The organism is Streptomyces sp. NBC_01261, from assembly GCF_036226385.1.
GTDB lineage: Bacteria > Actinomycetota > Actinomycetes > Streptomycetales > Streptomycetaceae > Streptomyces.
The window spans coordinates 9870331-10101016 of the sequence record NZ_CP108463.1; the positions used below are offsets into that span (position 1 = coordinate 9870331).

175 protein-coding genes and 6 pseudogenes (2 of these 181 running past the window's edge) are annotated in these 230686 nt (G+C 70.2%); 103 read left to right on the plus strand and 78 right to left on the minus strand.

Going from position 1 to position 230686, the window contains the following annotated elements; genetic code table 11:
• Positions 1-599, minus strand: the 5' portion of a protein-coding gene (locus OG226_RS43885; protein WP_329352230.1) for an alpha/beta hydrolase. 139 nt of this gene lie to the left of the window's left edge; 599 of the gene's 738 nt are visible here — the first part of the coding sequence; it begins with the start codon at positions 597-599; its stop codon lies beyond the left edge, outside the window.
• A gap of 348 nt (positions 600-947) precedes the next feature.
• Here OG226_RS43885 and OG226_RS43890 point away from each other — a divergent pair, with 348 nt between their 5' ends.
• Positions 948-1796, plus strand: a complete 849-nt coding sequence (locus OG226_RS43890; protein WP_328685138.1) for a LysR family transcriptional regulator — start codon at positions 948-950, stop codon at positions 1794-1796.
• A 19-nt stretch (positions 1797-1815) separates the two neighbouring features.
• Here OG226_RS43890 and OG226_RS43895 read toward each other — a convergent pair whose 3' ends face one another.
• Together OG226_RS43895 and OG226_RS43900 are read right to left on the minus strand one after the other, a co-directional pair.
• Positions 1816-2217: a MarR family winged helix-turn-helix transcriptional regulator gene (locus OG226_RS43895; protein ID WP_329352231.1), complete on the minus strand. Its 402-nt coding sequence runs from the start codon at positions 2215-2217 to the stop codon at positions 1816-1818.
• 106 nt (positions 2218-2323) lie between these two features.
• Positions 2324-2674, minus strand: a complete 351-nt coding sequence (locus OG226_RS43900) for a VOC family protein (protein WP_329352232.1) — start codon at positions 2672-2674, stop codon at positions 2324-2326.
• Between the two features lie 267 nt (positions 2675-2941).
• Here OG226_RS43900 and OG226_RS43905 point away from each other — a divergent pair, with 267 nt between their 5' ends.
• Together OG226_RS43905 and OG226_RS43910 are read left to right on the plus strand one after the other, a co-directional pair.
• Positions 2942-3793 (plus strand): nitrilase-related carbon-nitrogen hydrolase, encoded by an 852-nt coding sequence (locus OG226_RS43905; protein WP_329352233.1) that lies wholly within the window; start codon positions 2942-2944, stop codon positions 3791-3793.
• A gap of 112 nt (positions 3794-3905) precedes the next feature.
• Positions 3906-5246 carry a hypothetical protein gene (locus tag OG226_RS43910; RefSeq protein WP_329352234.1) on the plus strand — a complete coding sequence of 447 codons (1341 nt, stop codon included), beginning with the start codon at positions 3906-3908 and terminating at the stop codon, positions 5244-5246.
• A 63-nt stretch (positions 5247-5309) separates the two neighbouring features.
• Here the strand turns inward: OG226_RS43910 and OG226_RS43915 are convergent, their stop codons facing one another.
• Complete coding sequence (locus OG226_RS43915) at positions 5310-6341, minus strand: LacI family DNA-binding transcriptional regulator (RefSeq protein WP_328685143.1); 1032 nt, start codon at positions 6339-6341, stop codon at positions 5310-5312.
• A 168-nt stretch (positions 6342-6509) separates the two neighbouring features.
• Here OG226_RS43915 and OG226_RS43920 point away from each other — a divergent pair, with 168 nt between their 5' ends.
• Both OG226_RS43920 and OG226_RS43925 read left to right on the plus strand, forming a co-directional pair.
• On the plus strand, positions 6510-8531 hold the full coding sequence (locus tag OG226_RS43920; protein ID WP_329352235.1) for a beta-galactosidase: 2022 nt from the start codon (positions 6510-6512) through the stop codon (positions 8529-8531).
• Between the two features lie 305 nt (positions 8532-8836).
• Positions 8837-9118, plus strand: coding sequence for a helix-turn-helix domain-containing protein (locus tag OG226_RS43925; protein ID WP_328685145.1), 282 nt, complete (start codon positions 8837-8839; stop codon positions 9116-9118).
• A gap of 13 nt (positions 9119-9131) precedes the next feature.
• Here the strand turns inward: OG226_RS43925 and OG226_RS43930 are convergent, their stop codons facing one another.
• Positions 9132-9992, minus strand: a complete 861-nt coding sequence (locus tag OG226_RS43930; protein ID WP_327406069.1) for a ribonuclease BN — start codon at positions 9990-9992, stop codon at positions 9132-9134.
• 191 nt (positions 9993-10183) lie between these two features.
• On the opposite strand from OG226_RS43930, the gene OG226_RS43935 reads away from it, so the two are divergent.
• The 9 genes from OG226_RS43935 to OG226_RS43975 all read left to right on the plus strand — a co-directional run bounded on the left by OG226_RS43935 (position 10184) and on the right by OG226_RS43975 (position 18996).
• Complete coding sequence (locus OG226_RS43935; RefSeq protein ID WP_329352236.1) at positions 10184-11158, plus strand: SMP-30/gluconolactonase/LRE family protein; 975 nt, start codon at positions 10184-10186, stop codon at positions 11156-11158.
• A 160-nt stretch (positions 11159-11318) separates the two neighbouring features.
• Positions 11319-11780 (plus strand): fluoride efflux transporter CrcB, encoded by a 462-nt coding sequence (gene crcB / locus OG226_RS43940; RefSeq protein ID WP_329352237.1) that lies wholly within the window; start codon positions 11319-11321, stop codon positions 11778-11780.
• Positions 11781-11856: 76 nt separating this feature from the next.
• Positions 11857-12231, plus strand: coding sequence for a fluoride efflux transporter CrcB (gene crcB / locus OG226_RS43945; RefSeq protein ID WP_329352238.1), 375 nt, complete (start codon positions 11857-11859; stop codon positions 12229-12231).
• A gap of 88 nt (positions 12232-12319) precedes the next feature.
• A complete protein-coding gene (locus tag OG226_RS43950; protein WP_329352239.1) occupies positions 12320-13156 on the plus strand; it encodes an undecaprenyl-diphosphate phosphatase in 837 nt (278 codons plus the stop codon).
• 182 nt (positions 13157-13338) lie between these two features.
• Positions 13339-14016: a FadR/GntR family transcriptional regulator gene (locus OG226_RS43955; protein ID WP_033278612.1), complete on the plus strand. Its 678-nt coding sequence runs from the start codon at positions 13339-13341 to the stop codon at positions 14014-14016.
• The gene (locus tag OG226_RS43960; RefSeq protein WP_329352240.1) at positions 14013-15455 is read left to right on the plus strand and encodes an amino acid permease; all 1443 of its coding nucleotides are present in this window, start codon (positions 14013-14015) and stop codon (positions 15453-15455) included. Before OG226_RS43955 ends, OG226_RS43960 begins: the two co-directional genes overlap by 4 nt.
• Before the next feature lie 32 nt (positions 15456-15487).
• Complete coding sequence (locus tag OG226_RS43965; RefSeq protein WP_329352241.1) at positions 15488-16507, plus strand: asparaginase; 1020 nt, start codon at positions 15488-15490, stop codon at positions 16505-16507.
• A gap of 110 nt (positions 16508-16617) precedes the next feature.
• Entirely contained in the window at positions 16618-18027 is a 1410-nt protein-coding gene (gene aspA, locus OG226_RS43970) for an aspartate ammonia-lyase (RefSeq protein WP_329352242.1), read from the plus strand.
• Positions 18028-18063: 36 nt separating this feature from the next.
• A complete protein-coding gene (locus tag OG226_RS43975; protein ID WP_329352243.1) occupies positions 18064-18996 on the plus strand; it encodes a glutaminase in 933 nt (310 codons plus the stop codon).
• A gap of 6 nt (positions 18997-19002) precedes the next feature.
• Here OG226_RS43975 and OG226_RS43980 read toward each other — a convergent pair whose 3' ends face one another.
• Positions 19003-19797, minus strand: a complete 795-nt coding sequence (locus tag OG226_RS43980; protein ID WP_329352244.1) for an alpha/beta fold hydrolase — start codon at positions 19795-19797, stop codon at positions 19003-19005.
• A gap of 137 nt (positions 19798-19934) precedes the next feature.
• Between OG226_RS43980 and mptB the strand changes: the two genes are divergently transcribed.
• Together mptB and OG226_RS43990 are read left to right on the plus strand one after the other, a co-directional pair.
• Positions 19935-21329 (plus strand): polyprenol phosphomannose-dependent alpha 1,6 mannosyltransferase MptB, encoded by a 1395-nt coding sequence (mptB, locus tag OG226_RS43985; RefSeq protein ID WP_328685155.1) that lies wholly within the window; start codon positions 19935-19937, stop codon positions 21327-21329.
• Complete coding sequence (locus tag OG226_RS43990) at positions 21326-22702, plus strand: glycosyltransferase 87 family protein (protein ID WP_329352245.1); 1377 nt, start codon at positions 21326-21328, stop codon at positions 22700-22702. The genes mptB and OG226_RS43990 overlap by 4 nt, the downstream gene beginning before the upstream one ends.
• Positions 22703-22761: 59 nt before the next feature.
• Here the strand turns inward: OG226_RS43990 and OG226_RS43995 are convergent.
• The 3 genes and pseudogenes from OG226_RS43995 to OG226_RS44005 form a co-directional block, all read right to left on the minus strand.
• Positions 22762-23577: pseudogene (locus OG226_RS43995) on the minus strand (D-alanyl-D-alanine carboxypeptidase family protein); the annotation flags it as partial.
• A 148-nt stretch (positions 23578-23725) separates the two neighbouring features.
• Positions 23726-24865: a transcription termination factor Rho gene (gene rho, locus OG226_RS44000; RefSeq protein ID WP_329352246.1), complete on the minus strand. Its 1140-nt coding sequence runs from the start codon at positions 24863-24865 to the stop codon at positions 23726-23728.
• Between the two features lie 290 nt (positions 24866-25155).
• Complete coding sequence (locus OG226_RS44005) at positions 25156-25983, minus strand: class I SAM-dependent methyltransferase (RefSeq protein ID WP_329352247.1); 828 nt, start codon at positions 25981-25983, stop codon at positions 25156-25158.
• A 167-nt stretch (positions 25984-26150) separates the two neighbouring features.
• Here OG226_RS44005 and OG226_RS44010 point away from each other — a divergent pair, with 167 nt between their 5' ends.
• From OG226_RS44010 to OG226_RS44035, 6 genes are all read left to right on the plus strand, one after another.
• Positions 26151-26921: an SDR family NAD(P)-dependent oxidoreductase gene (locus OG226_RS44010; protein ID WP_329352248.1), complete on the plus strand. Its 771-nt coding sequence runs from the start codon at positions 26151-26153 to the stop codon at positions 26919-26921.
• 6 nt (positions 26922-26927) lie between these two features.
• The gene (locus OG226_RS44015) at positions 26928-27341 is read left to right on the plus strand and encodes a VOC family protein (protein ID WP_327406085.1); all 414 of its coding nucleotides are present in this window, start codon (positions 26928-26930) and stop codon (positions 27339-27341) included.
• An 11-nt stretch (positions 27342-27352) separates the two neighbouring features.
• Entirely contained in the window at positions 27353-28885 is a 1533-nt protein-coding gene (locus tag OG226_RS44020) for an MFS transporter (RefSeq protein WP_329352249.1), read from the plus strand.
• 134 nt (positions 28886-29019) lie between these two features.
• Entirely contained in the window at positions 29020-29766 is a 747-nt protein-coding gene (locus tag OG226_RS44025; protein WP_328685161.1) for a nuclear transport factor 2 family protein, read from the plus strand.
• Positions 29763-30104 carry a YciI family protein gene (locus OG226_RS44030; RefSeq protein ID WP_328685162.1) on the plus strand — a complete coding sequence of 114 codons (342 nt, stop codon included), beginning with the start codon at positions 29763-29765 and terminating at the stop codon, positions 30102-30104. Before OG226_RS44025 ends, OG226_RS44030 begins: the two co-directional genes overlap by 4 nt.
• Positions 30101-31357 (plus strand): RNA polymerase sigma factor, encoded by a 1257-nt coding sequence (locus OG226_RS44035; RefSeq protein WP_328685163.1) that lies wholly within the window; start codon positions 30101-30103, stop codon positions 31355-31357. The genes OG226_RS44030 and OG226_RS44035 overlap by 4 nt, the downstream gene beginning before the upstream one ends.
• Before the next feature lie 71 nt (positions 31358-31428).
• On the opposite strand, the gene OG226_RS44040 is transcribed toward OG226_RS44035, so the two are convergent.
• Positions 31429-32271: a helix-turn-helix transcriptional regulator gene (locus tag OG226_RS44040; RefSeq protein WP_328686606.1), complete on the minus strand. Its 843-nt coding sequence runs from the start codon at positions 32269-32271 to the stop codon at positions 31429-31431.
• Between the two features lie 153 nt (positions 32272-32424).
• Between OG226_RS44040 and OG226_RS44045 the strand changes: the two genes are divergently transcribed.
• Complete coding sequence (locus OG226_RS44045; protein WP_328685164.1) at positions 32425-33384, plus strand: NADP-dependent oxidoreductase; 960 nt, start codon at positions 32425-32427, stop codon at positions 33382-33384.
• Between the two features lie 10 nt (positions 33385-33394).
• Here OG226_RS44045 and OG226_RS44050 read toward each other — a convergent pair whose 3' ends face one another.
• The gene (locus OG226_RS44050; protein ID WP_328685165.1) at positions 33395-33877 is read right to left on the minus strand and encodes a MarR family winged helix-turn-helix transcriptional regulator; all 483 of its coding nucleotides are present in this window, start codon (positions 33875-33877) and stop codon (positions 33395-33397) included.
• Between the two features lie 142 nt (positions 33878-34019).
• Here OG226_RS44050 and OG226_RS44055 point away from each other — a divergent pair, with 142 nt between their 5' ends.
• Positions 34020-34985: a zinc-binding alcohol dehydrogenase family protein gene (locus tag OG226_RS44055; protein ID WP_328685166.1), complete on the plus strand. Its 966-nt coding sequence runs from the start codon at positions 34020-34022 to the stop codon at positions 34983-34985.
• Between the two features lie 55 nt (positions 34986-35040).
• The gene (locus tag OG226_RS44060) at positions 35041-36840 is read left to right on the plus strand and encodes an FAD-dependent oxidoreductase (RefSeq protein ID WP_328685167.1); all 1800 of its coding nucleotides are present in this window, start codon (positions 35041-35043) and stop codon (positions 36838-36840) included.
• An 8-nt stretch (positions 36841-36848) separates the two neighbouring features.
• Here the strand turns inward: OG226_RS44060 and OG226_RS44065 are convergent, their stop codons facing one another.
• The 8 genes from OG226_RS44065 to OG226_RS44100 all read right to left on the minus strand — a co-directional run bounded on the left by OG226_RS44065 (position 36849) and on the right by OG226_RS44100 (position 44694).
• On the minus strand, positions 36849-37619 hold the full coding sequence (locus OG226_RS44065) for an SDR family NAD(P)-dependent oxidoreductase (RefSeq protein WP_328685168.1): 771 nt from the start codon (positions 37617-37619) through the stop codon (positions 36849-36851).
• Positions 37620-37657: 38 nt separating this feature from the next.
• The gene (locus OG226_RS44070; RefSeq protein WP_329352250.1) at positions 37658-38686 is read right to left on the minus strand and encodes a LysR family transcriptional regulator; all 1029 of its coding nucleotides are present in this window, start codon (positions 38684-38686) and stop codon (positions 37658-37660) included.
• A 156-nt stretch (positions 38687-38842) separates the two neighbouring features.
• On the minus strand, positions 38843-39799 hold the full coding sequence (locus OG226_RS44075; protein ID WP_329352251.1) for a fumarylacetoacetate hydrolase family protein: 957 nt from the start codon (positions 39797-39799) through the stop codon (positions 38843-38845).
• A gap of 3 nt (positions 39800-39802) precedes the next feature.
• Positions 39803-41188: an FAD-binding oxidoreductase gene (locus OG226_RS44080; RefSeq protein WP_329352252.1), complete on the minus strand. Its 1386-nt coding sequence runs from the start codon at positions 41186-41188 to the stop codon at positions 39803-39805.
• Between the two features lie 29 nt (positions 41189-41217).
• Positions 41218-42195 carry a cyclase family protein gene (locus OG226_RS44085; RefSeq protein ID WP_328685172.1) on the minus strand — a complete coding sequence of 326 codons (978 nt, stop codon included), beginning with the start codon at positions 42193-42195 and terminating at the stop codon, positions 41218-41220.
• On the minus strand, positions 42192-43199 hold the full coding sequence (locus OG226_RS44090; protein WP_329352253.1) for an amidohydrolase family protein: 1008 nt from the start codon (positions 43197-43199) through the stop codon (positions 42192-42194). The genes OG226_RS44085 and OG226_RS44090 overlap by 4 nt, the downstream gene beginning before the upstream one ends.
• A complete protein-coding gene (locus OG226_RS44095) occupies positions 43196-44320 on the minus strand; it encodes an FAD-dependent monooxygenase (RefSeq protein ID WP_328685174.1) in 1125 nt (374 codons plus the stop codon). Before OG226_RS44095 ends, OG226_RS44090 begins: the two co-directional genes overlap by 4 nt.
• 50 nt (positions 44321-44370) lie before the next feature.
• Entirely contained in the window at positions 44371-44694 is a 324-nt protein-coding gene (locus OG226_RS44100) for an antibiotic biosynthesis monooxygenase family protein (RefSeq protein ID WP_328685175.1), read from the minus strand.
• 263 nt (positions 44695-44957) lie between these two features.
• Between OG226_RS44100 and OG226_RS44105 the strand changes: the two genes are divergently transcribed.
• The 5 genes from OG226_RS44105 (at position 44958) to OG226_RS44125 (ending at position 51227) form a co-directional block, all read left to right on the plus strand.
• Positions 44958-45932: a fumarylacetoacetate hydrolase family protein gene (locus OG226_RS44105; protein WP_328685176.1), complete on the plus strand. Its 975-nt coding sequence runs from the start codon at positions 44958-44960 to the stop codon at positions 45930-45932.
• Positions 45929-46864 carry a VOC family protein gene (locus OG226_RS44110; protein ID WP_329352254.1) on the plus strand — a complete coding sequence of 312 codons (936 nt, stop codon included), beginning with the start codon at positions 45929-45931 and terminating at the stop codon, positions 46862-46864. The genes OG226_RS44105 and OG226_RS44110 overlap by 4 nt, the downstream gene beginning before the upstream one ends.
• Positions 46865-46905: 41 nt before the next feature.
• Complete coding sequence (gene hisD, locus OG226_RS44115; protein WP_329352255.1) at positions 46906-48207, plus strand: histidinol dehydrogenase; 1302 nt, start codon at positions 46906-46908, stop codon at positions 48205-48207.
• Positions 48204-49010, plus strand: a complete 807-nt coding sequence (locus OG226_RS44120) for an SDR family NAD(P)-dependent oxidoreductase (RefSeq protein WP_329352256.1) — start codon at positions 48204-48206, stop codon at positions 49008-49010. Before hisD ends, OG226_RS44120 begins: the two co-directional genes overlap by 4 nt.
• A 297-nt stretch (positions 49011-49307) precedes the next feature.
• Positions 49308-51227 (plus strand): hypothetical protein, encoded by a 1920-nt coding sequence (locus OG226_RS44125; protein WP_329352257.1) that lies wholly within the window; start codon positions 49308-49310, stop codon positions 51225-51227.
• A gap of 40 nt (positions 51228-51267) precedes the next feature.
• Here OG226_RS44125 and OG226_RS44130 read toward each other — a convergent pair whose 3' ends face one another.
• Positions 51268-51666, minus strand: coding sequence for a nuclear transport factor 2 family protein (locus tag OG226_RS44130; RefSeq protein ID WP_328685181.1), 399 nt, complete (start codon positions 51664-51666; stop codon positions 51268-51270).
• 70 nt (positions 51667-51736) lie between these two features.
• Between OG226_RS44130 and OG226_RS44135 the strand changes: the two genes are divergently transcribed.
• Together OG226_RS44135 and OG226_RS44140 are read left to right on the plus strand one after the other, a co-directional pair.
• A complete protein-coding gene (locus tag OG226_RS44135; RefSeq protein WP_329352258.1) occupies positions 51737-52300 on the plus strand; it encodes a PadR family transcriptional regulator in 564 nt (187 codons plus the stop codon).
• Positions 52301-52305: 5 nt separating this feature from the next.
• Positions 52306-53031, plus strand: coding sequence for a class I SAM-dependent methyltransferase (locus OG226_RS44140; RefSeq protein ID WP_329352259.1), 726 nt, complete (start codon positions 52306-52308; stop codon positions 53029-53031).
• A 12-nt stretch (positions 53032-53043) separates the two neighbouring features.
• On the opposite strand, the gene OG226_RS44145 is transcribed toward OG226_RS44140, so the two are convergent.
• Both OG226_RS44145 and OG226_RS44150 read right to left on the minus strand, forming a co-directional pair.
• Positions 53044-53856, minus strand: a complete 813-nt coding sequence (locus OG226_RS44145; protein ID WP_328685184.1) for an alpha/beta fold hydrolase — start codon at positions 53854-53856, stop codon at positions 53044-53046.
• A 78-nt stretch (positions 53857-53934) separates the two neighbouring features.
• Entirely contained in the window at positions 53935-54768 is an 834-nt protein-coding gene (locus OG226_RS44150) for an alpha/beta hydrolase (protein WP_328685185.1), read from the minus strand.
• Positions 54769-54909: 141 nt separating this feature from the next.
• Here OG226_RS44150 and cynS point away from each other — a divergent pair, with 141 nt between their 5' ends.
• Positions 54910-55356, plus strand: a complete 447-nt coding sequence (gene cynS, locus OG226_RS44155) for a cyanase (RefSeq protein WP_328685186.1) — start codon at positions 54910-54912, stop codon at positions 55354-55356.
• 10 nt (positions 55357-55366) lie between these two features.
• Here the strand turns inward: cynS and OG226_RS44160 are convergent, their stop codons facing one another.
• Together OG226_RS44160 and OG226_RS44165 are read right to left on the minus strand one after the other, a co-directional pair.
• Positions 55367-56512 carry an RNA polymerase sigma factor gene (locus tag OG226_RS44160; protein WP_328685187.1) on the minus strand — a complete coding sequence of 382 codons (1146 nt, stop codon included), beginning with the start codon at positions 56510-56512 and terminating at the stop codon, positions 55367-55369.
• Entirely contained in the window at positions 56509-56928 is a 420-nt protein-coding gene (locus OG226_RS44165) for a YciI family protein (protein WP_328685188.1), read from the minus strand. Before OG226_RS44165 ends, OG226_RS44160 begins: the two co-directional genes overlap by 4 nt.
• A 258-nt stretch (positions 56929-57186) precedes the next feature.
• On the opposite strand from OG226_RS44165, the gene OG226_RS44170 reads away from it, so the two are divergent.
• Both OG226_RS44170 and helR read left to right on the plus strand, forming a co-directional pair.
• The gene (locus tag OG226_RS44170; protein WP_329352260.1) at positions 57187-58422 is read left to right on the plus strand and encodes a glycosyltransferase; all 1236 of its coding nucleotides are present in this window, start codon (positions 57187-57189) and stop codon (positions 58420-58422) included.
• 95 nt (positions 58423-58517) lie between these two features.
• Complete coding sequence (gene helR, locus OG226_RS44175; protein ID WP_329352261.1) at positions 58518-60719, plus strand: RNA polymerase recycling motor ATPase HelR; 2202 nt, start codon at positions 58518-58520, stop codon at positions 60717-60719.
• A 53-nt stretch (positions 60720-60772) separates the two neighbouring features.
• Here the strand turns inward: helR and OG226_RS44180 are convergent, their stop codons facing one another.
• The 7 genes from OG226_RS44180 to OG226_RS44210 form a co-directional block, all read right to left on the minus strand.
• The gene (locus OG226_RS44180; RefSeq protein ID WP_328685191.1) at positions 60773-61516 is read right to left on the minus strand and encodes a GntR family transcriptional regulator; all 744 of its coding nucleotides are present in this window, start codon (positions 61514-61516) and stop codon (positions 60773-60775) included.
• Positions 61517-61670: 154 nt separating this feature from the next.
• Positions 61671-62837 (minus strand): serine hydrolase domain-containing protein, encoded by a 1167-nt coding sequence (locus OG226_RS44185; RefSeq protein WP_329352262.1) that lies wholly within the window; start codon positions 62835-62837, stop codon positions 61671-61673.
• Between the two features lie 97 nt (positions 62838-62934).
• Complete coding sequence (locus OG226_RS44190) at positions 62935-63297, minus strand: YybH family protein (RefSeq protein WP_329352263.1); 363 nt, start codon at positions 63295-63297, stop codon at positions 62935-62937.
• A gap of 10 nt (positions 63298-63307) precedes the next feature.
• Complete coding sequence (locus OG226_RS44195) at positions 63308-64276, minus strand: acetylxylan esterase (protein ID WP_328685194.1); 969 nt, start codon at positions 64274-64276, stop codon at positions 63308-63310.
• A gap of 420 nt (positions 64277-64696) precedes the next feature.
• A complete protein-coding gene (locus tag OG226_RS44200) occupies positions 64697-65281 on the minus strand; it encodes an Rv1733c family protein (RefSeq protein WP_443044967.1) in 585 nt (194 codons plus the stop codon).
• Between the two features lie 191 nt (positions 65282-65472).
• Positions 65473-66228: a ferredoxin reductase gene (locus tag OG226_RS44205; RefSeq protein ID WP_329352264.1), complete on the minus strand. Its 756-nt coding sequence runs from the start codon at positions 66226-66228 to the stop codon at positions 65473-65475.
• Positions 66221-66826: a sulfite oxidase-like oxidoreductase gene (locus tag OG226_RS44210; protein WP_328685197.1), complete on the minus strand. Its 606-nt coding sequence runs from the start codon at positions 66824-66826 to the stop codon at positions 66221-66223. The genes OG226_RS44205 and OG226_RS44210 overlap by 8 nt, the downstream gene beginning before the upstream one ends.
• A 284-nt stretch (positions 66827-67110) precedes the next feature.
• Here OG226_RS44210 and OG226_RS44215 point away from each other — a divergent pair, with 284 nt between their 5' ends.
• Positions 67111-68037: an NADP-dependent oxidoreductase gene (locus OG226_RS44215; protein WP_329352265.1), complete on the plus strand. Its 927-nt coding sequence runs from the start codon at positions 67111-67113 to the stop codon at positions 68035-68037.
• On the plus strand, positions 68034-68756 hold the full coding sequence (locus OG226_RS44220) for a GNAT family N-acetyltransferase (RefSeq protein ID WP_329352266.1): 723 nt from the start codon (positions 68034-68036) through the stop codon (positions 68754-68756). The genes OG226_RS44215 and OG226_RS44220 overlap by 4 nt, the downstream gene beginning before the upstream one ends.
• Before the next feature lie 22 nt (positions 68757-68778).
• Here the strand turns inward: OG226_RS44220 and OG226_RS44225 are convergent, their stop codons facing one another.
• Complete coding sequence (locus OG226_RS44225; protein WP_328685200.1) at positions 68779-69219, minus strand: MarR family winged helix-turn-helix transcriptional regulator; 441 nt, start codon at positions 69217-69219, stop codon at positions 68779-68781.
• A 248-nt stretch (positions 69220-69467) separates the two neighbouring features.
• Here OG226_RS44225 and OG226_RS44230 point away from each other — a divergent pair, with 248 nt between their 5' ends.
• On the plus strand, positions 69468-70262 hold the full coding sequence (locus tag OG226_RS44230) for a putative protein N(5)-glutamine methyltransferase (protein WP_328685201.1): 795 nt from the start codon (positions 69468-69470) through the stop codon (positions 70260-70262).
• 288 nt (positions 70263-70550) lie between these two features.
• Here the strand turns inward: OG226_RS44230 and OG226_RS44235 are convergent, their stop codons facing one another.
• Complete coding sequence (locus OG226_RS44235) at positions 70551-71273, minus strand: hypothetical protein (protein ID WP_329352267.1); 723 nt, start codon at positions 71271-71273, stop codon at positions 70551-70553.
• Between the two features lie 230 nt (positions 71274-71503).
• On the opposite strand from OG226_RS44235, the gene OG226_RS44240 reads away from it, so the two are divergent.
• Complete coding sequence (locus tag OG226_RS44240) at positions 71504-73519, plus strand: NADPH-dependent 2,4-dienoyl-CoA reductase (RefSeq protein WP_329352268.1); 2016 nt, start codon at positions 71504-71506, stop codon at positions 73517-73519.
• Positions 73520-73560: 41 nt separating this feature from the next.
• Positions 73561-74097 carry a PadR family transcriptional regulator gene (locus OG226_RS44245; protein WP_329352269.1) on the plus strand — a complete coding sequence of 179 codons (537 nt, stop codon included), beginning with the start codon at positions 73561-73563 and terminating at the stop codon, positions 74095-74097.
• Between the two features lie 84 nt (positions 74098-74181).
• Here OG226_RS44245 and OG226_RS44250 read toward each other — a convergent pair whose 3' ends face one another.
• The 3 genes from OG226_RS44250 to OG226_RS44260 all read right to left on the minus strand — a co-directional run bounded on the left by OG226_RS44250 (position 74182) and on the right by OG226_RS44260 (position 76494).
• Entirely contained in the window at positions 74182-74727 is a 546-nt protein-coding gene (locus OG226_RS44250; RefSeq protein ID WP_328685205.1) for a hypothetical protein, read from the minus strand.
• A 196-nt stretch (positions 74728-74923) separates the two neighbouring features.
• On the minus strand, positions 74924-75259 hold the full coding sequence (locus tag OG226_RS44255) for a hypothetical protein (protein WP_329352270.1): 336 nt from the start codon (positions 75257-75259) through the stop codon (positions 74924-74926).
• A 218-nt stretch (positions 75260-75477) separates the two neighbouring features.
• On the minus strand, positions 75478-76494 hold the full coding sequence (locus OG226_RS44260; RefSeq protein ID WP_329352271.1) for a fibronectin type III domain-containing protein: 1017 nt from the start codon (positions 76492-76494) through the stop codon (positions 75478-75480).
• Between the two features lie 581 nt (positions 76495-77075).
• Here OG226_RS44260 and OG226_RS44265 point away from each other — a divergent pair.
• Positions 77076-77807: a glycoside hydrolase family 75 protein gene (locus tag OG226_RS44265; RefSeq protein WP_328685208.1), complete on the plus strand. Its 732-nt coding sequence runs from the start codon at positions 77076-77078 to the stop codon at positions 77805-77807.
• A 34-nt stretch (positions 77808-77841) separates the two neighbouring features.
• Here OG226_RS44265 and OG226_RS44270 read toward each other — a convergent pair whose 3' ends face one another.
• On the minus strand, positions 77842-78603 hold the full coding sequence (locus tag OG226_RS44270; RefSeq protein WP_329352272.1) for an SDR family NAD(P)-dependent oxidoreductase: 762 nt from the start codon (positions 78601-78603) through the stop codon (positions 77842-77844).
• A 165-nt stretch (positions 78604-78768) separates the two neighbouring features.
• On the opposite strand from OG226_RS44270, the gene OG226_RS44275 reads away from it, so the two are divergent.
• Positions 78769-79401, plus strand: coding sequence for a TetR/AcrR family transcriptional regulator (locus OG226_RS44275; RefSeq protein WP_329352273.1), 633 nt, complete (start codon positions 78769-78771; stop codon positions 79399-79401).
• A 610-nt stretch (positions 79402-80011) separates the two neighbouring features.
• On the opposite strand, the gene OG226_RS44280 is transcribed toward OG226_RS44275, so the two are convergent.
• From OG226_RS44280 to dhaK, 3 genes are read right to left on the minus strand one after another with little or no spacing between them, the layout of a single operon-like run.
• Entirely contained in the window at positions 80012-80422 is a 411-nt protein-coding gene (locus tag OG226_RS44280) for a PTS-dependent dihydroxyacetone kinase phosphotransferase subunit DhaM (RefSeq protein WP_318014441.1), read from the minus strand.
• Positions 80415-81029, minus strand: a complete 615-nt coding sequence (dhaL, locus tag OG226_RS44285) for a dihydroxyacetone kinase subunit DhaL (protein ID WP_328685211.1) — start codon at positions 81027-81029, stop codon at positions 80415-80417. Before dhaL ends, OG226_RS44280 begins: the two co-directional genes overlap by 8 nt.
• A 46-nt stretch (positions 81030-81075) precedes the next feature.
• Positions 81076-82068: a dihydroxyacetone kinase subunit DhaK gene (gene dhaK / locus OG226_RS44290; RefSeq protein WP_329352274.1), complete on the minus strand. Its 993-nt coding sequence runs from the start codon at positions 82066-82068 to the stop codon at positions 81076-81078.
• 1284 nt (positions 82069-83352) lie between these two features.
• Here dhaK and OG226_RS44295 point away from each other — a divergent pair.
• From OG226_RS44295 to OG226_RS44320, 6 genes and pseudogenes are all read left to right on the plus strand, one after another.
• A pseudogene (locus tag OG226_RS44295) lies at positions 83353-84199 on the plus strand (aldo/keto reductase).
• A 112-nt stretch (positions 84200-84311) separates the two neighbouring features.
• On the plus strand, positions 84312-85196 hold the full coding sequence (locus tag OG226_RS44300) for an alpha/beta hydrolase (RefSeq protein WP_329352275.1): 885 nt from the start codon (positions 84312-84314) through the stop codon (positions 85194-85196).
• A gap of 129 nt (positions 85197-85325) precedes the next feature.
• Positions 85326-85607: pseudogene (locus OG226_RS44305) on the plus strand (carboxylesterase family protein); the annotation flags it as partial.
• 221 nt (positions 85608-85828) lie between these two features.
• A complete protein-coding gene (locus tag OG226_RS44310; protein WP_329353762.1) occupies positions 85829-86434 on the plus strand; it encodes a carboxymuconolactone decarboxylase family protein in 606 nt (201 codons plus the stop codon).
• A 151-nt stretch (positions 86435-86585) separates the two neighbouring features.
• Positions 86586-86723, plus strand: coding sequence for a hypothetical protein (locus OG226_RS44315; RefSeq protein ID WP_329352276.1), 138 nt, complete (start codon positions 86586-86588; stop codon positions 86721-86723).
• A gap of 13 nt (positions 86724-86736) precedes the next feature.
• Positions 86737-87189, plus strand: coding sequence for a hypothetical protein (locus OG226_RS44320; RefSeq protein ID WP_329352277.1), 453 nt, complete (start codon positions 86737-86739; stop codon positions 87187-87189).
• Here the strand turns inward: OG226_RS44320 and OG226_RS44325 are convergent.
• The 4 genes from OG226_RS44325 to OG226_RS44340 are packed head-to-tail and all read right to left on the minus strand — an operon-like array spanning position 87175 to position 92598.
• Positions 87175-88155, minus strand: a complete 981-nt coding sequence (locus tag OG226_RS44325; protein ID WP_329352278.1) for an ABC transporter ATP-binding protein — start codon at positions 88153-88155, stop codon at positions 87175-87177. The genes OG226_RS44320 and OG226_RS44325 overlap by 15 nt on opposite strands.
• Positions 88152-90101, minus strand: a complete 1950-nt coding sequence (locus tag OG226_RS44330; RefSeq protein ID WP_329352279.1) for a dipeptide/oligopeptide/nickel ABC transporter permease/ATP-binding protein — start codon at positions 90099-90101, stop codon at positions 88152-88154. The genes OG226_RS44325 and OG226_RS44330 overlap by 4 nt, the downstream gene beginning before the upstream one ends.
• A complete protein-coding gene (locus OG226_RS44335; protein ID WP_329352280.1) occupies positions 90098-91039 on the minus strand; it encodes an ABC transporter permease in 942 nt (313 codons plus the stop codon). The genes OG226_RS44330 and OG226_RS44335 overlap by 4 nt, the downstream gene beginning before the upstream one ends.
• On the minus strand, positions 91039-92598 hold the full coding sequence (locus OG226_RS44340) for an ABC transporter substrate-binding protein (protein ID WP_329352281.1): 1560 nt from the start codon (positions 92596-92598) through the stop codon (positions 91039-91041). The genes OG226_RS44335 and OG226_RS44340 overlap by 1 nt, the downstream gene beginning before the upstream one ends.
• A 1145-nt stretch (positions 92599-93743) precedes the next feature.
• Here OG226_RS44340 and OG226_RS44345 point away from each other — a divergent pair.
• From OG226_RS44345 to OG226_RS44360, 4 genes are all read left to right on the plus strand, one after another.
• Positions 93744-95261, plus strand: a complete 1518-nt coding sequence (locus tag OG226_RS44345) for a carboxylesterase/lipase family protein (RefSeq protein ID WP_329352282.1) — start codon at positions 93744-93746, stop codon at positions 95259-95261.
• Positions 95262-95396: 135 nt separating this feature from the next.
• Complete coding sequence (locus OG226_RS44350; protein ID WP_329352283.1) at positions 95397-96362, plus strand: Gfo/Idh/MocA family protein; 966 nt, start codon at positions 95397-95399, stop codon at positions 96360-96362.
• A 15-nt stretch (positions 96363-96377) separates the two neighbouring features.
• A complete protein-coding gene (locus OG226_RS44355) occupies positions 96378-96845 on the plus strand; it encodes a fascin domain-containing protein (protein ID WP_329352284.1) in 468 nt (155 codons plus the stop codon).
• Positions 96846-96903: 58 nt separating this feature from the next.
• Positions 96904-97473, plus strand: coding sequence for an isochorismatase family protein (locus OG226_RS44360; RefSeq protein WP_329352285.1), 570 nt, complete (start codon positions 96904-96906; stop codon positions 97471-97473).
• 171 nt (positions 97474-97644) lie between these two features.
• Here the strand turns inward: OG226_RS44360 and OG226_RS44365 are convergent.
• The 9 genes and pseudogenes from OG226_RS44365 to OG226_RS44405 form a co-directional block, all read right to left on the minus strand.
• A pseudogene (locus OG226_RS44365) lies at positions 97645-97835 on the minus strand (transposase); the annotation flags it as partial.
• An 18-nt stretch (positions 97836-97853) separates the two neighbouring features.
• Complete coding sequence (locus OG226_RS44370) at positions 97854-99398, minus strand: carboxylesterase/lipase family protein (RefSeq protein ID WP_329352286.1); 1545 nt, start codon at positions 99396-99398, stop codon at positions 97854-97856.
• 62 nt (positions 99399-99460) lie between these two features.
• Positions 99461-100447, minus strand: a complete 987-nt coding sequence (locus tag OG226_RS44375; protein ID WP_329352287.1) for a Gfo/Idh/MocA family protein — start codon at positions 100445-100447, stop codon at positions 99461-99463.
• Positions 100448-100503: 56 nt separating this feature from the next.
• Positions 100504-101421, minus strand: a complete 918-nt coding sequence (locus OG226_RS44380) for an aldo/keto reductase (protein WP_329352288.1) — start codon at positions 101419-101421, stop codon at positions 100504-100506.
• A 38-nt stretch (positions 101422-101459) separates the two neighbouring features.
• On the minus strand, positions 101460-101891 hold the full coding sequence (locus OG226_RS44385; protein ID WP_326725160.1) for a heme-binding protein: 432 nt from the start codon (positions 101889-101891) through the stop codon (positions 101460-101462).
• 33 nt (positions 101892-101924) lie between these two features.
• On the minus strand, positions 101925-102350 hold the full coding sequence (locus OG226_RS44390) for a GlcG/HbpS family heme-binding protein (RefSeq protein WP_329352289.1): 426 nt from the start codon (positions 102348-102350) through the stop codon (positions 101925-101927).
• Positions 102351-102439: 89 nt separating this feature from the next.
• The gene (locus OG226_RS44395) at positions 102440-102904 is read right to left on the minus strand and encodes a heme-binding protein (RefSeq protein ID WP_329257923.1); all 465 of its coding nucleotides are present in this window, start codon (positions 102902-102904) and stop codon (positions 102440-102442) included.
• Positions 102905-102976: 72 nt separating this feature from the next.
• Positions 102977-104194 (minus strand): MFS transporter, encoded by a 1218-nt coding sequence (locus OG226_RS44400; RefSeq protein ID WP_329352290.1) that lies wholly within the window; start codon positions 104192-104194, stop codon positions 102977-102979.
• 799 nt (positions 104195-104993) lie between these two features.
• A complete protein-coding gene (locus OG226_RS44405; RefSeq protein ID WP_329352291.1) occupies positions 104994-105368 on the minus strand; it encodes a nuclear transport factor 2 family protein in 375 nt (124 codons plus the stop codon).
• Between the two features lie 857 nt (positions 105369-106225).
• On the opposite strand from OG226_RS44405, the gene OG226_RS44410 reads away from it, so the two are divergent.
• On the plus strand, positions 106226-107188 hold the full coding sequence (locus tag OG226_RS44410) for an aldo/keto reductase (protein ID WP_329352292.1): 963 nt from the start codon (positions 106226-106228) through the stop codon (positions 107186-107188).
• Positions 107189-107308: 120 nt separating this feature from the next.
• Here the strand turns inward: OG226_RS44410 and OG226_RS44415 are convergent, their stop codons facing one another.
• Entirely contained in the window at positions 107309-107527 is a 219-nt protein-coding gene (locus OG226_RS44415; protein ID WP_329352293.1) for a hypothetical protein, read from the minus strand.
• Between the two features lie 161 nt (positions 107528-107688).
• Between OG226_RS44415 and OG226_RS44420 the strand changes: the two genes are divergently transcribed.
• Entirely contained in the window at positions 107689-108591 is a 903-nt protein-coding gene (locus OG226_RS44420; protein WP_329352294.1) for a LysR family transcriptional regulator, read from the plus strand.
• Positions 108592-108645: 54 nt separating this feature from the next.
• On the opposite strand, the gene OG226_RS44425 is transcribed toward OG226_RS44420, so the two are convergent.
• The 3 genes from OG226_RS44425 to OG226_RS44435 all read right to left on the minus strand — a co-directional run bounded on the left by OG226_RS44425 (position 108646) and on the right by OG226_RS44435 (position 111605).
• Positions 108646-109911 (minus strand): hypothetical protein, encoded by a 1266-nt coding sequence (locus OG226_RS44425; RefSeq protein WP_329352295.1) that lies wholly within the window; start codon positions 109909-109911, stop codon positions 108646-108648.
• Complete coding sequence (locus OG226_RS44430) at positions 109908-111143, minus strand: neutral/alkaline non-lysosomal ceramidase N-terminal domain-containing protein (protein ID WP_329352296.1); 1236 nt, start codon at positions 111141-111143, stop codon at positions 109908-109910. Before OG226_RS44430 ends, OG226_RS44425 begins: the two co-directional genes overlap by 4 nt.
• A gap of 66 nt (positions 111144-111209) precedes the next feature.
• Positions 111210-111605, minus strand: coding sequence for a nuclear transport factor 2 family protein (locus OG226_RS44435; protein WP_329257941.1), 396 nt, complete (start codon positions 111603-111605; stop codon positions 111210-111212).
• A 609-nt stretch (positions 111606-112214) separates the two neighbouring features.
• Between OG226_RS44435 and OG226_RS44440 the strand changes: the two genes are divergently transcribed.
• From OG226_RS44440 to OG226_RS44450, 3 genes are read left to right on the plus strand one after another with little or no spacing between them, the layout of a single operon-like run.
• Positions 112215-113486 carry an MFS transporter gene (locus OG226_RS44440; protein ID WP_329352297.1) on the plus strand — a complete coding sequence of 424 codons (1272 nt, stop codon included), beginning with the start codon at positions 112215-112217 and terminating at the stop codon, positions 113484-113486.
• Positions 113487-113529: 43 nt separating this feature from the next.
• Positions 113530-114360: an aldo/keto reductase gene (locus OG226_RS44445; protein ID WP_329352298.1), complete on the plus strand. Its 831-nt coding sequence runs from the start codon at positions 113530-113532 to the stop codon at positions 114358-114360.
• Positions 114361-114411: 51 nt separating this feature from the next.
• Positions 114412-114972, plus strand: a complete 561-nt coding sequence (locus OG226_RS44450) for a carboxymuconolactone decarboxylase family protein (protein ID WP_329352299.1) — start codon at positions 114412-114414, stop codon at positions 114970-114972.
• Between the two features lie 162 nt (positions 114973-115134).
• Here OG226_RS44450 and OG226_RS44455 read toward each other — a convergent pair whose 3' ends face one another.
• Together OG226_RS44455 and OG226_RS44460 are read right to left on the minus strand one after the other, a co-directional pair.
• On the minus strand, positions 115135-116190 hold the full coding sequence (locus tag OG226_RS44455; protein ID WP_329352300.1) for a tartrate dehydrogenase: 1056 nt from the start codon (positions 116188-116190) through the stop codon (positions 115135-115137).
• Between the two features lie 72 nt (positions 116191-116262).
• Positions 116263-117147, minus strand: coding sequence for a LysR family transcriptional regulator (locus OG226_RS44460; protein ID WP_329353700.1), 885 nt, complete (start codon positions 117145-117147; stop codon positions 116263-116265).
• Positions 117148-117837: 690 nt separating this feature from the next.
• Here OG226_RS44460 and OG226_RS44465 point away from each other — a divergent pair.
• Together OG226_RS44465 and OG226_RS44470 are read left to right on the plus strand one after the other, a co-directional pair.
• A complete protein-coding gene (locus OG226_RS44465) occupies positions 117838-118149 on the plus strand; it encodes a hypothetical protein (protein WP_329352301.1) in 312 nt (103 codons plus the stop codon).
• A gap of 185 nt (positions 118150-118334) precedes the next feature.
• A complete protein-coding gene (locus OG226_RS44470; protein WP_329352302.1) occupies positions 118335-119288 on the plus strand; it encodes a sugar ABC transporter substrate-binding protein in 954 nt (317 codons plus the stop codon).
• Between the two features lie 319 nt (positions 119289-119607).
• Here the strand turns inward: OG226_RS44470 and folE are convergent.
• The 3 genes and pseudogenes from folE to OG226_RS44485 form a co-directional block, all read right to left on the minus strand.
• Positions 119608-120101 (minus strand): annotated as a pseudogene (gene folE, locus OG226_RS44475) (GTP cyclohydrolase I).
• A gap of 169 nt (positions 120102-120270) precedes the next feature.
• Positions 120271-121614 (minus strand): aminomethyl transferase family protein, encoded by a 1344-nt coding sequence (locus tag OG226_RS44480; protein WP_329352303.1) that lies wholly within the window; start codon positions 121612-121614, stop codon positions 120271-120273.
• A 636-nt stretch (positions 121615-122250) separates the two neighbouring features.
• Positions 122251-123183 (minus strand): LacI family DNA-binding transcriptional regulator, encoded by a 933-nt coding sequence (locus OG226_RS44485; protein ID WP_329352304.1) that lies wholly within the window; start codon positions 123181-123183, stop codon positions 122251-122253.
• Between the two features lie 454 nt (positions 123184-123637).
• On the opposite strand from OG226_RS44485, the gene OG226_RS44490 reads away from it, so the two are divergent.
• The 7 genes from OG226_RS44490 (at position 123638) to OG226_RS44520 (ending at position 131821) form a co-directional block, all read left to right on the plus strand.
• The gene (locus tag OG226_RS44490) at positions 123638-125044 is read left to right on the plus strand and encodes an NAD(P)-binding protein (protein WP_329352305.1); all 1407 of its coding nucleotides are present in this window, start codon (positions 123638-123640) and stop codon (positions 125042-125044) included.
• 169 nt (positions 125045-125213) lie between these two features.
• Positions 125214-126104, plus strand: a complete 891-nt coding sequence (gene folP / locus OG226_RS44495; protein WP_329353701.1) for a dihydropteroate synthase — start codon at positions 125214-125216, stop codon at positions 126102-126104.
• 105 nt (positions 126105-126209) lie between these two features.
• Positions 126210-127553 (plus strand): aminomethyl transferase family protein, encoded by a 1344-nt coding sequence (locus OG226_RS44500; protein ID WP_329352306.1) that lies wholly within the window; start codon positions 126210-126212, stop codon positions 127551-127553.
• Positions 127554-127790: 237 nt separating this feature from the next.
• On the plus strand, positions 127791-128663 hold the full coding sequence (locus tag OG226_RS44505; RefSeq protein WP_329352307.1) for a methylenetetrahydrofolate reductase: 873 nt from the start codon (positions 127791-127793) through the stop codon (positions 128661-128663).
• Positions 128660-129568: a formyltetrahydrofolate deformylase gene (gene purU, locus OG226_RS44510; RefSeq protein ID WP_329352308.1), complete on the plus strand. Its 909-nt coding sequence runs from the start codon at positions 128660-128662 to the stop codon at positions 129566-129568. The genes OG226_RS44505 and purU overlap by 4 nt, the downstream gene beginning before the upstream one ends.
• Positions 129569-129813: 245 nt before the next feature.
• Positions 129814-130677 carry a bifunctional 5,10-methylenetetrahydrofolate dehydrogenase/5,10-methenyltetrahydrofolate cyclohydrolase gene (locus OG226_RS44515; RefSeq protein WP_329352309.1) on the plus strand — a complete coding sequence of 288 codons (864 nt, stop codon included), beginning with the start codon at positions 129814-129816 and terminating at the stop codon, positions 130675-130677.
• 76 nt (positions 130678-130753) lie between these two features.
• Positions 130754-131821, plus strand: coding sequence for a chorismate-binding protein (locus OG226_RS44520; RefSeq protein ID WP_329352310.1), 1068 nt, complete (start codon positions 130754-130756; stop codon positions 131819-131821).
• Between the two features lie 230 nt (positions 131822-132051).
• Here OG226_RS44520 and OG226_RS44525 read toward each other — a convergent pair whose 3' ends face one another.
• From OG226_RS44525 to OG226_RS44545, 5 genes are all read right to left on the minus strand, one after another.
• Positions 132052-133167 (minus strand): cobalamin-independent methionine synthase II family protein, encoded by a 1116-nt coding sequence (locus OG226_RS44525; protein ID WP_329352311.1) that lies wholly within the window; start codon positions 133165-133167, stop codon positions 132052-132054.
• Between the two features lie 103 nt (positions 133168-133270).
• Entirely contained in the window at positions 133271-133876 is a 606-nt protein-coding gene (locus OG226_RS44530) for a TetR/AcrR family transcriptional regulator (RefSeq protein WP_329353702.1), read from the minus strand.
• Between the two features lie 49 nt (positions 133877-133925).
• Complete coding sequence (locus OG226_RS44535) at positions 133926-134954, minus strand: ABC transporter permease (protein WP_329352312.1); 1029 nt, start codon at positions 134952-134954, stop codon at positions 133926-133928.
• The gene (locus OG226_RS44540) at positions 134954-136537 is read right to left on the minus strand and encodes a sugar ABC transporter ATP-binding protein (RefSeq protein ID WP_329352313.1); all 1584 of its coding nucleotides are present in this window, start codon (positions 136535-136537) and stop codon (positions 134954-134956) included. The genes OG226_RS44535 and OG226_RS44540 overlap by 1 nt, the downstream gene beginning before the upstream one ends.
• A gap of 17 nt (positions 136538-136554) precedes the next feature.
• Positions 136555-137721, minus strand: coding sequence for a sugar ABC transporter substrate-binding protein (locus tag OG226_RS44545; protein ID WP_329352314.1), 1167 nt, complete (start codon positions 137719-137721; stop codon positions 136555-136557).
• Positions 137722-138617: 896 nt separating this feature from the next.
• On the opposite strand from OG226_RS44545, the gene OG226_RS44550 reads away from it, so the two are divergent.
• The 3 genes from OG226_RS44550 (at position 138618) to OG226_RS44560 (ending at position 142330) form a co-directional block, all read left to right on the plus strand.
• Positions 138618-139529, plus strand: coding sequence for a LysR family transcriptional regulator (locus OG226_RS44550; RefSeq protein ID WP_329352315.1), 912 nt, complete (start codon positions 138618-138620; stop codon positions 139527-139529).
• A gap of 134 nt (positions 139530-139663) precedes the next feature.
• Positions 139664-140794, plus strand: a complete 1131-nt coding sequence (locus OG226_RS44555) for an MBL fold metallo-hydrolase (protein ID WP_329352316.1) — start codon at positions 139664-139666, stop codon at positions 140792-140794.
• 174 nt (positions 140795-140968) lie between these two features.
• Positions 140969-142330, plus strand: coding sequence for a glycine cleavage T C-terminal barrel domain-containing protein (locus OG226_RS44560; RefSeq protein WP_329352317.1), 1362 nt, complete (start codon positions 140969-140971; stop codon positions 142328-142330).
• Positions 142331-142744: 414 nt separating this feature from the next.
• On the opposite strand, the gene OG226_RS44565 is transcribed toward OG226_RS44560, so the two are convergent.
• Both OG226_RS44565 and OG226_RS44570 read right to left on the minus strand, forming a co-directional pair.
• Complete coding sequence (locus tag OG226_RS44565; protein ID WP_329352318.1) at positions 142745-143995, minus strand: M20 family metallo-hydrolase; 1251 nt, start codon at positions 143993-143995, stop codon at positions 142745-142747.
• A gap of 52 nt (positions 143996-144047) precedes the next feature.
• Positions 144048-145727 (minus strand): thiamine pyrophosphate-dependent enzyme, encoded by a 1680-nt coding sequence (locus tag OG226_RS44570; protein ID WP_329352319.1) that lies wholly within the window; start codon positions 145725-145727, stop codon positions 144048-144050.
• 358 nt (positions 145728-146085) lie between these two features.
• On the opposite strand from OG226_RS44570, the gene OG226_RS44575 reads away from it, so the two are divergent.
• The 6 genes from OG226_RS44575 to OG226_RS44600 all read left to right on the plus strand — a co-directional run bounded on the left by OG226_RS44575 (position 146086) and on the right by OG226_RS44600 (position 152302).
• Entirely contained in the window at positions 146086-147447 is a 1362-nt protein-coding gene (locus tag OG226_RS44575; RefSeq protein ID WP_329352320.1) for an MFS transporter, read from the plus strand.
• Positions 147444-147851 (plus strand): RidA family protein, encoded by a 408-nt coding sequence (locus OG226_RS44580; protein WP_329352321.1) that lies wholly within the window; start codon positions 147444-147446, stop codon positions 147849-147851. Before OG226_RS44575 ends, OG226_RS44580 begins: the two co-directional genes overlap by 4 nt.
• Positions 147848-148498 carry an RraA family protein gene (locus OG226_RS44585; RefSeq protein WP_329352322.1) on the plus strand — a complete coding sequence of 217 codons (651 nt, stop codon included), beginning with the start codon at positions 147848-147850 and terminating at the stop codon, positions 148496-148498. The genes OG226_RS44580 and OG226_RS44585 overlap by 4 nt, the downstream gene beginning before the upstream one ends.
• 39 nt (positions 148499-148537) lie before the next feature.
• Positions 148538-149911, plus strand: a complete 1374-nt coding sequence (locus OG226_RS44590; RefSeq protein WP_329352323.1) for an NAD-dependent succinate-semialdehyde dehydrogenase — start codon at positions 148538-148540, stop codon at positions 149909-149911.
• Between the two features lie 35 nt (positions 149912-149946).
• On the plus strand, positions 149947-151146 hold the full coding sequence (locus tag OG226_RS44595) for a PucR family transcriptional regulator (protein ID WP_329352324.1): 1200 nt from the start codon (positions 149947-149949) through the stop codon (positions 151144-151146).
• A gap of 277 nt (positions 151147-151423) precedes the next feature.
• Positions 151424-152302, plus strand: a complete 879-nt coding sequence (locus OG226_RS44600) for a hypothetical protein (protein WP_329352325.1) — start codon at positions 151424-151426, stop codon at positions 152300-152302.
• Positions 152303-152375: 73 nt separating this feature from the next.
• Here OG226_RS44600 and OG226_RS44605 read toward each other — a convergent pair whose 3' ends face one another.
• The 3 genes from OG226_RS44605 to OG226_RS44615 form a co-directional block, all read right to left on the minus strand.
• The gene (locus OG226_RS44605; protein ID WP_329352326.1) at positions 152376-153329 is read right to left on the minus strand and encodes a sugar phosphate isomerase/epimerase family protein; all 954 of its coding nucleotides are present in this window, start codon (positions 153327-153329) and stop codon (positions 152376-152378) included.
• Between the two features lie 178 nt (positions 153330-153507).
• Positions 153508-154725, minus strand: coding sequence for an IS110 family transposase (locus OG226_RS44610; RefSeq protein ID WP_329352327.1), 1218 nt, complete (start codon positions 154723-154725; stop codon positions 153508-153510).
• A gap of 325 nt (positions 154726-155050) precedes the next feature.
• Positions 155051-156238, minus strand: coding sequence for a Gfo/Idh/MocA family protein (locus OG226_RS44615; RefSeq protein WP_329352328.1), 1188 nt, complete (start codon positions 156236-156238; stop codon positions 155051-155053).
• A 162-nt stretch (positions 156239-156400) separates the two neighbouring features.
• On the opposite strand from OG226_RS44615, the gene OG226_RS44620 reads away from it, so the two are divergent.
• From OG226_RS44620 to OG226_RS44635, 5 genes and pseudogenes are all read left to right on the plus strand, one after another.
• Positions 156401-157639, plus strand: a complete 1239-nt coding sequence (locus OG226_RS44620; RefSeq protein WP_329352329.1) for an ROK family transcriptional regulator — start codon at positions 156401-156403, stop codon at positions 157637-157639.
• Positions 157640-157772: 133 nt separating this feature from the next.
• Positions 157773-158891, plus strand: a complete 1119-nt coding sequence (locus OG226_RS44625; protein WP_329352330.1) for a Gfo/Idh/MocA family protein — start codon at positions 157773-157775, stop codon at positions 158889-158891.
• 148 nt (positions 158892-159039) lie between these two features.
• Positions 159040-159615 (plus strand): annotated as a pseudogene (locus OG226_RS51730) (ABC transporter substrate-binding protein); the annotation flags it as partial.
• Positions 159604-160392, plus strand: coding sequence for a hypothetical protein (locus OG226_RS51735; RefSeq protein WP_443067026.1), 789 nt, complete (start codon positions 159604-159606; stop codon positions 160390-160392). The pseudogene OG226_RS51730 and the gene OG226_RS51735, both read left to right, overlap by 12 nt.
• Positions 160393-160637: 245 nt before the next feature.
• Positions 160638-161339: a hypothetical protein gene (locus OG226_RS44635; protein WP_328685214.1), complete on the plus strand. Its 702-nt coding sequence runs from the start codon at positions 160638-160640 to the stop codon at positions 161337-161339.
• A gap of 108 nt (positions 161340-161447) precedes the next feature.
• On the opposite strand, the gene OG226_RS44640 is transcribed toward OG226_RS44635, so the two are convergent.
• The 5 genes from OG226_RS44640 to OG226_RS44660 form a co-directional block, all read right to left on the minus strand.
• Entirely contained in the window at positions 161448-162569 is a 1122-nt protein-coding gene (locus OG226_RS44640; RefSeq protein WP_328685215.1) for a phosphorylase family protein, read from the minus strand.
• Positions 162566-164260 (minus strand): hypothetical protein, encoded by a 1695-nt coding sequence (locus tag OG226_RS44645; RefSeq protein ID WP_328685216.1) that lies wholly within the window; start codon positions 164258-164260, stop codon positions 162566-162568. The genes OG226_RS44640 and OG226_RS44645 overlap by 4 nt, the downstream gene beginning before the upstream one ends.
• Positions 164253-165464, minus strand: a complete 1212-nt coding sequence (locus tag OG226_RS44650; protein ID WP_328685217.1) for a hypothetical protein — start codon at positions 165462-165464, stop codon at positions 164253-164255. Before OG226_RS44650 ends, OG226_RS44645 begins: the two co-directional genes overlap by 8 nt.
• Before the next feature lie 143 nt (positions 165465-165607).
• A complete protein-coding gene (locus tag OG226_RS51740) occupies positions 165608-165970 on the minus strand; it encodes a hypothetical protein (protein WP_443044883.1) in 363 nt (120 codons plus the stop codon).
• Between the two features lie 187 nt (positions 165971-166157).
• On the minus strand, positions 166158-168146 hold the full coding sequence (locus tag OG226_RS44660; RefSeq protein ID WP_329352331.1) for an SMI1/KNR4 family protein: 1989 nt from the start codon (positions 168144-168146) through the stop codon (positions 166158-166160).
• A 129-nt stretch (positions 168147-168275) separates the two neighbouring features.
• Here OG226_RS44660 and OG226_RS44665 point away from each other — a divergent pair, with 129 nt between their 5' ends.
• From OG226_RS44665 to OG226_RS44775, 23 genes are all read left to right on the plus strand, one after another.
• On the plus strand, positions 168276-168929 hold the full coding sequence (locus tag OG226_RS44665) for a response regulator transcription factor (RefSeq protein ID WP_328685219.1): 654 nt from the start codon (positions 168276-168278) through the stop codon (positions 168927-168929).
• Positions 168930-169059: 130 nt separating this feature from the next.
• A complete protein-coding gene (locus OG226_RS44670) occupies positions 169060-169713 on the plus strand; it encodes a response regulator transcription factor (protein WP_328685220.1) in 654 nt (217 codons plus the stop codon).
• A gap of 1 nt (position 169714) precedes the next feature.
• Entirely contained in the window at positions 169715-171043 is a 1329-nt protein-coding gene (locus OG226_RS44675; protein ID WP_328685221.1) for a sensor histidine kinase, read from the plus strand.
• 220 nt (positions 171044-171263) lie between these two features.
• Positions 171264-193961, plus strand: coding sequence for a non-ribosomal peptide synthase/polyketide synthase (locus OG226_RS44680; protein ID WP_329352332.1), 22698 nt, complete (start codon positions 171264-171266; stop codon positions 193959-193961).
• Entirely contained in the window at positions 193958-198562 is a 4605-nt protein-coding gene (locus tag OG226_RS44685) for a non-ribosomal peptide synthetase (protein ID WP_329352333.1), read from the plus strand. Before OG226_RS44680 ends, OG226_RS44685 begins: the two co-directional genes overlap by 4 nt.
• A gap of 180 nt (positions 198563-198742) precedes the next feature.
• Positions 198743-208267, plus strand: coding sequence for a non-ribosomal peptide synthetase (locus OG226_RS44690; RefSeq protein ID WP_329352334.1), 9525 nt, complete (start codon positions 198743-198745; stop codon positions 208265-208267).
• A 7-nt stretch (positions 208268-208274) separates the two neighbouring features.
• Positions 208275-209441 carry a cytochrome P450 gene (locus OG226_RS44695; protein ID WP_329352335.1) on the plus strand — a complete coding sequence of 389 codons (1167 nt, stop codon included), beginning with the start codon at positions 208275-208277 and terminating at the stop codon, positions 209439-209441.
• Entirely contained in the window at positions 209438-209710 is a 273-nt protein-coding gene (locus OG226_RS44700) for a ferredoxin (protein WP_329352336.1), read from the plus strand. Before OG226_RS44695 ends, OG226_RS44700 begins: the two co-directional genes overlap by 4 nt.
• A 230-nt stretch (positions 209711-209940) precedes the next feature.
• A complete protein-coding gene (locus OG226_RS44705) occupies positions 209941-210351 on the plus strand; it encodes a hypothetical protein (RefSeq protein WP_329352337.1) in 411 nt (136 codons plus the stop codon).
• The gene (locus tag OG226_RS44710) at positions 210348-211655 is read left to right on the plus strand and encodes a peptidoglycan-binding protein (RefSeq protein ID WP_329352338.1); all 1308 of its coding nucleotides are present in this window, start codon (positions 210348-210350) and stop codon (positions 211653-211655) included. Before OG226_RS44705 ends, OG226_RS44710 begins: the two co-directional genes overlap by 4 nt.
• Positions 211652-212374 carry an ABC transporter ATP-binding protein gene (locus OG226_RS44715; RefSeq protein ID WP_328685229.1) on the plus strand — a complete coding sequence of 241 codons (723 nt, stop codon included), beginning with the start codon at positions 211652-211654 and terminating at the stop codon, positions 212372-212374. The genes OG226_RS44710 and OG226_RS44715 overlap by 4 nt, the downstream gene beginning before the upstream one ends.
• Positions 212371-213627 (plus strand): ABC transporter permease, encoded by a 1257-nt coding sequence (locus tag OG226_RS44720; protein ID WP_328685230.1) that lies wholly within the window; start codon positions 212371-212373, stop codon positions 213625-213627. Before OG226_RS44715 ends, OG226_RS44720 begins: the two co-directional genes overlap by 4 nt.
• Before the next feature lie 308 nt (positions 213628-213935).
• The gene (locus OG226_RS44725) at positions 213936-214160 is read left to right on the plus strand and encodes an MbtH family protein (RefSeq protein ID WP_033280615.1); all 225 of its coding nucleotides are present in this window, start codon (positions 213936-213938) and stop codon (positions 214158-214160) included.
• Positions 214161-214230: 70 nt separating this feature from the next.
• A complete protein-coding gene (locus tag OG226_RS44730) occupies positions 214231-216348 on the plus strand; it encodes an ABC transporter ATP-binding protein (protein ID WP_328685231.1) in 2118 nt (705 codons plus the stop codon).
• A 347-nt stretch (positions 216349-216695) separates the two neighbouring features.
• Complete coding sequence (locus tag OG226_RS44735; protein ID WP_329352339.1) at positions 216696-217724, plus strand: ParB/RepB/Spo0J family partition protein; 1029 nt, start codon at positions 216696-216698, stop codon at positions 217722-217724.
• A gap of 310 nt (positions 217725-218034) precedes the next feature.
• The gene (locus tag OG226_RS44740; RefSeq protein ID WP_329352340.1) at positions 218035-219036 is read left to right on the plus strand and encodes a ParB/RepB/Spo0J family partition protein; all 1002 of its coding nucleotides are present in this window, start codon (positions 218035-218037) and stop codon (positions 219034-219036) included.
• A 276-nt stretch (positions 219037-219312) separates the two neighbouring features.
• On the plus strand, positions 219313-222048 hold the full coding sequence (locus OG226_RS44745) for a helix-turn-helix transcriptional regulator (protein ID WP_329352341.1): 2736 nt from the start codon (positions 219313-219315) through the stop codon (positions 222046-222048).
• A gap of 196 nt (positions 222049-222244) precedes the next feature.
• Entirely contained in the window at positions 222245-224500 is a 2256-nt protein-coding gene (locus tag OG226_RS44750) for an aminotransferase class I/II-fold pyridoxal phosphate-dependent enzyme (protein WP_328685235.1), read from the plus strand.
• Between the two features lie 88 nt (positions 224501-224588).
• The gene (gene dpgA, locus OG226_RS44755; protein ID WP_328685236.1) at positions 224589-225755 is read left to right on the plus strand and encodes a 3,5-dihydroxyphenylacetyl-CoA synthase DpgA; all 1167 of its coding nucleotides are present in this window, start codon (positions 224589-224591) and stop codon (positions 225753-225755) included.
• Between the two features lie 17 nt (positions 225756-225772).
• Positions 225773-226435: an enoyl-CoA-hydratase DpgB gene (gene dpgB, locus OG226_RS44760; protein WP_328685237.1), complete on the plus strand. Its 663-nt coding sequence runs from the start codon at positions 225773-225775 to the stop codon at positions 226433-226435.
• A 67-nt stretch (positions 226436-226502) separates the two neighbouring features.
• On the plus strand, positions 226503-227810 hold the full coding sequence (gene dpgC / locus OG226_RS44765) for a (3,5-dihydroxyphenyl)acetyl-CoA 1,2-dioxygenase DpgC (protein WP_329352342.1): 1308 nt from the start codon (positions 226503-226505) through the stop codon (positions 227808-227810).
• An 11-nt stretch (positions 227811-227821) separates the two neighbouring features.
• Positions 227822-228634 (plus strand): enoyl-CoA-hydratase DpgD, encoded by an 813-nt coding sequence (gene dpgD, locus OG226_RS44770; RefSeq protein ID WP_329352343.1) that lies wholly within the window; start codon positions 227822-227824, stop codon positions 228632-228634.
• A gap of 127 nt (positions 228635-228761) precedes the next feature.
• Entirely contained in the window at positions 228762-229565 is an 804-nt protein-coding gene (locus OG226_RS44775; RefSeq protein ID WP_329352344.1) for an alpha/beta fold hydrolase, read from the plus strand.
• 40 nt (positions 229566-229605) lie between these two features.
• Here OG226_RS44775 and OG226_RS44780 read toward each other — a convergent pair whose 3' ends face one another.
• Positions 229606-230686 carry the 3' portion of a SulP family inorganic anion transporter gene (locus tag OG226_RS44780; protein WP_329353704.1) on the minus strand. 392 nt of this gene lie beyond the right edge of the window, so the window shows 1081 of its 1473 coding nt (coding positions 393-1473); the start codon falls outside the window, past its right edge — the gene reads right to left on this strand; the stop codon is at positions 229606-229608.

The following is a 230686-nucleotide window of genomic DNA, read 5'->3' on the forward strand; positions in this document are numbered from 1 at the left end:
TGCCGGCCGCCGTGGAAGACGACGGTGTGGACGCCCGGCTGACCGTCGTAGACGCTCAGTGCCCGGTCGAGCGGGCTGATCGTGTCGTCCTCGCCGTGCAGGGCCAGCACCGGGACGCGCACCAGGTCCAGGCGCGGTTCGGGCAGGTCGGGGGTGTCGTCGATGGCGCCCCGGCGGAAGTCGGGGTCGTTGGTGAGGCGCCCCTGATGGGTCGGGCAGGCGGTGCGGGCCGCGGCCTCCTCCTCCCAACTGCCCGCTGTCCAGGCGCCGGTGGGCAGCCCCGCCAGGATCAGCGCGTCCACGCCCGCGGTCTGCTCGGCGGCGAGCTGAAGGGCGTGGAGTGCGCCCGTGTCGGATCCGACCAGTACCTTCGGGCCGGGCAGCGACTCGTCGGCGAGCAGCTTGGCGGCCTGCTCCAGGACGGCGGGGTCGGCGGCCGGGTCGCCGAGGGCACGGACGCGGTAGGCGTCGTAGCCGAGCCGGCGGCCGAACCGCTCGTAGACACCGCCGTGTTCGCCCCGCCCGGCCAGCACGATCAACGTGCCGCGCGCGGCGAGACCTTCGGGTTCGTCCCAGGAGGAAAGGGAGGAAGAGGGCATGGGGTGACAGCTCCCAACGAGGGAAAAGGGGAGGGAAATTGAGGAGAGGGGGGAGAAGTGGGCAGGCCGAAGCCGCCGTCACGTGTCAGTGCGCAGGGCGGACGTGATCAGTGAGAACTCGGGAAGGGTGCCGCGGAAGGGCGGTGGGTCAACGACAGCGCGCGCTGCACGCCACGCCGAAGTCGATGACTCGGCGCTGCGTCAGAAGGGCAGCGAAAGCGGTCGTGTGCAGCATGCGCCCATCATGACCGGCCGCCACCGATCGCGTCCAACGATGATTCCGCATCGAAATCGATCAGTTATCGCGATCGATGCGGATCGATACGCGGAACGGCTACCGTCACCGGCATGCCCCAACCTGTCCTCGACATCGTGGCCCTGCGCAGCCTGACCGCGATAGCCGACCGTGGCGGCTTCCATCGCGCGGCCCGGGCCCTCGCCCTGAGCCAGTCCGCGGTCAGCCAGCATGTGCGCAGGCTGGAGAAGACACTGGGGAGGCCGATCGTCGAGCGGGAGGGACGGGGCACCCGGTTCACGCCCGAGGGACGGCTGCTCCTGGAACAGGCCCGCCGCATCCTCGCCGTCCACGACGAGGCCGTACGCACGCTGCTCGATGTGGAAGGTGACACCGTCACCATCGGCTCCACCGAACACGCGGCCGACCAGTTCCTCCCACGGCTGACCGCGGCGGTCCAGGAGGTGCGGCCCGGCTGCCGGGTCCGGTTCCGCATCGACCGCTCGGCCCGCCTCGTCGAGGCCGTGGAACGCGGCAGCGTCGACGTCGCGGTGTACGTCACCGAGGCCGCGGCCACCGAGGGCACACCGGTCGGCGGCCTCCCGCTCACCTGGCACGCCACCCCCGGCTGGCAGCCACCGGCCGCGCCCGCGCCCGTCCCGCTGGTGGCCATCGAGGACCCGTGCGCGATCCGCCGCCGCGCGATCTCGACCCTCGCCGCGCACGGGGTGCCGGCCGCCGTGGTCGGCGACGCGGGGTATCTCGCCGGGGTGCTCGACATCGCCCGCACGGGACAGGGAGTCGCGCTGCTCGCGGCGGTCGGTTCGGCTCCGGACGGGCTGACTCCGTACGACGGGCTGCCCTCCGTCACGCCGATTCCCATGAGCGCGCTGGCCCGGCCGGGGGCGGATCCGGCGACGGTGGAGGCGGCGTTCGCGGCCGTACGGGATCTGCTGCGGTGAGCTGCCGGGGAGGCGGCGACTAACCCTGGGTGTCGTCCAACATCCGTACCAGGACGCCCCGTTGGAGAGGCAGTACCTCAGCGTGCAGGGCACGCCCCTTCTGTGTGAGCGCGACCCACACCCCGCGGCGGTCCTCGATGCACACGGAGCGTTCCACGAGGCCGTCCTTCTCCAGCCGCCCGATGAGACGGGAGAGGGCGCTCTGGCTGAGATGGACCCGGCCGACCAGGTTCTGCACCCGGCACTGGTCGCCCTCCTCGGGCGCCTCGGACGCGAGCATGTCGAGCACCTCGAAGTCGCTCGCGCCCAGGCCGTACGGATGCAGTACGCGGTCGATCTCGCACATCGTGCGCGCGTGCACGGACAGGATGTCCCGCCACTGTTCCTCTAGCTGCCGGGCACCGGCCGACTTCACTGCCATACAGGCACGGTACACCGATTCGGCCAGTTATTGAGTACGCAACTAGTGCACACGCAAGTAGCTGGCTGTCGCGGCGCAGATGCCGGACGGCCGACCCCGGTGTGGGTCAGGCGGCCGGATTCTGGGTGAGCCCGACGAAGTTGCCGTCCGCGTCCTTCACGAACGCGATCAGCTTGCCGCCGCCGACGTCTTGGACGTCCTGGACCATTTCCGCGCCCGCCTCCACCATCGCCGCGAGCCGCGTCCGGATGTCGTCCACGGTCCAGTACGGCACCGGTCCGGTCATGCCCCGCGCGTGCCCGTTCGGGTCGAGACCGATGTCCTGCCCGGCGGCCTTGTACCCGACGTAGTACGGCTCGTCCGCGTACGGCTCGACTCCCAGCAGGGCGCCGAACAGGGCCTTCGCACCGTCCAGGTCCTTGACGGGGTAGATGATCGTGTTCAGTCCGTCGGTCATGGCGGGCTCCTCCGTGAAGCGTGGTCCGACGGATTTCGCCGGTGAATTCAGGCTAGGGCTGGGGAGGGGCCGGGGGCTTCTCCAATCCTGACCGGCTGCGCCGCGCGGGGTGGTGTCGGCATCGCGGGCCACCGTGCGCGGTCCGGGCCTGGGCGGATCCGCCGTGCGGTCCGAGGGTCTCTGGCATGCCGTGTGCGGGGTGGTGCGTCCGGCGTACAGCGAGGGGCTGGACCGTCATGAGGGCGGGGGCCGGAAGGTCCGTCGGCGGTGTGCCGGTCGGCAGGCTTCTTCGGCCGCTCGGTGACCGACGCCCAACGGGCGGCGTTCGCCCGCGTCCCGGACATCGCCACGGCACCCGCCGCACAGGTCGAACCCGCCATGACCGCCATGGAGAACGACCTGCTCGCCGCCACCCGGCGCGAGGCAGCCGCCGGAGCGAAGATCGTGATCTGGCCCGAGGAAGCCGTCAGGACCCAGAAGTCCCACGCACCGGTCGCCATCGCGGCCGCACGGCACGGGGCCCGCCGGTCGGGCATCTACCTGGAGATCGGCATCCGCGTCCACAGCCCTGCCGGCCCCACCCACGACAAGGACGAGGCGCTCCTCATCGACCCGCACGGAAAGGTGCTGTGGACCTACCAGAAGGCCCACCCCATCCCCGGCTCCGAGCAGTTCACGCCCGGCGACGGCCGCGTCCCGGTCGCCGACACCCCGTACGGCCGCATCGCCAACGTCATCTGCTACGACGCAGACTTCCCCGCCATGATGCGCACCCGCGCCGACATCATGCTCGTGCCCTCCCACGACTGGAAGGAGTACGGAAGCGCGCACACCGAGAAGGCGAGCCTGCGGGCCGTCGAGGGCGGCTACTCACTGATCCGCCAGGACGCGGAGGGCCTCTCGACCGCCTACGACGACGAGGGCCATGTCCTCGCCTCCACCGACTACTTCACGACCGGCCGCCAGATCATGGTGGCCTACGTGCCCACCCACGGCGTCACCACGGTCTACGACCGGATCGGCGACACCTTCGCCTGGCTCTGCCTGGCCTGCCTCCTCGCGCTCACCGCCACGGCCCTCGCCGGCCGGGGCCGACCGAGCCGATCAAGAAAACGGTAAGAACCACCCGTCCCGCGCCCCCCACCTACAACCTTCCACCCCGGCCCACCGTCCAACTCCCGCCCGGTGCTGGTCACTTGCCGGGTTCTCTCTTTCCCAGCTGGGGGATCACATGAGTCCTGTCTCCGTCGGACGCGTGCTGCGTCGCGGGGTCTGTGCCGGAGCCGTGGGGGCGTTGGCCGTCGCCGGTCTCGGGAGTGGGGCGGCGGTCGCCGACGAGGTACCGCAGACCGATGCGCTGGCGGTCCAGTCGCCGTACGACGTGACGGCGACCGTCGCTCCCGACGGTGGTGTCGCGCGGTACCGGCCGCTGGCGCTGGGGCTGACGCACAGCAATGACGCCTTCACCCCGACCGACGGACGGCTCACCGTCGACGCCTCCGGACTCGCCGGGGTCGCCGAGGTGGCCTGGCCCGACAACTGCACGCCGGACGACAGCGGCACCGTCGCCGTGTGCGACACCGGGGACGTGCCGATCCGCTACAGCGCGCAGGTGCGGCTGAAGGTCCGGGCCGTCAGCGGCGCCGCCGTCGGAGCGCAGGGCACGGTCACGTACTCCGCCGAGGCCACCGGCGGCCCCGACGGCACGCTCGTCGCCCAGGGCGGCAACGACACCACCGTCACCGTCGGCTCCGGCGTCGACCTCGGCATCAGCACCCCGCAGGACGCCACCGGCGTCGAGCCCGGCACCAGCCTCACCGTGCCGTACGCGATCACCAACACCGGCGACGAGACCGCCCACGGCTTCAGCCTGAGCATGTGGGCGACGTACGGCCTCGACGTCACCACCCGCTACCCGCAGTGCGCCTACACGGGGTCGGACGTCGACGGCACCGGCTTCACCACCGTGACCTGCTCCTTCGACACCGAGATCGCACCCGGCGCCACCGTCGAACTGCCGGCGCCCCTCCAACTCGCCGTCACCGGCCACGCGTTGCACGACCGCTTCGACTACGACGTCCAGCCCGCCGCCGACACCACCGACCTCGACAGCTCCGACAACAGCCGCTCCTGGCACATCGACGCCGACAACACCGCCGACTTCGCGGTGTACGGCACCTCGGTGAGCGGCGCGGCCGGTGAGACCGTCACCTCCGGCTTCCGCTTCGTCAACCACGGGCCCGCCTGGGCCGGCGACGTCAGCGCCGGCGATCCGATCACCACGATCGACTTCCACCTTCCGGAGGGCACCACCGCCACGTCCGTGCCCAGGACCTGCCACAACGCCTGGACCTCCGGCGACGACCCGGCCATCGGCCACTACGCGTGCACCCTGCCGACCTGGGCCAAGCCGGACCTGGACGTCACCTTCCCGTTCCAGCTGCGCATCGACCGGGTCGTCCCCGACGCGACGGGCCGGGTCACGACCCTGTCCTACAGCGGAACGCCCCTCGCCTTCGACTCCAACACCGAGAACAATACGGCCGAGGTGATTGTCAACCCGTCCACCTGACGGCGACGAGGAGGGGGCGAGCCCGTAGTTCGTCCCCTCAACTTCCCCCGAGGGCAAGCCCGTTCACGTCGACTCGCGTTTCACCAACTCCGTCGGCAGTATCACCGCCGCCGTGTCCTCGCCCCCGATCTGCGCCAGCAGCACCCGCACCATCTCCGCGCTGATCCGGTCGAACGGCTGCCGCATCGTGGTGAGTTCGGGGCTGGACGCGAGTGCGGCGGGGGAGTCGTCGAAGCCGCCGACCGCCACGTCCTCCGGCACCCGCCGCCCGGCTCGTTCCAGCGTGGTCAGTACGCCCCGCGCCATCAGGTCCGAGGCGACGAACACGGCGTCCAGGTCCGGGACTTGGGCGAGCAGCCGCTCGGCACCCTTCTCACCGCTGAGCCGGCTGTAGTCGCCGGAGACGACAAGGCGCTCGTCCACCTCGATGCCCGCCTCCGCGAGCACCTCCTTGTAGCCGGCGAGGCGCTCGACACCGCCCGGCGTGTCCAGCGGGCCGGTGACCGTGCCGATGCGGCGGCGGCCGAGGGAGAGCAGGTGCCGGGTCATGTCACGGGCGCCGTCCCGGTCGTCGGCGGCGACATAGCTGATCTTGGAGCCGAGCCCGATCGGCTTGCCGCACGCGACCAGCGGTACGCCCGCCTCGCTCAGCTCCTCCGCCACCGGGTTCCCTGAGTGGCTGGAGACCAGCAGCACCCCGTCGACGTGCCCGGAGGTGATGTAGCGCGTGATGCGCCGCCGTTCGTCCTCGGTGCCGGCCAGCATCAGCAGCAGCGGGATGTCGTGCGCGGCCAGCGCCTGGGTGCAGCCGCGCAGCAGGATGTTGAAGTTCGGGTCCTCGAAGAACTTCTCCTGCGGTTCCGTCAGCAGGAAGCCGACGGAGTCCGAGCGCCCGGTGATCAGTGACCGGGCGTGCCGGTTCACGACGTAACCCGTCTTGCGGATGGCCGCGTTGACGGCCTCCTGTGCGGCCGGGCTCACATAGTGCCCGCCGTTGAGGACGCGCGACACCGTGCCCCGCGAGACACCGGCCTCGCGCGCCACGTCATGGATCGTCGGTGGTCTGCGCCGACCCCCCGTATTGGTCATGGTCAAGACTCTACGGCTCCCGGACCCGGAGCCAGAAGCACCGTACTGGGAGCGTTCACAGCAGAGAAACGTCAGGGACACTTGTCAGCGGTCGCAGGCGTGCGGTTATGTTGGGGCGGCGCCCTAGGGCGTGCTGTGTGCACGTTCCCAAATGATCGACTACGGGAGAGATCCATGCCGGAGACCACACCCAAGGGCCTCACCAGGCTCGCCTTCGGTGGGGACTACAACCCCGAGCAGTGGCCGGAGAGCGTCTGGCAGGAGGACGTCCGGCTGATGCGCGAGGCCGGCGTCACCATGGTGAGCGTCGGGATCTTCTCCTGGGCACTGCTGGAGCCCGAGCAGGGTGTGTACGACTTCGGCTGGCTGGACCGGATCATCGGCCTGCTGCACGAGAACGGCATCCGCGTCGACCTCGGCACGCCCACGGTCTCCCCGCCCGCCTGGTTCTACCGCGCCCACCCCGAGGCCCTGCCCGTCACCGCCGACGGCACCCGCTACGAGTTCGGCTCCCGCGGCGCGATCTGCCACAGCAACGCCGACTACCGCGCCGCCGCCGCGAACATCACCACACAACTCGCCGAACGCTACGGCGACCACCCCGCCCTCGCGCTCTGGCACGTCTTCAACGAGTACGGCGTCCCCGTCTCCGCCTGCTACTGCGACTCCTGCGCCGCCCACTTCCGCCGCTGGCTGACCGCGACCCACAAGACCGTCGGCGGCGTCAACGAGGCCTGGGGGACGGCCTTTTGGGGTCAGCGCTACGGGGACCTCGGCCAGATCAACCCGCCGCGGCTCACCCCGACCGCCGTCAACCCGGCCCAGGCGCTGGACTACACGCGGTTCGCCGACGCCACGATGCGCGAGAACTTCGTCGCCGAACGGGACATCCTGCACCGCCTCGCGCCCGGCATCCCGGTCACCACCAACTTCATGGCCGCCCTCAGCCAGTGCGAGTCCGTCGACTACTGGGCCTGGGGCCGCGAGGTCGACCTCGTCACCAACGACCACTACCTGATCACCGACGGCCGCCGCACCCACGTCAACCTCGCGATGGCCGCCGACCTCACCCGTTCCGTCGCCGGCGGCGCCCCCTGGCTGCTCCTAGAACACTCCACCTCGGGCGTCAACTGGCAGCCCCGCAACCCCGCCAAGGCCCCCGGCCAGATGGCCCGCAACGCCCTCTCCCACGTGGCGCGCGGCTCGGACGGCGCGATGTTCTTCCAGTGGCGCCAGTCCCGGCGCGGCGCCGAGAAGTTCCACTCCGCGATGCTCCCGCACGGCGGCACGGACACCCGTGTCTGGCGCGAGGTCGTCGAACTCGGCGCTTCCGTGGAGGAGTTGGGCCGGATACGCGGCACGCGCACACAGGCCGACGTGGCCGTCGTATGGGACTGGCACTCGTGGTGGGCGCAGAAACTGGCATGGCGCCCCAGCGAGGACCACGACGCCCGCGAGCGCGCCGACGCCTTCTACGAGGCCCTCTACGACCGCCACCTCACGGTCGACTTCGCCCACCCGGAAGCCGACTTGTCGGCCTATCCCCTTGTCGTCGTACCGGCGTTGTACCTGATGACGGAGGCGGCCGGGCGCAACCTGCAGCGGTACGTCGAGAACGGCGGGACCCTCGTCGTCTCCTACTTCTCCGGCATCGTCGACGAGCACGACGCCGTCCACGAGGGTGCCTACCCCGGCGCGCTGCGCGACGTACTCGGCCTGACCGTCGAGGAGTTCTCGCCCCTCCTGGCCGACCAGCGGATACGCGTCACCGGTCCCGACGGCTCCGAACTCACCGGCGACGTCTGGACCGAGTTCGTCGTCCCGAACGGTGCCGAGACCGTGTGGACGTACGCCGAGGGCCTCACCGCCGACCACCCGGCCGTCACCCGGCACCGCCTCGGCGACGGCACCGCCTGGTACGTGTCGACCCGCCTCGACGCCCACGGCCTGGACGCCCTGCTCGGCTGGGCGACCGAGGACGCCCGGATCCCGCCGCGCGCCGACCTGCCGTACGACGTCGAACTCGTGCGCAGGGAGGGCGAGTTCGACAGCTTCCTCTTCGCGATCAACCACAGCGCCTCGGACGTCAAGGTGCCGCTCGGCACCGACGGCACCGAGCTGCTGACCGGCGAACGTGCCGCGGGCGGTCTCGCGGTGCCCGCCGGTGCCGTCCGGGTCGTACGTCTCGACGGCTGAGTCGAACTCCCCTCCGCCCGCGCGTGCCACGAGCCGCGGGTGGAGGGGGTCCTGTCCGCTGTCCGGCGTGCGGTTCTGTTCGGCTACGGCGGTGTGGTTCGGCCATCACTGGTCCCAGGAGCCGGTGTCCGGTCGCTCCGGTGCGATCGCGTCCCACCCGTCGCCCCACGCCCCAGAGCCGATCGGCCCTCTCGAACAGGACCGTTCGGTCCCGGACAAGGGTCACCGAGTCCGGGACGTGGCGGACCGTGCTGCGGGAGAGTGGGAGGACGCGGCAAGCGGCGCGCAGAACGGAGGGTCACGACATGTTGAGGACTCCGACAGGCCAGCGACGGTTGGACATCCTGGAGTGGCTGAGAGATCCGGCCACCCACTTCCCGGACCATCGGTGGGTCCCCGAGGCGGGTGTCACCTCGGAGGCCGTGGCGGCCAAGCTCGGGGTGCCCCGCCAAGTTGCCGACACCCACCTCGAACTCCTCGCGAACATGGGCCTGTTGCGTGTGCGGCGGATCCGGCTGCGCACCTACTACCGGCGCGACGAGGTCCGTATCGCCGAGGTGGCCCGGATGTTCGAGAAGGGCTGGTAGCCGAGCCCAGGGCTCACACCTTGTCCTGTTCGGAGCGCGTCGGCGGTTCCTCCGGCTCGGCGGACACCGGCGCGTCCGGTGCTTCCGGCTCCGTGCGGAACGCCGCGTCGGGATCCCCGAACCGCTCGCACAGCAGCCTGCCCACCAGCGCGCCGCCGTAGAGCACGAAGCCGACGCCGACCAGCCAGGACTCGACGACCAGGACCGTGCCGACCGGGCCGTAGCTGACCGCGTTGGTGACCAGGAGCGGGGTGAACACCAGGTACGAGAACCAGCGCAGGCCGACCAGGCCCGCCATCGTGGCGAGGGCGCCCGGGAGCAGATAGCGCCAGGGGACCCGGTGGTTGAGCAGGAAGTGCGGGCCCCACCAGAAGAACAGCAGGCCGGCCGCCATGCTGAGCAGGATGCGGGGGGTGCCCTCCAGGACGTTGCGGGTCTGCACCTGCGCGTACAGATAGCCCATCAGCATGACCAGCCATATGAGTTGGCGCCAGATGCGGTTCCACGGGGCACCGGTCGGGAGCCACACGTGCTCGTAGCCGCTCTGCACACTCGACGCGAAGGACAGCCCGAACAGCGCGAGCAGCGCCACGCTCCACGCGCTGGTGGCGCCGATGACCTTGCGGGGCGGGGTGAAGACGTCGGTGAGTGCGCGGGCGGACCGGCCGGACAGATCCATGCCGTCCACCAGCCACAGCGCGAACCCGCCGTGCCCGAGCGGATCGGCCGCGGCCACCACGATCAGCAGGGGCGCCAGCGTGACCAGGGCGAGCGTCGCGAACCCCATAGCCCGGTGCAGCAGCTCCAACTCCCGCCCGCGCCGGTTGAGTTCGGCGAACCCCAGCCCCTGCCACACCGCGCGCACCCGTCTCACCGCGGACGTCCCGCACAGGGGGTGGCCGACCGTGACATGAGGGCCCCCTTCTCGCCGACCGGCAGCGGGAATCGGGTCACCAGCAATACGCTCGGCAAACGTGACCCGGTGCCGTGCCGACCGGGAAGCGCAGGAGATGACCGGGAAGAGCAGCAAGGTTACGCGCCCCGGACCGAACCGTGGAGGCTTTCATGGACCGTCCCGATGACCGACCTGACGCGCTGCTCGCCCGCCGCTATGTCGCGATCGGCGGGCGCGGTCCGGAGGACGTGGTCGCCGACGCCCGCGGCCGGGTGCTGACCGGTGTCGAGGACGGCCGCATCCTCCGCCTCGACGGACTGACCGAACCCGAGTCGGTCCGGGTGGAGACCCTCGCCGACACCGGCGGCCGACCGCTCGGCCTCGAACTCCTCCCGGACGACGGCCTGTTGGTGTGCGACGCGGAACGCGGACTGCTGCGGATCGACCTCGGGGACGGCTCCGTGCGGGTCCTCGCCGACTCGGTGGCGGGGGAGCGGTTGCGGTTCTGCAGCAACGTGGTCGCCCTGTCCGACGGCAGCGTGTACCTCACCGTCTCCAGCCGTCGTTATCCGCTCCACCAGTGGCTGGGCGACATCGTCGAACACACCGGCACAGGAAGGCTGTTGCGCCTCGCGCCCGACAGTGACACCCCCGAAGTCGTCCTGGAGGGGCTCCAGTTCGCCAACGGCCTTGCCGCGAGCGCCGACGAGTCCTTCCTGGTGATCGCGGAGACGGGTGCCTACCGCCTCACCCGCCACTGGCTCACCGGGCAGCGGGCGGGCCATAGCGAACCCTTCGTCGAAGACCTCCCCGGCATGCCCGACAACATCTGGCGCGCGGGCCCCGACGGACCGCTCTGGGTCGCCCTGGCCGGACCCCGCGTGCCCCCGCTCGACCTCTTCCACCGCGCCCCGGACGCCGTACGGCACACCGCCGCGCGGATCGCCGTACGCGTGCCCTACCGCCCCACGGGCACCATCGGGGCCCTCGCGGTCGACGACGAGGGACACGTCGTCCACCACCTCATCGCACGCGGCTCTCCCTTCCGTATGGTCACCGGCGTCTGCGAGGCGGCCGGTCACCTCGTGCTCGGCAGCCTGCGCGAACGCGGTGTCGCGCTGTGCGAGCCGGCCGCCCCGAAGTGACCCCGGCACGCCCCCGGCGTTACCCTGATGCCCGGCCGTGATCACCTCTCGCGGCGCGGCGGTGGGGCCCGCCGTACCCGAACCGCGGCAGAGGTGCCGCCAACGGTCCCTACTTGTGGTGAGTGCCCCCAGGGCCCCGACGAGTAGGAGACGTACGACCGTGTCAGCCCCCGAAGCCGACAACCTCCACGCCCGGTCCCGGGCTCCGCGCCCGTCCGTCTGGCGCGGTCAGGGAGCCGTCGTCGCGGTGGTCGCGCTCGGCGGCGCGACCGGGGCCGTGGCCCGGTACGCGGCCTCGCTCTGGTGGCCCGCGCAGAGCGGCGGTTTCCCCTGGACGACCTTCGGGATCAACGTCGTCGGGTGCGCGGTCATAGGCGTGTTCATGGTGGTCGTCACCGAGGCGTGGGCCGCGCACCGGCTGGTGCGGCCGTTCTTCGGCACCGGGGTGCTCGGCGGCTTCACGACCTTCTCGACGTACGCCGTCGACATCCAGAAACTGGTCGACGCGGGCCACCCCCGCACCGCGCTCGCCTATCTCGCCGCGACCCTGCTCGCGGCCCTCGCGGCGGTGTGGCTCGGGGTGACGGCGGCCCGGCGGGTCCTGGAGCGGAGGCAGCGATGACCGGGCCGGCCGGTGCCGGTGTCTTCCGGGGCATCGAGGACTCCGGCGAATCGGAGCGGAAGGGTAAGAGGTCGTTGTGAACTGGGTGTTGGTCGTCACGGGAGCCATGGTCGGTGCTCCGCTCCGGTATCTCACCGACCGCGCGGTGCGGACCCGGCACGACACCGTGTTCCCCTGGGGCACCTTCGCGGTGAACGTGACCGGCTGTCTGATTCTCGGTGTGCTGACCGGTGCGGTGTCCGCCGGTGCGGCGGGTTCGCAGCTCCAACTCCTCGTCGGGACAGGGCTTTGCGGGGCCCTGACGACGTACTCGACCTTCTCGTACGAGACACTGCGGCTGACCGAGACAGGGGCGGGGCTCTACGCTGCCGCCAACGTCGTCGGCAGCGTGACGGCGGGCCTCGGCGCGGCATTTGCCGGGGTGTCGATCGCGGAGGCCCTGTGGACGTAAGGGCTCGGGTGGTTCCTGTGCCCGAGCGGGACCGTTCCCGGCGCTATTGTCTACAGCACTGTCGACCAACTCCCAAGAACTGGATCTCATGAGCGTCATCAGCGTCGGTCAGGCCGCCGTCCTCGGAGTCGTCGAGGGGGTGACCGAGTTCCTTCCGGTCTCCTCGACCGGCCATCTGAAGATCGTCGAGGGGCTGATGAACATCCCCGTCGACGACGATTCCGTGGTCGGGTTCTCGGCCGTCATCCAGGTCGGCGCCATCGCCGCCGTGCTCGTGTACTTCTTCAAGGACATCGTGCGGATCGTGACCGCGTGGGGCCGTGGCCTGCGCAACCGTGAGGAGCGCTACCACCACGACTACAAGTTCGCCTGGTGGGTGATCTACGCGACGATCCCGATCGTGATCGTGGGCCTGGCCGCGAAGCCGCTCATCGACGGGCCGCTCGGCTCGCTGTGGGTGGTCGCAGCCTCGCTGATCGTCGGCAGCGGTGTCATGTGGTGCGCCGACCAGATGGGCCGGCACAAGCGCGGTGAGGCCGACACCACCTTCAAGGACGCGATGCTGGTGGGCAGTTCACAGATCCTGGCGCTGCTCTTCCCCGGTTTCTCGCGCTCCGGCGCCACCATGTCCACCGGTCTCATCCTCGACCTGGACCGCGTCGCCGCCACCCGGCTCTCCTTCTTCCTCGGCATCCCCGCGCTGACCGGCGCGGGGATCTACGAGCTGAAGGACGCCCTGGGCGCGGGTGTGGGCGCCGCCCCGCTGGCCGTCGGCACGATCGTGTCCTTCGTGGTCGCCTACGCCTCCATCGCCTGGCTGCTGAAGTTCGTCGCGAAGCACTCCTTCAACGCGTTCGTGATCTACCGGATCATCATCGGTCTGCTGCTGTTCGGGCTGCTCGGCACGGGTGTCCTCAACAGCTGACCGCGGCCGGCAGTGGCTGGACGATCATCACAGCGGGCGTGAAGCCGGATTTTCAGGCTTCACGCCCGCTGAATTTTTCTTTTCGGATCGCTTGACAGCACTGTCCCGTCACCCGCAGGATCACGTCCGTGAACCTGTCAGACAGCCAGACAGGTGGAGTCGGGCCGCGGCGCGTCAGCGCCATGGAAGCGGTGCTGGTCCACCTCCGCGGCGCCATCGAGCGCGGCGACTACGCCATCGGCGACAAGCTCCCCTCCGAGGCGGAGCTGTGCCGCACCCTGGAGATCAGCAGGCCTGTGCTCCGCGAGGCCCTGCGCGCCCTGCAGACCATGGGGCTGACCGTCTCCAAGACCGGCAAGGGCACCTTCGTGGTGGCCAACGCCGTGGAGGACCCCACCTTCGGGGACTACGCGGCCAGCGACCTGCTGGAAGTGCGCCGCCACGTCGAGATCCCGGTCGCCGGGTACGCGGCACTGCGCCGCACCCCGGAGAACCTGGACCACCTGGCCCACCTCCTGGACCGCATGGAACAGGAGACCGACACCACCGCGTGGGTGGCGATGGACACCCTCTTCCACCTCGCCGTGGCGGAGGCCGCCCAGAACCCGGTGTTCCGCCGGGTCATCGAGGAGATCCGCGACGCGCTGGCCCGCCAGTCCGCGTTCCTCAACGAACTCGGCGGCCGGCGCGAGCAGTCCAACCGCGAGCACCGGGCGATCGTCGAGGCGCTGATCGACGGCAGCGAGCCGGACGCCGTCGAGGCCATGTCCCACCACCTCGACCGGGTCGAGACGACCCTCACCGACATCGTGCGCCCCGCGCGCACGAACACCCCCACGGAAGGCGGACCCGAGGCGTGAGCGAGCAGTCCCTGCACGACGGCGTGCAGAAACGATCCGGCCATGTCGACGCCGGAGACGCCGGCTACAGCAAGTCCCTGAAGTCCCGGCACGTCAACATGATCGCCATCGGCGGCGCGATCGGCACCGGCCTGTTCCTCGGTGCGGGCGGTCGCCTGGCCGACGCCGGCCCCTCCCTCTTCATCGCGTACGCGGTCTGCGGCCTCTTCGCCTTCCTCGTCGTCCGCGCCCTCGGTGAACTCGTCCTCTACCGGCCCTCGTCCGGCGCCTTCGTGTCGTACGCCCGAGAGTTCCTCGGCGAGAAGGGCGCGTACGTAGCGGGCTGGATGTACTTCCTGAACTGGGCCACCACCGGTATCGCCGACATCACCGCCGTCGCCGTCTACACCCACTACTGGAGCATGTTCTCCGACATCCCCCAGTGGGTGATCGCCCTCATCGCCCTCGCCGTGGTCCTCACGGTGAACCTGATCTCGGTGCGGATGTTCGGCGAGCTGGAGTTCTGGTTCGCGATCATCAAGGTCAGCGCACTCGTCGTCTTCATGCTGATCGGCATCTTCCTGCTGGTCACCCAGCACCAGGTCGACGGCACGACCCCCGGCCCGTCCCTGATCACCGACAACGGCGGCATCTTCCCCAACGGCCTGCTGCCCATGCTCCTGATCATCCAGGGCGTCGTCTTCGCCTACGCCTCCGTCGAACTGGTCGGCGTAGCCGCCGGCGAGACCGAGAACCCCGAGAAGATCATGCCGAAGGCGATCAACTCGATCATGTGGCGCGTCGGCCTCTTCTACGTAGGCTCGGTCGTCCTGCTCTCGATGCTGCTGCCCTGGAACAAGTACAGCGCGGGCCAGAGCCCCTTCGTGACCGTGCTGTCGAACATCGGTATCCCGGCGGCCGGCGGCGTCATGAACCTCGTCGTCCTCACCGCGGCCATGTCCTCGCTCAACTCCGGCCTGTACTCCACGGGCCGCATCCTCCGCTCCATGGCGATGTCCGGCTCGGCCCCCAAGTTCACCTCGGTCATGAGCCGCAGCCAGGTCCCCTACGGCGGGATCCTGCTCACCAGCGGCATCTGCGTCCTCGGCGTCGGCCTCAACTTCGTGGTGCCGGCGGACGCGTTCGAGATCGTCCTCAACTTCGCGGCGATCGGCATCCTCTCCACCTGGGGCATGATCATGCTCTGTCACTTCCTCTTCTGGCGGAAGACCGAGAAGGGCGAACTCTCCCGCCCCGGCTACCGGTTGCCTGGCTCTCCCTGGACCGAACTCGTGACGCTGGCCTTCCTCGCCTCCGTCCTGGTCCTCATGTACGCCGACGGCGGCGCCGGACGCACCACCGTGCTCTGTCTGCCGCTGATCGCCGCCGCGCTCGTCGCCGGATGGTTCGCCGTCCGCCGCCGCGTGGCCAGCACGTCCTTGACCGCACCCGACGCGTGAGACCCACGTCGTCCTGACCCCGACAGGCAGAGATGTACAGCAGTTCCCTCGCGGACCCACCCCTCATCCGTGAACCCCTCCACGCACCCGTCGCCCACCTGATACGCGGCGGAATGATCGAGGGCATCCACTACGGCTCCGTCGTCGTCCTCGACGCCGACGGCCAGGTCCAGCTCCAGATCGGCGACATCGAGGCGGCGTTCTATCCGCGGTCGGCGATCAAACCCGTGCAGGCCGTCGCCATGCTGCGGGCCGGGTTGCCGCTCGACGGCGAGCTGCTCTCGCTCGCCGCAGCCAGCCACTCCGGCGAGGAACGTCACCTCGCCGGAGCCCGGCGCATCCTCGAACTCGCCGGGCTCACCGAGGACTCCCTGCGCAACGTTCCCGACCTCCCGTTCGACCCGGTCGTGCGGGATGCCTGGGTGCGCGAGGGTCGGGCGCCGTCCCGGCTCGCTCAGAACTGTTCCGGGAAGCACGCGGCGATGCTCTACGTGTCGAAGCTCAACGGGTGGTCCCTGGACGACTATCTCGATCCGGGCCATCCGTTGCAGCAGGCGATCGCGGAGATCGTCGAGGATCTCACCGGGCAGCGGATCGCTCGGGTGACGGTCGACGGGTGCGGGGCTCCTTTGTTCTCCATCTCCCTGCATGGGCTGGCTCGGGCCGTTGCTCGGATCACTACCGCTGCGCCTGGGACGCCTGAGGCCCGGGTTGCTGATGCGATGCGGGAGCATGCGGAGATGGCGTCCGGGACGGGGCGGGATGTGGCCGCGTTGATGCGGGCCGTCCCTGGCTTGCTTGCCAAGGACGGGTTCGAAGGGGTTCAGGTTGCCGCGTTGCCTGATGGGCGGGCTGTTGCCGTGAAGGTCTCGGACGGGGCGAATCGGGCGCGGGTTCCTGTGGGTGCGGCTGCGCTTGTTCGGGCCGGGGTTGATCCTGGGCTGCTCGGTGAGTTCGCGGGGGAGGCGTTGCTTGGGGGTGGGGAGCCGGTGGGTTGTGTTCGGCCTGTGCGGGCTTTGGACCCTGTGTCGCCGTTGTCTGCGTGTGCCTAGATCTGTTGTGGGGATCTGCGGGCCGGATGTGGCTGGTCGCGCAGTTCCCCGCGCCCCTGAAGGCCAAAAGCAGGGGCGCTTGTCCTCGACCTCTTTTGAAAGTGAAGCCGATGACCGTTGCTGTTCGTCGCGAACATGATCTGCTCGGAGACCGCGATGTACCCGGGGATGCCTACTGGGGCGTTCACACCCTGCGGGCCACCGAGAACTTCCCCATCACCGGGACGCCGATCTCCATCTACCCGCACTTGATCGATGCGCTCGCTTCCGTCAAGGAGGCCGCTGCTCTCGCCAATGAGGAGTTGGGGCTGCTCTCGCCGGAGAAGACGGGCGCCATCGTCGCCGCCTGCCGGGAGATCCGGGACGGGAAGCTGCACGACCAGTTCGTGGTGGACGTGGTGCAGGGCGGAGCCGGTACCTCGACCAACATGAACGCCAACGAGGTTGTCGCGAACCGGGCGTTGGAGTTGCTGGGGCACGGCAAGGGTGAGTACGCGTACCTGCACCCGAACGAGGACGTCAACCTTGGGCAGTCGACCAACGACGTGTATCCGACCGCCGTCAAGATAGCGACCGTCTTCGCCGTGCACGGACTGCTCAAGGCGATGGCCGTACTGCAGGACGCCTTCGCCCGTAAGGCTGTCGAGTTCCGTGACGTGCTCAAGATGGGCCGTACACAGTTGCAGGACGCGGTGCCGATGACGCTCGGTCAAGAGTTCTCGGCGTACGCGGTCATGATTGACGAGGACCGTCAACGTCTTGACGAGGCGGTCCAGTTGATCCATGAGATCAACCTGGGAGCCACGGCCATCGGGACCGGGCTCAATGCTCCTGCCGGGTACGCGGAGTCGGCTCGGCGGCATCTCTCGGAGATCACCGGGCTGCCGCTGGTGACGGCGGCCAACCTGGTCGAGGCCACGCAGGACTGCGGGGCGTTCGTGCAGATGTCGGGTGTGCTCAAGCGCGTTGCGGTCAAGCTCTCCAAGAGCTGCAACGATCTGCGGCTGCTGTCCTCGGGGCCGCGTGCGGGGCTCGGGGAGATCAACCTGCCGCCGGTGCAGGCCGGTTCGAGCATCATGCCGGGCAAGGTCAACCCGGTGATCCCCGAGGTCGTCAACCAGGTCGCCTTCGAGGTGATCGGCAACGACGTCACCATCACGATGGCCGCCGAGGCCGGACAGCTCCAGCTCAACGCGTTCGAGCCGATCATCCTGCACTCGCTGTCGGAGAGCATCACGCATCTGCGGGCCGCCTGCCTCACCCTCGCCGAGCGGTGCGTGGACGGCATCACCGCCAACACCGAGGCGCTGCGCGCGAGCGTGGAGAACTCCATCGGCCTGGTGACCGCGCTCAACCCGCACATCGGGTACACGGCCGCCACCGACATCGCCAAGGAGGCCCTCGCCACCGGCCGGGGCGTGGCCGAACTCGTCCTGGAGAAGGGCCTGTTGCCCGCCGAGACACTCGCCGCCCTGCTGCGGCCCGAGGTCCTGGCCGGCACCGGCCCCGTCGCTGTCTGATCCGCGGACGCGCACCAGGACCCGCCCGGAGGCACAATGGTGATCATGTCCCCATCGATGGCCTTCCAGCCGGTCCTGGAGCGCATCGCCGGTGAGATCGAGCGAATGCCCGGCCGCGGCCAGGCCGCCGACTACATCCCGGCGCTCGCGGCCTGCGACCCGCGCCGCTTCGGCATGGCCGTCGCGGAACTGGACGGCACGGTGTACGGCGTGGGGGACTGGCAACAGCCGTTCTCCACGCAGTCCATCACCAAGGTCTTCACCCTCGCCCTCGACCTGGCCCGCGAGGGCGACGAACTCTGGGAGCACGTGGGCCGCGAGCCCTCCGGCAACCCCTTCAACTCCCTTGTCCAGCTGGAGTACGAGAGCGGCATCCCGCGCAACCCGTTCATCAACGCGGGCGCGCTCGTCGTCACCGACCGCCTCCAGACCCGTACCGGAGACGCGGCCGGAGAGCTGCTCGCCTTCCTGCGTACCGAGAGCGGCAACCCGTCCCTCGGTTTCGACAAGGAGGTCGCCGCCTCCGAGTCCGCGAACGGTGACCGCAACGCGGCCCTCGCCCACTTCATGAAGTCCTACGGCAACATCGACAACGAGGTGCCCGTCCTCCTGGACCAGTACTTCCGGCAGTGCTCCGTCATGGCGTCCTGCGCCGACCTCGCCCTCGCCGCCGGCTTCCTGGCCCGGCACGGCAGCCGCGCCGACGGCTCCCGGCTGCTCACCCTCACCCAGGCCAAGCAGGTCAACGCGGTGATGCTGACGTGCGGGACGTACGACGCTGCGGGCGAGTTCGCCTACCGGGTGGGGCTGCCCGGCAAGAGCGGGGTGGGCGGCGGGATCATCGCGATCGTCCCGGGCCGGTGCACACTCGCCGTGTGGAGCCCGGGACTTGACGAGCGGGGGAACTCGGTGGCCGGGGTCGCCGCGCTCGATCGCTTCACGACCCTGACCGGGGTGTCGGTGTTCTGACCGGCCTCAGCCCAGGAAATCGGTGAGCAGCGGCAGCAGGACCTTGTGCCGCATGACCCCCATGTGCGTGGTGCCGGGCAGCACGGCGAGTTGCGCGTCCGGGATCAGCCGGTGCATCTCGGCCGCGTGCTCGACGCGCATGAAGTCGGTGTCGCCGATGACGAGGAGCGTGGGCACGGTCACCGCGCGCAGGTCGTCGGCGGTCCAGGGCAGCGGTTCGTTCGCCGCCGCCGAGGCCTTGGCGAGGAAGTCGTGGAAGTGCTCGGGGTGCGGTGCGACGGCCGCGTAGGCGTCGGACATCTCCTCGAAGTCCGCCTGGCCGGGCATCCGGGGCGAGCTGAAGTCGGGGGTGCGGATCTCCTCGTGGATGCCGTCCTGGCTGTACTGAGCGGCCGCCGGCACGAGCCGTCCGACCCGCTCCGGGTGCCGGACCGCGATCTCCAGCGCGACGAGTCCGCCGAGGCTGAAGCCGATGAAGTCGGCCTGCCGGACGCCGAGTTCGTCGAGCAGCGCGACCACGTCGGAGGCCAGGTCCGGGATCGTCAGCGGGCGGTCGGTGTCGGCGGTGTGGCCGTGGCCCTGGAGTTCGGGGGCGATCACATACCGCTCGGCGGACAGCGCGGGCAGCATCGTCCCGAAGGTCAGACCGACGGTCTGCACACCGCCGTGCAGCAGCACCAGCGGGCGTCGGCCCTCGTGCTCGGTGCCATGGATCTCGTAGTACATCTCCTGGCCGTTCACCTTGGTGCGGGCGGAGCTGGTCGGCACGGTCATCACGTCCGTTCTGGGAGAGTCGGTCATCAGGGAGACTGGTCGGGGACCGAGAACTCATCGGTGCCGCGGGCCGATCACACGGAGGTCACGCGCAGTCCGCCGCCCCGAGAGCGGCAGGTCGCCTTCCCGCCATCCGGCGTTGACACGCTTGGCGAGTGTTGGCCATGGCTATTCCCGTCGATCTCCGCCGCTGCCAGGTACTCGGTCTCACCGGTACCGCCGTCCTCGCGCTGGGCGGTGAGACGGCCGGGGCCCTGCCGGCCGCGGACCTCTTCTCCCCGGCCTCCGCGCAGGCGGCGCTCGGCCTGGTCGGGGTCTACTTCGGTGTCGTCCTGCTGATCGCGGCCTGGCTGTTGCTCGGCAAGCTGATCCGCAGCGCCGAACCGCCCACCCCGCGCTCCCTGTTCCTGGTCCTCGCCGTATGGGCGGCCCCGCTGCTGCTCGCGCCGCCGCTGTTCAGCCGGGACGTGTACAGCTATCTCGCGCAGGGCGCCATGGTCGACGCCCACATGGACGTCTACGCGCACGGCCCCGCCGCGCTCGGCGGCCCCCTCGCCGACGAGGTCGCCCCGCTGTGGCAGCACACCGGGGCGCCGTACGGCCCGGTGTTCCTCGCCGTGGCGTCGGGGCTGTCCGGACTGACCCGCGGTGAACTCCCCGCCGGGCTCTTCGGGATGCGGCTCGTCGCGCTCCTCGGGGTGGGTCTGATGGCCGCCGCGCTGCCCCGGCTCGCCCGGCACAGCGGCGCCGACCCGGCCGCCGCGCTCTGGCTCGGCGCCCTCAACCCGCTGGTCCTGCTGCACCTCGTCGCGGGCGCCCACAACGACGCGATCATGCTCGGCCTGCTCGGCGTCGGCCTGGTCGCCGCCCTCGGCCGCTGGCCGGTCCTGGGCGCCGTACTCGTCACGCTCGCCGCCCTGGTCAAGGCACCGGCCGCGCTCGGTCTCGCCGCGGTCGTGCTCCTCCAGATCCGCGCGGGCCACCGCCCGGCCAAGGCCGTCACGACGACCGTCGTCGCGTCCGCGGCCACGACGGTCGCGGCGACCGCCTTCGCGGGCACGGGCTACGGCTGGATAGGCGCCCTCGACACACCTGTCTCGGCGCACAACTGGGCCCTCACCAGCCTCCTCGGCCGCGCCACCGGCGCCCTGCTGAAACACCTCGGCAGCGATCTCGCCCCCTTCGCGGTCCCGGCCTGGCACGCCCTCGGCCTGGCGGTCACCGGTGCGGCCATCCTCGCCATATGGTTCCGCCTGCGCCCCAGCCCGGTGTACGCGCTCGGCCTGAGCCTGGCGGTCGTGGCCGCCTTCGGCCCGGCGATCCGCCCCTGGTACGCCCTGTGGGGTCTCTTCCTGATCGCCGCAGCCGCACCCAGTGCGTCCGTACGCCACCGGGTGGCCGCCGTGACCGGGGTCCTCGCCCTCGCCGTCCTGCCCAGCGGTGGCCCCGCCGACATCGGACAGCTCGTGCTGGCCGTCTCCGGCGGCGTCCTCGCGATCGTCGTCCTGTGGCAGGCTCGCCAGGCGGCGGAGGCCCCGGCCCTGGGACGTACGGCATGAGAACACCCGCCACCGACCGCGGCCGACTCCTCCTGGTGCTGGCCCTCGCCGTCGTCGTCACCGTCTTCACCGCGACCGTCCCGCTGCTGCGCGACTGGTTCGACCTGCGCGTCTACTACGGCACCGTCCACACCTGGCTCCACCACGGCGGCCGGATCTACGACTACCGGGTGCCCGGCACGACGTACGGCTTCACCTACCCGCCGTTCGCCGCCGTCGGCATGGCCCCGATGGCGTACCTCGGCCTCGGCACCGCGATCGTCGCCGCCATCGTCCTCAACCTCACGGCTCTCGGAGTCGTCCTGCGCATCCTGGCCGGGCCCGGATGGCGGCGCTACGGCTGGTTCGGGTGGGCGCTGGTGGCGTGCGGGCTGGCGCTGTTCGAGCCCTTGCGCGACACCTTCAGCTTCGGGCAGGTGAACCTCCTGCTGCTGGCCCTCGTCCTCGGCGATGGCTGGCTGCTCTCCACCGGGAGGGGCCGCTGGGCGGGCGTCGGCATCGGCCTCGCGGCGGCGATCAAGCTCACGCCGGCCCTGTTCATCGCCCTGTTGCTGCTGGCCAGACGCTGGAAAGCCGCCGCGGTCGCGACGGCTGTGGCGCTCGCGGCGACCGGGCTCGCGGCCCTGGTGGTCCCGGACGCGTCGAAGTTCTACTGGACCGACGCGTTGTGGGACACGACCCGGGTGGGCCGCCTCGACTACGTCTCCAACCAGTCCCTGCAAGGCGTCCTGGCCCGGCTCGGCGAGACGGGCCGCCCGCTGTGGGCGACGGTCGTCGTCCTCGTGCTGGCCGTGTGGGCGGTGCGGGTGCGCCGTGCGATCGTCCTGGGGGACTGGATCGCCGCGTTCGCGCTGACCGGGCTGACCGCGTGCCTGATCAGCCCGATCACCTGGGTGCACCACCTCGTGTGGCTGCTGCCGTCGTTCGCCGTACTGGTCCGTGCGGGGCACCCAAGGATCGCGGGCGCCCTGTACGCCGTGATGTGCACGAGTGTCGTGTGGCTGTGGTTCGACGACTCCTCGGGCATCGACGGCTTCCTGGGCAGCAACACGTACACCTGGATCACCCTCGGCCTGCTGCTGTGGCTGCCGACGGGTCAGACCGGCGGGAGCCGCCTGATCTTGAGCCGGATCGCTGCCACCACAGCGCCCGCGCCCAGCACGGCCGCGGCCACGATCGCCGCCGTCTCGGCCCAGCCCGGCCCCTCGTCCGGTACGACCGCCGCGGCCACCGGCACCGCCGAGGGGCCCGACCTCGGCTTCGCCCGCAACGCGTCCAGCGACCCCACCGGATCGACCCGCCCGGCCGCCGCGAAGCCCCAGTCGAGCAGCTCGCGCGCCTCCTCGTACACGGTGAAGCCACCGCCCGCCTGAGGGTTCATCACCGTGACGACGAGAGATCGGCCGCCCCTACGGGCCGCCGCGACAAGGGTGTTGCCCGCGTGCGTGGTGTAGCCGTTCTTCACCCCGATGATCCCCGGATAGCGCTCCACACCGTCGTTGCCGGTCAGCAGCCGGTTGGTGTTCTGGATGCCGTACGACGATCCCTCGCCCGGGAACTGCGCCTCGGCGGTGGAGCAGTAGCGGGCGAAGTCGGCGTTGCGCAGTCCGGCGCGGCCGAACACCGCGAGGTCGTAGGCGGAGGACACCTGGCCGTCCGTGTCGTACCCGTCCGGTGAGACGACATGGGTGTCGAGGGCGCCGAGGGCGCGGGCCTTGGCCTGCATGCGCGTGGCCGTGGTCTGCCAGCCGCCGTTGAGAGAGGCCAGTACGTGCACGGCGTCGTTCCCGGAGTTGAGGAAGACCCCGCGCCACAGGTCGGCGACGCGGTACGTGTGGCCTTCCGCGACGCCGACGAGGCTGCTGCCCTCGCCGATACCGGCCAGGTCCTGTTCGCTGACGCGGTGTTGGATGCCGCCGGGAAGGACCGGGAGGACGGTCAGCGCGAACAGTGTCTTCAGGGTGCTGGCGGGTGGGAGTTTGCGGTGGGCGTCGTGGGAGGCGAGGACCTCGCCGGTGTGGGTGTCCGCGACGAGCCAGGAGAGGGCGGAGACGTCCGGGACGTCGGGGGCGCCGGGGTGTGGCCTGACCTGGGTGTCGGGGTGGTTCAGGAGTGCGGGGGGCGGTGTCGCTGTGCTGGGATCCGACCCGGTGTTGGCAGTCGCCGTGGCGGGGGTGAACGCGAGGACGCCCGTCAGGCAGAGGGCGCAGGTCGACATAGCGATCCGGGGCGTGAATCCGATTGTCATACCGCAAACGTAGGAACGGAGTCGTTGTGGAGGGTGCTGGCAGGGCCGGGCGGGGTGAGTGTGCACCCGGATGCGCTAGTGACGTGTCTGCCGGCCGGAGGAGGCTGGTCGCGCCGTTCCCCGCGCCCCTCAAGAACGAAGGCCCAGGTCAGTTTGTCGGCAGAGTCGGCTGGATCTGGCGTAGGAACGTCGCGTTGTCCGGGGTCTCCCGCATCCGCTCCAGCAGGGTTTCCAGGCTGCTCTGGGCGTCCCTGTTCTGGAGGACTCGGCGCAGGCCCCGTACCGCCGTCAACTCGGCCGGGGTGAGGAGGAGTTCCTCTCGGCGGGTGCCGGACGGGGTGATCTCGATGGCCGGGAAGATCCGGCGGGAAGCCAGGTCGCGGCTGAGGCGGAGTTCCATGTTGCCGGTGCTCTTGAGTTCCTCGAAGTAGACGCTGTCGGCGAGGGAGCCGGTCTCCACCAGGGCGGTGGCGAGGATGGTGAGGGAGCCGCCCTCCTCGGCCAGGCGTGCGGCGCCGAAGAACTTCTTCGGGCCGATCAGCGCGGTCGAGTCGACGCCTCCGCTGAGGGTGCGGCCACCGGAGGCCGCCGCGTTGTTGTGCGCCCGGCACAGCCGGGTCAGTGAGTCGAGGAGGATCACTACGTCCTCGCCCGCCTCGACGAGCCGCTTGGCCCGCTCGATGACGAGCTCGGCGAGCGCGATGTGCTGCTTGGGGGCCTTGTCGAAGGTGGAGGCGTACACCTCGCCGCGCACGGAGCGCCGCATGTCGGTGACCTCCTCGGGCCGCTCGTCGAGCAGGACGACCATGAGGCGGGCCTCGGGGTGGTTGCCGGCGACGGCTGCCGCGATCTGCTGGAGCAGTACGGTCTTGCCGGTCTTGGGCGGGGCCACGATCAGCCCGCGCTGGCCCTTGCCGACGGGGGCGATCAGGTCGGCGACGCGTCCGGTCAGGCCGGCCGCCGGGTGTTCGAGGTGCAGCCGCTCACGCGGGTGCAGCGGGGTCAGGTCGCGGAAGTGGCGTCGGCCGCGCAGTTCGCCGGGCGTGTGCCCGTTGACGAACGCGACCTCGGTCAGGGCGCGTTGCCCGCCCCGGACACCTTCCACGAGGTCGCCCTTGCGCAGGCCGTGTCGGCGGATCAGCGCGGGGGAGACCTGGAGGTCGGTGGGCGTGGGCCGGCAGTCCAGCGCCCGCAGGTGCCCCTTCCCGTTGCCGTCGATGTCGAGGACACCGGTGGCGGTCTGGACGCGTGGCTGTTCCTGTACTGGGGGTTCGAGTGTGGTGGTCATGATGGGTGGTCCTTTCAAGGACGGGATGCATGTGTCATGCGGAAGGAAGGGGGAGAAGCCGCAGGTGGAGGGCGAACTGGCGCTCCTCGGGGCGGCGGGGAACATCACCTCGGGTACGACGAGAAAACGTCGGTCACGAAGTGGTGTGGAGAAGCCGGTGTGCCGGTCGAAAGCCGACGGGCTGTTCGGCGAAGGTGAAATGAGATCTGCACCGGCGCCCGGAACGGGGCGTGCACAAGTGCTGATCGCACCGTAGCACACCCGCTGCGGCTCTGGGTGTGACGTAGGACTCAGCGGCTCGCCAGGAGACCGTACAGGAGCGGGATCCGCGGCTCGGGCAGGCGCCACCAGCCGGTCTCGGTCCGGGCCATCCGCGGCCAGCGCGGCCACGGCAGTTCGTCACTTTCGCGAAGGCGCCCGATGTTCAGTCCCGCTGTCGTCAACGCGTTGATGACCTCGTCCATTCCGTGCATCCACTCGTAGCTGTCGGTCGCCCCGGCCACGGCCGGGCCGTCGGTGTACGTGAACGTCGCGTCCCGGTGCACCGGCCCCCCGCCGCCCAGGTAGTCGTGGCGGAGCAGGAGTTCCGGTCCCTCGCCCGAAGTCGGCTTGGGGCCCAGCGAGTTGAGCAGGGGATGGAACTCGACGATGTACAACAGGCCCCCCGGACGCAGGAGTTGGGCGACGGTGTCCGCCCAGCGCGGCAGGTCGGGCAGGTAGCACAGGGCCCCCTTGCCGGTGTACACGACGTCGAACCGCCGTTGCCCCAGGGCCTCCACGGCGTCGTATACGTTCGCCTGTACGTAGTCGACGTCGAGGCCCGCCTTCGCCGCGATGTCGGTCGCGGCGGCGACGGAGGCCTCGGAGAAGTCGAGGCCTGTGGCGCGCGCCCCGCGCTGTGCGAACGCGAGGGTCTCGGTGCCGAGGTGGCACTGGAGGTGGAGGACGTCCCGGCCCGTCAGGTCGCCCAGGTCGTCCCACTCGAAGGACGCGAACCAGCGGTCCGGGTCCGGGTCGCCGTCGAGGCCGTAGAAGCGGCTGGCGAGGTGGACGGGGGTGCGGGCGTCCCAGTTCGCCTGGTTGGCGCGCATCAGCCGGGACTGGTCGTCGGTGCTCATGGGGACATCCTGCCGTGAACCTGTGAGGAGTTTCCGGCTTCCCGCCCCATACCAGCCATACGAACCCCCGATGGCCCTTCGGTGACCCATTTCTTGTTCTCGTCAATGGCCGTACCTACGCTGCCACCACCGCACCACGGCGGCACGGGACAAGGGACTTGGCAATCATGGGTCGACTGGCCGGGAAAATCGCTTTCATCAGTGGAACGGGGGCTGGAATAGGGCGGGCCGCGGCGCTGGTATTCGCTGCGGAAGGCGCTGAAGTCTTCGGTTGTGACATCGACGCGGACAGTGCGGCCGAGACCGTGGAACTCGTCGAGAAGGGCGGCGGAACCCTGCGGTCCCTGGCACCCGTGGACCTGTCCACCGAAGGCGGTGCCCGGGAATGGATCGAGGCCGGGATCGAGGCCTTCGGCGGGATCGACATCCTCTACAACAACGCCTCCGCGCTGCGGAACGGCCCGTTCGAGACGATGCCCGCCGAGGACTGGTACTTCACCATCAAGAACGAGCTGGACATCCCCTACTTCTGTACGCAGGCGGCCTGGCCGCACCTGATCGCGCGGGGTGGCGGGGCCGTCCTCAACGTCGCGTCCGTGGCCGCCGTACGCGGGGCGCCGTTCATGCCGATGGTGCCCCACGGGGCCGCCAAAGGCGGGGTGTTGGCGATGAGCCTGCACCTGTGCGCGGCCGGCGCCCCGCACCGCATCCGGGTCAACACCATCGCGCCCGGCATGACCCGCACCTCCGCCACCGCACCCTTCCTCGACGATCCGGCAGGCCCCAAGGCCCAGTTGGAGGCCCGCATCCCGGTCGGGCGGGTGGGGCAGCCCGAGGACATCGCACGGGCCGCCGCCTTCCTCTGCTCCGACGAGGCGGCCTTCGTCAACGGCGCCAACCTCATGGTCGACGGCGGCGACAGCGCGATGGCGGGCTGAGCCGGCGTGACCACCCGACTCGACCACGTGGGCGTCAACGTACGCGATCTCGCCGCCCAAACCGCTTGGTACCAGGGCGCGTTCGGCCTCAAGACCGTCTTCGAGTTCCACTTGGAAGGGCCCGGTCTGCGAGGTGTCGTCCTGGAGCATCCGCGGGGCTGGCGCATCGAGCTGCTCGCCAGACCCGGCTCCGCCCCCGGCCTTCGCGCGCCGGACCCGATGACCGCCGTACTCACCCACGGATACGGGCACTTCGCGGTCACCACCCCCGAACTCGACCCCGTCCACGGCGCGTTGGTGGCCCATGGCGCGGGCGAGGTCATGGCACCCGGGCCGTCCCCCGAACCCGGAGTGCGGATGGCCTGGGTCAGTGACCCCGAGGGAAATCTCATCGAACTCATAGAGAAAAACGCAGAGTGAGGGCACGCACGATGACGGATTCGACCTCCTTGAAAAGACTGGACCCCGGAACGCTCATAGCGTGCTGTCTCGCGGTCGCGGCGGCACAGTTGTGCATTACCGTTCCCTCGCCCATCAACGGAGAAATTCAGGCCGCATTCGGTGCGTCGGGTTCCCAAGTGGCCTGGGTCACCTCGGCCTTCATTCTCCCCACCGCGATTCTGGAACTGAATTTCGGTGTGGTGGGCGATCTCTTCGGACGCAAGCGGCTGTTGGTGCTCGGCGGGCTCGTCCTGGCGCTCGGTGAACTCCTCAACTCCACTTCGCAGAACATCACCATGATGTGGACCGGGCAGGCCCTGGCCGGCATCGGCGCCGCCGCCCTGTTCCCCAGCTCCCTCGCCGTCATCGCGGCGGCCACGCCCGACGGCAAGGACCGGGCGAAAGCCGTCTCCACCTGGGCCCTGTCGATTTCCCTCGCCTCCGCGCTCGGCCCGCTGTCCTCCGGAATCCTCGCCACGGTCGCCGACTTCCGCTGGGCGTTCGTCCCGCCGGTCGTCCTCGGTCTCGTCGTCGCGGTCACTTCCTGGAAGCTCGTCACCGACTCGAAGGCGCCCGAGGGCCGCGCCCTGGACTGGCCGGGACAGATCACCATCGCCGTCGGCCTGACCGCCCTGCTCTGGGGCATCATCGAAGGCGGCGACCGCGGCTGGGGCAGCGCGGCGATCGTGGGCTCGCTGGCCCTGGCGGCGGTGGCGCTCACCGGGTTCGTCGTCGCGGAGACCCGCGCGGCCTCGCCGATGTTCAACCTCGACCTGCTCAAGATCCCGTCGTTCGCGGCGGCGGCCGTCGTCGCCCTGGCCGGCATGTTCGGCTTCATCGGCACCGCCTACTGCGTCTCGATCCGCCTCGGCGCGGTCATGCACCTGAGCGCCCTGCGGGCCGGAATGCCGTTCGTGATCCTGCAGTTGATCCCGCTGCTGCTGGCACCGGTGCTCAGCCGGATGCTCACCAGGATCGACGCCCGCTGGCTCCTCATGGGCGGCCTGCTGCCCATGGCCGCCGGACAGTTCTGGATCGCCGCACTGCCCATCACCACCACCTCCCTGGCCGCCTTCATCGGCCCGGTGCTGCTGCTCGGCATCGGCTTCATCTGCGTGGTGTCCTCGCTGACCTCCGCCGCCGTGAACGCCGTACCGATCAACATGACCGGCATGGCCAGCGGCGCGACCAGCCTGGTCCGTGAGTTCGGCCAGGGCCTCGGACCGGCCGTGATCTCCACCATCGCGATGAGCCTCGCGTCCTCCGCCCTCGTCGGAAAGCTCAGCGGGGCCGACGCCGGCATGGAGAAGGCGGCCGGACCGCTCGCCGTCGTCAACGCGGGCAGCGCACAGGCCAAGGCCGCCGCGCAGACCGCGCTCGGCCACGGCATGGCCATCGGCGTGGTGATCTGCGGCTGCGCCTCACTGCTGGGCGCGGTGGTCACCCTGCTGCTGGTGCGCAAGAACACCGAGCGCGCGGTTGCGGGGGCGGGGGAGCCCTCGGTGCAGGCTGCCACCGCGTAGGTCGTACGGGGTGCAGGGGTGAGGCCGGGGCTCGCGCCCCGGCCTCACCGTGTTTTTTCTCGCCGGGGTGTCGATCCGGCTCGGTCGCGTTCGTCGGTGGGGTGTAGGAAGCTCATCGAGGACCGGGAGGACCCATGAAATACATGCTGCTCGTGTGCGGCGACGACACCGCCGACGGCTCCGGGATGGCACCCGTCGAACCCTGGGTGGAGGAGCTCGGCGACCGGAACGTACGGCTGCACGGGCACCGGCTCGCGAAGCCCGCCGACGCCGTCACCGTGCGGGTGCGCGGCGGGGAGGTGCTGCGCACCGACGGGCCGTTCGCGGAGACCAAGGAGTACGTCGCCGGATTCGACATCCTGGAGTGCGACACCCTGGAGGAGGCCGTCGAGGCCGCGGCCAAGCACCCCGTGGCCACCATCGGCGCCATGGAGGTGCGCCCCTTCTGGCCGATGGACGGCGAGGAGGAGGGCGAGGCGGAGATCCGCGCGCTGGACGCCGAACTGACCGAGGCGGTCCGCGAGCGGGACGTGGACCGCGTCGTCGCCTGCTACGCGCCGGACGTGGAGGCCTTCCACTTCACCACCGGCCTGGAAGCACACGGGATCGACGCCTTCCGCAAGGCCATGGAGGGCGTGTTCGCGAGCGTGACCGGTCCGGTGACCCGCGAGATTCTGGAGTTCCGCGTCCGCGTCGACGAGTCCATCGCCTTCGGCAACGCCCTCGTCCGGCTGCGCGGCACCCTGGCCGACGGCGAGCCGCTGGACGACGTACTGCGCGTGACCACCGGCTACCGCAACGCCGGTCTGCGCTGGCAGATCGTCCACGAACACGTCTCGGCCACGAAGACCACGAGCACGACGGCCGAGGAGCGGTCATGAAGTACGTCCTGCTGATCTGCACGCCCGTCGACGGTGAGGAACTCAGCCCCGCCGAGATCGCCGACGACCCGCGCTTCACCTCCTACATCGACGAGGTCCGCAGCCGTGACCTCATGCGCGGCGGAGCACGGCTGCGGCCGTCCGCGGACGCCACCACCGTGCGCGTCCAGGGCGACGAAGTCCTGCTCAGCGACGGACCGTTCGTCGAGTCCAAGGAGTACGTCGCCGGCATCGACATCATCGAGGTGGCCGACCTCGACGAGGCGATCTCGCTGGCCTCCCGGCACCCCGCCGCGCTGGCCGGCGGCTCGGTCGAGGTGCGGCCGGTCTGGGAGTGAGCGTGCCGGACGTCGAGGGCGCGGTCGCCGCCGCCTTCCGCGAGGAGTGGGGCCAGGTCGTCGCCACCCTGATCCGGGTGACCGGCGACTGGGACCTCGCGGAGGAGTGCGCGCAGGACGCCTTCGCCCAGGCACTCGACCGGTGGCGGCGCGACGGCATCCCGCGCCGCCCCGGCGCCTGGCTGACCACGACCGCCCGCAACCGCGCCCTCGACGTCCTGCGCCGGGAGGCGGTCGGGGCGGCGAGACTACGGGAGGTCGCGGTGCTGGGGCGGGACGAGGGACCGTACGACCCGGACTACGACGGTGACGACAGCGGCGTCGAGGACGACCGGCTGCGGCTGGTCTTCACCTGCTGCCACCCCGCGCTGCCCATCGAGGCCCGGGTCGCCCTGACCCTGCGCACGCTCGCGGGCCTGACCACGCCCGAGATCGCCCGCGCCTTCCTCGTCCCCGAGGCGACCATGGCGCAACGGCTCGTGCGCGCCAAGAAGAAGATCCGCAACGCCGGAATCCCGTACCGGGTACCGCCCGCGCATCTGCTGCCCGAGCGGACGACGGGCGTCCTGGGGGTCGTCTATCTCCTCTTCAACGAGGGCTACGCGGCCACGTCCGGCGCCGAGTTGGTGCGGACGAACCTGTGCGCGGAGGCGATCCGCCTCGCCCGCGTGCTGGCCCGCCTGATGCCGGACGAGCCCGAAGTCCTCGGTCTGCTCGCCCTGTTGCTGCTGCACGATGCCCGCCGCGGTACGCGGGTGGACGCGGCGGGGGAGCTGGTGACCTTGGAGGACCAGGACCGCATGGCGTGGGACCGGGCCGAAGTCGACGAGGGCGCCGCCCTGTTGGAGACCGCGCTGCGCCGTGGCCGCCCCGGGCCGTACCAGATCCAGGCCGCCATCGCCGCCTGCCACACCACCGCGCCCACGGCCGAGGACACCGACTGGGCCGATATCGCGGGCCTGTACGGCGAGTTGGAGCGCTACGTGCCCTCCGCCGTGGTGCGCCTGAACCGGGCGGTGGCCGTGGGCATGGCCCAACACCCGGACGCAGGGGTGAAGTTGGTGGCCGAACTGGAGCGCTCGGGCCAACTGGCCGACTACCACCTGCTGCCCGCGACCCGCGCCGATCTGCTGCGCCGCAGCGGTCGTACGACGGAGGCGGCAGCCGCGTACGAACGGGCGCTGGAGCTGGTGGAGAACGCGGCGGAGCGAAGGTTTCTTGAGCGGCGGCTCGCGGAGTGTCGGTCCGCGTAGGGGCCGTTCGTCGGTGGTGCCCGACATCTGGCCCGCGTGGCTCCGGCCGCGCGACTGACCGCGGGCCGGCCTCAGCGGACGTCGAGCAGGCCGGCGAGGAGTTGGAGTCGCTCGGCGTCGAGGCTGCCCTCGGCGGCGGTGCACACCAGGAGCGCCGGGCCGGGGTTGCCCGGTATCGGGTAGGCGTCCCAGTCCAGGTTGAGTTCGCCGACCCGGGGGTGATCGAGGCGCATCTGGCCACGGGTCGGTTCCGCCACGTCGTGGAGGGCCCACAGGGCCGCGAACTCGTCGCTGCGGAGGGCGAGTTCGCCCACCAGCTCGACGGCGCGCGGGTTTCCCGGATCGGCGGCGACCTGCGTCCGCAACATCCCGATCAGCTCCGCGACGGTGGCCGCCCGGTTCGGGCAGGTCCGGTCGGCCTCGGGGTGCAGGAACAGCGCCAGCAGGTTCCGCTCCCGCTGGGGCTGCCGGGTGAACTCCCCCAACAGGGCGCCACCGAGCGGGTTCCAGGCCAGCACGTCCAGGAAGCGGCCGACGACCAGAGCGGGCGCGGTCATGCCGTGCAGCAGCCGTAGCGTGGTGTCCGGTACCTCTTCCGGCTCGTACGAACGCGGCAGTTGGACCGGGTTGCGTGCGGCGGCGGCGAGGCTGTGCAGGTGGCGGGTCTCCTCGGCGGAGAAGGCGAGGGCGCGCGCGAGGGCGTCGAGGACCTGTTCGGAGGGGCGTACGTCGCGGCCCTGCTCCATCCGCTGGTAGTAGTCCGAGCTCACGCCCGCCAGCAGGGCCAGCTCCTCCCGCCGCAGTCCCGCGACGCGCCGTCTCGGACCGGGCTCCAGGCCGACGTCCTCTGGCCGCAGCCGAGTTCGGCGGGTGCGCAGGAACTCCGCGAGTTCGCGTCGGGGATCGTCGCTCATGGCGTGGGAGGAGTCGGTCACCGCGTCAGTATGCCGTCGGCGCGGCCGGCGAGGGTGGGTCTGCCGGACCCAGGAAAAGGAGAACGACCGAGATGTCGCGTGCGGGGTCCAGCATCGGAACGACCACACGGCGGACCACGGAAGGACAGCGCCATGAAGGCCGTTCAGATCACGAGTTTCGGTACCGCGGACGTTCTGCGCGTCAATGAAGTGGATCGTCCCGCTCCCGGGTCGGGTGAGGTCCTCGTCTCGGTCGAGGCGTCCAGCGTGAACGGCCACGATGTGATCGTCCGGGCAGGGGAGTTGAAGATGGTGTCGGGGCGCCGGTTCCCGATCGGGGTGGGGCTGGACTTCGCCGGCGTCGTCGCCGCGACCGGCGCCGGTGTCGAGGGCTACCGCGTGGGGGACCGGGTGTGGGGCATGGTGCACCCCCGGCAGCGGCACTCCCTCGCCGGGGCTGCGGAGTACGTCGTGGTCCCCGTGGAGCGCGTCTCGCACGCCCCGGCGGACCTCTCGTCGGTCGAGGCGGCCTCCCTGGTCGTCGCGGGTTCCACGGCGCTGATCGCGCTGCGCGACAGTGTGCGCCTGGTGCGCGGCGAGAGGGTCCTGGTCCGCGGCGCGGCCGGCGGAGTCGGCACGGCAGCCGTGCAGTTGGCGCACGCGATGGGCGGCCAGGTGACCGCGCTGGCCCGCGACCGCCACGCCGGCCTCCTGACCGATCTCGGCGCCGACGAGGTCCTGGACTACGGCTCCACCACCTCGGACCGGATCGGGCCGTTCGACGTCATCGTCGACACCGTCGGCACGGAACTGCACTGCTACCGCGGTCGGTTGGCCAAGGGCGGCCGGATGGTCACCGTCGGACTGTCCCCGTCCGCCATCGCCGCGATCGCCGCGTCGAGCGTGCACGGCTCCCGCCGCATCCGCACCTTCAGCGCCAACCCCGAGACCCCCGTGCTGCGCGACGTGGCCGACCGTGTCGCCTCGGGCGCGCTGCGTCCGGTGATCGACAGCGTGTACCCGCTCGCGGACATCGCCGCGGCGCACCAGGCGTTCGAGCGCGGCGGCGTCGTGGGCAAGCACGTGGTGACGGTGCCGCGCGGCTCCGCCTGACGGAGTCCGGTCAGTGGGGCGTGGTGCTCAGGTCGATGCCGCGGGACTGGGCGTCGGCGGTCACGAGGCGGGTCGCCAGGCGGGACAGGCGCTTGCGGTCCGCCTCGGTCAGGGGCGCGGCGCAGTCCTTGATCCGCTCCGCGAAGCGCGCGCCGACCTGCGCTACGACCTCGCGGCCGGCGTCGGTGATCGACACCTGGAACGAGCGGCGGTCGACGGTACTGGGCGTGCGGGTGACCAGCCCCCGGCGCTGCGCCCGGTCCACCAGTCCCGTGATCGAGGACTTGTCGAGGCCCAGGTGACGGCCCAGCTCGTTCATCGTCGGCTCCCGGTCCCGCAGGATCCCGAGCAGCCGTGTCTGGGTGATCGACAGGTCGTGCTCCCCGGCGAGCTCGGCCAGCGCGTTCTGCACGAGGAACGACAACTGGGCGAGGGCGTCGACCAGGCCGAGGTCCTCGGTCGCCGGGGGCGGGGTGTCGTGCGGTGAGGTCATGTCCGGGATTCTACTTGCAAAGGTACGTGGCACCTACTAATTTGATTGGTGTCACGTACTAAAACGTTCGCGGCACCAACCAAATCCCGCGCGCCCTGTGCCCTGTGTCCTGCGCGCCGGATCCGATCCGAGGAGACCTTTCATGGACATCCGCGCCGCCGTCGTCCAGTCGTACGGCACCCCGCCCCGCTACGAGCCCTTCGACCTGCCCGCGCCGACCGACGAGGACCAGGAGATCGTCGACGTCCTCGCCGTGGGCCTGCACCCCCGAGTCCGCACCGGCGCGTCGGGCAACCACTACACCAGCACCGGGAAGCTTCCGATGGTGCCCGGAGTCGACGGGGTCGGCCGGCGGGCGGACGGTCGCCTGGTGTACTTCGTCGCCGACGACGAACTGGCCGGCCCGATGGCCACCCGGACCGTCATCGACAGCCGGCACAGCATCCCGCTGCCCGACGGCGCGGACGTCGTGAGGATCGCCGCCGCGATGAACCCCGCCATGTCGTCCTGGGTCGCGCTGCGCCGCCGCGTCCCGATCGAGGCCGGGCAGTCGGTGCTGATCCTCGGCGCCACCGGCAACGCCGGACAGATGGCCGTCCAGGTCGCCAAGCGGCTCGGCGCCGGGCGGGTCGTCGGCGCCGGACGTGACCAGGCCCGGCTGGCGACGCTGGCCGGACTCGGCGCGGACGCGACCGTCGCGCTCACCGACGACGCCGATGCCACGGCGGCCGAGTTGGCGAAGGAGGCCGCCGAAGTCGACCTCGTCATCGACTACTTGTGGGGCAGGCCGGCCGGTGACGCGATCATGGCGCTGCTGCGAGCCCGTGCCGACCGCAGCCGCGCCCTGAACTGGATCCAGATCGGCGCCATGGCGGGCCCGACCATCGAACTCCCATCGGTGGCACTGCGTTCGGCGAACTTCAGGCTTCAGGGCAACGGCCAGGGCGCGGTGTCGACCAGGACGTATCTGGAGGAACTCCCGTCCCTGGTCGAGGAGATCGAGAGCGGCGGCATCGCGGTCGCCGCGCGGTCGGTACCCCTCGCCGACGTCGAGAGCGCGTGGAACGCGCCCGAGGTCCCGGGCGTACGCACCGTCCTCGTGCCCTGAACTCGCCCCGACCGTCATGCGGTTCGTCCCGGAATTACCCAAGGAGCCTGGAGCCATGTCCCCCACCACAGACACCGACGTCATCATCTGCGGCACCGGCGCGGCCGGTCTGACCCTCGCCCTCGACCTCGCCCGCAGGAACATCGCCTTCCTGCTGATCGACAAGGCGCCGCACCCGTTCGTCGGCTCCCGCGGCAAGGGTATCCAGCCCCGCAGCCAGGAGGTCTTCGAGGACCTCGGCGTGATCGACCGGATCGTCGCCTCCGGCGGTGAGTATCCCGTCCAGCGCGTCTACACCGCCGACGGGCCCATCGACCAGGTCGGCGTGGAGATGTCGGAGCCGACGCCCGAAGAGCCGTACCAAATACCCCTGCTCGTCCCGCAGTTCCTCACCGAGCGCAGGCTACGCGAACGCCTCGCCGAACTCGGTCACGCCCCGCACTACGGCCATGAACTCGTCGGCTTCGACCAGGACGGCGACGGTGTGACCGCGCGCATCGCCACCCCGGACGGCGAGCAGGCCGTACGGGCCCGGTACTTGACCGGCGCCGACGGTGGATCCAGCTTCGTGCGCAAGACGCTCGACATCGGCTTCCCCGGCAAGACCCTCGGTGTACGGGCGATCGTGGCCGACGTCTACGTCGACGGCGTCTCGACGGACGCCTGGCACCGGTGGGGCGAGGACACCGCCGGGCAGGTCTCGATGTGCCCGCTCTACGGCACCGACATGTTCCAACTCCAGGCCCCCGTACCCTTCGACGTCGACCTGGACCTCTCGGCCGAGGGGCTCACCGCCTTCTTCCGCGAACGCACCGGCCGCGACGACGTCGTGATCCGCTCCGTGTCCTGGGCGTCCGCGTTCCAGATGAACGCCCGGCTGGCCGACACCTACCGGCGGGGGCGCGTGTTTCTGACCGGAGACGCGGCGCACTGCCACCCGCCGACCGGCGGACAGGGCCTCAACACCAGTGTCCAGGACGCCTACAACCTCGGTTGGAAGCTTGCCGCCGTGCTCGACGGCGCCCCGGAATCCCTGCTGGAGACGTACGAGCAGGAACGCCGGCCCGTCGCCGAGGCTGTCCTCGGCCTGTCCGAGAAGCTGCTCGAAGCGGCCAAGAACCGCGACATCCACCGGGGCCGCGAGGTCAGCCAACTCGACCTCGGCTACCTCGACTCACCCCTGTCGCTGCGCTCTCCTTCGCGCGACAAGGGCGTACTGGCCGGCGACCGCGCGCCCGACTCGCCCGTCACCGGCGCGGGCGGCCTCCCCACCCGTCTGTTCAGCCTCTTCCAAGGGCCGCACTGGACGCTGCTCGGCCACGATGTCGACGAGGCCTCCGCCCCGGCAGCGCGCCCCGGCCTGCACATCCACACCATCGGCACCCGGGGCGACATCGTCGACAGCGGCGACCGGGTCCGGAACGCCTACGGACTGTCCGCCGAGCAGTGGGTGCTCGTCCGCCCGGACGGATACGTCGCCGCGGTGGTCGACACCGCCGAACTCCCCGCCGCAGAAGCCTATTTGGACACCGTCGGCGTCCGCCCCCTCGCGGCGACGCGATCCGCCACCACGGAATCGAGCACCGACATGCCCACACAGAGCTCGGCCGACAGCACCGGCGCTCCCCGCACCCGACGTGAGCACCGAGAGACCCGAAGCGCCGCCGAGCAGCGGCTCGCCACCGCCCAACGCGAACTCCACCAACTCTCCCGCCAGGTTCAGCGCGACCTGCGCAGCGTCCGACGGCACGGCGAGACCACCGCCATCGTCGCCCGCTCGAACTTCGCCGAACTCGCGGTCAAGAGCATCAACCGGCTGACCGCCACCTTCCGCACCGATCGCACCGATCAGTAGCGCCTCACTCACGAGGCGTCGAGCGCGTTCGTGATCGCCTTCACCCCGCCGTGCGCCGCGTACCCGCCGTCGACCGTGATCTCCGCGCCGTTGACGTACGACGCCTCGTCGGACAGCAGATAGACGACGAGCGGCGCCACCTCGTCGACCGTGCCGGCCCGGCCCTGCGGGGTCAGCGACAGGTGGGCCTGGACGAAGACCGGGTTCGCGGAGGCCATCAACGGGGTCTCGATGTAGCCGGGGTGGATCACGTTCGTACGGATGCCGCGCGGGGCCAGTTCCAGCGCGGCCACCTTCGAGAGGCCGCGCAGCGCCCACTTGCTCGCGGTGTACGCGACCGCGTGATGCGCGGTGAGGCCCGCGACCGAACCGACGTTCACGATGGACGAACCGGGCGGCATCAGCGGGGTGAGGGCCTGGATGCCGAGCAGCGCGCCTGTGGTGTTGACCGCGAACGCCCGGTTCCAGTCGGCGAGTTCGACCGAACCGAGACGGGCGCGCACGGCGATGCCCGCGTTGTTGACCAGGCCGTGCACCTCGGGGAGGGAGGCCGCGAGGTCCGCCCAGTCGTCCTGCGACGACACGTCCAGATGCCGGTACCGGACGTCCAGCCCCTCGGCTCCCAGCGACACGGCGAGCTTCTCGCCCGCTTCGTCGAGGACGTCGGTCGCGATCACCGTCGCACCCTCCCGGGCCGCGGCTGACACCTCGGCGGCCCCCTGGCCCTGCGCGGCCCCGGTGACGACGACGGTACGACCGGCCAGACGCGTGCGGCTCACGGTTCCTCCAAGGGGTGCGGGCTGTCTCCCCGTCCACGCTAGGAAGCCGGGATCAGCTCCGGAAACGCACGATCGGCATGGGTGGCATCCGCGTCGGCGATCTCCCGTACCACAGGCTCGTCCAGTGACCGACCCACCGGCTCGTCGAGCGATCGCACCACCGGGTCGTCCAGCGTCGCGGCCACCTTGCGGACCGTCTCCCGCAGCCAGCGGTGTGCCGGGTCCGCGTGCCGGTTGTGGTGCCAGTACATGGCCTCCACCAGCGGTACGTCCGGGAAGGGCGTCGGTACGACGGCAGAGCGCGCGAAGCCCTCGTAGCGCCGGGCGAGCCGCTCGGGGACCACGGCGACCAGGTCGGTGCCGCCCACCAGGAACGGCAGCACGTTGAAGCCGGGCGTGCTGACCTGCACCCGTGGGGTGATGCCGAGGGTCTCCAACTGCCGGTCGGCGGGCGTGAGTTTGCCGATGACGCAGGCCGCGTGCGGCATCTCCGCGAGGTCGCGCAGCGAGAGCCGCCCGTCCACCAGACGCGGGTTGTCCGGGTCGACGAGACACACGAACCGGTCGTGCATCACGGTCTCGCTGACGCCCGGCAGCTGATAGCCGAGCGGCACGATCATCAGGTCGTGGCAGCGCAGATGGGTCTCCGTCTCCAACTGCCCGATGACGATCGGGTGGAAGTCGATCCGGATGCCGGGGGCCTCCTGCGCGAGGGCCCGCAGCAACGGTTCCATGAACACCGTCATGACGTAGTCGGACATCACGACCGAGAACCGCTGCCGACTGCGCGACGGGTCGAAGTTCCTGGTCAGCGACAGTGCCTCCTCCGCCTTGTGGAGGGAGGACCGGACGACGGGAAGCAGCCGCTCCGCGAGCGGGGTCAGCTCGTACTCGCGGCCCACCCGCACCAGCAGCTCGTCGTTGAAGTGCCGCCGCAACCGGGCCAGGGAGCCGCTCATCGCGGACTGGCTGGTGGACAGCCGCACCCCCGCGTGGGTGACGTTCTTCTCCTCCAGGAGGGCTTCCAGAGCCACCAGAAGATTCAGGTCGATCGCTCCCAGACCCATGCGTGTGTCCTTCCGGCCGCGTCGTTGAAGCTCGGTGAAACCGGAGCGTAACGAGCGGTCTCCCCCCGAGGAAGGGGCCGGGGGAGAAGTCACAGGGATCCGATAGCTGCCATCGGATCCCTGGATGTGTGCAGGTCGGAAGCTTTTCTGGCGTTTCTACGGCCGAGGGGTCCGGCCGCGCTTGCGGGCGCGCGGCAGGTATACGTCCGTACGGCCGGGCACGACACGGTTGGAGAGGGTGCCGAGGCGCTCCACGGCGAGGGTCACCTCGTCGCCGGGCTGGAGCGGCGGCGGGGTGCGCTCGCCGACCCGGCCCCAGAACTCCGCCAGCGCGCCCCACCCGCAGGTGCCCGAGCCGAGAATGTCCCCGGGACGCACCCAGGCGTCCCGGGAGGCGTAGGCGATCATCTCCTCGAAGGTCCAGGAGACGTTGGCGAGGGTGTCGCGGCCGATCAGCTCCCCGTTCAGGGTGACGGTCATCTCCAGGTCCAGGAAGCCGTCCGGGTCGCGCCGGTCCTCGACCTCGTCGGCGGTCACCAGACAGGGGCCCAGCGTGTTCGCGAAGTCCTTGCCCTTGGAGAAACCGAGCCCGAGGTTCTTCTCCGGCTTCTGCAGATCGCGCGCCGACCAGTCGTTGAAGACGAGGTAACCCACGATGTGCTCGCGCGCCCGCTCCGGCGTGAGATCACGCCCGGCGCGCCCGATGACCACCCCGACCTCCACCTCGAAGTCGAGCACCGAACAGCCCGCCGGGACCGGCACGTCGTCGTGCGCGCCGTACGCGGCATGGGGGTTGGTGAAGTAGAAGTTGGGCGCTCGATACCACTCCTCGGGCACGTGCTCCAGCCCGTCCAGGGACTTGGCGACCCCCTCGATGTGCGCTTCGAAACCGACGAAGTCCCGGATGGACGGCGGCTTGAGGGGAGGCAGCAGCCGCACCTGATCCACCGTCAAGTCGCTGGATGCGCGCAGGGCTTCGGTGCCGGCCGCGTGCAGCACGTCCTGCTCCAGCAGGGTCAGTACGGTGATCCCCTCGGGCAGTGGATGGATGGTCCCGTCCCGGACGACCCCGGCGCGCTCGACGCCCTCGTACTCGTATGTCGCGAAACGCATCTCTTACCGCTCCCAGTGGTTGGTGTTGGTGACGGTCTCCGTGCTGAGGTAGCCGGCGAAGAGGCCCTTGGGGTCGTAGGCGGCGCGGATCTCCCGCAGCCGACGCCACTGTTCGGCGCCCATGAACCTCAACTGCCGCACGGTGAAGTCGGAGTCGCCGAGGTACTGGCCGGCGGTCACCGACTGCATGTCCGCCATCGCCCCGTCCAGCCAGGCGCGCAGCTCCGCGTCCCGTGCCGGGTCGTCGTGGATGACATAGGTGGCGCAGTAGATCTCCGACTGCAACGAGAAGGCCATGTCGGGGAGTTGGCGCAGTGGGGCCATGGAGAACCAGATGGTGAAGGTCTGCCGGGTGGGCTGCTCGGTGAACGCCTTGCGGATCGCCGGGACGACCTCGTCGGCGGGACCGGTCAGCCAGGCGTTGTCGACCAGGTAGCGGTGGTCCTCGGGGTTGGCGATGCGTTGGCCCGCCAACTGCTCGGCGAGTGTGGTGTGTTGGGCCTCCACGCGGAACAACGCCCGGTCCGCGTAAGGGTTGGCGTGCAACGGTGCCAGCGCCTCGGCGGCTTCCTCTGCAGTGTCGGTCATCGACACGCCCGTGACCAGCAGCACCGGTTCGTCCAGGCCGGGCGGTGTCTGGGTGAGCGCGACGATCTCGACCAGGTCCGAGACCGTGTGGTGCATGCCGTGCAGCCAGGTCATGACCTCGTCGAAGAGGTCGAGCGGATACGCGTGCACGGTGTGGCCCAGGTACGTCGGCAGCGGGCGGGTGCGCAGATGGAAGCGGGTGACGATGCCGAAGAAGCCCGGGCCCGCCCCACGCGCCGCCCAGAACAGCTCGCTGTGCTGACTCTCGTCGGCGCGCACCAACTCGCCCTCGGCGGTGACGACATCGATCGCCGCGATGTTCTCCGCCGCCCAGCCCCAGCCGCGCGCGTTCCAGCCCTGCCCGCCCTGGAGCAGGAAGCCGCCGATGCCCACGGAGGGGCAGTGCCCGCCGTTGAAGAAGCGGCCGAACTCGCCGAGGTACGGGTTGAGTTCGTCGCCGCCCTTCACGCTGGGCGTCGCCGTCACGATCCCGGTCTCCGGGTCGTACGCCATCGCGCGGAAGCCCCCGAGGTCGATCAACAGCGCGTCCTCGCGCACCGACCAGGCGGCCCAGCTGTGCCCGCCGGAGCGGACGGCGACCTGCCAGCCGCGTTCGAGGGCGAGCCGTACACCCTCCAGCACGTCCTGCTCGGACTCGGCCATCAGGACGGCGGCCGGTGAACGGTGCGACGGGCGGCGGGCGTTGAAGACCCGTCCGAAGCAGGCCGTCTCGAAGTCCTCGTCGTCAGGGAGGTGGAGGGTGCCGGAGAAACGGTTCCCTTGTGGGGGTTCGGGGGTCATCCCCCGATTGAATGCAGTCACGGGCGGGCTCACTTGATCGCGATCGGATTGACGGGGGCACCCACCGCACCGGTCACCGGCAGCGGCGCGGCGACCAGCAGGAACTCGTGGACACCGTCGGCCGCGCAGTCCTCGGCCAGCGCCTCCAGGTCCCACATCTCGCCCAGCGGCAGACCCATGTTGGGGATCGCTATCTGGTGCAGCGGGGACATCGCGGGCTGCGGGAACTCGTACGGCCGTACCTCAAGTCCCCAGGTGTCGGAGGCGATCGCCGCGATCTCCGTGCGGTGCAGCCAGCCGAGGGTGGTGAAGGAGAGTCCGGGCGCGTCACCGGCGGCGTAACCGCCCCACGCGCCGAGCCGCCGTACGCGGCCGAGTTGGCCGGTGCGGATCAGGACGAGGTCGCCGCGCCGTACGGAACTGGTCGCGCCCTGTGCCTCGATCGTGGCCCGCAGATGCTCCTCCAGGATGGGGAATCCGTCCGGGAGTTCGCCGTGCTCGTCGCCGACCGCGCGGCCCACGTCCAGGAGGACCCCGCGGCTGGTGAAGGCCTCCTTCATGTGCTCGATGCCGGTGACCGAGTCGCCGTCGCCGTTGACGATGGTGCACGGACGGCCGTTCCACGCCTGCTTGTTGTCGTAGATGTGGCCCAGGCCGTCCCACTGTGTGGAGGCCTGTAGAGGCATCACGATGTGGTCGTCGGCGCCACCGAAGCCGTGCGGGAAGCCCTGGGTGCCGGCCGCGGCGTCGGAGCCGGTGTCCTTCATGTAGTGGACCGGGTTGATGCGGCCGCGGAAACCACGCTGCGGGCCCGACTCGTTGAACTCCTGGGCGAGCGAGAACGACCGCCCGCGCCGCACCAGACCCACCGCGTGGGCACGGATCGCGTCGTCGATGAAGTTCAGCGTGCCGAGCACGTCGTCATCGCCCCAGCGGCCCCAATTGCGGTAGGCGGAGCGGGCCTTGGCGAGTTCTTCCTCGATCGGACCGAGGGCACCGGCGGTCATCGCGTACGTCCTTTCAGCAGCAGGTCGAGGGCGTTGCCTCCGGCGACGGCGGCCCGGTCTGCCGGGGTGAGCCCGGCCGCGTCCAGACGGGCCACCGGGTCGTCGACGCCCATGTCGAAGGGGTGGTCGGTACCGAGGACGACCCGGTCCGCGCCCACCTCCTCGACGAGGTGACGCAGGGCGCGCGGGGTGTACACCAGCGCGTCGAACCACATCCGGCGCAGATAGGCGCTCGGTGGTTCGGCGCAGCCGCGCGCGTCCTCCCGTACCTGCCAGGCATGGTCCGAACGGCCGATGTACGTCGGCAGATAGCCCCCGCCGTGCGCCGCCACCAGCTTCAGCCGCGGGAAGCGGTCCAGGACCCCGGTGAAGACGAGCTGCGAGAGGGCGACCGTCGTCTCCACCGGCTGACCGACCGTGTTTCCCAGGTAGTTGGTGGCCAGGCGTGCACCGAGGGAGCAGCCCCACGGGTGCACGAAGACGACCACGCCCAGCTCCTCGGCCCGCTGCCACACCACGTCGTGGGCGGGGTCGGCCAGTTCGCGGCCGTCGACCGTCGTGGAGACGCTGATGCCGTACAGGCCATGGTCGTTGACCGCCTGGTCGAGCAACGCGACTGCCAGGTCGGGGTGTTGGAGCGGGACCGTGCCCAGGCCGTACAGCCGGTCGGGTGCGGTGGCGCAGTGCGCGGCCACGGCGGCGTTGACCGTGCGGGCGAGGTGGATCGCGAGGTCCGGGTCCGCCCAGTAGTGGTGCATCGGCATCGGGCCGACCACCTGGATGTCGACGCCCATCGCGTCGAGATCCGCGAGGCGGGTGGTGACGTCCGTCAACTTGGGTGCCAGGCGCTGGAGTTGGGCGCGGTTGGCGGTGAGGGACGCGGGGGAGTGGGCGCGCTGCTCGGCGGCGAGTTCGGCGGTGAGACCCGGGGTGCCCGCGACCAGGGCGTCGGCGGCGGGGACGGCTAGGTGGCCGTGGAAGTCGACCACGGGCGAGCCGCTCACGCCGCCGCCGTCAGGTTGCCCAGGGTCTCCGACATGATCCGGGCCGGGTCGGCGCCGGGGGTGTCCGGGTGGATCTCCCAGTCGGCGAGCTGGAGGGAGTTCTCCAGGACCATCCGGACGCGGGGCAGGCGCCGGTTCATGAAACGGTCCAGGGCCCTCTCCGTCGGCTCGTCCCCCGTCACCGACTCCGCGAGCAGTACGGCGTCTTCCATGCACATCGCGGCGCCCTGCGCGATGAGCGGCGGACAGGCGTGCGCGGCGTCGCCGATGACCATCGCGCGGCCTCGATGCCAGGGCTCGTCGACGAGGATCGCCTCGATCCAGCGGTAGTCGACCGCCGTGTCGTCGGGCAGCGAGGCGAGGATCCTGCCCCAGGTGCCGCCGTACCCGGCACCGCGTTCACGCAGCAGGGCGAGGGGTGCGCGGGGGCCGATCAAAGTGGTGTCGAGGTTCTCGTCGAGGAGGTAGGCGTAGCACTGGTCGGGGGAGATCGGGCTGTAGCCGGCCTTGAAGCGGGGGCCGCCGTAGTACACCTCGGCGCAGTCCATCTCGGCCGGGCGTTCCGCGACGACCCGGAAGATCGACATGCCGACGGGACGGGGCTTGGCGTCGATGCCGATCAGTGCGCGCATCGCCGAGTTGATGCCGTCGGCGCCCACGACGAGGTCGTAGCGGCCGGTCGTACCGTCGGTGAAGGCCACGTCCACGTGGTCGGGTGTCCGGTCGAGCCGGTCCACGCTCAGCCCGAGGCGGACCCGCACCCGGTGCGTGCGCACCGCGTCGCACAGCGCGTCCTGCAGATCCGCGCGCAACGCCCCGGCTGTGGACGGCAGTTCGGGCCCGCCGGTGTGCGGGGTGTGCAACTCGGTGAGCAGCCCGCCGTCGGCACGGCGCAGCCGCATGAGGTCGAACGGCACCGCCCGGGCCAGCACCCGGTCCAAAACACCCACGGAACGCAGCGCCTTGAGCGCGTTGCCCTGAAGGGTGATGCCATGGCCCACCCCGAACCACTGCGGAGAGATCTCGGCGAGCTCCACCTCGGCGCCGCGTTGGGCGAGCGCGAGACACAGCACGCTTCCGGTGATGCCGCCGCCGACGACGAGCACCTTTTGTACGGGCATGGGCGATCCTTGCGAACGTAGACAGAAGTGGGGGGTCAGCCTGGCTGTGCTCATTCCGGGGGCAGGCCCCGGGGCCCCCGCCGGGCGCCGAGTTCGTGGAAGTGCTCGACGGCCGGCGGCTCGGCGAAGAACGGCCCGACGAGGGCCCGCCAGCGCCCGAATGCCTCGGACTCCCGGAAGCCGACGTCGTGCGCCTCGACCGACTCCCAGCCGACCAGCAGGAGGAAGGTCGTCGGCCGCTCCGCACCGCGCAGCAGCTCGGCCCAGCGGAACCCGTCGGCCTCGGCCAGCACCTCGCGGGCCTTGCCGAACACCTCCGCGAACTCCTGCTCACGACCCGCCTCCACGGTCAGCTCGGCATGCTCGACTATCACGTTCTTCTCCTCGGGAAAGTGGGTGTTCCGAGCCTGCGTGGGCGGTCGACGCACGGTCAACGGATCGAGGCATCGGCAAGGGGGACGTCATGCATCCCGTACGGCGATGGAGCTGCGGTCGAGCCGTCCGGCGGGCCGGTGACGGAGGAGCGGGTGCGTGCCCGGCGGACCGGTGATGGCAGGCATCGCGGATCGCCATTTCCGCCCGCTCCCCGGGCTCCCTAGCGTCGAGGACGAGCCCCCACCCGTACGAGGAGAGCGCCGTGCCCGATCCACTGCCCACCCATGCCGGACCCTTCGCGCTCGGCACCTTCGCCTCCGGTGCCTCCGGTGAGGCGGGCTTCCCCGGCCTGGTCACCGGCGACCGCGTGCGTGACCTCTCCGACCTCGTGCCGTCGATCCGCGCACTCGTCGAGGACTGGGCCGGCTGGCTGCCCCGACTCGACGACCTGGCCCGGTCCACCGAGGGGACCTGGCACGAGCCGGCCGCACTGCGCGTCCTGACCCCGATCGAGCCCGGCCAGATCCTGCAGAGCGGCGCCAACTACCGCAAGCACGTGGTCGATCTGGTCGCCGCCGAGAAGGAGAGCGTGCACGGTGCCACCCCCGAAGCGGCCCGTGCCGACGCCGAGTCGATGATGGACGAGCGCGCCCGCAACGGAGTGCCGTACGTCTTCCTCGGCTCCCCGCGCGCGATCACCGGCCCCTACGACGACATCGTGCTCCCCGCGCTCGGCGAACAGCACGACTGGGAACTCGAACTCGCCCTGGTCATCGGCAAGTCGGGCAGGAACATCGCGGCCGAGGACGCGATGGAGCATGTCGCCGGGTACACGATCTCGAACGATCTCACCACCCGCGACCGCCTCTACCGGCCCGACCTCAAGGCCATCGGCACCGACTGGTTCACCGCGAAGAACGCCGACACCTTCCTGCCGACCGGGCCCTTCCTGGTACCGGCGGCCTTCGTAGGGGACCCCGGCGACCTGCGGATCACCCTGCGCCACAACGGAGTTGTCCGCCAGGACGAGTCCACCAAGGACATGATCTTCGACATCCCCCGGCTCATCGCGTACATCTCCACGACCACCACCCTGCGCCCCGGCGACCTCCTGCTCACCGGTTCCCCGGCCGGCAACGGCGCGCACTGGGGCGTCTTCCTGCAGCCCGGCGACGTCGTCGAGTCCGAGATCACCGGCCTGGGCCACCAGCGCAACACCGTCAGGAGCCACGTATGAGCTTCCAGCCCATCACTCATCTGCGCCATGTCGACCTGGCCGTACCGGACTTCGCCCGCCAGCGCGCCTTCTACGGCACGACGTGGGGCCTGACCGAGGTCGCCAACGACAGCGGTGTCGCCTTCTTCGCCGCCGAGGGCAGCCCGGAGCAGTACATCGTCCGCATCCGCGAGGACGAACGGAAGCGGATGGACCTCGTCGCCTTCGGGGCCGTGTCACCGGCCGCCGTGGACGAGTTGCACGGGCGGCTCGGGCGGGCTGATGTCCAACTCATCGGCGAGCCCGGCGCGTTGGACACCCCCGGCGGTGGCTACGGCTTCCGGTTCTTCGACCCGGACGGGCGGGTCGTCGAGGTCTCGGCGGACGTCGGGACGCGCGCTCACCGGAGGATCGAGGAGCGGGAGGCGATCCCCGTCCGGCTCTCGCACTGTGTGGTCAACTCCCAGGACCCGGAAGGGCTTCGGGACTTCTACGTCCGGCACCTCGGGTTCCGGCTCACCGACACCCTGTACTCGTCGTACATGGGCGACCTCATGTACTTCCTGCGGTGCAGCCCGCTCCACCACTCCTTCGCGATCGCCCGGGGACCCCATGTCTCCCTGCACCACGCCTCGTTCGAGATGCGCGGGGTCGAGGAGTACATGCGCGGCACCGGGCGGGCGCTGCGCGCCGGGACCCGGCTGACCTGGGGGCCCGGGCGGCACCTCGCGGGCGACAACACCTTCTCCTACTTCCACGACCCGCACGGCAACACCGTCGAGTACACGACCGAACTCGCCGTCCTCGAAGAGGACTTGTGGCACCCGGGCCGGCACGACGTCGACGACCCGATCACCCAGGACCAGTGGGGCACCGCCGACCCGATGAGCGAGTCGGTCGCCAAGGAGCAGTTCAACGACCCCGACGTGCTGTTCGTGGCGCCCCCCGTCTGACACCCCCCTTGTCGCGAACCACCCGCAGAAAGGCCGCAGTTGTGGCAACGATCCTGAAGCACGCCGTGCCCAAGTCGGAGGTGACCGCCTCGCTCGCCCAGGTGCGCGAGACCGTGACCGGCGTCATCGCGGACATCCGCGCGCGCGGTGACGAGGCGGTGCGCGCCTACTCCGAGAAGTTCGACAAGTGGAGCCCCGACTCCTTCCGCCTGACCGACGAGGAGGTCGAGAAGATCATCGCGTCGGTGCGGCAACAGGTCATCGACGACATCCGCTTCGTCCAGGACCAGGTGCGCACCTTCGCCCGCCACCAGCTCGACTCCTTGCGGGAGTTCGAGGTGGAGACCCTGCCGGGCGTGCGGCTCGGGCAGAAGCACATCCCGGTGCGGGCGGCGGGCGCGTACATCCCCGGTGGGCGCTACCCGCTCACCGCCTCCGCCCACATGACCATCGTCACCGCCAAGGTCGCGGGCGTGCCCCGGGTCGTGGCCTGCACGCCACCCATCCACGGGGAGATCCCGGCCGCCACCGTCGCCGCGATGCATCTCGCCGGCGCCGACGAGATCTGGCTGCTCGGCGGGGTGCAGGCGGTGGCCGCCATGTCCGTCGGCACCGACACGATGCGACCCGTCAACCTGATCGCCGGGCCCGGCAACGCCTATGTCGCCGAGGCCAAGCGGCAGTTGTTCGGGGAGATCGGCATCGACCTGTTCGCCGGGCCGACCGAGATCCTCGTCCTCGCCGACGACGAGGCAGACCCGTTCGTGTGCGCCGTGGACCTGCTCTCGCAGGCCGAGCACGGCCCGGACTCCCCGGCCGTCCTCATCACCACCTCCCGCGAGGTCGCCGAGAAGACCATCGCCGAGGTGGAACGCCTCCTGCCCGGCATGCCCACCCGCGACTTCGCCGAGCCCGCCTGGCGCGACCACGGCCAGGTCCACGTCGTCGACACCCTCGACGAGCTGTACGCCCTCGCCGACGAGTTCGCCTTCGAGCACGTGGAGGTCCTGACCGCCGAACCACGCCTCGCGCTGGAGCGGATGACCCAGTACGGCGCCCTGTTCCTCGGCGAGGGAACCTGTGTGTCCTTCGGTGACAAGGTCATCGGCACGAACCATGTGCTGCCCACACGTGGAGCCGCGCGCTATACCGGCGGCCTGTGGGTGGGGAAGTACCTCAAGACGGTGACCTACCAGGAGGTCACCGACACCGATTCCCAGGCGCTCCTCGGCCGGCTGTGCGGACGGGCGGCCCGCGTCGAGCTGTTCGAGGGCCACGCGCGCTCCGGTGACGTACGGGCGGCGAGGGCCGCGGGCGACGAACTGCCCTGGAACACCGCGTGACCTCGGATCCCGGCGTCACCTCGGATCGCCGTACGCCTCTCGACGGCCGTACGGCACTCGTCACCGGCGGCGGTGGACCGTTGGGGCGCGCCTTCGCGCTCGCCCTCGCGGAGGTCGGCGCCCGGGTGATCCTGGCCGGCCGCAACGAGGTGGCGCTCGCGGACGCGGCGGCAGAGGTGGAGAAGGGCGGCGGACAGGCTCGTACGGCCACCTGCGATGTCTCCGACCCGGAGGCTGTCAGTGCCCTGGCCACCCAACTCGCGGACGAGGACGTGTCGTTGCTCGTCAACAACGCCGGAGTCGCCGGTCCCGTACGGCCGTTGGTCGACATCGAACCGGACGAGTGGGACGACGTGTTCGCCGCCAACGTCCGGGGCGTCTATCTGATGTGCCGCGCCTTCCTGCCGCCGATGCTCGCGGCCGGACGCGGTGACATCGTCAACGTCGCCTCGGTCAGCGGCAAGCGGCCACTCCTCAACCGCACCCCGTACACCGCCTCCAAGATGGCGCTGCTCGGCCTGACCCGGACGCTCGCCGGGGAGGTCGGTCCGCGGGGGATCGCGGTCAACTCCCTTTCCCCGGGCCCGGTCCGAGGCCCGCGCATGGACCGGAACTTCCGGCTCACCGCCGAACTGACCGGCTGTACGGTCGCCGAGGCCGAGCGCGACTTCGCCTCGCGGGCCGCCCTCGGCCGGCTCGTCGAGGAGCACGAGGTCGCACAGGCGCTCGTGGCGATGCTGGCGATGCCCGGCCTGTGCGGGGCCGACATCGACCTGTCGGCCGGGATGATCGCCCCGTCGTAGCTGAACGGGGTGCGGAGAACGGCGAGGCGGACGGCTGACGAGCCGTCCGCCTCGCCGTCGCGCGTACGGGAACACGCCCGCTATGACGACTCTGTGTGACCGCCATGAAATGGTCCGCCTGATCCGAGGCATCGGGCTCCCATATGTGTGCGCCGCCCGCCTATTCCCTGGTTCTCATGGCTGCTTCACTCCCTCGTGCGCACCTTCGGTGCCTCCGCCGGGCCGTCCGCACCCCCGCGTTCGACGGTCCGTCGGTCACACTGCGCGACGGCGCATCGATCCCTGGGAAGGCAAGCAATGACGCTGATCACCCGACGCTCGGTCCTGATCGCCGGTACCGCCACGGCCGGAGCCGTACTCGTGCCGGCGGTCTCCGCCACCGCCGCGCCGACGGCCACCAAGACCCCGAAGGCCTCGGGCAAGCGGATCTCGGTCGCCTCCGGTGAGACGTACACGGTCTCCGCCACCACCCGCGTGAGCGAGCTGTCCATCGCCGCCGGCGGCACGATCGCCGCCCCGGACGGCTCCAGCCTCTCCCTGACCGTCGACGGAGTGGAGACCGGCCAACTCCTCACCGCCACCGGCGAAACAGCCACCCTGATCCAGGCCGGCACCTACCGGGGCGACGTCGTCCTGACCGTCTCCGCCGCCAACGAGGTGACGTACGAGACGCTCACCTTCCCGTTCCGGCAGGCGATGTACGTCGACGGCGACGGCGTGGTCACGGACAAGTCCGTCCTCGCGGCCGTCCTCGGCGGCAAGCTGACGGACGCCTACGCGAAGAACGTGTCGATCACCTCGACCGGCGAGTGCTTCGACGGCGTGTACGTCCAGGACGCCACCTACACCCTCGACCGGCCCTCCATCTCCCTTACCGGCAACGGACGTTGCGACTTCGCGGGCTACGGCGCCGCGGTCGTCGGCGACGGCTCCGCCACCACGCTCGTCGTGGACGGCGCCCGCATCGACAACAAGGGGGTCGTCCGCACCGCCGTCATCGCCAACGACGGCGCCAACGTCATCGTCAAGGACTCCGTCCTCCGCGCCCGCAACGGCGTCCTGCCCGCCGACTACCAAGCCACCGTCGAGACGCCGTACATGGAGTCCGTGCCCTGGATGCTCGGCCTCGACGGCAACGTCCGCGCGACCAACCTCATCGGCAAGAACAGCAAGGCCACCTACCTCAACTCCACGGTCTTCTCCGAGACTTGGGGCGCCCTGTCGGTCGAGGGCGGCAGCGGACTCAAACTGACCGCCATCAACAGCCACTTCGGCAACACGGGGGAGTACGGCTACGGCACCTACGCCATCGGCGACGCGACCGTGCGGGTGCTCGGCTCCCGGCTCGACGTCGGCAGCTACGCGACCATCATCGCGGGCCCCGCCGCGGTCGTGCACTACGGCGACAGCACCCGGGCCGCCGTCTCCGCGCTCAACACCGAGCTGGAACTCGGTCTGTCCAAGGCCGAGTTGGCGTCGATCCCGGCACGCAACACCGTCGTGAACTCCGGGCACTTCGGCTACATGTTCTTCGGCGCCGGCCAACTCACCCTCGACGGCGGCACGGTGATCAACTCCGACCGGGCCACCTTCCTCAACAAGGGCCAGCAGACCACGATCGGCGTCGACGGCTCGCAGGGCGCCCGGCTCAACCCGCGCGACGGCATCATCCTCCAGATGATCGAACTGGACGACCCGGGCCCGGTCCCGGTCAACGGCAAGATGATGAACATCGGCGTCTACACCGAGCCCACCGGCGACCCGGCGAAGGACACGAGCTTCGACCCGACCGCCGTGCATGCCACCGACGGTGCCGCCACCTTCAACTCCATAGCTCTGAAAGGTGACTTCTACAACGGCATGCGCACCGGCAAGAACATGGTCCTCACCTTCGCGGGCGCGAGCGTCGAGGGCGTGATCTCCGCGACGAAGGCCAAGCACCGCGTCTCCAGCATCGACGCGTCGACCTTCTACGAGCTGGGCATCGTCACCAACACCGCCCAGGCCGCCGTCAACAACGGCGCGATCGTGCGGCTGAACAGCGGCTCGACGTGGACGGTCACCGGCACCTCCTACCTGACCCGGCTCGCCCTCGCCGCCGACGCGACCGTCAAGGCGCCCCGGGGCAGGAAGGTCACGCTGACGGTCGACGGGACGGCCACGGCCATCACGCCGGGCCGGACGTACACGGGCGCGCTGACGCTGACCGTGGCGTGAGCCAAGGCGGGGGCGCCCCTCAGGGCTCAGCACCAGGGCCTCACGCGAGCCGCGCCTCCGCCTCCTTCGCGATCCGTTCGAACTGTGCCCCCATGGCCGCTTGGAGAGCCTGCGCCCCCGACAACGGCCGGACCATGACCGTCAGTTCGTCGATCAGGCCCTCCTCGTCGACGTGGATGAAGTCGCATCCGGTCAGCTGCCGGTCGCCGACCCGCGCGGCGAACATCAGCGCGCTGTCGCTGCCCTCCGGGTCGCCGATCTCCCGGACGTAGCGGAAGTCCTCGAAGACCCGGGCCACCCCGTGCAGGATCGCCGCGGTGATCGCCTTGCCGGGGTACGGCTTGAACACGACCGGGCTGGTGAAGACCACGTCCTCCGCCAGCAGCGCCTCGACGGCGTCCATGTCCTGCGCCTCGACCGCCTCACGGAACGCACGCATCGGTTCACCTCATAGTCAATTTGTTGAGTAGGTGTGGATGAGACTAATCAACGGCTGTTAGCGTGTCCACATGTCCCTCAAGTACGCGGTCCTCGCGGCCCTCCTGGAAGGCGAGGCCTCGGGCTACGAGCTGGCGAAGGTGTTCGACGTGTCGCTGGCCAACTTCTGGCCCGCGACACCGCAGCAGCTCTACCGCGAGCTGGACCGCCTGGCGCAGGACGGCCTGATCGAGGCACGGGTCGTACAGCAGGAACGCAGGCCCAACAAAAGGATGTTCACGCTCACCGAGGCCGGCCGGCGCGACCTCGACACCTTCGCCGCCGAGCCGCCCCGGCGCCCCACCGCCATCCGCGACGAACTCCTCATCAAGATCCAGGCCATGGACGGCACCGACCCCGCCGTGACCCGGGAACTGATCGAGGAGCGCAGGTCGTGGTCGCGCGGCAAGCTCGACCGCTACGAGCGCGTACGGGACCGGCTCCTCGGCGGCCGGACCGAGGGGGAGTACCTCCGGGACGCCGACCGCATCGGGCCGTATCTCACGCTCATGGCCGGGATCACCTTCGAGGAGGAGAACCTGCGCTGGTGCGAGCGCGTTCTCGCGATCCTGAAGCAGCGCGTTGCCCTAGGCTGACCCGGATGTTCAGCCCCGAAGGCCCCAGTCTGCGCGAACTCGCCGTCCAGGCCCTGTCGTCCGTCGAGCACGGCTACGACCTCCTCGCGCCCAAGTTCGACCACACCCCGTTCCGCACACCGGCCCCGCTGCTCGACGCGGTCGCCGCGATGCTGCGCCGCGTCGGCCCCTTCGACGACGGACTCGACCTGTGCTGCGGCACCGGCGCGGGCGTCGAGGTGCTGGCGAAGGTGTGCCGAGAGAGCGTCACCGGCGTCGACTTCAGCGCGGGCATGCTCGATGTCGCACGGGAGCGCGTGACGAGCGGCGGACCCCGCGTCTCATGGGTGCGCGGCGACGCCCGGGCCCTGCCGTTCGCTTCGGCCTTCGACCTGGTGGTGAGCTTCGGGGCGTTCGGGCACTTCCTGCCCCGCGAACTGCCGGGACTGTTCGAGCAGGTCCGCTCGGTGCTGCGGCCCGGCGGCTGCTTCGCCTTCCCCGTCGTCGCGCCGCCGCGTCCCACATCGCCCGCGTACTGGATGCTGTCCGGCTTCGACGCGGTGATGAAGGTACGCAACGCCGTCTGGCGACCGCCCTTCGTCATGTACTACCGGGACTTCCAACTCGGTCACGTTCGGCCGGAGTTGGAGCGGATCGGCTTCGACGTCGACCTCTACGCGCTGCCCGAGTTCGGGCATCGCGGCGACGGCAGCCCCCGCGTCCGCGTGGTCGCGGCGCGACGGCTGCCGTAGCCGGAGCAGGTCTTAACCCGTCGCTGTCGCCGCCGACTTGATGACCTTCGTGACCAGGTCGGGGTGGGAGATCATCACGACGTGCGAGGAGTTCACCACGGTCGTGTGCGAACCGGCCCGCTTGGCCTCGAAGCGCTCCAGGTCCGGCGCGATCGCCCGGTCCTGGGCCGCCACGACCGCCCACGAGGGGATGTCGCGCCAGGCCGCCGCCGTGGCGACGTCCGTGAACGCCGCAGCGCTGATGGGGCGTTGAGAGGCCCCCAGTAGTGCGGACGTGGACGCCGGGAGGTCGGCGGTGAACACCGCGTGGAACTTCGCCGTCTGGATCGCCAGATCGGTACCGCCCGCGCCGTCGGGCAGCGGCTGCAACGCGTCGCCCAGCTGCGACCCGGGGAACCGCGCGCCGAGTTCGCCGAGTTGCTCGCCCTTGTCGGGGACGAAGGCGGCGACGTACACGAGCGCCTTCACGCTCGCGTCGCCCGCGGCCGCCTGGGTGATCACCGCGCCGCCGTAGGAGTGTCCTACGACGACCTTCGGACCGTCGATCGTCTTGAGGATCGCGGAGATGTAGGCGGCGTCCGAGGTCAGCCCGCGCAGCGGATTGGCGGGCGCCACGACCGTGTACCCCGCCTTCTGCAGCCGGGAGGCCACGGCCGACCAGCTGGACGCGTCGGCGAACGCCCCGTGCACCAGGACCACGGTGGGCTTCGGCTTGGGGTGCGAACCCCCGGTGGCGGATGCCGCCGAGGCCGGGAGCGCGGTGGCCGCGAGGGTGCCGGCCGCCGCAACCGCCCCCAGAATCAAGGGTCTACGGGAAATCGTCATCGGTCGGCTCCAGTTGAGGTCGAGGAGATCGGCGTCGTACGCGTGCTCATCGGTACCGGGCGGGGGCCGTGCGGGAGTTCAGGCATAGCGGCGCACGAACGACAGGGCGGTGTCCGCGACCTCCTGCCAGCCGTGGTCGATGGTCAGCGCGTGGCCCCGGTCCTTGATCTCGGTGATCTCGGTGACGTTCTTGTTGTGCTGCTGCTTCTTGTAGGAGGCGTTGGCGATCGACCACGGCACGGTGTGGTCCTTCTCGCCCGAGATGATCAGGAGCGGGCCGCGGTCGGGGTTCCCCGTGTCGACCTTCGCCTCTGTCCACGGGTTGAGGTTCGCCGTGGCCGCCTGGAACAGCGGGGCACCGGGCGCGGGCACGGCGAACGTCTCGTACAACTCCCGCGCCTCCTCCTCGCCGACGGCGTTGGCGAACCCGTAGCGGAACTGGTCGTAGGTGAGGGGGACCGCGCGATTGCGGTTGGCGGGGTTGCTGAGGACGGGGGCGGAGGAGCGCAGCGCGGAGATCGGCAGGGGCAGCACGCCCCGGAACGGCGCCGGGTCGATCGCCACGGACGCGGCGGAGAGTCCGCGCCCGGCGAGGATCTGGGTGAGGAGTCCGCCGAAGGAGTGGCCGACGATCGCCGGCTTGCGGGTCAGTGTGCCGATCAACTCCGCGAGATGGTCGGCGACTTGGCCGACCGTCTTGCCCGCCATGACTTCGGGGTGCTCGTTCGCCTCCTTGACCGTCTCCGGGTCGTCGGGCCAGGACAGCGAGACCGGCGCGTACCCGGCCTGCTCGAAGTGCGCCGCCCAGCGGTCCCAACTGCTCGGCAACAGCCACAGACCGTGGACGAAGACGACCGGCGTGCGCTCGACGCCGTTCGCCCGCTCGATCTGCTGTACGTCGATATGGGTCATGTCCGCAGTATGAGTCCGCGGACTCCTGGAGTCTGTTGTACGGCCGCACTTGGTTCAGGGTGACGCCATTGTCGCGGCCCGGGCGATCTCCTACGCTGAACCGCGTGGGGGCAAGAGTGCTGTCCGGGAACGGAGTTGTGCATGCTCAGCAAGGGTGAAGCCGGCGAATCGGTCCGTCAGGCCAAGGTGAAGACCGGTGTCACATGGGCCCAGTTGGCGGAGGCCGTGGGCCGACCGCTCGCGTGGACCACCGCGGCCCTGCTGGGTCAGCACCCCATGTCCAAGGACGAGGCGGCGACGGCCGCCGCCCTCCTCGAACTCGGTGAGGACGCCGCCCTCGCCTTCCAACTCCAGCCGACCCGGGGCGCGTTGGACGCGGCCGTACCCGTGGACCCGACGATCTACCGGCTCTACGAGGTCATCCAGGTCTACGGCCCCACCATCAAGGAACTGATCCACGAGCAGTGCGGCGACGGCATCATGAGCGCCATCAACTTCCGCCTCGACGTCAGCCGCGTGCCCGACCCCGCCGGTGACCGGGTCGTCATCACCCTCGACGGGAAGTACCTGCAGTACCAGTGGGAGTGACCGGGCCCCGTCAGCGATTTCGGCCCGTGTTGAGCCGGGCGGCCTGACGGGTCAAGTGGTCGCGTTCGGCGAGGTTGGGGGCTTTGCGTGCCGCCTCCGCGTACAGCCGGGCCGCCGTCTTCAGGTCGCCCTCGCGTTCGTGGAGGTAGGCCGCCACCGCGGTGTACCGGGGGAGGGAGTCGTCCAGTACCGCCAGCGCGGCCAGGCCGGCGCGCGGGCCGTCGGCCTCGCCCACGGCCACCGCGCGGTTGAGGCGGACGATCGGGCTGTCGGTCAGGCCGACGAGTTCGTCGTACCACTCGACGATCTGCACCCAGTCGGTCTCCTCGGCGGCGGGCGCGTCCGCGTGGAGCGCCGCGATCGCGGCCTGCGCCTGGAACTCACCCAACCGGTCCTGGGCGAGGGCGACTTGGAGGATCGTGACGCCCTCGGCGATCAACGTGGTGTCCCACCGGCTGCGGTCCTGCTCGGCGAGCGGCACCAGGCTGCCGTCCGGCGCGGTCCGGGCGGTGCGCCGGGCGTGGTGCAGCAGCATGAGCGCGAGCAGGCCCGCGACCTCGGGGTGGTCGATCGCGGTGGCGAGCTGCCGGGTGAGCCGGACCGCCTCGGCGGCGAGGTCGACATCGCCGGAGTAGCCCTCGTTGAACACCAGGTAGAGGACGCGCAGCACGGTCGCGACATCGCCGGGCTGGTCGAAGCGCACATCGGAGACGGTGCGCTTGGCCCGGCTGATCCGCTGCGCCATCGTCGCCTCGGGCACCAGATAGGCCCGCGCGATCTGCCGCGTGGTGAGCCCGCCGACGGCGCGCAGGGTGAGCGCGACCGCCGACGACGGCGTCAACTTCGGGTGGGCGCACAGGAAGTAGAGCTGGAGCGTGTCGTCCGAGGCGGGCGCGGGCCCGGGAGCCGGCTCCTCGTCCACGAGGTCCTCGCGCCTCCGGCGGGCGGTCTCCGCCCGCGTCGCGTCGAGGAACCGCCGCCAGGCCACCGTGACCAGCCAGCCCTTCGCGTCCCGCGGTGGATCGTCCGGCCACACCCGGACCGCCTCGACGAGCGCGTCCTGCACGGCGTCCTCGGCCGCCGCGAAGTCCGCTCCGCGGCGGACGAGGATGCCGAGCACGCTCGGCGTGAGGCTCCTCAGCGGGACCTCGTTCACTTGAAGGTGCACTCCGTGGTGGTGGAGTGCACGCCCAGGAACGGGCGCAGCTCCAGCCACTCGTGGATCGGCCTGCCACCGGCCCCGGGGGCGGCCGACAGCTCACCGGCCAGCTCCACGGCACGCTCGTAGGTGTCGACGTCGATCACCATCCAGCCGGCGATGACGTCCTTGGTCTCGGCGAACGGGCCGTCCGTGACCGGAGGGCGCCCGTCACCGTCGTAGCGGACGAACGTCCCCTCGGGGGAGAGCGCCTGGCTGTCGACGAACTCGCCGGTCTTCTCCAGACGGGCCGCGAAGTCGTTCATGTACTGGACGTGGGCCGTGATCTCCTCGGGTGCCCACTGGTCCATGGGGACGTCGTTCACGGCGGCGGGGGCGCCGCGGTAGTGCTTCAGGAGCAGGTACTTGGCCATGGTCGTTCTCCTCGGTGCTCGTGCGACCCATTGTGGTCGCGTTCACCTCGGGGACGGAGCCGGGCGCGGGTTCTCGACATCGGCGGCGGATTTTTTCGCCGCGCACTTCGCGAGGTCTGTGCGGGAGGGTGGAAGGGAGGCGTACTCACTCCTCTTCCCTTCTTAACTTATAGCGCACCCGGGGGCTTGCGGCAAGGCCCCCGGTGTGCCGCAGAATGTCCGGCCTGAGGTCATGACCTGCGGAAACGGGAGTGCGGAATGCGTGTGTTGTTGACGACGTGGGGATCGCGCGGGGATGTCGAACCGCTCGCGGGACTCGCGTCGCGTCTGCTGGAACTCGGAGCGGAGGTACGGGTGTGCGCGCCGCCGGACGAGGAGTTTGTGGAGCTGCTGGCCCGGGCCGGTGTGCCGCTGGTACCGCTCGGACCGTCGGTGAGGTCCGTGGTGAACGGTGCGAAGCCGCCGTCGGCGGAGCGGGCGTTCCAGCTCGCGCCCGAGCTGGTCGCGGCCCGCTACGAGACGCTCACGGCGGCGGCCGAGGGCTGTGACGTGCTGCTGGCCACCGGTCTGATGCCGGCCGGCGCCCGTTCGGTGGCCGAGAAACTCGGCATCCGCTATGTGCTCGCCTGCTTCCACACGGCCGGACTGCCGTCGTCGAAGTACCCGCCGCTCTCCCGGCCGGGCCACGCGTCCTCGCCGGGGGAGACCGACATCAAGGTCCTGTGGGAGCAGGACGCCCAGCGTGTGAACGCCCTGTACGGCGAGGCGGAGAACCGGCACCGGGCGGAGCTCGGCCTGCCGCCGGTCGAGAACGTGCGCGACTACGTCTTCACCGAGCGGCCGTGGCTGGCGGCGGCCCCGGCGCTGTTCCCGTGGCAGGACCACACGGACCTCGACGTCGTGGTGACCGGCCCGTGGATCCTGCCCGACGAGCGCCCGCTCCCGGCCGACCTGGAGACTTTCCTGGAGGCTGGTGACGAGCCGGTGTACGTGGGGTTCGGCAGCATGGCCCTGCGCACCTCGCCGGACTTCGCCCGGGTCGCCGTCGAGGCCGTCCGCGCACAGGGCCGCCGGGTCCTCCTCGCCCGGGGCTGGGCGGGCCTGGCCGCGGTCGACGACCGGGACGACTGCTTCGTCGTAGGAGAGGTCAACCAGCAGGCGCTCTTCCGGCGGGTCGCCGCCGTCGTGCACCACGGCGGCGCGGGCACCACGACGACCGCCGCACTGGCCGGTGCGCCGCAGCTGGTCGTGCCGCAGATCGCCGACCAGCCATACTGGGCGGCAGGGGTGGCCGAGCTGGGCATCGGCGTCGCACACGACGGGCCGACGCCGACCTGCGACTCCTTGTCGGCCGCGCTCAGCACCGTCCTGGCCCCCGGGATCCGGGACCGGGCGCGGGCCGTGGCCGGCACGATCCGCACCGACGGGACGACAGTGGCCGCGAAGATGCTCCACGACATGGTCAGCGGGGAAGGGCGGTCCACGCACGCGTGAACCGGCAGAACCGAGCACACGAGAAACCGCACGCACCGGTCCCCACGCCCAGCCGCACGCCGGGCCGTGAGCGACCTCAGATCGGAATTGATGCCGTGAACCCCCTGACCACCAGCGCCTTCGACCTTCCCGACCGGCTCTCGGCGAAGGCCGACCCGGCGCTGATCGGCGCCGACGAGCAGCACTTCGCGGCGATCGCGGAGAGCCTCGACCGGTCGATCGCGGAACTGACCGAGAGCCTCGACACCGCGCGCAGGGCACCGGGCGGCATCGGCCGGGCGGCGATGGACCGGGACACGGAGGTCCACCGGCTCACCACACGGCTGCGCACCCTGCGTCGCTTCGGCCTGGACCTGTGCCTGGGCCACATGGTGGACACCGACACCTCCGAGCCCGTGTACATCGGACGGCTCGGCCTCACCGACAGCACGGGCCGACGGCTGCTCCTCGACTGGCGCTCGCCCGCGGCGGAGCCGTTCTTCGGCGCGACCCACGCCAACCCGATGGGGCTGGCGAGCCGCCGCAGGTACCGCTGGACGCGCGGCCGGATCAGCGACTACTGGGACGAGGTCTTCACCGCGGACGGCTTCGCCGGGCACGCCGCGCTCGACGACCAGTCCGCGTTCATCGCCAGCCTCGGAGGCAACCGCTCGGGCCGGATGCGCGATGTGCTCGGCACCATCCAGGCCGACCAGGACGCCATCATCCGCGCGGGATCACGCGGCGCGCTCGTCGTCGACGGCGGCCCCGGCACCGGCAAGACCGTCGTCGCCCTGCACCGTTCCGCCTACCTCCTCTACTCCGACCCGCGCCTCGGGCACCGCAGGGGCGGTGTGCTGTTCGTCGGTCCGCACCGGCCCTATCTGGACTACGTCGCCGACGTCCTCCCCAGCCTCGGCGAGGAGGGCGTGCAGACCTGCATCCTGCGGGACCTCGTCGCCGAGGGCGCCGCGGCGGTCGCGGAGGCCGACCCGGAGGTGGCCCGGCTGAAGTCCTCCGTGGGGCTGGTGCGGGCGATCGAGCCCGCCGTCCGGTTCTACGAGGAGCCGCCCACCAAAGGCATGAACGTCACCACCCACTGGTCCGACATCTGGCTGAGCCCCGAGGACTGGGCCGTCGCCTTCGAGGCGGCCGAACCCGGCACCCCGCACAACGAGGGACGTGAGCAGGTCTGGCAGGAACTGCTCACGATCCTGGTCGACAAGCACGACGACACCGCCTCGCCGCGGGACGGTGAGGACGGACAGGTCACGCCCGAGCAGCTCCGGCGGTCGCTGCGGCAGAACCGGGAACTGCTCACCGCCTTCAACCGCGCCTGGCCGCTGCTCGAAGCGGCCGACCTCGTCGGCGACCTGTGGACGGTACCGGCCTACCTGCGCAAGTGCGCCCCCTCCCTGAGCCGCGACGAGGTCCAGCGCTTGCAGCGCGCGGACGCCCAGGCCTGGACGGTGTCCGACCTCCCGCTGCTCGACGCGGCACGGCAACGGCTCGGCGACCCCGAGTCCGCGCGCCGCAAGCGCCGGCAGGACGCCGCCGTGGCGGCCGAACACGCGCGTCGGACCGACGTCATCGACAGCCTGCTGCAGAACGTCGAGATCGACGAGAGCGAGGGCGCGATGGGCATGCTCCACGGAAAGGATCTACGGGACGCCCTGATCGACGAGGCCGCACAGGTGTCCGCCGTCGAACCCGACCTGCTCGCCGGGCCGTTCGCGCACATCGTCGTGGACGAGGCACAGGAACTGACCGACGCGGAATGGCAGATGCTCCTGCTGCGCTGCCCGTCCCGCAGCTTCACCATCGTCGGCGACCGCGCCCAGGCCCGGCACGGATTCACCGAGTCGTGGCAGGAACGGCTGAAGCGGATCGGCCTCGACCGGATCAACCTGGCGTCGCTGACCGTCAACTACCGCACCCCGGAAGAGATCATGACGGAGGCCGAGCCGGTCATCCGCGCCGTGCTCCCGGACGCCAACGTGCCGACCTCCATCCGCAGCAGCGGCATCCCCGTCGTCCACGGACCCACCTCCGACCTGGAGTCGGTCCTCGACACCTGGCTCGCCGAGCACGCGGACGGGATCGGCTGTGTCATCGGTACGGCCGAGACGGACGCGGACATCTTCCGGGCGAGGCCGCGCGTCCGGGCGCTGACTCCCGTGCTGTCCAAGGGACTTGAGTTCGACCTGGTCGTCCTTCTCGACCCGGAGGAGTTCGGCGAGGGCATCGAAGGGGCCGTCGACCACTATGTGGCGATGACCCGGGCGACACAGCGGCTGGTCGTGCTCACGAGCGCCTGAGTCCGGCGGGCGCGCGGCGGGTCGGGACCCGCCGCGCGCCGACGTCCTTGGTGTCAGCCTGCGGCGGGCAGCGTGAACTCGTATATCAGGGCGTCCTGTTGGGCCTCCACCACCAGGTCGGTGATCTCCAGCGGGCGCGCGTACTGGTCGTGCACGCGGCGGGTCACCCGCACCGAGGGCGCGTTCGCGACCTGGGTGATGGCGTCGCGGTGGTGCAGGGTCAGGCCGGCCCGGCGCATCCAGTCGTAGGTGCGCCGGAGTTGGGCGGCGGCGGAGCCGTCCGCGCGGTCGCGGTAGCGGGCCAGTTCCTCCACCTCGGCCAGCGCCACCGCCGAGAAGGACGTGACGGCCGTACGCAGTCCGCTGCCGTCGGCCGCGGCGGACGCGTAGCGGTGCACCAGGGTCGGCCGGTGCGGGGCGATGCCCAGGGCCTCGGCGTGGTCCGGCGGGGGAGTCTCCCAGGCGACGGTGGCCCGGTCGAAGCCGGTGGGGTCCGTGCTGCGGGCGCCGACCGGGAAGGTGAGGGAGGAAGGGGTCTCGACGGGCTGTCCGGTCAGGGTGGCGTGGCTGCCGCGCCGGTCGGTGGCGACCAGGCCGTCCCTGCGCAGCACCTCCAGTGCCTGTCTTATGGTCTCCCGGCTGACCTGGAAGTGTTCGGCCAACTGCCGTTCGCCGGGCAGGCGTTCACCGGGCGGGATGGTGCCGTCGTGGAGTTCGCCGAGCAGTCGGGTGGCGACCCGTCCGTAGAGGGGCTGGTCGTCGGCGGTCGGGTGGTCGTGGGGGGTGGTGCGGGCCATGCCGCGCCTCCTGTTGGTGACAAGACTGATGGTAGAACCGGTAACAATTCGTAGCCGTGCGGGCTCGTTGCGCGACCAGATCTAGCATTGGTCTAAACCACCAGGGAAGAGCGGCAGGCCAGTTAGGCCGAAACCGACCCGCGCCGATCACCCCTCACAAGGCGTCGTACAGGGCGTCGATCAGGCCCATCTTCCGCGGGTCGTCCGCGATATGACGCCCCATCCGGTTCATCACATAGCCCATCGACACCCCCGCCTCCGGGTCGGCCAGACCGAAGGAGCCGCCGAACCCGTCATGTCCGAAAGCCTTCGGGTTGCGACCGTACGATCCGTTCGGGCCACTGAGCCACAGACCGAGCCCGATCTCCGTCTCGTGCGTGAAGCCGGCGCCGATCACCAGGTCACGGCAGCGGCCCTGCCCCTCGCGCACCCGCTCGACCGCCTCGGGGGACAGGACGCGGTGGCCGCCGTAGGACCCGCGCCCGGCGAAGACGCCGTAGAGCGCCGCCACGGCGCGGGCCGTGCCGTGGCCGTTCGCGGCGGGGATCTCCGCGGCGCGCCACTCCGGGGTGTTGGCCTCGGCCGCGCCCGCGACCGGGTTGGTCAGCGCGGCGATGGCCGCCGGCGCCAACTGGCTGAAGACCGCGGCCTGTTCACTCGCCGGTGGGGCGGGCGCATGCACCAGTTCGGCCGCCCGGCCGGCCTCCTTCTCCGGCAGTCCGATGGTGAAGTCGATCCCGAGCGGGCCGGTGACCTCGCGCTCCAGGAAGGCGCTCGGCAGCAACCCCGAGACACGGCGCACCACTTCACCGACGAGGAAGCCGTAGGTGAGCGCGTGGTACCCGGACTGCGTACCCGGCTCCCACCAGGGCTCCATCGCCGCGAGCCGCTCGGTGGTCAACTCCCAGTCGTAGAGCTGCGCGAGGGAGTGCGGCTCGCGCAGGCCGGCCAGTCCGGCGCGGTGGGAGAGCAGGTGCCGTACGAGGACGTTCTCCTTGCCGGCGGCGGCGAACTCCGGCCAGTACGTGGCCACCGGGGCGTCGAGGTCGAGCAGGCCGCGGTCGGCGAGGATGTGGGCGCACAGGGCCACCGGACCCTTCGTCGTCGACCACACGTTGACCACGGTGTCCCGTTCCCAGGCACGGGTCCGTGCCTCGTCGGCCCAGCCACCCCACAGGTCGACGACGGTCTCGCCGCCGACGGTGACGGTCAGCGCGGCGCCCAGTTCGTCGCGGTCCCGGAAGTTCTCCTCGAACGCCGTGCGCACCGCGGTGAAGCGGGGGTCGCAGTGGCCGTCGACGGCTGGCTGGTGCTCGGACATGGGGCCTCCGTGGTGTGCCGGACATCCGGGCCGCCACGCCGCGGCCCGGATCTCTGAACATACCGACTGGTCGGACTGACCGGAAGGCGCCGTACGCTCAGTTCAGGAACAAGGTGCCGGTCGGCTCCCGGTGGCCCGGCTCCGGGTGCCAGTAGTCGCGGGTCTCGGCCAGGGTGGACGGCTCGCCGTCCTCCTCGGTCAGCACCCTGAACTCGGCCACGGCGACACCCTGTTGACCGACGACGGGTGTCGAGAACCGCACATCGCCCACCCGCTCGGCCTCGAACGACCACCGGAGGCAGGCGGCCAACTCGGCCCGCCCCCGGCGCGGTTCGCGGAACGGCATCGAGCGGTGGACGCAGTCCTCGGCGTACAGCTCCGGCAGCGCATCCGCGTCGTGCTCGGCCCAGGCGCGCGCCCAGACCCGCACGAATCGTTCGGCGGCCTCGCCGGTGTTCATTCCGCGCCCCTCAGACGTACGACCGCAGCCAGTCCAGCTTCACGGCCTCCTGGTAAGGGCCGCCGCCCTCATGGTCGTTGAAGTCGTACACCTCGATCTTCTTGTCCTCGTGCGCCCACGCGTTGAACGCGGCGAACACCGTGGAGGGCGGGCAGGTCTGGTCCTCCAGGCCGGTCGAGAAGAGCGCGGGGGCGCGGCCCCGGGCCGCGAAGTGGACGCCGTCGAAGTACGAGAGCGTGCGCAGGACGTCCTCGGTGCGGCCGCGATGGGTCTTGAGGTAGTTGCCGATCTCCCGGTACGGGTCGCGGTCCGTCAGGGTCGCGGCGCGCGGGTAGTCGCACAGGAACGGCACGTCCGGCGCGATCCCGGCCAGGTCACCGACCAGTCCGCCGACGGCGATGGTGATGCCGCCGCCCTGACTCGTGCCGAGGGCCACCGTGCGCGTCGGATCGACCAGGGGGTGCGAACGGGCCGCCTCGACGGCTCGCACGCCGTCCGTGAACACCCGGCGGTAGTAGTAGTTCTCGGGGGCGTCGATGCCCCGGGTCATGAAGCCGGGGTACGCGGGCGCGCCGCCCACCGGGTCCGGGGTGCCACCGCCACCGCCCCACGCGCTGCCCTGCCCGCGCGTGTCCATGATGAAGTGCGCGCGGCCCGTCGACGCCCACAGCAGGTTCTCGTGCGGGAGGCCCCGCCCGCCGCCGTAACCCACGAACTCCACGACCAGGGGCAGGGGTTGGGCCGCGTCGGCGGGCAGTCGCAACCAGCCCTTCACCGGGTGACCGCCGAACCCGGCGAACGTCACGTCGTACACCTTCACCGTGGACAGTCCCGTGTCGACCGGTTCGAAGCGGGCGTCCAGATCGTGCTCGCGGGTCTCCTGGAGGGTCTTGGACCAGAAGGCGTCGAAGTCCTCGGGCGCGGCGGAATCGCTGCGGTACGCGCGGAGTTCGTCGAGCGGAAGGTCGAACAGGGCCATCGATGACCGCCTTTGCGACGTGTGAGTGCGGATGATCACACCGTACGTGTGACATCGGAGGACTCGCCAGGCTGATGGTCGGGTCACTGCGGTGGGTGCGGGAGGAGCCGAGCCCGAGGCGCTCACGACCGTCTCTGTCGCCGGGAGGCTGGTCACCCCGGGTCTGATCGACACGCCCCACCACATCTACCAGGGCCGGCCGGGTTGGGGGATGTGCTGCGGGACCACGGGCGGGTTGCGGTGGTGTGGCTCAACTGTCCTGCCGGAGCCGGAGCCGGAGCCGGTTGTCGAGGTGCCGGGCCGGTCGAGGTGATCGTGGGTGGTGTGCCACGACTGCGGCGCCCGTCGCGGCCCGTCGGACGTGACGCCCGTCTCCGTCACCTCCGGTTCATGACGCCCGCCTCCGTCGCTTCCGGTTCGTCACGCCCGCCGTCGAGTCCACTGCGGTTCCGTGAGCGCCCAGTCCCGTTCCCACTCGGCCAAGCGGTGTCGCAGGGAGACCCGTCGGGTCACCGCCCGTGCGAGAAGGGCCAGGCCGATCACGCCGGCCGCCGACCACACGCCGACGGTCACCGTGTGCTGCCAGACGGCCACTTCACCCGGGGGCGGGGCGACACTGTGGCCCTTGGCATCGAGCCATACGGCCACCACGTCACCGTGTCCCGTGTCCGCCGGGACCGCGACCGTGGCTGTACGCGCGCCCTTGCCCGGCTCGGTCCAGCGCACCGCCACCGGGAAGCTGCGCGGGCGGTCCCCCTCCACCGAGGGGAGCTGGGCGGGCGGGTTGCCGATCACCCTCGCCTGGACGCGATGGCGGTCGGCGCGCTGGGTCGCGGCGATGGTCCGGGCCTGGTCATGTGCCCACAGGCCCGCGGCGGCACCGGCCAGGGGCGCGCCGACGAACAGCAGGAGAGTGACGGCCAGCGCCGTCCACGCCTCCACGACATCCGACCGGCGCCGCAACGGATTCTGCCGTCGGCGTCGACTCCGTACCCGGGTCCGCATGTCGGTCTCCTCGCCGTCACCGGAGCCGAGGAACCGTAAGGCCGGAAGCCCTCTGTGGGGCCGGTCCGCCGCCGCCTCGACACCGCGCACGCATGCGAGCGTCCACACAGAAGTCGTACCCCCTCCGAGGTACTTCTCTCAACCGGAGCCGAGTGGATCGGCCGGGAAGCCGCGTGTCGCCTGGCCGAGCCTCAGCCGAACCGTTCGATACGGATGCGGTCCACCGGCTGGCCCGCCTCGACCAGCAGTCGCGAGGCGTGCTCGGCGAAGCCGTTGGAGCCGCACACATAGGCCTCCCACCCACCAGTGGGCTGCTCGGCCAGGAGGGGCGCCACATGTGCGGCGGCCATACGTCCCACCGACACACCCTCCGGCGCGCTGCGCGTGAACACGGCCGTGGTCTCGGCGCCGTACTCCCGCGCGTAGATCAACTCCTCGGGACTGCGCGCCGACACCACCAGCCGCAGCGGCACGGACAGGTCCCGCGCCCGGTGCTGCCGGAGCATCGACATCAGCGGTACGACCCCGGAACCGGCACCCAGCAGCAGTGCGGGCCGGTCGGCGGGCCAGGCGAAGAAGCCGCTCAGCGGGCCGCGCACCTCGACCTCGTCACCGGGCCTGGCCACCGTGTGGAACCAGCCCGACACCTCACCGCCCTCGACATGGTCCAGGGTCAGTTCCACATGCCCGGCGTCGTCCGGGTGCGAGGCGATCGAGTAGTGGCGCTGCGCCACATAGCCGTCCTCGGCGCGCAGCCGCAGCATCAGGTGCTGGCCGGGCAGATGTCCGGCCCAGCCGGGCACCGCGAACCGGAACGACGAGGCGTGCGGGGTCTCCCGGCGAATCTCGGTGAGCGTGGCGGTCTGCCACACGGCGGCGGCGCGGTTGCTCACGGCGATGCGTCCCGGCACCGCGAACCTGGTGGCGGGTGCGAAGGTGTCAGTCACCGGAGTACCGCTGTTCCTCCCAGGGGTTGCCCCGGGCGTGATAGCCGTTCTGCTCCCAGAAGCCCGGCTCGTCGTGGTCGAGGAGACGCAGGCCCGCGATCCACTTGGCGCTCTTCCAGAAGTACAGGTGCGGCACCAGCAGCCGGGCGGGGCCGCCGTGCTCGGCGGGCAGCGGCTTGCCGTCGTACTCCCACGCGATCCAGGCCCGGCCGCCGGTCACGTCTTCGAGCGGGAGGTTCGTGGTGTACCCGGTGTGCGAATACGCGACCACATGTGTGGCGGACACATGGGGCCGCACCACATCGAAGAACGCGTCCAGCGAGACGCCCCCGAACCGCACCCCGAACTTCGACCAGCTCGTCACACAGTGGATGTCACCCTCGTAGGCCGACGAGGGCAGCTCGTGCGCCTGCGTCCAGTTCCACGTGCGCGGCCGCTCCACGAGTCCGTCGACGCGGAACGTCCAGTCGGCCGGTGCGAGGTCGGGGGTGACCTCGGCGGACAGGACGGGCCAGTCGTCGCCCGCGTCGTACTGGCCGGGCGGCAGGCCGGCGTCGGGGACGCGGGGGCGTCCGGTGAAACCTCGGGTGACGTGCATACGGGTGGAGCCTCCAGGCCGCCGCGGCGCGGGTCCGCCGGGCGAGCGTGATCAGTGGTTTCTCGCTTCAACGGTACGCGTCCACGAGGTATGCCCAGGTCCGAGGGTGCCCGGCGATCGTTGCGGCCGTATGAACTCTCCGTGCGCCGGGGAATAGCCGCCCGGCGGTCGACCTTGGTCCTCAATGCGGCTTGAGTGCGGAGAACGGTGGTCGTGCCTCGGCTGTGCGGCTGTTGTCGTGACCACAGGTGATCCGGTGACTGCGAAGGAGAGTGAGGGAACAGATGCCGAAGGCGTACGTCTTCACGCGTTACGGGGGACCCGAGACCGAGGTACTCGTCGAGGTCGACCGGCCCAGCCCCGGTCCGGGTGAGGTCCTCGTCGCGGTGCGCGCGGCCGGGGTGAACCCCGTCGACTGGAAGCAGCGCACCGGCTACCGGCGGCCCGGCGAGACCGGCTCACGCGCGTTCCCCGCAGTCTTTGGCCAGGAGGTCTCCGGAGTCGTACGGGAGATCGGTGCCGGAGTCGACGGATTCGCTGTCGGCGACGAGGTGTTCGGCAGCACCGTGGCCGGCGGATACGCCGAGTACGCGCTGCTGCCCGCCACGGTCACCGCGCACAAGCCCGCCGAACTGTCCTTCACGGACGCCGCCACCCTGCCCGTCGCCGCGGCGACCGCCTACGACGGCATCCGCCAGCTCGACCTGCCCGCCGGGGCCACCATCCTCGTCACCGGCGCGGGCGGCGGCGTCGGCTCGGCGGCCCTGCAGATCGCCCGCGCGCTGGGACTGCGCGCCGTGGGCGTGGCGAGCGAGGGCAAGAAGGACTTCGTGGAGTCGCTGGGCGCGGCCCACGTCCCCTCCGGACCGGACCTGGCCGCGCGCGTACGGGCCGTCGCGCCGGACGGTGTCGACGGTGCCTACGACCTCGTCGGCGGCGAGGTGCTCGCCGAGGCGGCCACGCTCCTCACCGACCCCGCGAAGCTGATCACCGCCGGGGCGCCCGCCCCCGAGGTCGAGAAGCTCGGCGGCGCCCGTGTCGAACGCGCCCGCAACTCCGCCGTCCTCGACGCGCTCGTGCAGCTCGTACTCGCGGGCCAACTGGACCCGCACGTGACCCGGACCTTCCCGCTCGACCGGGCCGGCGAGGCACTGAGCACCGTCGAGGCCGGTCACGCCCGCGGCAAGATCGTGATCGAGGTCGCCGTATGAGCACGTCCGACGAACGCGTCCTCGACAACCCGGCCCGCGCCGCCCTCACCGGCCCGCACGCCCACTTCGCCGAGCGGCGCGGACGGGTGCTGCGCTACCCGGTCGACGTGACCCCGTGGCTGGCCCTGCCCGACGAGCCCGACGCCGACGACTGGGCGGACGTCGCCGCGATGTCCGGGCCGGGCGCCGAGATCCCGCTCCTCGGGTTCCGGGACCGGGTGCCGGACGACTGGGAGATCACCTTCCACATCGACGGCGTGCAGATGGTGGACGACGGGCTGGCCGCCGCACCGGAGCCGGAGGCGATCGTCCTCGGCCCGGCCGACGTCCCCGAGATGCTCGACCTCGTGGAACGGACCAAGCCCGGCCCCTTCCTGCCCCGCACCATCGAACTCGGCACCTACCTGGGCATCCGCCGCAACGGCGCCCTCGTTGCCATGGCCGGCGAGCGCCTCCACCCGCCCGGCTGGACCGAGATCAGCGCGGTCTGCACCGACCCCGCCGCGCGCGGCGAGGGCCTCGCGAGCCGCCTGATCCTGGCCGTCGCGCACGGCATCCGCGAACGCGGCGAGACCCCGTTTCTGCACACCGGCGCGGGCAACACCACCGCCATACGGCTGTATGAGTCGCTGGGCTTCCGGCTGCGCCTCAACACCGCGTTCCTCGCGGCACGGGCGCCCGAGCACCTGACGCAGCCGCGGTCCGTGGGAGTGTCGTAGAGCCGAAGGGACCGGTGGCAGCTCAGCCGCCGTCCTCGGTTTCGCCCGGCCACGCGTTGTAGCGCTCCAGATAGCCGGCGAACCGGGTCAGGTCCTCCTCGGGCCAGTCCGCGAGCCGCTCACGGAAGGCGGCCTGGCGGTTCTCGGTGACCTGGGCGAGGATCCGGCGGCCGGCGGGGGTGAGGTGCAGGGCCTGGACGCGGTGGTCCTCGGGGTCGGGGCGGCGCTCGATGAGGTCGGCGCGTTCCAGGGCGGCGACCTGGCGGCTGACGGTGGACTTGTCGAGGGCGTAGTGCGCGGCGAGGTCGGTGGCGCGGCAGCCGCCCTGCTCCTCCAGGTGGCTGAGGAGGGTGTACGACACCAGCGACAGCTCGGGATGGAGGCGGCCCGCCGAGGCCCGGGCGCGCCGGGCGAAGATCGTCATCTCGCGCTGGATGGTCTCCACGGCCCGGTCCGCTCGCACTGGAATCTCCCTCGTTCACCTGCTTGTTGCAGAGTACAACTCAGGGCGGGACTCGGCCCCTCGCGGGCCCGGTGGTTGGGGTACTGTGCTCCTCGGTCGCGGACGGTCGCGGCCCTGAACTCCGGGGAGGTGAGACCCATTACCGCTGTGTCAGGTCGGGTGCTCTCACCTCAGGACAACGCGGATCACCGCCGCTAGGTGACCGCGAGAGCACCCTTCGGTTACCGCCCGAAAGGCTCTCGGCTTTCATGCCCCCTCTTTCCCCCGCCTCCGTCGTCACCGCGCTCCGCGCCGCGGGCTGTGTCTTCGCCGAGGACGAGGCGCGACTGATCCTCTCCGCCGCGCGCACCCCGGACGAACTCGCCGCGATGGTGGACCGCCGGGTCGCGGGCCTGCCCCTCGAACACGTCGTGGGCTGGGCCGAGTTCAGCGGCCTGCGCATCACCGTGGAACCCGGCGTCTTCGTGCCCCGCCGCCGCACCGAGTTCCTCGTCGAACAGGCCCTCGCGCACGCCCCGGACGCGTCCGTCGTCGTGGACCTGTGCTGCGGCTCCGGCGCGGTGGGCGCGGCCATCGCCGCAGCGCTCGGCCGGGTCGAACTGCACGCCGCCGACATCGACCCCGCCGCCGTGTGCTGCGCCCGCCGCAATGTCGCTTCCTACGGCGGCCAGGTCCACGAGGGCGACCTCTTCACGGCGCTGCCCGACGCATTGCGTGGCCGCGTCGACATCCTCGCGGCCAACGTGCCGTACGTCCCCACCGGCGAGGTCGGTCTCCTGCCGGCCGAAGCCCGCGAGCACGAACCCCTGGTCGCCCTCGACGGCGGCACGGACGGCCTCGCCATACTCCGCGAGGTCGCCACGGGGGCACCCGACTGGCTGGCCCCCGGCGGTTGCCTCCTCGTCGAGACGAGTGAACGTCAACTCCCGGCGGCGGTCGAGGCGTTCACGCGTGCTGGGTTGGAGACGCGGTCGGCGTACTCGGAGGAGTTGTACGCGAATGTTGTGATCGGGGTCGGGGTGGCGGGGGCGGTCGGGATGTAGCGCGCGAATGTCGGAGGGGCGGCTGGGCGCGGGGGCCGGGATGCTGTCGGGCGGGCTGGGGGAGGTGTTTGGGCCCTTGCGGTCCTAGGTGCCTGTGAGGGGCCGGTCCGTGGTGCGCGTGCTGGTTGGGTCGTAGTGCCGCTGCCGGCCGGGCTGGGCGTGGCGCTCGGGGCGTGGCCACCGTGTCCCCAGGGGCCGGGGTCGCGAGCGCCTGGCTCATCTCGTCCCTCGCCCGGGCCTTGTGGTCGAAGGTGTCCGCGAAGGCCCGGTTGGCGGTGCGGGTGCCGGCTAGGTCGTGGCGTCGCTGCCGGAAGGGCTCGGCATGGCGCTCGGCCCGTGGTTGCCGTGTCCCCAGGGGCCGGGGCCTCGGCCGTTCGGGCCTCCTCGTCCGTCACCGGGGCCCTTGTGGTCGAAGGTGCCTGTGAAGGCTCGGTCGGCTGTGCGGGTGCCGGTGTTGGAGCGGGTGCCGGTGAGGGAGGTCGTGTCGCCCTTCTTGAGGGCGGCGGTGCCCTGGGGGGTGGCGTCGGCGCCCACGGTCCAGGTCCAGGACGTGCCGTCGTCGCTCTTGACGGTGACCTGGTCGCCGTCGACCTTCGTGACCGTTCCGCGCTGCCAGATCCGTACGACCCACTTGCCGGTGGCGTCGTCCTTGACCGTTGCCTCGCCGTGCACGGCCGCGCCGCCGAGGCCGAAGCCGCCTCCGTGCCGGAAGCCGGGCCCGCCGGGCGACGGTGTTCCCGACGGGGAGCCCGCGGCGGCGGGTACGGCGGCGCTGCCCGTACCCCCTGATGTCGCCGCGTAGGCGACCGTTCCGCCGAGCGCCAGCACGCCTACGGTGGCCACGGCGATCACCGCCCGGGAACGCCTCGACCGCTGCCGCCACAACCGGTCGAGACCGCCGTCGCGTTCAGGTCCGCCGGGGCCCGTGAGCACCTCCCACTCGGGCGCGTGGCCGGGCATCGGAGGTACCGCCGCGCTGTCGCCGGCTTCGTGCTCAGGATCGTGCGTCACGGCTCGCTCCCTAGGCCACGCGCGCGGCATCCCACCGGCACGCCTGCCTGTGATTCTCCGGGGTGGGCGATAAAGAAGCGGTAATGAATCCCTGTGAATCGGGAGCAGGGTGACTCGCCGTGGCCCACCCCATGACCCACCCCATGACCCATCCCCGATTATGCAACTAGTTGCATAAAGGCCTCCCCGTCCTCTACAAAAGAGGCACGACACCGCGCACGGAGGCCCCGATGAGTCGTTACCCGCACCTGCTGAACCCGCTCGACCTGGGCTTCACCACGCTGCCCAACCGGGTCCTCATGGGCTCCATGCACATAGGCCTGGAGGAAGCCGAGCGCGGTTTCGAGCGCATGGCGGAGTTCTACGCGGCACGCGCGCGTGGCGGGGTCGGCCTGATCGTCACCGGTGGCATCGCGCCCAACGAGGCCGGCCGGCCCTACGAGGGCGGCGCCAAGCTGACCACCGACGCCGAGGCCGCGCAGCACAGCGAGATCACCGCCGCCGTGCACCGCGAGGGCGGGCGGATCGCGATGCAGATCCTGCACTTCGGGCGGTACGCCTACCACCAGGACCTCGTCGCGCCGAGCGCCGTCCAGGCACCGATCAGCCCGTTCCCGCCCCGCGCGCTCACCGACGACGAGGTCGAGCAGACCGTCGAGGACTACGCCCGCGCGGCCCGCCTCGCCCGGCAGGCCGGATACGACGGCGTCGAGATCATGGGCTCCGAGGGCTACCTCATCAACGAGTTCATCGCCGCCCAGACCAACCACCGCGACGACCGCTGGGGCGGCTCCTACGAGAACCGGACGCGCTTCCCCGTCGAGATCGTGCGCCGGGTCCGCGAGGCGGTCGGCGAGGACTTCATCATCGTCTACCGGCTGTCGATGCTGGACCTCGTGCCGGGCGGCTCGACGCTCGACGAAGTCATCAGTCTCGCCAAGGCGGTTGAGGCCGCCGGGGCGACCATCATCAACACCGGCATCGGCTGGCACGAGGCCCGTATCCCGACCATCGCGACCTCGGTGCCGCGCGGGGCGTACACCTGGGTCACCAAGAAACTGATGGGCGCGGTCTCGATCCCGCTCGTCACCACCAACCGCATCAACACCCCTGAACTGGCGGAGCAGTTGCTCGCCGACGGGTACGCCGACATGGTGTCGATGGCCCGCCCGATGCTCGCCGACCCGGACTTCGTCGCCAAGGCCGCGGCCGACCGTTCCGACGCCATCAACACCTGCATCGGCTGCAACCAGGCCTGCCTCGACCACACCTTCAGCGGCAAGATCACCTCCTGCCTGGTCAACCCGCGCGCCTGCCACGAGACCGAACTCGTCCTCGCCCCAACCCGGTTGCGCAAACGCGTCGCGGTGGTCGGTGCGGGTCCGGCGGGACTGGCGTGCGCGGTCTCCGCTGCCGAGCGCGGCCACCAAGTGACGTTGTACGACGCCGCGAGCGAGATCGGCGGACAGCTCAACGTCGCCCGACAGGTCCCCGGCAAGCAGGAGTTCGACGAGACGCTGCGCTACTTCCGCACGCAACTCGACGGGCACGGAGTGGCCGTACGCCTCAACACCCGTGTGGTGTCAGGCGACTTGGCGGACTACGACGAGATCGTCGTCGCCACCGGCGTCACCCCGCGCACCCCCGACATCCCCGGCGTCGACCACCCCAGCGTCGTCGGCTACCTCGACGTCCTGCGCGACCGCGTCCCCGTCGGCGACCGCGTCGCGATCCTCGGCGCGGGCGGCATCGGCTTCGACGTCGCCGAGTTCCTCACCGACGGCGGCGACAAGGCGAGCGAGGACCCGGCGACGTACTTCCGCGCCTGGGGCGTCGACATGGACTACGCGGCACCCGGCGGCCTCACCGCACCCGAGCGGCCCGCGCCGCCGCGCAGCGTCCACCTCCTCCAGCGCAAGGCGACCAAGGTCGGCGCCGGTCTCGGCAAGACCACGGGCTGGATCCACCGCACCGAACTCAAACACAGGGGCGTCACCATGGTCCCGGGCGTCCAGTACGACCTGATCGACGACGCCGGACTGCACGTCACCGTCGACGGCCGCTCCACGGTTCTGGAGGTCGACACGGTCGTCCTGTGCACCGGCCAGGACCCGCGCCGCGACCTCTACGACGAACTGAGTGCCGCCGGCCGCAGCGTGCACCTCATCGGCGGTGCCGACGTCGCCGCCGAACTCGACGCCAAGCGCGCCATCAAGCAGGGCACCGAGGTCGCGGCCGCCCTCTGAGGCCCGTCCCCAGGACCGAGGCCCGTCCCTAGGATGACCCCATGTCACTCCCGCACGCGATCCTCACCGCCCTTCTGGAGAAGCCGTCCTCGGGTCTTGACCTGACCCGGCGCTTCGACCGGTCGATCGGTTACTTCTGGTCGGCGACGCACCAGCAGATCTATCGCGAGCTGGGAAGACTGGAGGCCGAGGGCCAGATCAGGGCACTCGCGACCGAGCAGCCGGCCCGCGGCCAGAAGAAGCGCTACGAGGTCCTGCCCGCGGGCCGCGCCGAACTGGCCCGCTGGACCGCGACCTCCCAGGACCCCAAGCCGCTGCGCGACACGATGCTGCTGCGGCTGCGGGCCGCGGCGGTGGTCGGCACGGACGGCATCGAAACCGACCTGCGCCACCATCTCGCCCTGCACCAGCGGCAGTTGACGGAGTACGAGGAGATCGAGAAGCGCGACTTCCCGCCCGGGCGGGACAGCCCTCAGGACCGGCTCCAGCACCTCGTGCTGCGCGCCGGCATCGACCTGGAGACCTTCTGGACGCAGTGGCTCACCCACGCGATCGAGGAGTTCGCCGAGCTGCCGTAGCGCGTGGGGGCAGTGGTGGCCGTAGGACATGGAGGAGGGGCCGCCGGTCGCCGGGCGGCCCCTCGTGGTCGTGGTCGTGGACGGTCAGAGGCGGTACGGCTTCGCGCGCCTGCGCAGGAACCAGGCCGTCGCGATGACGCCGACGCCGACCAGGCCCCCGCCCGCCGCCAGGGTGAGCGGGCCGTAGTCCTTGGTAGCCCCGCCGAGGCCGCCCATGACGCCGCGCGTGGGTGAGGCAGTGGCGGAGACCGTGGGGGTCGTGGACCTGGACACGATCACGGACTGGGTGCCCGCGGGCGTGCTGGCGTTCTGGCACATGACGATGATCGTGTAGGTGCCCGGGGTGACGTTCGTCCAGGCCGTGGACTGGCTGACGGTCGTCCCCGCCAGGGTCGCCTTGCGGCCCTCGGCGAAGCTCCCCTGGCTGCTGGTGAGGAGTGAACCGGTGCCCCAGACGCCGGTGGTGCGGTTCTGGGAGCACGCGCTGGTCGTGACCGAGACCGTGGTTCCGGTCGTGCTCACGGAGATCCCCGACGCCGCGCCGGCGGTTCCGGCGGTCAGGGCGAGGGGAAGAGCGGCGGCGGCTGTCACGGTCAGGCCGGAGCGGAGTAGTAGCTGAGAAGTGCGCATGGGACTGCCCTCCGGCGGCACGGTTGGCGGAACATCCCTTGCGCCGCCGGGATCGGGAAACGGCCGTGCTGCCTCCAAGGAAGCCAACGCGTTCCCGGCCCGTCCCGCATGCGGACGGGGACCGGGCAGGTGACGGATTCCTTCGTCCGGCTCAGGGGTGATGCGCGGTCAGGGGCGCGGGCGGGGTCACATGGGTTCACCTGGTGGGTGCCGCGGGGAGTGGTCGCTCCCGTACGAGGGTGACGTGCGGGTTGTCGGGGGAGACGGGGTGCCGGGTGGGGTGCGAGGTGGTGAGCGGCGGGTCCTCGGGCGTCGGCAGGGGTAGGGACAGGGGCAGTGGCACCAGCGCGCCGGACGCCGGCTCGGCCAGGTGGAGATGGCGGGGGAGGACGGTGGTCCTGGCTCCGGTCACGACCGTCGCCGGTACCCCGCGCAGGTCGGGCACGGCGATCGAGGTCTGCCCGCCGAGCCGGGCACCGAAGGCGCGCCGCCAGTAGCGGCACGCGATCGGCGGATCCTCCGCGTACGACACGAGGGGCACCCCTGTGTGGCGCGGTGAGTCCCTCGGCCCCGACGCGCTCCGTCCACACGGGCGAGGCGACCCGCGCGAACTCCTCGTCCGCCGACGGCTCCCAGGTCGACGCCCGCCCGTCGCACCCCCTCCCCGGCCAGCGGTGCGGTGGCTGCCGGGGCGTGATGCGGCGGGCCATGGGAGTTCCCCTGGTCCATGAGCCGGATCCCACGGTTCACCTACGGCCCCGCACCGCCCGTCGTTACCGTCCGCTCCGCCGAGAACCCGCCCCACGTACCGTCCGGCAACCGCGCCCTGAGCCGTACCCGATGGCTGATCCCGGCATCCCGGCCCGCGTAGAAGCTGTACTTCGCGTGATCGCGGGGCGGGGTTCCGCCCCAGACCAGCGAGGTGGCCGGTTGTCCGTCGAGTTGGATCTGGTACTCCGTGACCACCCCGTCCGTGCGCGGCGGTACCCAGGACAGGTCGATGTAGTACGCCCCGTCGTCACCCCGGTGCGTGGTCGCGCGGAATTCCGTGGGGGCGGTGCCGCTCCCGTCGTCGTTGCCGGGTGCGGTGGTGAGCGGGACGGCCGTGCTCGCCGGCGAGAGATTGTCGGCGGCGTCCCGGGCCCGCACGGTGAAGGAGTAACGCGTGCTCGGCCGTAGCCCCGTGACCACGGTCGCGGTCTGCGCTCCGCCCCCACTGTGGATCTTCGCCCCGCCCTGATAGATGTCGTACGACACCACACCCCGGTTGTCCGTCGAGCCACCCCAGGACAGTTGGACGGCTCGGCTGCCGATGACGCGGCCCTGCGGGGCGCTTGGACGGGTGGGTGCCGAGTGGTCGGCCGCGACGGCGACCGGTGTCCGCGCTTGGACCGTCCGGCTGCGCGGTCCGAGGCGGCCGTCGGTGTCCCGGGCCCGCACGGTGAAGGAGTACAGGGTGGCGGGCCTGAGCCTGGTGACATCCACCATGTGCTCGGAACCCGCTACTTCCTTCACTTTCGTGGTGCCCCGATATATCTCGTAGGTGCCGATGCCTGGGTCCGCCGTCACCGCGTCCCACATGACGTGCACGGTGGTCGCGCTTCCGGCCGCGGCCGTTACTCCCGCCGGGGCGCCGGGGGCGTGGCCGTCCTCCTCGTCGGTCATGCCGCAGGACGCGAGCAGCAGGAGCGCGGCGCACACCAGGGCCGTACGGGGGAGAGCGAGGGCGGCACGGAGGAGGGCGGGGGTGGCACGGACGCGTCGCACGTTTCTGCCTCCCGGCATTGCGCGGGCACCACACGACGGAAAAGGTCCGGACCAATATGACCCGGGTGGTGCGGTCGCATCAAGAGGGGCGCCGTTGCCGACCGGTCGCGAGGGTTACGTATGCTGAAGCCTCACGGCTGAACTCGCCCCCGGGAGAGGGCAGTTCATGCCGGTGGCGCGGACCGCTGTCGTCGCTGATCCCGCGCCGGCGCGGGCGGCCGGGTGACCGGAGCCGATACGGGCTCGGGTCCCCGGCCCCCGTCTGGAGTGACGCGGGCTCACGGTCCCAGCTCCGGTTGGGAGCGACGCAGGTTCAGGATCTCGGATTCCGTCGGGAATGACGCGGGCTCAGGGTCCCGGCTTCCGTCGGGAGTGACGTCGGCTCAGAGGCTCGGCTCCGGTCCGGAGTGACGCGGATGCAGGACCCCGATCTCCGCTGGGAATGACGCGGGCTCAGGGGTCGTACCCCCTTCGGGAGTTCCGGCGTGCACCGTCCGGCCCCCTACCGGTGGCCGCCCGATCGGACCGGTACCAGGGTGGGCTGAGTGTCCGTCAGATCCCCCAGGAGAGGGTCCTCTATCGTGCGTGTCCAGTCGCTGACGCTGGCCGCGGCCGGCGCCGCCCTGCTCGCCCCGACTACGCTGCCCGCCACCGCCACCGCCCCTGTCGCGTTCGTCCGGCCTCAGGCGGGGCCGACGGCGCTGCGCGAGGGTGACGTCCGCGCCGCCGATCTGCTGGCCAAGGTGCGTGACTGCGCGCCCGTCTCGCGCGGCCGGTACCGCAGTGACGACGGGGAGCGCGCGACGATCCCGGTCTGCGGCACCAAGGAGGCCGTCTACTGGAAGGCCGACCTGGACATCGACTGCGACGGCCAGGCCGGCGCCCGCTGCAACGCGCGCACCGACCCGCTCTTCTCCTCCATGACGGCCTTCCAACAGTCCGACGGCCGCTATCTCAACGCCGAACAGCTCCCCTACATTGTGGTCCCTGCCGCGAGCACCCTCTGGAACCACCGGGACCACGGCATCGGCGGCGGCTCGGTCGCCGCCGTCGTCTACCGGGACCGGGTGCAGTACGCCGTCGTAGGAGACGTCGGTCCGCACGACATCATCGGCGAGGCGTCGTACGCCACCGCCAAGGGCCTGGGCATCCGCACGGATCCGCGCGGCGGCGGGACGGACGCCGGCGTCACCTACATCGTGTTCAAGGACTCGAAGGTGAAGCCCATCGAAGACCACGCGGCGGCCGTGGAGACGGGGCAGCGGCTGGCGAGGCTGTTCGTGCAGGGCGCTGCCGAGCAGCCAGGGTCGTAGGGCACCGCCTGCCGAGCCCTCCGGGGTGGAGCCGTCAGACCGCCGACCAGCCGTCGTCGACGGGCAGGACCACGCCGTTGATGTTGCTGGCCGCGTCCGAGGCGAGGAACACGATCGCGGCGGCCTGCTCCTCGGGCTGGGCCAGCCGGCCGACGTTGACGAAGTGCGGGCCGAGCGCTGCCGGACCGTGGGCGGCCCGGTCGGCCTCCACGGAGATGTTGGTCGCGGTGCCGCCCGGGGCGATAGCGTTCGCGCGGATGCCCTGCTTGCGGTACATCACCGCGAGGTTCTTGGTCAGGCCCACCACCCCGTGCTTCGAGGCCGTGTAGGCGGCGCCCGCCGCGCTGCCCCGCAGGCCCGCCTCGGAGGCGGTGTTCACGATCGCGCCCCTGCCCGCCGCCAGCATGTGCGGCAGCGTGGCCCGGGTGAGCAGGAAGGGGGCGGTCAGATTGACCCGGATGACGCGGTCCCACTCCGCGTCCTCGACGTCCGCCAGTGCGGACATGCGGTCCATGATCCCGGCGTTGTTCACCAGCACGTCGACCCCGCCGAACCGCTCCACGGCGGTCGCGACCACCTCGTCCACGACCGCCTGCTCGCTCAGGTCGCCCGTGACCGCGACGGCGGTACCGCCCGCCTGCTCGATCTCCTTGACGACCGCCCCGGCGCCGTCCGTGTTCAGGTCGGCGGCCACGACCTTCGCGCCCTCCGCGGCGAAGGCCAGGGCGGCGGCACGCCCGATGCCCGAACCCGCTCCGGTGACGATGACGCTGCGTCCGTCGAGTCCAGTGGCCATGAGGTGCTCCTGTCCGTAGTGCGAGGGCTCTGCGCCGCCCGGGTTGTCCTCACCATACGACTTAATGTCTTCGAGTGACATAAAGTCGTATGGGTGGCATGAGAGTCGTGTGGGAGGCATGAGGGAGAATCCCGGGAGGTCACGACCGCAGCCGGAGGGGAACTGATGACCGCAGCCAGCGGACGCACGGGACGCCCGCCTCTCACCGAGGCACGCAAGGCCGAGATCCGCCTGGAGATCGCCCGGGCCGCGGTGGAGTTGTTCGTCGCCCAGGGCGTCGCGGCGACCACCGGCGAACAGATCGGCCAGGCGGTCGGCGTCTCCGCGCGCACCGTTTGGCGCTACTTCCCGAGCAAGGAGAGCTGCGTACGACCACTCTTCTCGGCCGGCATCGACGTGATCGCCGCCCGCCTGCGCGAGTGGCGCCCCGGCCACCCCCTGCCGGAACTCTTCGATCCGGCCCTCGCGACCGGCCTCCTCGCCGCCACCGGCCCCGACGGGGCCACCGGCACCGCCCTGGTCCGCCTCACCCGGACGGAACTGGGCCTCCGCGCGATCTGGCTCCAGACCTACGACGAAGCCGAACCGGCATTCGCCCGAGCCCTGGCCGACCGAGCGGGTCTGCCGGCCGACGATCTACGGCCCATGATCCAGGCGGCGATGCTGAACGCGGCGCTGCGGGCGGCGGTGGAGCGGTTCGCGTGGAGCGGAGCCGTTGCGGATGCGGGGGTGGGGGAGGCCGAGGTGGCGGAGACGTTGCGCTCGGCGCTGGCGATCGCGGCGGAGGGGGTTTCGTAGGTGCCGTAGGGGGCCTGCGCCTTGTGGCTGGGCTGGGCTGGGCTGGGCTGGGCTGGGCTGGGCCGGGCCGGGATCGGAGCGGCGCCGGGCGCGAATGTGTCTTGGCCCGGGGTATCGGTGTGCTCGGGCGGGCGGCGTCGGCGGGGAGAGCGTGGCCGGGCGGCTCGATACGGGGGCTCGGATCAGCGGTTAGGTCCGATGGTTCGGTCACACGGGTCGGACTGGTGGGTTTGGCCGGGGCCGACCGGCCCATGACTGCCGCCGAGCGCCGAGCGCCGAGCGCCGAGCGCCGAGCGCCGAGCGCCGAGCGCCGAGCGCCGAGCGCCGAGCGCCGAGCGCCGAGCGCCGAGCGCCGAGCGCCGAGCGCCGAGCGCCGAGCGCCGAGCGCCGAGCGCCGAGCGCCGAGCGCCGAGCGCCGAGCGCCGAGCGCCGAGCGCCGAGCGCCGAGCGCCGAGCGCCGAGCGCCGAGCGCCGAGCGCCGAGCGCCGTCTGGTCTCCGCCTTCCGCTACGCCCCGGACTCACACCATCCGTTACGCCCTCCGACCCTTCCGCTACGGCCCCGCCTCACACCCTCCGCGCTACGACCCAGACCCCGCGCCCACGCTCCCCTCACACCTTCCGATAGGTGTACGCCTCCGCGGCCGCCGCCTCCACCGTGTCCAGGTCCGCTCCCGTCGACGCCGTGACGACCGCGGCCACCGCGCCCTCGACGAACGGGGCGTCCACGAGGCGGGTGCCGGCCGGGAGTTCGTCGCCTTCGGCGAGGAGGGCCTTCACGGTGAGTACGGCGCTGCCGAGGTCGGTGAGGACGGCGACTCCGGCGCCGCGGTCGACGGACGCGGCCGCCGCGGCGATGAGTTCGGAACTGGTGCCGAGCCCGCCGCCCTCGGTACCGCCGGCGGCGGCGAGCGGTACCGAGGCGCCCGAGCCGGACAGCCCTCGCGCCAACTCGGCCACGGAGAGGGCGACTTCCGCGCTGTGCGACACCAGCACGATGCCCACGAGCTTCTCGTCACTCACCGGTGGCCTCCGCGCTCGCGGCTTCCTGGAGTGCGGCGATCAGCAGCGACGAGGACGTGGCGCCCGGGTCCTGGTGCCCGATGCTCCGCTCCCCGAGGTAGCTCGCCCGGCCCTTGTGCGCCTGCAAGGGCGTGGTGGCCACGGCGCCCTCCTCCGCGGCGGCGCGTGCCGCGGCGAAGCCGTCCGGGAGCGCGTCGACCGCCGGGACGAGCGCGTCGATCATGGTCTTGTCGCCGGGCGCGGCACCGCCGAGGGTCATCACCGCGTCGACTCCGGTGCGCAGCGCGAGGGCGAACTCCTCCTCGCTCACCTCGGGAGCGTCCCCGAGCGCCTTGCCGGTACGGCGCAGCAGCGTGCCGTAGAGCGGGCCCGACGCGCCGCCGACCGTCGAGATGAGCGTGCGTCCGGCGAGCATGAGGACGGCGCCCGGGGTGTCCGGCGCCTCCTTTTCCAGGGTGGCCGTCACGGCGGTGAACCCGCGTTGCAGGTTCGCGCCGTGGTCGGCGTCGCCGATGGGTGAGTCGAGGTCGGTGAGCCGTCCCGCCTCGCGGGCGACGGAGGCGGCGGTCGCCGTCATCCAACGGCGGAAGAAGTCGGCGTCGAGCACGGAATCTCCTTGCGTGGTGGGTGAGTCGGCCGGGTGTGCCGCCGGGTCACATGCCCCAGCGCAGTCCCGGCGTCTTCACCGGCGCGTCCCACAGCCGCAGCAGTTCCTCGTCGATCTGGCACAGGGTGACCGAGGCGCCCGCCATGTCGAGGGACGTGACGTAGTTGCCGACCAGTGTGCGGGCGACGGCGACGCCACGCTCGCCGAGGACGCGGTGGACCTCGGCGTTGAAGCCGTAGAGCTCCAGGAGCGGGGTCGCGCCCATGCCGTTGACGAGGAGCAGGACCGGGTTGCGCGGCGACATGTCCTCAAGGATCGCCTGGACGGAGAAGTCGGCGATCTCGCCGGAGGTCATCATCGCCCGCCGCTCCCGGCCCGGCTCGCCGTGGATACCGACGCCCAACTCCAGCTCGCCCGGCGGGAGATCGAAGGTGGGGCTGCCCTTGGCGGGGGTGGTGCAGGCGCTGAGCGCGACACCGAAACTGCGCGAGTTCTCATTGACCTGCCGGGCGATCGCCGCCACCCGGTCCAAGGGCTGCCCCTCGGCCGCGGCGGCCCCGGCGATCTTCTCCACGAACAGCGTCGCACCGGTGCCACGCCGCCCCGCGGTATAGAGACTGTCGATGACGGCGACATCGTCATTGACCAGCACCTTGGCGATCTGGATGCCCTCGTCCTCGGCCAGCTCGGCCGCCATGTCGAAGTTGAGGACGTCCCCCGTGTAGTTCTTCACGATGAACAGCACCCCGGCCCCGCTGTCCACGGCTGCCGCGGCCCGCACCATCTGATCGGGCACCGGCGACGTGAACACCTCACCGGGACAGGCGGCCGACAGCATCCCCGGCCCGACGAACCCCCCGTGCAACGGCTCGTGCCCCGACCCTCCACCGGAAACCAGTCCCACCTGCCCGGCCACGGGAGCGTCCCGCCGTACGATCACCCGGTTCTCGACGTCCACGGTCAACTCGGGATGGGCGACCGCCATGCCTCGCAGTGCGTCCGTGACCACGGTTTCCGCGACGTTGATCAACATCCTCATCGGTTCCTCCTGGCAACGCTAGCAGATGTGCCTCTGACCTGCACCTTTACTGGTCGGAGAGGGGTTGCGTCGGTCATCGATCTTGGCGGTCCATGGCGGTCGGAAGCGGGTTCTGGCGGGGCTGATGCTGACTTAATGCTGACTTTGATGACGGGTTGTCAGGTCCCTGGAGTTGGTTGGTCGAGGGTAGGCGGGAGGGCCTCTGTGGAAAGTATCGACCTTGCGGCAGCGAAGGTCACGGGCTCGGACGCTCACAGGCGCGGCTGGCTACCTGTGAGTGCGGTGGGGTGCGGGGATGGGTGACGCGTGGCGACTCGCTGCTGTAGTGATGGGGGAGGGGCTCTGCCGCGAAGCTCAAGAAGAAGCTGTTTGAATCACCTGAGGCTTCGCGAGGAGGTCAAGGACGGTATCCGGCGTATGGGCCGGCTCGTCTGCCGCTCTTTATTTCCGCAGGTCAGATCGCGTATTTTCTCGCTGAACAAACTGTTCGGGTCGATTGCCTTCCATGTCCTGGCCTTCACTTCGCCGTGACTACGACGTTGACGGCATCCCGCTGCCGCGCATGCGACGGGCGCCGGGTCGTTGAAGAGCCGATTACAGACGTGTGGTCTGGCGGGTGTGCGGCGATGAGCGCCGAACGATCGGGCAGGACCGGCCGCAGGGCACGCGTTCGGCGGCCTGCCGTACGGAGGAATCGCACTCCGCGCGGTCGTTGCCGGTCAGCGTTGCCGAATACGTCCGCGGCTCCCACTGCGGCGGAACGTCTGTCGACCCGGTGACGCAACAGTGACAACGGCTGACACGGGAATGAAGTCCGCCGGGAGTGCAACGAAAACTAAGGATGCGCGAAGTGGAAGCCAAGCACCGCTGACGTGGTTGAACGCGTGCTCAGGCTACTGCTACGGTTTTTTTGGTCACGAGATCTGCGATACCACCTTGAAGGAAGGAGATGTCCGTGCATACCCGACCGGCTTGTCTCCTTCGCTCGCCCTAGTGTGCGTCCGGTGTCCCGGTCATTGGCCACGCCTTCGGATGGAGTTAACCGATCCATTGGGCAGCAGCCCGCAGAACGTCAGGTCCGCAACACCGTGGTGTCGACACGGGCGGGAGCCGTCGCCCGCGTTCCGGCGCTCTCCCACGCGGTGTTTCGGCGGGTGACGTTCCTAGGCGACAGGCTGTCCAGAGGATTGCAATCGCCGCCCCTTCGCGCGCCTCACGACGTCCCCCGTGCATTGGGCACGCCGTCACCGGGACCCGCGTAATCCAGCGGATCGAGTCCTTCACATGCCCCCTGCACCGCTTGTACCGCTTCATACGTTGAACGATGGCCATATTGTTTCCGCCATCGGTCTGGGCACCGCGCCCATGGACGACGCACAGTCAGAGGACGCCGTCCGGCACGCCCTGCGGGCCGGCTACCGCCTGATCGACACCGGCGCTGCCTACCGCAACGAGCAGGACGTCGGCCTGGCCGTCGCCACTGCGGGAGTCCCCCGAGAGGAGATCTGTGTCCTGACCGAGCTGCCCGGCCGGGACCACGGCTTCGAGGAAACTCTCGCGTCCTTCGAGCAGGCCCGCCGACGGCTGGCCCTCGACTACGTCGACCTCTACCTCTACCTCATCCACTGGCCCCTGCCCCTGATGGACCGCTACCCGGACTCCTGGCGGGCGATGATCAGACTCCCTGAGGGGGAGCTGGTCCGCTCGGTCGGGGTGTCCCACTTCACCGCGGCACACATCCGGCGGCTGGAGCGGGAGACCGGCGTGGTGCCCGCGCTCAACCAGGTCGAGATGCACCCCCGCGTACCCACAGGACGACCTGCGGGCCGTGCACGCCGAGCACGGCATCCTCACCGTGGCCTACAGCCCTCTCAGCCGAGGGAACGGCCTGGGCGAGGACCCGGCTGTACTGGCCGTCGCCCGCGCCCACGAGGTCACCCCGGCCCAGGTGGTGCTCCGTTGGCACGTGCAGCTGGGTGTGGTCCCCCTGCCCAGGTCAGGTGATCCGGGGCGACGGCTGGAGAACCTGGACGTGTTCGGCTTCGAACTGTCGCAGGACGATATGGCCAGGATCACGGACCGCCCACGAGGCCGTATCGGACACGATCCCGAGACCCACGAAGAACTCTGACCGCGCAGCCGACCGGGCCTGGTACCCGGGCATCCCACCTCCGGGTACCGACAACCGCTTCCTGCAAGACCACATGCTTTTCCCCCACCGGTGAAGAACAAGGACCGTATACATGACCGCGCCCACCGCACACACCCCAGACCACATCCCGGAATACACCCCGGAAGAACTCGCCGTCTTCGAACAGCAGTGGATCGACACCGTCCAGGAGGACCAGGAGCTCACACGGTTCGGCCTCTACCCACAGGGATCGCGCGACCGTGGCAAGGGGGAGCTCCAGGGCAGCTACCAGATCTACCTGCCGCCCGCCTACGAAGACGATCCGGTTGCCCACTTCCCGGTTGTCTACTGGCTGCACGGTGGCTTCGGCAACGCCCGCCAGGGCGGCGCTGCGGTGCAGCGGATCGACGCCGCGATCCGCGTCGGCGCCATGCCGCCGACCATCGTGGTGTTGCCGCAAGCCCTGCCCATCGGTTGGTACGTCGACTCCAAGGACGGCGCGCGCCCGGTGGAGCAGACGATCGCCGGCGACCTGGTCAACCATGTCGACGCCACCTACCGGACGATCCCCGGGCCGTGGGCGAGAACGATCGAGGGCTTCTCTATGGGAGGCTTCGGCGCACTCCACATCGGTTTCAAGTACCCCAAGATCTTCGGCCGGGTGTCAGCCATTGCTCCGCCCCTGTTGAAAGACCTCTCGCTGGAGCCAGATGAGCGGGTCGCCAACACGTTCTTCGGGGATCAGGCGTACTACGACGCGGTCAGCCCCTGGACGCTGCTTCTGGCCAACTCCCCGGAGATCAGGAACCACTCGAAGGTTCGGCTGATGGTCGGCTCCCGGGACGAGCGCCTGGTCGGCGTCGTCCGTGAGATGGACGAGATGCTCGCCACGCTCGGGGTCGAGCACGAGTACCACGTGGTGGCAGGGGCCGACCACGACTATCCCGTACTCCTCGACGGTCTCGGCGAGCGGTACGCCGCCTTCTGGCGGAAGTGATCACATGACAGCTCCCAGCCTTCCCGTTCGGACCGAGCACCGCCAGGTGACGGGAGTGGTGTCCTAGCTGGCCTCGGTCACTGTCTACAAGGGCATCCCCTACGCCGCGTCCACGGCCGGCGACAACCGCTGCCCCCGCGTGTCTGGAAGGGCGTGCGCGCGGCGGACCGCTTCGGCGACATCTGCCCGCAGTCGGACCCCGTGCCGGGTTTCTCGTGGAGCGAGGACTGCTTGAACCTCAGCATCTGGACCGCCGCGGCCCCTTCACTGGATCCGCGCCCGGTGCTGGTCTGGATCCACGGGGGACGCTTCCTGGTCGGGCATGGCGGTGAGCCGGAGTTCGACGGGGCGGCTCTGGCGAGCAAGGGGTTCGTGGTCGTGACGCTCAACTACCGCATGGGCGTCTTCGGTTACCTCGCTCTGCCGGAACTGGGCGCGGAGTCCGGGCACGGCGCCAGCATGTCACTCACCACTGAGACGGCCGACGGGATCCTCGCAGCCTGCGCCGTCCGCGCCCGGGCCATCGACAAGGCGACCGGCATCGCCGTCGTCGACGTCAACGGCTTCGTGTTGCGCGCCCGTCGCCCTTGCTCGCACCCCAGCCGCCACATCGCACAAGCCCAGGAGGCCCCATGCGACTGCCCCCGATATCTGAACCGACCCAGGACCAGGCCTCTCTCCACGCGCGGATCACGGACCGCCGCGGTGGGGTGCCGGGACCGTTCGCGGTGCTGCTGCACAGTCCTCACGCGGGCGACAAGCTGGAAGAGCTCGCCACAACCTGCATGCGCGACTCGCAACTCGTACCCCGGCTACGCGAGTTGACTCTGCTGATCGTCGCCCGCCGCCTCGACGCGCAGCACTCGTGGAACGCCCACATCGACAAGGCTGTTGCGGCGGGAGTGGACAGGGAGGCACTGGACCGGCTGGCCCGCGGCGAGCAACCGCGGTTCCCCCGCCCCGACGAGGATGTGCTCCACCAGTTCGTCACCCAGATCCTCGTAGAGCACTTCGCCGACGACGAGACATACGCGGCCGCCCTCGCGGAACTCGGCGAGAGCTGCCTGGTCGAACTGGTCATCGCGCTCGGCACCTTCACCACCTTGGCCATGCTCCTGAACGTCTTCGAGGTGGACCTGCCGCCCGGCAGCGATCCGCCCTTCCCCGACGTACGGGATTTCCAGCGGGTGCTACGCCCTGACCACGCCGATTCCCCAAAGGCCGAGCCACCTCTGTAACGGAGGCCGCCCCACTGGTTCCGTCAGCTCCCGGCCCCACGGTGGATTCGTTCCGGGCCGGCGCCGGCAAGGCGGTCGTAGACCTGCCACACAACCTGTTGCCCGTGGACGGCTTCACCTTCGTCCGCGACCCGCTGCGTGCCTGGTGCTCGTGCTGGACGACTCAGCGACCCGGCTCGCCCTCTGCGTGATCGACCGGACCTCGGTCTTCGACGACCAGATCGCCCGCACCCGGGACATCCTCGCCGGGCAAGGCCGTCGACAACGGGGTCGAGCAGTCCGCCGTTGAGCCGGAGCGTACGATGCGGCGCGCTCGTACCGGCTTCGGGATCGGTACGAGCCGCGTCAACGTCCAGCGCGACATGCCCACGCCGTACGGCTGGTCGCTCGGGGCCGACGACAACGGACCGGTCTACGGCTGCGCGGATGTGACGCGCATCGAGGGCGAGGACGGCCGTCCCATCGTCGTGCTCGTGAACCATGCGGTGCAGTCCTCGGCGATGAACGGCTCGGTCACTCAGGCCGGCGAGCGGCAGGTCACCGCCGACCTGGCCGGTGCGACCAACCGTTGGATGGAGGAGTCCGTGCTCCCGGCGTCACAGCCGGTACGGCAGGTCCTGAGTGCCACATGGGTTTTCGCGCGCTCGGCGCTGAGGAACCTCCGCGGTACGGATCGGCGCGGAGGCCTCGGCGTTGGCGGTGCGGCCGCAGCGGGAGTTGTGCATCCGCTTCGGTGTCCTTCACCCGGGAGGTGAATACCCGGCCAACTCCTCTGCCCGGATGCAGGCGACCTGGGTTCCTCCTGGCGCCGCCACGAGCGGCGGGCGTTCGCGCCGGCACGCGTCGATGACGTGGGGGCATCGCGCGGCGAAGGGGCAGCCGGAGCCGGTCGGGGGCGCCGAGACGTGCTCGCCGGGGGTCGCGACCGCCCGCCGGGCGGCCTGCCGGTCCGGGTCGGCGACCGGGACCGCTTGCAGCAGCGCGCGGGTGTACGGATGTCCGGGCTTGGTGCAGACGGCTTCCGCCGGACCGGATTCCATGACCGTGCCGCGGTAGAGGACGACGATACGGTCCGAGATGTGGCGCACGACGGAGACGTTGTGGGCGACGAACAGGTAGCCGAGCCGGTACTCGCGCTGGAGGTCCCGCAGGAGGTTGAGGACCTGGGCCTGGACCGACAGGTCGAGCGCGCTGACGGCCTCGTCGCAGACGACCAGGCGCGGTGAGGGCATCAGAGCCCGAGCGATCGCGATGCGCTGGCGCTGCCCGCCGGAGAACTCCCGGGGGTACCGGCGCAGTGCGTCGGGTTCCAGGCCCACCCGGGCCAGCATGTCGGCCGCCTGGTCGTGTGCGGTCTGCCCGGACGCGATCCGGTGTGCGAGCAGCGGCTCTGTCAGCGTCTGCGCGACTGTTCGGGTGGGGCTGAGGGAGCCGTAGGGGTCCTGGAAGACCACCTGCATGTCCCTGCTCAGCCGGCGCCGCTGCGACTTGCCGGCATGCGTGATGTCCTCGTCATCGAAACGTATGGTGCCCGCACGGGCCTTGGCCAGGCCGAGCACCGCGCGGGCGATCGTGGTCTTGCCCGATCCGGATTCGCCGACCAGGCCGACGGTCTCGTCGGCTCCGACGTCGAGGCTGACGTCTTCGACAGCGCATACGTGGCGCCGGCCGACGTGGTAGTCGACGCTCAGTCCTTGGACCGAGAGCAAGTTCGTTGTCATGGTGTCCTCGCCGGTTGAACCTTCTGCCAGTTGACGCATCGGACCTGGTGGAGCCCGTCGTCGTCCGGTGCTGTGCTGAGGAGCGGGATCGGTTCGCGCGTGCATTCCGGGCCGGCCAGGCTGCAGCGCGGCTCGAAGCAGCAGGCCTTGGGCCGGCGGGCCGGGGGCGGCACCATGCCCGGGATGACCGGTAGTTCACCGGTGCCGCTCCAGCGCTCCGGATTGCATTCCTGCAAGCCGAGTGTGTAGGGATGGTGCGGGTGGTGGAAGAGGCTGCGGATCGGCGCCTCCTCCACGATCTGGCCCGCGTACATGACGACGGCGCGGTCGCAGAGGTCGGCGACGACCCCCCAGTCGTGGGTGACGAGGATGACCGACATGCCTGTCTCGGCCTGCAAGGTGCGCAGCAGCGCGAGAATTTCGGCCTGCACCGTCACGTCGAGGGCGGTGGTGGGCTCGTCGGCGACAAGGATGCGGGGCCCGGTCGCGAGCGCTTGGGCGATGCAGACCCGCTGCGCCATGCCGCCGGACAGTTCGTGCGGGTAGCGGCGGAAGACGTCCGCGGGGTCCGGCAGGCGGACCTGCTCCAGCAACGTGAGGACCCTTTCGCGAGCCTCACGCCGTGACAGCTTCTCGTGTGCGCGGATCGTCTCCATCAGCTGGGAGCCGACACGGAACGACGGATCGAGACTGGACATCGGCTCCTGGAACACCATCGCGATTTCGCTGCCGCGGACATCGGTGAGCTGGCGTTCGGTCATCGCCGCGAGATCCCGGCCGCCCGACATGACGTGCCCGGAGCTGATCCGTCCGTTTTCGGGCAGCAGGCCCAGCAGGGACAGCGAGGTGACGGACTTGCCGCAGCCGGACTCGCCGACGAGGCCGAGCACCTCACCTGGACGCAGGGTGAAGGACACCCCGTCGACCACCGTGACCGGACCTTCGGGCGTGTCGAACTCGACGGTCAGTCCCCGCACGCTCAGCGCACCCGGTTCGGTGGCGTCCAGGGAATCCGGCGCGGCGGCCTCTGCCGGGCGTGTGCGCGGCGCCGCTGGGCGCCCGTTCTGCGCGGTCCCGGACCAGCGTTCCACGGCCGCGTCCCGCATCGCGTCGCCCACCAGGCCGAACGCCATGATGGTGAGCGCGATGATGCCGCCGCTCGGGACCAGCAGCCAGGGGTCCTGGTTGATGGCGTCCGAGGCTTCCCCCACCATCCCGCCCCAGCTCGGGGCCGGGGACTGGATTCCCAGGCCGAGGAACGCCAGACCGCTTTGCAGTGCCAGCGCGATCCCGGCGTACAGCGAGGTCTGCACGATGACGGGGCCGGCGATGCGGGGCAGTACGTGGCGGCTGACGATCCGAGGGTCGGTGACCCCGGACGTTCGGGCCGCCGCCACGTACAGCTCCTCGCGCACCGCGATGACCGCGCTGCGGATGACCCGGATGACTCCGGCGGAGCCGAGGATGCCGATAGTGATCATCGCCACCGTCATCGAGGAGCCGAACACCGACAGGACCGCGAGGGCCACGACGATGGTGGGCACCGAGAGCATCAGGTCTGTCACGTTGCTGACGACCCGGTCGGTCCAGCCGCCCAGGTAGCCGGCGGCGAGGCCGACGGGCAGGCTGACGACCAGCAGCACCGCGACGCATTCCAGTACGCCGAGCAGGGTGTCCTGGCCGCCGTACAGCAGCCGGCTGAGCACGTCACGGCCCAGCTCGTCGGTGCCGAGCAGGTGGGCTGAGCTCGGGGTGGCCAGGACGTGGTCGAGCTTCTGCGCGAGTGGCGGATAGGGGGCGACGACCGGGGCCAGTGCGCAGGCCAGGGCGAGCAGCAGGAGATACGCGGCGCTGATCACGCCGAGCGGTTTTCGCGCGACTCGCCGCAGGAAGGCGCCGGCGGCGAGCGCGCCCGGCCGCTCGGCATGGTCGGTCTGGGTGGTCACTGGTGTCTCACTTTCGGATTGAGCAACCCGTAAAACACGTCCAGGACCAGGTTCACGATGACGACGAGGACGGTGAAGTACAGCACCGCCCCTTCGATGACCGGTATGTCGTGCTGGTTGGTCGCGTTGACGGCGAGGCTGCCGAGCCCGGGGAGCACGAAGACCGCCTCGATGAACACCGAGGCACTCAGTGCGCTGACGAACGCCAGCCCGATCACGGTGACCACGGGAATGGCGCCGTTGCGCAGCGCGTGCTTCCAGATGATGGACCGGCGCGGGATGCCGTTGGCCCGTAGCGTGCGGATGTAGTTGCTGGCCAGTGCGTCCTTCATGGAGTCCCTGGTCTGCTTCGCGATACTCGCGATGCCGACGAGTCCGAGTGCGGTGACCGGCAGGCACAGCGCCCACAACCAGGTGCCGAACGACTGCGTGGGCGAGATGTAGCCGGTGGCGGGAAAGGCGCGCAGCACGACAGCGAACACCTCGACCAGGACCAGTGCCACCCAGAATCCGGGAAGAGCCAGGCCGACGAGGGACAGTGCTTCCACGAAACGCCCGAGCACTCCGCCGTGCACGGCGCTGACCACGCCGAGCAGGATTCCGACCACCGCGGCGAACACGGTGGCCAGCAGCACCAGGGAAAGCGTGACCGGGAGCCGCTGGTTCAGCGTCGCCGAAACCGGCTGGCCGGTGAAGACGGACGTGCCGAGACTGCCGTGGACCAGGTTGTCGAGGTAGTGGCCGTACTGAGACCACAGGGGCTTGTCGAGGCCGAGTTGGTCCCGAAGCTTGTTGTAGGCCTCGGTGGACCCGCTCGCTCCGATGAGGGCGCGAGCGGTGTCACCGGGGACCAGCGATTCCAGCACGAACGTCACCGCGGTCACCATGACGAGCAGCGGGACCGACAGGGCGAGGCGCCGAGCTATCAGGGTCGGCATTACGGATGCAGCTCTACGACGTTGAGATGGGCGCCGGGCAGCTGGCTCGGGATGCCGTTGACCCCGTGGGAGAACACCACCGCGTCGATCTGGACGACGGGGACGGTGTACGCCTGCTTGACCGCGACCGCGGCGACGTCGGCCATCTGCGCGGCAAGCTGGGACTGCGAGGCCTTCGAGGCCTGGGCGAACTTGCTCAGGAACGAGGCATCGGTGGCGTGGTAGGGGTTGAGGCCCCCCTTGGCCGACCACAGCACGCCCACCTGGAGGAACATCGGCTGGCCGTTCCACGCCACGGACAGGGCGCCGGCCCGGTACATGTTGGTGGACATCGCCGGGTAGCTGGCTGATGACACCAGCTTGACCTTGACCCCGATGGCGGCCCACTGCTGGGCGATCGCCTGCACCATCTGCTTGGTCTGCGGATCGAACGACGTGTACGTCAGGGGCATGGAGAAGCCGTTCGGGTAGCCGGCCTGGGCCAGCAGCTGCTTCGCCTTGGCCGGGTCGTACGTGTAGTAGTTCGCCAGCGACGGCACGTACTCGTCGAAGCCCTTCGTTGTCGGCTGGCCAGTGGCCGAACCGAGCGCACCGTACACGGCCTTGGCGATGCCGGACCGGTCCACGGCGTAGTTCAGCGCCTGGCGGACCTGCGGGCTGGCCAGGGCCTTGGTCTTGGTCCCTTCGCGGTCGAGCAGGAAGACCCCGTTCCACTGCGTGGGACCGGTGTTGGTGACGGTCAGTCCTGCGGACTTGGCTGTCGGCATCTGTTGCGCCGAGCCGAACATCAGGTCGACCTGACCGGTCTGCAGCGCCGACAGCTCAGCGGTCTGGTCGGCGATGACCTTGATGACGACCTTCTTGTAGTGGACGCTCGACTTGTCGTAGTAGGCGGGGTTGGCGGTGAACGTGTAGTGCTCCCCGGACACCGTCGCGCCGGAGTCCAGGATGTAGGGGCCCGCGCCGGACGGCTTGCTGGTCAGCGAGCTCTTCGCTTTCAGGCCGGCCGGGCTGATGATGTCGCCCGCCAGGAAGTTCTGGGACAGCAGGAGCGGGAACTCCGGGTTCGCCGTCTTGCTGGTCAGGGTGACCGTGTCGGCTCCGGAGGCGGTGACTTTCACGCCCGCCAGGTTGCCCGTGGTCGGGCCGAAGCCGGTGGTGAAGTAGTTGATCGAGTCGGCCACGGCCTGCGCGGTGACCGGTGAGCCGTCGGAGAACTTGACGCCGCTGCGGATGGTCAGTTGGAAGCGCGTGTTGCCCTCACCGAGGTAGCGCCACGAGGAGGCCAGCCCCGGCGAATAGGTACCGTTGCCGGTTTGCTTGATCAGCGGCTCGTAAGCGAGCTGCATCGGGTACAGGCCGTTGCCGTTGTCCGCGCGCGACGGGTCGAAGCTGGCCGGCGCCGAGTTCACCGCGATGGTCAGGGTGGTCGGCTTGGCGCCGGAGGACGCTTTGGTGCCGCCCACCGCCCCGCCTCCGGAGCACGCGCTGAGGGCCATCAGGGCCATGGCGCCGACGGCAATCGGCCATACGGGCTTGCGGTTCGATCTTGGAAGCATCGTTGATTCCACTCCTTGATCATGATTTGTGGTGCTGATGTGGCAGATGTACTGAAGGAGGCCGGAGGATGGCCCAGTCAGCGGCGCCCGATGAGGTGGTCTGGCACCGCGTCAAGGCGCTTGCTCTCGGCCTCGATCGGTCTGAGGCCGAGAGCCGCGAGTGGCGGCGGCATCTGTGCCGCCGTGCACGCGTCGGAGGAGTGCGGTTCGCGGTGTCTGGAAATGTGCCGCCGCTGACCCGATAGGCGTCGAGCGGCGGACGGGATTGGCACGGTCGGCGTTCATGCCGAAGGCGATGGGGAAGGCCGACAGATCAGTCGAGATGGGGATACGCCGAATGCTCGGGTGAGCACAACTCCTGAAAGCGAGGCTTTATGATCGGCCGCGACCAGCAGCCGGGACCCGCGGATATGAGGAGAACACTGCTCGGCTGTCGCGGGTGTGCCCGAGACAGCGCTCGACCTCATCGGGTGGGCTGCAAGTCGCGGTGGACGGAGGGAGTTACCCGGCGGTCGCCGCGAATGCGTGGTGTGGAACGTGGAACCCGGTTCCTGGCAGCACGGGCCCTACCCGGATCAGCAGGGTGGTGTCAGTCCGTGTCGTGCGCGAGGGAGCGGGGTGAACACGCTGCCCTGTTTCCACTTGGGCCGCTCGCACCATCCGGCCGAGTCGTCGCCCGCCGGCCTTCCGGCTCCGCAGCGGGGGCGTCCTGCCGCGTCGGCACGACCCTCGGGGCCGGGCCGTGCGCAGCGTGGGGCGTGACCTGTGACCAGCGATCCCGTCATCATGTCCCTCCCCTGCTCGGCAGCCTGCGGGGCCGTATGCCCTGCTGAGTCAGAGGGTTACGAACACGTGACGTCGCTGTCAACAGTTTCGCCTTGAGAACCTGAGGTCTCTGCTCATCCTTAGATTGCGCGGAGGGAATGTCCACGACGGGCTCAGACACTTTACCCTCGTCGAACCGGTGCCCCGCGGGGCACCACTTCTGGCGTTCGGATGCGCCATTCAAAGGGACAGCAGCCAGTCGGCTCCGGTTCAGGGCCGCGACTGGTGTCGTCCTGTCTGCCGGCACGGGGCCACGACGGCCACCGGTCCGGTTCTCCCGTCGCGGATACCTGTCGTTGACGAAAGAAATTCCGATCTTGATGAGTGAACCTCTCAACCGTCAGCCGGTTCCGACCGAGTCGGGCCTGGTTGCCGGTACCCCGGCCAAGCTGCCTGGCGTCACCGTGTTCAAGGGGATCCCCTATGCAGCGGCTCCCAGCGGTCCGCTGCGATGGCGTCCGCCGCAGCCGCCCGCGCCGTGGACAGGCGTGCGAAACGCCGCGGACTTCGGTCCGGTCTGCCCGCAGACGCCCCGCGGCCAGAAGCTCCGGATGAGCGAGGACTGCCTGTCCCTCAACGTGTGGACGGCAGCGGAACCCTCGGACCGCACTCCGGTACTGGTGTGGATCCACGGAGGCCGGTTCATCATGGGCGCGGGCTCCGAGCCCCTGTACGACGGAGCCGCGCTCGCCGGCGCCGGGCTGGTGGTCGTGACGCTCAACTACCGGCTCGGCGTACTCGGCTTCCTGGCCACCCCCGAGCTCAGCGAGGAATCCGAGCACGGAAGTTCCGGCAACTACGGCCTGCTCGACCAGATCGCCGCCCTGCGCTGGGTGCGGGACAACATCGCGGCATTCGGCGGAGACCCGGACCGCGTGACGATCGCGGGCCAGTCCGCCGGCGGTGCCTGTGTCCAGGACCTGATGTACTCGCCGCCTGCGCGGGGACTGTTCCACGGTGCCATCGCCGAAAGCGGCGCTCGCCATCCGCGCGACCCGTCACTGGCCTACCTGGCCAGTTCCTACCGCACCCGGGAGCAGGCCGAAGCCGAGGGAACCGGGTATCTCCAGGACCTCGGCGTCGCGACGCTCGAAGAACTGCGTGCCCTTCCGTTGCGGGACCTGCTGCGCGGCAATGACGCGGACCAGGCCGGAGGGGGACACCAGCCTCCGCTGTTCCGGCCGGTCCGCGACGGCTGGGTGTTCCCCCACAGCTACGCCGAAGCGCTGGCCCTCGGGACGCAGGCCGATATCCCCGTCATCACCGGAACCAACAAGGACGAGGACGGCGCCTCCCCGAAACCGCACGTCAGCCTGGCGGAGTACACCGCCTCCGCCCGCCGCCACCTCCGCGACAGCGCCGACGACTACCTCGCCCTGTATCCCGCGTCCACCGACGCGGAAGCCGGTCGGCAGTCCAGCGAAGCCGCCCGCGACCACGCGCGCACCTCCACCTGGCTCTGGGCCACCGAATGGGCCAAACACGCCCGCAGCCCGGTCTACACCTACTACTGGACGCACGTACCACCGGGGCCGGACGCGGAATCCGCAGGCGCCTACCACGGATCCGAGATCAACTACTTCCTGAACAACCTCTACGCCACCGACCGGCCATGGACGGCGGAAGACCACCGGATCGCCGAGACGGTATCCCGGTACGTCGTCAACTTCGCCGCCACCGGCGACCCCAACGGACCGGCACTGCCGCAGTGGGTGCCGGCCGATCCAGCGGCCCCGGCGACGATGGAGATCGGCGACCGCTTCGGTCCCATCCCGGCCGCGGAGCCGCCGAGGCTCGACTTGCACCGCCGGCTCATGGCGGACCAACGGGCCTGGTGAAGCCCGCTCACACGCCAACGGACGCACCTGGACGAACGCCTTCCGGCCAAGCACCGTGCCGACGATCCCCACCGGGTCGGCCATGCAGCTCGTGGTACCCGGCCGGCTGCCGCTTCACCTGAAAAGAGAAGATCCATGCAAACTCGAACCCGCTGGGCCGTCCTCGGCACCGGCTACCTCGCCCAGACCGCGATGCCGGACCTCCAACGCACCGAGAACGTCGAGGTGGTGGCGGTCGGCTCGCGAGACGCCGAGCGTGCCGCAGAATTCGCCGGCCGGTGGGGCATCCCCCGCCACTACGGGAGTTACGAAACGCTGCTCGCCGACGGCGGTTTCGATCTCGCCTACATAGCGACCCCGCCGAGCACGCACGCACCGCTCGCCCGCCTCGCGCTCGAATCCGGATTCCACACCCTGGTCGAAAAGCCCTTCACCCTGAACGCCGACGAGGCCGCCGGACTCGCGGACCTCGCTCGCGAACACGGCCGGTTCCTAATGGAAGCCATGTGGACCCGGTTCAACCCGGCGATCCGCGCGGTCGGCAAACTCATCGGCGACGGGGCGATCGGCGAGGTGGTCAGCCTGCACGCGGACTTCGGGCTGCGCCTGCCGGCCCACCACAACGCCTACAACCCCGCTCTCGGCGCCGGTGCCCTTTACGACCTGGGCTGCTACAACGTGGCCTTGGCTCACCACGTGCTCGGCCCTCCGACCCGTATTGAGTCCCGCGGCGCTCTCTCGCCCGAGGGATTCGAGCTCACCGCCGCCGCCTACCTCGGCTATCCGGACTCCCGCTTCGCCCAATTGGCCGTGAGCATGATCAGCCGGATGTCCCCAGTGGCCCGGATAGGCGGTACCGAGGGCGAGATCGTCATCGGCCCGACCTTCCTGAACCCAAGGTCATATGAACTGATCCGCGAACACCGGGAGCTGTTCAACGTCGAACTCGAAGGGGCCGGCTGGGTCCCGATGTTCCGCGAGGTGAGCGAAGCCGTACAGACCGGACTGACCGAACTCGGCACCAATCCGCTCGCGGACTCGATCGCCGTGATGCGCACCATGGACGCCATTCGCCGCTCCATAGCGGCACCCGCTCAGTGACCAGAGGAGACCACCATGCCTGTCGTAGTGATTCAGTCCGCCGAATTCGGCATCTACCTCCGCATGGATGCGCGGGAGGTCACCAGCAAGGCCGATGACGGCTCCGGGACGGTCAACTGCCAGTACCAGATCGCGCCGTGGGAGATTTTCGAGATCTCGGACGCTGACGACGACGGCGCAGTGACGATCGCCTCGGTCTCGTTCCCCGACGTCTACCTCCGCATGGATGCCCACGGCGCGCCCCCGTTCGCCTCCGACAGCTCTGGAGGCACCGTCAACTGCCAGTACGGGGTCGGTGAGTGGGCGAAGTTCCGGCTGGAGGAGCAGGCCGACGGCACGTTCCTCATCGGCTCGGCCGCGTTCCCCGGCGCCTACCTGAGAATCGACGGGCGCGGCGTGACCGAGGCCGAACCCCACGGCGGGATCGTCAGCTGCACCTACACCCCAGGCGGGTGGGAGAGGGTCCGCCTGATCCCGCAGTGATGCCCCCGTGCCGCTCGGTCCGGCAGTCCCGCCACACATACCGATACGGAGCCTTCCGGTGACCATCAGCAAGCTCGATACCAGGACCGCCCTTGTCCTCAACGACATGCAGAAGGGTGTACTCCGCCTGCCCCTTGCCCCGCAATCGAGAGACGAGGTGGTCACACGGTGTGTCAAGCTTGCCGCTGCCTTTCAGCGGCACCAACTACCGGTGATCCTCGTGGCGATCGGGGGCCCGGCTCCGGGCCGAGTCGAGCAGGACCTCGACCTGCCGGAGCCTCCTGGTCCCGACTTCGCCGAGATCATCGATGAGTTCGCCGACCAGCTGCATGACCTTGTCGTCCCCACCTTCCGGTGGGGCGCCTTCCACGGAACCCAGCTCGACTCGGAACTCCGGCAGCGCGGCATCACGCAACTGGTGTTCGGCGGAGTTTCCACCAGCTCCGGCGTCGAGTCGAGCGCCCGGTCCGCATTCGACCTCGGCTACAACGTCAGTGTCGCCGTCGACGCGGTCTCGGATTTCGATGCCGCAGCCCACCACAATTCGATCGGGCGGGTCTTCCCCCGGATCGCCGAGTCGGATGTCACCGACCGCATCATCGAGCTGCTCGACGACCGCGCCCGGTAGGCGAAAGATCAGCGAAGTCGGAGGGAAATGGCCCCCGATGCCAGATCCCACCGAGGCAGCCCGCCGGCTCACCGCGGCCGGGACGGAGTGGATCGTCCCGGTCGCCGCCCTCCGCGTGGGCCGGGTCGGACGCGCACCGGGCCCGGCGCCTCCGCTGTGCGGATGTCGCGGTCGAGGGAGGGCGACGGCTGCGAGGTCGGCCAGGCCGCGTTTTACGTGCGCCCACACGCCCTCGACGGGGTTGAGGCCGGGCGAGTAGGCGGGTGGCAGGAACACCTCAGCCATGCGCGCTCAGCGATCAACTCCCGCATGGCGTGGGAGACATGCGTGTTGAGCCGGCCCCAGGCCAGCACGACCAGCGCCACGTCGATTCCTTGTCGTCACCGCTTGGGGCGCGCGGCGAAGAAGCGCCGGAAGAAATCCAGTTCGGTCGCGCTCGCGACCGCCCGGGGGCTGAACGCGTCACCGAGTTCCATGGTCAGCGGCGCACCGTCGAACCGCCGCCAAACGGGCAGGTGGCCGCCGTTGGGGTCACCCGTCTTGAGGAAGTTCGAGATGTACGACGACACGACCCCGGCGATCGTACGGTCGTTGTGCGTCCACGGCCTTTCGGGATTCGCCGCCAGGCTGTTGAAGACGTAGTAGATCTCCGATCCGTGAAACGCCCCCCGCGTGCCGGCGTCGTGCCCGGCCGGAGCGTGCGTCCAGTAGTACGTGCGCGGCGCGGTCCCGCCGGCTCGCGACCACGCCTCCGCCCAGAGATAGGTCGATGAACGCGAGTGCGCCCGTGCCGACTCGTTCCAGCGCGTACGCGCCTCTTCGTCGCTCTGCGCGGGGAACAGTGAGAGGAACTCCTCCCCCATCTCCCCGTACACCGTGTGCGCGTGCTCAAGGTATTGCGCCAGGGTGGTCGTCGGCAGTGGCGATGCTCCGTCCTCGTCGAGATTGCCGCCCGTGATCACCGGGATGTCGCGGTGGTGAGCTCCCGCAAGCGAGTCGTCGTACGTTCGCCGGAGCACCACTTCGTCGAGCACGGGTCGGAACAACGGGGGACGATGACCGCCCGGCCCGGGTTCGTCCGCGTCGTTGCCCACGAGCAGTTGCTCCACGGGCAACTCACGCAACTCGGCCAGGGTGTTGACTCCGTGCTTGTGCGTCCACTCCTCGCCCTGGCTCAGGGCATCGTCGCGGCGCCGGTACGACGCGGCGACGAAGTCGAGGGAGGGGTCTCCCGGGTGAAGGGCACCGCTCTCCGCGATGGCGCCGTGCAAGAGGTCCTGGGACAGCGGCGAATAGACGAGGTCCATCACGCATGCCGCACCGGCGGACTGCCCGGCGACGGTGACGCGGCCGGGGTCGCCACCGAATGCGGCGATGTTGCGTTGTACCCACCGCAGGGCCGCGATCTGGTCGAGCAAGCCGTAGTTGCCCACGGTGCCCGCGGCGGCGCCGCCTCCCGCGATCGACTCCTCCAGGAGCTCGCCGGTCGCGAGGAAGCCGAAGACTCCACTGCGGTAGTTGAGGGTGATGACGACGACGCCGGTCGACGCTAGCGCCGCACCATCGAAGGTCGGGTCGCTTCCGTGTCCGGAGATGAACCTACCGCCGTAGATCCACACCAGGACGGGCCGTCGTTCGTCGTCGACCCCCGCGGTCCATACGTTCAGGGTGAGGCAGTCCTCACTCATCGGGAGCGTCCCGGGCCCCGCGTTCTGAGGGCAGATCGGGCCGAATCGGACCGCGTCCCGCACGCCCGACCAGGGCGTGGCCGGTTGCGGTGGGCGCCATCGATTCTCACCGGCGGTGCTCGCGGCGTAAGGGATGCCGCGGAAGACCGTGACACCCGGCTGTGCGGTCGAGGCGCCTCGTACGGTGCCGAGGTCGGTTACCGCGATGGGCGCGGTCGACTTCGCTGTCTGATGCACAGCTGCTGCTCCATGGTCGTTCGGTCCACGTGGATCTGTCCGGCTGGGCTCGTGCGCCGCGCTCAGTCGGCGCCGCCCGCGAGCACCTGACGGCGGATGGCGTCGATGCTCTCCATGACGGCAACCGTGTCTTCGAGGGGGTTCTCGGCCGACTCCGTGTGTCCGCCGGAGACGGCGCGGGTCACCGCCCGGAACATCGGGGTGTATCCGGCCCCCTCCGGCTGGATCGTGACGGTCTCGCGGTCGTCGCCGATCGCGAGCTCGTAGGTCCACGGGTTCACGAAGCCCGGGAGGGTGATGGCGCCGGCGGTACCACCGATCACCGCGTGCTGGGGAAGCCAGCTGGTCATCGAGCAGGAGAGCTGTGCGAACCGGCCCTCCGAGTACTCCATGGTCGCGGCACAGGATGTGTCGAAGCCGTCCGCGGACGTCCCTGACGCACTGATCCGGATCGGCGCGCCGCCCAGGAAGTGGTGGGTGAGCGCGACGTTGTAGATGCCGAGATCCAGAAGCGCTCCTCCGCCCAGTTCGGCGCGCCACGCGTTGTGGGCGGAATCCAGGTTGCGACCGAAGTTGGTCGTGACGGTGCGGACGTCACCGATCACGCCGTTCGCGACGTGTTCCGTAGCGGCTTTGACGACCGCGTTGAAGCGCGTCCACGTCGCTTCCATGAGGAAGGCGTTCCGCGACCGGGCGAGCGCGACCAGTTCCCTGGCTTCCTGCGCGTCGAGCGTGAACGGCTTCTCGACGAGAACGGACTTGCCGGCCAGGAGAGCCGCCCGCGCGAGGGGGAAGTGCGTACTCACCGGTGTTCCCACGTAGACGACGTCGATGTCCGGATCCGCGAAGAGTGCTTCCGGGTCGTCGAACGCCCTGGGAATGGACCATTTCTGAGCGAACGCGGCAGCCCTGCCCGCGTCACGCGAGCACACCGCGGTGACGGCGAGGCCCTCGGTCGCGATCATGTCGGGCAACACCGTGTTGGCGATGTAACCGGTACCGACGACACCCCAGCGCATGACGTCGTTCCTGGGCGGTGTGGAGTTCAACCTTCGTTCCTTCTGTGTGGGTGTCCCGGGGGGCCCTCGATACTCGCGGGGGCGACTCAGCGTGAGGCGGCCGAGAGCGCGTCGAGTTCCTCCGGGGTGAGATCGAGCGTTGCCGCCTCGACGAGTCCCGCGACCTGTTCCGGTGTTCGGGCGCCGGCCACGGGGGCTGTCACGGTCGGTTGGGCTATGAGCCACGCCAGTGCGACGGTGGACTGCGTGACGTGATGGTTCGAGGCCGCGGTGTCGAGCGCTTCCAGGACGCGGTCGCCGCGCTCGCCGAGGTAGCGGGCCGCGAACTCGCTGTGCTTCTCCGCCTGGGTGGCGTTCCTCACGACGCCGGCCAGGAATCCCGACGCGAGTGCCCAGTACGGCATGACGGCGAGTCCCTGCTTGGCGGCCACCGCCCCGAGTTCGTCTTCGTAGGCACGTTCAACGAGGTTGTAGTGGGGTTGGATCGCCACGGGGGCGTGAAGATGCTCGTCCTGAGCGATCCGCAGCCACTCCTCGACTCGCTCGGCACGGAAGTTCGACACCCCGATGCTCACGATCTTCCCCGCGTCCACAAGGGACGAGAACGTCCCGGCGACGTCCGCGAGAGGAACGCTCTCGTCGTCGTAGTGGGCGTAGTAGACGTCGATGCGATCTCCGCCGAGGCGCCTGAGTGAGGCGTCGACGGCGGCGAGGATGTTCTCGCGCCGCAGGCCGGGCAGTTGCGAGTGTTTGCCGACCTTCGTCGCGATCACGAATTCGTCGTGGGCCGCTCGGGATGTCAGCCAGGCGCCGACGACGCTCTCGGATGCCCCGTCACCGTAGCCGTCGGCGGTGTCGAGGAAGTTCCCCCCGCCGCTGCGGTACGCGTCCAGAACCTCGAACGCCTGCTGCCGGTCTGTCGATCGCCCGAAGGGTGTACCGCCGAGGTTGACGGGAAACACCTCCAGCCCGGTCGAGGCGATCGCTCTGCGTATGGGCGCCATGCGTGTGTGCTCCTTCTTCCTTTTGCGGGCCTTGTGCGTCACGCCACGGACATCGGGTCATCGGCGTCGACACTCGACAACGCGGCCCGGGCCACCGCCTCGTTGTCATCGGGAGCCGCGCCGCCGACACCGAGACCGCCGACCACGACGCCGTCGAACCGGATGGGCAGGCCGCCGCGCATGTTGGTCTCCTCGTTGCCCGCGGCGAGCGCGAGAACGATGGCGTCGTGGTCGCTCATCCATCCACTCGGCCGGTCGTCCGCGCACGCCGTTTTCGCCGCCCGTCGGCTTGAACCCGCGTTGAGAGGGTTCGCACCGTCCGCGCGGCAGAACGCGACGACCTGCAAGCTCGGATCGACCACCGTCGCCACCAGGCGCAGCCCGCGCCGCGAGCCCTCGGCGATCACGTTCGTGACGATCTGGAGTGCGGCCTGATGGGAAATCAGGACCGGCTGGTAGGTATTGGACACTATGAGCTCCTTCTTCTTTGGTCTTGGCCGAAGTCAGTCGAACGCGGCGAAATCTGTCTCGAAACCGAGTTCGTCGAGCACCGCGTCGCCGATGGCCTGGTCCTCGTCTCCGCGAGCGCCGGACACCCCGAAGGCACCCAGCAGACGACCGTCCCGCTTGATCACGAACCCTCCGGGGCCCGTCATGATCGGATAGGGGCTGAGCGACGACAACCGCGCGAGTGTGTCGGGGGTGAGGTGTGCCCATTGCTCCAGAAGGAGGGTCGGACGCTCCATGATCGCCGCCGTGTACGCCTTCGAGGTGGCGAGTTGCAGGACGAGGTCTCGAACGCCGTCCGCGCGGCGTGCCATGACGACCCGGCCTTCGAGATCGACGACGACGGCCGCGACCGGCTTTCCGATTCGGGCCGACTGCTTCACGCAGGCGCCGATGACCTGCTCGGCGATTGCGATGTTCATTCCTTGCGCACCTCTCATGGGGCGGCTTATTCGTTGGGCGATGCTCCGGGCCGGGTGGCGGGACGTCCCGCCACCCGGCCCGGAGGCGCTCAGTTGCGCTCCGCCGCGAACCGGTCGAGCGCTTCGGCGATGACCTCGTGATCGAGGGCGTCCTCCTCGCCCGAGGCGGAGATGGTCGCCGTCAGCACACCGTCGACGAAGATGGGGATGCTGCCGCCGGCGACGACGTACTCCTCCGGGAGTTCACTGCCGAAGCTCGGATCGGCGTCGCGCTTGAGTCGTGCGAGCAGCGAACTGTGGCCGAACTTGTTGACCGTCAGGATCTTCCGCCGGATGACGTCGGCGTTGAACTGCCCGGTGGTACCGAGTTGTGCCCGGTACGCCAGTTCGTCTCCGATGTGGACGTCGACGCAGAGGTTCACGCCCCATTCGAGGATGATGCCGACGGTGATCTCTCCCAGCCGGGTGGCGTCGTCGCGAACGAACCGGGGGAAGTCGCGATCGGGTTCCTTCTGGATCTCTTCGAGGGTGTAGGTGGGATTGGGACGGGACATACGTGTCTCCTGCGGTAGGGAAGGTGTGCTGTCGGTGTGCATGCCGACGAGCATGGTCAGTGATCGCCGGGTCTACCCTCTGGCCCTCGACAGCAGAAGAGGGGCCCCGGCCGAGCTTGCGACGGGCCTGGCACGCGTGAGCTGCGGGATCCACCGGAGCCCGAGGAGTGCCGTGACCACGCCGCAGGCCGCCATGACCACCATCAGCGCGGTCGGGCCGTTGGCGGCGAGAGCCGGTACGAACACGCCGTATCCGGCGATGGCGAACCGGCCGATGCCGTAGGTCAGGCCCTGCGAGGTGCTGCGGATCTCGGTCGGGAAGATCTCCTGGGTCCAGACGCGGAACAGGCCTTCTCCTGCCCATGCGAAGCCGACCCCGGTCGCGCAGAGCATCACGACGACCGACCAGAGGCTGAATCCGGCTGCGATGGGAACGAGGGATCCCACGACGGTGAACGCGGTGCCGAGGATGAACAGCACCCGCCTCGCGGCGGTGCGATCGACGAGCCGCTGGAATGCGATGCCCGCCGCGATGAGCAGCAGTGTCGTCCCGACGGACACGATCGTCGCGGTGAGCACCGTCGACTTCGAGATCGTCGTGATCAGGTAGGTGCTGTACTGCCCGGTGATGTTGCCGGACACGGAGGAGAAGACGTAGAACACGGTGATCGCGATGAGCGCGCTTCCGTAGGGCTGCCTGAGCAGCAGCCGAAGATCCCGCTTCCTCCGCGCCCGCGCATCGACGGTCACATTGGCCTGCTCCCAGGCCGGCGACTCCTTCATCTCCCGGCGCAGGAACCACACGATCAGCGAGACGACCATGGGGTGGACGAAGAGCAGGCGAGCGCCGAGACCGCCCATGTCCGACACGCCGATACCGATGAACTGGGTGAGGACCACGCCCGAGAAGAGGAACACCTGGCTCATGGCGACGGCCGATCCGCGACGGCCCGCACTTGCCTCCTCGAACACAAGGGCGACAGAGGCGGGTATGTCGGCTCCGAGCGCGAGCCCGGTGATCACGAAGCCGACGACCAGCACCGCCGGGTTCGGCGCGATGATGATGACGAGCATCGCCATTGCGCAGATCAGGAGATCGGCCGAATAGACCGCCCGCCGGCCGAACACGTCCCCGAGCCGGCCTCCGACGATCGCACCGACCGCGAACGCCAACTGGAATCCGGAGACGAGCACGCCGATCATCCAGGGGCTCAGGTGGAAGACCGAGTTGAACAGAACGATCGAGACGCCGACGCTGACCGACGTCGTGCCGTCGAGGTACGACGCCATTGCGCCGAGTATGGTTGCGCGTTTTGAGTAGCGCGCTGACTCTGTATCTGTCACTTGTCCGACGCCTTTGCTGTACCGCGTTGTACGCCTAGATCGGAAAAGGGGTCGCATCATTTTTTGACAAGCACATGCGGCTCCATATGCGCGACGACACAATACTGACAGTGCGCGTCGAGACACTTGGAGCCCGCAATGGGCAGCCCTGCGTGTTCGATCGCATGTGAATGCACGTCGTCGCGTGTGTGATCCCCCGGGTTGGGGTGATAAATCATCGCCCACGCAAGTGAGGAAACATCGGCGGCAATCTACTGGCCGTCGACGTGATGCACTGACCTGTGTGTACCGTCGCGCATGAATGCGCGCCATCGCGTGGGTAACCCGCGGGAATGCATGAGAGCTGTCGCGCTACAAACCATGGCCGCATCAGCAGCATTCCAATGGCTGACCGCGCGACGCCCAGACGCAGCTGTATTTGCCCGCTCCTGACTAAGTGGGGCACAACTGCGCGGCGAAGAGTTCTACGCGGCAGGCAGGCGCGGCCTCTGATTCAGCACAGAGCTGCTGCTCGCAACCATTCTCCGCCTCCTTACGATATGACAGCCAGATTAAGTCAACGTTTACTCGAAGGCAATAGCCTCCTGTGAGCAGTTCGAGCCTGTCGTCGGTGGTACCTGTTTTGCCCGGATGAGTGAACGGGCGCAACACGCTTGCGAGTTGCACCTGCGGATCGAGGCCGGGCACGGTAGGCCGATCGCCACGTGGCAACCGTTATCGTGTGCCGCGCGCCGCGGTGTGCCGGCTACGGCTTCACGGGGGTCGCCTGAAAGGCGATCACCTGGATGCTGTCGTGCCGCTCCGCCCATACCGCGGTACACCGGCTCTCCGACACCACGGGCTCGGCGTCGATCACGATGCGCGCCGAGAGCCGGTACACGACGACAGCCGTGGCTGCTTGCAGTGTGACCGACTGATCGGACACCGACAGGTCCTCATACCGAAAGAGGCCGTCGCCGAGACTCGCCAGATAGGACTCACCTGTGTCGAGCCTGCCCGTCGTGTGAACGTAGGAGCACTGCGGGCTGATGAGCGTACGCAGACAGGTCACGTCGTTGGCCAGCATGGCCTGGATGCGGGTTCTCTCCAGCGTGCGTACCGAGTCGGCTGTGATGGTCATCGGGGCTGTTCCTTTCCCACGCGGGTCGTGGCATGCGGGCGGACGAGATCGCGGCCCCGGGTTCGTCGGCGCTACGAAGCAACATCAGGCCGCGGGCGTGCAGCGTCACAGCTGATGAGAGGAGAGAGGGGAGCCGATCACGGCTCAGAAATCAGGAAGGCAGGCCGTACGCCTGCGGTGGGTGCGTCCGAACGCCAGCGCCAGTTGGAGCCCGCGCACCACGGTGAGGACGGTAATACGCCCGGGACGAAACCGTCCCTTCGCTGCGTACAACCTTAGATTGCGGTCGATCGAAGGCCGAACTCGGTCACCCGCTGGACACGGACGTCGAAGCTGACCAAACTGAGGCCTCACAGACCCGCGGCCCTCGTCGGCCGCCGCAGCGACAGGGAGGCATCGTGGAATCGGAATCGTCGATCTCATCGCGTGTCGGCTCCCGTGCTGCCGTCTGGGCCCACCATTCCGGAGTGGTCAACGTCGGCACCGTGGGCGATGACTCGGCCGGATGGTGCGAGCGTCCCAAGAAGAAATGACTCCGCGTCCCCGCTGCCGCAGGCAGAGCGGGGTTTTCGGAGCATGCCGTCATGGCCTTACGGTCCAGGTAAGGCCAGCGCCAGTCAGCGGGCTCCGTTCCACGTAAGAGGTAGGCGGGACCGCGTTGGCGGTACCGCATGAGGCCGCCTTGTGCCGCCCCCACGGCCGCATTCGAATGGCCACGGCCAGCAGACGGACAATTCCGGATCCGACACCCCACGAGCTCGGCGGCATGTGACCGCCCACTCGTAGGGCACTGGTTCACGCCCGGACAGACGCCGGCCGACCCCCACATGGAGTTCGACATTTCAGGAGTATCGACCATGCGTGAAACTTGCCGTCCCCTGGGCTCGACCGACCTTTCGGTGTTCGCCGTGGCGCTCGGCGGGACGGCCTTTGGCATGAAGGCCGGCACCCGGGAATCACATCGACTGCTCGACACGTACCGGGCCGGTGGCGGCAACTTCCTGGACACCGCGGACTCCTACCGGCCGCCAGTAGAGGAAATCGCCGGATTCGATTCGGAATCCATTATCGGCTCCTGGCTGAAGACCTCTGGGGCCCGCGATGAGATGGTCATCGCCACGAAGGTCGGGAAGCACCCTGCGTATCCCGGCCTGCGCGCGACGAACATCCGCCGCGCGGCTGAGGCTTCTCTGCGGCGGCTGCGCACCGACCGGATCGATCTGTACTTCGCGCACTTCGACGACCAGGGCGTCCCCCTCGAAGAGACCGCCTCGGCGTTCTCCGAACTGGTCGACGCCGGAATGATCCGCCATATCGGCCTGTCCGACTTCTCCGGCAAGAGAGTGTCCGAGTGGATGGACGTGGCAGCCAGGAACGGGCTGCATCCGCCCGTCGCTGTTCAGCCGCACTACAACGTTGTCGAGCGCAGCGGCTTCGAAACCGACCTGATGCCGGTCGCCCTGCACCACGCGCTGGCCACCGTCCCCTACCGGGGGCTCGCCTCGGGATTCCTCACCGGCAAGCACCGGCTGGAGCGCGACGACGTTCGTAGCCGGTTCTCTCCGGCGGCGCAGTACGTCGACGAGCGCGGCGCTCAGGTCCTCGACGCGCTGGACGAGATCGCGCAGGAACGCGGGGCGCAGATCTCGACAGTGGCCCTGGCATGGCTCGCGGCCCGGCCCACTGTGGTCGCGCCGATCTTGAGCACACGTAACGCCGCGCAGCTGCCTGCGCTCCTCGCGGCTGCCGAACTCGCGCTGACCGACGCCGAGAACCGACGCCTCGACGAGGCGTCAGGCCGCCTCGTGCCGCAGGGCTGAATAGGGGGCGATGCTCGTGTTCGGCGGGGCTGAGCCGGCCGTTCGCCGAGTGTCGCCGACACGGGTTGTGGCCAGGGGTATTGCCTGAACGGGTTGGTCGAGTTCGCCTGTGACGCCCGGTCATGTCCAGTAGTTCGTTCTTGCCCCGGAAGGCAGTACAGGCACGACGCCGGCGATCATGTGGCTGAGCGCCCTGCTGTGCACGGCTGGAGCGGCCGTCCTGGCCGGAGCCCGGTCGCTGACCGCCGTCGGCGAGTGGTCGTCATGCCCGTCCTGCCGCACCGGGTCCTTGCGCCTGCGGCCATCGCGGTCCTGCTCATCGCCTCTCGCCCTGCTCATCGGATGGCTGTGTCAGCGCGCCCGCAAGGGGCCCGTACCAGCCGGCCCTTCTTCGCCTTGTCGAAGCGGCTGACGACCTTCCCGGGCGACGGCCATAGCCTGGGGCTTTAGCATTCCTGTTGACCTCGGCAGGAGCGCCGGGGCATTCGCGGAGGGGCGGCATGGATCTCGGCGGTCTCGACATGAACGCGCTGACGCCGCTGCATGCGCTGCTGGAGGTGCGGCATGTGACGCGGGCCGCCGAGCGGTGCCATATGAGCCAGCCCACCATGAGCGCCTACCTGGCCCGGCTGCGCCGCTACTTCGACGACGAACTGCTGGTCAGGGGCGCTGCCGGCTACGAACTGACACCGCTGGGGCACCGGCTGCTCCCGCTGGTGGCCGAGGTACTCACGGCGGCCGAGAGCGTCTTCCGGACCCGTGCCGGCTTCGACCCCTTGACCAGCGAACGTCGCTTTGTGATCTCCTGCTCCGGCTATGCGACCGGTGTGATCGGCCGCCCTCTGAACGCCCGCCTCGGCAGCGGTTCGCCGGCGCTGTCGATCCAGTTCTGCGCGTTGAAGGACGGGTTCGCGGAGCGCGACCTGCTGGAGGCAGATCTGGTGATCGCCCCCCTGAGCTTCAGCGTCCCGGCCGAGAGCGAGAAGCTGTTCAGCGACGACTTCGTCTGCCTGCTGGACTCCGGCAACCCGGTGGCGGCGGAAGCCGAGCTGACGGCCGAGGTGCTCTCCGGACTCCGGCACGCGGGCGTGAGCCGCAGGTCGGGCACGCCGACCGTCGCGCACCGGCTCATCGACGGGCTGGGGGTGCAGGGGCGGCTCGCGGTGCTGACCGACGAGTGGGCGAACCTGCCCTGGCTCGTCCAGGACACGGACCTGGTCGCGCTGCTTCCACGGCGGGTCGCCGAGCGGGCCTCGCGGGCCGGCGGCTTCACCATCCGGGAGGTGCCCGGGTACGACGGGGCGCGCTTCACCGAGTCGATGCTGTGGCACTCCAGCCGCAACGCGGACCCCGGGCTGCGGTGGTTGCGCGGCGAACTGCGTGCCGCGCTGGGCGCGCCCTGACTCACCACCGCGGACCCCATCCTCACGGAGCACCGCGGGCCTCGCGAGAGGCACTCAGAGTTCGTCGCCGCGGAGTTCCTCCAGGATCTCGCCGACCTTCGACGCGACGGCCTCGGCGGATCCGCGTGCATAACGGGAGTTCATTGCCTCATAGGTGCTGCGGTCGTAACTCGCGGCATCCGCCATGTACTTGGCGGCTCCGTTGGCCATCGTCATGACGACGGTGCCCGCGAACGGGGAGTCCTCCTTGATGCCGAGGCCGGTGCTGCTGGACAGTTCGGCCCGCAGGCCGACCAGCACGATGTCCCCGATCCGCACCGCGTCGATCGGCACCTCCGCCTTGCCGTCCGACTGGAAGGGGTAGTTCCGCACCGGGCGCAAGTCCTGCATACGGGCGGGCGCGACCTGCGCGTGGACGGTGGTGCTGGTGTTGACGACCCGCAGACCCCCGCCCGTGCCGGCGCACCGGATCCCCTCGCTCACCCGGACCGCCTCGGCTCCCAGTCGCTCGCCGAGCAGGTCCACCAGCAGGTGACCGGCCTCGTGGACGTCGGCCCTCGTGTACGCCCCGCCCCTGTGGGCGACATACCGGTTCGCGGTGAGGAACGGGGCCTGGTCGCCTGCCGCGCCGATCAGGAAGAGGGCGACGGTTCCGTCCCCGTAGGACTCCTCCACATGGCGGCAGGCCGCGCCCGCCAGATCCGAGGTGACGAGCCTTTCGCCCATCCGCGTGCGCGACTCGTTCATGACGGAGGACTGGACGGCGTAGTTCATCAGGATCGCCAGCGGCTGCCCCCCGTCGTCCTCGATACGGACGACGCCCACGCTCTTGTCGGACACGCCGCTCTCATCGGCGCCGAGCCACCAGCCGTCCGCTGTGAGGACGTCCCGGTTGACGTTGACACCGCAGGTGCCGCGCCCGAACCCCACCCGGGCGGACCGCATGGTCCGCCGGGCCTCCGTCACGGAACGGACCACGGCGTCCCGCACGCCCTCCCGCAGCAGGGCGTCGCTCCGCCCGCCCGCTCCCGCCGCCTGCAGATGCGGGGCGGAGAAGGTGTGGCTCGCGCACACGACGGTGTTGCCACCCGCGAGGCGGCCGGCAGTGGCGGCGGCCTCCCGCAGGTCGCGCACCGCGTCCTCGGGAATCGATGTCAGCTCGACCACGACGAGGGCGATGCGCTGCGACCCGTCGTCGAGGAGGACCGCCCCCGCGTGCAGGCGGTCGTGTTCGCCGGTGAACCCGTCCAGGGGATAGACGTCGGGGGGAAGGTCGATGACCGACTTGCCGGCGCCAGCCGTGAGGTGGGACCCGGTCACCGCAGTGTGCCCTTGATCATGCCGACCAGGCCGTCGACGATGCCTGTCTCGGCGTACCCCTGCACGATGGGGCAGCCGTTGACCTCGAAGGTGTTCCGTGCGTACGACTGGTCGTCGGCGAGGTAGCCGATGCGGTCGTTGGCGATGGAGATCAGCAGGGTGTTCGCGAGGGGGGACTCCCGCTGGAGCCGCCGGTAGATGTCGGTCACCACCTCACCCGAAACGCCGGCCAGGGCGACCTCGTTGATGGTGACCAGCCCCAGCCGCAGGTCAACCGAGTCGACCTTCTCCTGGATCATGTCCTCCATCACGTCCACGCCTTCCTTCATGGGACAGGCGAGCACCCGTTCCGCCGCGCCGATGCGGACCGTGGAGGTCAACTCCCGGATCCCGCCCGCCACCCGTACGGCTTCCGCGCCGACCATCAGCCCCTGGGCGGCCATCGCCTCGTAGGCGAACACCCGCTCGTCGTCGGTGGCGCCCCGCAGCTTGCCGAGGGCGACCTTGGGCGACTGGTCGCCCACCGGCCCGAGGGTCCACAACGCCACGACACCGCCGCCGAGGTGCCGCTCGACATACACGGTGGCCGCCCCCGCGAGGTCGGCGCTGACCTCCTCCGTGCCCAGCACCACGGTGGAGTGCACCGCGTAGTTGAGCAGCACCGCGATCGGGTCGCCGGTGAGGGTCTCGAACCTGAGCACCCAGACGGTCTTGTCCGACGGGCCGTCGGGGTTGACGCCCATGGCCCACTTGCCCGCGATGTACTCGTCGCGGTTGACGTTGACATCGGCGGTCCCCTTGCCGAGGCCGAACCGGGCCGGCTGGGACGACGCCCTGGCTTCTTGCAGCGCGCCGATCATCCTGTCGTACACCCAGGCGGTGTAGGTGTCCGACTCCGGAGGTCCCCCGTGCGCGAGCGCCCCCGGGGACACCAGGCCGATCCGGGGGGCGCTGTGGGTGTGCGTCGCCGTGATGACGATGTGGTCGAAGGGGATGCCGAGTTCCCGCTCGATCCGCTCGCGGACCGGTGTCATGTCGCCGGCCTCGATCAGATCGGCCGACAGCAGAGCCACCTCGTGCGCCCCGTCGTCGAGGACGAGCGCCCGGAGGTGGATCGGGTCGTGCACACCGGTGAACGAACCGCCCAGCGGATTGAGATTGGTCAGGTCCTCGGGCGTGATGTCGACTTTGGCGACACCGACCCGCAGATTCCCTGATGCGGACGAATTCAAAGGTGACTCCTGGTCTTTCCGGGCGAGACTGAAGCCGGCCGGGGCGCCGGCCGGCCGAAACCGCTGCTACGCCTTCTTCTGCTGCAGAGCGGGCTCGCGCATCGAGGTGAACTGGCAGTTGATGATCTTCGACTCTTCGCCGGCCGGTTCCCATACGACGGTGAAACGGTTACGGAGGGCCAAGACCCCTTCCGCCACCTCCACTTTCATGTCCTCGACCCCGCTGATGAAAGCCAGCCCTCCCAGGAAACGGATGTCCTCCTCCGTGCGCTCGATCGACAGATACTTGGTCCGGGCGTTCCCGATGTAATCCAGGATTTCTTCCTTGGTGTTGATGTTGCCGTTTCCGTGTATCCAGACCACTCCGTCGTCGAGGAGCGCCGCCAGGGCTTCGCCATCCGCGCCGAGCATGGCATCCCGACGGGATCGGTCCAGTCGAAGGATGGTGCTCGCGTCCGTCATCTCAAGGCTCCTGTACAAGGGTCGAGCCGGGATTCCCCGGGATTGATGGGGACTCTTCCATTCGCGACGGGGAACCAGCAAGACCAGGGAAATGGCGATCCCCTATGTTCGCTATAGGGGATCCTGATGAGTCGGCGAGGCGGGCCGTCGGCGGGTCCCTGTGGGGGCCTCCCCAATCGCCCGTGATGCCGCTGAGCAGGGACGAATGTCTCTGGGTCGGCGACTTTCGGCGTCGGCTGCAAGCCCTCCGCGGCCACCTCTTGTCGATTTCCGTACGCACATCTTGCGTGACCGGAATCTTGCGTCGGTCGCGTCGGGGGTGGCACGGTCTCCCTACCCGGCCCACCTGGCCGCGGACCGCTTACCCGGGAACCCGCCGACGAGCCCGTGAGCGCCGCGCCACACAACGAGGTTCGCCGGGTGGCCCCGCGCAGACCCTGTGCGAGGAATTCCAGCGAAAGCATTCAGCGGATATTCCGCGAATTACGGCGGTAGGCATACTGCTTACCCTGCCCGAGTGGAAAACTCGTCGAACTCCGAATGTTTTCCCGTGTGGCCCGTCCCCGGTCAGGTTCGAAGACCCCACAACGTAGTGAGGAATCAGCGAGTATGCCCAAGGACCAGAGCTCGCCCCGCCCCTGGTACATAGCCACTCTCGGCGGCATGGCTTCCTATCTCGAAGGCGCGACCATGGTGAGCCTTTCCATGGCCGTCATTCTGTTGCAGAAGCAGCTCGGACTCAGCGCCTGGAGTGTCGGCGCGCTCAGCGCCTCACTCACCCTGAGCTTCTCCACCGGCGCCATTGTCGGCGGCCGTCTCGGTGACCTCTTCGGGCGCCGGGTGATCTACTCCGCGGACCTGGTGATCTACGCCCTCGGCGCGCTGATCGTCATCCTTTCCCCCAACCAGGCCGTCCTGTTCGCCGGCGTCATCGTCACCGGTCTCGCGATGGGTGCCGACATCCCGGCCTCGCTGGCCCTGGTGGCCGAGGAGGCGCCCCCCGGACGACAGGGTGCGGCAGTGGCGTACTCCCAGACGCTGCTGATGACGGGCGTCGGGGTCTCCCTGGTCATCTCCAACTTCGTTGCGGATGCGGGCAGTCTGGGCGCGCGGCTGCTGTTCGGCCACCTTCTGGTGGTCTCGGTCATCGTGTGGGTCTTGCGCCGCGGCGTAGCAGAGTCGTCGGCCTGGCTGAAGAGCCGCGCCGAGAAGAACTCGACCGGGCCGCGGAAGCTGAAGGAGGCCTTCCGCAAGCCGCACGGGACCGCTTTGCTGGCCACCACCCTGTTCTTCGTCATCGGCGGCATCATGCCGAACACGCTGACGCAGTTCGGCCCGTACCTGATCGTCAACCTCGGGCACTCCACCATGCAGGTCTTCAGCACGATCGGAACGGTCACCTTCGTGGTGGGTCTGGTGATCGCGCTCCTGCTGCAGCGCTTCGCGGACACCAAGTCCCGCACCGTGTGCCTCGCCCTCGGTCTGGTCGCCCTGGTGGTCGGCCCCCTGGTGGCCATCCTGGGCAACTTCTCCGTGGCATCCCTGACCGCCCTCTTCATCCTCAACACCATCGCCGGAAGCTGGGCCGGTGACGGCATGTACCGCATCTTCACCCAGGAGATCTTCCCCACCGAGATCCGTAGCACGTCCCAGGGGTTCACCTACGGCATGGCCCGCTACTGCATGGCCGGGTTCGGCCTGCTCACCCCCGCACTCGTGGCCTTCTCACCGACCCTGCTCATGCTGCTCCTCATCGGCCTGGGGCTGGCCGCCGCGGCCATCGGCCTGCTGTGGCTTCCGCGGATCCCGCGCCACGGTCTCAACGAGCAGACCCCGGTGACCCTCCCCGCCGACCGCGCCTCGGTGGCCGCTCGCTCATAGCCTCGTACGTACACCCCCGTACAGCAGAAGGAAATGTGACCCTGTGTCTCCTGTCCCGCTCCGCACCCTCAACGACGGCGGCGTCATCCCCGCCCTCGGCCTCGGCACCGCTCCCCTGGACGACGCACGGACCGAGGAGGCAGTGGCACACGGCCTCCGTGTCGGGTACCGGCTGATCGACACAGGCGCCGTCTACGGCAACGAGGGCGGCGTCGGCCGGGCCGTCGCCGCCGCCGAAGTCCCCCGTGAGGAGATCCGGGTCCTCACCAAACTCCCCGGTCGCCACCACGGCTACGACGCGACCCTGGCCTCCTTCGAGGAATCCCGCGGCAGGCTCGGCCTGGAGTACGTCGACCTCTACCTCATCCACTGGCCGCTGCCGCGCCTGGACAAGTACGTCGACTCCTGGAAGGCGCTGATCAGGCTTCGCGAGGAGGGACTGGTCCGCTCGATCGGAGTGTCCAACTTCACCGCCGAGCACCTGGACCGCCTGGAGAAGGAGACCGGGGTGCTGCCCGCCGTCAACCAAATCGAGATGCACCCCCAGCTCCCGCAGGAGGAACTGCGCGCCGTACACGCCGAGAAGGGCATCACCACCCTCAGCTACAGCCCTCTCGGCCGCGGCACGGGACTGGTCCAGGATTCCGCGATCGCGGCCGTCGCGGCGGCCCACCGGGTCACCCCCGCCCAGGTGATCCTGCGCTGGCACCTTCAGCTCGACACGGTCCCGCTTCCCCGGTCGGGCGATCCGGCGCGGCGGCGCGACAACCTCGACGTGTTCGGCTTCGAACTCTCCGCGGACGAACTCGCCCGCATCGGCGACCGCGCCTGCGTCCGGATCGGCTTCGACCCGGAAAGCCACGAGGAGTTCTAGCCGGCGCTCCGGCCCGGACACGAAAGACCTGACACGAAGGAGAAGACGAACATGCGTCTGTCAGCACCGACCGGGACCGACCCGGAACAGACTGAACTCGGAGAGCGGATCAGAAGCCGTCGCGGGGCCGTCGGCGGCCCCTTCCTGGTGTGGCTGCGCAACCCCGCGCTCGGCGACCACCTGGAAGCACTCGGTACGTACTGTCTCCGCGAGTCCTCACTGCCGCTGCGACTGCGGGAGTTGGCGTTGCTGGTCGCCGCTCGCCACTTCGACGCGCAGCACTCGTGGAACGCGCACCTGGCCAAGGCGGTCGACGCCGGGGTGGACCCGGCCGCGCTGGAACGCCTGGCCCGCGGGGAGGAGCCGCGGTTCAGCAGCCCGGACGAGGAAGTCCTCCACCGCTTCGCGTCCGAGGCGCTTGAGGGGCACTTCGTCGGCGACGAGACCTTCGCCGCCGGACTTGAGCACTTCGGGGAGCCCGGGCTGGTCGACCTGGTCGCCGCTCTGGGGACCTTCTCGATGTTCGCGATGGCCCTGAACGTCTTTCAGGTGGACCTGCAGGCCGACCAGGATCCGCCGTTCCCGGACATCAAGGGATTCCGCCGGATGTAGCGGGGGCGGCAGACGAGTCGAGCAGTACGCCGCGTACAGCCTGGCTCGTCTGCCGGCGGGGCTCTGAACTGGTCTTACGGACTGGTCGGGGCCCTTTGGGAGGGGATCGCTGGGGGCCGGGGTGCGGTCGTCCGTGCCGCCCACGGGCTTACGGAGATTCGGTCAGAGGAGTTCGAGGAGCTTCTCCGTGAACTCGGTGGTCGTGGCGTTGCCGCCGAGGTCGGGGGTGCGGACGTCGGTCTTGGCGAGCACCGAGGCGATGGCGTCGGTGACGTCCTGGGCGGCCTCGGGGTGGCCGAGGTGGTCGAGCATCATGGCGGCCGACCAGATCGCGCCGAGCGGGTTGGCGATGCCGCGCCCGGCGATGTCGGGCGCGGAGCCGTGGACCGGCTCGAACATCGAGGGGAACTCGCGCTCCGGATTGAGGTTGGCGGCCGGTGCGATGCCGATGGAGCCCGCCACGGCGGCGGCCAGGTCGCTGAGGATGTCACCGAAGAGGTTGGAGGCGACGACCACGTCGAAACGGGCCGGGTCGAGGACGAACTTGGCGGCCAGGGCGTCGATGTGCTCCTGGTCCCAGGTCACCTGCGGATAGTCGGCGCCACGCTCGGCGACCAGCTCGTCCCAGAACGGCAGGGTGTGCACGATGCCGTTGGACTTGGTGGCCGAGGTGAGCTGCCCCGTGCGCTGTGCGGCCAGCGCAAAGGCGTAGTCGAGTACGCGCGTCACCGCGGCACGGGTGAACACCGCCTCCTGTACGGCCATCTCCTCCGGGAATCCCCGGTTCAGCCGGCCGCCGATCTCGCTGTACTCACCCTCGACGTTCTCACGTACGACGACGAAGTCCACCTCACCGGCCGCGGCGGCGCGCAGCGGGCTGTCGACGCCCTCGAAGACGCGGATCGGCCGCAGGTTGACGTACTGGCGGAAGCCGCGGCGGATCGGGATCAGCAGCCCCCACAGCGAGACGTGGTCCGGCACGCCCGGGTAGCCGACCCCGCCGAGCAGGATCGCGTCCTTGCCACGCAGCTGGTCGAGCCCGTCGGCAGGCATCATCGCGCCCTCGCGGACGTACCGCTCGCAGGACCAGTCGTAGGAGGTGTACGAGAAGCCGAAGCCGTGGCGGGCGCCGACGGCGTCCAGGACCTGTTGGGCGGGGGGCAGCACCTCGGCTCCGATGCCGTCGCCGGGGATGAGTGCGATGTGGTGGTGGGTCATGTGCCTAGTGCAGCAACTAGGCCATGGGACCGTCCAAGACGCACTGCCGATCTGCCTTATAAGCCTGCCCTATCAGTGCTGGATGGCATCAAATGCACAGGTCAGAAAGGTGCGGACGGCTGGGGCCTGCTCCGCGCGGCGGCTGACCAACGCGATCCGCAGCGTCGTCTTCGGCTCGATGTCCAGCACCAGTGCGCCGGCCTGTTCGGCCGTCGTGCGCCAGGACTCGGTGACCACGGCGAGCCCGACCCCCGCGAGCACCAGCGGAAGAATGGCCACCCGGTGTTCGGTCTCCGCCGCGATGCTGAAGCCGATGCCACGCTCGCGCAGCCCGTCCACGTACGCGCGCATCCCGGTGCCCCGCTGCCCGACGATCAGCCGCTGCCCGGCCAGCTCCTCGTAGGCGACCGGCCGGCCCGCCGGGAACGGCCCGTCCGGAGGGGTGACCAGCACGAAACGCTGCTCCCCGGCGGCATGCGAGATCACCTCCTTGTCGGTGAGTGGCCCCGACGTCGCAAGGAGCCCCAGCTCGGCGGCGCCGGTGCGCACCATGTCGACGACATCGCGGGAGGTGAAGGCGGCCCGGATGTTCACCGACACCCCGGGATACCGGCGCGTGAACGTACTGATCATCGTGGTCAGCGGCTCCACCGCCTGGGACGGCATGGCGGCGACGTCCAGTCGCCCCTCGCGCAGTTCGTGCACGGCCGTGACGCTTGCGCGGGCCGTCTCCAGGCTGCGTACGGCCGCCCGCGCCGGTTCGATCAACGCCGTGCCCGCCTCGGTGAGCACCGCCCGGCGGCCGATCCGATGAAACAGACTGCTGCCCAGGTCTCGCTCCAGCGCCTGAACAGCCTGGGAAAGCGACAGCTGGGAAAGGTACAGCGCCGAGGCCGCCCGGTTGAAACCCCCGTGATCCACGATCGCGAGGAAGTACTCCAGCTGCCGGATGTCCATGACCGCCATCCTCCATGCCATGACGAAATACCTCGCCCCCGCTGTTGGCCCGATGGGTTGTCGCACATCCGCGGCCGAGAGCCGGTTCGCTTGTGGAGGGATGAGCCGGGAACAAAGTTGATCATCGGTTCGTACTGCGCGCTGCCATTGGTTCCAGGCAACGGTGGCGACGTTCTGCGCCCCATGCGCGGTGGGCGATGTCGTCCCTTGCATCGAGCGCAGCATGGCAGCGGGGTTGGAGCAGCGGCGTCCTGCAGCGACAGGGCGAAGAGGCTGTCGCCGGCGGCGATGTGTCCGGTGTGCGAACGGATTCTCTGACCGGGCCGCGGAGCGCTGTTCGGGAGCGCGGCAGGACCCCAACGCTCCCCAAAGCCGCTCGTACTCCCCGGATTCTCCTCAGGGGATGGCCCTGCGTGGGGTGGCGTAGGCGTTGTCGGCGGAGCAACGTCGGCTTCCCTGGCGGGTGGTGCGGTACGGGTGCGCAAGCATGCGCAGAACGCAAGCAAAGATTGCGTTACCGTGCCCTCGCCATCCAGAGATTCACCCTGCTAACTTCCGCCTGAGCCGAATTCGGCTAAGAATTTTGCCCCGATCTCCATCACGTCAATCACGCAGAGAAGGGTTTCTCTGCGTTGTCACTAGAACGTTCCAGTTTCATGGCTGGGCGAACGTCGGACGAAAGCGAGCTTCGTGAGAACGGCCGCGCTTCAGGACGGCATCGCTTTACGCAAGATCAAAGGGGCGGAACTGGGCGCGAGGGTGTCCATCGCCTTCGATGCCGACGGCTCGGGTCACGTAATCAGCGCGACGATGAAGTGCGCGTCGATCGGCCTGGTCGGCACTGGCTTCGTGCACGTGCAGGTGCTGACTGGCGATGCCTACGCCGACCCCGAAGTACCGCCGCCGACGTGGTGTGGGGCGCGAGTGCCTGGGCGCCAGAACCGCGGAGTGTCCGACCTCGGCTTCCGCCGCAGCCGCGCACCGCCCAATTGGCCCCGTTGAGCAATACACGCCCATCCCGCGCCCCGTCAAGTTGACTGTTCACCCTCGCCCGGATCCGCATCACCATCATCTGCCTCGGCGACGACGATCCCGTACCTCGTCCCCCATCGCAGGGTTCCCCTGCAACAGCCCAGCGCTGTCTGCCTCGACACCGACGTCATGCGCAGCAGAAAGGCTCCCTTCTCATGCCCGTATCCAGCAGACGACTGCTCGCAACCGCCGTTGGCCTCGGCCTCCTGGCAACCGGATGCACTCTGGATCCCACCGGCAGCGCCCACACCACCGGCCCTGTCGTCTTAGGGTTCATCAACGGCGGCACCACTTCGTTCCACACCTGCCTACAGACGGCGGTCACGAAGACCACGTCGAACAACCTGGCAAAACTGCGGACCGCCGACTCGAACGGGAGCAAGTCCGCGGAACTGCGCAACGTGCGGGACATGATCGCGCACAGGGTTGACGCCATCATCCTGCTCAGTGTGGACGCCAGCGCCCTGGACGCCGACATCGCTGCGGCGCAGAAAGCGAAGATACCTATAGCTCTGATCGCGGTGACGCCTTCTGACGACAGCAAGATCTTTGGAGCCGTCATCAGCGACCTTCCCGGGATAGGCAAGTTGGACGCCCAATGGGTCGACGACGACGCCGCCGGAAAACCGGTCAAGGCCGGTGTCATCTCCGGTGACGGGAGTACATCGTCCAACTTGATGGTTGACGGATTCACCAAGAACCTGGCAGCCAACGTGCGGGTGGTGGGGGACGAGCGGGGCATGTTCGACCGGGCGACGGCCAAGGCTGCCGCAGCCAAGATGATCCAGGCTCACCCCGACCTCCAGTACGCGTTTGTGGCCAACGAGGACATGGCCTTCGGTGTGCGGCAAGCGTTCGATGCGGCGGGCGCCCACAGCGTGAAGATCGTGACCGTCAACGGCACCGACCAGGGACTCGCCGCGCTCAAGGACGGGAAGTTCGCGGCGACGGTCTCCAACTCGGTCCAGGACTTGGGAGCGCTGGCGGTGACACACACGCTCGCTCTGCTGCGCGGGGAGGAGAAGGACAAGATCGAACACATCGATGCCCGTCTGGTGACCAAGGACAACGCGGACACCGCGCCCCTCTATTGCGATACGGATGGCTGATCGGCCAAGTCAAGGGTGCGGCCGGCAGTTGCGTTGAACGGCGGGCCGCAGGGCGCCCGAAGGCGTCGAGGAAGCCGTCGGCCAAGTGGCGAAGCCTTCCTGGGCTCCCTTGCGGCCGCGCTCACACCGACGGTGACAACGGCCTCGCCGGCTCCCACAACCCGTCCGGGATGAACCGTCCCCACTGTGCGATCCACGTGTCCAGCACAACTTCCATGGACCGTGTAGGACACAGTCCACCAGCAGGTAGCTCAAGGCGAATCCAGGTGCGGCAGGCCGAGTTCGTGGCGGGCCCGCTCACTGGTCACGGGCGCTGTTGTCAGCGAGCCAGGATGAGGCTCATCGCTTCGGCGCGCGTCGCGGACCTGCGCAGTTGGCCTCGTACGGCGGAGGTCGTCGTCCTGGCCCCGGGCTTGCGGATGCCGCGGGCCGACATGCGCATACACCTCCACCAGCCGTGCCAGCTTGGACAGTCCGGTGATCCGGCCGTTCGCGGCGGGGATGTACCCGACGTGGACCGTGCCCCGGAAGGGCAGGAGATGGTGCTCGCACAGGCTGACGATCTCTATGTCCTTGACCAGGATCATCTCGTCGTGGCCGAGTTCGAACAGGGTGGTCAGCACGTCTTCGGGCGCCTGGCGCAGCCCGGCCAGGAGTTCCTGGTACGCCCTCGCCACGCGCGGGGGTGTCGCGCAGGCCTTCTCGGTCGGGGTCTTCACCGACGGCGATCAGCAGCTTGCGCACGGCGTACTCGGCTCGCTTGGTGTCGAACCCGGAGACCGGTTGTCCGGGGAGTGGATCCAGGTGCGTCATGGGTGTCCCGTCTCTGCGCCGGGCGAGTGCTCCTGCAGATGTGGGGAGGGGCGTTGGGGAAGTGCGGGCGGGGCACCAGGCGGGAGCCGCCTGCCTGGTGCCCCGCCCTGCCCTGCGAGCCTTCCGCGGACGGGCTCGGGAGCGGGGGAGATGCCGTAACCGGCCGTTGTCAGCGTTTGTCGCCGGCGAAGGGCCTGCGGGTGACGGTGGCGCGGATGGTGGTCTGGGCGTGGCGTTCGACCGTGGGGTTGGCGGAGCCGCCGTCGGGCTCGCCCCAGACCAGCTCGACCTGCTGTCCGTAGTGCACGTCGTCGTCGATCATGACGACGGAGATCCAGCCGCGGACGTTGGACGTGTAACTGCACAGTGTCGAAAGGCCGACGAGCCGGCCGTTGCTCTCGACGCGGTCGAACTGGGAGGCGGCGTAGAAGGCGGCGGGCATCTCGATGTACTTGAAGCGCCGGTCGCCCTGCTCGTACTGGGAGGCGAAGACACGGGCGACGTCGTCGCGGTGCCAGGCCAGCCATGCCTTGCGGCGGTGCTTCTCGGCCTTCCGGCGCTCCAGGGCCTCGCGGCCGATGAAGTCGTGGTCGAACTTGAGGATGTGTCCGTAGCCGAGGTCCCAGGGCGTGACGTAGTAGTCCTCCACGCGGTCGGAGGCGAAGCTGCCACCGAGGGAGAGGTTGGCCTCGAAGGTCCTGACGCCGAGCCATTCGCGATACGTCTTCATGCTGTCGCCCGAGTACACGGCGGGGACGGTGTTGGCGATCCAGCCGGACTCGGTGGCCACGGAGGCGTAGGCGCGGGCGCCGATCTGACGGACTCCGAAGGGTTCACCGGCTTCCAGGATGGCGTCGCGGACGTCGTCGATGTACTCGTAGGGGCCGAAGAACTCCAGACCGGGGAAGCCCGACATGCGGTGGTTGAGGGCGGTGACCTCGTGCTTGCCGATGTTGAACTTCCCCATGCTGAAGAACGGGATGTCGGGCATGGGCCCGCCGTTGACCTCCTCGAAGATCGCCGAGGCATGCGGGCCCTGGAGCTGGAGTCGGAAGAACTCGCGGCCGTTCGGGTTCTGCGCGGTGCGCTCGTCGCGGCGCAGGGTGACGTCGTAGCCGCCGGTCTCGGCGTGGAACTGGACCCAGTTGAGCGCCGGTGGGCGGCCGACGAGGCGGACGTGGTTGTCGGCGAGGCAGAAGAGGATGCAGTCGCCGATCATGTAGCCGTCGTGGTTGACCGCGACGAACTGCTTGGCCTTCATCGGGCCGAAGCCCTGGAAGGTGTTCGCGCCGACATCGGCCAACAGCCGGTAGCAGTCGGGTCCTTGGACGGTGAGGTCGGTCATGTGGTGGGACAGGTCCATCAGCGCCGCCGAGTTGCGCCAACTCTCCTGCTCGTCACGCCAGTTGGTGAACTCGGCCTTGATCGGGAACGGGTAGGCGCCGGAACGGCCGCTGCGCAGCAGGCCCAACGGGCCTCCGGCCGCCTGGAGTTGGTCTTCGAGGTGTGCCATCGGTTTCTCCATGTCGTCGCGATGCGTAGGTGAGGCGGCGGCAAGGGCGTGGGGCCGGCCGTTGTGGCGGCGGGGCGAAGCCGTTTGCGGCGCCTGGCGTCGTGAGTGACCCGGCTCGGGGGTGTCGCGGCTGGTGGGTGCGGCCCGGACGGGCATGTCGGAGGGGGGAAGGTCCCGGCCTCCGTCGGCGAGGTGAACTGTACGGTACGGTACACATCTGGCGCACTCAAGGGCCGTGCGCGGATTTTCTGGAGCGGATGGTCGACGGACGGACGGAAGCCGTGTGGGAGTCCCGACGGTTGTTCTGGACCCCACGCACACCCGGCGGGCGCTGGTCTTCGCCGAGGTGTTCAGGAGGCCTTCGGCGTCAGTGGAAAACGGTGCCGGCAGTGATCACAGCCGACGTTCTCGGTCGTGAACGCGTGAACGCGTGAACGCGTGAACGCGTGAACGCGTGCGCGCGAAGCCGAGCCCGGCCACGGGCCTTGGGCAGTGCTCGCCCACGCCGGCAAGAGCGGCCCAGGTACTCCGGCCGGTGAACCGTACGGCGCACGGTCATGATGCGGACCCCCGCCCTGCGACGGAGACCGCATTCACCACGACGGGACGGCTGCGCCGAAACCGTGGCCCGCCCCGTCAGGCCGACTCGCGAACGACGACCCGCGCGGGCGGGGGCTCCAGACCACTGGTGTCGAGCCCCAGGGCGAGCCGGGCGCTGAGCCGGCCGTGGGCCTCGCCGTCGACGTTGATCGTGGTCAGGGAGGGGATGACGTGTTCGCCGTAGCCGTTGTCGTCGAAGCCGATCACGGCCGTGTCGCCCGGCACGCGCCGGCCCAGGTCGCGCAGGGCGGTGAGGACGCGCAGGGCCACGTCGTCGTTGAAGCCGGCGATCGCGGTCACCTCGGGGGCTCGGGAGAGGAACGCGTTGACGGCGTCGGCGCTGGCGGGCCGGTCATGGGGGGCGATGAAGGAGACGGGAGTGGGGATGTCAAGGTTCTGCGCGGCGTGCTCGACGAAGCGCAGGCGGGTCGCGGCGAGCGGTGACTCGGTGTCGGGCAGGGCCACGGCGATGCGGGTGTGGCCGCGGTCGACGAGGTGGCGGAGTTGGAGGGCGGTGTGGGCGGCGAGACCGTTGCGCCAGCCGCCTCCCATGTCGTCGAGTGCGTGACCGGTGAGGTACGTCTCGCCGAAGCGGATCACCGCGCGGGGGACGATGACGTCGAGAACCTGCTGGATGGACTGCGCGGTGTGGTGGCCGTGTCGGACCAGAAGGACATGGTCGTGGGCGGCCAACTCCGCGTCGAGTCCGTGGATGTAGCTGCGGGAGTACGCGCCTTCCATGCCCGCGTCGATGTTCAGGACGACGACCCGCGAGGTTCCTTCTCGCAGTGCTCGCGCCACGCCGTGCGGAACGTAGCCGAGCGTTCGGGCCGCCTCCTTCACCCGGTCGCGGGTGGCTGCCGAGATCGTCTGGTGAGGGTCGTCGTTGAGAACGAAACTGACGGTGGCGCGAGAAACACCGCTCGCCGCCGCCACGTCGTTCAGCGTGACTCTTCTGGAAGTCCCCATCACCCCTGCTGACGTTGTCGTGTGCACCTGAGTCCCAGCGACACGGCGTTCACTCATTGTAGGGAGGCCGACGGGAGCCGAAGCACGGGCGGCTGCGGGATGCCGAGTGCGCCGGTTCTGTCGGATCGAATTGCCTTGCTTCGTACGGCACTGAACCGTACGGTACGGCGCGGCGGGGATCAGGAGCCTGAAGCGGGCCCGTATCGGGAGCTCCGCGTCCCTCTGTGCCCTCGCGTCGTCGCGTCGTCGCGCCGAGCCGTCTTGAAGAGACGGGCGAGGGGGAGGGTACGCCGCGGCGCCACCGGTGGGCCGGCCGTGGCTCCCTCATCGATGATCCTCGACGATCACCGCCGGCCGAAGGTCACTTGATGACCGGCTCGGCTCCCCGGACGGGCTCCAGCCGGTCGGCTGCCGACCGGCTCACCGTCATCCCTCAAGGCAGGACGTCGACCCCATGACCTCGAACCCAACGCGTCACACCCATCACGGCCCCGTGCCTTCGTACGTCGTCATCGGTGACACGCACCTGGCCGGCCGGGTGTGCGGTGCCCTGCACGCCTCGTCCGACGCGGTGCGGCACCTTCCGCGTCCACGTGACCCCGAACTGCGCGCGGCGCTGGCCCCGCGGCCGGCGGGCGTGGCCGTACTGCTCCACGACGACGTCGCGGCCCTGCGCTACGCGCTGGCCGTCGCACACGTCGCGCCCGACGTTCCTCTGATCGTCACGATCTTCGATCGCACGATCGCCGACGAGCTCGCGCGCCTCCTGCCGCAGTGCGATGTGACCTCGCCGGCGGACCTCGCGGCGCCGTCACTGGCCGGCCCGTGCCTGGATCCTTCCTTCGTCGCCGCTCGCCGGCGCGGAGGGTGTGTCCAGGTCGTCCGAGAGCGGGACGGCGTCCTGGAAGCAGAGGAATCGGCCCTGCCGGGGCAGTGGCGTCGCCGGTACCGCAGAAGGTGGGTCGGGTTCCAGCTGCGCTCCCACGACCCGGGCACCCGGTTGCTCGTCCTGGGCATGCTCGCGATGCTCGTCGTACTCGCCGCCGACTGGGTGTGGCTCACGGCGTTCGGGCATCGCCCGTCCGAGGCGCTGTTCGAGGCCGCCCGGGTAGTGGCCGGCGTCGGTCCGGCCGCCGCGCCACCGGATGCTCACGCCTACCAGATCTTCGCTGCCCTCGCGATGCTGAGCACTGTCGCCTTCACCGCCTTCTTCACCGCCGGAGTGGTCGAGCGGATGCTCGGTCCGCGCCTGATCGGGCTGATCGGTCCGCGCACCCTGCCCCGCGCGGGGCACGTCATCGTGGTGGGAATGGGCCAGGTCGGCATGCGGCTCTGCGTCGAGCTGCGCGCGCTGGGCATCCCCGTCGTCGGCGTCGAACGCGACCCGCAGGCCGCCACCGCGCGGCTGGCACGCACCCTCGGCATTCCCGTCATGGACGGTCACGGCGGCGACCGCCATGTACTGGAACGGCTGCGCATCGGTCACGCCAGGGCGCTGGCCGCCGTCGGCTCCGACGACCTGGACAACGTGGCCGTGGCCATCGCCGCCCACGGTGTCGCGCCGCATATCCGCGTGGTGATGCGCGCGGGGGAGGACGACGCCATCGCCGAGACGCGCTCGCTGCTGCCCATGGGGGTGGTCTGTGACATCACCGGTCTGGCGGCCGGATATGTGGTCGCCCGGCTGCGCGCCGAGCCGGTCGGCGACGTGGTCGCCCATCGCGACGAGATCCGGTTGCGGGACACGTCCGGTGTCTGGCGCCGCAGCGCTCTGGTCGGTCACGACCGCTGCGCCCACGTCGAGGGGCGGCGTCGGATGACAGACGACGAAATTGAACCGCCAAGGACTAGAACGATTTAGCGATCCGTTGTAACGTGTTCGCTATATCGATTTAGCTTTTCCAGCTCGCAGGGCATACGGCCCGCAGGCGGAGGAGGTCGTTCGACCGATGATCGACATGAGATGCGCGTTTGCGCAACCACCCCCGAGAGGCCCGGCGGGGCTCCCGCAGCCCGACCGATGTCTGGTGATGGGCATCCTGAACGTGACTCCGGACTCGTTCTCCGACGGAGGTCGGTACGCCGAGACCGGACAGGCCGTGGAACGGGGCCTGCGGCTCGCCGAGGAGGGCGCGGACCTGGTCGACGTGGGCGGCGAGTCCACTCGGCCGGGAGCCGAACCCGTCCCGGTGGAGGCGGAGTTGGCCCGCGTGGTGCCCGTGGTGCGGGAACTGGTGCGCGCGGAGGTGGCCGTCAGTGTGGACACCATGCACGCGGCGGTCGCCCGCGCCGCGATCGAGGCCGGCGCGTGCATGGTCAACGACGTCAGCGGCGGACTGGCGGATCCCGCCATGGCCGCCGTCGTCGCGGCGGCCGAGGTGCCGTATGTCGCGATGCACTGGCGTGCGCCCAGCCGTGAGATGGACCGCCACGCGGTCTACGGCGACGTCGTCGGCGACGTCACCTCCGAACTGCTGCGCCGCGTCGAGGCACTCACCGCGGCCGGAATCGATCCGGGGCGCATCATCATTGATCCCGGACTCGGGTTCGCCAAGCGCGCGGCCCACGACTGGGAACTCCTCACGCATCTGCCAACCCTGCGTGCCGCCGGGTTCCCGGTGTTGGTGGGGGCGTCCAGGAAGCGTTTCATCGGTGCCGCGTTGAGCGACCGGGCGGGGATCGACTCCGCGCCCGGCGACCGTGACGCGGCCACCGCGGCGGTGTCCGCGCTGGCCGCCGCGGCCGGCGCGTTCTGCGTGCGCGTGCACGACGTCCGCTCCAGCCTGCACGCGGTGTGTGTGGCCGCCGCCTGGGCGGGCGACCGCCTGCCCTCGGAGTCGGAGATCGTCGTGCGGAGCCAGTGCAGAAAGGTCCTGCACGAGTCTCGCCAAGCTCCAAACCCGTCTGCTAGCTTGCGCTAGATCGTTCTAGCGATCCCCTTTTCCTCCCTGAATATGTCGATTGTGACGAGCCGCGTCACTAGATCGATTTAGTACTTCAGGGAGATGGCTTTGAGAGGAGCCGCAATGGCAATCCCCAGTCTTCAGGACGGCATCGACAAGGCCGGTTCGCCCATCGGTCTGCTGTGGCAGCCGAACGCCGAGCCGTGGACCCCGGAGGTGGTCGAGCGGGAGTACGCCGGCTGGCGTCAGGAGCAGGCGGCCTGGCACGAGGGCGTCGCACTGCTCAACCTCTCGCACCACATGTACGACCTGTGGATCGAGGGCCCCGACGCCACCCGCGTGCTGGCCGAGTACGGCGCCAACAACTTCGAGAAGTTCGCGATCGGCCAGGCCAAGCAGTACGTACCGGTCACCCGGGACGGCAAGATCGTCACCGATGGCATCCTCGCCCGGCGCGCCGAGAACAAGTACCTCCTCAGCGGTGTCCCCGCCGCCCAGCACTGGGTGCAGTACCACGCGGAGAAGGGCGGCTACGACGTCGCCTTCGAGACCGACACGTCCTCCGCCTTCCGTCCCGGCGGCGGTGACCCCAAGCTGTTCCGCTACCAGATCCAGGGTCCGCTGGCACTGGAGCTGATCGAGAAGGTCTTCGGCGGGCCGCTGCCGGAGACCAAGTTCTTCCACTCGACGCCGGTCACCCTGGACGGCCGCTCCTTCGAGGCGCTGCGCCACGGCATGGCCGGGCAGGCGGGCTACGAGTTCATCGGCCCGTGGGAGCACGCGGGGTACGTGCACGAGGCGTTCCTCAAGGCCGGTGAGCCGCTGGGCCTGGTGCAGGTCGGCGCGCTGGCGTACACCACGCCGAGCGTGGAGAGCGGCTGGATCCCCTCGCCGGTCCCGGGTATCTACGCGGACCCCGAACTCGCGGAATACCGCGCCTGGTTGCCCCTGTTCGGCATCGAGGGAAAGCGTCCCCTCAACGGCAGCTATTTCTCGGAGGACATCGCCGACTACTACGTCTCCCCGTACGAGCTGGGCTACGGCAAGCTGATCCACTTCGGGCACGACTTCCACGGCCGCGACGCCCTGCTCAAGGCGAAGGACGAGCCCCGCCGCACCAAGGTCACGCTGGTGTTCGACGCCGACGACGTGCGCCGGGTGGTCGGCGGGGGAGCGGATCCCGGCTTCGTCCTCACCTACGCCCGCCACCGGGTGGAGACCTCGGCCGGACTGGTCGGCGCGACCATGCAGACCGCGTCGATCGACCCGGTCGGCACCGTCCTGGCACAGACGTTGATCGACTCCGCGCACGCCGAGCCCGGCACCGAGGTCACTGTGGTCTGGGGCGAGCACCCGGGCCTGGGTACCGACCCCGAGGCCGACCTCGGGTTCCCGCGCATCCGCGCCACCGTTCAGGTCAGCCCGTTCGACCGGCACGCGCGCACGGAGTACCGGCGTAACGCGTAGCGCATCGCGGGGGCTGGTGCGTCGTCTGCGGGTCCGTCGTGGCTGGTCGCGCAGTTCCCCGCGCCCCTGGGGGCGCGCCGTGCACGGCGCGCGGCGGGCGGCTGGAAGCGGCGTCACGCGTCCGGCCGCCCCCCGCTCCCGCCCTGCCCGTTTCCCCTCTCCAGGCCGAGAGCCTCACCCCGCCACCGGTCGGGCCACGCGCCCCGCGGCCCCCCTTCCCTATCGACAAGGAGCACGATGAACCCCCTCAGTACAGCCTCGGCGGCGGTGAGCACATCGCTGCTGGAGGACTTTTCCCTGGAGATGACAGGCAAGGACGTCCCGAAGCTCGAGGAGGCCCGGGACTCCATCCCGCAGGGCACCCGCATCAACGTCACCTTTCTCGGCAACGAGAACCTCGCCATGCGCCTGGAGGCGTCCCGGGCGGTGAAACGCCTCGGCTTCGTGCCGGTACCGCACATCTCCGCCCGCCGGCTCGGTTCGCAGGCCGAGTTCGAGGAGTTCCTCGCCGGACTCCGGGCCGACGGCACCTGCGCCAACGTCTTCACCGTCGGCGGCGACCCCACCCGCCCCGAGGGCCCCTACGAGGACTCGCTCGCGCTGATCGAGACGGGACTGCTGCGGGAGTACGGCGTCCGGCACGTCAGTATCAGCGGCTACCCGGAGGGCCACCCGGACATCGCCGGGGACGCGCTGTGGTCCGCGCTGCGCGAGAAGAGCGCGTCCATCGCCGAGCAGGAACTCGACGGCAGCGTCATCACCCAGTTCGGCTTCGACGTGGATCCCGTCCTGGCCTGGCTGGAGAAGGTCCGCGCGGAGGGCATCACCCTCCCCGTCCGGATCGGCGTCCCCGGCCCGGCCGGCGTACGGCGCCTGATGTCCTACGCCACCCGGTTCGGCGTCGGCACCAGCGCCTCCATCGCCAAGAAGTACGGCCTGTCCATCACCAACCTGATGGGCACCGCAGGTCCGGACAAGTTCCTGCGCGCGCTCGCCGACGGCCACGACCCGGCCCGCCACGGAGACATAAAGATCCATTTCTACACCTTCGGCGGCCTGCGGGCCACGTCCGAGTGGATCGCCCAGTTCAGGAAGGACAACCTCGTATGACCGTCACGCAGGCCGCCCCCACCGCCACCGCCCGGAAGACCGGGGGAGCGGGGCACCAGGCGTCGCTGATCGTCCAGGGCGCCGACGCCACCGGCATCGTCGCGGCCGTGACCTCGGTGCTCGGCCGGCACGGCGCCAACATCGTCTCCCTCGACCAGTACTCGGACAACCCGCAGGGCGGCGCCTTCTTCCAGCGCACGGTGTTCGGACTGGACGGTCTGCGGGCCGAACTGCCGGGCCTGCGCGCCGACTTCGACAAGGAGTTGGTGAAGCCGTACGGCCTCAGCTACACGCTGCGCGACATGTCGGTGCCGAAGCGGGTGGCGATCTTCGCCTCCAAGTCCGACCACTGCCTGCTCGACCTGCTCTGGCGCCATCGCCAGGGTCAACTCCCGGTCAGCATCGCCATGGTGATCTCCAATCACCCGGACACGGCGGAGGAGGTGCGGTCGTTCGGCATCCCCTTCTTCCACGTCCCGTCCATGGGAGCGGACAAGTCGGCCGCCGAAGCGGAGCACCTGCGGCTGCTCAAGGACAACGTCGACTTCGTCGTCCTCGCCCGCTACATGCAGATCCTCTCCGGCGACTTCATCGAGCGCGTCGGCGTGCCCATCATCAACATCCACCACTCCTTCCTGCCCGCCTTCATCGGCGCCGGCCCCTACGCCAAGGCCAAGGAACGCGGCGTGAAGCTGGTCGGTGCCACCGCCCACTACGTCACCGAGGACCTCGACGAGGGCCCGATCATCGAGCAGGACGTGGTGCGCGTCAGCCACGCCCACACCGCCGGCGACCTCACCCGGCGCGGCGCCGACGTGGAACGCGCGGTCCTCTCCCGCGCGGTGCTGTGGCACGCCGAGGACCGGGTCATCCGCAACGGCAAGCACACCATCGTCTTCGCCTGAACCCCCTCTCGTCCCACGTGCCCCGACCGGGACCCAGGTCGGCCTCGTGGCCGACGGTCCTGTCGAGCGCCGGGTCACCCGGGGCGGCGGACGCGGCGAGTCCCCGCGTCGCGCGCGATTCGGCTCCCGGTCCTCACCGCCGCCCCGGCCCCGGTGCCGTACAGCGGCGGTCGGTCGTCCGAGACCTCGGTACACGGTCCTCTTCACCGGGTGAAGCGTTCACCAGCAGAAAGCGGTTCGCCATCATGACAACCACCATCGACGGGGCCCGGATCGCCCGTGACATCCGGGCCCGGGTCGCCGAACGGGTCGCCGTGGCCGCGGCCTCGGGACGGGTGCCCGGGCTGGCGACCGTCCTGGTCGGCGACGACCCGGCCAGCGCCGTCTACGTCGCCGCCAAACGCCGCGCCATCCGCGAGGCCGGCATGCGCGACTTCCACCGGCACCTCTCCCGGCACGCTTCCGGGGACGAAGTCGCCGCGGTCATCGACGAGTTGGCGGCCGACCCGGAGGTCTCCGGCATCCTCCTCCAACTGCCCCTGCCCGCCCATCTCGACGCCGCGACCCTGATCGACCGGATCCCCGCGGCCAAGGACGTCGACGGTCTGACCACGGCCAGCGCCGGCCGACTGGCGCGCGGGGAACGGGGGTTGCGCCCCTGCACCCCGAGCGGTGTCATCGAACTCCTCGACGCCGAAGGCATCGAGCTCAGGGGCGCGTGCGTCGCCGTCGTCGGCTGGGGCGAACTCGTCGGCCGCCCCCTGGCCCAGTTGCTGCTGCGGCGTGGCGCCACCGTCACGGTCGCCCACGAGTTCACCGCCGACCTCGCCGCCGTCACCCGCCCCGCCGACATCGTCGTCGTCGCCACCGGAGTACGGGGTCTCGTCGGACCCGAGCACGTCAAGCCCGGCGCGACCGTGATCGACGTCGGCATCCACCGCACGCCCGAGGGCCTGACCGGTGACGTCCGCGTCGCCGAACTCGACGGCATCGCCAGCCGTATCACGCCCGTACCGGGCGGGGTCGGTCCGATGACCATCGCCATGCTGATGGTCAACACGCTCCGGGCGGCCGAGTGGAACGCCGTGCCCAAGACCGTACCCGCATAAGCGAGTCGGGCGGTCGGCGCCCAGGGTGATGCCGCGTACCCGCGCTGTTCGTCCGCGCTCAGGAAAGGTGCCGGACATGATGCAACTCCCGCCGCTGGCCCGGCTCGGCGACCGGGTGGCGACCGGCCTGATCGACGTCACCCATGACCCCGCCGCGCTCGACTCCGAGGGTTTCTGGGCCGTCGTGGCCGACTTCGAAGGGCGTCTGACCTGCGCCCGCTTCCGGGACGTACGACCCGCCGCGCAGCACCCCGTCCGAGGTGCCCGATGGGACGGGCCCGCGCCCGGGATGTGGGCCACGTCGCTGGATCGCGACACCTACATGGAGGGCGTGCGGCGTATCCGTGAGCACATCGCGCGCGGGGAGGTGTACCAGGCCAACCTCTGCCGCGTACTGTCGGCGCCCCTGGCGGCGGATGCCGACATCGAGGCGCTGGCCGACCGGTTGGCGGCGCGCCACCGCGCGCCGTACGCGGGTCTGATCAGACTGCCGAGCCTCGGAGTCGAGGTGGCCACGGCTTCCCCCGAGCTCTTCCTGCGCCGGGAGGGACGCCTGATCGAGTCGGGCCCCATCAAGGGCACCGGGCGCACCGAGGCGGATCTGCTGGAGAAGGACCACGCCGAGAACGTGATGATCGTCGACCTGGTCCGCAACGACCTCGGGCGCGTGTGCGCCACCGGCAGCGTCACCGTGCCGGACCTGTGCGCGGTGGAACGCCATCCCGGCCTCGTCCACCTGGTCTCCACGGTGCGCGGAGAACTGCGGGACGGAGCAGGATGGCCCGAGCTGCTGGCGGCCACCTTCCCGCCAGGATCCGTCACGGGCGCCCCGAAGGAGAGCGCCCTCGGCATCATTTCCGCCCTGGAGACCGCGCCGCGCGGGCCGTACTGCGGCGGCATCGGCTGGGTCGACGCCGATCGCGGCACCGGCGAACTGGCCGTAGGCATCCGCACGTTCTGGATCGACCGGGCCCGGCAGCGTCTCAACTTCGGCGCCGGAGCGGGCATCACCTGGGGCTCGGACCCCGAACGGGAGTGGCAGGAAACCGAGTTGAAGGCGGAGCGGCTGCTGACCATCGCGTCCAACGGTTCGCCCTACGACGCGAAGCCACACCAACGGCTCGTCGCCCGCCCCGGCGTCTGAGTACCCGCCGGCCGCGGTGCCTGAGGCCCCGCTCACCCCGGCGCTCGAGCCCCCGGCCGCTGTGGCGCTTGAGCCCTACCTGCTGCCGAGCCCGAGCCCTCGCCTGCCCCGGCACCTGCCCCCGGCCGCCACGGCTCCCAGCCCCTGGCCGCTACGGTGCCTTGGGCCCCGCCCGCCCCGGCCCCCGAGGGCCGGCCCGCCACATCGGGCCCCGGGGCGGTGTTCCGCCGTCAGCCCCAGACCAGCCGTGCCGTCTCGGCGACGAGTTCCAGCTTGCGGCGCTGGTCGTCGACGGTCAGCAGATTGCCCTGACTTGTCGAGGCGAACCCGCACTGCGGACTGAGGGCGAGCTGCTCCAGAGGCAGATACTGCGAGGCCTCGTCGATGCGCCGCCGCAGTGTGTCCACCGACTCCAGCTCCGCCACCTTGGACGACACCAGCCCGAGGACGACGGTCTTGGCGGGCGGCACGAAGCGCAGCGGCTCGAACCCACCGGAACGCTCCGTGTCGTACTCCAGGAGGAAGCGGTCGACCTCGACCTCGCCGAACACCCGCTCGGCGATGGGCTCGTAGCCGCCCTCGGCGGACCAGGCGCTGCGCATGTTGCCCCGGCAGAAGTGCATGGCCACGGTCATGCCGGGGCGCCTCGAACGGGCGGAACGGATCAGGCCGTTGTCCGTGTCGATGATGTGGGAGAGATGCCCCTCCAGGTCCGTCACCCGGCGCATCCGCGCGGCCTCGGGATCGATGTTGGCCCAGTAGGCCAGCGAGTCGAGCTGCAGCCAGGAGACCCCGGTGTCGATCAGTTCGGCGATGTCCTGCCGGTAGATGTCCGCCAGCGCGGCCACCGCGTCCCGCCGGGTCGGATAGACGCCGTCCGAGATGCCCGGCCGCCAGAAACCCGCCACCATCGTCGGACTGGCCATGGTGATCTTGTACGGCCCCGGTGCGTTCCCGGACAGCCAGCGCGCCTCCGCGAGGGACAGCGGCGTCCGTCGGTACAGAGGCGCCGCGATGGCCACCGGCGCGACGTCGCCGTCGAGTTCGGCGCCGTCACTGTCACGGATCCAGCGAGGCCGGGCCGACGACTCCTCGGCGGGCGCCAGCCCGCCGACCGTCTCCACCACCGAGGCCATGAAGTCGTCCCGGCGCACCTCGCCGTCGGTGAAGACCTGTATCCCGGCGTCCTGTTGCAGTTTCACCGCGGCGGTCGCCGCCTGGTCCTCCAGCTCCGACAGCTCCTTGTCGGAGAGTGCGCCGCGCTTGCGTTCGGCGCGCGCCGCCAGCAGTTCCTCGGGGCGCAGCAGGCTTCCCACATGTTCGGCTCGGATCGTCGTCGTCGGCATCGGCCGTCCCTTCATGCCTGACACTCGGGCGACCGTACTGTACGGTCCAGTACGCTTCGAGGGCAAGACATGTGCCGGGTACGGCGGGCTCCACCGGGAAAGGTCAGACCGGGTCGACGGAGACGCCGTGCAGGAAGACCCGTACCGCCTCGTTGATGGACGCATGGACATCGGCGTCGGTCAGCTTGACCGGCGCATCCGTCAGCAGTCGCATCTGGGCGTGGCCGAGCATGGCCTGGTAGAGCTGTTCCGCGGCTCGCACCGGGTCCTCGACCTTGATCAGCCCGTCGTCGCAGGCCTGCTGCAGACAGTGCCCGAGCACCGCGTGGCCCGCGTTCGGCCCGTGCTCGGCGAAGACCTCGCCGAGCCCGGGAATGCGTACGGCCTCCGAGGTGACCAGGCGGTGCAGGGCGATGGCCTCGGGTGTGAGGACGACACCGGCGAGGTGTTCACCGAGCGCGACCAGGGTCTCCGTGAGGTTCTCGCTGCCCGGCGTGAACGTGTGCAGCGGCTGGGACCACTCGTCGCACAGCGCCTCCACGGATGCGCGGAACAGGGCGCTCTTGTCGGCGAAATAGCGGTAGAGGGTCGCCTTGGAGCCGCCCACCGCCGTCAGGACGTCCTCCATGGAGACACCGGCGTAGCCGCGAGCGATGAACAGCTCACCCGCAGCCCGCGTGATGAGTTGTCGCCGGTCGGTCGCTGTCATCCTCACACCGGCCATGTTAGGTGGCTGCCTGCTGGTTTCGGCGAGCCGGTCATGGACCGCGGCGGCGCAGCAAGGTCGAGATGGTGACCGCTGCCACCAGGACACCTCCGTAGAAGACCGAGGAGACCCAGGCTTCCAGGCCCAGGAGTTGGAGCCCGAGGATGCCGGTCGCCAGGAAGTAGATACCGATGAAGGTGCCGACCGGGTTGAAGCGTCCGGGCAGGACGATCGCGGTGCCGAGGAAGACTGAGGCGAAGACCGGCAGCAGCAGGGTGTCGGAGGTGGTGGGGTTGTAGCCGCCCAGGGCCGCGACGGAGATGACCGCGCCGACACCGCACAGGGCGCCGGAGGCGACGAAGGAGCCGAAGCGGATCCGGTTGACGCGGATGCCGGAGAGCCGGCTGACTTCCCTGTTGGCTCCGACGAAGCGGATGTGGCGGCCCAGTGGTGTGAACGCCAGCAGATAGGCGAAGCCAGCTACCAGCACCACGCCGTAGTAGAACGAGATCGGCAGCCCGCCCACGGAATACAACGCGATCTTGCCGAACCCGGTCGGCAGACCGCTGACCGTGTTGAGGTGCGACAGCCACAGGGCGATGCCGCCCAGGAAGGTGCCCATCCCCAGGGTCACCACGATGGTGTTCACCCCGACCACGACGACGAGCAGGCCGTTGACCACGCCGACCACGATCGCGCCCAGGACGGCGACGAACGCCGCCGGCCACACTCCCCATCCGTGCTCGACGACCAGAACGGGCAGGATCGTGGCGGAGAACCCGAAGACCGCGGGGACCGACAGGTCCACGAACTCCCCGACACAGACGGTGCACAGCAGGGCCATGGTGAGGAACACCAGGGCTTGTTGGGAGCCGAAGATGGTTTGGAAGGTCCCCTTGGTCAGGAACACTCCCGGCTCCGCGGCGGCATACACCGCGATCATGGCCACCCAGATGCCGATCACCGAGTAACGCGAGGCGAAATGCCCGGCAAGGGCGGAGGCCGATGTCCGTTTCCCGGTCGGTGCCGCCTTCGGTGCGACAGGGGGTGTGTCGGTGTCCTGCTGGCTGGTGACGTCCATCAGTCGCCCTGCCCCTTTTCTTGAGGTTTTGTGTCGTCGTCGAAGACCGCCTGGACGATCGCGTCCTGTTCCAGTTCGCCGCTCAGATCCTTGGCGACCCGGCCGTCGCGGAACACCAGCACCCGGTCGCACAGCACGGCGAGGTCGACGGGGTCGATCGAGGCGAGGACGATTCCGCAGCCGTCCCGTGCGGCCTCCCGGATCGCGTCGATGATGTCGTGGCGGGCGCCGACGTCGACGGCCTGCGTCGGTTCGTGCAGCACCAGCAGGTTCGGTGCGCCGGCCAGCCACTTGCCCAGCAGGACCTTCTGCTGGTTGCCGCCGCTCAGTGTGTGGACCGGCGCTTGTGGGTGGGGCGGCCGGATGTCGAGTTTCGCGATCATCGCGGCGGTCTCCTCGGCCTGCCATGCGGAGCCGGTCCGCAGCCGGCCGCCGCGGCCGCGCACGCGCGGGAGTGTCAGGTTGTCGGCCACCGAGAGTTCGCCGGCCACCCCTGCCTCCAGGCGGCGCTCGGGTACGAACGCCACCCCCGCGTCCACGAACTCTTCGGTGCAGCCACGTTTCCGGTCCAGCGCGAGGTCGCGCCCGTGGACCGACAGCGTGCCGGCGTCGGCCGGGCGTGCGCCCGCCAGCGCCTCGGCCGCCTCGACGAAGCCCGAGCCGATCAGCCCGGTCAGTCCGAGGATCTCGCCGCGCCGGACGTCGAGGTCGAGCCCGGTCACCGGCCCGACCGCGAGACCCCGCGCCGAGGCGACGACCTCGTCCTTGACCTGGCTCCCGACCCGTCCGTGGGTGACGAGGTGACGTCCGAGCATCATGCGGGTGAGCGAGACCTCGTCCACCTCGCTCGTGGGCAGGCCTGCCTCGACCACAGCGCCGTCGCGCAGCACGGTGACCCGGTCGGCCGCTTCGACGACCTCTTCCAACTGGTGTGAGATCAGCAGGACCGAGGTGCCCTCGTCCACGAGCGACCGGACCAGCTCGAAGAAACGGGCCCGAGCCGACCTGCCCAGCGCCCGGGTCGACTCGTCGAAGACGATGAGCCCACCCCCCGGGCGGTGGTCCTGCACCGCCCGGGCGATGGCGACCACGGCCCGGTCCTCCGCCGAGAGCTGCCCGACCTGACGGCCGACCTCCAGGGGGCGGTCCAGCCGGGCCAGGACCCGCTCGGTCGCCCGCTGCTCCTCACGGCGGTTGATCCGCCGTGAGAGCCGACCTGCCCGGTAGTGCCCCAGCCGCACGTTCTCCCACACCGTCAGGTCGTCCACCAGTCCGCTGTTCTGGTGGACGACCGAGACTCCCGCCTCGCGCTGCTGCATCGGGCGGACCGGCAGCGCCAACTGCCGTCCGTCCACCGCGATGGATGCTCCCGGATCGGGCGCGTACACGCCCGTGAGGATCTTGACGAGGGTGGACTTCCCACACCCGTTCTGGCCGACCAGTCCATGCAGTTCTCCGGGGGCGATCCGCAGATGGACCTCGCGAAGCGCCCGGGTCGAGCCGAACGCCTTGGACAGCTCGGCCACTTCCAGACGAGGGCGCGGTGCCGTGTCCGGCGGGTCGGTCCGCGAGCCGGTGCTCACGGTGTGCGCCTCATTTGTCACCCGATGCCCCAGAGCTTGGCGAAGTCCGCCTGGAAGGAACCGTCGCCGAACCACTCACCCGAGGCCTGGGCCGCGGCCGTCACCTTGATGCTGTCGATGTTCTGCTTGGTGAACAGCCGTATGGGCTGGGCCTCGTCGATGGGCCCGGACTTGGTCATCATGCGCAGGAGTTCGTCGGTCACGCCGTAGCCCATGTAGAGCTGGTCCGCGGCTACGACGGCCTTGACCGAACCGCTCTTGATCAGGCCCAGTCCGTTCACCGTACCGGCCGCTGTGGACACGGAGATGCGCGAAGAACGCCCCGACTGCTGGACGCCCTGGAGGGTGGGCTGGAGGCTGTCCTCGAACTCGGTGTAGTAGTAGTCGGCATTCGGGTTGCTCAGGACGTTGGAACTCGCCTTCGAGGCCAGCAGGGCCGGCGTCGAGGCGGTGATCTGCTTGACCGTGACCTTGCAGCCGGGGCAGTACTTCTTGTAGATCGGCAGCGAGTCGGCCACCATCTTGATCGCTGTGGGGCTGTCGGCGTTCTGCGCGATGATCAGATTGGCCTTGCCCTTCGAGTCGGCGATGATCCACCAGGCCATCGCGGTGGGCTGAGAACTCGCACCCGGCACATAGCTCACCTGGTTGCTGTTCTTGACCCCGGTCGGGGGGTTCTGGTCCGCGATGACGATCGGGATGCCCTTGGCCTTGGCTGCGTCGAGGGCGTTCTGCGCCATGCCGTAAGGGATCGCGTCCAGGATGATCCCGACCGCGTCCGCGGTGATCGCCTGCTGGACGCAGGAGGCGATCGCGGTCGGCTGGGCCTTGCCGTCGCACACCTGCTGCGAGAGGCCGGCCTCGGAGAGCGCCTGCTTCGTCGACCCGGCCGTGGCGACGAAGGCGGGCACCTGCTGGACGATCGGGATGTAAAAGACCTTGCGGCCCTTGAACTTGTCCACGCCCGGCACACTCGCGGTGGGGACGGGGTAGGTCTTGGCGGCGGCCTGCAGGGCCGCCACGTTCTTCTCGGCCGTGGCAAGCCCCGATGCGGAACTGTCCTTGCCCGATGTGGTGGAGCCGGAACCGGAATTGGAGCCGGAGCTGCCGCATCCTGCCAGCACCGCCGACGCGGCGAGCACAGCCGTGCACGAGGCCAGCCACCCTTTTCTGATAAGCGTCATTGCTTATGCCTCCATGGCCAAGCGTCCGTACTGCCTTGAGCGGACGCTGGTGGTGTCTGGAACCGCCCACCGTCACTGCGCGGGCGGAGAAGATACGAGAGGAGCAGCGGGTTCGGGCCCTGGTCCGCGGCTTGCGCCGCGGCGGCACCTCACACGTGAGCCAGATCGGGAAGCGGGCCGTGGCTTGGTGCGGCCGCCGAGGTGTCCTAGTCCACGTACCGCTCGTTGATCACAAAGACCGCGAACTGATTCGGATCGCGCGGTCGTCCGGTAGTCGAAGATTCCCGGCTCGGAGCCACGATGACGCCGAGCCCTTCGACGGCTCATTCCTCCGCGTCCGAACCGAGTGCTGCGCAGCGATCACGATCTGCATCGTCAATCCCTGCCTGCCGCAAAGGCCCAGTTCGCGGACCAATTCCCGTCAATGGCCGAAAGTGTGTGCATGTCGGCAGGCACGCGGAAGCGCATCGGCAACAAGTTAAGTTTGCGAGTCGCGCACGGGCCGCGGACTCCCCAGGGGCTTGTGGCGAGGCTGCCGGGGAGTCCGAAGCACCGTCCGCGCGTGCGTAAGCCGGAAGCCGGTTGTTCGTTGGTTGCCGCGGATGTGATCCGACTCGTTCCTGGGCGAGTTCCCTTGGTCCGCCTCGCGCCCCGTGGGCCGGCCTCAGTCGAAGCCCGCAGCTCAGGCCTCGCGGTCACGAGTGGGTTCTGTTACGATCACTAGATCGATATAGTGATGGTAGGCGTGTTGGCCGATGTGACCCCGACGGTCTTCCGCTCTGTCATCGTGCGCCGTCCAGGTTCGCCGCCTGCGAGATGGCTCCGCCCAACTGCATCGCCCCATGTTCGACGCGGCCCGGAGGGACACCGGTGCCGTGGACGACCGGAGGACCGCCATGGACCGTCTGCTTCTCATGCGTTGTTTCGTCATCGTTGCCGATCTCGGCAGTTTCAGCGGCGCGGCCAAAGCGCTGGGGTCGTCGGGATCACTCGTGTCACGGCATGTCGCCGAGCTGGAGCGGCAGGTCGGCGTCCGGCTGGTCAACCGCACGGCCCGCTCGGTGAGCCTGACCGAACCGGGCCTGCGGTACGCCGAGTTCGCCTCCCGCATCATCAAGGAGATCGAGGCCGAGGACTCCAACATCGCGGATCTGCACGACCGGGCGGAGGGCGTGCTCAGCATCATCTGCCCGAAGTGGATCGGGAGCCTGGACCTCGGGGACGCCATCGCCGCGTTCTCCGCCGTGCACCCGAAGATCCAGATCCGGTTCGAGCTGGGAGGCGTGTCCGACCGGACGTACGACTTCCTGGACGGCGGTTTCGACCTGGCGTTCCACACCCGGGACCTCCGGGACTCCAACGTCCGGCTGAAGAAGATCGCCTCGCTGCCCTTCGTCCTGTGCGCGTCGAAGACGTACGTCGACGAACACGGACCCCTGACGCATCCCAACGACCTGGCCGGCCGCGACTGCCTGGTGCACGTCAATGACCCGGTCTGGCGCATCGGGCACGGCCCTGCCTCCACGCTGCACAAGATCCGCAACGTGGCCTTCTCGTCCAACTCCTACATCGCACTCCAGAAGGCCGCCGTGCACGGCCGAGGCATCGCCCTCCTGCCGCAACGGTCCGCCTACGACGACCTCGTATCCGGGGCACTGCAGGTCCAGCTGCCCCACCTGGCGGCACCCGACCGGCCGCTCTACGCGATCCACGGGCCCGGGCCCGGTACCCAGCGCAAGATCACCGTCTTCCTGGACTTCCTCGCGCAGTGGTTCGCTGAGAACCCGATCCCGACGTTCGGCTTCTGATTTCTACGGATGCATGCTCGGCGTGAAACCTTATGGTTCGCCCAGGGAATTCATAATTTGTACTGAACGATGGACAGTTGTGCTCCGTGTGGCCACTGTGGCAAGGCCAAACGAGCCGCCAAGGAGCTGTCCTCATGTGCGAACCCCTGGATGAACCGACGTCCCGCCGAACGATGCTGGGCGCGATGGCGGCGTCCGCCGCTGCCGCCGTCGCCGTACCACTGCTCGGCGCCGAACCGGCCGCGGCGGCGACGAACACCGGATCCGCGCCCTCCGGAACGGGCCTGTCCCTGACGCTACTTGGCACCAACGGCGGGCCGCCGCCCCTGGCCACCCGGTACGGCATCTCGTCGGCGCTGACGGTGAACGGCAGAACGTATGTCGTCGACTGCGGACGCGGAGCGGTGACCCAGTATCTGCGCGCCGGACTGTCGATGCCCTCGCTGGCCGGGATCTTCCTGACCCACCTGCACGCGGACCACGTCGTCGACTACTACTCGTTCCCGCTGCTGTCGGCGGGCGCCTCGGGCGCGCAGGGCTTCCAGAGTCCGATCGAGGTCTACGGCCCTGGCTCCGCCGGTGTCGCGTCGACCGTCGCCGGGGCTCCTGGGACCGTGCCGGGCACTGTCGAGATGACGAGGCTGGCGGGTCAGGCGTACGCGGCATCGCCGACCTTCTTCATGACCGAGCACGCCGGCATCGACCCGGCGACCATGCTCACCGTCCACGACGTGCTGCCGCCGTCGGGCGTCGGCGCCTCGGCGACGAACTCCGCGCCGGCCATGGCGCCGTTCACCGTCATGGAGAACGACGACGTGAAGGTCACCGCCGTCCTGGTCCCGCACGGCGCGGTGTTCCCCGCCTACGCCTACCGCTTCGACACGGACCACGGCAGCATCGTGTTCTCCGGCGACACGGCGCCGACCCCCAACATCGTCACGCTCGCGGCACACGCGGACGTCCTGGTGCACGAGGCCCTCTACCCGGCGGGGCTCGCGAGCCTGGGCCTGTCCCAGGCGCTGATCGACCACATCACCTCGACCCACACGGACGTGGCCCAACTCGGCCGGATCGCCGCCGAGTCGGACGCGGGAACGCTGGTCGCCACCCACCTCGGCCCGGGCCAGCAGACCGTGGTCTCCGACGCGACCTGGCGACGGCTGCTCCGCGACAGCGCCCGGCGGGCGGACTTCGGCGGGTCGATGGTGCTGGGCACCGACCTGCTGCGTCTGCCGGTACGACGGCGCGGGCCCCGCCGGTCCTGACCGGTCCGGCACCGCGCAGAAGTTCCGCATTGCTTGCGCCGCGCGACTGATCACCGGTGCGTCACGACTCTCGCCTCGCCCCGAAACGCCTGTTACCGTCCGGCCTAATCGATTTAGCGCTGGGGTGTCGCTCCGGACGACACCCTGGACGACGGCCACTCGACGGAGAGTGAAATGGATCTTCTCTCACAACAGCGCAGTACCTACGAAGCGGTCCTCCGGCTGAACGACGCACCGTTCGTCACCGAGCGGCCGGCGATGTTCAGCCCGGCCGCCGCGGCCCAGGACGAGGGCAACAGCCGGGGTACCTTCGGCCGCTTCGCGCAGATCCTGCTTCCCGAGGAGTACTCGGACTGGGTCGAGGAGGGCGCCGCCCACGTCGGCTCGTGCTACGTCGGCGACTGGACCTCACTGCACAAGGTCAAGGTGCACGGCCCGCAGGCACTCGCGTTCCTGAGCCGGCTGGGGATGCGGGACCTGTCCCGTTTCGAGACCGGGCAGATCAAGCACCATGTGCAGCTCGACGAGAACGGCTGGGTCGCGTCCGAGGGATTGCTGTGCCGGCTCGGCCCCGAGGAGTTCGTCTACACCGCGGGGAGTTGCGACTGGCTGTTGTGGCAGCTGGGCCAGGGTGGTTGGGATGCGGCGGCGACCGACATCAGTCCCGACGTGTTCATCTTCGGCGTGCAGGGGCCGGCATCCCTTGCGGCTCTGGAGAAGCTGACGGGGGACGATCTGCGCGACATCGGCTTCAGTCGCACCAGGATGTCGCGGGTCGGCGGGGTCCCGGTGCGAGTCCTGCGCACCGGGATCTCGGGTGAGCTCGGATACGAGCTGCACGGGCCGGCCGAGCACGCCAACGAGATCTGGGCGGCGGTCGTGGCGAGCGGGCAGGACGTTGGCATCCGTCAACTCGGCTTCCGTGCCCAGCCTGTTCAGCACATCGAGGCGGGTATCGCGACCAACGGTCTCGACTACCTGCCGGCGTCGATCCTCACACCGGGTGCGCCGAGACAGTTCCGCAAGGGCACGCCCAGCGGCAGCTTCGTCCCGACGGGCGGGGTGACTGACTACTTCCGCAAGCCGGGCGAACTGGGCTGGGGGTTCCGCAAGGGTGTCCCCGACCGGGATTTCATCGGCCGGGACGCACTCGTCAGGGACGCCGAAAGTGGCGTACCCGCACGGCAGTTGGTCGGTCTGCGCTGGAACGAGCAGGACGTTGCCGGCATCCTCACCTCGCTCCTGAGCGAGGCCGAACTGCCCGACCAGATGGAGAACCCCCGCTCCCGCGGTCCCCACTTCGACCAGGTACTGGTGTCCGGCGACCAGGTGGGCGTGGCCACGGGCCGGACCGTGAGCCCGACCCTGCGGGCGATGATCTCCCTGTGCGTACTCGACCCCGCACACACGGCACCCGGCACGGAGGTCGCCGTCCTGTGGGGCCGACCGGGCACCCCGCAGCGCGAGATCCGGGCGACAGTCACCACGCTGCCATTCAAGCCGGACAACCGGCGCACCGACGTCAACGCACTGTGACCGCCCCACCTCGGTCTACGATCTCCGCCGTCCCTCTCCATCACTCGCACGGACCGGTCAAGGCGGCGCTGTGCGGCGGGAGTTGGCGGCGCACATCAGATTGAGCCGCGCGTTGACGTGACGTGTGGTCACAGCGGTGAGCCCAAGAAGAGACCAGCGATGATCTTGAAGCTCAAGTGCCCCGCTTACCTATGGCAGCGGACAGTGGCCCCCGGCGCTTTGACCGAGAGCTGCCATGGTGTCGCGCACATGTAGCGGCTTCGGGCCAGTCGAGGCGCCTGGGTCCATGCTCTCGGTCGGCTGCCTGTCGACGATGTCGGCGTTGATGTGCACGCCGAGGTCAGTGAGTTGGCGAACGGGCGGTCGGCGGCTTCCTCGCACTCTAGGGGCGTGATCCTCCTGATGCCCTACGGGTCACCGTGTGTCGTCCAGGGCGCCAAACATGAGCTGGTGGACCACCTCGGTCAGCAGATCGGTGCCCGCGCTGATGTCGTGGTCGTCCGTCAACTCGCCCTCATTGTGGGAGATTCCCTCGACGCTGGGCACGAACAGCATGATCGACGGCGCGACGTCCTTCATGTTGACCGAGTCGTGGCCGGCGATGGTCATCATGGTCTGGTGGCTGAGCCCCAGTTCGTCGGCGACTCGGGTGGCGAGTTCGACGCCGGCCGCCGGGAACGGTGCCACGCCCCAACCATGCGTTTCTACCTGCTCGATGGAGACCGACGCGCGCTCCTCGATGCCTGGGATCGACTCGGCCAGCTTCTTGGCCGCCGCGTCGAGCAGGGCTTCGTCGGGCGAGCGCAGGTCGACGTGCATGCGCACCTCGCGGGCCACCACGACAGGGGAGTTGGGCTCGACGGTCACCTCGCTGACCGAGGTGTGCAACGGCAAGTCCGTGCTCTGCTCGGCCAGTTCACGCACCGCCACGACGAGGAGCGAGGCACCGAACAGGGCGTCGCGCCGGTCCGCCATGATCGTGGATCCGGTGTGCGACTGCTCGCCGCGCACCACCACCTGGTACTTGCGTGCCGCCCACGTGGCGTCCACCAGGCCGATGGTGAGCCCCTTGTTCTCCAGGTCGCGGCCCTGCTCGATGTGGATCTCGGCGTATGCGGCCACGTCCGGTCCGGGGTAGTCGCCGATCGTGCCGATCTCGCGGAGGGCGGTCTCGACCGTGGTGCCCGTGGGGTCGGTCGTCGCGAGGGCGGTGTCGGCGGGCAGCTTCCCGGTGAACACCGCGCTGCCCATCATGCTCGGCTTGAAGCGGGAGCCTTCCTCGTTGAACCAGTTGACCACCGCCACGTTGTACTTCGGTGCGGTGTCCGAGTCGCCGCCGTACTGCCGCACGGCCCGGTGTGCGGCGTGCGCCGAGGCCAGGACACCGTACGCCCCGTCGTAACGGCCGCCGAGCGGCTGGCTGTCCAGGTGGGAGCCGGTGAGGACGTACGGGGCTCCGGGCGTGACGGTGAAGAGACCGAACTGGTTGCCGACGCTGTCGTAGCGGACCTCGGCGCCGCGGGCGGTGAGCCACTGGTGGAGCCAGGCGCGCTGTTCTCCGTCGGCGGCGGTGGCGGCCTGGCGGTCGACTCCGCCGGCGGGGGTGGCGCCGAAGGCGGAGAGGGTCGCGAAGTCCTTCAAGAGGGTGGCGTCGGGGGTGCTCATGATCACGTCCTGTCGGGTGGTGGAAGGGGAGGAGCTTGCGGGGACCGGGGGCTCAGGCGGCGGTAGCCGGGGCGCGGACCGTCGGGTCCTGGATCAGGTGCAGTACGGCCGGGAGTCCGCTCGCGCGGGCGCGGCGGAACGCCTCGCGGAAGTCGCAGTGCGAGGTCACGGTCTCGCCGTATGCGCCGTACGAGCGGGCCCATGCGGCGAAGTCCGGGTTGGTGAGCCGGGTGCCGGACGGGCGGCCGGGGTAGGCGCCTTCCTGGTGTTCGCGGATCGTGGCGTAGCAGCCGTTGTCGACGACCAGGGCGACGAAGACGGCGCCGTGGCCCACGGCGGTGGCCAGTTCCTGGCCGTTCATCAGGAAGCAGCCGTCGCCCGCGACCGACACGACCTCGCGTCCCGGGAAGACCAGCGAGGCGGCGACGGCGGCCGGTATGCCCATGCCCATGGCGCCGTTGCGGGGGGCGACGAGGGAGGCTGGGGTGCGGTGCGGAAGGTGGCGGGCCGGCCAGAGGGCGTGGTTTCCGGCGCCGTAGGTGATGACGGTGTCGGGGGTGAGTTCCTCGCGCAGCACGCTCATGACCGCGGTGAGGTCGACGTAGGTGTCGTCGTCCGTGGCCGTCGGTTCGGGTGAGGGAGTGGAGAAGTGCGCGTGTGCTTCCCTGGCCGCCTTGAACCAGGCGACGTCGGCATCCGGTGACGCGGGCGTGGTGACCAGGTCGAGGACGAAGGACGGTGCGTGGGCCGAGACGAACTGGTCGATGCGCCCGCTGTGGCCCTGTGCGTCGCCGGGCAGGACGAGCACCGTCTCCGAGTCGAGACCCCGCGTGTATCCGTCGCTGAGCACGTCGCCGCGAGGGGCGCCGAGGAAGACGGTGAGGTCGGCCTCGTCCAGCAGCCGGGCGGCGTGGTCGCCGCGGCCGTAGCCGAGTGAACCGGCGTAGGCACCGGTGCCTTGGAGGTCGTGGGGGACGGCGTCGTAGGCGCGGAAGTCGGCGAGGACGGGGATCGAGTGCCGGGTCGCCCAGCGCATGAGTTCCTGGCCGCTCTCGGCGGTCCAGCCTTCGCCTCCTACGACGACCAGCGGGCGCCGCGCGTGCTCGAACCGCCGTACCAGTTCCTTGAGTTCGGCCTCGGCGGCGCGGGGTCGGGGCACCGCGAGCGGCTGGACCGGGCGGGAGGTGCCCGCGGGCAGGGTGAGGACGTCCTCGGGGAGGCCGATCACCACGGGACCCGGCCGGCCGCTCCGCGCCACGTGGACGCTCTCGGCGACGACGCGGGCGGCGGCGGTCGGGTCGTCCAGCATGACGACCTTCTTCGCCGTACTGCCGAACCACCCGGTGAGGTCGAACTCCTGGAAGGACTCCCGGCCCCGGTCGGGCACCGGGACCAGGCCGACGAAGAGGAGCATCGGGGTCGCGTCCTGGTACGCGGTGTGGACGGCGATGAAGGCGTTCGCGGCGCCCGGACCCCGGGTGACCATCGCGACCCCGGGCAGCCCCGTCAGCCTGCCCTCGGCCAACGCCATGAAGCCCGCGCCGCCCTCGTGCCGGGTCACCACCGTCGAGATCGGCGAGTCGTGCAGACCGTCGAGGACCTCGAGGAAGGACTCGCCGGGAACGCCGTACACCCGCCGCACGCCTTCGCGCTCCAGCTGCGCGACAAGCAAATGGCCGGCGGAGAGAGGGCGCTCGGAGGGCTCGGGAGACTCGGGTGCGACGTTCGCCATCGGGGTGTGTTCCTTCTCTTGAGGCCGCGGTTGCCCGGTCAGTGTTGCTTTCGGGACGGCCGGAAACACGGGGCAAAGGCCCCCAGATACGGGCCTCACGGTGTGCAGATGAACAGAGCCGGGCCGGAGGTGGACGTCCGTCCGCCGACTGTTGTTCTGCTCGACCCCACGTCCGTAACAAGAAGTTTTCATCCGGACCTCGAAGCCAGACGTGGCGCATTGGTCATCTGCACAGTCGACGGCCCGTGGCGGTGTGCTTCTGCTCCTTGTGGCCGGTGAAGGGGTCGATGCACGGTGGGCCGACCCGATGGCGCCCGCACAGCACCCAGCCGCTTCCTCTGCTCAGACCGGAGTCCCCATGACCGCTCCCGCCTCCCCGCCGATCCCGGACAGCCGGCTCGACGCGACGAAGATGCGCAGGATCTCCCTCGCCAGCATGGTCGGCACCACGGTCGAGTGGTACGACCTGTTCCTGTTCGGCACCGCCTCCGCGCTCGTGTTCGGCAAGGTGTTCTTCCCCGAGTTCGACGGGGCCGTCGGCACGATCCTGTCGTTCCTGACCTTCGCCTCCGCCTATCTGGCGCGCATGGTGGGGGCTGTGCTCTTCGGTCACTTCGGGGACCGTCTCGGCCGCAAGTCCATGCTGCTGATCTCGCTGACGGCGATGGGTGTGGCCACCTTCGCCATCGGGCTCGTCCCCGGCTACGGCACCCTCGGCGTGGCCGCGCCCCTGCTGCTGCTCGGCCTCCGGGTGATCCAGGGCCTCGCGCTCGGCGGCGAGTGGGGCGGCGCTGTACTGATGACCGTCGAGCACGCGCCGGCCGATCGACGCGGGTTCTTCGGCTCCATGGTCCAGATCGGCGTGCCGATCGGGACGCTGCTCGCCAACGGGGCGTTCCTGATGGTGGCCTCCACCACGAGCGACGACGCGCTGTACTCGTGGGGCTGGCGGATCCCCTTCCTCGCCTCGGCGCTCCTGGTCGGCATCGGCGTGTACATCCGGCTCCACATCGAGGAGACGCCGTCCTTCAAGGCCGTCCGCGACGAGGGGGCCAAGGCGAAGATCCCGTTCGTCGCCCTGATGCGCCGGTACTGGCGCCAGGTGCTGCTCGGCGGTGTCGCGACGCTGTCCACGGGCTCGACCTTCACCCTGATGGTGGCCTCCGGCGTGAGCTACGGCACCAACGACCTCGGACACTCCAAGAACCTGATGCTGTGGGCGGTCATGGTGTCCTGCGCCGTCGCCTTCGTGGCCATCCCGTACTTCGGGCGGCTGTCCGACCGGGTCGGCCGCAAGCCCGTCATCTACGCGGGCATCGCGGCGGAGGCCGTCCTCGCCTTCCCGTTCTTCTGGCTGCTGGACACCGGTTCGGCACCCCTGGTCTTCGTCGCCTATGCGCTGATGATGCTCGCCTTCTCCGCCAACTACGGCCCGATCGCGACCTTCCTCGCCGAACTCTTCGGCACCCACGTGCGCTACTCGGGCCTCTCGGTCGCCTACATGCTGTCGGGCCTGCTCGGGTCCGCGGCGACCCCCGCCATCACCGCGTGGCTGCTGACGGCCACCGGGAACAGCTCTTCGATCGCCTGGTACGTCCTCGGCGCGGCGACCCTGTCCCTGCTGGCCCTGTTCCTGCTCGCCGAGACCCGGTTCGGGGACATCGACGAGCCGGGCGTGGCATCCCGGTCCGCGGGCCGCCCGATCGGGGCCGTCGCATGAGCGGCGGTACGAGCGTCAGCGGGATCACGCGGATCGACTCGCCGCCGGGCGTCCCCGCCGCCGTAGGCCCCTATGTCCAGGCGACGTCCGCAGGCGGCTTTGTCTTCACCACCGGCCAGATACCCGCCGCCCCGGGAACGTCGACCGGCACCTTCGAGGACGACGTGCACGCGACCCTGCGCAACCTCGAAGCCGTCCTCCACGCGGCGGGCTCGGACCTTGACCACGTCGTCAAGGTCAACACCTATCTCAGCTCGGCGGACCAACTCGCGCCCTACAACCAGGTCTACGAGTCGTACTTCGCCGAGCGTCGGGCGGCGCGGACGACGGTGTGCGTGGGGCTGTGGGGCGTGTCCCTGGAGATCGACTGCGTCGCGGTGGTCAGAGCGGAGGGGGAGCAGTGAGCCTCACGGCCCCGGATCAAGTGGCCCTCAGACAGGCGGAGTTGTTGGAGCGTCTCCAGCAGGTCGACCTCCCCACCCTCGGGCACCTGCTCGAGGACGGCTTCGTCGATCCGGCGATACGAAGGCTGGGGCAGCCGCGTCGGATGGCCGGTACGGCCGCCACGCTCGCCCTCGACGCTCCGGACGCCACGGCGGTGAACCGCGCGCTCGTCGCGCTGCGTCCCGGTGAGGTGCTGGTCGTCGACATGCGCGGTGACCACACCCACGCGCCGATCGGTGCCGTCACGGTCGCGGCGGCGCGAGCGCGTGGGGCCGCGGGCATCCTGGTCGACGGTGTGGTGACCGATGTGGACGCGCTGACGGATTCGAGTTCCGGCCTGCCGGTTCACGCCCGGGGCACCAGCTGCCTGACCACCAAGCGGCTGGGCGGCGAAGGCGGGAAGCACCAGGTGCCCGTGCACATCGGCGGCGTCCGTGTCGCACCGGGCGACATCGTCCTCGGCGACGCCAACGGCGTGATCGCCCTGCCGCCGGGCGCGCTGGCCGCCGTAGTACGGCAGGCGGAGTTGTCGGACGCGGCCGAGCCGGGACTCCTCACGCGGATCCGGGCGGGCGAGGACCTGCGGACGCTCCTCCACCTCGGCTGATCCACCTCTGCTCCGCGAAGGAAGGAAGACGGAAGACACATGACGGAATACAAGATCGTCGACCCGGCCACGAACAGGCTCGTGCGGCGGTATCCGACGTCGGACGACGCCACGGTCGACCGCGCGGTCGAGGTGGCGGCAGCGGAGTTCGCCGACTGGCGGCGACGCCCGGTCAAGGAGCGCGCCGAACTCGTCCTCGCCGTGTCCCGGGAGTTCGAGAAGCGCCGCGAGGAACTGGCCGCGATCATCACGCGCGAGATGGGCAAGACCACCCGCGAGGCACTGGGTGAGGTGGACCTGTCGGCCGCGATCTTCGCGTACTACGCGGAGCGCGGCCCGGACTTCGCCGCCGACCAGCGGCTCGACATCCGCGGCGGCGACGACGTGGTCGTACGGTCCGAACCGCTCGGCGTGCTCCTCGGCGTCATGCCGTGGAACTACCCGTACTACCAGGTGGCCCGCTTCGCGGCGCCCAACCTCGTCCTCGGCAACACGATCGTCCTCAAGCACGCCCCGAACTGCCCCGAGTCGGCGCAGGCGATCGAGGACATGATGCGGGCGGCCGGACTGCCGGCCGGTGCCTACGTCAACGTGTACGCCACCAACGAGCAGGTCGCCCGTGTCATCGCGGACCCGCGGGTCCAGGGCGTCTCGCTCACGGGCTCGGAGCGGGCCGGGCGTGCGGTGGGTGAGGTCGCGGGCCGCCATCTCAAGAAGTACGTCCTCGAACTCGGCGGCTCCGACCCCTTCGTCGTCCTGCCCGACGCCGACCTGGCGGCCGCCGTCCGCGCGGCAGTCGAGGGCCGGATGGGCAACGCGGGCCAGGCGTGCACCGCGTCGAAGCGGTTCATCGTCGTCGACTCGGTGTACGACCGGTTCCTGGACGCCTTCACCGACGCGGTGCGGGCCCTGGCCGTCGGGGACCCCACCGACGAGGGCGTCGCCTTCGGACCCCTCTCCTCCGAGGAGGCCGCCCGGACCGTGATCGCGCAGGTGGACGACGCGGTGGAGAAGGGCGCGACGGCGGTGACCGGAGGCAAGCGGCCCGCCCGCGAGGGCGCCTTCGTCGAACCGACAGTCCTCACCGGCGTCACCCCCGGCATGCGCGCCTACAGGGAGGAGATCTTCGGCCCGGTCGCGATCGTCCACCGGGTCCCCGACACCGCGACGGCGATCCGCCTCGCCAACGACACGCCGTACGGCCTGGGCAGTGTCGTGTTCGGCCGCGACCTCGACACGGCGAAGGCCGTCGCCGCCGCGCTCGACGTCGGCATGGTCTCGATCAACGGACCCTCCGGCACCCAGGAGGACCTTCCCTTCGGCGGGGTCAAGCTCTCCGGCGTGGGGCGGGAGCTGGGGGCGTACGGCATGAGCGAGTTCGTGAACCGGAAGGTCGTCCGCGTACGGGGATGAGCCCGTTGCTGCCGGGCGGGGAGGAGCAGGCCAGGATGGAGCACATGCACACTCCGCCCTCGCCCTCGGCACTGCCCCCGCCGGACCCGCATGTCGTCGCGCTGGCACGCCAGTGCCTGGAGGAGATCGACAGCCTGGTCGAGGAGTGGGCCGAGTACGTGGGGCCGCTGCGCGCCTCCTACTCGGAGCTGGTCTCCCCGCAGGAGTTCCGGGACAGTGCCTGGCAGGCGTTCGAGGTGCTGCTGCGCACCGTCGCGCGGCTGCCGGTGCCGGAACACATCGCCGGGGTCTCCGAGCGGGTCGGCGAACAGCGCGCCCGGCAGGGCGTTCCGCTGGACGCGCTGCTCCAGGCCGCGCGCGTGGACTTCCGGGTCGTGTGGGCCGCGCTGGTGCGGCGCGCGGGCGACGAGGGAAAGGCGCAGTTGGTCAACTCCGCCTACTACGTGTGGGAGGCGGTCGAGCACCACGTCACCGGCATCATGACCGCCTATCAGCGCACCGTGCTGGAGATGGGGCGGCGGACGGAGGACGAGCGGCGGCTGTGGTTCAGCCGGCTCCTGGACAGCGACGGCCGCAACCCGACCGTGGTGCAGGACGCGGCGCGAGCGCTCGGGTTCCAGGTGTCCGGACACTTCCTGTGCGCGGTCACCCCCGGAGGCGGCGAAGCGTCGCTGCGCGGGGTCGCGAACGCCCTCCGCGGTCTCGGTGCCCCGCTGCAACAGCAGGCGGTCGCTTCGGACATGGTCCTGGTCGTCCAGTTGAGCCCCCGGCTGACGCGAGACGCGGTGCTGGCACAGCTTCAGGGGACGCCGTGCGGTGTCTCCTCGGAGGTGACCGGGCTGACCGAACTGCCCCGCGCGGTGACGCTGGCGACCGCCACGGCCCGTGTGCTCCCACCCGACGCCACCGACCCGCATCGCCTGGAGGACAGCTGGCTCGACGTGCTGGTCCACCGGGCCGGGGACCTCGGCCGGGATCTGGCGGCCGACGTGTTCGGCGGCCTGCACGCGGGCGCTCCTCCGGCGGAGGTGGACCGGCTTCTGGAGACCGTGCAGACGCATCTGTCGGGCAGCGGCTCCGTCGCCGACACGGCCGCCGCCCTGTACTGCCACCGCAACACCATCCAGCAACGCCTCAACCGCTTCGCCGAACTCACCGGCCGCGACCCCAGACGCCCCCAGGACGCGGCCCTGGTGGTCCTGGCCCTCAGCGCGAATCGCCTGCCGCTGATGTGATGCGGGTCCAGGCTCCTCCGACCTGACGTGTCGGCGCGGTGCAAAATCGGGCCGTAAGAGTTGATTGCCCTGGTGGAAGGGGATGTCGAATCAACTCCCGGGTGCGCAGTCTGGGTTGCGCAAGTGCTGAGCGAGCACCCGGAACCTGGAGATCAGAGCCATGCGCAACCCAGATGTCACGGAGCCCCCCACAAGGGGAACGCATCCGCATACCGCCGCCGCACCGACCCGCGGCCCCGGAGGTTCCCGCCGCGCGAAGCACACGATCGCGTCCACCGTGACCGCCGCCGTGCTGGCGTTGATCGCCACCCTCTTCGGCCCGCTGGCCACCGCCCAGGCGCAGACCTACCCGTGCCCGGGCGGCCCGTCCTCGGGGGCGTCCTCGTCCGGGTCGAGCTGTCCCACCCTGCACAACCGGGACATCGTGGCGGAGGCGGCCATGCCGGCCACCCTGTACCGCGGGGACTCCCGGCCCCCCATCGCCGACAACAACCAGGGCATCTTCAACACCGGCTTCTGGTCCCGGGGCACCAACTCCGACATCGTGTCCCACGTCCAGGGCGACCGCTCACTGAACAGCGAGTACATCTCGACCTCGGGAACGCTGGGTGTGACCGAGGACTTCGCGCGGAGCCAGGGCGTGAACAACCTGGCTAGCATCGCCCTGAACAACCAGTGCTCCACGGGCCGGCTCGTCGCCTACGCGGTCCTTCCGGGGATCGGCCCGTTCCTCATGGAACGCTGCCTCCGCGGCACGATCACCGCGCGCACCTTCGTCTACACGATCGACCCGGCGTACGCGCGGAACGCGCTGTACGTCCCCGACCAGATCCGCAGCAACACGGACCTCTACAACCACTACCACACGCAGAACGAGTGGGCGTACGTCCGGCACATCCCGAACTGGGCGATCACCGGCGCCCGCATCTACACGATGACCGCCCGCTACAACCGCGGCCTGCTCGTGCCGTCCACGATCACGTTCCACTACGACCAGTTCGTGGCCAACCCCCACCACGCCCAGACCCGCATCACCTACGACCCGGCCACCGACCGCGGCGCCGACTGGAACTACGACACGACCCTGAACTCGCCCACCGCGAACAGCTACTCCCGGGGGTGCAGCTCGATCACCAGGTGCCGGAACGGCAGCTGAGGGACGGCTCTCCATCCGGCGGCGGGGTGGTTCACGGTGACCCGTGGACCACCCCGCCGCCACGCGGGTTCATTCAGGGGGCCGGGATGTTCCGTTCCACGACTGTCTCCTCACCGATGAGGGGGCGCAGTGTCCGGTGGGCGATGCGCAGGCCCTGTTTCACCTTGTCCTCGGTGCCGGACCAGACGGGGTCCTCGTGTTCCACGGAAACGGTGCCGGTGTAGCCGAGTTCGTGGAAGCGGTCGACGACACGGCGCCAGTCCACCTCGCCCAGACCGGGCACCCGGTAGCGCCACCAGCCCATCTCCCAGGGGTTGTCGCCCTTGTGCACGGTCCCGAAGAAGCCGAACCGGTCGCGCTTGGCGGGGAAGAGCTCGACGTCCTTGGCCTGGGTGTGGACGATCCGGTCGATGTACGGCTCGATCGTCGTGAGGGGGTCGACGCCGATCCAAGTGAGGTGCGAGGGATCCCAGTTGAGGTAGAGGCCGAGCCCGAACATCCACTCCCACAGTTCGGGGGAGTAGGCGAGGTTGCCCGGATAGCCGTCGGGGTGCCAGCCCTCCATCACACAGTTCTCGATCACGATCTTGACGCCGCGATCCGCCGCGTAGCCGACCAGTTCGGGGAGGATCTTCTCGCCCTCGCGCAGGTTCTCCACGACGGAGAGCCCCGGATCGCGTCCGATGAACGTGCCGACCGACTCCACACCCAGCCGTGCCGCCACATCGATCACGTGCCGGAGATGGGTTCTGGTCGCCTCACGGGTCGCGGGGTCGGGGTGCAGGTTGTTCTCGTAGTAGGCCAGCGAGCTGATCTCCAGGCCGGTGCGGCCCAGCAGTTCGCGGGTCGTGTCCTCGTCGGCCTGCGAGAAGGTCGCCACCGGGAGATGGGAGGCCTCGAAGTCGCGGCCACCGGTGTTCGGCCACACCGCGACTTCGAGGGTCTGGTAGCCCTCGGCCGTGGCCCAGTGGGCGATCTCGTCAAGGGACAGGGAGGGGAGGCAGGCGGTCAGGAATCCGAGCTTCATGGCGCGGGTCCTTCGGTGAGAGGGGTTGAGAGGGATGGGAGGGCGGCCGGGGAAAGGAGTCACCGGCGCCGGTCGGCCGGGGGAGGGGAGGCACAAGCGTCGGTCAGCCGGGGGGGTGCCTCTATGTCCTTCGTCAAGGCGTCCCTGTGGGGTTTGGGGTGATTCGGTCTTGCTGGGGTCATGCGGCGAGCTCGACGTCCGCGGGCGTGCGGGATTCGTAGAAGGTGCCGTCTCGGAGCATGGCGAACAGGACGCTGATGCGTTGGCGGGCGAGGCGGAGGAGGGCCTGGGTGTGGTTTTTGCCGCGGGCTCGTTGCTTGTCGTAGTAGGTGCGTGAGGCGGGATCGGCGTTCATGCAGGCGAAGGCGGAGAGGAACATGGCGCGTTTGAGCTGGCGGTTTCCGCCTCGCGGGGCGTGTTCGCCGTGGACCGAGGTCCCCGACGACTTCGTGGTCGGGGCGAGTCCGGCGTAGGAGGCCAGGTGGGCGGCGCTCGGGAAGCTGGTGCCGTCGCCGACGGTGACCAGGAGGACGGCGGCGGTCCTGACGCCGACGCCGGGCATCGACGTCAGGACCGGGGAAAGAGGGTGGGCCTCCAGCAGGGCGTTGATCTGGGCTTCCAGGGCCCGGCGCTGTTCGTGGACAGCGGCGAGAGAGCGGGCCAGGGAGGGCACGACGATGTCGAGGGTGCCGGTCCCGGGGACCACGACGGTCTGCTCGTCCAAGGCCTGGAAGACGTCGTCGATCAGCCGCTGTGCCATGCGCGGGGCCTTGGGCCGGATGAGCTCGACGAGCCTGCGGCGGCCGGCTTTGCGCAGTGCGGCCGGGGAGCCGTAGCGCTCCAGCAGCCAGGTGACGGCCTGGTGGTCGAGGCGGGGGCCCAGGACGCGCTCCAGTGACGGGTGGAACTGGGTGAGCAGGCCGCGTATGCGGTTGGAGGTGCGGGTGGCCTCGGCCGCGAGGTCCTGGTCGAAGCCGACGAGGACCGTGAGTTCGGCGGTGATCTCGTCGGTGAGCTCCAGGGCGCGCAGGGTGTGCGGCATGGTCCGGGCCGCGTCCGCGATGACCGCGGCATCCTTCGCATCGGTCTTGGCCTCGCCCGGATACAGGTCGGCGATCCGCCGCATCGCGAGTCCGGGCAGGTAGGCGACTTTGCAGCCGGCGTCCCGGGCGACGGTGAGCGGGAGGGCTCCGATGGATGCGGCCTGGTCCACGATCACCAGGACCGTGCCGAACTTCGCGGCCAGTTTGTCGAACACGGCCCGCAGTTTCGGCTCGCTGTTGGGCAGTTGCTTGTCGAAGACCTTCTTGCCGGTGGGAGTCAGCCCGTGCCCGTGATGAAAGCTCTTGCCGACGTCCAGGCCGAGGAACACGCCCACGTCTTCGGTGTCGAACATCGCGCCCTTCCAAGGGAGTTGAACGTGCCGGCCTCGGCGTTGGTGTCGTACGCGCGCATCCACGTTATGCAGACCTGCCGCCCGCGAGCTGTCCGGCATTGCGCCGGACCGGGCGGTGGCCGGACCTCTCATCAGCGTCTCCGACGGCACCTCCCGGGCCCGGTGACACCACCCCCCAGGTCATGCCTTCGACAGGGGGCAACAGTCATACCGGGCCCGGAGGCCAGCGGCCCTCTTGCAGGACCGCGGAAAACATAACGGGGGGGAGAGACGGAGGGGAGGCGCGAGCGTCGGTCGGCCGGAGACCATGGTCCATGTGCTCCGGTCACCCAGGCACCGGGGTCCACACGCGCCGGTCCGCCGAGGCCAGGACCGCGTCCACCAGGTTCGCGGACCGTGCACCGTCGAGCACGGTGGGCAGCCCCTCCGGGGTCTCGCCGCGCAGAGCCGCGTAGGTGTCCTTGACGAAGTTCTCGAAGCACTCCAGATAGCCCTGCGCGTGCCCGGCCGGTACGAGTGAGAGCCGGGCCGCCTCACGGGTGTTGGACGTCGGATCGCGGACCAGGGTCTCGGTGCGGTTGCCGTAGCCGAGCCACAGGGACTCGGGCAGTTCCTGGTCGAAGACGGCGCTGGCGTCCGCGCCGTCGAGTTCGAACCACAGCCGGTTCTTCCGGCCGGCCGAGACCTGCGAGACGGTCGCGGAGACCAGGACCCCGTCGGTCGTCCGCCCAAGCACGCCGACCGCGTCCTCCGTGGTGACCGGGACCCGTACCGACCCGGCGAGCGGCGCACCGGAGAACGTGGGACCCCCGGCGTCGAGCCGTTCGGCCACCGTCGTGGCGGTCTCGGCCAGTACCTCGGAGATCCGGACCCCGGCCACCCACTCCACCAGGTCGAACCAGTGCGAGCCGATGTCGGCGAAGGCTCTCGACGGGCCGCCGGCCACCGGGTCCACCCGCCAACTGGTGCTCTCCGGCGGGAGCAACCAGTCCTGGAGATACGAGCCGTGCAGCAGCTGCCAGGGGCCGAAGTCGCCGGCCGCGACCCGGGCCCGCAGCTCGCGGACCATGGGGTGATAGCGGTAGACGAAGGGCACGGTGGCGATCAGGCCCGAGGCCGTGGCGGTGTCGGCGAGCAACCGGGCGTCGGCCGCCGAAGTGGCGATCGGCTTCTCGCAGACGACGTGCTTGCCCGCGAGCAGCGCGTCGCGCGCCTGGGCGACGTGGAGGTGGTTGGGCGTGCAGATGTGGACCACGTCGACGCGGTCGTCGTTCAGGACGGCGTCGACGTCCGGATAGCCGACGTCGAGCTGCCAGTCGTGTGCGACCGCCCGGCTCCGCTCGGGCGAGGAGGCCAGGACGCCGACCACGTCGGCGCCGGCCGCGCGTGCGCTGCGGACATGGACTCCCGCGATCATGCCCGCGCCGAGGACGGCGACCCGTGGGCGCGGCCTGCGGGGGTGTCGTACGGGGGTTTCGGTGACGCGTGTGGTGTGCCCAGTCGGGGCAGCCATGCAAGATCCTTTCGGCACGTGCCGTACGGGAACTCGCTGTTCCGGTCTCATCCAGGGCCAACAGTAAGAGGCATACTTCTGCCAGGAAAGCCCTTTGAATATTGTCGTTTCTGGAATATTAATCGTCCGTTGGTGTCGTCGGCCGTTCCATGGGGAGTGAACGTGGCAGCACGACTGGGCGCACCGGGCAGCGGCTCGCGCCGTCATCCCGACGCGGTGCGCAGTCAGATAGCCCGGCTGATCGCGGCCGGCGAGGCGGCGCATCGCCTGGACCTGTCCCGGCTGACCGGGCTCTCGCGGTCCTCGATCCACACGCACGTACAGGACCTGGTGGACGCGGGGCTGTTGCACGGGGAGGACGCCGGCGGCGGGGGAAGAGGCAGGCCGGCACTGCGGCTGAGCCTCGCGGGGGACGCGGGTGTCGTGCTCATCGCCGACCTCACCACCTTCTCGACGCGCTGCCTGGTGACCGACCTGACCCAGCGGGTGCTCGCCGACACGGTCGTCCCCTGGCCGCTCGCCGAGGGCCCGGAGCGCACCGTGAACCTGCTGGTGGAGCAGTTCGCCGACCTGCTCGAACAGGCGAAGGTCCCGGCGGACCGGCCCCGCGTCCTGGTCGTCGGACTGCCGGGTCCGGTGGACGTGGCGCGTGGCATGGCCGTCCGCCCGCCGATCATGCCGGGCTGGGACGGCTTCCCGGTGGCCGAGCGGCTCGGGGGTGAGCTCGGCTGTCCCGTCCTGGTGGACAACGACGTCAACCTGATGGCGCTCGGTGAGGCGCGGACGGTGCCGCCCGAGCAGTTGCCCGTGCTGTTCGTGACCGTCGGCGCCGGTATCGGCGCCGGGTTCGTGCTCGCCGACGGGACACTGCACCGGGGCGCCGACGGCGCGGCCGGAGACATCGGGCACATCCGTGTCCCCGGCGCCGAGGAGGTGGTGTGCCGGTGCGGAAAGGCCGGCTGCGTCGAGGCGGTGGCGTCCACAGCCGCCCTCGCACGGCGCCTGGTGGCGACCGGTGAACCGCCCCTCGACGTGGCGGAGGACGGTGCCGCGATGCGGGACTTCCTGGCCCGGCTGCGCGACGGCCTGCCGGACGCGCTGCACGCCGCCCGCGCCGCCGGGGTGGCGCTGGGCGAGGTGATCGCCCTGTGCATCCACATGCTGAACCCCCGGCACGTCGTGGTCGGCGGAGAGATCGTCGAGGCCAGCGACGACCTGCTCTCCGCGGTACGGGGCGTGGTGTACCGGCAGGCCCTGCCACTCGCCACCCGCGAACTGTCCATCACCCGCAGCGAGTTGGGGCGGGACGCGGCGATGGTCGGTGCCATGGTGCTGGGCATCGAGCACCTGCTCTCGCCGGCCGGGATCGGGCGCTTCCTGGGGCCGCGCACCACCACCTGAGCCGCGCGGTCCGCCCAGCGAACCGGCGGCCTTTACCGCCTCTCACCGCCGCCACTACCTTCCATCGTGTCTCGCACATCCGGTCTCATCCACCGGCGGACCCGCTCCGCTCGACCGCGACCTGGGAGACACGGTGAACCGATCCACCCCTCGTGCACGCATCGGCGTCGTCGGCGCCGGCATGGTCTTCGACGCCTACGCCCGAGGACTTGCCTGGTACGGCGACCTGCCCGTCATCAGGATCGCCGACATCGACGTCGGCAGGGCCCGCGCCAAGGCCGAGCAGCACGGCATCCCCGCGTACGGCACGCCCGCCGAGCTCTACGCGGACCCCGACGTCGACGTCGTCGTCAACATCACGCCCCCCGTGGCCCATTGGGAGGTCACCCGGGACGCGCTCGCCGCGGGCAAGCACGTCTACAGCGAGAAACCCCTCGCCGCGACGGTCACCCTGGCCCGCGAGAACCTGGCCCAGGCAAAGGCGGCCGGGCGCGTCCTCGCGGGCGCCCCCGACACCTTCCTCGGCACGGCGGGCCAGACGGCACGGGCGGCCATCGACGGCGGCCTGATCGGCACGCCCTTCGCCGCCACGTCCTTCGTCCGCTCGTCCAAGGTCGAGGCCAAGCACCCCAACCCCGGCTTCTTCTTCCAGCCCGGCGGCGGCCCGACCCTCGACTGGGGCCCCTACCACGTGGCCGCCCTGGTCAACCTGCTCGGACCCGTCGCCGAAGTCGTCGGCACCAGCACGATCCCGAGCCCCCGCATCACCGTGACCACCCCGGACCGCGTCGTCGACGAGGTCGAGGTCACCGTCCCCACGACCGTCGCCGCCATCCTCCGCACGACCTCCGGCGCGATCGTCTCCACCCTCTACAGCTTCGACATCTGGGACATGACACTGCCCCACATCGAGGTCTACGGCACCGAGGGCACCCTCAACATCCCCGACCCGAACCGCCATGACGCCCCGGTCCTCATCAAGCGCCGTACGGACACGGACTGGTCCGAACTCCCGCCGGTCATCCCGCCCACCCGCGCCCCGGAAGCCGGCCCCTTCCGCGGCCACGGTGTGAACGACCTCGTCGAGTCCCTGCACGGTCAACCGCTGCGTGTCCCCGGTGAGTTCGCACTGCACGTGCTCGAAGTGCTGGAAGCCATCGAGCAGTCGACGTTCGCCGCCGGAGCCCGGGCCGTCACCAGCCGCGCCGAGCGGCCCGCGCCCGCGGCCCTCCCGCAGTCCGTCTCCGCCTGACCCCCTCCACCTGAACCTCCCTGCCCGAACCTCCTCCGGCCCCGCACGCCGGCACCGAACCCGTGCACCACTTAATCGATCTCGCACGTCCCGAGAGGAAAATCCCATGCAGCGCAGAACCCGTGCAGTCGCGCTCGCGGCTGCCGCGATGCTGGCAGGCGCCGGTGTCACAGCGTGCGGCGGCGGCTCCAGCTCCGCCTCCGGAGACAAGACCATCACCTACTGGGCGACCAACCAGAGCACCAGCCTCGACGCGGACAAGAAGATCCTCCAGCCGGAGATCGACAAGTTCACCCAACAGACCGGCGTCAAGGTCAAGTTGGAGGTCATCCCCTCCGCCGACCTGCTCAACCGCATCCTCGCGGCGACGACCAGCGGCAAGGGCCCCGACGTACTGAACATCGGCAACACCTGGTCCGCGTCACTGCAGGCGACCGGAGCCTTCGTCGCATGGGACAAGGAACTGCTGGCCAAGGTCGGCGGCGAGTCCCGCTTCCTGCCCGCCGCGCTCAAGTCCACGGGCGCCACCGGCAAGGACCCGGCGAGCCTGCCGCTCTACACCAGTTCGTACGAACTCTTCTACAACAAGAAGCTGTTCAAGGCCGCGAACATCACCTCGCCGCCGAAGACCTGGAGCGAGTTCGTCGCCGACGCGCGCAAGCTCACCAAGGACACCAACAGCGACGGCAAGACCGACCAGTGGGGCCTCGGGTTGCAGGGCGCCTCGTCCTCGTTCGCCGCGCACTTCGCGGGTGGGGCGGCGGTCCTGGTGCTGACGACGGCGACCGGGGCGCACGCGGAGGGGCGGGGCGATGTCCGGGTGGTGAAGACCGTCGTCAACGGCGGCGGCAACGTCATCGTGGGGACGGCGAAGACGATCCGCTACCCGGTCGACATCACGATCAAGGACAACTCCGGGGTGAAGGGGCTCACGCACGTCAGCACCTTCAACCGGACGCGTCTCTACAGCTTCGCGGACTGGAACGGCGACTCGTCCTGCACGAAGAAGAACGCGACGACCTCGGTGTGCCGGGCCACGCTGAGCATCGACCCCGCCTGGATCGCCGACAGCGACGACATCGACTCCAACAAGCTCGCCGGCGTCTGGCAGGTCAACGCGACCGTCAAGGCGAAGGACGGCGACTACTGGATCTCCGACGACATCGCCGAGTACAAGGTCAAGCGGGCCGCCCAGCTGACCACCGTGATCGGACCCGAGAAGGTCACCAAGGGCTCCAAGGCGACCGTCACCGGCAAGCTGTCGCGGGCCGACTGGGAAGACCGCAAGTACCACGGTTTCACCGGGCAGCAGGTCAAGCTCCAGTTCAAGAAGAAGGGCGCCGTCCACTACGGCACGGTCAAGACCGTGACGACGAACAGCACCGGGAACCTGACCACCAAAGTGACCGTCACCTCGGCGGGCAGCTGGCGCTGGTACTTCCCCGGTACCACAACCACCTCGCTGAAGGCGTCGGCCGGAGACACCCTCAACCTGAAGTAGCCGGCGAACGGCACCTCAGACGTCCCCTGCCGCGACCAGGCACCCAACTCATCGTCGGTGTGACGACGATGAGTTGGCCTTCGCCCCCACCTCACCAACTGCCGTACGGCCAGGCCGTGGCGTTGGTCCGCGAGCGTGTCCGCGCAGGCCGGCGGCTGTCGGCGCCGGGAGGGAACCACGGCCCCGGGCGAGTTCGTGTTCCGGTGCGGACGGAAGCGGAACCGGACGACGTTCGCGGGGGATTCATGCAGATCATCGAGGTGACCGGGTATGCCGTCCGGTCTGCTGTGATCACCATGAGGCGGACGGGGACGCCACTCGAATTCGTGATCTTCCCGATGCTGCATGTGGCTTCGCCGACGTTCTACTCCCAAGTACGCATCAGGCTCAGAGAATGCGACCTCATCGTCGTCGAGGGGGTCCGGGGGAAGTCGGCCGGTGTGAACGCCCTCACGCTCGCCTACCGGTTCGCCCCACGCAGGCGGCGCAACGGTCTCCAGGAGCAGCGCGACGAGTTGTTGCTCCCGGAAGGTGTGCCGGTCGTCAACCCGGATGTGACCGCGGCGGAGGTGATCGCGGACCTGAAGACGCTGCCGAGGTGGATGTACATGTTGCTCATGATCGGGGCTCCGGTGATGGGCCTGGTGTTCGCGCTGCGCGGCCCGCGCGCCTTCCTCGACGAAGACCTGGTGGTGGAGGACCTGCCGTCGACACCGCGGGCGGAGATGGTGGCCGACGGTCCCGTGGTGCACGCGGTAACCGATCGGCGCGACCGGCAGTTGCTCGACGCGCTCGGCGAGATCCACGCGGAGCGCGGCGACGATCCGATCCGGGTGGCCATCGTCTACGGAGCGGGTCACGTCCCGGCGATCGTGTCGGGGTTGTGGAATCGCTACGGCTACCGGCCCCGTGCAGCGGAATGGCTCACCGTCCTTGTCCCGGCGTGACCGCTCTGGGGCCACCCCCGGACGCCGAGGCCTCCGAGCGCGCCCGCCGCGAACGCGTGACGCTTGCATGTGCGCGGTGCTGACGCGAAGGGGCCACCACTCTTCCGTTCAGAGCGTGTCGGTGCCGGGGGCGAGGTACTGCGTCTGCAGAAAGTCCTTCAAGCAAAGCGCTGCGAAGGCCGATGCGACATATTTCCAGCGGTCGTCCTTCGCTTTGTCGCCGTGATCGCTGATCCCCCGGAAGATCAACCAGGGCAGGTCGTGCACAGCACGGGCGAAACCATATGACTCCTGGTCCGCTGCACAGATGGTGTTGTCGGTGTCCCTGACCGTACGCAGGAAACTTCCGTCTCTGAGGACTTTCTCGCCCGACGTGATCGTCACGTTGTCTCTCACGACGCGGGGGCGGTGCTCGTTTTCGATCCCCTCGGGCAGTTCGCCGTTGCTGAGCCCGCTCAGGAATCGCCCGACGTTTTCATGGTAGTTGGTGCGATTCGGGTCGTAGTGGAAAATTCCATATCCGTATGTGTCAGCGCTCTCTGCGTACTGTGGACGAGGCTCGACGGTCGTGCCCAGGCGCGCCGACTCGTAGTAGTGGACCCGCCTGGCGACCACCACGTCACCTCGCCGGACCTGGTCCGGAACGCCTGCCGCGATACCGAGGAGGAACACTACTTTGGGTGCGTACTGTTCCAGCAGGGCTTGAACGCAACGGACGATGTGGACGTTGTACGGCTCGCCGGAAGCCGTGATGACCACCGACAGCGATTCACGGCTTCTGCGGGCGGGCACACGTGTCGAGAAGAACCGCCTTCCGCCGGCCGACTTGAACACTTCGCCGTTGAGGCCGAATGCGGACAGCGTGGCGTCGAGTTCTTCCGGCAGTACGGTGACCACCGCGACGTCGACGGCTTCTTTGTGCGTGTCCCGGAATTCCGCGTCATCCCTGTTGCCGGTCAATTCGGGAGGCAGGAACGAGGTGATGACTTTGCGGTCGAGATGGGCCCGAAGGTCGGGTGGCAGCCGCTTCGACTTACGTGCGTAGTCGGCAATCAGCAGACTGCGCTTCACATGACCGTTTCCACCGCCCGCGCTTTCGGACCGAGTCGCCGAGTTCCAAGCCTCCCGCTTGGCGTCGAGGATGTGGGCGAGAGCTCGGCATGCCTGCTCCGGGGTCTCCTCTGCCAGCAGGTCGGGTGGTGCTGCCAGCCATGAGTTGTCGTCCGTCACAGCCCGCTCCTTCTGGCCCTGATCTTGTAGAGGGGGTACACCGGAAGGCCGTCGAGATCCTGTTCGTCGGAGAAGTCGAGGATGGGCACGAACGCGATCGGCTCCACTCCGAACCGCCGCAGAATGGATCGAATTGCACGTGCGGTAGTGCCTCGCGCACGGAACTCGTCCAGAATCACCGCCTTCTTCCGGCGTGTTCCCAAATGCCGCAGCTGTCGTTGCCAGTCCTCGTCCGCTGTCGCTGTCAGGCGCTCCTCGGAATCCGCATCATCCAGGATGTCGCGAGGGATCCGGACGGTGATCTGTCGGTTCTCCATCAACACCTCCAGTCTTACGACCAGTTTCTCGATGCGTTCCTCCTCAGGGCAGACGAAAATCGGATCGAGCTGTTCCCCGAGAGCTCGCGACAGGGATATGGCCTTGAGAGCGATCCAGTCACCGTACTGTTCGAACACGTTCCCCATGTCCGGATGGTAGGAGAAGAGGGTGTCCGCATCGTGAGGTCCGAATTCCTCGGGACGCCAGCGTGATCCGAGGAAGATACTCCAGACGTCATAACTGCGCAGCGCCTGAAGGTGGTCTTTCAGCGGATCCGTGTGCTTGAGGCCGATCCAGCACTGCTCGCAGCTCTCGCGGGAGACCTTCGCGCGGCTGACCCGTGTGAGCTCATCGCAGGGGAGAGGTCTGCCGGCCATGTCGAGACCCTGGTCGGTGATGACTACCGCCAGTGCCCGAGGGGCGAGTTCAACACCTCTGCCGCGCAGGAGCCGGACCACGTTCTCGTAAGTACGGCCAGTATGGATGGCGTTGAAGAAGAGCACCGCAGTCCCGGTGATCTCAAGGCTGTTCACCTGCTCGATCGACCTGACGCGACGCCAGGAGCAACCTAGGGCGGCGGCAACTCCGGCGATCGCGTCGTGAAGGTGTGTGGTGCCCGATTCGACGCTGATGAGCGTCAGCCCCTTCGGATCGGCCGAGGCGGGCACAAGTTGCTTCTTCAGCCACCGCACGGCCATCATCCCGATCTCCTCCACGGCCTGCCCCATGTCGAAGAAGTACCGCGAGCAGTGCGGGATTTCCCGGTTCCCGAAGTCGTAGTGTCCCAACCTCCGGATGATTTTCGCTTCCAGACGCTGCTTCAGGGACTCGTCCGACGGTGCTCGATGTGCGGCGTACTCCTCCGTGAAACCGTGGCCGAGACCCTCCGCGCCACCGTGTGCCCACTCACAGGATCCGTCGTCCGCGATGACGACGATCTTCCCCGCACGGCCGACGTTCTCGCCTGAGTATCGCAAGGGAATCCAGAAAGCCGAGGTCTCAGGTGGACGCTTCGGCACCAGGATGGCCAGCACACGGCGAGAAGCGGCAGCCGTCCACTCCTGCGCGATGCCCGCTATATGGTAAAGGAGGGATTCTCCCAGGAGGCTGTACGGATTGCCCGTCAGGTCGAGAATCAGGTATCTCGTCCCACGGCCCACCGGAAGCTGACTCGTGAGGTGCCTGTGGATCTCGAAGTTCCGGGAGTGGAACTCTTCGGATGTCACATAGATCGTGTGCTTCGGGGCGACAAGGCGCACAGGCTCTTCTGTGAGTCGGCCACCGAGCCATCGATAGACGTCGAGGATGTTTTCGTGGACGGGCTCCGGTGCTCCCCGTCTGACCATGATCTTCTGTACGGCCAGGTCAGACATTGTGCACCGGCAGTCTCAGAGATATCAGGTTCCCCAACTGTGCCGGTAAGGCAGTGTTCTGTGTCGCCCGCACCTCGTAGCGCGCGCCGTCAAAGTCCGGGGCGCTCTGAACGGTCAGGCGCGTTCCGCCCGTTCGGATTTCGAGGCTGCCGCCGAAGACGTCGATCGCTGTCCTGTAGAGCGTGTAGAGCCCGTGCCCGGCCTGGGGATATCCGGCCGGTGGAACAAGCAGCGGCGTGCCGGCCGTCATTTCGGCGAGCAGGACCTCGGAGTCGGTGTCGCTCGGGCCAGGAAGCCAGCGGGAATCGTAGTTCGCGCGGCTCCGGGTCCAGCCTTCGGCTTCGACGACCAACTCGGCCGCCACGCGAGAGTCGCCGCTGCGGTCGTTCTCATCGCGCGCGAGGCGCTCCCGCATCGATGCGATCAGCGTCGCGTCGTTGTCCCAGATGCCGACGGTGAGTACCCCGTGCCCGTCGTCGACCCATGGGGGAGGCAGCTCCATTTGTGAGCCGACAACGCCGATCTGTGGAGCCCGGTGAGCGACGACGCTGTTGAGCAGTTCGGGAACGAGTACCCGCGCGACATCGGATGCCGCCCCTTTGAGGACTCTCTGCAGCAACTGGATCAGTGCATAGCCGCTCCAGAGAGCCGTCTCGTCGTCGACGAACTGGACGCGGCTCATCTTGTCGTCCAGCCGGTAGGGACGCATGCCGAAGTTCTGTCGCTCGACGAGGTAGGGCAGGACGCTCGACCTGAGATCGTCAGTTCCGTGGACGGACGGCTCCTGCGCCTCCGGCCAGGTCTCCCCGAAATACGCTTCGTCCTCCTCGGAGACGAGAAGGCGGAACGGAGTGCGGGTCACGGCCGACACCGCGTCCGGGAACCTCCAAAGACGCAGGCAGTGTCGTGCCGACGCGTTCTCGGGGAGCCGGAACCGGGTCTCGACACCGGACTCCTTGCGCATCGCCGCGACGGACAACACCTGAAGCATGGCGATGACATCGAACGTCACTGCCTTGTTGAGGTCGATCCACAGCGTTTCGGCGGATAACAGAAACGGTGACGCGGCTGCGCACCGCTGGTCCACCTGCTCGATCGAGATGTGACCACCGAGGCGCACGACGAGCGCGTTTTCGATGGGAGCGAGTCCTTCGGCGCGCATGTTCCCCCTGAAATCAGTGACATTGCGTATCTGGACAATCACCAAAAGAATTCAACCGTACTGGTCAATGGCGGCAGTGACCAGCCGTTCACCCAAGAGCCATGCGGTTGGGCAGGGCGACCTTGCCAAGTCGCCCTGCCCAACCGGAGCTTCGATGTGCCAGAGCTGAACCGTGACGGCAAGGGTCAGCAGACCAGGGACCGGCTCAGCGGCCCCGAGCGCAGGTGGCGGCCGCGGGGTTCGGGGTCCGTCAGGCGGCCGGCGTCGATGCCCGGGCAGTCGCCCACCACGACGGTCTCCGGCCGGCCGGTGACCGGGATGCCCTCGTAGGGCGTGTAGTCCGTGGCCATGTGCAGCGCGGTGAGCACCACGGGCAGCAGCGTGCAGAACGCGACGATCCCGGCCTTGGCGGCACTGCCCGTGCTCTGCGGCACGAACCACGGCACGCTCATGTACGTGAGGCAATTCCCGGTGATCGAAAGGAGGTTGGCGGCAAGGACCGTCGTCAGCGAACGGCGGTCACCCGACGAGAAAAAGTCTTCGGGCACTCTGGTGGTCTCCCGTACGGGGAAGCGCCCACCGTGCACGAAGCAGGTCGGCCGGTGGGCGAAGCGAAGTGTTCAGTGTCTGGCGCGCGGGGCGAGGCGCACCGCGATGCGGTGTTCACAAGCAGCGCCTCCACCACTTCGCCGGGATGACCACCCGGCACCTCCACGCATTGTCCCCTCGGACTGCTCACCTGCTCTTCGGCCCGTCGTCTCTCGCCCGCTCGCGGGCCACCGGGCGTGTGGCTGTCGAGTGCATGCGGAGCACGGCGTACGTCTCGCCGTCCCGTGGTGGCCGGGTCCAGGAGCGGGTGGTGAATGTGTGCAGCCGCCCGTTCATGATGGCGTGACGCGGCAGAGACGCCCCGAACTCCTCCGCCACCGCTTCCAGCAGCGGTCGTTCTGCTCGGGCGCTGTCCTCCAGGCCATCGAAGAACCGGCTCGGATCCAGCGCCCGCGGTATGTCCCCGCTCCGCTGGATCTCTCCGTCCGCGTACGTGAACGCGTACTGCTCGGCACCGTCCCGTGCCACCGATAGGTGGAAGAACGGCTTCCCGTGCGGTGTCCGCAAGCCGCTCCACACCACCACCGCGCGGGTGTCCGCGCCGGCCGTCGACGCGGGGGAGACGAAGCGCGGCCGGTTGAACGGGGCGGGAGCGCCGTCGAAGGCGAAGCTCCAGCCGGTGCCGGCCCGGCCGACCGCCATGAGGGGCCTGTCGTCGTAGGACGACGACTCCGTCCGGTCGAACCGCGATCTCGCGCTCGCATCCCAGAAGGTCATGGGTTCGTTCAGTACGGTGCCATCCCCCTTTTCATCCCCGTCTCCATCCCCGTCCGTGTCGGCGTCCGTGAGGCGTCCGGGCAGCTCCTTCGGCTCCGTGCCTTCAATCAGGACGAAGCGGTAGGACGTGCGGTTGTTGCCCCGGTCCGGTTCCGCGAGCCACGCCAGGTCGTCCGGGTCGAGGTCGGGCGTCGGACTCGGTGCCTCGCCGGACTGCCCGCCCCTCGGTGTGGACAGCAGCTCGCGGCCCCGCTCCGGGGTCAGCAGCGGCCCGAGCACGGGATCGGCCACCCACCCCAGCGGCGCCAGATGGTCCGGTCCCAACGGCTCCCACAGGGGCAGAGCGTCCGTCAGTGTCCGCCATGCCCTGTCGGTGTCTCCCCAGCGCGCCAACTCCCGCGCCCGCTCGACCGCCTCGCCGAACGGCCCGGCCGCCGTGTACCGGTACGTACCGTTCCTCACCTGATCCAGCGTCGCGTGCGCGAGAGACATCAAGTCAGCGTCTGCGCAACGGAGTTGGTACTTCAGTGTGGAGTCGTCCCGGTACGAGTGCGCCGCGTGCTCGGCGACCAGCGGCGGCAGCATCTCGGGTGTGTACCGCGGGTCCGTCACGAGGCCGTCGTAGTACACCGTGTGGGTCTGTCCGAGCAGGCGGCGTATCTGGTCACCCAGGCCTGCGGCCCGAGGCCTGCTGTATCCCTTGGCCTCGTCCAGCGCCTCCAAGGCCTGTTCCCAGCCGCCGCGCAGCGCCTCCAGCCGGGCCTCCGCCACCTGGGCGTCCAGCCTTCGCGTCGTGTCGTTGGCGAACACCGGCTTCCCGTCGCTCGGGCGCGCCTGAAGGCTGTGGAACTCGCGGTGCATGTCCCGCATGAACGCGGTGAAGCCGGCGTGCCGTTCGGGCGGCGCGGCCCGCCAGCTCGCCCAGGTGTAAACGGCCCACTCGCCGTCCTCGTCCACGTCCTCGGGGTCGAGGAGGACGTGCGTGATGTCGGAGACGACGTCGAGTTGCAGCCCGCGTCGCCAGATGTCCGCCTCCCGCCGCTCCTCGGGCCCGGCGTCCTCACGCAGGTGCTCCTCGAACATGTCCGCGAGCCCCGACGCGTTGTTGTGCCAGTGCGCGTCCTCGGTCCCCGCCAGCAGCGACACGAACCCGCCCGCGTGCCGCCACCCGTCGCTGACCTTGAGGAACTCCCGATACGACGGGGGCACTTGGCAACCGAGGCGCTTCTCCATCGCCGCGATCCGCCCCTCCGGCGCTGCCGGGAACCCCAGCCAGCGCGCCTGTCGCGCGACCTCGTCGCCCCCGCCCCGCGTCTCGTCGTCCGGCAGGGAGTCCGCCCACTCCCCGCTCCACCCGAGCAGGAAGGACCGCCAGTCGAATGCCGTGGAATCCGTCATACGCACGATGCTGCCACCCACCACTGACAACGCCCCGCTGCCGCCGTGCCGGGGGAGGCCGACTGTTCAATGTCACCGCGGGAAAGCCCTGTTACCTCCAAGTGACCTTCCTGCTGTCAGAGTTGGGACATGCGCGTACTGATCGTGGAGGACCACAAGGATCTCGCGGAGAGTGTCGCGAGGGGGCTGCGTCGGCATGCGATGGAGGTCGAGCTCGCGCACGACGGCGAGCAGGGGCTGAGCAGGGCGTCGAGCGGGGCGTACGACGTCGTCGTGCTGGACCGGGACCTGCCCCTCGTGCACGGTGACGACATCTGCCGTGCGCTCGTTCGGCAGGGCAGCCCGTCGCGCGTCCTGATGCTCACCGCCGCCGGCACCCTCGCCGACCGCGTCGACGGTCTCGACCTCGGCGCCGACGACTACCTCGCCAAGCCCTTCTCCTTCGCCGAACTCATCGCCCGTGTGCAGGCGTTGGACAGACGGGACCAGCCCGCCGTGCCTCCCGTCCTCGTCCGCGGCGACATCGAGTTGGACCCCGCCCGCCGTACCGCGCTCCGCGGCGGACACAAGCTGGACCTGTCGCCGAAGGAGATGGCCGTCCTGGAGGTGCTGCTCGCCGCCGGCGGTGCCGTCGTATCCGCCGAGGAACTGCTGGAACGCGCCTGGGACCGGGACGCCGACCCGTTCAGCAACACCGTCAAGGTCACCGTCAGCCGGCTGCGCCGCAAGCTCGGCGACCCGCCGGTCATCGAGACGCTTCCCCACGTCGGCTATCGGATCTGAGGTGCGCGACCGCGGGACGGCCGTTGTTGCCAGGCGGGTGACGGTGCGCCAGCCTGTGAGGGGAGTAACCCGGGTGTGACCCGGGGTGGGGGAGCCTGGGGTCCGCGACGTGTGTCCAGTAGGGGGAGCGATGAGGGTACTGGTGGTTGAGGACCATACGGAACTCGCGGACTCGATCACCAGAGTGTTCCGCCGCGAGGGCCTCGCCGTGGACACCGCCTACGACGGGAGGACCGCGCTCGACCTCGCCATCGACGTCGACTACGACGTGGTCGTCCTCGACCGCGACCTCCCCGACGTGCACGGCGACGAGGTCTGCGCCGAACTCACCGCCGAGGGCGTCCGCACCAAGGTGCTCATGCTCACCGCCTCCGCCTCCATCGCCGACCGGGTCGAGGGCCTGGGCCTCGGCGCCGACGACTACCTCCCCAAGCCCTTCGCCTGGGCCGAACTCCTCGCCCGCACCCGGGCCCTCGGCCGCCGTGCCCACCCGGTACGGCAGCCCGTCCTTGCCCGCGGCACCCTCCTGCTCGACCCCGCCCGCCGCACCGCCAGCCACGCCGGCACCCAACTGCCCCTCACCGCGAAGGAGTTCGGCGTACTCGCGTACCTGCTCGGTGCCGAGGGACGGACCGTCCCGGCCGACGAACTGCTCGCCAAGGTGTGGGACGAGGTCACCGACCCCGGCACCACCACCGTCAAGGCCACGGTCAACCGGCTCCGGACCAAACTCGTCGACCGCTCCGTGATCCAGACCGTGCCCGGAGAGGGCTACCGGATCTGACATGGCGACAACTCCCTTGGCCCGCAACCGAGTTCGCGCCCGAGCCTGGCTCAGCGGCCCCGGCGCCGCCCGGGTGCGCGCCCTGATCCGCCTCCTCACGCCCCGCCGGGTCCGGGTCCGCTTCGCCATGCTCTTCGGGCTGCTGTTCATCGCCTCCGGAGCGGTCCTGCTCGGCATCACCTATCTGCTCGTCAACCGCCCCACCCACAACGTCGTCACCGCCGTACACGACGAAGGGGTGCCGGGAGACGGTTCGGCACCGGGGACGGTCATCCGGCCCGGCCCGGGCTCGGGGTCCCCGCAGGACCTCACCGCCTGGCTCAACGACCAACTGCGCAGGCAGACCGAGCATCTGCACGACGCCCAGATGCACGACCTCCTCGTGCAGTCCGGCACCGCCCTCGCCATCATGGCCGCGATCTCCATCGTGCTCAGCTGGCTCCTGGCCCGGCGGGTCCTCCGGCCCATGCGCACCCTCAACGCCGGCATCGCCCGGATCTCCGCCAGCAACGTGCACGAGCGCCTCGCCGTCGCGGGCCCCCGCGACGAGATCAGTGAACTCGCCGACAGCATCGACGGCCTCCTCGCCCGGCTCGAAGCCGCCCTGGAGTCCCACAAGCGCTTCGTCGCCAACGCCGCCCACGAACTGCGCACCCCGCTCACGGTCGAACGCGCCCTCCTGGAGGAGTCCCTCCTCGACCGCGACGCCACCGCCGAGTCGTTCCGCGAGAACTTCGAGCGCCTGCTGCGGATCAGCACCCACCAGGGAGCCCTGCTGGAATCCCTCCTCACCCTCGCCGTCAGCGAACGGGGCGTGGAACGGACCGAGCCCGTCGACCTGGCCGAGATCAACGAGTCCGTGCTGCTCACCCAGCTCCCCGAGACCCTGCGGCACGGCGTACGGATCGAGGACCGCACCGAACCCGCGCCGGTCGCCGGCGACACCGCGCTCCTGGAACGCCTGGTCGCCAACCTCGTCCACAACGCGGCCTACTACAACGTTCCCGACGGAACCGTGGACATCACCGTGCGACGCCACGACCGACGCGCCGTCCTCACGGTCTCCAACACCGGCCCCGAGGTCCCCAAGGACCGCGTCGACCAGCTCTTCGAACCGTTCCAGCGCATGTACCGCACCGCCGGCGACGGACACCACGGCCTCGGTCTGTCCATCGTCCGCGCCATCGCCGCCGCCCACGACGCCACCCTCACCGCCCACGCCAGGCCGGGCGGCGGGCTCGTCGTCGAGGTCTCCTTTCCCCTCCTTGTCAAGGTCGGCGAGCGATACGAGGGTTGGTCACAGCCGCGCGCGGCGACCGCGTCCAAGTGAGCAGAACGGCGGGTTGGACGACACCGTCCGATAGGTATTGTTCTGATTGACCGGCCCCGGTCGTGAACGGGCTTTGACGCCGTTCCGCCGGGCTTTTCGGTCCACGGGTGGGTATTCCCAGGAGCTTCCCGAGCGGAAGCTCTTTGCCTTGCGTTTCCTGCGAAATGGTGCATTGGGCAGCTGCATGCCCATGGAGAGGGAATAGGGGTTAGGTCTAGATATGAGCGAGCGAATCGGTGGCAGCTTTTCCTTGTCCGACAGCCAGGAGGGAATCTGGCACGCACAGCGCCTGGGAGGCACGGGCGCGCTCTACAGCGTCGGGCAGGCCGTCGAGATCACGGGCGCGCTCGACGTGCCCGCCTTCGAGGCCGCGCTGCGCCGGACGGTCGAGGAGACGGAGATCCTGGGCCTGCGATTCGCCGAGGACGCCGTCGGCGGCGTACGCGTCGTACCGCACCCCGCTCGACGATGGTCGCTCCGCATCGAGGAGCCGGACAGGGCCGACGGCGACCCGCGGGCGTGGATGGAAACCCGGATGCGCGAAGAACTCGCCGGCGTGGAAGACCCGCGCGGAGAGCGGCTGTTCTCGTTCCTGCTCTTCCGTCTCGATTCCCATCGGTACTGCTGGTTCCAGGGCTATAACCACCTGCTGCTTGACGGATATGCGTGCACATTGGTGGCGCACCGGGTCGCCGAGGTGTATTCGGCCCTCGTCGGGGGCGCGGACGCGATATGCCCGGAGGCCGAGTTCGTCTCGTTGAGTGAGGCACTCGACGAGGAGGAGAGGTACCGGAACTCGCCCGAATTTACCGAGGACCGAAGGTATCTGTGCGACCGATTCTCGGACCGGCCGGAATTGGCCGAGGTTCCGCGCCTTTCCGGTGTCTCCGGTTTCCTCAAAGAGACCGGAGCAGGGGCCGGCGCCGGAGCGGTGCTGCGCGAGACCGGCAGCCTCGCGTCCGCCGCGACCGACGCGCTGCGATCCGCTGCGGACCGCGTCGGCCTGCGCACGTCCCGACTGCTCGCCGCCGCCTCCGGCGCCTTCGTGAGCGGAATGGCCGGTTCGGCCGAGGCACTGCTCAGCCTGCCCGTGACCGGACGCGTGAGCGAGGCGGACCTGTGGGCTCGCGTCACCCGGGCGAACATGCTGCCCCTACGGTTCCCGGTCCGCGCCGGGGCGAGCCTGCTCGACCTCGCCCGCACGGCCGACGGCGCCCTCGGTGAACTGCTCCGCCACCAGCGGTACCGGGGCGAGCACCTACGCCGGGAACTGGGCTGGCCGGAGGGCGACCGCTGGCACTTCGGGCCGTACCTCAACATCCTGCCCCGGACCGGGGAGTTGGCCTTCGGCGACTGCCGAGGCGTGGCACGGGACGTGTCGACCCGACTGGTCGAGGATTTCGGAGTGCTGATCGACCGCGCCGGCTCGGGGATCGAGATCACCGTCGAGGCGAACGCGGCGCTCTACGACCGGGCGTGGGTGCGCGCGGTCCAGCGGTCGCTGGTCGGATTCATTGCGCGGGTGGCCGAGGATCCGACGGCACCGGTGCGGCGGATCGGAGTGGTGGGGGACGACGAACGTGCCCTGGTGACGAGCGGGTGGAGCGGTACGGCGCGGGATGTGGATGCGTCGATGGTGGTGGAGCGGTTCCGTGGATGGGCGGTGCGAACACCGGGCGCGGCGGCGTTGCGGTTCGGTCAACAGGCCTTGTCTTACGGAGAGTTGGCCGCGCGGTCGGACATGCTGGCCCGGGGCCTGGTCGCTCGCGGTGTGGGGCGTGAGTCGCGGGTGGGGCTGTGCTTGCCGCGTGGAGCCGAGATGGTCGTGGCGCTGCTGGCGGTGTGGAAGGCCGGTGGCGCGTACGTCCCGTTGGATCCGGAGTATCCGGCGGAGCGGCTGGCGTTCATGGTGGCCGACAGCGGTGCGGAATTGGTGCTGGCTGCGGAGGAGACCGTAGACCGGTTGCTGGCGGACGTAGAGACGGTCCTCGTGGGGGAGTTGGGGACTGACTCGGGGGTTCTGCCGGACGTTCCTTCGGACCAACTGGCCTATGTCATCTATACGTCGGGGTCGACGGGGCGTCCTAAGGGTGTGGCAGTGGCTCATGCCTCCGTGGCGAATCTGGCGTCGGCGATGGGTCCTGTTCTCGGTGTGGAACCTGGTGTGACGGCGTTGCAGTTCGCGTCGTTCAGTTTCGACGCGGCGGTGCTGGATGTGGCGGTGACGCTGGCGGCCGGGGGCACGTTGGCGATCGCCTCGGCGGAGGAACGGCAGGACGGGGCTGCTCTGGCGGCCATGGTTGAGGCTGCCGGGGTTGAGGTGGCGAGCGTTGTGCCGTCGCTGCTGGGGGTGCTGGAGCCGAACTCGGTTCCAGGGGTGGGGAATTGGGTGTTGGGTGCGGAGCGGCTTGAGGCCGGTCTGGCGGCGAAGTGGCGTGCGGGCGCCCGGGTGTGGAACACCTATGGCCCGACGGAGGCCACCGTCATCACCACCGCCACTCTGTTGGAGGCGGACATCACCGGTGAGGACGTGCCGCCCGCGATCGGCAGCCCCCTGCCCGACATCCGCACCTATGTGCTGGACGCGTTCTTGCGGCCTGTTCCGGTGGGTGTGGCGGGGGAGTTGTACATCGCGGGTTCAGGTCTGGCCCGTGGCTATATCGGTCGTGCGGATCTGACGGCGGAACGGTTCGTGGCGTGCCCGTTCGGTGATGGCGGCGGGCGGATGTATCGCACCGGGGATCTGGCGCGGTGGACGGCGGACGGACAGTTGGAGTTCGTCGGGCGTGCGGACGCGCAGGTGAAGATACGTGGGTTCCGGGTGGAGTTGGGTGAGGTGGAGGCCGTTCTGGCCGCGCACCCGCAGGTCGAGCGGGCCGTGGTGGTGGTCCGTGACGGTCGGCTGGTCGGATACGTCGTCGGGGACGCGGACGGCGAGGACGCGCGGGAGTTCGCGGCCACCCGGCTGCCGGAGTACATGGTCCCGTCGGCGGTCGTCGTGCTGGACGTCTTCCCGCTGACCGTCAACGGGAAAGTCGATCGGGTCGCGCTACCGATGCCGGAGGCCGCGCCGGGTGGTGGTCGGGCTGCGGCGACGCCCGCCGAGGAGACGTTCTGCGCCCTGTTCGCCGAGGTGTTGGGGCTGGAGGAGGTCGGGGTCGGGGAGAGTTTCTTCGCGCTCGGCGGTGACTCGATCACGGCGATGCTGCTGGTGTCGCGGTCCCGGCGCGCGGGTCTGGTCGTCGGCGCCCGTCAGGTGCACGAGCTGCGGACACCGGCGCAGTTGGCCGTGGTGGCGACGCCGGTCGACGGAGCGGTGGACGGCGCGCGCCCGGCGGAATCCGCCGCCGGTGAGGTGCCGCTGACGCCGGTGATGCGCGAGGTGCTGGACCGGGTTGGTGCCGAGGGCGTTCGCGCGGTCGTGCAGTCGATGGTCGTGGAGGCGCCGGCGGGGCTGGACGAGGCGGCGCTGCGGGACGCGATGGCGGCTCTGGTGGAGCGTCATGCGGTGTTGCGGGCTCAATTGGTGGTGGAGTCCGGGGTGTTGGTGGTGCCCGAGACGGATGCGGTGGATGTGCCCGGGGCTGTGGCTCGGGTGGATGTGGTCGGGGTTGATCCGGCTGTTGTGGTGGGGGAGCAGGTTGAGGCGGCGGTGGGGCGGTTGGATCCTGCTGCTGGGGTGATGGTGCAGGTGGTGTGGCTGGACGCGGGGCCGGAGGTGCCGGGCCGTCTGGTCGTCGTGGCCAACCACCTGGTCGTGGACGCGGTGTCCTGGCAGGTGCTCCTGCCGGATCTGTGGTCCGCGTACGAGGCCCTCGCCGAGGGGCGCGCCGTGGAGTTGGATCCGGTTCCGGTGTCGTTCCGGGCGTGGGCGCGGGAGTTGGCGGTGGAGGCGGGTCGGCCTGAGCGGGTGGCCGAGCTGGCGGCATGGCGGGAGGTGGTGGACGGTCCGCAGGTGTTGCTCACGGACGCGCCGCTGGATCCGCTGATGGACGTGGGTGGGACGGTTCGCGAGGTGGCGGTCACCGTTCCGGTGGAGGTGACGTCCGCGCTGTTGGCGGCGGTGCCGGCGGCGTTCCATGCCGGGGTGGATGAGGTGTTGCTGGCCGGGCTTGTCGGGGCGATCGGCGAGTGGGCCGCCGATGTGGGCGGGTTCCTGGTGGACGTTGAGGGGCACGGTCGTGAGCCGTTGTCGGGCATCTCCGATCTGTCGCGGACGGTGGGGTGGTTCACCGCCTCGCATCCGGTGCGGTTGGCTGCCGGCGCGGGTGCGGACGGCGGCGTGTCGGTGCTTGGGGTGAAGGAGCAGGTGCGGGCGGTGCCCGGGGACGGGCTCGGCTACGGCCTGCTGCGGTACGTCAATCCGGAGACGGCCGACGAGTTGGCGGAGTTGCCGTCGGCGCAGGTCGGCTTCAACTACCTCGGGCGTGTGGGGGCCGGCCATGATTTCGGGGCGGGGAGTGCGCCGCAGGCTCCGGTGATGCATGCCCTGGAGTTGCTGGGGTCGGTGCGGGAGTCGGCGGAAGGTCCGGTGCTGGAGCTGCGGTTGGCGTTCCCACTGCGGTTGTTGGGTGTCGGTCGGGCACGGGGACTGGTTGACGCGTGGGCGGGCGTGCTCGCCGATCTGGTCGCGGATGTTCGGGCGGGGGCGGGCGGGTACTCGCCGTCGGACTTCCCGTTGGTGGCGTTGGACCAGGCCGGTGTGGAGGAGATCGAGGCGGCGGTTCCGGGGTTGGCCGAGGTGTTGCCGGTCGCTCCGCTTCAGGAGGGTCTGCTGTTCCATTCCCTCTTTGACGAAGACGGGGTGGATGTCTATGTCGAGCAGATGGTGTTGGGGCTCGATGGTGAGGTGGACGGGGGTCGGCTGCGGGCGTCGTGGCAGGCGTTGGTTGATCGGCATGCCGCGCTGCGGGCCGGGTTCGTGCAGGCGGCGGGTGCGGTTGGTCCGGTGCAGGTGGTGGTCGAGCGCGCTGAACTGCCTTGGCGTGAGGTCGACTTGACGGAGCTGGGCGACGATGTCGCGGATCGGGTGGGTGCGGAGGAGCGGTCGGCGCGGTTCGACCTCGCCGCGCCTCCGCTGTTGCGGGTGGCGCTGGTACGCGTGGGCGACCGCCGGTTCCAGATGGTGGTGACGCTGCATCACTTGCTGCTGGATGGTTGGTCGCTTCCGCTGGTGATGCGGGAGTTGTGGGCGCTCTACGCGGCCGGCGGTCGGGCCAGTGGGCTCGGTGTGCCGGTGTCGTCGCGGCCGTATTGGGCGTGGTTGGCCGGTCGGGACATGTCGGCGGCGCTGGAGGCTTGGCGGGCAGAGTTGGCGCCGGTCGAGGAGCCGACGCTGGTCGCGCCCACCGAGTTGAGTGCGACGGCGTCCGTCGTCCTGGACCGGGTGACCGAGCGCGCGAGTGTCGATCTGGTGCGCGACCTGGAGCGGGTTGCCCGTGGTGCCGGTGTGACGCTCAATACCGTGGTGCAGCTGGCCTGGGGGTTGGTGCTGGGGCAGTTGACGGGTCGTCGTGAGGTGGTGTTCGGGGCGACGGTTGCGGGGCGTCCGGCTGAGCTTCCGGGGATGGAGGCGATGCTCGGTCTGTTCATCAACACGCTGCCGGTGCGGGTCGATCTGGATGGGGCGAGGTCGGTGCGCGAGACGCTTGAGGCGCTTCAGGCGCGGCAGTCGGCGTTGCTCGATCACCAGCATGTCGGGCTGAGCGAGGTGCAGCGGGCCGCCGGTCTCGGAGCGACCTTCGACACCTTGCTGGCCTTCGAGAACTACCCGGGCAACCTGGATGCCCAGCCCCTCGGCGACGGTCTCGCTGTCACGGCCACCGAGCTTCGCGAGTCGACCAACTTCGCTTTGGCGCTGGGGGTTACCCCGGCCCCGGCCGACGGCCTCGCGATCCGTCTCGACTACCGCTCCGGCCTGTTCAGGCGCTGGAGTGCCCTGCGGATGGCTCGCCGCCTGGTTCGGGTGCTGGAGCAGATGGCGGCCGATCCGCAACTGCGGCTCAGTGAGATCGAGTTGTTGGACGGTTCCGAGCGGGCCGCGGTGGTGGAGGAGTGGAACGCCACCGACCGGATGGCGGAGCCCGGCACGGTGGTGGAGCGGTTCCGTGGGTGGGCGGTTCGGACGCCGGCGGCGGCGGCGTTGTGGTTCGGGCAACAGGCCTTGTCCTACGGTGAGTTGGCCGCGCGGTCGGACATGCTGGCCCGGGGCCTGGTCGCTCGCGGTGTGGGGCGTGAGTCGCGGGTGGGGCTGTGCTTGCCGCGTGGAGCCGAGATGGTCGTGGCGCTGCTGGCGGTGTGGAAGGCCGGTGGGGCGTATGTGCCCTTGGATCCGGAGTATCCGGCGGAGCGGCTGGCGTTCATGGTGGCCGACAGCGGTGCGGAATTGGTGCTGGTGGCGGAGGAGACCGTAGAACTGCTGTCGGTGGACGTGGAGACGGTGCTGCTGGGCGAGTTGGGGAGCGACTCGGGCGACCTGCCGGAGGTCGGCGGCGGCCAACTGGCGTACGTCATCTATACGTCGGGGTCGACGGGTCGTCCGAAGGGTGTGGCGGTGACGCACGCCTCCGTGGCGAACCTCGCGTCGGCCATGCGTCCCGTCCTCGGTGTGGAACCCGGGGTGGCGGCACTGCAGTTCGCGTCGTTCAGTTTCGACGCGGCGGTGCTGGATGTGGCCGTCACGTTGGCCGCCGGGGGGACGTTGGCGATTGCCTCGGCAGGTGAAAGGCAGGACGCGTCCGCGTTGGCGGCCATGGTTGCGGCGGCCGGGGTCGAGGTGGCGAGCGTTGTGCCGTCTCTGCTGGGGGTGCTGGAGTCGAACTCGGTTCCAGGGGTGGGGAATTGGGTGTTGGGTGCGGAGCGGCTTGAGGCCGGTCTGGCGGCGAAGTGGCGTGCGGGCGCTCGGGTGTGGAACACGTACGGGCCCACCGAGGCCACCGTCATCACCACCGCCGTCCTGTTGGAGGAGGGCATCACCGGTGAGGACGCGCCGCCGGCGATCGGACGTCCGCTGCCCAATGTCCGTACCTACGTCCTGGACGCGTTCCTCCGGCCCGTCCCTGACGGCGTGACGGGTGACCTCTACGTTGCCGGAGCCGGCCTGGCTCGCGGATACATCAACCGGCCCGATCTGACGGCCGAGCGGTTCGTGGCTTGCCCGTTCGGTGATGGCGGGCGGATGTATCGGACGGGGGACCTGGCTCGCTGGGCCGGCGACGGGCAGTTGGAGTTCGTCGGGCGTGCGGATGCGCAGGTGAAGATCCGCGGCTTCCGAGTGGAGCTCGGCGAGGTCGAGACCGTCCTCGCGGGGCATGCGTTGGTCGAGCGGGCCGTGGTGGTGGCTCGTGACGGTCGGCTGGTCGGGTATGTGCTCGGGGACGTGGAAGCCGAGGCGCTGCGGGAGTTCGCCGCCACTCGCCTGCCGGAGTACATGGTCCCGTCGGCTGTCGTCGTCCTTGATGTGTTCCCGCTGACCGTCAACGGGAAGGTCGACCGGTCCGCCCTGCCTGCCCCCGACCTCGCGCCGGCCGATACGCGTGCCCCGTCGACCGAGGTCGAGGAGGTCTTCTGCGCCCTGTTCGCCGAGGTGTTGGGGCTGGGGCAAGTCGGGCTCGGGGACAGCTTCTTCGCGCTGGGCGGCGATTCGATCATGTCGATGCAGCTCGCTTCCCGGGCCCGTTCCGCAGGTTGGACGGTGTCGCCCCGCCAGATCTTCGAGGAGAAGACGCCCGAGCGACTGGCGCAGGTGGCCGGTGCCTCGTCCGGTACGGGGGACGCACGGCGCTCGGACGCGGGCGTAGGTGAGGTGCCGTTGACCCCGGTGATGCGCGAACTGCTGGACCGGGTTGGGTCGGAGCGGGTCGGGCGGATCGTTCAGCCGGGTGTGCTGACGCTGCCCCCGGGGCTGGATCGCGAGGTGCTTGTCGCCGCCGTGCATGCGGTGATGGAGCGTCATGAGGTGTTGCGGGCACGGTTGGTGCCGGAATCCGGGGTGTTGGTGGTACCGGAAAGCCCTGCGGTGTCGGTTGACGGGCTGGTGGCTCGGGTCGAGGCGGTCGGAGTTGATCCGGCCGTTCTGGTGGGGGAGCAGGCTGAGGCGGCGGTGGGGCGGTTGGATCCCGCGGCCGGTGTGATGGTGCGGGTGGTGTGGCTGGACGCGGGGCCGGAGGTCCCTGGGCGGCTGGTCGTCGTGGCGAACCACCTGGTCGTAGACACCGTTTCGTGGCAGGTCCTGCTGCCTGATCTTCAGCGGGCCCTCACGATGCTCGGCGAGGGGCGCGCCGTGGAGTTGGAACCGGTTCCGGTGTCGTTCCGGGCGTGGGCGCGGGAGTTGGCGGTGGAGGCGGGTCGGCCGGAGCGGGTGGCTGAGCTGCCTGCGTGGCGGGCGGTGGTGGCGGGGGATGGTCCGGACGGGCTGCTGACGGATGTTCCGTTGGATCCGCTGGTGGATGTGGGGGCGACGGTTCGCGAGGTGGCGGTCACCGTTCCGGCGGAGGTGACGTCCGCGCTGTTGACGGTGGTGCCGTCGGCGTTCCATGCCGGGGTGGATGAGGTGTTGCTGGCCGGGCTCGCTGGGGCGGTCGGTGAGTGGGCCGCCGGTGTGGGCGGGTTCTTGGTGGATGTCGAGGGGCATGGCCGTGAGCCGTTGTCGGGGATCTCTGATCTGTCGCGGACGGTGGGCTGGTTCACGTCCTCGCGTCCCGTACGGCTGAGCGCGGGTGTCGATGGTGGTGTGTCGGTGCTCGGGGTGAAGGAGCGGGTGCGGGCGGTGCCCGGGGACGGGCTCGGCTATGGGCTGCTTCGCTGGTTGAACCCGGAGACGGCTGGGGAGTTGGCGGGGCTGCCGTCGGCGCAGGTCGGTTTCAACTACCTCGGGCGTGTGGGAACCGGTGAGGGCTTCGGAGCGGGAGGTGCGCCGGCGGCCTCGGTGATGCACGCGGTAGAACTGCTGTGCTCTGTAAGGGAGTTGGCAGACGGCCCGGTGCTGGAGCTGAGGTTGGCTTACCCGGAGCGGTTGTTGGGGGCTGATCGGGCGCGGGCGTTGGTGGAGGCGTGGGTCGATGCGCTGACCGGTTTGGCCGCGGATGTTCGGGCGGGTGCGGGTGGTCACTCGCCGTCCGATTTCCCGTTGGTGGTGCTGGACCAGGCCGGGGTGGAGGAGGTTGTAGCGGCGGTTCCGGGGCTGGTGGACGTCCTTCCCGTCGCTCCGCTTCAGGAGGGTCTGCTGTTCCATTCCCTCTTTGACGAAGACGGGGTGGATGTCTATGTCGAGCAGATGGTGTTGGGGCTCGATGGTGAGGTGGACGGGGGTCGGCTGCGGGCGTCGTGGCAGGCGTTGGTTGATCGGCATGCCGCGCTGCGGGCCGGGTTCGTGCAGGTGGCAGGTGCTGCGGGTCCGGTACAGGTGGTGGTCGATCGGGTCGAACTGCCTTGGCGTGAGGTCGACTTGACGGGGCTGGGCGACGGTGCCGCGTCGCGGGTGGGTGCGGAGGAGCGGTCGGCGCGATTCGACCTCGCCGCGCCTCCACTGCTGCGGGTGGCGCTCGTGCGCGTCGGCCACCGGCAGTACCAGATGGTGGTGACGCTCCATCACCTTCTCCTCGACGGGTGGTCGCTCCCGTTGGTCATGCGGGAGTTGTGGGCGCTCTACGCGGCCGACGGTCGGGCCAGTGGGCTCGGTGTGCCGGTGTCGTCGCGGCCGTACTGGACTTGGTTGGCCGGTCGGGACATGTCGGCCGCGCTGGAGGCCTGGCGGGCCGAACTGGCGCCGATTGAGGAGCCGACGCTCGTCGCGCCCACTGTCGCCGGGACGGATGCCGTGTTGGCTCAGTCGCTGGAGGTCGAGGCGCGGGAGGGGCTGGTCGAGGGACTGGAGCGGGTTGCCCGTGGTGCCGGTGTGACGCTCAATACCGTGGTGCAGCTGGCCTGGGGGTTGGTGCTGGGGCAGTTGACGGGTCGTCGGGAGGTGGTGTTCGGGGCGACGGTTGCGGGGCGTCCGGCTGAGCTTCCGGGGATGGAGGCGATGCTCGGTCTGTTCATCAACACGCTGCCGGTGCGGGTCGATCTGGATGGGGCCCGGTCGGTACGCGAGACGCTTCGGGCGCTTCAGGCGCGGCAGTCGGCGTTGCTCGATCACCAGCATGTCGGGCTGAGCGAGGTGCAGCGGGCCGCCGGTCCCGGAGCGACCTTCGACACCTTGCTGGCCTTCGAGAACTACCCGGGAGATCCGGCGGCACAGCCTTCAGCGGCGGGCCTGACGATCTCAGGCGTCTCGTCACGCGAGTCGACGAGCTTCGCGCTGGCGCTGGGCGTCCGGCCCGAGGACGGGCTGACGCTACGGCTGGACTATCGCCCGGACGCCTTCGACGGCGACGCAGCCCGGACCCTGATCGATCGCGTGGTGCGCGCGTTGGAGCGGATCGCGGCGGACCCGACGGTCCGGCTCGCCGAGCTTGAGCTGCTGGACGAGTCCGAGCGGGCCGTGGTGGTGGAGGAGTGGAACGCCACTGCCCGGCCGACGGAGCCCGGCACGGTCCTGGAGCGGTTCCGCCGATGGGCCGTGGAGACTCCGCAGGCGACGGCAGTACGCTCCGGCGACCCGTCGCAGTCGTTGTCGTATGCCGAGTTGGACGCGCGCTCGGACGCCGTCGCCCGTGGATTGGTGGCGCGAGGGGTGGGGCGTGAGTCCCGGGTGGGGCTGTGCCTGCCGCGCGGAGTCGAGATGGTGACCGCGGTCCTGGCGGTGTGGAAGGCCGGTGGGGCGTACGTCCCGCTGGATCCGGAGTACCCGTCCGAGCGGCTGGCGTTCATGGTCGGGGACAGTGACGCCGAGCTGGTGCTTGTCGCGGAGGAGACAGCGGGCCGGCTGCCGGCCGAGGTGGGGACCGTCCTGCCCGCGGAGCTGGAGATCGAGTTCGGCGAGGGGCCGGACAGCGCCGCCGTAGATCCGGGCCAACTGGCGTACGTCATCTATACGTCGGGGTCGACGGGGCGCCCTAAGGGCGTCGCGGTGGCACACGCCTCCGTGGCGAATCTGGCGTCGGCCATGCGTCCTGTTCTCGGTGTGGAACCTGGTGTGACGGCGTTGCAGTTCGCGTCGTTCGGTTTCGACGCGGCGGTGCTGGACGTGGCGGTGACGCTGGCCGCCGGAGGCACGCTGGCGATCGCCTCGTCCGAGGAGCGGCAGGACCCGTCCGCCCTCGCCGCGATGGTCGAGTCCAATGGAGTCGACAGTGCGAGTGTGGTGCCGTCGCTGTTGGGGGCTCTGGAGCCGAACTCGGTTCCAGGGGTGCGGAATTGGGTGCTGGGTGCGGAGCGGCTGGAGGCCGGTCTCGCGGCCAGGTGGCGCGAAGGGGCTCGGGTATGGAACACCTACGGGCCCACCGAGGCCACCGTCATCACCACCGCCGTCCTGTTGGAGGAGGGCATCACGGGCGAGGACGCCCCGCCGGTGATCGGCAGCCCCCTGCCCAACATCCGCACCTACGTCCTGGACGCGTTCTTGCGGCCTGTTCCGGTGGGTGTGGCGGGGGAGTTGTACATCGCGGGTTCAGGTCTGGCCCGTGGCTATATCGGTCGGGCGGATCTGACGGCGGAACGGTTCGTGGCGTGCCCGTTCGGTGGTGGCGGCGGGCGGATGTATCGCACCGGGGACCTGGTCCGGTGGACAGTGGACGGTTTGCTGGACTTCGTGGGGCGCGCGGATGCGCAGGTGAAGATCCGTGGGTTCCGGGTCGAACTCGGCGAGGTCGAGGCTGTGTTGGCCGCCCACGCGCAGGTTGAGCGGGCTGTGGTGCTGGCGCGGGACGGTCGGCTGATCGGCTACACCGTTGGGCACGCGGACGCCGAGGAGTTGCGGGCCTTCGCTGCCACTCGCCTGCCGGAGTACATGGTCCCGTCGGCGGTCGTCGTACTCGACACGTTCCCGCTGACCGTCAACGGCAAGATCGACCGCTCCGCCCTGCCCGCGCCCGACCTTGCGTCTATTGCCACCCGTGTGCCTGCGACGCCCGGCGAGGAGGCGTTCTGCGCCCTGTTCGCCGAGGTGTTGGGGCTGGAGGACGTCGGCGTCGGGGACGGTTTCTTCGAGTTGGGCGGCGACTCGATCATGTCGATGCAGCTCGCGTCCCGGGCTCGTCGTTCCGGTTGGGTGGTGACGCCTCGGCAGATCTTCGAGGAGAAGACCCCGGAGCGGCTGGCGTTGGTGGCGGCCGTGTCCGAGGACGTGTCTGCCCTCGCCGGGGACACGGGTGTAGGTGAGGTGCCGTTGACCCCGGTGATGCGCGAACTGCTGGATCGTGTCGGCCAGGCGGCCGTGGCGCGGATCGTCCAGCCGGGGGTCATGGCGGCGCCGGCAGGCCTGGACCTTGAGGTGCTTGTCGCCGCCTTGCGCGCGGTGATGAACCGTCATGAGGTGTTGCGGGCCCGGTTGGTGGTGGAGTCCGGGGTGCTGGCGGTGCCCGAAGCGGATGCGGTGGATGTGTCCGGGCTGGTGGCGCGGGTGGATGTGGCCGGGGTTGATCCGGCGCTTGTGGTGCGGGAACAGATCGACGCGGCGGTGGGGCGGTTGGATCCCGCGGCCGGTGTGATGGTGCAGGTGGTGTGGCTGGACGCGGGACCGGAGGTGCCGGGTCGACTGGTCGTAGTGGCGAACCACCTGGTCGTGGACACCGTCTCGTGGCAGGTAGTGCTGCCTGACCTGGAGCTGGCGTGCACGGCGTTGGCTGAGGGGCGTCCTGTGGAGTTGGATCCGGTTCCGGTGTCGTTCCGGGCGTGGGCGCGGGAGTTGGCGGTGGAGGCGGGTCGGTCGGAGCGGGTGGCTGAGTTGCCGGCGTGGCGGGCGGTGGTGGCGGGGGATGGTCCGGACGTGTTGCTGACGGATGTTCCGTTGGATCCGCTGGTGGATGTGGGGGCGACGGTTCGCGAGGTGGCGGTCACCGTTTCGGCGGAGGTGACGTCCGCGCTGTTGACGGTGGTGCCGTCGGCGTTTCATGCCGGGGTGGATGAGGTGTTGTTGGCCGGGCTTGCCGGGGCGGTCGGTGAGTGGTCAGCGGGTGTGGGCGATGGATTCCTGGTGGATGTCGAGGGGCATGGCCGTGAGCCGTTGTCGGGGATCTCTGATCTGTCGCGGACGGTGGGCTGGTTCACGTCCTCGCGTCCCGTACGGCTGAGCGCGGGTGTCGATGGTGGTGTGTCGGTGCTCGGGGTGAAGGAGCGGGTGCGGGCGGTGCCCGGGGACGGGCTCGGCTACGGTCTGCTGCGGTACGTCAATTCGGAGACGGCCGACGAGTTGGCGGGGCTGCCGTCGGCGCAGGTTGGCTTCAACTACCTCGGGCGTGTGGGAACCGGTGAGGGCTTCGGAGCGGGAGGCGCGCCGGAGGCCTCGGTGATGCACGCGGTGGAACTGCTGGGCTCCGTACGGGAGTTGACAGACGGCCCGGTGCTGGAACTGGTACTGGCCTGGCCGGAACGGTTGCTGGAGGCCGACCGGGCACGCGCGCTGCTGGAGGCGTGGGCGGAGGCACTGTCAGGACTGGTGGAGCAGGTCCGCGACGGGGCCGGCGGCCACAGCCCCTCTGACTTCCCGTTGGTTTCCCTGTCTCAAGGGGGCGTGAGGGAGCTGGAGTTGGCGGTGCCCGGTCTGGAGGATGTGTGGCCGCTGTCCCCGCTTCAAGAGGGTCTGCTCTTCCACTCGTCGTTCGATGACGAGGCCGGGGCGGATGTGTATGCGGGTCAGCGTGCGCTCGCTCTGGACGGGGTCTTGGATGTTGCCCGGTTGCGGGCTTCGTGGGATGTGGTGCTTGGGCGGCATGCGATTTTGCGTGCGGGGTTCCATCGGTTGGTGTCGGGTGAGGCGGTGCAGGTCGTCGCACAGGAGGTGGAACTCCCTTGGCTTGAGGTCGACTTGAGTGGTCTGTCGGAGGCTGAGGCGGAGGTTGAGGCGGCCCGTTTGTCGGGGGAGGAGTTGTCGGCCGGGTTTGATCTCGGACGGGGGCCGTTGCTGCGGCTGTTGCTGCTTCGTCTCGGCGAGCGGCGCCATCGTCTGGTGATGACGACCCATCACATTGTGCTCGACGGCTGGTCGTTGCCGATCCTCCTGAACGAGCTGCAGACGGTGTACCGGGCGGGCGCCGGCGTCCAGGCGCTGCCTGCGGTGCGGTCGTATCGGGACTACTTGTCGTGGCTCGGTCGTCAGGACCGGGAGGCTGCGAGGGCTGTGTGGCGGGAGGAACTGGCCGGGGCGGAGGAGCCGACGCTGGTTGCTCCGGTGGATCCGGCCCGGCTGCCGATGCGGCCCGAGGCGGTACGTGTCGAGTGCAGCGCCGAACTGACGCGGGCCCTGAACGACGTGGCCCGTCAGGGCGGAGTCACCATGGCGACGGTGGTTCAGGGCGCGTGGGCTCTGGTGCTCGCCCGTCTGTCCGGACGCCAGGATGTGGTGTTCGGGACGACGGTCGCGGGGAGGCCGGCGGATCTGCCGGGTGCGGAGTCGTTGATCGGGTTGTTCATCAACACCCTGCCGGTACGGGTCGAGTTGGATGGCGGGGAATCCGTACTCAAGATGCTGGACCGACTGCAGCGCCGCCGGCTCGGCGTGATGGGTCACCAGCACCTCGGGCTGGCTGAGATCAAGCAGGTCGCCGGTCCGGGCGCTGAGTTCGACACGCTCGTCGTCTACGAGAACTATCCGCAGTCCGCCGAGGCGACGCCGGACGACCCCGACGCTCTCACCATCAGGCCGGGTGGCCGGACGCGGGACGCCAGTCACTATCCGCTGGGGTTGATCGTCGCGCCGGGTGAACGGATGGAGTTGCAGCTGGATCATCGGCCGGACCTGTTCGACCAGGCCCGCGCCGAGGAGGTACTGGCGGCCCTGGTACGTGTGTTGGAGCAGTTCGCGGAGGACCCGGAGATGCTTCTGGGCCGTGTCGGGTTGCTGGACGCGGAACGGTTGGACCGCCTGACGCGGGACTGGCAGGACATCTCTGCCGAGGTGCCCTCCGGAACACTGCCGGATCTGCTCGCGGAGCAGGTACGGCGGACGCCGGACGCGCCGGCCCTTGAGTCGGGTGAACACAGGCTGACATACGCGGAGTTGGAGGCTGAGGCGGGTCGGCTGGCCCGGTATCTGATCGCGGTGGGTGTCGGTCCGGAGCGGCGGGTCGCTGTGGTGGCCGAGCGCTCGGTGGACACGGTGGTGGCGTTGCTGGCGGTCTCGATGGCGGGCGGGGCTTTCGTTCCGCTGGACCCCGGGCATCCCACCGAACGCCTGGCGCTGGTGTTGGAGGACTCGGATCCGGTCGCGGTGCTGTGCACACGGGCCAGTCGTGCGGTGTTGCCCGCGGCTGGCCGGGGCCGGGCAACTGCCTTGGACGATCCGGGAGTTGTCGCCTCCGTGGCCGGCCATGCGCCAGGTCGGGTGGTGGACGCGGAGCGCATCGTGCCGTTGGGCGTGGCGAACGCGGCGTATGTGATTCACACCTCGGGTTCGACGGGCCGGCCGAAGGGGGTCGTTGTCTCGCATGCGGGGTTGGCGAATCTGGCGTGGGCGCAGATCGATCGGTTCGCGGTCCATGCGGAGGCGCGGGTGTTGCAGTTCGCGTCGTTGAGTTTCGATGCGGCGGTGTCGGAGTTGTGCATGGCCTTGGTGTCGGGCGCGGTGCTGGTGGTGGCGGGGGCTGAGGGCCTGCCACCGAGGGTGTCGTTGGGCGAGGCCGTAGATCGTGCGCGGGCGACGCATGTGACCGTTCCGCCAGGGGTGTTGGCGGTGGAGGAGGTGCTGCCGGAGTCGTTGGAGACGCTGGTGGTGGCGGGTGAGGCGTGCCCGCCGGGATTGGTGGACCGATGGTCGATCGGTCGACGGATGGTGAATGCGTACGGTCCGACCGAGGTGACGGTGTGCGCGGCGATGAGCCTGCCCCTGACCCTCGGAGCCGGGTCCAGGACGGGGGCGGGCGATACCGACGGTGTGCCGATCGGGCGGCCGACGGCGAACATGCGGGCCTATGTCCTGGACGAGTTCCTCCAGCCGGTGCCGGTCGGGGTGGCAGGTGAGTTGTACGTGTCCGGGCCTGGTCTGGCGCGCGGCTACTCCGGGCGTCCGGACCTGACGGCGGAGCGGTTCGTGGCCGATCCGTTCGACGCCGGGGCGCGCATGTACCGCACCGGCGACCTCGTGCGCTGGCTGCCCGAAGGCCAACTGACCTTCGTGGGGCGTGCGGACGAGCAGGTGAAGATACGCGGTTTCCGCATCGAACTGGGCGAGGTGGAAGCCGTCCTCGACGACCACCCGGAGGTCGCCCAGGCCGTCGTGACGGTGCGGGACGGCAGGCTCGTCGCCCACGTCGTGGGCGGAGCGGAAGCAAGCGAATTGCGGGAGTTCGTCGCCGTACGCCTGCCGGAGTACATGGTTCCGGCGGCGGTGGTGGTGCTCGACGCGTTCCCGCTGACGGTGAACGGCAAGGTGGACCGAGCTGCCCTGCCTGCCCCGGAGTTCGGGGGTTCGGCGTCGGGGCGGCAACCGGGTACAGCGGCCGAGCATGCGTTCCGCGCTCTGTTCGCGGCGGTGTTGGGCCTGGCGGCGGGTGCGATCGGGGTCGGGGACAGTTTCTTCGAGTTGGGCGGCGATTCGATCATGTCGATGCAGCTCGCGTCTCGTGCTCGCCGGTCCGGTTGGGTGGTGACGCCTCGTCAGATCTTTGAGGAGAAGACTCCGGAGCGGCTGGCGTTGGTCGTGGTCGCGACCGAGGACGCGTCTACGGTCGCCGGGGACACGGGTGTTGGTGAGGTGCCGTGGACGCCGTTGATGCGGTCGATGGGCGCGGATGTGCTGCGGCCTGGCTTCGCTCAGTGGACGGTGATCGGTGCGCCGGCCGACCTGGGAGTGGACGCACTGACGTCAGGCGTGGAAGCGCTGTTGCGGACGCACGGGATGCTGCGGGCCCGGGCCGGGGACGACCAGGTGTTGGTGGTTCCGGAGGCGGGTGAGATCGACGTGTCCGGGCTGGTGGCTCGGGTGGATGCCGTAGAGACCGCTGAGGAGGAGTTGGACCGCATCGCGGTGGATGCGGCTCGGCTCGCGGTGGGGCGGTTGGATCCTGCGGCCGGGGTGATGGTGCAGGTGGTGTGGGTGGATGCCGGGCCGGATCGGGTCGGTCGGATCGTGCTGGCCGGTCATCACCTGGCGGTCGACGGGGTGTCGTGGCGGGTGCTCGTGCCCGATCTGCAGGCCGCGTGCGAGGCGGCGGGCGCGGGTCGGCGGCCGGACCTCGCATCGGCGCCGACTTCCTTCCGTGCTTGGGCGGAGGGGCTGCAACGGGCCGCTCAAAGTCCCACGAGGGTGGGCGAGTTGGATGCCTGGGTCGACATGGTCGCCGGGACGGCCGGTGACGGGGATCCGCTGGTGGGTCACCGTGCGCTGGATCCCATAGCCGACACGGTCGCGACACTGCGCCGCCGTTCTTGGTCGGTTCCGGTGGGTGAGGCCGCGGTGCTCGTCGGTGAGGTGCCGGGGGTGTTCCACTGCGGCCTGCATGAGGTGTTGTTGGCGACGCTGGCCGGTGCGGTGGCGGGCCGGCGTACGCGGTCGGCTGGGCCGGGTGGGTTCCTGGTGGAGGTCGAGGGGCATGGCCGTGAGCCGTTGTCGGCGGGGATGGATCTGTCGCGGACGGTGGGCTGGTTCACCTCCGCCTATCCGGTACGGCTGGACGCCTCTGGAGTGGACCTGGCGGAGGCTACGGCCGGTGGTGCGGCGGCCGGTGACCTGCTCAAGCGGGTCAAGGAGCAGGTGCGGGCGGTGCCCGGGGACGGGCTCGGCCATGGCGTTCTGCGCTGGCTGAACCCGGAGACTGCATCGGCGTTGGAGGCCCTGCCGGTGCCGCGGATCGGCTTCAACTACCTGGGACGGTTCGCCACCACCGGTGCCGAGTCGGACGTGGTCGTTCCCTGGCAGACGGTCGGGGACACCGCTGTCGGCGGTGCGGCCGATCCGGGCATGCCGGTGCTGCACGCGCTCGATGCGGGTGCCGTGGTCGCGGACACCGCGGGCGGCCCGGAGTTGACGCTCACCCTGAGCTGGCCCGGTGCGCTCCTGGACGAGTCCGACGTGGAGGAGTTGGGGCGGACCTGGCTCGGGCTGCTGTCCGGGCTCGCCGCGCACACCGCCGATCCGTTGGCCGGCGGCCACACGCCCTCCGACTTCCCGCTGGTCTCCCTCTCTCAGGAAGGTGTCGAGGAACTGGAGTCGGCGGTGTCCGGTCTGGAGGATGTGTGGCCGCTGTCCCCGCTCCAGGAAGGGCTGTTGTTCCACGCGTCCCTCGACGAGGGGGATGGGGCGGATGTGTATGCCGGGCAGCGTGCGCTCGCTCTGGACGGGCCTTTGGATGTCGGTCGGCTTCGGGCGTCGTGGGATGTGGTGTTGGGGCGGCATGCGATCTTGCGTGCGGGGTTCCATCGGCTGGCGTCGGGTGAGGCGGTGCAGGTCGTCGCGGGGGAGGTCGAACTGCCGTGGCGTGAGACCGATTTGAGCGGTCTGTCGGAGGCTGAGGCGGAGGTTGAGGCGGCCCGGTTGTCCGAGGACGAGTTGTCGGGCGGGTTCGATCTCGCACGGGGTCCGCTGCTGAGGCTGTTGCTCCTTCGTCTCGGCGAGCGGCGCCACCGGCTGGTGATGACGTCGCATCACAGCGTCGTGGACGGCTGGTCGTTGTCCGTGCTGATCGATGAACTGTCGGCGGCGTATGCCGCGGGCGGGGATGCAGGGGCGCTGCCCGCGGTGCGGTCGTACCGGGACTATCTCGCTTGGCTGGGACGACAGGATCGGGAGGCCGCGCGGGCTGCGTGGCGGGAGGAGTTGGCGGGGGCGGAAGAACCGACGCTGGTTGCTCCGGTGGATCCGGCGCGGCTGCCGTTGCGGCCCGAGGCAGTGCGCGCTGAGTGCGGCGCCGAGCTGACCCGGGCGTTGGAGGACCTGACGCGGGAGCGCGGGTTCACCATGGCGACGGTGGTGCAGGGGGCGTGGGCTCTGGTGCTGGCTCGTCTGTCCGGGCGGCGGGATGTGGTGTTCGGGACGACGGTCGCGGGGAGGCCGGCGGATCTGCCGGGTGCGGAGTCGTTGATCGGGTTGTTCATCAACACCCTGCCGGTGCGGGCGGAGTTGGCCGGGGAATTGTCCGTGGCCGACCTGCTGTCCGAACTCCAGGCGCGACAGGTGAACCTGATGGGGCATCAGTACCTCGGGCTGGCTGAGATCAAGCAACTCGCAGGGCCGGGGGCCGAGTTCGACACGCTCGTCGTCTACGAGAACTATCCGCACTCCGCCGCGGCGACGCCGGACGGCCCCGACGCCCTCACCATTCGGCCGGGCGGCATCCCTCACGACGCCAGTCACTATCCGTTGGGGTTGATCGTCGCGCCGGGCGAGCGGATGGAGTTGCAGCTGGACCACCGGCCGGATCTGTTCGACCGGGCGCAGGCCGATGAGGTGTTGGCGGCGCTGGTGCGGGTGTTGGAGCGGTTCGCGGAGGACCCGGAGATGCCTCTGGGGCGGCTCGGGTTGCTGGACGGGGTGCGGTTGGACCGTCTGACGCGAGGCTGGCAGGACGTGTCCCCCGAGGTGCCTACCGGGACGCTGCCGGAGCTGCTCGCCGAGCAGGTGCGGCGGACGCCGGACGCGCCGGCTCTTGAGTCCGTTGAAGCCGCCGGGTCCGGTGAACACGTCGTGAGTTATGCGGAGTTGGAGGCTGAGGCGGGTCGGCTGGCGCGGTATCTGATCGCTGCGGGGGTGGGCCCGGAGCGGCGGGTCGCTGTGGTGGCCGAGCGGTCGGTGGACACGGTGATGGCGTTGCTGGCGGCCTCGATGGCGGGCGGGGCCTTCGTTCCACTGGATCCCGCGCACCCGACGGACCGGCTTGCTCTGGTTCTGGAGGATGCCGATCCGGTCGCGGTGCTGTGCACGCGGGCCACGTGGCCCGTGCTGCCGGAAGGAGTCGGCGGGCGGGCGATCGTCCTGGACGATCCGGAGACCGTGGCGGCTGTGGCTGGTTGTGCGCCGGGTCGGGTGGTGGACGCGGAGCGCATCGTGCCGTTGGAGGTGGCGAACGCGGCGTATGTGATCCACACCTCGGGTTCGACGGGTCGGCCCAAGGGGGTCGTGGTCTCACATGCGGGGTTGGCCAACCTGGCGTGGGCCCAGATCGATCGGTTCGCGGTGCATGAGCGGGCCCGGGTCCTGCAGTTTGCTTCGTTGAGTTTCGACGCGGCGGTGTCGGAGCTGTGCATGGCGTTGGTGTCGGGCGCGGTGCTGGTGGTGACTGGGGCCGAGGGGCTGCCTCCGCAGGTGTCAGTTGGCGAGGCCGTAAGCCTTGCCCGGGCGACCCATGTGACCGTCCCGCCAGGGGTGTTGGCGGTGGAAGAGGTGCTGCCCCCGGCGTTGGAGACCTTGGTGGTCGCGGGTGAGGCGTGCCCGCCGGGGTTGGTGGACCGATGGTCGACTGGCAGGCGGATGGTCAATGCGTACGGCCCGACCGAAGTGACGGTGTGCGCGGCGATGAGCCTGCCCCTGACCCCCGGAGCTGGGGGAAGCGTTCCGATCGGCCGTCCCCTGCGCAACGCGCGGACGTTCGTGCTGGACGAGTTCCTCCAGCCGGTGCCGGTCGGTGTGGCAGGGGAGTTGTACGTGTCCGGGCCCGGTTTGGCGCGCGGCTACGCGGGGCGCCCGGATCTGACGGCGGAGCGGTTCGTCGCCGCCCCCTTCGGCGAGGGCGAGCGGATGTACCGCACCGGCGACCTGATCCGCTGGACCGCCGAAGGCCAACTGGAGTTCGTGGGGCGCGCGGACGAGCAGGTGAAGATCCGCGGTTTCCGCATCGAACTGGGCGAGGTGGAAGCCGCGTTGGAGGCCCACCCCCAGGCCGACCATGCCGTCGTGATGGTCCGCGAGGGACGGCTGGTGGGCTACGTCGTCGGCCACGAGGTGGATGCCGACGCTCTACGGGTCTTCGCCTCCTCTCGTCTGCCGGAGTACATGGTTCCGGCGGCGGTGGTGGTGCTCGACGCGTTCCCGTTCACGGTGAACGGCAAGGTCGATCGGGCCGCTCTTCCCGACCCGGAGTTCGCGGGTTCGGGCTCGACACGGCGACCTGGCACGGCAGCTGAGGAAGCCTTGTGTGCGCTGTTCGCGGAGGTGTTGGGCCTGGCGGCGGGTGCGATCGGGGTCGGGGACAGTTTCTTCGAGTTGGGCGGCGATTCGATCATGTCGATGCAGCTCGCGTCGCGGGCTCGTCGTTCCGGTTGGGTGGTGACGCCTCGTCAGATCTTCGAGGAGAAGACTCCGGAGCGGCTGGCGTTGGTCGCGGTCGTGACCGAGGACGCGTCTACGGTCGCCGGGGACACGGGTGTTGGTGAGGTGCCGTGGACGCCGTTGATGCGGTCGATGGGCGCGGACGTGCTGCGGCCTGGCTTCGCGCAGTGGACGGTGATCGGTGCGCCGGCCGGCCTGGGCGTGGATGTGCTCAGGACGGGCGTGGGCGCGCTCGTGGAAGCTCACGGGATGCTGCGGGCCCGGGCCGGGGACGACCAGGTGTTGGTGGTTCCGGAGGCGGGTGAGATCGACGTGTCCGGGCTGGTGGCCCGGGTGGATGCCGTAGGCCTCGCTGAAGGTGAATTGGACCGGCTGGCGGTGGATGCGGCCCGGCTCGCGGTGGGGCGGTTGGATCCTGCGGCCGGGGTGATGGTGCAGGTGGTGTGGGTGGATGCCGGGCCGGATCGGGTCGGTCGGATTGCGCTTGCCGCTCATCACCTGGCGGTTGACGGGGTGTCGTGGCGCGTCCTGGTGCCCGATCTTCAGGCCGCGTGCGAGGCGGCGGCTGCGGGAGGGACGCCGGAGTTGGAAGCGGCGGGGACCTCGTTCCGTGCTTGGGCGGAGGGGCTGCGGCGGGCCGCTCAAGGTCCCACGCGGGTGGGCGAGTTGGATGCCTGGGTCGACATGGTCGCCGGGACGGCCGGTGACGGGGAACCGCTGATCGGCCGCCGTGCGCTGGATCCGGCCGTCGACACGACGTCCACTCTGCGCCTGCTCTCCTGGTCGCTTCCGGCGGAGAAGGCAGCGGTGCTCGTCGGTGAGACACCACGGGTGTTCCACTGCGGGCTGCACGAACTGCTGTTGGCCACCCTGGCCGGTGCGGTGACGCGCCGCCGCCCGGGTTCCGAAGCTGAGATCAGTACTGGGATCGGCTCCGACGGGTTCCTGGTGGAGGTCGAGGGGCACGGGCGTGAGCCCTTGTCGGCGGGCATGGATCTGTCGCGGACGGTGGGCTGGTTCACCGCGGCCTACCCGGTCCGCCTGGACGCCTCCGGTGTCGACCTTGACGAAACAGCCGCCGGCGGTACGGCGGCTGGTGCGCTGGTCAAGCGTGTGAAGGAGCAGGTGCAGGCGGTGCCCGGAGACGGGCTCGGCCACGGCCTGCTGCGTCACCTGAACCCGGAAACGGCAGCGACGTTGGAGGCCCTGCCGGTGCCGCAGATCGGCTTCAACTACCTGGGCCGGTTCGCCACCGCCGGTGCAGTCGAGCCGGGCCAGGTCGAGCCCTGGCAGACGGCCGGAGACACGGCCGTCGGTGGCGCTGCCGACCCGGGCATGCCGGTGCTGCACGCGCTCGCCGCCGGTGCCGTGGTCGCGGACACCGCCAGCGGTCCGGAGCTGACACTCACCCTGAGCTGGCCCGCCGCGCTGTTGGACGAGACCGACGTAGCGGAGTTGGGCCGGGCCTGGCTCGCGCTGCTGTCGGGCCTCGCCGCCCACACCGCCGGTCCCCAGGCCGGCGGTCACACCCCCTCCGACTTCTCACTCCTCGATCTCGACCAGGACGAAGTCGACGACCTCGAAGCCATAGCTGCCGAACTCGACGAAGGACGGTTCCTGTGAAGCCCCCGACGCCCCCCTCGACGCCCGCCAAGGGATCCGCCCTCGCGGAAGTGTGGCCGCTCTCGCCCCTCCAGCAGGGGATGCTCTTCCACTCCTCGTACGACGACGAGGGGCCGGATGTCTACGGGCTCCAGTGCATCCTCGGTGTGGACGGCCCCCTGGACACCGAGCTCTTCCGTGCGTGCTGGGAGGCTCTGATCGAGCGCCACGCCGTCCTGCGCGCCAGTTTTCAGCGCCGCAGGTCCGGCGAGGCGGTGCAGCTGATCTCGCGGAGCGTTGTGCTCCCCTGGCGCGACGTCGACCTGTCGGACCTCGACGAGGACGAGGCCCTGACCCGGTTCGAGCGGCTGGCCCGCGAGGAGCGGGAGGACAGGATGAACCCCGCCTCCCCGCCCTTGCTCCGGCTGGTGCTGGCCCGGCTCGGGGGAGGCCGCCACCGCCTCGTCGTGACGACCCATCACATCCTCCTGGACGGCTGGTCGATGCCGGTGCTCCTCGACGAGTTGGAGGCGGTGTACACGGCAGGCGGAGATATCCGAGTCCTGCCCCCGGTCACCTCCTACCGCGACTACCTGTCGTGGCTCGGCCGCCAGGACCGCGAGGCGGCCCGCGCCGCGTGGCGGGAGGAACTGGCCGGAGCGGAGGAACCGACCCTGGTCGCTCCCCAGGCGGCAGGCGGAGCCGAGGTCGCCGTACTGCCGCGGGACCTCGTCCTGGATCTTCCCGAGGCGACCACCGCCCGGTTGAGGGAGCTGGCTCGCGGCCGGAACCTCACGCTGAACACCGTGGTGCAGGGCGCATGGGCACTGGTCCTGTCCCGGTTGACCGGACGGAACGACGTGGTGTTCGGCGCCACGGTGTCGGGTCGGCCGGCGGATCTGCCGGGCGCCGAGTCGATGGTCGGCCTGATGATCAACACGCTGCCGGTGCGGGTGCCCCTGGCCGGCGGGCAACCGGTGCTGGACATGCTCGCAGACCTGCAAGCCCGGCAGTCCTCGCTGATGCCGCATCAGCATCTGGGCCTGAGCGAGGTGCAGGGGCTGGCCGGTCCGGGAGCGACCTTCGACACCCTCGTGGTCTACGAGAACTACCCGACCCCGCCGGACGGGTCACCCGCGCCCGGCACGATCTCCTTCACGCGGATGGACGCGCACGAGGCCACCAACTTCCCGCTGACCGTCGGCATCGTCCCCGACGACTGCCTCCGGATCGTGATGACCCATCGGCCGGACCTCTTCGACGAGGAGGCGGCGGCCCGCGTCGCCGGATGGCTGATACGGGTGCTGGAACAGGTGGCGTCCGATCCGACGCGGACGCTGCGAGTGGGCGAGATCGATCTCCTCGACGGGCCCGAGCGGTCCGTGGTCGTCGAGGAGTGGAACGCCACGGCGCGGGACGGGGTTCCCGGCACGGTGTTGGAACGGTTCCGCGGATGGGCCGTCGGTACGCCGGACACGGCGGCGCTGTGGTTCAGCGACCGACCGCTGTCCTACGGTGAGTTGGACGCGCGGTCGGATGCGTTGGCCCGGGGCCTGGTCGCCCGTGGTGTGGGTCGTGAGTCGCGGGTGGGGCTGTGTCTGCCGCGTGGGGCCGAGATGGTCGTGGCCATGCTGGCGGTGTGGAAGGCGGGTGGTGCGTACGTCCCGCTGGATCCGGAGTATCCGTCCGACCGGTTGCTGTTCATGGTGGCCGACAGCGGTGCGGAGTTGGTGCTGGTCGCGCAGGAGACCGTAGACTGGTTGTCGGCGGACGTGGAGACGGCCCTGGTGGGCGAGTTGGCGACCGACTCGGGTGAGCTGCCGGATGTCACCTCCGACCAACTGGCCTATGTCATCTACACATCGGGGTCGACGGGCCGTCCGAAGGGTGTGGCGGTGGAGCACGCCTCCGTGGCCAACCTCGCCTCGGCGATGGGTCCTGTCCTCGGTGTGGGACCGGGGCTGACGGCGTTGCAGTTCGCGTCGTTCAGCTTCGACGCGGCGGTGCTGGACGTGGCCGTCACCCTCGCCGCCGGAGGCACGCTGGCGATCGCCTCGGCGGAGGAGCGACAGGACGGCGCTGCTCTGGCGGGCATGATCGACTTCAACGGCGTCGACAGTGCGAGTGTGGTGCCGTCGTTGTTGGGGGCTCTGGAGCCGAAGTCGGTTGCGGGGGTGGGGAATTGGGTGTTGGGTGCGGAGCGGCTGGAGGCCGGTCTCGCGGCGAAGTGGCGTGCGGGCGCCCGGGTTTGGAACACCTATGGCCCGACGGAGGCCACTGTCATCACCACAGCCGTCCTGTTGGAGGCGGGCATCACCGGTGAGGAGGCACCGCCGGCGATCGGCCGGCCTCTGGGGAATGTCCGCACCTACGTGCTGGATGCTTTTCTGCGGCCTGTTCCGGTGGGTGTGGCGGGGGAGTTGTACATCGCGGGTTCAGGTCTGGCCCGTGGCTATATCGGTCGTGCGGATCTGACGGCGGAACGGTTCGTGGCGTGCCCGTTCGGTGATGGCGGCGGGCGGATGTATCGCACCGGGGACCTGGTCCGGTGGACAGTGGACGGTTTGCTGGACTTCGTGGGGCGCGCGGATGCGCAGGTGAAGATCCGTGGGTTCCGGGTCGAACTCGGCGAGGTCGAGACCGTGTTGGCCGCCCACGCGCAGGTTGAGCGGGCTGTGGTGCTGGCGCGGGACGGTCGGCTGATCGGTTACACCGTCGGGGACGCGGACGCCGAGGAGTTGCGGGCCTTCGCCGGCACCCGGCTGCCGGAGTACATGGTCCCGTCGGCGGTCGTCGTACTCGACACGTTCCCGCTGACCGTCAACGGCAAGATCGACCGCTCCGCCCTGCCCGCGCCCGACCTCGCGTCTATTGCCACCCGTGTGCCTGCGACGCCCGGCGAGGAGGTGTTCTGCGCCCTGTTCGCCGAGGTGTTGGGGCTGGAGGTCGTCGGGGTCACGGACGGCTTCTTCCAGTTGGGCGGCGACTCGATCATGTCGATGCAGCTCGCGTCCCGGGCCCGTGCCGCAGGGTGGACCGTCTCGCCACGGCAGGTGTTCGAGGAGAAGACGCCGGAACGGTTGGCGCTGTTGGCGGTTGCGGTGTCCGGTGGGGCGGCGGCGGATACGGGTGTCGGGGAGGTGCCGTGGACCCCGGCGATGCGGTCGATGGGTGTGCACGCGCTGCGGGGCGAGTTCGCGCAGTGGACGGTGATCGGGGCGCCGGCCGGGCTGGGTGTGGACGTGCTGGCGTCCGGCGTGGCCGCGCTGCTGCGGGCGCACGGGATGCTGCGAGCCCGGACCGGGAGTGACCTTCGGACGCTGATGGTTCCGGAGGCGGGTGAGATCGACGCGTCCGGGCTGGTGGTCCGGGTGGACGCCGTAGGGGCTGCTGAGGGCGAGTTGGACCGGCTGGCGGTGGAGGCCGCTCGGCCCGCGGTCGCGCGGTTGGATCCGGCGGCCGGGGTGATGGTGCAGGTGGTGTGGGTGGATGCCGGGCCGGGGCGGGTCGGTCGGATCTTGCTTGCCGGTCATCACCTGGCGGTCGACGGGGTGTCGTGGCGGGTGCTGGCGCAGGACCTGGGGACCGCGTGCGAGGCGGCGGCCGTGGGCGGGCGACCGGTCCTCGAACCGGCGCCGACCTCCTTCCGCACCTGGGCGCGGGAGTTGCAGCGGTCGGCTGAAGTCCCGCAGCGGGTTGGAGAGTTGGCGAACTGGGTCGAGCTGGTGGGCACCGGTGCCGAGTCGCTGATCGGTCACCGGGGGCTGGACCCGGCCGTCGACACGGTTGCGTCGTTGCGTCGTTGTTCTTGGTCGGTTCCCGTGGGTGAGGCCGGGGTGCTCGTCGGTGAGGTGCCGGGGGTGTTCCACTGCGGCCTGTATGAGGTGTTGTTGGCGACGCTGGCCGGTGCGGTGGCGGTGTGGCGGCCGGGCTTCGGGGCTGGGCCGGGTGGGTTCCTGGTGGAGGTCGAGGGGCATGGCCGTGAGCCGTTGTCGGCGGGGATGGATCTGTCGCGGACGGTGGGCTGGTTCACCGCCGCCTATCCGGTACGGCTGGACGCATCGGGAGTGGACCTGGCGGAGGCTACGGCCGGTGGTGCGGCGGCCGGTGACCTGCTCAAGCGGGTGAAGGAGCAGGTGCAGGCGGTGCCCGGGGACGGCCTGGGACATGGCCTGTTGCGTCATCTGAACCCGGAGACGGGACCGGTGTTGGCGGGTCTCCCGGCGCCGCAGGTCGGTTTCAACTACCTGGGCCGGTTCGCGACCGCCGGTGGTGCGGGGGTGAGTTCGGTCGAGCCTTGGCAGTCGGCCGGGGACACCGCTGTGGGTGGCGCTGCCGATCCGGGCATGCCGGTGCCGCACGTGCTCGACGTGGGTGCTGTGGTCGCGGACACCGCGAGCGGGCCCGAGTTGTCGCTGACGCTGAGCTGGCCCGAGGCGCTGCTGGAGGAGGCCGACGTAGCGGAGTTGGGCCGGGCCTGGCTCGGGCTGCTGAACGGCCTTGCCGCCCACACTTCCGACCCCTCGGCCGGCGGTCACACCCCCTCCGACTTCTCACTCCTCGATCTCGACCAGGACGAAGTCGACGATCTGGAGGCCGAGTTCGCCGACGACCACCTGTGACTCACGGCCACTGACCCGCGATCCCTCCCCCTCCCCGGACCGCTCACCGCCGACCAACCCCCACCGTTCCGTCCGCGCCACCCGCTCCCCCCACCGTTCCGTCCGCGCCACCCGCTCCCCCCACCGCTCTGTCCCTGCCGCCGAACCGAAGCTGCGAACCGCTGTGAGGAGACGTACGCGATGACCCGGACCCGGACCGCCATCGAAGACATATGGCCACTGTCGCCGCTTCAGGAGGGGCTGCTGTTCCATGCGTCCCTCGGGGACGAGGCCTCCGACGTGTACGCGGGCCAACGGGCCCTGGCCCTCGACGGGCCGCTCGACGTCGACCGTCTCCGCCGCTCCTGGGAGGGCCTGATCGCCCGCCACGGGACCCTGCGGGCCAGCTTCCGCCGGCGCAAGTCGGGTGAGGCGGTGCAGGTCATCGCACGGGAGGTGGATCTGCCGTGGCGGGAGGTCGATCTGAGCGGCCTGCCCGAGGCCGACGTGGAGGCCGAGGCGGCCCGGTTGTCCGGGGCCGAACTCGCCGTCGGCTTCGATGTCGCGCGGGGTCCGTTGCTGCGATTGCTGCTGCTCCGCCTCGGCGAACGGCGTCACCGACTGGTACTGACGACCCATCACATCGTGCTCGACGGCTGGTCGTTGCCGATCCTGGTGAACGAGCTTGAGGTGGTCTACCGGGCGGGCGGGGATGTCGGCGCGCTGCCCGCGATCAGGTCGTACCGCGACTACCTGGCCTGGCTCGGCCGTCAGGATCGGGAGTTGGCGCGCGCCGCGTGGCGGGAGGAACTGGCCGGGGCGGAGGAACCGACCCTCGTCGCGCCCGTGAACCCGGCCCGGCTGCCACTGCGGCCGGAGACCGTTCTCGGCGAGTGCGATGCGGAGTTGACGCGAGCCCTGAACGACGTGGCCCGTCAGGGTGGAGTCACCATGGCGACGGTGGTGCAGGGGGCGTGGGCTCTGGTGCTGGCTCGTCTGTCCGGGCGGCGGGATGTGGTGTTCGGGACGACGGTCGCGGGGAGGCCGGCGGATCTGCCGGGTGCGGAGTCGTTGATCGGGTTGTTCATCAACACCCTGCCGGTGCGGGCGGAGTTGGCCGGAGGGTTGTCCGTGGCCGACCTGCTGTCCGAACTCCAGGCGCGACAGGTGAACCTGATGGGTCATCAGTACCTCGGGCTGGCGGAGATCAAGCAACTCGCAGGGCCGGGGGCCGAGTTCGACACGCTCGTCGTCTACGAGAACTATCCGCACTCCGCCGCGCCGGCTCCGTACGACCCGGACACCCTTGTCATCGGCCCGGGCGGCGCCCCACAGGACGCCAGCCACTATCCGCTCGGGCTGATCGTCATCCCGGGCGAGCGGATGGAACTGCACCTCGACTACCGCCCCGACCTCTTCGACGGGGCTCGTGCCGAAAGGATACTGGCCTCGCTGACAAGGGTGTTGGAGCAGTTCGCGGCGGACCCGCGACTGCGGCTCGGCGAGATCGAGTTGTTGGACGAGGCTGAGCGGGCCGTGGTCGTCGAGGAGTGGAACGCCACGGCGCGCGATGTGGACGCGTCGACGGTGCTGCAACGGTTCCGTGGGTGGGCGGTTCGGACACCGGACGCGACCGCGCTTTGGTCTCGGCAACACGCCCTGTCCTACGGTGAGTTGGACGCGCGGTCGGATGCGTTGGCCCGGGGCCTGATCGCCCGTGGTGTGGGCCGGGAGTCACGGGTGGGGCTGTGTCTGCCGCGTGGGTCCGAGATGGTGACCGCGATGTTGGCGGTGTGGAAGGCCGGTGGGGCGTACGTCCCGCTGGATCCGGAGTATCCGTCCGACCGGTTGCTGTTCATGGTGGCCGACAGCGGTGCGGAGTTGGTGCTGGTCGCGGAGGAGACCGCAGACCGGCTGTCCGCTGACGTGGAGACGGCCCTGCTGGGCGAGTTGGCGACCGACTCCGGTGAGCTGCCGGATGTCACCTCCGACCAACTGGCGTACGTCATCTACACATCGGGCTCCACCGGCCGTCCGAAGGGTGTCGCGGTCGCCCAGGCCTCCGTGGCCAACCTCGCCTCGGCGATGGGCCCTGTCCTCGGAGCGGAACCCGGTGTGACGGCGTTGCAGTTCGCGTCGTTCAGCTTCGACGCGGCCGTGCTGGACGTGGCCGTCACCCTCGCTACCGGGGGCACGCTGGCGATCGCCACGTCCGAGGAGCGGCAGGACCCGTCCGCTCTCGCCGCGATGGTCGAGGCGGCCGGTGTGTCCACGGCGAGTGTGGTGCCGTCGCTGCTGGGAGCACTGGAGCCCAAGTCGGTTGCGGGGGTGAAGAATTGGGTGCTGGGTGCGGAGCGGCTTGAGGCCGGTCTCGCGGCGAAGTGGCGTGCGGGCGCTCGGGTGTGGAACACGTACGGGCCCACCGAGGCCACCGTCATCACCACCGCCGTCCTCCTGGAGGAAGGCATCACGGGTGACGACGTGCCGCCCGCGATCGGCAGCCCCCTGGCCAACGTCCGCACCTACGTGCTGGATGCGTTCCTGCGGCCTGTTCCGGTGGGTGTGGCGGGGGAGTTGTACATCGCGGGGGACGGACTGGCCCGTGGTTACATCGGCCGCTCCGACCTGACGGCGGAACGGTTCGTGGCCTGTCCCTTCGGTGATGGAACGGGGCGGATGTACCGCACCGGGGACCTGGCGCGCTGGACGACGGACGGGCAGCTGGAGTTCGTGGGACGTGCCGACGCGCAGGTGAAGATCCGTGGGTTCCGGGTCGAACTCGGCGAGGTCGAGACCGTGTTGGCCGGCCACCCACGGACCGAGCGGGCCGCAGTGCTGGCGCGCGACGGACGGCTGATCGGATACGTCGTCGGGGACGCGGACGCCGAGGAGGTCCGGGCCTTCGCCGCCACCCGCCTCCCCGAGTACATGGTTCCGTCGACGGTCGTCGTACTCGACACCTTCCCGCTCACCGTCAACGGCAAGATCGACCGCGCCGCGCTGCCCGCCCCCGACCTCGGAGCGGGCGGTTCCCGGGGCCCGGAGACGCCCACGGAGGAGGTGTTGTGCGCGCTGTTCGGGGAGTTGCTCGGGCTGGCGGAGGTCGGGGCGGAGGAGAGCTTCTTCGCGCTGGGCGGTGATTCGCTGCTGGTGATGCGGTTGATCGCGCGGATGCGGGCGGAGCTGGACGTGTCGGTGGGGGTCCGCGAGATGTTCGCGGATCCGACGGTGGCCGGCGTGGCACGCCTTGTCGACGGGGCCGGGGCGGCCGTCGGCGCGTTGCTGCGCCGCCGGGAGCGTCCGGAGCGGGTTCCGCTGTCGTTCGCCCAGCAGCGGATGTGGTTCCTCAACCGGATCGAAGGGGCCGACAGCGACGGCGAGGGGGCCGCCGCCTACAACCAGCCGTTCGCCCTGCGGCTGTTGGGCCGGCCGGACGTGGCGGCGCTGGAGGCGGCGCTCGGCGATGTGGCGGACCGGCACGAGAGCCTGCGGACGGTCTTCCCCGATGTGGAGGGAGTGCCGCACCAGGAGATCCGTGAGGGGGCCGAGGGCCGGCCTCGGCTTCGGGTGATCGAGGCCGGTGCGCGCTGGCGGGAAGTGATGGCGGAGGAGACCGGGCGCGGATTCGACCTCGGGGCCGAACTGCCTTGGCGGACAAGTCTTTTGAGGGTCGCGGAGGAGGAGTGGGTCCTGCTGCTGGTGTCCCATCACATCGCCTCCGACGGCTGGTCGATGGGTGTCCTGGCGAGGGACCTCAGGACGGCGTACCGGTCCCGGCACGGCGGCCGTCCCCCGGAGTGGGAACCCCTCCCGGTCCAGTACGCGGACTACGCGCTGTGGCAGCGGGAGGTGCTGGGCGAGCTGGACGACCCGGACAGCGCGGGGGCCGGTCAGATCGCGCACTGGAGGCAGGCGTTGGCCGGGGCGCCGCAGGAGACGGCGCTGCCCCTCGACCGCCCGCGCCCGGCGTCGCCGTCGTTCCGCAGCGGTTCGGTGCCGGTCGGGGTGGACGCGTCGACGCATGCCCGGTTGGCGGAGTTGGCCGCCCGGAGCGGGGCGACCATGTTCATGGTGGTACATGCCGCGCTGGTGGTGCTGCTCGCGCGGATGGGTGCCGGGGAGGACGTCTGCATCGGCACACCGGTGGCCGGCCGCTCGGACGCCCAACTGGAGGAACTGGCGGGGTTCTTCGTCAACACGCTCGTCCTGCGGACGGACTTGACGGGGAATCCGTCGTTCGCCGAGATACTGCGCCGGGTGCGCGAGTCGGACCTGTCGGCGTACGCGCACCAGGACGTGCCGTTCGAGCGGCTGGTCGACGAGCTGAACCCGGCGCGCTCCGCGGCCCGCAACCCGTTGTTCCAGGTGATGTTGGCGCTGCAGAATCTGCCCGAGGCGCACTGGGACCTCGAAGGCCTGACCGTCGAGGCGGTTCCGCCGGCCCAGGCCCCCGCGGCCCGCTTCGATCTCTCCCTGTCGCTGAACGAGCGCCGCTCCGACAGCGGAACCCCGGCCGGTCTCGGCGGCGGGATCCTCTACTCCGCCGATCTCTTCGACGAGCGGACCGTACGCCGTCTCGCGGAACGCCTGGCCCGGGTGCTGGAGCAGGCCGCGGCCGACCCCCAAGTCCGGCTGGGCGACCTTGAGTTGCTGGACGAGGCGGAGCGGTCCGCGGTCGTCCAGGAGTGGAACGGCACGGCGCGGGACGTGGACGCGTCGACGGTGGTGGAGCGGTTCCGTGGGTGGGCGGCCCGGACGCCGGACGAGATCGCGTTGCGGTTCCGGCAACAGGCCCTGTCCTACGGTGAGTTGGACGCGCGGTCGGATGCGTTGGCCCGGGGCCTGGTCGCCCGTGGTGTGGGTCGTGAGTCGCGGGTGGGGCTGTGTCTGCCGCGTGGGTCCGAGATGGTCGTGGCCATGCTGGCGGTGTGGAAGGCGGGTGGTGCGTACGTCCCGCTGGATCCGGAGTATCCGTCCGACCGGTTGCTGTTCATGGTCGCTGACAGCGGTGCGGAGTTGGTGCTGGTCGCGCAGGAGACCGTAGACTGGTTGTCGGCGGACGTGGAGACGGCCCTGGTGGGCGAGTTGGCGACCGACTCGGGTGAGCTGCCGGAGGTCACCTCCGACCAACTGGCGTACGTCATCTACACATCGGGGTCGACGGGTCGTCCGAAGGGTGTGGCGGTCGCACATGCCTCCGTGGCGCACCTGGCGTCGGTCATGCGTCCCGTCCTCGGCGCGGAACCCGGGGTGGCGGCGTTGCAGTTCGCGTCGTTCAGCTTCGACGCGGCGGTGCTGGACGTGGCCGTCACCCTCGCCGCCGGAGGCACGCTGGCGATCGCCTCGTCCGACGAGCGGCTGGACGGTGCGGCGTTGGCGCGCATGGTCGAGGCGGCCGGGGTCGAGGTGGCGAGCGTGGTGCCCTCCCTGCTGCGCGCGCTGGAGCCCAAGTCGGTTGCGGGGGTGGGGAACTGGGTGCTGGGCGCGGAGCGGCTTGAGGCCGGTCTCGCGGCGAAGTGGCGTGCGGGTGCCCGGGTGTGGAACACGTACGGGCCCACCGAGGCCACCGTCATCACCACCGCCGTCCTGCTGGAGGAGGGCATCACCGGTGCGGACGCGCCCCCGGCCGTCGGCCGGCCGTTGCCCAACGTCCGTACCTACGTGCTGGACGCGTATCTGCGGCCCGTGCCCGCGGGGGTCACCGGGGAGCTCTACATCGCCGGTTCGGGTCTGGCCCGGGGCTACGTCAACCGGGCCGAGCTGACCGCGGAGCGGTTCGTGGCCTGCCCGTTCGGTGACGGGGAGCGGATGTACCGCACGGGTGACCTGGTGCGGTGGCTGCCCGACGGCGACGGCAATCTGGCCTTCGTGGGGCGGGCGGACACGCAGGTGAAGATCCGCGGGTTCCGCGTGGAACTCGGCGAGGTCGAGGCCGTTCTCGCCGCCCACCCGGACGTCAGGACGGCCATCGCGACGGTCCGCGAGGACCGGCCGGGCAACCCGCGCCTCGTCGGCTACGTCCTGCCGGAACCCCGGGAGGGTGGGCGGGGCGTGGAGACCGGGAGCGTGCGCGAGTACGCCGCGACGCGCCTCCCGGACTACATGGTCCCGTCCGTCGTCGTGGTCCTCGACGCCCTGCCGCTCACCGTGAACGGCAAGGTCGACCATGGCGCTCTCCCCGTCCCGGAGTTGGACGACGGGGGCTTGGGCCTCCGTCCCCGGACCGAGACGGAGGAACTGCTCTGCGCCCTGTTCGCCGAGGTACTGGGCATCGACCGGGTGGCCGCCGACGGCAACTTCTTCGACCTGGGCGGGAACTCCGCGCTGGCGATGCACCTCGCGGGCCGGATCCGGTCGGAGGCGGGCGTCGAACTGGACATGAAACAGTTCTTCGGCAAGCCGACGCCGATCGGCGCGGCGCGCATCCTGGCCCTGAAGGAGCGGCCCCCGGTGGTCGCGGTCGAGCACGAGGGCGGTGAGGCACCGGCGACTGCCGGGCAGTTGCTCGACTGGCGGCGCGCCGCGGCCAACCCCCGGACACTGGCCCTGCAGTCGTCCGTTGCCGTGCGCCTGCGCGGCGAACTCGACCGCGACGCCCTGCGGGCAGCGCTGGCGGACGTGGCGGCACGGCACGACATCCTGCGTACGGTCTTCGCCGAGACCCCGGACGGCGGACTGGTCCAGCGGATCCTGGACGCCGACGACCCCGCGGTCCTCCCCACTCTCCCGGTCGTCGAGGCGACGGAGGAGGAGCTTCCCGCCGTCCTCGCCGAGCGCGCGGACCGCCGCTTCGACCTCGGACGCGAAACGCCTTGGGCGTCAACCCTGTTCGCGCTCTCCGACACCGACCATGTCCTCCTCCTCGTCCTCCACCTCATCGGCGCCGACGACACGTCCCGGGACGCTCTCGTACGCGATGTCGCTGTGGCGTACGGCGCGCGCCGTGAGGGCCGTGCCACCGAACGCGCGCCGCTGCCCCTGCAGTTCGCCGACTACGCGGTGTGGCAGAACCACCGACTCGCGGAGGCGGAGGCGGAGGCGACAGCGGCGGCGGGTACCGAGGGGAGCGGGGTCGGCGACCAAATCGCTTACTGGAAGGAGGTGTTGGCGGACGCCCCGGCCGCCACCGTCCTCCCCACGGACCGGCCGCGGCCCGCGCGGCCGAACCACCGGGCCCGCTCGGTGCCGCTGCGCGTTCCGGCCGCGACGCACGCCCGTCTGATGGACGTGGCCCGGCCGCTCGGCGCGACCTCGGCGGCCGTCGTCCACGCGGGTCTCGCGATGCTCCTCGCCCGGATGGGCGCGGGCACCGATCTGACGGTCGGCGCCGTGACGGAGCGGCCGGCGGCCGGGGGTGAACTCGAAGCCGCCATGGGCCCGTTCGCCGGGTTGCTGCCGCTGCGCACCGACGTCTCGGGCGACCCGACGTTCCGGGAACTCCTCGGCCGGGTGTGGGAGACCGCCGGGGAGGCCGACGTACGGGCAGACGTTCCGTTCGCGCGCATCGCCGAGATCCTGGGCGTCGCGGGCGAGGAAGCCGGCGACCCGCATCCGCTCTTCCAGACCGTCCTGGACGTCCGGGAGGACACCGCGGAGAAGTGGGACGTCCCGGCGTTCCCGGGGCTGAACGCCTCGACGGTCGATCTCGGCGCCCAGGCGTCCGGGTTCGATCTGTCGGTCCGGCTGACCGACCGCCACCGGGACGACGGCGGACCGGGAGGCCTCGACGGCACCTTGGACTACGCCGAGGAACTGTTCGACCGGGCCACCGCGGCCCGCCTCGCGAAGCGGCTCGTCCATGTCCTCCAACAGGTGGCGGCCGATCCCGAACTGACCCTGAGCAGCATCGACATCCTGCTCGGCACGGCCGAGTTCCGGCGGCTGACCGAGGAGTGGAACCTCGGCGCGGCCCGCGTCCCGGACGGCACGGTGCTCCCGTCGCTCGCCGAGGCCACGGTCCGTGATCCGCGTGCCGTGGCCGTCCGCGACCGGGACGGTCACCTCACCCGGCGCTCGCTGGACCGGGCGGCGGGATGGCTCGCCGCGCGGCTGGACCGGCTCGGGGCGGGCGCGGGCGGTGTCGTCGTGGTGGCGGCCCGGCCCGGTACCGGCTGGGCGGTCGCCGTGCTCGGGGTGCTCAGGTCCGGTGCCGCGTGCCTGATCGCGGACCCGGACGACTCCGCGGGCCCGCTGGCGGTCGCCGCCGCGCTGGGCTGCGAACGCCCGGTCGCGCTCGTCCGGTCCGGTGGCGGCGCCGTGCCGGGGGAGGGGACGGTGCCGGTGCTGCGGGTGGAGGACGCGATCCGGGCCGGGAACAGTCGGCTGCGCCGCACCGCCACGCTCCGGACGCCGTCGCCGTCCCAACCGGCGGTCGTCCTCCCCGTGGAGGCACCGGACGGCACCCTGGTGGGTGAAATGCTGGATCACCGGTCCCTGCTCGGTCGCGTGATCGACCGTCAGGCGGCCTCCCCCGCAACGGGATCGGCAACGGGATCGGCCGACGGCGCGGTCCGTCTGGACGCGGGCGCGCCCGTCGCCGACCTGCTCGTCGGGGTGCTGGCCGCGCTGCGCGGAGGCAGCGCCGTCGACGTCGGGGACACCGCCGTCGTACCCACGACGGAACGGCCGGACCGCGCACCCGCGTCGGCCGCCGTCCCGCTGCCCCGCACCGCGCGCGCCTACGTCCTCGACGCCTGGCTCCGGCCGGTCCCGGCGGGCGTGGCAGGCGACCTGTACGTGGCGGGTCCGTCCCTGGCCCGCGTCTATGCCGGCGCACCGGCCCGTACCGCGGGCAGTTTCGTGCCCGACCCGTTCGGACCCGGTGGTGACCTGATGCTGCGCACCGGCCGGCGCGCCGCGTGGACCTCCGACGGACTGGTGGAGCCGCGCGCCGCGGAGGACGGCGCCGACCTGTCGGCGCCACGACGCGCCGGACGCCGACGCGACGACCTCGACGCGCTGCTGGCACTGCGGCCCGGGGGCTCCCGCCCACCGCTGTTCTGCCTCCACCACAGCACGGGCCTGGCCTGGTGCTACTCCGGCATCCTCCAGCACCTTCCCGAGGACCTCCCGGTCTACGGCCTCCAGACACCTGCCTTCGCCGGCCGCGGGGCGCTGCCGGACAGCATGGACGAGATGGTCGCCGGACACGTCGAACGCATCCGCGCGGCGCAGCCCGAGGGGCCGTACCAGCTGCTCGGCTGGTCCTTCGGCGCGGTGCTCGCCCAGGCCGTCGCCACCGCGCTGGAGGAGCAGGGCCAACAGGTCTCGCTGCTGGCGCTGTTGGACGGATTCCCCGGCGGACACCGGGACGCGGAGAGCGCGCACGAGGAGGACGGCAACGGGGTGGACAGGGAAGGGCGCGTGGTGCTCAGCGGCCCGGAGGTGGGAGCGCCGCTGGCCGACGCGTTCACGCGCGACATGGAGAGGACGAAGCAGCACATGATCCGGTTGGAACGGCGGCACACGCCCCGGCGCTTCGCCGGTGACGCACTGCTGTTCCTGGCCACCGAGGGCGGTCTGGCCCAGATGTCGCTGGACGCGAAGCGCACGACCTGGGAGCAGTACATCGCCGGCCGCATCGACGGCATCGAGGTCCCGGCCGACCACATCGGGCTGTTGTGGGCCGAGAGCGCCGGGGTCATCGGGCGCGCGGTCGCGGAACGGCTCGTAGAGCAGCAGTCCATGTCGGACACGTCGCAGACGTTCCACACCTCAGAGAGGTAGAACCCGCATGACGCAGTCGTTCGAGCTACAGGTCGACAAGCGCCGGAGCCTGCTGGACCCGGTGCCGGAGCTGCTGGAGATCAGTGCGCGGGCTCCGCTCTCCAAGGCGCCCGGGGGAATGCCCGGTTGGATCGCGACCGGCCGTGAGGTGGTGCGGCAGATCCTCGGTGATTCCGAGCGGTTCTCGAACGTGCCGCCCCCGGAGCCCGGTGGCCGGAAACTCGACCAGCACGAGGGCAGCCTGCTGCACATCGACGCGCCGGAACACAGCCGGTTGCGGCGGCTGGTGGCGCCCATGTTCACGGTGCGGCAGATGCGCCGGCTGGAGCCGATGATGGAGCGGATCGTCGCGGATCACCTCGACGTGCTGGAGCGGGCGGGCCAACCGGCCGACCTGATGCGGCACTTCGCCCGGCCCGTCTCCGGCCTGGTGCTCGCCGAGATCCTCGGCCTGCCCCGGGACGACCTGCCCGAGCTGTCCCGGCTGAGCGACTACCGGGCCGCCGGACACAGCGCCCGACGCAAGCCCGCGGCGACGGCGTACTTCAGGCACTTCGGGCAACTTGTCGCGGAGCAACGCCGTAATCCGGGTGAGGGCCTGGTCGGGGCGCTGATCCGGGAGCACGGGGACGGGGTGACGGACGAGGAGCTGGCCGGGCTCTGCGAGGGCATCGCCAACGGCTCGATCGAGAACACAGCGGAGGCCATCGCCCTGGGCACCCTGGCCCTGCTGCTCCATCCCGAGCAACTGGCCCTGCTGCGGGAACGGCCCGAGCTGATGGACCGGGCCGTGGAGGAACTGCTGCGCTACGTCTCGGTGGTGGCCGTCGTCTCGCCGCGCACGGCGCTGGTGGACGTGGCGATCGCCGGCGAGGTGATCAAGGCCGGTGAGGTGGTGTCGTGTTCGGTGCTCGCCGCGAACCGCTGCCCGCACGGGGACGGCGTCGCGGACGGGCTGGACATCGCGAGGGAGGAGTCCGCCAACCACCTGGCCCTGGGCCACGGCAACCACTTCTGCCTGGGCGCGGGGCTGGCCCGCGTGCAGATGCGGATCGCCTTCGCCGGGCTGCTGGAGCGGTTCCCCGGCCTGCGCCTCGGCGCCGGGGTGGAGGAGTTGCGGTTCCGGCTGCTGGCTCCGCAGTTCGGCGTCGAGACGCTTCCGGTCGCCTGGTGAGTCAGGTGGCCGGCGTGGACGGGGGCGGTGCGCGCGTCGGGATCCGGGTGGACCGTGACCGCTGCGCGGGCTCGGGGGTGTGCGCCCTGTTCGAGCCCAGGTTCTTCGACCAGTCGGAGGAGGACGGCCTGGCGCTGCCGCGCGTCCACGAGGCCCGACCGGAGGCGCTGCCCGCGCTGCGGGCGGCCGCGGTCCGCTGCCCCGCCGGCGCCATCACGCTGGTGTCGACCGACGCGCGCGCGAGTGCTGTCGGGGACCGGGCTGACTGAACGGTCGTGTGGGGCGCCCGTTGCAACCTCGGTGTGACCGGGTGCCCCGTAGAACTGGTGGTATGCCGAACACATTTCAGAAGCGTATGGCCGGGCCGGTCCTGGCGGTCCTTTCCGTGCTGACGGCCGGAACAATGCTCGTCGGCTGTTCGTCGGATTCGACATCGGATGACGCGTCCGACGGCAGCCAGGGTTCGTCGAATTCTTCGGGCGACTCCTCCAATTCGGCCGTGGCCTACTCGCAGTGCATGCGGGAGAACGGCGTATCGAATTACCCCGACCCCAAGGAGGACAGTCAGGGCAGGGTGCAGCTGACGGTCCCCGCTGACATCGACCAGAATTCACCGACCTTCAAGTCGGCCCAGTCGGCCTGCCAGTCGAAGCTCGTGCAGGGCGACACCGGCGCCGCCGCCAACAGCCGGTCCTTCGACGCGACGAAGGTCGCGGCATGGGCGAAGTGCATCCGCAAGAACGGCATGCCCAACTTCCAGGACCCCAAGGTCGACGGCAGCACGATCATCATCGACGCCGACGCGGCCGGTATCTCCGGGCAGGACGACCCCAACTTCGCCAAGGCCACGGCCGCTTGCTACAGCATCCGGCCCGGCGGCAGCCTGATGGTCACAGGAGGGGGGCAGTGACCGGTCGCGAGGAAGGGACCGTGGAGACGGCTCCCGAGATCGCGGCGGACGCCCCGGGCGGGGAACTGGAACCCCGGGCCGCGGCCCTCGCCTCCTTCGACGGGAACGGCGGTGCCGTGGACCAGCCGCCGCCGGAGGGCAGCCGCCCGCGGCGCCGGGGGATGCGTATCGCACTGATCGTCGCGTGTGCGGTGGTGGTCGCCGTGGCCGCGGCCGGTGCCGCCTCGGGTGTGTTCGGCGGCGGGGACGACAAGACCGAGGCGACGGCACCCTCCGGGCCGCCCGCCACGGCAAAGGTCAAGCGCACGACGCTGACCAGCTCCCAGACCGTGGACGGGCAGCTCGGGTACGGCGACACGGCGGCGGTCCAGGCCCCGGGGGCGTCCGGCTCGGCGCAGTCCGGCGGGTCGGCGCAGGGCGGTGGCGGGTCCGGCTCCGGGATCGTCACCTGGATGCCCTCGGACGGCGACACGATCACCCGCGGCAAGCCCGTCTACAAGGTCAACCAGCAGTCGGTGCCTCTGCTGTACGGCTCGGTGCCGCTGTACCGGACGCTGAAGCCGGGCACTACCGGAAGCGACGTCAAGATGCTGGAGAAGAACCTCCGGGCGCTCGGCTACCGGGGCTTCACGGTGGACGACACCTACGACTACGGCACAGCCGCCGCCGTCGAGAAGTGGCAGGACAAGCTGGGCCGTTCTGGGACCGGCGAGGTGCGGGTCGGCGACGCGCTGGTGGGGTCCGGCGCGCGGCGGGTCGCCAAGGCGGAGCTCGCCGTCGGCGACACCCTCGCCGGAGACGTGCTCACTTGGACAGGCACCGATCGGGTGATCTCCGTCGACCTGCCCGTGCAGTACGCGGACCTCGCGAAGAAGGGCGGGGCCACGACGGTCACGCTGCCGGACAACACCACGGTGACCGCCCTCGTGACGGACGTCGGGACACCGACATCGTCGAACGCCTCCTCGGGCTCCTCGTCCGCCGGCGGTTCGGGTGGTTCCTCGGGCTCGGGCTCCGCGAACGCCACCGTCCCCGTGGAGCTGAAGGTCAAGGACGCCGCGAAGATCGGCGCCTACCAGGCCGCCTCCGTCAGTGTCGAGTTCGCGTCCGAGACACGCGCCAACGTGCTGGCGGTGCCGATCAGCGCCCTGTTCGCACTGCCCGGCGGCGGCTACGCGGTCGAGGTGGTGACCGGGGCGAAGACGGAGTACCGCGATGTGAAGCTCGGGACGTTCGGCAACGGCATGGTGGAGATCTCCGGCACCGGCATCACCGCGGGCACGGTCGTGGGGGTCCCGAAGTGACCGTCACAGCCCACCCGGTGATCGAGCTGGCCGGGGTCAGCAAGTCGTACGGCGATGTGGCCGCCCTGGTCGAGACGGACCTGGTGGTCCACCGCGGCGAGATGCTCGCGGTCGTCGGCCCGTCCGGTTCGGGCAAGTCCACCATGCTCAACATCATGGGCACGCTGGACCGCCCCTCGTCGGGGACGGTGGCGATCGCCGGCCACGCCGTGGAGTCCCTGAACGACCGCGAGCTGTCGGCGCTGCGGGCCGGCACCATCGGCTTCGTCTTCCAGCAGTTCCACCTCGCCGCCGGAGTCCCCGCCCTCGACAGCGTGGCGGACGGTCTGCTCTACGGCGGACGGCCGCGCCGCGAGCGGCGCCGGCTCGCCGAGGCGGCGCTGCGCAGGGTGGGCCTGGGACACCGGCTCCTGCACGAACCGCAGCAACTGTCCGGCGGCGAGAAACAACGGGTGGCGATCGCCCGCGCGGTGGTCGGCGACCCGCCGCTGCTGCTGGCCGACGAGCCGACCGGCGCGCTGGACTCCCGCTCCGGGACGGTGGTCATGGAACTGCTCCACGAGCTGCACGAGGCCGGCACGACGGTGGTCGTCATCACCCACGACCGGGACATCTCGGCGTCCCTGCCGCGTGAGGTCAGGGTCCGGGACGGCCGTATCGAGCACGATTCGGGGGCACCGGGGCCCCGGGCCCTGGCGTACACGGGGGTGGAGCGATGAGTACGACACAGTCGCCGCCGGCCGGCCGGGAGCGGCCCTGGGCCGAACTGCCCTCGCCGCCGCGGCCCCGGGCGGCCCGGCTGAGCCTGTCCGACGTGGCCCGGGTGGGCGGCTGGGGACTGCGCTCGCGACCCATGCGGGTCTTCCTCTCCGCCCTCGGCATCGCGATCGGCATCGCCGCGATGATCGGCGTGGTGGGCATCTCCACCTCGTCGACGAACGACCTGAACAAGCAGCTGGCCGCGCTCGGCACCAACCTGCTCACGGTCTCCCCGGGCACCACCATGACCGGCGCGAACGCCCATCTGTCCGAGGACGCCGTCGCGATGGTCGGAAGCCGGCCCGAGGTGATCTCGGCCTCCGCGACCGGGACCACGGACGCCAAGCTCTACCGCAACGACCGCATCCCGTCGGTGGAGTCCGGCGGCCTCTCGGTCAGCGCGGCGCGGACCGACCTGCTGCGGTCCATCGGCGGGCAGATCGTGGACGGCCGCTGGCTCAACGGCGCCAGTAGCCGCTATCCGGCCGTGGTGCTGGGCTCGGAGACGGCCCGCAGCCTCGGGATCCACCGGGCCGGCCCCGACGTGCAGGTGTGGCTCGGCAACCACTGGTTCACCGTGGTGGGCCTGCTGGCGCACAACGAACTGCTGCCGGTCCTTGACACACAGGCCTTCGTGGGCTGGCCGGTGGCGAAGAAGACGCTGTCCTTCGACGGCTATCCGACGACGATCTACACCCGGGCGAAGGACGCCGACGTCGAGAAGGTGCATGGCGTCCTGGGCGCCACGGTGTCCCCGCAGGACCCCAACGAGGTCAACGTCTCCCGTCCCTCCGACGCGCTGGCCGCCAAGAACGCCACGGACAAGACGCTGAGCGGGCTGCTGCTGGGCCTGGGCGGGGTCGCGCTGCTGGTCGGCGGCGTCGGAGTGGCCAACACCATGGTCATCTCGGTGCTGGAGCGGCGTTCGGAGATCGGGCTGCGCCGCTCGCTGGGCGCCACCCGGGGCCAGATCAGGATCCAGTTCCTCGCCGAGGCGCTGCTGCTGTCCGGGCTCGGCGGCGTGGGCGGCGTGCTGCTGGGCATCGGCGTGACCGACGGCTATGCCGCCTATCAGGGGTGGGCCGCCCTGGTGCCGCTGTGGGCGATGGCCGGCGGGCTGGCCGCCACCCTCGCCATCGGCGGACTGGCCGGCTTCTACCCCGCGGTCCGGGCCGCCCGACTGCCCCCGACGGAGGCCCTCGCGACCAACTAGCCCACGGTGAGCGTGCCTTGACAGTTGACATCCAGACCGCGGCGCCCCCACCGTCCACCCCCGTCCGGAGGGGGCGTCGCACCCCGGCCCGGTGTCCAAGTGCTCGGGTCGGTCGGTTGGACGACCCTGTCGCGTCGGCGTCCGACACGTGACACTGGTGACCCGACCGCACTCGTCCCCATATAAACAATACCCATATCCACGAATTACTCCTCGGATTGTTCCTCGAATTGGTGAGCCTTGTTCGTCCCATTAGCGACGGCTAAGGTTTTCTCATCCACCGAGGAATACGATCCGTGGGAGCGATTATGGCGAACCCGTTCGACGATGAAAACGGGACCTTTCTGGTGCTCGTGAACAGGGAGAATCAACATTCGTTGTGGCCCGCGTTCGCCGAGATTCCGAATGGCTGGCGACTCGCATTCGGTGAGGCGACGCGCAAGGAATGCCTCGCCTACGTGGAGGAGAACTGGACGGACCTCCGTCCGCAGAGCCTCATCGACGCGATGAGGAAGACCGAGGCGGCCCACTGATGGCCGGCCAGACCGCGGCGACGCGACCCAGGGAGTACCTGTGGCCATGATGGGCGGGCCCGGACCGGTCATGGTCCGATCCGACGGGCCGGATTCCTCGAACGACAGACAGCGGGCGAAGCCCGGAACGACGAAAAGGATCATCCCGTACACCCGCGGGCACCGCCGCTCCATCGGCTTCCTCGTGGTCTGCACCACGCTGAACGCCCTCTGCGCGGTGGCCCCGCCGCTCCTGCTCAAGTACCTGATCGACGACGGCATCATGGGCCGGGACACCGACACCGTGGTCTGGCTCGCGGCCGCGGTAGCCGCGGTCTCCGTACTGGCCGCGCTGGTGGGGTTCGGGGAGACCTGGTTCTCCGCCCAGGTCAGCGAGGGCCTGGTCTACGACCTTCGTGTGAAGGTCTTCGACCATGTGCAGCGCCAGTCGCTCGCCTTCTTCACCCGGGCGCAGACCGGTGCCCTGGTGAGCCGGCTGAACACCGACGTGATCGGCGCCCAGCAGGCGGTCACCCAGATGCTCTCCACCGTGGTGTCTTCCGGACTGACCGTCGTCTTCGTGCTGGCCACGATGTTCTACCTGTCCTGGAAGATCACCCTGATCTCCCTGGTGCTGGTCCCGTTCTTCATCCTTCCCGGCCGCCTCATCGGCCGTCGCCTGCAGGGCCTGGCCCGGCGGCACATGCAGGTCAACGCCGAGATGGGCTCGCTCATGCACGAGCGGTTCAACGTCGCCGGCGCGCTCCTCGCCAAGCTCTACAGCCGCCCGGACCGGGAGACCGCCCGCTATGCGCGGCTCGCCGCCCGCGGCCGTGACATCGGCGTCCGCAACTCGGTCTCCATGAAGATGCTCTTCCTGTCGACCATGTTCATCGGCTCGGTCGCCACCGCCGTGGTCTACGGCGTCGGCGGAGTCCTCTCCGTGCACGGCGCCTTCCGGATCGGCACCCTGGTGGCCCTCACCACGCTGCTCACCCGGCTGATGGCCCCGGTGGGCCAGCTGTCGAACGCCCAGGCCGACGCGATGACGGCGCTCGTCAGCTTCGACCGGCTCTTCGAGATCCTCGATCTCAAGCCGCTGGTCACCGAGAAGCCCGACGCGGTGGCGCTGCCGCCCGCCGCGACCCGCGACACGGCCCCCGGCGTCGAGTTCCGCGGGGTGTCGTTCCGTCACCCGAGGCCCGCCGACGTCTCGTTGGCCTCTCTGGAGGACTTCGCCACGCCGACGGCCGAGCGCGAGGGAGACAGCTGGGCGCTGCGCGACCTCAGCTTCACCGTCCCGGCCGGCAAACTCACCGCGCTGGTCGGGCCGTCCGGGGCCGGCAAGACGACCATCACCCACCTGGTGCCGCGGCTGTACGACCCGGAGGAGGGGACCGTCCTCGTCGACGGCCGCGACGTGCGCGACCTGACCCTGGAGTCGCTGGGCGACACGGTCGGGATGGTCACCCAGGACGGGCACCTGCTGCACACCACCATCCGGGAGAACCTGCTCTACGCCCGCCCGGACGCCACCGAGGAGGAACTGGTCGCGGCCTGCCGGGCCGCACAGATCTGGCGGCTCGTCGCCTCCCTGCCCGACGGCCTGGACACCATGGTCGGCGACCGCGGCTACCGGCTCTCCGGGGGCGAGAAGCAGCGCGTCGCCATGGCCCGGTTGCTGCTCAAGGCCCCGCCGGTGGTCGTGCTCGACGAGGCGACCGCGCATCTCGACTCCGAGTCCGAGGCCGCCCTGCAACAGGCCCTCAAGACCGCGCTCGCGGGCCGGACCTCGCTGGTCATCGCGCACCGCCTGTCCACCGTCCGGGACGCCGACCAGATCCTCGTCCTGGACCAGGGGCGGATCGTGGAGCGCGGCACCCATGACGAACTGCTGCTGCTCGGTGGGCTCTACGCCGAGCTCTACCGCACGCAGTTCGCCCGGCCGGCCCTCGCCGGCGAGGACGTGAGCGAGGTCGAGGGCGTGCCGGAACAGCGGGTCCCGGAACCGGTGGGCCCCGGCGGCGGGCCGGTCGTCTTCGGACCGGGAGGCCCAGGCGGTCCCGGCGGTCCTGGCGGTCCGCGGATGGTCGGCGGCCCCGGGATGGTCGGCGGTCCGGGGATGGGCGGGCCCGGCGGCGGGCCGGTCGTCTTCGGTCCCGGTGGCCCGGAGGGTCCGGGCGGTCCGGGAGGCCCCCGAACCCGCTGACTCCTCCTCAGAGCGGTGCCCGTGACGGCCCATGGCGGTCGCGGGCACCGCTTCTGTCGTTCCGTCAACCCCCTATGCCCAGCCGCCGTTCGCCCGACGGCAGGGGTTTCGAACGCAAGAGAGGGGCTGTTACGTTCGGTCTTGTCCGATGCGGTCGGTATTTATGGCGCTAGGTGGCTAAATAAAGAAGATGCCGGTGCGGCCCGCACCGCACGGCAGCGATCCCGCGGCGGACGGTCCGGAAGGGAATTCCTCTTCGAGAAGGAGAACGGCCGCTCGTCGTGATGGCGGCGAGGGGCAGGTGAGGAGCAGGGGTGGAAACCGGGGGAGTCATCGATCAACAGTCCATGGCCGAAGTGGAAATCGACTCTTTACGGCTGACCGGGTCACCGCGGCTGGCCGGCGAAAGACAAGAACACATCGAACTGCTCGCGGCGGTGCCGACCCCGCTGCCGCCGATCATCGTCCACCGTCCCACGATGCGGGTCATCGACGGCTTCCACCGGTTGCGCGCGGCCCGGCTGCGCGGAGACACCACCATCGCCGTCCGCTTCTTCGACGGCGACGAGTCGGACGCCTTCGTCCTCGCGGTCCAGCTGAACGTCACCCACGGGCTGCCGCTCGCCCTGTCCGACCGGCAGAGCGCCGCGGAACGGATCATCGTCTCCCATCCCCAGTGGTCGGATCGGCGGGTGGCCTCGGTCGCCGGCATCGCCCCCGGAACCGTCGGCGAGATCCGCCGTCGGCTGGGCTCCGGCGCCGTGGACCCGGGGACGCGCAGGCTCGGCCAGGACGGCCGGATGCGCCCGCTCGACGGCACCGCCGGTCGGCTCCGCGCCGGTGAACTGCTCGCCGAGGAACCGGGTCTGTCGCTGCGTCAGGTGGCCCGTGCGGCCGGCATCTCCCCGGAGACCGTGCGCGACGTGCGCAACCGCCTGCGGAACGGGGAGGACCTGCTGCCCCGCTCGCGCCGCCGCGACAGCGATACCGAACCGCGCCACGCGTCCGCGCCCGAGGTCGGCGCCGGTGCGGACATCCGGCCCGGGCCCGCGTCCGTCCCGGCGCCACGCGGTGAACCCGCTGCCGGGCGGCCGGCCCACTCCGTCGCGCGGGCCCGCGTGGACGCGGCGCCCGACCGTGTCGTCCTGGTCAAGCGGCTGACGGCCGATCCGGCGCTGCGCTTCTCCGAGACCGGCCGCAGTCTGCTGCGGCTCCTCGCGATCCACGCGGTCCGCGAGGAGGAGTGGGAGGCGATCATCGGCAACGTTCCGCCGCACTGCAGCGGTGTAGTCGCCGACCTCGCCGTCCAACTGGCCGACATGTGGGCGGACTTCGCGACCCGTGTGCGGAGTGACGTCACAGCCTCGGTCGGCTGACGGCCGTAGTGCGCGGAACCCCGGATTCAGGCGCCCCCTAGGGCGTAGGGGGCCGTACCCCTCGGTGTCCACAGGGGTTTCGGCCTGGATGTCAGACTGTTAATTTCGGTCACATCCGAAGCATGCGAATGCCGCGCGCGGATGCTCTGTCTCGGGGTGACAGGGCGGGCCGAGGGTGTCGAAATCGCCACCTCCCGCATTCTTCGCGGCGACAGGCAGTGGATTTTCTGCAGAAAGCGTGCTTGCACGAGAAATTCTTCTTCGTGGACGGCGACGCTCTCGCAGCAGCGGGGGTATGTGAGGAGCTGGGGTGGAGTCCGAGGGGGCCATAGGGGAACAGCCCGTCGTGGAGGTCGAGATCGGCTCGCTGAGCCTGTCCGGATCGCCGCGGCTGGCCGGAGAGAATCCGGAGCACATACAAGTACTCGCGGCAGCGCCGAACCCGCTGCCGCCGATCACGGTGCACCGTCCGTCGATGCGGGTCATCGACGGCTACCACCGGTTGAAAGCCGCCCGGCTGCGCGGCGAGAGCACGATCGCCGCCCGGTTCTTCGACGGCGACGACACCGCGGCCTTCGTCCTGTCGGTGCGGCTGAACGTCACGCACGGCCTGCCGCTGGCGCTCGCCGACCGCAAGCGTGCCGCCGAGCGCATCATCGTCTCCCATCCCCAGTGGTCGGACCGGAGGGTGGCCTCGGTCACCGGGATCGCCCCGGGGACCGTCGGCGACATTCGCAAGCGGGTCGTCCGGGGGACGGGTCCGGAGGGGCGCCGGCTCGGCAGGGACGGCAGGATGCGGCCGGTCGACGGCAGCTCCGGCCGCATCCTCGCCGGTGAGCTGCTCGCCGAGAACCCGGACCTCTCGCTGCGTCAGGTCGCCCGGGCGGCGGGCATCTCCCCGGAGACCGCCCGGGACGTGCGCAACCGGCTGGGCAACGGCGAGGGCCCGCTGCCCCGGCAGCGCCGCCGGGAGGCCGCGCCGGACGAGGAGCGGGCCGTAGGGAAGGAGTACGGGGCGCTGAGACTCGCCCGGCCGGGGAACCGGAACCGTCCGGACGTCGTGCCGGCCTCGGACCATGCCGTGCTGATCAAGCGGCTCATGGCCGACCCGGCCCTGCGCTTCAGTGAGACCGGCCGCAATCTGCTGCGTCTGCTCGCCCTGCACGCGCTGCGCAAGGAGGAGTGGGAGGCGATCATCAGCAACGTGCCGCCGCACTGCAGCGACATCGTGGCCGATCTGGCCCGGCAGTTCGCCGATCTGTGGTCGGAGTTGGCCGAGCGGGTCGGGGAGGACGTCGCGCAGATCGGCTGAGCCGGCACCTCGGACCGAGGGGACCGTCGCGAAAGGTGCCCCTTTCGCGACGGTCCCGCCTCGTGTGCGGGGCCGGGAAAGCGGCGGGAATCATTCCGCCGTTCATCGGCAGGGGTTGTGCATTTCTTTTTTAATTCTTCATTAATTCCTGGCCGTTCAATGTCTGAAAATCACCCCCCATTCCCTGGCCGAGTGACCGAAAGTCAGCCCGTGTCGGCGTGAATGGGACGCTATCCTGAGTTGCGCTGACGGATCGGCGAAGGTACGGGGGTGCCTGTGAAGCTCAGTGAAAGGGACGGAGAACTCGGTCTGCTACGACGTCTCTACAGAGGGTGTGTGGCCGGAAAGGGTTCCCTGGTCATTACCAATGGCCCTGTGGGGTGTGGCAAGACCGCGTTGATCCAGACATTCGCCGAGCAGGTGACGGAGCAGGGGGGCGCCGTCCTGTCGGTGACCGGTTCCGCGAGCGAGAGCCTCGACAGGCTCGGACTGGTCGACCAGTTGGTGACCGCGATGGGTGCGGCGGGCCCGGCCGACGGACCGCCGGACGCCGCGGAGGTCGCGACGGCCGCGGAGGCGAGCGGACCGGTGCCACGCGCGCTGATGCGGCGCGTCTACCGGGCGGTCGCCGAACTCGCCGGGAAACGGCCGCTCGTCCTCCACGTCGACGACGTGCACTTCGCCGACGAGGCATCGCTCCAGTGCCTGAGGTATCTCGTACGGCGCATCGACTCGCTGGCCGTCCTGGTCGTCCTGACCGAGAGTTCCAGCCACGAACAGGCCCTCGCGACGCTCCACGCGGAGACGCTCCACCTGCCCTACTGCCATCGGATCCGGCTCGGTCCGCTCTCGGCCGAGGGGGTCACCGGATACCTGACGGATCATCCGGCGACACGCTCGGTGGCGCCGGAGACCGTCGACCTGTGGGCGCGGACCAGCGGGGGGAACCCCCTGCTGCTGGACGCCCTGATCGAGGACTTCGCCGAGCGGGGGACGGCGGACGCCGCGGGGCGGGGTGCCCCGGTGCCGCGCGAGTCGTTCCGGAACGCCTTTCTGCGCTGCCTCCACCGCTGCGAGCCGACCCTGCTCGCCGTCGCGCGCGCCGCCGCCGTCCTCGGCACGTCCGTGACACCCGCCCTGATCGGCGACCTCCTCGGGGAGGACGCGACCTCCGTACGCCGGAGCGTCACCGACCTGCGCGCGGCCGGCCTGTTCTCGGGCTCGTGGTACGGCCACGAGCGAGCCCGGCTGACCGTCCTCGCGGACATTCCCGGCAAGGACCTCCCCGCCCTGCGGGCCCGGGCCGCCGAACTGCTCCGCGAGAGCGGTGCGCCCGCCGGGGTCGTGGCCGAACAGCTGCTGGCCGGCAACGACTCGGCCCAGGCCGCCTGGCAGCCCGACATCCTCCGGGAGGCCGCGCGCGAGGCCCTGGCCGCGGGGGACATCGGTGCCGGCGTCGACTATCTGCGGCACGCCTCCGGCATCTGCACGGACGCCAACCAGGAGGCGGAGGTGATCGCCGCCCTCGCGGAGGCGCAATGGCTCATCGACCCCGCCAAGGCGTCCCGGTACCTCTCACAGCTCAGCCGTATGGTGCGCGCCGGTCTGCTCACCGGGTCCGACGCCCTGGTCGTGGTGAAACAGAAGGTGTGGCGGGGCGAGTTCGCGCAGGCCGACGACCTGTTGCGGATCATCGAGGCACGGGAGGGCGCCGGCGCGGAGAACGCCTGGGACAGCGCGGGCTACTCACGGGCCGTCATCCGCTCGGACCACACCCTCGTCCGGGTGTGGCTGTCCTTCTGCTGCCCCGGTCTGCGACGCGGCACCACGATGTCGCCCCGCACCTTCATCAGGCTCTCGGCCGACCTCATCGAGCTGGGGAAGGACCCGGCCACCGACGAACTGCTGCGCGGCACCGGCAGGGCCGGCCCGTTCGCGGACACGCTGGTCGCGCTGATCTTCCTGATCGGGGCCCAGCGGCTGGACGAGGCGCTGCTCTGGTCCGAGCGGTTGCTGGACGAGCCCCGCAACCGGCGTGCCCCCATGCGGCACGCGTTCCTGGAGACGATCAGGGCGGCCGCGGCCCTGAGCCGGGGCGACGCCGCCGACGCGGGCGAGGCCGCCGGGACCGCGCTGAGCCTCGTCGGCCCGGAGGCCTGGGGCATCGCGATCGGTCTGCCGCTGGCCCTGGCGATCCGCGCGGCCACCGAGAGCGGCGACGTCGACACGGCACGGACCTACCTCGACCTGCCCGTTCCCATGGTCATGTTCGGCACCCCCTTCGCGCTGCCCTACCTCCAGGCCCTGGGCCGCTTCCACCTCGCCCTGGGCCGGCCGCGCGCCGCCCTGCGGGACTTCGAGTCGTGCGGCGAGCTGATGACGAAGTGGCGGCTCGACGCACCGGAACTCGTGGACTGGCGCAACGACGCGGTCGCCGCCCTCATCGCCATGGGCGATCACCGGCGGGCCCGGGAGCGGGTCGAGGAACACCTCGCCCAGCTGGGTGAGCGGCCCGGCCGTGCCCGCGGCATCGCCCTGCGCCATCTCGCGGCGGTGGGCCCGTCCCGGGACCGGCTGCGGCTGCTCCAGGAGGCGGTACGGATCCTCGACGCCTGTGGCGACGGTCTGGAGCTGAGCCGCGCCCGGGCCGACGAGGAGGTCGCGCGCCGGGCGGAGGGACAGACCACCGCGCTCGGGCGTGAGCACCCGCTGGGAGCACTGTGGGACGCCCCGTCCCCGCCGGCCCGCGGCACGGTCCCGACGGGCGCCGCCGATCCGGACGCGGTGCCCGCGGCACTGGCCGAACTCACCGACGCGGAACGCCGGGTCGGAGCTCTCGCCGCGTCCGGCTGCACCAACCGTGAGATCGCCGACAGGCTCTCCATAACGGTCAGTACGGTGGAACAGCACCTCACCAAAATATATCGGAAATTGAAGGTGCGCGGCAGAGCGGATCTTCCGATGTCCCTCGTGCGTTTTTCGGAGGTCGCCTGCCCTCCGTGCGGACGGTGAAAAGAAAAGACCTCGCATCCGTTGGTCGGTTCCCCGTCCAAGTCAACTCCCCGTCCAAGTGGCGGTTTCGGACCGTTGGACAGTGTTGTGGTGAGGATTGCGACCGTGTGATCCTGAACGCCTGATCAGCCTTCCAAAAACCGAATCCGCCAGGAGGAATTCCATGGCCGGACGGAGCCTCGACGACTATGCGCGAATGGCTCGAAAAGGATGGGATCACCTTCTGGCGGAATCCCTGGAGGCCTTTGAACAGGCCTCCGCGGAGAACAGGGCGGCCTTCGACCGAACCGGTCTGAGGCCGGGCCGGTCCACCCGGCCCGAACCGCCGGACACCACCACGAAGATCCTGGACCGCCCCTGGGCCGCGCCGATCGCCGTCGGCCCGCTCACCGGACTCGCCCGGCCCGCGGACGAGCCCGCCGTACTGCGGGCGGCCGACGCGGCGGGACTCCCCGTCGTGGTCGACATGGTCACCCCGGACGACCTCGCCAACCCGGTGCCGGCCGGCGAGGGGCCGCGCTGGCTCCGCACGTACGGCTGCCGGGAACACGGTGACGTCGAGCGGTCGGTGGCCGACGCGGAGCGTGCCGGGTTCGCCGCACTCCTTCTCTCCTTGGGACCCCGGGGCCTCTTCTCGGGCCCGGAGGGCGGCGGCCACGCGGGCTGGGCCGACGTGGAGCGGCTGCGCGCCACGTCCGCGCTGCCCCTGCTCGTCGCGGGTGTACGCACCGCCGCCGACGCCTCCCGCGCGTTCGACACCGGGGCCGACGGCATCGTCACCGACTCGCTGGACGCGCTGCCCGACCTGGCCGCGATCGCGGGCCCGCACCGGCCTGTTCTGCTCGGCGGCGGCATCCGCCGGGGCGCCGACATCCTGGTCTCCCTGGCTTCGGGGGCCGACGCGGTCCTCGTGGGACGGGTGGTGCTGGACGGGCTGATGGTCGACGGGGAAGCGGGCGTCACCGACGTGCTGGCCGCTCTCGTGCGGGAGTTGGAGGAGGCGATGACGTTCACCGGAACCGCCTCGATCGCCGAGACCCGCCCCGACAGCCTCCGTACCGGACACCGCCCGCCGTCCCCCGTACGCCCGACGGGCACTCGGGGCGCTGCCGTGGGTACTTGGAGCGGTGCCGCGAGCGCCCTGGGAAATGCCGCGGGCGCCCTGCGCAAGGACGACCTCCACCCCAGCCTCTCCGATCCCGTCCTGGACACGATGACCTTCCTCAACGAGGTCACCCACCGCTACCCGGACGCCGTCTCCTTCGCGCCCGGGCGGCCCTACGACGGTTTCTTCGACACCGAGCAGATCTTCACCCACCTCCGCCGCTACCTGGAGCATCTCGCCGCGCAGGGACACACGGAGCAGGACATCCGCACCGCCATGTACCAGTACGGCCCCACCGCCGGGCAGATCCGCGAGATCGTCGCCGACTCGCTGCGCGCGGACGAGGGCATCGACGTCCCGGCGGAGTCGGTCGTGATCACCGTAGGCGCGCAGGAGGCCATGCTGCTGGTCGTACGGGCGCTCACCGCAGGCCCCGACGACGTGCTGCTCGCGGCGAGCCCCTGCTACGTCGGCATCACGGGCGTGGCACGGCTGCTGGGCGTGCCGGTGACGGCCGTCGAGGAGCGGGAGGACGGGTTCTCCTGCGCCGATCTGGAGGCCGCGATCGTGCGGGAGCGCGCCCGGGGACGGCGGCCCCGGGCCCTCTATGTCATCCCCGACCACTCCAACCCGTCCGGAACCACGATGGACGCGCCGACGCGCGCCGCACTGCTGGAGACGGCGGAGCGCCACGGCATCCTCCTCATCGAGGACAGCCCCTACCGCAGGGTGAGCCCCGGTACGCCGTTGCCGACGCTCAAGTCCATGGACCGCTCGCGCGGCGTGATCCACCTGGGTTCGTTCGCCAAGACGGTGTTCCCGGGCGCCCGGGTCGGCTTCGCCGTCGCCGACCAGCAGGTGGTCGACGCATCGGGCCGCACCGGTCTCCTGGCCGACGAGCTCGCGAAGATCAAGAGCATGGTGACGGTCAACACCTCGTCCCTGAGCCAGGCCGCGGTGGCGGGCGCCCTGCTGGCAGGCGACGGTCGGATCTCCGAGATGAACGCGAAACCGGCGGCCTACTACGGCAATGCCATGCGGACCACGCTGCGCAATCTCGACGCGCGTCTGCCGGCGGCCCGGCGAGCCGCTCTGGGCGTGCGCTGGAACGAACCGACCGGAGGTTTCTTCCTCACGGTCCACGTCCCTTTCCGGGCGGACAATGCGGCACTGACCCGCTCGGCCCAGGAATTCGGCGTCATCTGGACACCGATGAACTACTTCTATCCGCAGGGCGGCGGCCATCAGGCCCTCCGCCTCTCCACCAGCTATCTGACGACGGCCGATATCGAAGAGGGCACCGCGCGGCTGGCGCGGTTCATCGAGGCGCAGTCCTCGGCGTCGTGAACTCTCCGGGAAAGGCGAAGCAAGTGACCGGGAACAGCAATGCACGGATACCGCGGTCGAAGCCGCGCATGTGGGGGTGGACTTTCCGATGACCATCAATCTGGAACGGCCGGAAGGACTGGAGGCCGACACTCTGGTGGACGATTTCCCGCGGCCCGTCGTCCTGACCGGTGACGGCGCCCTGAAGACGCCGTACCGGCCGCGGATCGTCGGGGTGGGGACCGCCACGTCGGCCACCGTCTACTCCCAGCAGGAGGTGCTCGACGCCTTCCGCATCACCGACCCCAAGATCCGGTCCGTGTTCGCCAACAGCGCCATCGACCGGCGCCACCTGACCCTGCCGGAACCGGACGCCGACGGTGTCCGCGCCCCCGAGCCGCAGGGCGACCTGCTCGACAAGCACAAGGCCATGGCGACGGAGATGGGCGCCGAGGCACTGCGCGCCTGTCTGAAGCGGGCCGGCGCCGAACTCTCCGATCTGCGGCACCTGTGCTGCGTGTCCTCCACCGGCTTCCTCACCCCCGGCCTGAGCGCCCTGATGATCCGCGAACTGGGCATCGACCGGCACTGCAGCCGCAGCGACATCGTCGGCATGGGCTGCAACGCGGGGCTCAACGCGCTGAACGTCGTGGCCGGCTGGTCCGCCGCCCACCCGGGCGAACTCGCCGTCGTCCTCTGCGCCGAGGCCTGCTCCGCGGCGTACGCGATGGACTCCTCGATGCGGACCGCGGTCGTCAACAGCCTCTTCGGCGACGGCGCCGGAGCGATCGCCCTGAGGTCGGGACCCGGTGACGAGGCGTCCGGCGCGGCCGAGGGTCCGACCGTCCTGAAGTTCGCCAGCTGCATCATCCCCGACGCGATCGGCGCGATGCGCTACGACTGGGACCGCGACCTGGACCGCTTCAGCTTCTACCTCGACCCCCAGATCCCCTACGTCGTCGGTGCCCATGCCGAGATAGTGGTCGACCGCCTGCTCCAGGACACGGGCCTGCGCAGGAGCGACATCCGCCACTGGCTCGTGCACTCCGGCGGCAAGAAGGTGATCGACGCGGTGGTCGTCAACCTCGGCCTGACCCGCCACGACCTGCGCCACACCGTCGGCGTCCTGCGGGACTACGGCAACGTGTCGAGCGGATCGTTCCTTTTCTCGTACGAACGCCTCCTCGACGAGCAGGTGACCCGGCCCGGCGACTACGGAGTGCTCATGACCATGGGCCCGGGATCCACGCTCGAAACGGCGCTGGTCCAGTGGTGAAGACAGGAGAGAGCGCAGTGAGTGACGTAAGTGCCGTGCGGACACTGGCCGTTGACGGATCCCGGCCGCTGTCGATCAGGACCGTCAAGGACCTCACCGCCCTGTGCGACGAGGTGGAGGACCGGGGCGGGCCCGCGATCCTGCGGGTCACCGGCACCCCCGCACCGGACTGGACCGACGGGCTGGACGTCTCCCTCGTCACCAAGTGGGAACGGGTGCTACGACGGCTCGAACGGCTCCCCGGGGTCACTGTCGCGGTCGCGGCCGGTGACTGCGGCGGAGCGGCCCTCGACGCCTTCCTCACCGCCGACATCCGCATCGCGACGCCCGGCAGCCGTCTTCTCCTGCCCTTCGACGGGGAGGCCACCTGGCCCGGCATGGCCGCGTTCCGCCTCGCCCGCCTGGCCGGCGCCGCGCGCGCCCGCCGTGCCGTCCTGTTCGGGCAGCCGATCGAGGCGCCCGAGGCGCTGGCGCTGGGCATAGCCGACGAGCTGACCGAGGCGCCGGACACCGCCGCGGCCGCCGCCGTCCAGCGCTGCGCGGGCCTGTCGGGCAAGGAACTCGCCCTACGGCGCCAGCTGCTCCTCGACGCGATGACGGTCGGCTTCGAGGACGCCCTCGGCCCGCACCTGGCGGCCTGCGACCGCGCTCTGCGGCGCACCGTCGAGGAGGCCGCGTGATGACGCGGCCCCGCCATGGACTCCCCGGTGCGGACACCCCCCGTCCGCACCGGGTGAGGGCGGCCGTATGACGACCGTCGTGCTGGAGCAGGAGACCGCGCGTGCGGAGTGGTCGGCGGTGACGGAGGCCGCCGAGCGCGTGGACAAGACGCTGGCCTCGCTGCCGTACCCGACGCGCCGCACACCCGAACAGCGGGACCTGGCCGAGGCGGTGAAGAACCGGGCCCGCAGCCTGCGCTCCCGGTTCCTCGACGGGTACGGCGACGCCGTGTACGACCGGGTCACCGACGGGCGTAGCCGCGGCCTGCGGATCGACGAACTGGTCGCGGCCGTGGCGACCGCCTTCCCCGGCCTGGTGCCGGACGCCGGCCGGCTCGCGCAGGAACGGGGCCGGCCGCAGGCCGACAAGGAGGGCCACGAGATCGACCAGGGCATCCTCCTGCGGGCCGTCCTGCGGTCGCCCTCGGCCGGTCCGCACCTCCTCGACGCCATGCTCCGGCCGACGGCGCGGGCGCGGCGCCTGCTGCCGGAGTTCCTGCGGACCGGCGTCGTGGAGACGGAGGCCGTACGGCTCGAACGCCGCGACGGCGTCGCACGGTTGACGATGTGCCGGCACGACCGGCTCAACGCCGAGGACAACCAGCAGGTCGACGACATGGAGACGGCCGTAGACCTTGCGCTCCTCGATCCGGCCGTCCGGGTCGGGCTGTTGCGCGGAGGGGAGATGAGCCACCCCCGTCACCGCGGCAAGCGGGTGTTCAGCGCGGGCATCAACCTCAAGAACCTGAGCTCCGGCGACATCTCCCTGGTCGACTTCCTGCTGCGCCGCGAGCTCGGCTACATCCACAAACTCGTCCGTGGCCTGCTCGTCGAGGACCCGGACCGGTGGCACACGCCGTACGTCGAGAAACCGTGGGTCGCCGCCGTCGACGGCTTCGCGATCGGCGGGGGCGCCCAGCTGCTGCTCGTGTTCGACCACGTCCTCGCCGCGTCCGACGCCTACCTCAGCCTCCCGGCCGCCAAGGAAGGGATCATCCCCGGCGTTGCCAACTTCCGCTTCAGCCGGTACGCCGGGCCCCGGCTGTCCCGCCAGGTGATCCTTGAGGGGCGCAGGATCTGGGCCTCGGAGCCGCAGGCGCGGCTGCTGGTGGACGAGGTCGTGGACCCGCGGGAACTGGACGCCGCCGTCGAGCGGAGCCTGGAGCGCCTCGACGGCGAGGCGGTGCTCGCCAACCGGCGGATGCTCAACCTCGCCGAGGAGCCCGCCGACGCGTTCCGCGCGTACATGGCCGAGTTCGCCCTCCAGCAGGCGCTGCGGCTGTACGGCGAGGACGTGATCCACAAGGTCGGCCGGTTCGCGGCGAGGTCGTCGTGACGGAGGACCGGGTGAGCCCCGACGACCGCCCCCGGGTGCGGTACGAGAAGAAGGACCACGTCGCCCGTGTCACCCTCGACCGTCCCGAGGTGCTGAACGCGATGGACCTGCGCACGCACGAGGAACTCGCCGTTGTCTGGGACGACGTGGAGGCCGACGACGACATCCGCGTCGTGGTCCTCACCGGCGCGGGCGACCGGGCCTTCTCCGTCGGGCAGGACCTGAAGGAACGCAGCCGCCTCGACGCGGAAGGGACCCCGCGGACGACGTTCGGAAGCCGGGGCCTGCCGGGCTGGCCCCGGCTCACCGAGCGGTTCACCCTGTCCAAACCGGTCGTGGCACGGGTCAACGGCTACGCCCTCGGCGGCGGCTTCGAGCTGGCGCTCGCCTGCGACCTCGTCATCGCCTCGCACGACGCCGTGTTCGCCCTGCCGGAGGCCCGGCTCGGACTGATCCCGGGCGCGGGCGGCGCCTTCCGGCTCGCCCGCCAACTGCCCCTGAAGACGGCCATGGGACATCTGCTCACCGGGCGCCCGATCGACGCGGCGACAGCGCTCCACTTCGGACTGGTCAACGAGGTCGCCAAGGAAGAGGAAGGAGACCTCGACCGACGGGTCGACGCCTGGACGGCCGACCTGATCCGCAGCGCGCCCCTGTCGGTACGGGCCGTCAAGGAGGCCGTGATGCGCTCGCTCGACCAGCCGCTGGAGGAGGCGTTCGCCACGAGGTACGCATGGGAGGAACGGCGTATGCACAGCCGGGACGCGGTGGAAGGCCCCCGTGCCTTCGCGGAGAAGCGCGATCCCGTGTGGTCCGGCCGGTGAGGTGACCCGGATCCGCCGGTGGGGGCGAACCCGTCGGCGGGCCCGGGCGTTCCGGTTTCCGAACAGCGCGGCGGGTCGCTCCGTCCGCCAGGGGCCGCCCCACAGGAGGCGGCGGAAGGACAGGACGATGCCGATCGCGCGCGTCAACGGAACAGACCTCGGCTACGACGACCACGGCGGCCCGGGGGAGCCCGTCGTGCTGGTCGCCGGCACCGGCGCCCCGGGACGGGTCTGGCGGACCCACCAGGTACCCGCCCTCAGAGCGGCCGGCCACCGGGTGATCACGCTCGACAACCGCGGCATCCCGCCGACCGGTCCGTCCCCGGCCGGCTTCACCCTCGGCGACATGGCCGCGGACGTCGCCGCCCTGATCGAGCACCTGGGCGCGGGACCCTGCCGGGTCGTGGGCCACTCGCTGGGCGGCCTCATCGCGCAGGAACTCCTCCTCGCCCGCCCCGAACTCGTCACGCGGGCCGTCCTGATGGCCAGCTGCGGACGGGCGGACGCGCTGATCACCGCCATGTCGGCCGCCGACATCGAGCTGGCCGACAGCGGCGTCAAGATCCCTCCCGCCGTGTCCGCGTACCGCCAGGCCCTGCAGAACCTCTCCCCACGGACCCTCAACGACGAGGACGAACTGCGGGACTGGCTCGGCATCTTGGAGCTCTCCGGCCCCGACCCGTCGACGATCCGCGCCCAACTCGGCCTCGAAGTCATCCCGAACCGCCTTCCGCACTACCGCCGGATCACCCACCCCTGCCTGGTCATCGGCTTCCAGGACGACCTGGTCGTCCGCCCCCACCTCTCGCGCGAACTCGCCGCGGCCATCCCCGCGGCCACGTACACCGAGATACCCGGCTGCGGTCACTACGGCTATCTGGAACGGCCCGACGTGGTGAACGAGGCGGTCATCGGATTCCTCGGCGGGTGAGGAGACGCACGGTCGCGGAATACGGTGACGTCGAGAACGGTCAGTGACCGCCGGTGAGTTCGCCGCTCAGGGTCTGGTGGATGCGCGCGCTTGCCTCGTTCAGGCTGATGATCTCGACGGTCCTGCCGCGCTGGGCGTACTTCGTCTCGATGGTGTCGAGCGCGGCCACCGAGGAGGCGTCCCAGATGTGGGCGGCGGACAGGTCGATGACGACCTTGTCGGGGTCGGTGGCGTAGTCGAAACGGCCGACGAGGTCGTTGGAGGCGGCGAAGAAGAGTTCGCCGGTGACGGAGTGGACGACCTGGGTGCCGTCGGGGTCGGTGACCGAGGTGACGTCGGCCAGGTGGGCGACGCGCTTGGCGAAGATGACCATGGCGGTGACGCTGCCGACGACGACACCGACGGCGAGGTTGGACGTGGTGACCACGCAGGCGACGGTGACCACCATGACGGTGATCTCCCCGGCGGGCCTCCGCCTCAGGGTCCTGGGCGCGATGGAGTGCCAGTCGAAGGTCGCGAAGCACACCATCACCATGACGGCGACCAGGGCGGCCATCGGGATCTCGGAGACGACCGGGCCGAAGACGACACACAGCACCAACAGGAACGCGCCGGCCAGGAACGTCGACAGCCGGGTGCGGGCGCCGGAGACCCGTACGTTGATCATCGTCCGGCCGATCATGGCGCAGCCGCCCATCCTGCCGAAGAAGCCGGTGACGATGTTCGCGATGCCCTGGCCGATGGACTCGCGGGTCTTGTCGGAGTGGGTGTCGGTGATGTCGTCGACGAGCTTGGCGGTCATCAGCGACTCCGTCAGGCCGACCAGGGCCACGGCGAGCGCGTACGGTGCGACGATCCTCAGCGTCTCCAGGGTGAACGGCACGTCCGGCAGGCCCGGTACCGGCAGCGAGGACGGCAGGTCGCCCTTGTCGCCCACGGTCGGCACCGCGATCCCGGCGGCGACGGTGATGACGGTCAGGACGACGATGGACACCAGCGGTGCCGGGATCACCGTGCCGACCTTCGGGAAGAACACCAGCATGGCCAGGCCGGCGGCGAGAAGCGGACAGACGGCCCAGGGCACGTCGTGCATCTCCGGCACCTGCGCCACGAAGATGAGG

What these genes read in the sequence shown, in the direction of transcription:
- cynS (WP_328685186.1), top strand. Translation starts at nt 54,910, where the DNA reads ATGCTCAGCAAGGGTGAAGCCGGCGAATCGGTCCGTCAGGCCAAGGTG.
- OG226_RS44450 (WP_329352299.1), top strand. Translation starts at nt 114,412, where the DNA reads ATGCGTCTGTCAGCACCGACCGGGACCGACCCGGAACAGACTGAACTC.
- OG226_RS43890 (WP_328685138.1), top strand. Translation starts at nt 948, where the DNA reads ATGCCCCAACCTGTCCTCGACATCGTGGCCCTGCGCAGCCTGACCGCG.
- OG226_RS43935 (WP_329352236.1), top strand. Translation starts at nt 10,184, where the DNA reads ATGGACCGTCCCGATGACCGACCTGACGCGCTGCTCGCCCGCCGCTAT.
- OG226_RS44490 (WP_329352305.1), top strand. Translation starts at nt 123,638, where the DNA reads ATGACCTCGAACCCAACGCGTCACACCCATCACGGCCCCGTGCCTTCG.
- OG226_RS44435 (WP_329257941.1), bottom strand. Translation starts at nt 111,605, where the DNA reads ATGACGGACGCGAGCACCATCCTTCGACTGGACCGATCCCGTCGGGAT.
- OG226_RS44040 (WP_328686606.1), bottom strand. Translation starts at nt 32,271, where the DNA reads ATGAGCGACGATCCCCGACGCGAACTCGCGGAGTTCCTGCGCACCCGC.
- OG226_RS43950 (WP_329352239.1), top strand. Translation starts at nt 12,320, where the DNA reads ATGAGCGTCATCAGCGTCGGTCAGGCCGCCGTCCTCGGAGTCGTCGAG.
- OG226_RS44395 (WP_329257923.1), bottom strand. Translation starts at nt 102,904, where the DNA reads ATGTCCCGTCCCAATCCCACCTACACCCTCGAAGAGATCCAGAAGGAA.
- OG226_RS43965 (WP_329352241.1), top strand. Translation starts at nt 15,488, where the DNA reads ATGTACAGCAGTTCCCTCGCGGACCCACCCCTCATCCGTGAACCCCTC.
- OG226_RS44545 (WP_329352314.1), bottom strand. Translation starts at nt 137,721, where the DNA reads ATGACGCTTATCAGAAAAGGGTGGCTGGCCTCGTGCACGGCTGTGCTC.
- OG226_RS44135 (WP_329352258.1), top strand. Translation starts at nt 51,737, where the DNA reads ATGTCCCTCAAGTACGCGGTCCTCGCGGCCCTCCTGGAAGGCGAGGCC.
- OG226_RS44380 (WP_329352288.1), bottom strand. Translation starts at nt 101,421, where the DNA reads ATGGCGCCCATACGCAGAGCGATCGCCTCGACCGGGCTGGAGGTGTTT.
- OG226_RS44535 (WP_329352312.1), bottom strand. Translation starts at nt 134,954, where the DNA reads ATGGACGTCACCAGCCAGCAGGACACCGACACACCCCCTGTCGCACCG.
- OG226_RS44010 (WP_329352248.1), top strand. Translation starts at nt 26,151, where the DNA reads ATGGGTCGACTGGCCGGGAAAATCGCTTTCATCAGTGGAACGGGGGCT.
- OG226_RS44670 (WP_328685220.1), top strand. Translation starts at nt 169,060, where the DNA reads ATGAGGGTACTGGTGGTTGAGGACCATACGGAACTCGCGGACTCGATC.
- OG226_RS44110 (WP_329352254.1), top strand. Translation starts at nt 45,929, where the DNA reads ATGAGCTTCCAGCCCATCACTCATCTGCGCCATGTCGACCTGGCCGTA.
- OG226_RS44400 (WP_329352290.1), bottom strand. Translation starts at nt 104,194, where the DNA reads ATGGCGTCGTACCTCGACGGCACGACGTCGGTCAGCGTCGGCGTCTCG.
- OG226_RS44520 (WP_329352310.1), top strand. Translation starts at nt 130,754, where the DNA reads ATGATGCAACTCCCGCCGCTGGCCCGGCTCGGCGACCGGGTGGCGACC.
- OG226_RS44245 (WP_329352269.1), top strand. Translation starts at nt 73,561, where the DNA reads ATGTCACTCCCGCACGCGATCCTCACCGCCCTTCTGGAGAAGCCGTCC.
- OG226_RS44480 (WP_329352303.1), bottom strand. Translation starts at nt 121,614, where the DNA reads ATGGCACACCTCGAAGACCAACTCCAGGCGGCCGGAGGCCCGTTGGGC.
- OG226_RS44750 (WP_328685235.1), top strand. Translation starts at nt 222,245, where the DNA reads ATGGCTCGAAAAGGATGGGATCACCTTCTGGCGGAATCCCTGGAGGCC.
- OG226_RS44320 (WP_329352277.1), top strand. Translation starts at nt 86,737, where the DNA reads ATGCGGCGCGCTCGTACCGGCTTCGGGATCGGTACGAGCCGCGTCAAC.
- OG226_RS44025 (WP_328685161.1), top strand. Translation starts at nt 29,020, where the DNA reads ATGAAATACATGCTGCTCGTGTGCGGCGACGACACCGCCGACGGCTCC.
- OG226_RS44350 (WP_329352283.1), top strand. Translation starts at nt 95,397, where the DNA reads ATGCAAACTCGAACCCGCTGGGCCGTCCTCGGCACCGGCTACCTCGCC.
- OG226_RS44125 (WP_329352257.1), top strand. Translation starts at nt 49,308, where the DNA reads ATGACGCTGATCACCCGACGCTCGGTCCTGATCGCCGGTACCGCCACG.
- OG226_RS44505 (WP_329352307.1), top strand. Translation starts at nt 127,791, where the DNA reads ATGAACCCCCTCAGTACAGCCTCGGCGGCGGTGAGCACATCGCTGCTG.
- OG226_RS44085 (WP_328685172.1), bottom strand. Translation starts at nt 42,195, where the DNA reads ATGACCGCCGGTGCCCTCGGTCCGATCGAGGAAGAACTCGCCAAGGCC.
- OG226_RS44050 (WP_328685165.1), bottom strand. Translation starts at nt 33,877, where the DNA reads ATGACCTCACCGCACGACACCCCGCCCCCGGCGACCGAGGACCTCGGC.
- rho (WP_329352246.1), bottom strand. Translation starts at nt 24,865, where the DNA reads ATGACCACCACACTCGAACCCCCAGTACAGGAACAGCCACGCGTCCAG.
- OG226_RS44070 (WP_329352250.1), bottom strand. Translation starts at nt 38,686, where the DNA reads ATGGGTCTGGGAGCGATCGACCTGAATCTTCTGGTGGCTCTGGAAGCC.
- OG226_RS43980 (WP_329352244.1), bottom strand. Translation starts at nt 19,797, where the DNA reads ATGACCGACTCTCCCAGAACGGACGTGATGACCGTGCCGACCAGCTCC.
- dpgC (WP_329352342.1), top strand. Translation starts at nt 226,503, where the DNA reads ATGACGACCGTCGTGCTGGAGCAGGAGACCGCGCGTGCGGAGTGGTCG.
- OG226_RS44240 (WP_329352268.1), top strand. Translation starts at nt 71,504, where the DNA reads ATGAGTCGTTACCCGCACCTGCTGAACCCGCTCGACCTGGGCTTCACC.
- folP (WP_329353701.1), top strand. Translation starts at nt 125,214, where the DNA reads ATGGGCATCCTGAACGTGACTCCGGACTCGTTCTCCGACGGAGGTCGG.
- OG226_RS44730 (WP_328685231.1), top strand. Translation starts at nt 214,231, where the DNA reads ATGGTCCGATCCGACGGGCCGGATTCCTCGAACGACAGACAGCGGGCG.
- OG226_RS44005 (WP_329352247.1), bottom strand. Translation starts at nt 25,983, where the DNA reads ATGAGCACCGACGACCAGTCCCGGCTGATGCGCGCCAACCAGGCGAAC.
- OG226_RS44695 (WP_329352335.1), top strand. Translation starts at nt 208,275, where the DNA reads ATGACGCAGTCGTTCGAGCTACAGGTCGACAAGCGCCGGAGCCTGCTG.
- OG226_RS44190 (WP_329352263.1), bottom strand. Translation starts at nt 63,297, where the DNA reads ATGAACACCGGCGAGGCCGCCGAACGATTCGTGCGGGTCTGGGCGCGC.
- OG226_RS44335 (WP_329352280.1), bottom strand. Translation starts at nt 91,039, where the DNA reads ATGCCGACCCTGATAGCTCGGCGCCTCGCCCTGTCGGTCCCGCTGCTC.
- OG226_RS44735 (WP_329352339.1), top strand. Translation starts at nt 216,696, where the DNA reads ATGGCCGAAGTGGAAATCGACTCTTTACGGCTGACCGGGTCACCGCGG.
- OG226_RS44455 (WP_329352300.1), bottom strand. Translation starts at nt 116,190, where the DNA reads ATGACCCACCACCACATCGCACTCATCCCCGGCGACGGCATCGGAGCC.
- OG226_RS44020 (WP_329352249.1), top strand. Translation starts at nt 27,353, where the DNA reads ATGACGGATTCGACCTCCTTGAAAAGACTGGACCCCGGAACGCTCATA.
- OG226_RS44145 (WP_328685184.1), bottom strand. Translation starts at nt 53,856, where the DNA reads ATGACGATTTCCCGTAGACCCTTGATTCTGGGGGCGGTTGCGGCGGCC.
- OG226_RS44675 (WP_328685221.1), top strand. Translation starts at nt 169,715, where the DNA reads ATGGCGACAACTCCCTTGGCCCGCAACCGAGTTCGCGCCCGAGCCTGG.
- OG226_RS44170 (WP_329352260.1), top strand. Translation starts at nt 57,187, where the DNA reads ATGCGTGTGTTGTTGACGACGTGGGGATCGCGCGGGGATGTCGAACCG.
- OG226_RS44725 (WP_033280615.1), top strand. Translation starts at nt 213,936, where the DNA reads ATGGCGAACCCGTTCGACGATGAAAACGGGACCTTTCTGGTGCTCGTG.
- OG226_RS44660 (WP_329352331.1), bottom strand. Translation starts at nt 168,146, where the DNA reads ATGACGGATTCCACGGCATTCGACTGGCGGTCCTTCCTGCTCGGGTGG.
- OG226_RS44615 (WP_329352328.1), bottom strand. Translation starts at nt 156,238, where the DNA reads ATGGCTGCCCCGACTGGGCACACCACACGCGTCACCGAAACCCCCGTA.
- OG226_RS44570 (WP_329352319.1), bottom strand. Translation starts at nt 145,727, where the DNA reads ATGGCGAACGTCGCACCCGAGTCTCCCGAGCCCTCCGAGCGCCCTCTC.
- OG226_RS43910 (WP_329352234.1), top strand. Translation starts at nt 3,906, where the DNA reads ATGAGTCCTGTCTCCGTCGGACGCGTGCTGCGTCGCGGGGTCTGTGCC.
- OG226_RS44590 (WP_329352323.1), top strand. Translation starts at nt 148,538, where the DNA reads ATGACGGAATACAAGATCGTCGACCCGGCCACGAACAGGCTCGTGCGG.
- OG226_RS44220 (WP_329352266.1), top strand. Translation starts at nt 68,034, where the DNA reads ATGAGCACGTCCGACGAACGCGTCCTCGACAACCCGGCCCGCGCCGCC.
- OG226_RS44355 (WP_329352284.1), top strand. Translation starts at nt 96,378, where the DNA reads ATGCCTGTCGTAGTGATTCAGTCCGCCGAATTCGGCATCTACCTCCGC.
- OG226_RS44340 (WP_329352281.1), bottom strand. Translation starts at nt 92,598, where the DNA reads ATGCTTCCAAGATCGAACCGCAAGCCCGTATGGCCGATTGCCGTCGGC.
- OG226_RS44460 (WP_329353700.1), bottom strand. Translation starts at nt 117,147, where the DNA reads ATGGACATCCGGCAGCTGGAGTACTTCCTCGCGATCGTGGATCACGGG.
- OG226_RS44195 (WP_328685194.1), bottom strand. Translation starts at nt 64,276, where the DNA reads ATGGCCCTGTTCGACCTTCCGCTCGACGAACTCCGCGCGTACCGCAGC.
- OG226_RS44075 (WP_329352251.1), bottom strand. Translation starts at nt 39,799, where the DNA reads ATGCGTTTCGCGACATACGAGTACGAGGGCGTCGAGCGCGCCGGGGTC.
- OG226_RS44580 (WP_329352321.1), top strand. Translation starts at nt 147,444, where the DNA reads ATGAGCGGCGGTACGAGCGTCAGCGGGATCACGCGGATCGACTCGCCG.
- OG226_RS44345 (WP_329352282.1), top strand. Translation starts at nt 93,744, where the DNA reads ATGAGTGAACCTCTCAACCGTCAGCCGGTTCCGACCGAGTCGGGCCTG.
- OG226_RS44405 (WP_329352291.1), bottom strand. Translation starts at nt 105,368, where the DNA reads ATGACCATCACAGCCGACTCGGTACGCACGCTGGAGAGAACCCGCATC.
- mptB (WP_328685155.1), top strand. Translation starts at nt 19,935, where the DNA reads ATGGCTATTCCCGTCGATCTCCGCCGCTGCCAGGTACTCGGTCTCACC.
- OG226_RS44605 (WP_329352326.1), bottom strand. Translation starts at nt 153,329, where the DNA reads ATGAAGCTCGGATTCCTGACCGCCTGCCTCCCCTCCCTGTCCCTTGAC.
- OG226_RS44275 (WP_329352273.1), top strand. Translation starts at nt 78,769, where the DNA reads ATGACCGCAGCCAGCGGACGCACGGGACGCCCGCCTCTCACCGAGGCA.
- OG226_RS44270 (WP_329352272.1), bottom strand. Translation starts at nt 78,603, where the DNA reads ATGGCCACTGGACTCGACGGACGCAGCGTCATCGTCACCGGAGCGGGT.
- OG226_RS43990 (WP_329352245.1), top strand. Translation starts at nt 21,326, where the DNA reads ATGAGAACACCCGCCACCGACCGCGGCCGACTCCTCCTGGTGCTGGCC.
- OG226_RS43925 (WP_328685145.1), top strand. Translation starts at nt 8,837, where the DNA reads ATGTTGAGGACTCCGACAGGCCAGCGACGGTTGGACATCCTGGAGTGG.
- OG226_RS44030 (WP_328685162.1), top strand. Translation starts at nt 29,763, where the DNA reads ATGAAGTACGTCCTGCTGATCTGCACGCCCGTCGACGGTGAGGAACTC.
- OG226_RS44665 (WP_328685219.1), top strand. Translation starts at nt 168,276, where the DNA reads ATGCGCGTACTGATCGTGGAGGACCACAAGGATCTCGCGGAGAGTGTC.
- OG226_RS44130 (WP_328685181.1), bottom strand. Translation starts at nt 51,666, where the DNA reads ATGCGTGCGTTCCGTGAGGCGGTCGAGGCGCAGGACATGGACGCCGTC.
- OG226_RS44680 (WP_329352332.1), top strand. Translation starts at nt 171,264, where the DNA reads ATGAGCGAGCGAATCGGTGGCAGCTTTTCCTTGTCCGACAGCCAGGAG.
- OG226_RS44310 (WP_329353762.1), top strand. Translation starts at nt 85,829, where the DNA reads ATGCGACTGCCCCCGATATCTGAACCGACCCAGGACCAGGCCTCTCTC.
- OG226_RS44525 (WP_329352311.1), bottom strand. Translation starts at nt 133,167, where the DNA reads ATGCCGACGACGACGATCCGAGCCGAACATGTGGGAAGCCTGCTGCGC.
- OG226_RS44515 (WP_329352309.1), top strand. Translation starts at nt 129,814, where the DNA reads ATGACAACCACCATCGACGGGGCCCGGATCGCCCGTGACATCCGGGCC.
- OG226_RS44610 (WP_329352327.1), bottom strand. Translation starts at nt 154,725, where the DNA reads ATGTTCGACACCGAAGACGTGGGCGTGTTCCTCGGCCTGGACGTCGGC.
- OG226_RS44300 (WP_329352275.1), top strand. Translation starts at nt 84,312, where the DNA reads ATGACCGCGCCCACCGCACACACCCCAGACCACATCCCGGAATACACC.
- OG226_RS44635 (WP_328685214.1), top strand. Translation starts at nt 160,638, where the DNA reads ATGCAGATCATCGAGGTGACCGGGTATGCCGTCCGGTCTGCTGTGATC.
- OG226_RS44410 (WP_329352292.1), top strand. Translation starts at nt 106,226, where the DNA reads ATGCGTGAAACTTGCCGTCCCCTGGGCTCGACCGACCTTTCGGTGTTC.
- OG226_RS44420 (WP_329352294.1), top strand. Translation starts at nt 107,689, where the DNA reads ATGGATCTCGGCGGTCTCGACATGAACGCGCTGACGCCGCTGCATGCG.
- OG226_RS43955 (WP_033278612.1), top strand. Translation starts at nt 13,339, where the DNA reads ATGGAAGCGGTGCTGGTCCACCTCCGCGGCGCCATCGAGCGCGGCGAC.
- OG226_RS44325 (WP_329352278.1), bottom strand. Translation starts at nt 88,155, where the DNA reads ATGACAACGAACTTGCTCTCGGTCCAAGGACTGAGCGTCGACTACCAC.
- OG226_RS43900 (WP_329352232.1), bottom strand. Translation starts at nt 2,674, where the DNA reads ATGACCGACGGACTGAACACGATCATCTACCCCGTCAAGGACCTGGAC.
- OG226_RS44210 (WP_328685197.1), bottom strand. Translation starts at nt 66,826, where the DNA reads ATGCACGTCACCCGAGGTTTCACCGGACGCCCCCGCGTCCCCGACGCC.
- OG226_RS44690 (WP_329352334.1), top strand. Translation starts at nt 198,743, where the DNA reads ATGACCCGGACCCGGACCGCCATCGAAGACATATGGCCACTGTCGCCG.
- OG226_RS44485 (WP_329352304.1), bottom strand. Translation starts at nt 123,183, where the DNA reads ATGGGGACTTCCAGAAGAGTCACGCTGAACGACGTGGCGGCGGCGAGC.
- OG226_RS44180 (WP_328685191.1), bottom strand. Translation starts at nt 61,516, where the DNA reads ATGGCCCGCACCACCCCCCACGACCACCCGACCGCCGACGACCAGCCC.
- OG226_RS44140 (WP_329352259.1), top strand. Translation starts at nt 52,306, where the DNA reads ATGTTCAGCCCCGAAGGCCCCAGTCTGCGCGAACTCGCCGTCCAGGCC.
- OG226_RS44150 (WP_328685185.1), bottom strand. Translation starts at nt 54,768, where the DNA reads ATGACCCATATCGACGTACAGCAGATCGAGCGGGCGAACGGCGTCGAG.
- OG226_RS44530 (WP_329353702.1), bottom strand. Translation starts at nt 133,876, where the DNA reads ATGACAGCGACCGACCGGCGACAACTCATCACGCGGGCTGCGGGTGAG.
- OG226_RS44550 (WP_329352315.1), top strand. Translation starts at nt 138,618, where the DNA reads ATGGACCGTCTGCTTCTCATGCGTTGTTTCGTCATCGTTGCCGATCTC.
- OG226_RS44165 (WP_328685188.1), bottom strand. Translation starts at nt 56,928, where the DNA reads ATGGCCAAGTACCTGCTCCTGAAGCACTACCGCGGCGCCCCCGCCGCC.
- aspA (WP_329352242.1), top strand. Translation starts at nt 16,618, where the DNA reads ATGACCGTTGCTGTTCGTCGCGAACATGATCTGCTCGGAGACCGCGAT.
- OG226_RS44775 (WP_329352344.1), top strand. Translation starts at nt 228,762, where the DNA reads ATGCCGATCGCGCGCGTCAACGGAACAGACCTCGGCTACGACGACCAC.
- OG226_RS44720 (WP_328685230.1), top strand. Translation starts at nt 212,371, where the DNA reads ATGAGTACGACACAGTCGCCGCCGGCCGGCCGGGAGCGGCCCTGGGCC.
- OG226_RS43920 (WP_329352235.1), top strand. Translation starts at nt 6,510, where the DNA reads ATGCCGGAGACCACACCCAAGGGCCTCACCAGGCTCGCCTTCGGTGGG.
- OG226_RS43975 (WP_329352243.1), top strand. Translation starts at nt 18,064, where the DNA reads ATGGTGATCATGTCCCCATCGATGGCCTTCCAGCCGGTCCTGGAGCGC.
- OG226_RS44595 (WP_329352324.1), top strand. Translation starts at nt 149,947, where the DNA reads ATGGAGCACATGCACACTCCGCCCTCGCCCTCGGCACTGCCCCCGCCG.
- dpgA (WP_328685236.1), top strand. Translation starts at nt 224,589, where the DNA reads ATGACCATCAATCTGGAACGGCCGGAAGGACTGGAGGCCGACACTCTG.
- OG226_RS44575 (WP_329352320.1), top strand. Translation starts at nt 146,086, where the DNA reads ATGACCGCTCCCGCCTCCCCGCCGATCCCGGACAGCCGGCTCGACGCG.
- OG226_RS44200 (WP_443044967.1), bottom strand. Translation starts at nt 65,281, where the DNA reads ATGCGGACCCGGGTACGGAGTCGACGCCGACGGCAGAATCCGTTGCGG.
- OG226_RS44080 (WP_329352252.1), bottom strand. Translation starts at nt 41,188, where the DNA reads ATGACCCCCGAACCCCCACAAGGGAACCGTTTCTCCGGCACCCTCCAC.
- OG226_RS44645 (WP_328685216.1), bottom strand. Translation starts at nt 164,260, where the DNA reads ATGTCTGACCTGGCCGTACAGAAGATCATGGTCAGACGGGGAGCACCG.
- OG226_RS44250 (WP_328685205.1), bottom strand. Translation starts at nt 74,727, where the DNA reads ATGCGCACTTCTCAGCTACTACTCCGCTCCGGCCTGACCGTGACAGCC.
- OG226_RS44440 (WP_329352297.1), top strand. Translation starts at nt 112,215, where the DNA reads ATGCCCAAGGACCAGAGCTCGCCCCGCCCCTGGTACATAGCCACTCTC.
- OG226_RS44415 (WP_329352293.1), bottom strand. Translation starts at nt 107,527, where the DNA reads ATGAGCAGGGCGAGAGGCGATGAGCAGGACCGCGATGGCCGCAGGCGC.
- OG226_RS44230 (WP_328685201.1), top strand. Translation starts at nt 69,468, where the DNA reads ATGCCCCCTCTTTCCCCCGCCTCCGTCGTCACCGCGCTCCGCGCCGCG.
- OG226_RS44500 (WP_329352306.1), top strand. Translation starts at nt 126,210, where the DNA reads ATGGCAATCCCCAGTCTTCAGGACGGCATCGACAAGGCCGGTTCGCCC.
- OG226_RS44555 (WP_329352316.1), top strand. Translation starts at nt 139,664, where the DNA reads ATGTGCGAACCCCTGGATGAACCGACGTCCCGCCGAACGATGCTGGGC.
- OG226_RS43895 (WP_329352231.1), bottom strand. Translation starts at nt 2,217, where the DNA reads ATGGCAGTGAAGTCGGCCGGTGCCCGGCAGCTAGAGGAACAGTGGCGG.
- OG226_RS44565 (WP_329352318.1), bottom strand. Translation starts at nt 143,995, where the DNA reads ATGAGCACCCCCGACGCCACCCTCTTGAAGGACTTCGCGACCCTCTCC.
- OG226_RS44390 (WP_329352289.1), bottom strand. Translation starts at nt 102,350, where the DNA reads ATGAACATCGCAATCGCCGAGCAGGTCATCGGCGCCTGCGTGAAGCAG.
- OG226_RS44045 (WP_328685164.1), top strand. Translation starts at nt 32,425, where the DNA reads ATGAAGGCCGTTCAGATCACGAGTTTCGGTACCGCGGACGTTCTGCGC.
- OG226_RS44560 (WP_329352317.1), top strand. Translation starts at nt 140,969, where the DNA reads ATGGATCTTCTCTCACAACAGCGCAGTACCTACGAAGCGGTCCTCCGG.
- OG226_RS44095 (WP_328685174.1), bottom strand. Translation starts at nt 44,320, where the DNA reads ATGCCCGTACAAAAGGTGCTCGTCGTCGGCGGCGGCATCACCGGAAGC.
- OG226_RS44215 (WP_329352265.1), top strand. Translation starts at nt 67,111, where the DNA reads ATGCCGAAGGCGTACGTCTTCACGCGTTACGGGGGACCCGAGACCGAG.
- dhaK (WP_329352274.1), bottom strand. Translation starts at nt 82,068, where the DNA reads ATGAGGATGTTGATCAACGTCGCGGAAACCGTGGTCACGGACGCACTG.
- OG226_RS44185 (WP_329352262.1), bottom strand. Translation starts at nt 62,837, where the DNA reads ATGTCCGAGCACCAGCCAGCCGTCGACGGCCACTGCGACCCCCGCTTC.
- OG226_RS44470 (WP_329352302.1), top strand. Translation starts at nt 118,335, where the DNA reads ATGCCCGTATCCAGCAGACGACTGCTCGCAACCGCCGTTGGCCTCGGC.
- purU (WP_329352308.1), top strand. Translation starts at nt 128,660, where the DNA reads ATGACCGTCACGCAGGCCGCCCCCACCGCCACCGCCCGGAAGACCGGG.
- OG226_RS44060 (WP_328685167.1), top strand. Translation starts at nt 35,041, where the DNA reads ATGTCCCCCACCACAGACACCGACGTCATCATCTGCGGCACCGGCGCG.
- OG226_RS44055 (WP_328685166.1), top strand. Translation starts at nt 34,020, where the DNA reads ATGGACATCCGCGCCGCCGTCGTCCAGTCGTACGGCACCCCGCCCCGC.